Here is a 230,686-nt window from a genome sequence, read left to right on the forward strand (position 1 = left end):
ACGTCCAGGAGTAGTTGGCTTTTCATTGGGAAGCGGCCACTTTGCCAATGGCAGTAAAGACGTGACCATTGACGGGGCCACAATCAAGGGAGATTCGCGGCGTAGTAAGGGTATTCATGCAAATGTAACGATGAGAGTAGACCCCATTCTTAAAAATACAGGTCTTCAAGATCTTGTAGGTGGAAGTATCTGTTTTTATGATACCAAGGTAAAATTGATTAGGGCGTAATAGAAAGTATATCACTTTAACTATCCTGTAAGGGTCTATGTGGATTTCCGTAAACTTTTCACAGGATGGCTTCGATAATCATAGCTTTAGGTGGAAGAACGAAATCGTTAGTCGCGATGGCTATAGTCTCTTTCTAAAAAATACAAAAAAAGTATGTCCTTAAGGACATACTTTTTACTTTTTAAGAGAACCAAATTAAAAGTTATTTTACGATTAATACTGGAATGGTTGCGGTGTGGGAGATTTTATTGCTGACACTGCCAAGTAAAAACTCACTCATAAGGAGAGCAAAGGATTTAATAATGGGGCATTGAACTAACTATTGTTTTTGGTAATTACTGAATGCATGCTATAATGATGAATATAACATCTATGTTTATGCTTGTAAGCTTAGGGGGTGTGGTATGTATAGAGTAGTGCGATATAGTCTTAAACTGATAAAAGATGGCTCATTTAAGAGTGAAATCAAAATAATTACTAAAGCCAGAGATGCTTATGAGCTCGTAAGAGCTATGATGGAAAACTTACCTGTTGAATACTTCCAAATCATAATGTTGGATGTTAAATGTCAAGTAATTGGAACAAGTTTGGTAACTATAGGAACGCTCAATGAAACAGCTATTTCTCCAAGGGAAATATTTCAAAGAGCATTATTTACAAATTCTATGTCTATTATATTGGTTCATAACCATCCGTCGGGGGATCCAACGCCAAGTCATGAAGATATAGAGTTTACGAAACTAATAATGGAAGGCGGAAAAATACTACATATAACGGTTCTTGATCATATCATTGTTGGAGATGATAAATACATTAGCCTTAAAGAGGATGGGTATGTATGATTTAGTATAGAATTTTTGCTGCTCATAGCTTTATAATATTAAAATTTGCTTAAGAAGATGGTTTTTAGGATGTTGTTGATGGTGTTCAACGACTATCTATTATATTTCATTTTATTGGTGATTTGAAAGATGAAAATAAACAGCCATTTCCAAAACTTATCCTAGAGGAGACTGAGTTGAGTGAAACGACCTGCTACGTCCATAAAATAAGGTGGGGTGGCAGGTGCTATAATGTAGTCAAAGTTAGCAGGAAGGATAATATTGACAATATAAGAGGAATAGTATATGATTGAAATTGAATGTAGTAATATTATATTTATTAGTAAGCAAAGTAGCAAAATTTCTTAGTGGGTATATTGCGGTATTGACAGAGACAGAATAAGTAAATATTCCTTAACAGTAAGCCGAGTTAGCCAAACTGAAAATGTGTAGCAATTTATACATGTTTGTATTCACATATAGGTATATACATCATAGTATATAATACAATAAATTAAAGGGGAAATGAAAATGAGTAAAATTGAGATTTTTGATCCAGCTATGTGTTGTTCAACAGGGATTTGTGGACCTGGTATTGATCAAGAACTTTTAAGGGTGGCTACCACTATCAATACCCTTACTAAAAAGGGTATTACAGTCTTTCGATATGGTCTGTCTAGTGAGCCTCAAGCTTTCATCGATAATAAAAAGGTAAATGAGTATTTGATGAAAGACGAAGTAGAAGTTTTGCCCATTACAGTAGTCGATGGAGAAGTGGTTAAGACCAAGGAATATCCTACTGACGATGAATTTGCTAAATGGTCAGGCATACCGAGAGAAGAATTCACTACAGTGGCCTCAGATAAAGATAAAGGTTGCTGCTGTGATAGTGGAGGATGTTGTTAAAAGAAAAAGAGGAGGGCGCTCATGTATAAAATATTTAATCCCGACAATATAAATCTGACCAAGTATTTATTTTTCACAGGCAAAGGTGGAGTTGGGAAAACTTCAACGGCTTGTGCTACAGCTATTACCTTGGCTGATCAAGGGAAGAAAGTTTTATTAGTCAGCACAGATCCAGCTTCTAATTTGCAAGATGTATTCGGTATTGATCTCAATAGTAAAGGTACTCCGATTCAAGAGGTGCCTAATCTTGTAGTAGCTAATCTGAATCCGGAAGAGGCGGCCAAGGAATATAAAGAATCTGTTATTGCACCTTATAAAGGTAAACTTCCCGCAAGTGTTATACAAAACATGGAGGAGCAACTTTCAGGTTCCTGTACAGTGGAAATTGCAGCCTTTAATGAGTTTTCTAACTTTATAACCGATGAAAAAACACAACTGGAATATGATCATATTCTATTTGATACAGCGCCAACAGGTCATACCTTGCGCATGTTACAACTACCATCAGCGTGGAGTAATTTTATTAGTGAAAGTACCCATGGAGCCTCTTGCTTAGGTCAATTGTCAGGCCTGGAAAGCAAGAAGGAAGTATATAAAAATGCTGTTAGCACTCTAGCTGATGGTAAATTGACAACACTGGTCTTAATAACCAGGCCTGAATACTCTCCATTGCAGGAAGCAGCGCGAGCCTCTAAAGAACTAAAGGAATTAGGGGTTAATAATCAACTATTAATTGTAAATGGAATACTGGAATTAGATGTTGAAAATGATGAAATAGCAGACAAGCTATATGCCAAACAACAGGGAGCATTACAGAATATACCTGAATCTTTACGTGATACAGAGATTTATAAAATTCCGTTACGCGCCTATAATGTAACAGGAATTAAAAATATAAGAATGTTGTTAAAAGAAAATTATTTAGAAACCCAAGAATACAAGCTCAATAAAACAGAATTGCCAACAGTGAAAGCATTAATTGAAGATCTTTACGCGTCCAAGAAAAGAGTAATCTTTACTATGGGAAAAGGTGGAGTCGGAAAAACTACCTTAGCAGCAGCGATTGCCATCGGTCTTGCCGCTAGAGGTGTAAAAGTGCATTTGACAACTACTGATCCTGCAGACCACCTGAAATTTGTCGTGGAAGAGGGTCATGGAATTAGGGTAAGTAAAATCGATGAGAAGGAAGAACTTCGTAAATACACAGAAGAAGTATTAGCAAAGGCAAGGGAAACCATGAAAGAAGAAGATATTGCCTATGTAGAAGAAGATCTTCGTTCTCCCTGCACTCAGGAAATAGCTGTATTCCGGGCTTTTGCTGAGATTGTAGACCAAGCTGATGATGAGATTGTGGTGATCGATACCGCACCTACAGGTCATACTTTACTGTTATTAGATGCTACACAGAGTTATCACAAAGAAATACAAAAATCCCAAGGCGATATACCAGAATCAGTAAAGAATTTATTGCCAAGATTACGAGATGAGAAAGAAACAGAAGTTGTCATTGTTACACTTCCAGAAGCCACTCCTGTATATGAAGCCATGAGACTACAAGACGATTTAAAAAGGGCAGGTATCAATAATAAGTGGTGGGTTATTAATTCCAGTCTTTTAATGACTAATACCCAAAGTCCCTTGTTAAAAGCAAAATCCGTAAGCGAAATTCCATGGATCAATAAAGTGGATGAAATTTCTCAAGGTAATTTTGCCATAATTGCATGGAAAGGCGAAGAAATAAAAGGCGAACAATTAGTAGAATTAATTAGGTAAATTTTGTATAGATTTTTAGTTGTACTGTATACTAAGCAGCTAGTAACAGCTGAAGTGTGAATTAAACACAGAGAGGACCTTTTTCCGATAATGAGATTTAAATGGCTGCTGAATTCTCATTACTAAGTATGAACGTAATTGCATATTATTATATATAAGAGAAGGTTTATCCGATGACTAAGCCAATCCCCAACCCCCATCTTTTATAAGGGGAGTTAAGAGCGGCTAAGTCCCTGGATAAGTAAGACTAAGATTCAGGTGGGGTTAAAACCCCATCTGAATCAAGTCTTCTTTATCTTTGCTCAAGGAAGTTGCGCTAAGCGGACAGAAAGATTTCGAAGTAAGAGGTGGGACTCATGGATATTGTAGAAGTGCTTAAAGCCTTGGCGGATGAAACGAGAATTCGGATTTTGAACATATTATACAAAGAAACTTTATGTGTGTGTGATTTGGAAGAGATATTACAAATTAGCCAGTCTAACGCTTCAAGGCATCTAACAAAATTGAAAAACGCCAGGTTGATTATCGGCGAAAAGCAAGCCCAGTGGGTATACTATCAGGTCGATGAAAAAATACTCGAAAAGTATTCTTTTTTAAAAGAGCTGTTGGCAAAGGAACTGGATAAAAGTCCACAATGCCAAAAAGACTTGGCGCGACTGAAAAAGTATAGAGAGTGTGGTGGCAGTTGTGAAAGGACCGTCAAGATTGGTGGTGATTAAAAATAAACAGTACATGCATTAATTAAATTATGATAATATAATAAAGTAAGAATGAAGAGATATGGTTATAGCGTACAGCAGAGAGTAGTTTCCTCTGCTAGATTATAAAGGAATTTTAAAAATAAGAGGAGGTTTATTTCAATGTCTATAGAAAAACGGTTGGACTTTTTTGAAAGGTATTTAAGTTTATGGGTGGCATTATGTATTGTGATTGGTATTGGTTTTGGCAAGTTGTTTCCTGGGGTGGTTGATTCATTGAGTAAAATGGAAATCAGTCACGTGAATTTACCGATTGCTGTTTTAATCTGGCTGATGATATATCCCATGATGTTGAAAATTGATTTTTCGGCTATTCTTAAAGTAGGTAATAGGCCGAAAGGATTATTCATCACCTTGTTTGTCAATTGGCTAGTAAAACCATTCAGCATGGCACTACTCGGCTGGTTCTTTTTTAAATATGTTTTTATTGGTTTGATCGGTGAGCAAATGGCCAATGAATATTTAGCAGGCACCATTATCTTAGCGGCGGCACCTTGCACCGCCATGGTATTTGTATGGAGTTATCTGACAGATGGTGATCCCGCTTACACATTAGTGCAGGTGGCCGTCAATGACCTCTTAATGCTGGTGTTATTTGCACCAATTGTTATGTTCTTATTAGGGGTTTCCGACATTGTTGTACCTAAGGATGTATTGTTTATGTCGGTGCTATTGTATATTGTTATTCCGTTAGTGGCGGGTTATATTACCAGACGTATCTTGATTCCATCCCGTGGCGAGGAATGGTTTAATGAAAAAATATTGACCCCATTAAAACCAGTGACCATTATAGCCTTGCTAGTAACGCTAGTTATTATCTTCGCTTTCCAAGGGGAAGTCATTACAAATAATTGGTTTAGTATTATTCTGATTGCAATCCCGATTATTATTCAGGTTTACTTTAATTCCTCCTTAGCCTATGGTTTAGCCAAGTATTTTAAAGTGCCACATAATATCGCTTCGCCTGCGGCACTCATTGGGGCTAGCAATTTTTTTGAATTGGCGGTTGCGGTTACTATTTCCTTATTCGGTTTGACGTCGGGTGCAACACTGGCCACTGTTGTTGGTGTATTGGTGGAAGTGCCAGTCATGTTGTCGGTATGTAGCTTCTGCAACCGAACCCAGCACTGGTTTGATTTTGGGTCTCAGTTGACCAAAGAAAAAGGCTAGATTGGAAAAAGGATTTGGTGGTTCTACACCCGCACTGATGAGACATAGAGTCGAGAGGGGAAAACGAGATGTTTGATTTAGGTCAACAATTGGGGGCCTTTTTCCTATACTGGGCATTTTGGTTTATTATCTTATATTTATCTGCTTATTTTTTTTCCGGGAAAGTAGGGAAAACGCTGGGTACACGGAAAAGAATATTTTTAATAGGCAAAGTTTCATTGTTATGCACTGCCGCCAACGTCGTTGTCAACGTCGTGTCGAGTCTGTACCGCACGATATAAGAATAGGTGTTATCAAGCTAGCGTTGGAGGTAATATTATTATCTTGGAAGGCTGGAGAAGGCTTATGTTGGCAATACATGAAAAACCTGCGTGAAAATGGAAGCGACGATTTTAAATATAGGGGTGCTTCTAACGCAATTTATTTCGCAACAAGAAAGACAGAAAAAACGGCAGTGCTAAGGATGAATGGGGGAGGAGTAAACTATGTCCGAAACGTGGTATCCAATCGTTGATTGGGAAAAATGTACTGGGTGTCAGATCTGTGTTAATTTTTGCCGAAATGGAGTCTATGCAAAGCAAGAAGGTAAGCCCCTTGTCATCAAACCGGTCGGATGTGTGCACGGTTGCCGAGGTTGTCAGAATAAATGTCCGGCAGGTGCCATTGAATATGCTGGTAGCGGAGAAGATAGTTGCGATGGGTCAGATTGTAACTGTTGCTGACACATCATGTCTTGTTAATTGCATAGTATATAATAAAGAAAGCACGCTGTCGGCGTGCTTTCTTTTATGGTTCGTAAAAATGATTAGTTTTTGATATTGAGAATTTTCTGAGGGAGACGTTTAAGCCACGTCGTTTTTGTTTCCCAGGCATCTACATAGGTATAAGCCACTGGTACGACAACCAAAGTGAGTATGGTAGAGGTCATGAGACCGCCAATCACTGCAATTGCCATGGGTGCATTGGCTTCTGAGCTGGTTCCAATTCCAAGGGCAATAGGTATCATGCCGAGTACAGTGGCAATGGTTGTCATAAGGATAGGGCGTAGCCGCACTGGACCTGCGGTCATCAATGCTTCTTTTCTGTCAAGACCAGAGCTACGCAACGTATTGGTATAGTCCACCAAAAGAATCGCGTTTTTAACGACAATGCCGACCAGCATAATGAGTCCGATAAATGCTGTCAAGCCAAAGGCTTTGCCGGTTATGAGGAGGGCCAAAACCACGCCCACAACGGAGAGTGGTAATGATAACATAATAGCTAGTGGATGAGTCAGAGACTCAAACTGGGATGCCAGTACCATGTAAACTAACAGAATGGCCAGGCCGAGGGATAAAGCAAGACTGGAAAATGAAGACTGCATTTCTTCCTGGTCGCCACCGACTCGGATGCTATATCCAGGTGGCAGAGGTATTTCGGCCATTCGGGTTTGCAAATCCTTGGCAATAGATCCTTTATCACGGTCAAAGGCATTGGCACTTAAGAGAATCATTCGGCTACGGTTTTCTCGGGTCAGGACATTCGGGCCAGTTTGTTTCTCGACTAGTGCAATGTCTTTTAATAATACGGTTTGACCATTCGGCAATGAAATATTGGTATTATAGATATCAGCAGGTGTTTTTCGTTGCTGCTCTAATAGCTGGACGATGATATCAATTTCATTTTTCGCTGTGGCTAAGTTGTAGCGAGTGGCTGTAGTGCCACCGATGGCGGTGCGGATCTGACCGGCAATGCTGGCTGTACTTAAGCCATACTGAGAGGATTTTGTACGGTCAATGGTGATTTGCAGTTCGGGTGAAGCATCGTCTACTTCGATATTGACATCTCGGATGCCACTCACTTGTTTCATAAGTTTCTCCGTTTGTTCAGTCAATAGTGACAGTTGTTTGATATCTGGACCGAAGATTTTGATTTCAATAGGCGATTTGTTGGCTGTAAGGAGCTGGGTAATCAGGTCGGTTACGGCAAAGCGAATGCTAACCCCAGGGATGTTGTTTAATTTACTACGCAGTTCTTTGATTACATCCTGGGTGTTTTTTGTGCGGGTATTTTTGTCGGTTAAGGTTACGGAAATATAACCCACATTAGGAGCTGGACGGCTACCAAATTTTAAAATTTTCCCTACGACAGCATATTCTGTGGCAATTTCTGGAGTTTGCTGTAAAACTTGTTCAACCTGGGCAAAGCTTTGGTTGGTTTTATCAAAAGCCGTACCAATGGGAGTCTTGACGTAAATCGTAAAGTTACCGCTATCGGTGACTGGCATGAGCTCAGTGCCAACAAGAGGCAATAGTGCTAGACTGATGGCTAGGGTGCTTACGGCCATTAGAATGACTTTACGGGGGTGATTGAGAGCAATAGTTAATATAGTACGGTACTTGGCTTCAAGGTAGTTGAAAAGTTGATCCCACAACCCGAGGGCTTTATCTAACATGATGGTTATGGTTCCAGGTGAGGTGGTCGGTGCATTTGTAGCTGCTGGTTCTAATAGTTGTGTAGCCAGGCAGGGTACGACGGTCAATGCCATGACCAGAGAGACACCAATGGAAAAAACAACGGCTAAGGCAAATTCTGCGAAGAGCATTCCGGACATTCCTTCGGCAAAAGAAATGGGCAGGAAGACCACCATGACCGTGATAGTGGTGGAAATAACCGCGCCACCAATTTCTGCAGTGGCATCATCCACCGCCTGCCAAATGAATTTCTGCTGCTGTAAATGACGGTAAATATTCTCGATGACGACAATGGCATCGTCAACAATCATGCCTACGCCCAGAGCCAGCCCGCCGAGGGACATTAAGTTGATGGTCAGGCCCTTAAACTGGAACATCATAAAGGTGGCGATCAGCGATATGGGAATGGATAGGGCAACAATAAAGGTACTACGGGCACTGCGCAAAAATAGGTAAATTACGAGAATGGCTAAAATACCGCCAATAATGGCGTTCTCTTGGACGTTCATGACGGAATTTTTGATATAGTTGCCTTGATCATAGGTAATGGTAACAGTAACATCAGGATACTCCTGCTGTATTTTTTGCAAGGCTTTTTTTGAGTCGTTAATGACATCTAAGGTATTAGCATCAGGCTGTTTGCGCACATTGAGACCGACAGCAACTTGTTTGTCAAGGGACGCTAGGATACGGGCCTCCTTGTGGGAATCCTCAACGGTAGCAATATCTTTCATGCGCACAGGCACACCGTTAGCGGCAATTAGGATGGCATCTTGAATGTCAGTAAGGGAGGCAAACCTTGCCAGGGTGCGCACTAGATATTCAGCCTTGCCTTCGGTGGCAAAACCACCGGAAGAATCCACATTTTCTTGGGCTAGACGGTCGCTGACTTGTTTCAAAGACAGGCCGTAGGCTTGTAGGCGGCCTTGGTCAACTTTGACTGAAATTTCTCGCTGAAAACCACCGTCTAGGTCTACAGAACCGACGCCAGGCACTTGTTCTAAACGATCTTGGACGACTTCTTCGGCGATGCGGCGCAGTTCGCGGAGGTCTTTATTGCCAGTCAAAGCTAAAATAATGATTGGTTTGTTAGACGTATCGATTTTCCAGACAACGGGTGTTTTGGCTTCCGTTGGCAGAGTGTCACGAATACGGTCGATACGAGCCCGTGCATCATTGGCGGCCACATCAATGTTGGTTCTCCAGTTGAATTCAATATCCACCATGGAGATGCTCTGCATGGAGGAAGAGGATATTTTGCTAACATTATTAACGCGGGCGACTGCTTCTTCAATGGGACGGGAAATCAGATTTTCCATTTCTTCGGGGCCCGTGTTTTCCATGGTGGTCTGCACCACAATATGGGGAGCAACGATATTGGGCATTAAGTCAACTTTCAGTTTGGTGTATGACAGTAACCCGAGAATAACGACTGCCAGTACGACCATAGCGACGGTAACCGGATTGCGGGTGGAGAACTTTGCCATCTTCATTATTTATCGCCACCTCGTTTGCCAACCGCGACTTTATCATTGTCATTGATGGTTTCGTGTCCCAAGATGCTAACGATTGTTTCTGGTAGTAATCCTGAGGTAATTTCAATTTCTGTGTCGCTTTCGAGACCAGTAACAATGGGAGTCAGTTTGGCGGTGCCGTCCTCAATGATAAAGACATAGGCTTTTTGGTCACGGATGACCAGGGCGTCCTTCGGGACTTTAACTGCCTGGTCAATTTGTTTATATGGTAAATTGATCCGGGCAAACATTCCAGAACGAAGTTTTTGATCAGGATTATCGCAGAGTATCCAGGCCTTAAAGGTACGGTTTTTAAGGTCGGCTGCAGGACTAATTTCACTGACAGTGCCAGTAAATGTTTGATCAGGGTAGGCGTCTACTTTAAAATTGGCAGTTTGCCCAACGGCTAATTTGGCAATATCGTTTTCACCCACATTGATTTCTACTTTTACTTTGGAAGTATCCACAAGGGTCATAAGAGGCAGATTGGCGGATGCCATGTCACCCAGGACAGCACGCTTATTAAAAATAGTGCCGCTAAAAGGGGCGGTTAAGACGGTGTTGGCTAATTGGGCCTGAACCAAGTTGATGCTAGCAGATGCCTGAGCTACTTGAGCATCATAGACATAGTATTGGGCGTTGGCATTGTCAAGCTGTTGTTTGGCTACCACATCTTCCGTGAACAGGTTATGAAGTCGATCGACATTTAGCTGGGCGTTATCCCGGTTGGCTAGTGCTTGGTCCATTTGGGCGCGAATTTCTGCGGCATCAAGCTCAACCAGGGTTTGACCTGCCGCAACAAAAGTACCATCACTGACTCCGAGGTATTGAATACGACCAGAGGTTTTTGCTGCAATGGTGGCTTCTTGAATGCCTTGAATGGTGCCTGTCGTATTAATGCTGGCTGCAATAGGACCTATAACGGCTTTTTTTACTTCTACGGTGGTAATCGCTTTGCCTGGTTTGACGGTACTGGCGTTCGCTTTGGCATAGCTGCCGTAAATGCGCCAGCCGATAAGGGTAAATAGGAGTACGACAAGCAAGGTCCACAGATATTTTTTATTGTTCATTTCCCTTCATCCTTTCACTGCTATCAAGAGTTCCCGTCGCTTTTAATAATTTGGCATAATTAGTATGATAATCAAATTCTGTCTGAATGAGACTGTTTTTGGCGTTTAGAAAAGCCACATGAGAGTCTAGTATTTCTACGCTAGGGCTAATGCCGGCAGTGTAGCGCCGCTGAGCAATGCGATAATCTTCATCGGCTTTGACAGCTGCTTTTTGTGCGGTCAACAACCGTTTGCTGGCATCCTCGACATTGAAGTATGCTTGGGTGACTTCTAGGACAATATTGTCCATGAGTTGTTGTTGCTGTGATTGGCTAATGGCAAGGTTCTTTTGGGCTTGGTTTATTCGGCTAGTGGTTATCCCGCCATCAAAAACATTCCAACTGGCATTTAGCATGATGGACCAAGAGGCGTCATTAGCTGGGAAAGAATTGCCTTTCAATTCGTAAACGCCGTTTAGGTTAAGGGTGGGCAACTGTCCACTTTGAGCGGCCGTGATTGCCGATTTTCCAACCCTCATTTGGGCGCTCATGGCCTTTAGATCAGGACGTTCTTGTCGAGCCATGCCGAGATAACTGTCTAAATCTTGCACTGGATAGGTAGCAGGCAGGATATCGCTGACGCTAAAATTTGTATGTAAATCAACACCCATCATATTACAGAGGGTGGTTTTGGCTAATTGAACATTGTTTTCGGCTTTGAATTGATTTTGTTCGGCAGCCGCCAATTCCACTTCGGCTCGTAGCACATCGGATTTGGCGACAATACCATTGTTGTAATTGAGGGCTGCATTTTTCAGATGGGTTTGCATTTGCTCATAGGACTGACGGGATAAATCAAGAGTATTATAACTTTGCAGCAGGGCAAAGTAGGCGGTTGTAGTATCTAACACCAAGTTTTGACGAGCTTTAAGCGCGTTGGCTTTGCTTTGCTCAATGGTTTGGGCAGCTTGTTCTCTGTTGGCTTCTAGGCGGTGCCCAGTATACAGTGGCAGTTGTAAGGACAGTTTGGTGTCATAGCTGTTTTGGAGCATCTCGTTGGTATCGACTTTTTTCCACTTATTGGGCGTAAAATCATAGGCTTTTGTCTGATAACTATCGGCTTGCTGGCGACCGGCTGTTTCAGATAGTGTCAAGAGGGGGTTAAATGCACTTTGGGTTTCCTGGTAGCGGGCTGAGGCTAAATCAACTCCCAGATTGGCCTGAATGATGGTTTGGTTATTAGCCACTGCGGTATTGATTACTTCTGTTAATGTCAATATATTAGTTCCTGACGGTGTATCCATCGGTGCGGCTTCTGCGCCAAATGGAATGAAAACGATGAATAGTAGTAGCTCAATGAGTAACTGTATACGCTTGTTTCCCATAGGATCGACCTCCATTTTGCATTAGTTACTAACAAACCCTCGCTGTTTGTGCGAGGGTTTGTTAGCGGAATCAGAAAGTATAACACTTTCCATTCCAAGTAAGGGCAACTAAGGCTTGGCGCAAGCCAAGTTTTTTTTACGGAATCAGAAAGTATAACACTTTCTTGATTCCAAGTAAGAACGACTAAGGCTCTGCCTGCGTCCGAGGACTTGGCACAAGCCAAGTCTTTTCTTATCTACTGATTTACTGGTGGTTGTTGCTGTCCTCTAGGACCGTAGCCAGGACCTCTGCCATGTCCAGAACCCATCATGCCAGGCCCGTGTCCCATACCAGGACCACCAACAATACCATTTTGCATCCGATCATTCATACGCTCTTGCATCCAGGCAGCGCGTTGGTCGGCATCAGCCTGGGTCATGGTACCATCAGCTACGAATTTCTGCAGGATTTGTTTTTTGAGCTCCATCATCTGATTAAAGAGTGGAGTCAATTCTTGTTTTTGCTGGTCAGTTAGAGTGACTTGCTGCCCATAGGGTTGTGGCGCTTGGGGCGGTGTTGCGGCGCTGACCAATGATGCTACAAAGGCTAGAGTCAGTAGACCGACGATTGTGAGAAAAACGATTTTTTTCATGATATCTACCTCCTGAATTTTACGTATTTATTTAAAGTTGGAGTAATTCCAACGACTTCAACCGGATTAATTGTTGCTGTCATTGTACACTGGATCTGTATAATTACATTTAGTATTACTTTCTTTAATTACTGTACCAGTGACCAAGTCGATTAGTTGAGTGTGGGCAATCGTTTCGCTTCCGGTGCCGGTGATCCAGGAATGGGATCTAAATCCCCATTGCGGATATTCTTTGTCAAGAACGACTGGCTTGGCCATTTCGGCGATCATGTCTTGCTCTTCAGCATAGGATTGTGGTCCATCGTTATTTTCGCTAGCGAAGCAAATACCGGAACTTATACTTACCACCATTGCCATAATGAGAAACGCAAATAAAGATTTTTTCATCATACTCAAACTCCTTCAAGTTGTTTTCGTTTTGTTATTTTCATTATTTGGAATAGTCCCTTGCTTTCTTTTATACTGGGGGTAGTCGGACATGACTAAGAGCAAGAAAGAAATTGTTCCATTTTTTTGTCGCCGGGAAACATTGCAGTTTTATTTCTGATAGTCTGGCATTAGATTGGCTGGCTAGGTGGCAATTTTGCGAAAGATCTAGACTTTGTGACACGGATAACACCTCCTTATCAATTTTTAGTATAAATGGCAAATGCGCTAAAAGTGTGGCTGATTTGTAACAAAATTGTAAATTTGTAAGGACTCGTAACTTGATCTCGATTATTCCCCTGCAGAGTTGTCAGCGGATACGCGGTCCCAGTTAGCGTTAATGACGTCCGCCATCCGCCGTTTTGCAAACTATATACACAGAAACAATTCATAGATAAAAAAGAAAAAGAGGACCTGCGCCCTCTTGCATCATAGAAGCTGTTATGCTGTCTTATAAATTTTCTTGTAATGGGAAGCGAATGGTAAATGTGGTACCCTGGCCAATCTGGCTGGATATCTCTGCTTTGGCTTGGTGTCGTTCGATAATTTGTTTGGCGATAGCTAGCCCCAAGCCAGCGCCACTTTCTGACCGGCTATGGGATTTGTCCACTTTATAGAAACGGTCCCAGATATAGGGTAAGTCTTCCAGTGAGATGCCAGTTCCCGAATCGGCTACCGCTAGTATCACACTGTCTTGTTCTTGGGTGATCGATAGGGTGATGTGACCGTTGTTCGGAGTATATTTGAGCGCATTATCCAAGAGGATTAAGAGGAGTTGTGTCAGCCGGTCGCCGTTCCCCAGAATGTTGGATATGATGTCTTCGACTGCTAGGTGCAGGGTAATGTTTTTTTGCGCGGCAGATTGTTGTAATATATGGACAACACTGCCGGCAATGGCCGGCAAAGGGATGGATTCCACATGCCAAGCTACTGTTTCGCTTTGCAGGCGGCTTAGGTCCAAGAGGTCTTTCACCAGCCTTTCCAGTCGGATTGTTTCTTCCCGCATGATACTTAGATATTTTGTTGTTTGCGTTGAGTCGCTGGCTGTGCCGTCCAGCAATGCCTCGGTGTAACCTTGTATAACGGTTAGCGGCGTTCTGAGTTCGTGGGAAACGTTGGCGACAAAATCGCGACGTAGTTTTTCCGCTTTTTCCACCTCCGTCATATAATTGGCCAAATCTTGTGCCAGGGCATTGAGAGCATGACCGAGCCGACCGACTTCATCACTGCTAGTGACAGTCACGCGTGTGGTGTAGTCTCCTTTTGCCAAGGATTCGGCAGTTTTTTCCATGGATTTCAGTGGGCGCACGATAGCACGAGTAAGGCGGTTGGCTACCAGTAAAGCTAGCAGAAGGGCAACGATGCCGCCAACACCGACATAATAATACACGCGCTGCATGAATTCATTAATGCCTGTCACTGGCGCATTAAGTAAAACTGCGCCGATGACGCTGCCATCAGCTTGGTTCTTAATAGGAACAGCCACCACCACCATTTTTTCGCCGTAGTACGGCTGCTCCATCGTTTTTGTCACAACTTGACCAGAATATACCGGGTCCAGTTCGTTAATCAGCGCACGCATACCTCCCATTGGCTGCAGCCCCATGCCTCCCCCCATAGGTCCATGGTTTCCCGGTCCAAAGCCGGATTCGTGTGGTCGGTTTCCGGGCATGTGCCGTCCTGACATGGCGACGATTTGGTGAGATTTGTCGAGTACCCATATTCGGGCATCTAGATATTGGTCGGCATTGGTGAGAAAATCACCAAGCTGTTCAAGACTTCCTGATTCATCCTGAAAATTTTGTACCACATGGGCCAGTTCAGTTCCCTTTCGTAGCAAATCTTGCTGTTTACCTGCTAGTATTTGGTCTTTGATAAACATTGAGATACCACCTAGCACAATCCCCAACGTTGCCGTAATGACTAGCATAAAGCCGGCCAGCAGTTTTAATTGCAGGGAACTGTTCATGATTTGACCTCAAAGCGGTACCCAACGCCCCAGACTGTTTTAATATCCCAAGGCGTGGTGTCGCTGGCTTCCATTTTTTGCCTTAGGCGGCGAATATGGTTATCTATGGTACGGGTTTCACCACAATACGTATAGCCCCAAATTTTTTCCAGCAAGATTTCGCGGGAAAAAGTCTGTCTCGGACGGGATGCTAGGCACCATAAGAGTTCCATTTCTTTGGCCGTCAGCGGAACGGATCGGCCAAAGGCGGTAATGGTGTAATCAGCGATATTGATGTCAAGGTTGGGAAAATGCAGCCGATCGGCGGAGGTAAACTCGGTATCAGGCACCCGCCTCAGTACGGCGTTGACCCGGGCGACCACTTCACGGGGATTGAAGGGCTTAGTGATGTAGTCATCGGCCCCCAGTTCAAGTCCCATAATTCGGTCTTCATCTTCTGCCCGGGCCGATAACATAATGATGGGCACCTGTGAGAATTTGCGTACTTGGCGGCAAACTTCGATGCCGTCGAGTACTGGCATCATGATGTCTAAGAGGATTAAGTTCGGTTTGACTTGTTCTATTTTCCGGATGGCCTCAACGCCATCTGCAGCTTCTTCAACCTGAAAGCCTTCTTTGATAAAATACAGGCCTATGATTTCTCGAATTTTATTGTCGTCATCCACAACGAGTACGGTTGGGTTGCTCATAGAATATCCTCCTTGTCTTGATTGCTTACGGTTCAGTATAGAATAAAAAGGTGCATGTTTTTGTGTCATAATTGTAAAAAATGTGTAACATATATCGTTTATTAGCAGTACATCTTGTTAATTGTTACGGGTAAAGGCGTTTTTTTACGTAATAGATTATGGGTTAGGAAAAAAGCACGATAGGAGGTCTTGAGGCGATATATTATGAATGGGATGTTCGGCTAGCCAAGGTATAATAATCTTGCTGACCCAATCGGGGTTCCAAGTTGTGCCGCAGAGTGCAGTCTCCAGGTCATTCATGTCGCCGGTGGCGAAAAAATCCCCACAGAATTTGCAATGGGCAATGGTTTCGTTTTGTATGTTGAGCAACACCTGTATGGTGCCGCCGGAAAAAGTTTGCTTTGTGGAGTGGTTATAGGGCGGCAGTGTGCCATAGGTCCAGGCTGGGTCACGATAGCGGCAGGCGAGAGTTTCAATGGATTGACGGTCGGTAGCCGAAAGGTTGTACTGTTGGTAGGAGGCTCTAGCATGGTGAAAGATGGATCTAATTAGGACGGATTCAAATTCGGTGAGTGTTACGGTAGTCGGCAGATGCCGGCGGATGGTCGTCACTTTGCTGCGCATCGAAGGGACGGCGCGGGTACTATATTTTGCTTCGGAGCCGGATAAAGCTTGTGCCAAAATCGTCAGGTCGGTATCAAATAATAATGTACCATGATGCAGCAAGCGGTCACGATGGATATACTGGGCGTTACCGGAAAATTTTTGCCCGGCAATGGTCAGGTCATTACGGCCGGTAAATTCGGCTTGCACGCCAAACACTGCCAGCGCGTCAATGACAGGCAGGGTCAAACGGGAAAATTCGTTGTGACCGATGGCCGAAGCGGCGGTAATCAAGGTAAAGTTCAGATTTCCTAAATCATGATATACCGCACCGCCGCCGGAGAGCCGGCGGGCAACCTGTATATGTTTTTCAGTAATAAAGGGGTGATTGATTTCGACAGTCAGGTTCTGGTTTCTGCCAATGACGACGGTTGGGGCGTTGCGCCAGAGAATGACCATATCATCGGCAACTGCCTGTTTAAGAAAATATTCTTCCAAGGCCAGATTAAGGCTGGGGTCGATACAGGAATTGATGATATGCAGCATAGATAGCCTCCTTCCATAATGAAACGTATAAATAAAAATTTTAAAAGGTAATTGACATCCAACAAATTCCATTTTATTATAATATTAAATATATTATAATATTATAAAATGTTTATATAATATTCAAGTAATATTTTTGGGGTGAGAGAATATGAAGCCTATTTATGATGAAGAGCTTGCCATTCTGGGTGGCGGCCCGGCTGGGTATTTGGCAGCTGTGCGGGCTGCGCAACTTGGGTTTCGTGTGGTCATTGTCGAAAAGGATGAGTTTGGCGGCGTCTGCTTGAATCGGGGTTGTATTCCCACCAAGGCGCTGCTAAGGACGGCAGAACTGGCGGTGCTTGGCCGCAAGGGGCAGGAATTTGGTGTAATGGGGCAACTGCAGACAGTGTCATGGTCAGCGGCACACAGCCGCAAAGCCCGGGTGGTAAAAAACCTGAGGCTGGGTGTGGAACATTTGCTGAACAATGATACGATTCGCATTGTCAGAGGGACAGGGAGGATCGTCAACCCGCAGCAAATTACAGTGAAAACAGCGGATGGTCCAATGACCATACACTGTAAAAAAATACTTATCGCTACCGGGTCAACACCGATGCGCCCACCTATTCCCGGCATGGAGTTATCGATGATATTGACCAGTGATGACCTGCTGACGCTGGAAGAGGTACCACAGCGCTTGGCTATCATTGGTGGCGGGGTGATTGGTCTGGAGTTTGCTCAAATGTTTAACGGGTTGGGAACCAAGGTAACCATCATCGAAATGGCTGACCAGCTGTTGCCGCAGGAAGATAGTGAGCTGGCCGGTGAAGTGTTGAAGCTGTTGAAACGGCAGGGCATACAGGTGCATATGTCGGCGGTTGTTACGGAAATTGCGCCCGCATCGGCTGGCGCAGTTGTGAAGTTTCAAGTCAAAGGCAAAGAAGGTTTGGTGGAGGCCGACTTTGTGTTATTGGCAGCCGGCCGCAGACCGGCCGTGCCAATGGAACTGGTCGCACTTGGGGCATCAATCGACGCACAAGGGGCGCTGATTGTGAATGAGCGGCTGGAGACGACCATCCCGGGTATTTATGCGGCAGGCGATGTGACTGGCGGTAAACTGCTGGCGCACAAAGCTTATGCCGAAGGAAGGGTAGCCGTAGAAAATGCCTTGGGTTTTTCCCGGTCACTCAATCAGCAAGCCGTTCCCTCTTGTGTCTATATTCAGCCGGAGCTGGCAAGCGTCGGGCTGAATGAAACCGAAGCCATGGCGCAAGGACGTGAGGTGAAGACCGGACGGTTCTATTTCCGCAACAACGGGCGGGCACTCGCCTTAGGTGAGCGGGAAGGTCTGGTAAAAGTAGTGACTGACAGTCGGACTCAGGTTATTTTGGGAGCACAGATCCTTGGACAGCAAGCAACCGAATTAATATCGGAACTAACCTTGGCGGTGTCGCTTGGTCTTAGTGCCGATGTGTTGGCTGATTTGGTGCACCCGCACCCTACCTTAAGTGAGGCTGTGATGGAGGCTTGTGCCGATGCAATCGGCCGAGCCATCCATAAAGCATAAAAGATTACTAAATTTTTTGAGGAGGGCAACAGCATGGGAGAAGAAGAGAAAAAATTACCAGGTTTTATTATGTGTGTTTGTACTGGCAAGTGTCCCGGTTTTAGCCAAATGGATATCTGGGATTTTATCAACCAGGTACGGGTGGAACTGCCGGTGGAATACGGTTTCATTCACCCGCAGCTCTGTGAGGAAGACGGAGACCGCTTTTTAGCTGACTTGCTAGGTCAGAGACCTATGGTTATCGGAGCCTGCGCTAAAAACATGCAAATCAAGATGTTCCGGGATGCCTTCAAGGCGGCCGGCCTGGATGTCAATAAAGACTTGTTGGCACTTGATATTAGGGATATGAGTACCGAGCAGGCAGTAGAAAAAGTGACCAAAGCACTTGAAGAAATGGAGGGATAACTATGAGTGAAGAGACTTTTATGGGTGTGCCCCGTGATAAAATCGATTGGAAACCGACGATTGACTACGACAAGTGCAACTACTGTATGGAATGTTTCGATTTTTGCCCTCATAATGTCTATGAGAAAAGAGAAGATGAAGAGATCAAACTCGTTATCAAGAATCCTAACAACTGTGTGGTATTTTGCCGCGCCTGCGGCAAAACGTGTGGACCCGACGCGTTGTCTTTTCCCAATAAAGCAGAAGTGACAAAAAAAATTAAAGAGATACGGAGCGGGGGCACTGGTCATGAGTAAAAAATATGCGGTTCTGCCCTGCAATGGACTAGATAAATGCGCAGGACAAATGGCTAAAGAAATTGCCTTGCTTGCCTGTGAGAAAACAGGTAGTGAACTGATTTGCCCAGTGTTCTACCGGGTGGCAGATGCCAGATATGATAAAATCGCTAAAGAAAACCCGCTGCTCGTAGTGGATGGCTGCCAAACCCGCTGTGCCAGCAAGTTGGCCGCTGAAAAGGGGTTGAAAATCTACCGGAAAATGACAGTGACGGAGCAGGCGCAGAAGCATGGCCTGCAGCTTGCCGTCGAGCCATTACGGCTGTGGAAAGAGGAACTGGCTTTATGCGCGGAGTTGGCTGACAAACTGGTAAAAGAAGAGGAGACTCCCCAAGATTCGGCAACAGCAGTTGAATATCCGATGCCGCACGATTACATCATTCATACTAAAGATAAGTTTAGCTTCCGTATTCCGCCCGAAGGTTTTTATTTTACGGAAAACGACTGTTGGGTGCAGTCGTTGGGCAACCGGGCACGCATCGGAGTGACTGACTATGTGCAGCAAAGTCTGTCAGATATCATGTTTTTCACGCCGCCGGTGGTGGGCACTGAAATAGAGCAATTTGGCGAGGCCGGAACCATTGAATCCGGTAAGGCGGTATTTGAACTGGTCTGCCCAGTCAGTGGCAAGGTTACGGCGGTAAATACGGAACTATTGACTGCACCGGAAAGAATTAATGAGAACCCGTATGAAAGAGGCTGGATTGCCGAACTGGAATTGACTCAGTTTGACGAAGAACAGGATTTTTTACTTAATGTGGAGGAATATCTAAACATACTAAAGAAAAAGGTGGCGGAGTTCCATGTCAACAAACGCTAAGGTTAAAGTGGTGCCCTGCAGCGGGGTGGGTAAAGTTTTTGGGCTGATGTCCCGGGAGGCGGTACTTCATACAGTAAAGCATCTTTGCCCGGAACAGGCCGATACCATATGCCTGGCATATATTGTTACCGGCGACGATGAAGTTGAAACCAGTATTGAAAATCAACCTTGTATCACCATAGACGGCTGTCCAAAAATGTGTTCGGCTAAAAGTGTGGCGATGATGGGCGGCGATGTTCGGGGAGAATTTAAGGTTTTGGATATCATGAAAGAACACAAGGGAGCACAGCCAGGTACGGCCACGCTGCTGACAGATCAAGGGTGGTCCATTGTCGAGGAGATTGCCGGCAAATTAAACAGCCGGGTTCAAGAGATTAGCGGTGGGGGGAGAAAAGAATGATGGAGGAAGAAAAATTAAAGATTGGTGTGGTATCCTGCAGCGGCGAGGACTGTGCCGGTGGTACCATTTCGCGTTTGGCTACCCGTAAAATGATGGATGAACTGCGTCCTGACAATACGGTGACCATTTGTCTACCCCTATTTTTGGCCGGTGGCCAAGAAGAAAGAATGTTTGCGAAAGAGTGTCCTACTATTGCTGTAGATGGCTGTGACAAGGCTTGTGCCAAAAGAGCTACGGAAAAATACAGCGGCAAGGTAAGCAGCGGTATTTTGGTATCTGATTTGATTGGTTCTGCTGCCGCCGAGAAGCCTGCGCTGTCTACGCGTGATATAACGACCGAACATCAAGTCATGGTGGATCAAGTGGCGGCAGAAATCACTAGGCAGTTTGACGAGATCATGGCGAAGAATTGTCAAGAGCAAAGTAAATCGTCTTCGACTTGCAGCTGCAGGGGTAACTGCGATTGTTAACGGATAGCATCATAAAAAAATCTAGGACATGGAAGCTGGCTGCTGCAGCTGTCGTCATTTGTTTGGTAATAGGACTCGCATTTTGGGCTTTTGGCAATATAAAAAATTCCCAGGGATTGGAGCGGAACACGCTGGCAGTTGTAAATAATACTAAAATTACCAAACAGGACTTTGATGAGCGGTGGAAGCAAATGCCAGAGGAGATGAAAAGTGCTTTTAAAGAAGACCGGGAAGGTTTTTTAGAAAATCTAATTCTTATCGAGATGCTATATCAAGAGGCAAAGCAGCAAGGTATTGCCGTAGCAGAAAATGGTGGGAAAGAGGCCAAGGAGCAAGCGGTACAGGAGTTAGCTTACAAAGTGGCTTCTACGGCGGCGGTGACTGATACTGAAATCCGCAGCTTCTATGATAAGAACGCAGACAAGGTAAATGGGGTAAAGTTTGAAGATATTCGCGCCGAGATTAAGGAGTATCTGTTGACTCAAAAACAGGATGCGGCAGTCGAAGCATTTATTGCGGAAATTAAGGCTAAGACTACTATTATCAAGAACGAAGACTGGCTAAAAGAGCAGCGGCGAAAAAGTGCCGACAATCCATTTACCAAGGCGGTGAATAATGGTCGGCCAACAGTGCTTGATTTGGGGTCTAATAGTTGTGTTCCTTGTAAGATGATGAAACCTATTCTCGATGAACTAGATCAGGAATATAGAAACAAAGCCAATGTGCTAGTGTTGGAAATCGGCGATTATCGCGATTTGGCTCGTCAATATAAGGTAAGGGTTATGCCTACTCAAATCTTTTTTGATAAAAGCGGGAACGAGTATTGGCGGCACGAAGGATTTTTGGCCAAAGAAGAAATACAGGCAAAGCTTAAGGAATTGGGGGTTGAGTAAATGGAAGTGATGCTGGCGTCTTTATCCAATGCGCTGTATTCGGCATCAGTTGGTGCGATAGCGGCGGCCTTTGTCTGGGGAGTACTAAGCATGGTGTTAAGTCCCTGTCACTTGGCCAGCATTCCCCTGGTTGTCGGTTTTATCAGTAAACAGGGTAATGATTCGCCACGAAAAGCCTTTGGAATAGCACTCCTGTTTGCTGTCGGTATTCTAATCACTATTGCCATAATTGGTGTGATAACTGCAGCCATGGGAAGATTGATAGGTGATATTGGCAATTGGAGTAACTATATAGTGGCAGCGGTTTTCTTCTTTGTTGGTCTGTATTTACTGGGCTTGATTGAATGGCCTTGGACAGGCAGAAACTTGGAAGTAGTAACTGGTCCAGGATATGTAGCTGCACTGGTTATGGGATTGCTCTTCGGTATGAGTTTGGGTCCCTGTACGTTTGCCTATATGGCTCCCATACTGGGCGTTGTTTTTGGTTTGTCAGCGGCGCACCCGCTGTTTACCGTCGGCTTGTTTGCTGCCTTTGCGCTGGGCCATTGTTCAATCATTCTTTTGGCGGGCATGCTAACCCAACGAGTTCAATGGTACCTCAATTGGTCAGAACAAACCAAAGCGGCTGTAGCAATACGAAAATTTTCAGGAGCGCTGGTAATTTTGGGCGGTGTTTACCTTGTGTATCTCGCTTGGTAGATGTTACGGTGATGTTGTCGGTATGTAATTTTTTCAACTACACGCGGCACTAGTTTTCGATGAATGGTAAAGAAATGCGGCAAAAGATTGAGGAATAGGTTAGTGAGGTGTCGTCTTAGGCAGGGGGGCGTTTAAGCAACTCTGTCTTTTAAATTTGCCTGTTAATAAAAGTTTTTTCGTGTACGAAAAAATCACCTTGTATTTTTTAATATAGTATATTTTTTTATGATAAAAAATCTAATATATTATTGAGGAGGAAAAATATATGCACAATCACGATCATGGTCACAGTCATGGCATGCGGCGAGAAGGCAATAAAAAAAGTCTGGCAATTGCACTGGTCATTACCTTTGGCATTATGATTGCCGAGGCGGTAGGTGGGTGGCTGACAAACAGTTTAGCACTTCTCTCTGACTCAGGACATATGCTTAGTGATGTAGGGTCATTGGCATTAAGTCTCATGGCGGTCTGGTTTGCCGCTAAGCCAGCATCGTCTAGTAAAAGCTATGGCTACCATAGGTTTGAAATCTTGACAGCATTGCTGAATGGTCTGGCTCTTTTTGCCATCGCTGGGGTCATTATTTGGGAGGCTTATAGCCGGTTTACCGAGCCACCGGCGGTAGATAGTGGACCAATGATGGCGGTTGCTTTTGTCGGCTTGGTGGCCAATCTTGTCAGTGCTTGGGTACTCCTCCGCCAAGGGGATGTAAAAGGAAATATTAACCTGCGTAGTGCTTATCTCCATATGATTAGCGATGCGCTTGGTGCAGTCGGGGCAATTCTAGCTGGTTTTTTCATGTACCAATTTGGCTGGTATATCGCTGACCCCATTATCAGTGTGGTGATGTCACTGGTGATTTTAAAAGGAGCTTGGTCGGTCGTCCGCCAGTCCGTCCACATTTTGATGGAAGGCACACCAGGCAAGACCGAGGTTGCTGTGCTTACCGCTGCGCTTACTGCGATTGACGGGGTGGTCAATGTCCACGATGTCCATGTATGGACAGTAACTTCTGGTTATGAAGTGTTCAGTTGTCACATGTTGGTGCGTCAAGGGATTCGTTCGTCCCAGGTACTTTCTCAGGCCATGCCACTCTTAGAACAGGAATTTGGTATCCGGCACACGACGATACAAGTGGTGGAAGAAGACACCAATATGAGCTGCTGGGGTTGTCGGGGCGGAAGGTGTACTTTTTCAGCAGCGCAGTAATTCAGTATAGGAATTGAAGGTGTAAACATTGGATATTTTGTTCTTTTATGGGCTGGCTATAACCGGAATACTGTGGTCTTTTCAGAAAGACCGTCAGAAAACCAAGCAGTCGCTAAAAAAAGCGTGGAAGGCTTTTGATAATATATTGCCGGCGTTTGCGCTGATTCTCTTGCTTATTGGCGCTACCATGGCAGTCATATCACCGGCCATGGTCAATGAATTACTAGGAGCGAATTCTGGTGCGACCGGCATGGTTGTCGCGGCCGCCATCGGCTCAATTACGCTCATTCCTGGATTTATTGCCTTTCCCCTCGCCAAAGCTGTCTTGGATATGGGGGCAGGCATTATGCAGGTGGCTGTGTTCATTTCCACGCTGATGATGGTCGGAGTCGTCACGGCTCCCATGGAAACCCAGTTTTTCAGCCGGAAGACGATGCTGCTGCGCAATGGAATGAGTGTATTATTTTCTTTTATTGTGGCCTTTATATTAGGAAAGGTGGTGGGTTAGGGTGGCACAACTTCTACGGTATAAGTGGGTTATCCTGGCATTGCTAGCTGACGGCGTTATTTTTATTTGGCATCCGGTATTAGGCATTCAAATTGCTGGGCGGACAACTGACAGTTTTTTAGAAATGCTTAGTTTTATCCCCCCGATCTTTATTATCTTGGGACTACTAGACACTTGGGTTCCACGTGAGAAAGTAGTCAGCCATCTGGGGTCAGGATCTGGGATAAAAGGAATCACATTGGCGACGACTTTGGGAGCGGCGGCGGCCGGGCCATTGTATGGAGCCTTTCCAGTAGCGGCGGTGATGATGAAAAAAGGGGCTAGTTTTTTTAATGTCATGGTATTTATCGGAGCTTGGGCAACGCTGAAAATCCCTATGTTCCTGTTTGAAACCCAATTTTTAGGGGGAATGTTTTCAGTAACGCGCTGGATTTGCAGTTTGGCAGGGATTGTACTGATTGCTTTTATCCTTGACCGCCTACATTCTGATGTTGAAAAACAGGCAATATATGCGAAACATCAACAATAATAAAACTGATTTCTGCCTCACATAATAATAGAATAAAAAATCAAAAGTTTACTCAGGTCATAGTACCCTAAAATATAAGGAGGCAATGTATCATGATGCAAGCAAAAGATTATTTCGAGGTAGGACTCAAATTTCACGGACACAAATGTCCGGCTATGCCGTTAGGACTTCGGGCTGGGGCGGCGGCCATGAACGCTCTTAGTGTAGAGCGTTCCGAGGACAAAGAACTGGTGATGCTAGTAGAGACAGGTAATGATCACGCCGCCGGCTGTTTTGTCGATGGGTTGATGACGGTTACTGGCTGCACGTATGGTAAAAGCAATATCCAGAAACTGTATTATGGGAAAATGGCGTTTACGCTCATTGATACTAAGAAGGAAAAAGCGGTCCGCGTTCAGCTTAAAACAGAGTTTTTTGGAAAAATGCTGCAATCGCCCTTTGTGCAACAGCGTAAACAAGGTGTACCGCCACAAGATGTACCAGCCAATATTACCGACCCGTTGCTGGAAGGGGTTATGAACCGGGCAGAAGAGGAATTCCTGGTTATTAGCCCAGTATTTGATTACAAGTTTGAAAAGGGTAAGGGAATCTTTGACACTGATCTCTGTGAAGCGTGTGGGGAGCGCGTGTTTGTCCATAAACTGCAAAATGTGAAGGGCAAAAAAGTTTGCATTCCCTGTGCAGAAAAGTTGCAATAAGTAGTTGAACAATGAGGCCGCTGGCAGGGCCGGCGGCCAATACTATAATGGAGGTGAATGATCATGATTGAAGTATGGGCTGGCTTGGTGACATTTACGGCGACTACAGTATTGACGGTCGCTGGGGTAGGAGCCGCATTTATATTGGTTCCAGTTTATCTGGCGTTAGGCATTGAACTTCATACGGCCATGAGCACGGCACTGCTCTTAAATGGTATTTCCATGATTTTTGCTTCGATTACCTTTGCCCGGGAAAAACTGATCTTGTGGCGACTAGCGTTCCCTATTTTGCTTACAGCTACGGTACTGTCGCCAGCAGGGGCTTACGCCAGCCAGTTTGTACCGCGCAACAATCTATTGCTATTATTCATTTTATTCCTCGTTTTTGCGGCATCGATGATGCTGTTTTATAAACCGGGCGACAAGAAAAAAGCCAAACAAAATAATAAAGACAAAAATGCGGCTGTGAATATCAGCAAAAACGATAAAGAAACCGATGAGACAAAAAGTATAAAAGGTCTGTGGAGCATCGGCACACCGGTGGGCGGCGTGGCCGGTTTTCTGGGTGGACTCTTGGGAGTGGGTGGTGGCAATATTATCGTGCCGGCATTGGTGTGGCTGGGAATTCCAGCCAAAAAAGCTTCGGCCACCAGTTCGTTTATCGTTATTTTTTCGTCGCTGGCTGGGTTTGCCGGACGGGCGTCCTTAGGCAATCTGGATGGAGTATTGCTGGCCTATACGGTGGCCGGTTCGGTGGGGGGAGCCTTGTTGGGTTCTTGGTTGATGAGCAAAAAACTGCAGAATAAACAGGTCAAGGTTATCATCGGTGTTTTGCTGTATGCAATTGCCGGCAAAATGTTGTTTGACTTGTGGCGGTGAAGATAGATACCCAGGTACGTAACGAAGGAGAGGAACAACTATTTATGAAACAAATGGATGGCTACCGTAAAATTTTGCTGAGGTGTTTCGCAGTGATGCTAATCACTCTGCTAATGACACCACTGGCAAAAATATCAGCTGCCGAATCATTCAGTCTTGATGATTGCATTCATCTGGCACTATTGGAAAATCATAGCTTGCAAGGCTTTAGACTGGATTTGGCGGCGAAGCAGATGCAGGCTAAAGGAGCGCAGGGGTTGGCCGGACCAAAGATTGATCTTGTAGGCAACTATCAATGGCAGGAAGACCCTACGGCGATTATTCCGGCTCATGGCACTGCGATTCCCCCAGTCTATGACGACCGGCAAAAGCAGTGGGGGGTGAATCTAAAGCAAACTCTCTATGATGCTGGCAAAACAAAATCGCTCATTCAATATAATGAAGAAAGTGCCAATTGGCAGCAGGTGGAACTAAAAAACCAGACAACGGCAGTTGTGAATAATGTGGTGAAAGGATTTTATCGGATTTTGCAGCTAAACAATACCATTACTGCAGAACAGGATAGTGTGAAAGCATTAAGCAGCTTGACGGATGATATCCGGATGAAGTATGCCGTGGGGCGCGTAGCCGGTGTGGATGTCTTGCAGGTGGAGTCTCAGTTGGCGACCGAACAGGAGAAGCTGGCCCGCTATCAGGGCGACTATGAGCGCCAGCTTGCACTATTAAAGTCTTACATAGGTTATGAACAAAGCCAGCCGCTTATTGTGAAGGGAAGCATGAGTGACTATGATGTGGCAGCGTTGGTAACTGGTGATATCAAAGAAAATCTTGAGGTGAAGAAGAATCAGATCCGACAGGAACAAAGCACAGAACTGCTCACTTCGGCCAAGGCGGATCATAACGTGCAAGTTAGTTTGAACGGCACTTACCGGGTGACAGCGGTGGGGCGGTCTGATGCAGCCCAAGATGAAATGTGGACACTTGGCTTGCAATTGAGTCTGCCTGTTTTCGATGGCGGGGTGATTGACGCCAATATCCGTCAGACGAAAATACAACTTGACCGGGCGAAGGAAAGCTATGCCCAGTCGGTAGTAGACGCCCAAGCCAATTTGGCAGCCGCCCAGGCTAACGTCAGTGCTGCCAGAGTTCGTGTTGAGGCAGCTCGCTTAGCTTGGGATCGCGCCCAGGAAACCTATCGCATTATGGAATTGTCCTATAAGACCGGTAAAACGTCATTAACGGATGCACTGGTTGCCCAGTCCGCTGCCACCAATGCTGAGGCTGTGTATGATCAAGCTGTCTTTGATGAAATCAGTGCAGTGGTAGATTTGAAAGCGGTGTATGGGCAGATGGCATATCCGGTGCGGCAATAATAAATGAAGAAGGAAAGAAGGGGAAATAATGGCGAGAGTACCGAAAAAATGGTTGGTTGGCGTTATTGGGCTGATCATTGTTACGTTGGCTGTCGGACTGGTGGTCAAGAAAAAACAGGATTTAGCAGGGCTTGCCAAACCGGATATCCGTCCAACGTCCGTGCAAGTATCAAAAAGTTATAGCGGATCAGTACCAGTAATGGTGCATTATTTGGGAAAGGCGGATTCTATGGTAACGGCAGATATATCTGCCCGGATTACGTCAAACATTTTGGCGATTCACCTGCGGGAAGGCGATATGGTGAAAGCCGGGCAACTGATGGCTGAACTGGATGATGCTACACTGTCGAATAAAGTCCGCGCTGCCGGGGCGGATCAGCGTGCTTCAGCAAGTACTTTGGCAGCGACCGAAAGCGCTTATAATACACAAAAAGCCAGCTTTGACCGTGACGAGTACCTATATCAGAATAAAGCAATATCGCAGGAGACGTATGAACATGCCAAGTCTGCGCTGGACTTGGCAGAAAGTCAGGTCAAGACTGCTCGGGAACGGGTGGCACTGCTGGCGCAGAATAGGGAAGCGGCGGCTACGGAACAAAGTTACACCCGGCTTGTTGCGCCATTTGATGGCATTGTTGTGAAACGCAGCGCCGAGCCGGGCGATTTAGCGGTTCCTGGCAAGCCACTTTTGACCTTGCAGGGGATAAACCAAGGCTATAAAGTCATTGTGCAAATACCCCAGGAACAAACACTGAACATTACCACCGGTACGCAGGCACTCATTTCGGATGGCAAAGAAAAATTGGAGGCCGTTGTGTCTAAAGTTTATCCGGCATTGGCCGCCAACAGTCTTACCAGCGTGGAAATCCGTCTCGATAATATGCCTTTCCAATTGCCGCCTGGTTCCACACTAGGGGTTGATTTTATTCTTAAAAATGTGCAAGGCATCATTGTTCCTATAACAGCAGTCGTGAAAAACGCCAGCGGTGCTTTTGTCATTAGGATAACTGACGGAACTGCCCATCCTGTGGTGGTAACGATACTCGGCGAAAATGATCAACAGGCAGTCGTAAGTGGTATTGACGCCGGAGCAAAGGTAGCTGTTGGACAGGAAAGTCAATTGCTGAAACTGATGGAGGGCGTACCGGTGATGGTTGCCGCGGATAGGAGTGAGCAACAATGAATGGCTGGATTGCTAAATATTTAGCGAAACCACATCTGGTATTATCCTTAATTCTGCTTATGGCAATCATTGGCATTATCGGTTATTTTAAATTGCCGATTAACCTGTATCCTGATTCCGATCATCCGCAAATCACGGTTATTACCGTTGAACCTGGTGCTGCCGCCGCCGATGTGGAAGCAAAAGTCAGCCGGGCGATTGAAAAAGAACTGGCGACACTCGGCAATGTACTGCGGGTTAGCAGCACCAGCAAAGATGAAGTTTCGGTTGTCAATGTGGAATTTGACTATCAAAAGTCCTTGGACTCCGCCGCGACGGATGTTGCCGATTCATTAAATAAAATTACTGGACAGCTGCCGGGGGATATTCGGACTCCGCAGATTAACAAAATCAGTCAGGCGTCCCAGCCGACGGTTGTATTGGCACTTTCTCCTCGCCCTGATTCGTTGCTCAATATGGTTCAAATCAGACAATTGGCGGAAAATGAAATTAAAGAAGAACTGTTGCGGGTTCCGGGGATTGCCCAGACCGAGGTGTTTGGCGGTTATCAGCCGGAACTGAGCATTGCCATCAATCCTGATGCGTTGGCGCGTTATGGTCTTACGATTGGCGATGTGGCCGCTGCGCTCAATGCCAACAATGTCAACGTACCTAACGGACTTATTATCAAGCAGGGCAGTCAATTTTTGCTCAAAACCCAAGGCGAGTTTAAGAAACCGGCGGATGCGACGAATATTATTGTAGCCCACCGGCAGAACGGCGACATCTATCTGCGTGATGTCGCACAGGTAAAATTCGGCATGGCAGAGCCACAATCTGCGTACCGAGGCAATGGGCAGCAGGCAGTGGGTATGAGCATCCTGCGCGCGCCGACTGGCGTAACCATGGACGGGGTCAATGCGATGGAACAGTATTTACCGACACTGCGTAGCCATTACCCGGACATTACCTTTGAAATCAGCGATACCCAGGGGTCATTAATCCGCGGCGGCGTTGACAATATGCGCGATGCCTTGCGGGACGCCATCCTTTTGACGGTGCTGGTGGTGTTCCTGTTTCTCGGCAATCTGCGCATCACCATGCTGGCCGCCATATCCATTCCGTTTACGTATTTGATTACCTTTGCCGTCATGTGGCTGATGGGTTATGAATTTAATATGGTAACCCTCACTGGAATTATTGTGGCGGTGGGTATGCTGCTGGATGATGCCATTGTGGTGCTGGAGAACATCGCCCGGCATTATGAGGAGTATCCGGGTAAACTGCAGGAGGCCGTAGTTGGCGGTACGGAAGAGGTTATGCTGGCGATTTTTTCTGGAACCTATGCGACAGCGATGGTACTTGCACCCATTATATTCATCGGCGGCTATGTCCAAACTGTCATGCGGCCAATGGCTTTATCCCTATCCATTGCCCTGGTTGCTTCGTATATCGTATCGGTGACGGTCATACCCATTGCCGCTCCCTTACTATTAAAAGCAAAATATAAATCCAATGTACTGGAGCGGCTGGCGCTGCGTTTTGATAACACCATTATCGGCTCCATCCGTGATTTTTTTGTAACGGTTGTGGGCATTGCCTTAAAGCATCGACTGGTTTTTCTCTTGATCGGGATCATGGCCTTCGGAGTCAGTATCCGGCAAATGCCGCTCATTGGCCGGGATTTGATGTCGTCCATGGATACGGGCATTATAAAAATCGATTTTGAAACCGATACGGATACTTCGCTGGCCGAGACCAACCGGATTGCCAAACAGATGGAAGCATTTGTTGGTCAAACGCCAGGACTCGAAAGTATTTCGACCGTTATTGGCTCCGAATCGGGCATTGTGAGTTTTGGCAGCGGTAAATTGCCGCAGAGCGGCAACATGACCATCCGGCTGGTCGACCGATTCCACCGGCCGGAGCCCATTTGGCAGATCGAAGAGAATCTGCGGCAAAAGTTTAGTACCATTCCGGGATTAAAATATGTCAATGTATATGACTTTGGCGCTACCCCCATGGCCAGCATTAAAGCGCCGGTGGATGTCATGGTCTCCGGTCCGGACCGGGCAATACTGAATCAAGTAGGTGAAGAAATTTACCAAAAGATGCTGGAGGTTCCTGGGCTCACTACCGTATCGCGCAGTTGGAGCTATGATAAAAAAGAAGTGATTTTTACCGCCAATAAAGAGCGCTGTGCTCTATATGAGATTTCACCGTTGGCTGTGTCCCGGCAAATCGCGGAAGCGGTGCGCGGCACGGCTGCATCGGTTTATCGTATTGACCAGGAAGATGGTATTGGCTTTCGTGTGCAATATCCGGAGGAAAAGCGGGATGATGCAGGAAAATTGAAAGAGATGCTGATTAATACGGCGAAAGGGCCTATTCCGCTGGAGAGCTTAGGTAGCTTGACGTATAAAAGCTCGCCGACGCTCTTTACCCGTCAGGCGCTGCAAAATACGGTTGATATTTACGGTTATCGCGAACAAGCGGCCATCACTCATTTGGATGAGGGCGTACAGAAGGCGCTGAGCGATATTAAGCTCCCAGCCGGTTATTCCCTTAGCCAGGAGGGAGATTTAAAACAGATGACATCCTCCTTTGGTGCACTGGGAGCAGCCATGGGAATTGGGCTTATCCTGCTGTACTTTAGTTTGGTGCCGGCGTTTGATTCGTTTATGCATCCTCTGACCATTATGTCCGCCATACCCCTGGGCGTGATCGGCGCGGCTTGGTCGCTACTGGCTGCTGGCAAACATTCTTCCATGCCTGCTTTTATGGGAATGATTCTTTTGGCCGGCATTGTAGTAAAAAATTCAATTTTGCTGATTGATTTTATCATTGAGGCCCGCGCCAAAGGAAGTGCGGTTGAGCAGGCGATTATTGACAGTGTACGGATGCGGACGAGGCCCATCTTAATGACCGCCTGCGGTACGGCTGTTGGCATGGTGCCGATTGCCTTGGAATGGGCGGTTGGGTTAGAACGCTTATCACCGCTGGCGGTGGTGGCGATTGGCGGTTTAATGGTATCAACCTTTCTGACATTGATCTATGTGCCAATCTTGTTTACACTGTTTGAAGATGCAAAACATATGTTTAAAAACCGTTTCCCAGTGGAGAAAAAAGATTTTTCCGCATAACCTATTTTGAGGGGGAGGAGAGATGGAAGTTCATATCGAGCCAGCGGCTTGGGAATCTATCAAACGTAAATCGCAAGAGATGATGATTAACACTGGATGTGGTGGAACGCCCGGGCGGAGCCTGTAGCTGCAGTAGAGGACAAACGCCCTGCTATCCGTCCGTGCAAGTAGGTAAGCCGAAGGCAATAGAAAACTATGAACAAACCAGTATCGAAGGGATGACCGTATATTATCGGCCAGCTTTGGCTAGGTTATTTTCGAGGATCACAATCAAAATTGAAAAACTGCTATTTATTAAATCCCTGGTAGCAAGCGGGGAAAAATACAGATAGCTTTAACTCATGGAGGTATTACTATGTTACAAGAATTTGCCGATCTTTTGGTATATCAATGGTTGGGTCTAGTGCCCGGGACTATGTTAGGCGAAGCACTCAATTTCTTTGTCTATGACAGTATAAAAATCTTTTTAATGCTGACGATTATCATTTTTGGCGTATCCATACTGCGTTCCTATTTTCCGGCAGAGCGCACGAAAAAAATTCTGAGCCACAAGCGGGAGTTCTACGGGAATATTGTGGCGGCGCTACTCGGGATAGTCACACCCTTTTGTTCCTGTTCCGCCGTGCCGGTATTCATTGGATTTATTGAATCCGGCGTACCGCTGGGCATTACTTTTTCTTTTCTGATTTCTTCGCCAATGGTAAATGAAGTGGCGATTGTCATGCTATGGGGATTATTGGGGTGGAAAATTACTGCTATTTATATTCTCTCTGGTGTTACCATAGCGATTATTGCTGGTTATCTAATCGGTAAATTCAAATTGGAACATTTGGTGGAAGACTATGTGTATCAAATGAAAGTGGGCGATACCGAGATCGTTGAGCAGTCCTTTGCCGATCGATTGCAATATGCCCGTGATTATACGAAAGAAATCTTAAGAAAAGTGTGGCTGTATGTCATTATTGCCATTGGCATTGGCGGTTTTATCCATGGCTATGCGCCGGAGGAATTTTTGACCCAGTATGCGGGTAAGGATAATATCTGGGCGGTACCGATGGCAGTCTTAATTGGTGTTCCGTTATATTCCAATGCCGCCGGAGTGATACCGATTGTTACGGCATTGATTCAGAAAGGCATGAGCCTGGGAACGGCACTGGCCTTTATGATGGCTGTGACCGCCTTGAGCTTTCCGGAAATGATCATTCTGCGCAATGTGCTGAAACCAAAACTGATTGCGATCTTCATTGCCATTTTAACGGTGTCCATTGTCTTTACAGGATATCTTTTTAATATTATAATTTAATCATATTATCAAATTATTTAGAGAGGTTATTATCATGGCAGAGGACATCGTAGTAAAATTGACGGCAGGTTTTTTTAAGACTCTGTCTCACCCGGTGCGAATTAAAATTCTCCATTCGCTGGAAAAGGGAGAGCGCTGCGTGTGTGACATAATTGAGGAACTGGACATTGAGCAGTCCAACTTGTCGCAGCACTTGGGCGTGATGAAAAAGCAGGGAATTATCGACTCTTGTAAGGATGGTCAAAAAGTAATCTACCGTATTGCGTATCCATCGGTGCTGGATGTGGTTGGAGCGGCGGAAAAAACGCTGAGTGAACAGATTGGGCATAGTCAAAGTATTCTTAAATTTTTAAAATAATTTGGAGGTAACAAAAATGAAAATCGAAATTTTAGGTATGGGTTGTCAGAAGTGCGGTGCTTTATATAGTGCGGCCAAACAGGCGGCGGAAGAACTGGGAATTGCCGCAGAATTCGTGAAAGTGGAAGATATTAAAGAAATCATGAAGTACGGTGTCATGAATACCCCGGCGTTAGTGGTGGATGGGGTAGTCAAAGTTGCTGGCAAAGTGCCTGGAAAAGAAGAAATTAAAGCCATGTTAAAGTAAAATAATCTATTATTTACAAGAACGGCCACGATTCATAGTTGTCTCAGGTACAAACATCATGTACCTGAGACAACTGCAGAATCGTGGCCTGTTTGTCGTCCATAACCATTATATCCTTCGCATCCCCAAAACCTATTCTTTTTATTGCGATAAGATCTAGTTTTTCATTTTACTTTTGCTTGCAATCCCTAAAAAATGTAATATAATTAGGAATAGGTGGAAATTAAAAAAGTCGCCGTGTCCTAGAAGTGTTGCAAGCACTCCCAGGCACGAGCAGGTGTTCTGAGCACCTACACGTAACAGTTACCTGCCTACGACGACAATTTATTATACCGTGATTTTCCCTTGAAGACAAGGGAGATGGTATGTTCGGCATAATACAATTGAAGTGTTGGCAGAAGCTTAGCGTCTGCATGCAATCAAAACGAAGCAAAGCGCATGTGTAGGTTGAAAAGACCTCGCATGCTCTTTTTTAGTTTCCCCTGAACAAACTGTATGCTGGTTTCTTCTATATCCGTATCAGTGGATAGAAGAAACCTCCTACAGGGTGAAGATGGGGGGATATAAATTGGTATCAGTACAAGGTAAGAGAAAAGTGAAAAGTCAGGGCTGCCAAAGCAGCGCGTCAGCGTGCATTTTTTGTGAAGGTATAAGCGCACGAAAGGATAATGCACATGTTTAAAACCTATAGAACAATAAACGAAACTATTATGGGTGAGGAAGCTGAGAGCGATGATATTACACTTACATTGATTACGGATGTTGATGGGAATGAATATGTGATGGTCAAGACGCAAGAAGAAAAGGCTATCTATAATCTTTCACTGATCGGCTATGTGACTGAAATAGTTCAGGACGCTTCATTTGAAGAGTTTAGAAAAATTATCTATGCAAGACTAGACAAGCTTAGACATCATTAAATAAAGTCCCAATATTGAATAGGTATGGGCACTTGTCAAAGAATATAAGGCATGGTGACGGTTTCTCTAGGATTCAATCGGAAGCTTTGCGCACAAAAAAGGCTCAACCAGCAGCTAATTGAACTGCCAGTTGAGCTTTAAAACTATCTACGAGTAAACAAATCAATAGCCTAAATATCTATGGGAGTATAACTATTACTTATCAAATAACGAAGGATAACTTGATCGTTATCCTTCGTTATTTGATATAGTCTAAGTTTTGACTAACTTTACTTTAGTATCATAAAAAACAATGCTCCCGCCTACTAGATCTTGCAAGCCTACATTCTTTAACACCGGATCTACACGCATGGCAACGTTGGCATGAATCCCTGTTGCTCTGCGCGGATCACCCTTTAGTGTAGTCCCGTCAATTACTATATCCCTACTGCCGTAAGCAAAATGGCCATAGCCCAGAGGGAAAAAGATTACGCCAGGGCGAATTTCTTCTGTTACTTTAATTTTGCCGATTAAAAGCTTATCGCCTAATGGACCAAGTTTCCATACTCCATCGGGATTGGTCATTGAGGTGATCTTGACCTCATTTCCTTCTCGTAAGCCGCGCTGTGCAGCGTCAATACTATTAATGAGGATACTATTCTCAAGATTTAACGTTAAGAGCCAATAACTGCTGATGGTTCTGGATTTTGTTTGTTCAATAACACGACCCGTAATCATAGTAAGGTCGTATCCGTCCTTTTCATCTTCAATGGGGTTTCCTAATACGTCTCTTGGGCCGGGGACATAAGTGGCGATGCCGGAAAAGTTCAGGCCGGTCATGGAGTTTTTCGTTTGTGCCGTTTTTTCACAGTACATATTTACTTGCGTACCGTATTTATTCTTTACTTTATCACCATCCCAAGCGGCGTTATAATCCTGCCAGCGCCCGCCTCTATTAAGCACATAGACAACTTTTCGCCAGTAGGCGTCACCAGCTGCCGATTTCCAGCGGTCTACGTCAAATACCCCTCGAGGTAAGTGCTTTCGTGCTGCCAAAAAGAGTTGCATTTCATCATCATCTGCATCAGGAACCAGGCTGCCGTCGGTAGCTATGTTTGCTATTTGTTTTAGATAGAGGTGATCAAAGTGAGTCAGTGGAATGTTAGGGCCAAAGCCATTGGGACCAAAACCTGGCAAATTAAGCTTCTCAGCCAAACCCAGAATAAAGGATTCCAGTCCTAGGGGCATTTCTTCGCCGAAAACGGTAACCATTTCCGTTAGGGGCTTGGCAGCTGGCTGCCGAATTGGCATGGTTTTATAGGGAACGCTGGGATGGCCGCCTTGCATTTCCCAACGCTCAAGGTAAGTTAAGTCAGGAATGATGTAGTCAGCATATACGGAAGTTTCGCCGACAGTTATATCAAATGTTACAAATAACGGGATTTTGTTGATATCAAGTAACGTGTCGATCATCGACTGCCCAGCGGGCAGAGAATAAATAGGCGACCCCATGTATAAAAATAGAGTCTTAATTTGATAAGGGTACATGTCCATCGCAGAGGGGAGCATCTCTTGATAAACATCACTGGATAGAGGGAACCAGGGACGTTTCGCTGGATAGCCGCTAAATAGTGTAGTATCTTCGTATTTGGTGCCGCTTCGTATGATGGGAATACCGAAGTTAGGTGCCTTTTGAGGATGTTTAGATATATCAAAAGCCTGTCCAGGTTTATCACCTTTGCTATTGTAATCGGTTTTCGCGATAAAGCCTCCGCGATAATCATAGTTACCAATCAGCAAATTTAATGTATTCCATGCTTGCACATCATAATAGCCACTGGTGTGTTGTGATACGCCGCGATGGATATCGGCAACCGCTTTCTTGCCATGACTTGTAAATTCCCGGGCCAATTCTTCAATATCACTGGATTTTACACCAGCCTCGGTAGCCCATTCCTCAAGGGTGTGAATTGTTGATTCTTCATACAAAATCTGAAAAACAGATTTTACTTTAAACCCTTTGATTTCGGTATTAACAAACAACTCACCAGTGACAGGTTTTCCAGTGGAGTTTGGGTCAACACTCACAGGGGTCCCATTGCTAAGCACCACAAATTGATCATTGGTATAACTTTTACCATCTTTTTCACGAATTTCTTTTTCAAAGCCAATTTCATGAGATTTTAAAAAGTTTGTCGGCCTATTATTTTCGATTTTCACTAACCAGGTTGCGTTCGTCCAAGTGGGTTCGATTGCGGCATTTGCCGATCCTTTATTGGCGTTTACAAGATACTTGTGGTCATACTTATTGTTTTCGATAATCCAGCGAATCATGCCCAGTGCAATAGGGGTGTCTCTGCCGGGGATAACAGGCAGCCATTTCCATGCATGAGCGGCAGCTTTGATGTAATGCGGGTCGATGACTACGTATTTGAGTTGGCCAGATGAAACCCCTTCAGCAATACGCGAACCACGTAGCGGCGGTCCGTAATTGGCTTCAAAAACATTGGCGCCTACGAAGATAACAAACTCGGCACTTTCCAATTCGCCTTGCCAATAGAATTTTTTTCCTCCTGACCATGTCATGGCGTTCTTTTTGGCATCGTAGCCCCATTGTTCGCTCATGGCTTTACCGGCAAAATAGAGGGACCCTTGACAAACAGTGGTATGGCCGTGTGCATTGGTGGACCCCATGGAATCCAGGGTGAATCGTTTGATAAAATCGCCACGGCCATCTTTCAAGCGGCCCCACCAAAACACGAATTGATTATTTTTGGGACCTAAGTCAGGGTGATTGGGATCAATCATCCCGCCTAGATGATCTTTAAATTTGACTTGAAACTCCTGAACAAGTGCCCCTTTCTTAGCTTTATCTTTTTCCCCAAAAATTTTTTCGATGTAGTCCCCCATCTCTTTAGCAACTTTAGGATCGCGCACCGTCCACAAGTCATTCATCCCTTCCACGACTCGGTCTTCTTCACCAGGGACGTTAGCAAACAACTTGCCGCCGCCTGCGATTTCTTCAATGGCTTGGGAAAAAGGAATACTGACCCATTTGTTCTCGCCACGCTTACCAGCCCGTTTGAGCACTTTGCGAATGCGATAGGGATCAGCATAGATCTGGACTCCTGCATGTCCTTTGGGGCAGATTGCCCCATCTATTTGCGCTGCTTCCCGGATTTTTGAAGCAAAGGCAATATGGGGATACATTGTCCACGGTGAATAGGGATTGCCATCGATTTTGACAAGATTGCCATTCAGGAATTTAGTTTTAATGGCGCAACCGGTATTGCAATTTAAACAAGTGGTAAGAATCGTATTTTCCGCATTATTAAGTATATACTCATCTTCAGGTGTTAAGTTGCCCGCTTGCGCTCGTTCAAATAAAGACCAAAATTCCTCGTGGCCTGCTAGTATTGCTGTGCATCCTGCAGCTGCTGCAGAAGCAATGAAGCTGCGACGACTTGTTTTATTGGACCAGAATTCTTCCCAACAATTTTTAAACACGGGAGAATGCCTCCTTTCATATTATGCTTCTTTTTGTTTAAGTAAAAAGTTTGCCGCAAGTTGGATCATTAAAAAGATACCGGCGATAAAACCGATTGCAACAAGCCATTCGATACTGGTTGGGTAATAGGCTTGTGTGAGTCGCGGGTGCTGATGGGCACCTGTAATGCCCGGTAAGGGTTCGATGCTAAAGCCATAACGTATGAAACTGTATTTATAAGCCGCCATGCCTACTAATACAAAACTAGGTGCCCATAGTTGGTTGATTTGATTGTTACATAGAATAATAAAGGGTAATGCTACGCCAAGAAGAAGGAATACCCCCCAGAATGACCAAGAGGCCAGCATAAGCTTCAGCATGACTGCTTTTTCTGCTCCCCCGAATATCCCGAAAGCGAAGTGAACACCTTCCACTAAAACATGGACGATGAGTGTGACTATTAAGATTTTTTTTAGGAGTTGACGCTCAGATGGACTTGTTTGATTATCACGTAAAATCACTAAATCAACCAAGTATACCATGGCGCTGCCGGAGGCAAAGGCTGAAGTAAAGAAAGAAAAGGGTGTTAGCCATGTGTACCACATTTGACGTGCCACCATACTGCCAAAAAATAATCCTTCCGCGAGTAGAAAGGCAATCGCTGTAATACCGGCCAGATACATGAAAAATTTCTTTGCATTGGTAAAAAAATAACCGGCTAAACATATAAAGTAAATGGGGTAAATCCAGGATGCCCATGCCAATCGCGAACTAAATGTGGGATGAAGAAACATGTTAACTCCGCGTAGGGGCTTACCCAGATCAATGCCTATGAAGGCCAGACCAAAGGCTAAACATACACCTCCAGCAATCAGGCTAAGGGAGGTGAGGCGATTAGGTTGGCTTTTATTCAATAAGGCCACGTATATACCTGTCCATGCTGCACCACCAGCTACACCCACTAAGAAAATGTAACTACTTACCCATAAGCCCCAAGGAACCCACGCACCGTAGTTCGTTGCACGCTCACCCCAAATGAATACTTTGCCTAATGCACCAATTGCACCGGAAATGAACAAAATTGCAAGAACGATGATCATCCATCTTTGCATATCGATCTCCTCCTAAATATAATAAACTTGGGGTTCATTGCCCGTTTCTTCCTTTAGTCGATAGGTTTCGTTGACGGCCATTACCTTTCGAATCAGGGATTGATTATCGTTTAGGTCTCCGAAATAACTGACCCTACCGATACAACTGGAAACGCAGATAGGCAGAAGGCCTTTTTCAATGCGATTGGTGCAAAAATGGCATTTGCGCGCGCTACCCACGACAATGGAGTGTTTTTGATCACGCCGCCATATATGCCCATATTCGTAGAAACCCTCTTTTTCATAATCTTGGACAGCGGGTGTTTCCTCTGTGTAATAGGCACCGATATCAAAAGTACGAGCCCCATAGGGGCAATTGGCCACACAAGCCCGACAACCGATACATTTGTGATAATCAATGGAAACAATGCCGTCCGGGTCTTGTTTTGTTGCTCCCACAGGGCAGACGGGAACACAGGATGGTTTGGCGCAATGAAAACAGGGGCGTGGCGTGAATTGACGCTTAAGGTCAGGGTATTTTCCGCTGATTACATCCATAACGGGACGATAGACCACTGCCGGTGGCAGTTTATATTCCGCTACGCAGCCGATATTACAGGCATGGCACCCAATGCATTTTCTGGTGTCTAGCAACATTCCCCAACGCCGAGTTTCTTGAGATCTTAGCAGTGCTCTTTTCAGGTCTTCCTGCATAGTGATCAAAATATCTACTCTTTCCATATATACCTCCAGCGACTGTTATAGCTATAAAATTCCTGTCTTCTTGGGGTAAGGGTCATTTTTCTAACTCCGCATTAGTATTCGCTAATAGTTATTTTCTTATGTATAATTATGGTGGTTATAGGTGCAACTGCAATTCCGCAGACGCTCCAGAAATAATTGAATTGTTAATCTGGTAAAAGAACGTACTAAAGACAGAGCATACCTGCACGGTATGCTCTGTCTTTAGGTGAGGAAAGCATCATTTATAGTAAATAAGCAAGTATTCCTTACTATTAAGAAGTAGCCAAATTGAAAATATTTAGCAGTGGACACATGTTCAAATTCACATATAAGTATATATGTATCATAGTATATAATAAAAATAATTAAAGATAAAAGGAGGATTATTAATATGACCACCAAAAATAATGAGGAAAATAAACCAGATTGCAGTACAGCCGGTAAAGGATTTGCCCGCACAGAAAATTGTCATACAGCTTCAGAGGATTGTTGCTTACCATTTGGAGGATTTGGTAATACCGACTTTGGTAAGCAGGATAAAGTTGAGCAAAAAGATAATAGTAAATTAAATTGCTCGAAAGACCAGTAAATCAGAATATAAAACCCAGTCAGACGGAGTATTTTGCATTAATCACTAAAACAAGCCCTCGCAGTATGTGAAGCGAGGGCTTGTTTTAGTCTACTGATTTACTTGTTGTTCTTAATTCGCACAACAAGCCCTTCTATTTTTGCTTTATTGTATCTCTGGTGTATCGAAATGCATCATCGCTTTTTCCGCTTGGATCTTCCAGTCCCCAGTCTTCGCGGTGGCTACATGGCAAATAGGGACATTCCACATTACACCCCATGGTGACAACTATATCGACATCAGGGATTTGGTTTAGAAGCTTAGGTTTTTGATTAATTTCCATATCAATACCTAGCTCTTTCATGATTCTCACCGCGTCCTGATTGATCATGAAGCGTTCCTCTGTACCAGCGGAAAAGCTTTCAAAAATGCCATGCCCAATAATCCTACCAAAAGCCTCAGCCATTTGAGATCTACACGAATTATGCACACAGACGAAAGCAACTTTCTTCACATATGATCATCCTTTTTTTACGTAGTTATTTTACGATCAACACTGGAATGGTTGCGGCATGGGAGATTTTATTGCTGACACTGCCGAGTAACAATTCACCAAGGCCACTTAATCCTCGTGAACCGACAACAATAAGGTTAAAATGTTCATCCTTTGCTAATGATATGATGGATTTTGCTGGAGAACCGAACTTTAAGAGGGTTTCAAACTTGGCAGAAGGACTCATGTTTTGCTTTGCCAGTTCAAGTACCTTAGGGTCTGACGCTTCAACTTCTTGAATAGCGACTGCTGCCAAAGGGGGTTCGCCAGGAATGTCTCCAGGCAAAAGCGTATAACAGGGTTCATCAATAGAACAAACATTAAGACAGTGATTCATTTTTTTTGTTGCCAGCTCAAGGATTTTATGACCTGCTGCTTCGACTTCTGCGATGTTTACTTGTTGCAAAGGAACGTCTTCACCATAGATAGCTTCATTAGGAAGAGTATAATAAGGCTCAACTACATGAACAATCGTGATTTTGCTACCGAAGGGTTTTCCTAATGCACAGGCGTGTCCTAAGGCATGCCAAGAGGCTTCTGATCCATCAATAGGAACTAAGATTTTTTCGTACATAAATAATACCTCCATTTTTTTAGTAATCCCATTTTTATTCTTGTAGAAAAGCTATAATGTAATTATCTCATTATACTGAAAAATTAGATAGTAGTAAAAGTTCTGACGTTATAGTAGGAAAATCCCCTTTACTTTATGTAGGAAAAAAACTGACAAAAATGCTTCTTGGCCTGGAGTAGGTCGTCCACGCTTTTTTTAGCCATGGATATAATGAATTTTTTGGAAAGGGGAAACTCTTGTGGTGTAGTCAAATAAATGCGCTTACTTTATTAGTGATATGCGGCTGCCAGTAATTCAATAAAAGTTCGTTCAAGATAACTGTCGTTTCGTTGGGCCAATGATACTAAAATAAAATCTCTCGTTATAGTTTCCAATCGGGCTAAAGGTATCTCAACCAGTTGTCCGCGGGACAATTCTCGTTGAACAGCAATGCTGCTAATCAGTGATATACCAATTTTTTCTTGTACAGCCTGTTTGATGGTTTCATGGTTACCCATATCCAAGGTTGTATTTATGATAATATTTTCTTGATGAAGATATTTTTCGACCAACGATCTCATAGCCGAACCTTGGCGTGAATGAATAAAGAGATTTCCTTGGCATAGCTCTTGGGGTTCAACAAGCTGTCTATCGCACCATGGATGACCTGGCCACACAATGAGTGACAGCCTATCCACGGCTATAGGGCGAAAAGATAGGACCGGATCAGTCGTCCAGTTCAGATTTTTTCCGACAATCGCAAAATCAATAGTTTTTGTTCGTACCTGTTCCACCATCTCGTATCCGTGACTGATCTGAACAGATAGGTGAATACGCGGGTAGGTTTCTTGAAAACGCTTGATAACTGATGGAAGAAGATAATTACCCGCCAATGAAGACGCACCAATTTTAATCTGTCCCTCGGTTAGGAGTCGCATGTCCGTAAATTTTTGTGGAATTGCATCCAGTAGACCGAGGGTTTCATGCACCCAGGTATACAGTGCCTGACCTTCCGGGGTAACTGAACAGCGTCGACCTGAACGGTGAAAAAGTAGAACACCATAATATTTTTCCAACGCTGCAATCTGTTGGCTGACCGAAGCCTGAGCCATATACAGCCGTTCCGCCGCACGGCGGAAGGATGTTTCCTCTACGACGGCGCAAAAAGTTCTTAATTGCTGCAATGTCAATGCCATACCTCCGTTGATAATATTTGTCTTATCAGTCTGATTGGATATTCGGTATAGCTAGTTATAAATCCTTCTGATAAGATGAAATTACGATACAAGGAAAAGGAGGCGCTAATGTAACGAAATACATCTCTGTTAATTATTGGCCACTGTATAACATACTATGTATAACTCTACGGAATTCTGTCATCATATGCGTTTCTATAGTATAGATCAAGGAGGGAGAATACATTGATGAATTTTAAAAAAGCAATATCAATAGTTGGCGTTATAGTGCTAGCTGCAGGTCTTTTGGCTGGTTGTGGTGGTGGAAAAGCGGTACCAAAGCCAGGTCAAGACAATATACAAACTTCCAATTTAACGGGGGCAGGATCGACATTTGTTTATCCATTCTTTTCGAAAGCATTCAATACCTACGGTGGACAAAATAGCTTGCAGGTGAATTATCAATCCATTGGCTCAGGCGGCGGCATTCAGCAGTTTACTCAACGAACCGTTGATTTCGGTGCATCGGATGTGCCGATGAATGATAAGGAGTTAGAGGCGGCATCTAAGACCGGTGGAGAGGTTGTACAAATCCCAGTCACGTTAGGTGCTGAGGTTATTGCGTATAATCTTCCGGAAGTACGCGAACAACTAAAATTTACGCCAGAAGTTATTGCAGATATATATCTTGGCAAGATTAAAAATTGGAATGACCCCGCGATTGTGAAAGAGAATCCTAACGTCGCCTTACCAAATCAACCCATTACGGTTGTGCATCGCTCAGACGGTAGCGGCACCACATACATCTTTACCGATTACCTCTCTTCTGTCAGTAAAGAGTGGGAAGGAAAAGTTGGACGAGGAAAAGATGTGAAGTGGCCAGCGGGTGTGGGGGCGAAAGGAAATGAGGGTGTTGCTGGACAAGTTTTGCAGACCCCCTATACCATTGGGTATGTTGAATTGGCATATGCTATGCAGACCAATATGTCCTATGGCCTACTTAAGAACAAGGAAGGTCGGTTCGTGGTCCCATCCCTGGAAGGTGCTACAGCGGCAGCTGCTCAATTACCGGAGGTAACTGCAAAACAGTTCTCCATTGTCAATGCCCCTGGTGCTGACAGTTATCCGATCGCAGGTTATGCATGGGTGCTCCTCTTTAAAGATCAAAAAGATACTACGAAGAGAACTACTTTAGTAAAACTGTTTGAATGGGTAGTGACGCAAGGGCAGAATGATGCAAGATCTCTTTATTATGCGCCTTTGCCAGAAAGTGTTCAAAAGAAGTCAATTGAAGCATTGAAATCAGTTCAATCGAATGGAACGTCCTTGTTAAAATAACCAAGTAAGCAGCACAGAGCGAGTATTTCTTTGTGCTGCTTACTCCAAATTATTATTTGTATTAAGTTATATTCCTTGGGGGAGGCAGTTATATGAGTCATCTAAAAACAAGCCCGATCCGTATGGGAGATTGGATGTTAGAGAGAGGATTGCTAGGGGCAGGACTGATTGTCCTTCTTTTATTCGTTCTTTACTTGATCATGTTGACGACTGCATCTTTTGAGTCGTTTCAAGAATTTGGCTTTGGTTTTTTAATATCGCATGATTGGAATCCAGTCTCACATATATACGGTGCGATCCCTTTTATATATGGCACAACGGTGAGTTCTTTAATTGCCATAGTACTTGCTAGTATTATCGGGGTTTCCGCTGCGGTATTTTTAACGCAGTTTGCTCCTGCATGGCTTGCCGGTCCAGTGCTATTCCTGATTGAATTGTTGGCGGCCATCCCATCTGTAGTTTACGGATTATGGGGGATATTCTTTTTAGCTCCCTTACTTCGCACAAGCGTACAACCTTGGCTGCAGAAATATTTTGGATTCTTACCGCTTTTTCAGGGATCCATGTATGGTATAGGTATGCTTGCTGCAGGAATTATTTTGGCTATTATGATTTTGCCGACGATAACGGCGATTGTGCGTGATGTTATTATGACCGTTCCAAGGGAACACAAGGAGGCGGCACTTGGATTAGGCGCAACAAAATGGGAGATGGTTCGTCTTGCGGTCCTTCCATATTCAATGGCTGGTATTCTAGGTGGAATCATGCTTGCACTTGGGCGTGCTCTTGGCGAGACCATGGCGGTCACGATGGTGATTGGAAATCGGCCAGAGGTGTCGGCCTCGCTTTTTGCACCGTCTTATACGATGGCAAGCGTCATTGCGAATGAATTTACGGAAGCAACTTCCTCAATACACATAGCGGCTTTAACTGAGATCGGTCTTGTCTTATTTATGGTAACAATTGTTTTTTATCTAGGAGCTAGATTTCTAATTAGCAGGGTAAATCGTGTCTAGGAGGAGTACTCGTATGATGAGTCGTATAGTGCGGCGAAAAATTACGGATGGAGTTGCACGTTTTTTGTTGGGAGTCGCTGTTATTGTAGCGATTGTACCCTTATTTAGCATTTTGTTGTATATCGTAAAACAAGGAGCTGCTGGATTGAGTTTTGCTTTCTTCACTCATTTGCCAGCACCAGTCGGTGCTGTTGGTGGAGGAATGGCAAACGCCATTATTGGAACGCTACTACTTATTTTGATCAGCAGCGGAATTAGTATTCCAATCGGTTTGGCGGCGGGAACGTATCTGTCTGAATTTGGACATGGAAAACTCGGGTCTATCATCCGATTTATCACCGATGTATTATCTGGCGTTCCTTCCATTGTAACAGGTCTGTTGGTCTATTCTCTTGTGGTGCTAGCCATGGGGAGGTTTTCCGCAATTGCTGGAGGAATTGCCTTGGCGATAATTATGATTCCTACGTTGACAAGGACGACGGAACAAATGATAAAACTGGTACCTCAGTCGCTTCGGGAGGCTTCCTTAGCATTAGGGGCGACACAAAGTCAGACACTGTTCAGAATTGTACTGCCTACTGCAGCTAGAGGGATTACTACAGGCGTTATGCTGGCGGTTGCAAGAGTTATGGGAGAATCTGCGCCGCTTTTGTTTACGGCATTTGGCAGTAGCTTTTGGAGTTTTCGCCTTGACCAGCCGATTGCTGCTCTACCGTTGCAGATTTATGCTTATGCAATTTCTCCCTATCAGTCTTGGCATGAGCAGGCTTGGGCGGGGGCTTTGACGCTATTGGGTATCATTTTTGTTATTACCATACTAGCTCGATTTCTAACCCGAACGCAGCATTACTCTTAGAAAGGATTACGAGGTGATTTTATGGATAACTATATCCGCGTACAGAACTTAAATGCATATTACGGGGATCAACATACACTGAAAGAGGTATCAATGGACATAGCGCTAAATGCAGTAACGGCGATTATTGGACCCTCCGGATGTGGAAAGTCGACGTTTATTCGTTGCATTAATCGCCTGCATGAAACAATAAAAACTGCTAAGACAACTGGACAAATTTTATTTAAAAATGAAGATATTTATCAAATGGACACGGTTGATCTTCGACAAAAAGTAGGAATGATCTTTCAAAAGCCGAATCCTTTTCCCACATTGTCAATTTTTGATAATGTGGCAGTGGGTCTAAAGCTTAATGGCATTCATAAAAAATTAATTCTAGAGGAACGTGTGGAGAAAAGCTTAAAAATGGCTGCACTGTGGGATGAGGTAAAAGATCGGCTTCACTCGAGCGGAGCTAGTCTTTCGGGAGGGCAACAGCAACGGTTATGTATAGCGCGAACGTTAGCTGTTGAACCCCAAGTCATTTTAATGGATGAGCCTGCCTCAGCCCTTGATCCGATTTCGACGCTTCGTATTGAAGAATTAATCAGTGAATTGAGGCGTAGCTACTGTATTGTTATCGTTACGCATAATATGCAACAGGCAGCCAGAATTGCGGATAAGACGGCATTTTTCCTTAATGGAGAATTGGTTGAACTAAATGATACGAGTGAAATGTTTATGAATCCAAAGGATGAACGTACAGAAGATTATATTACGGGAAGATTCGGTTAAGGAGCGAGAGAAATGGAAATGCGCATGAGTTTTCATAAAACACTTGATGTATTACATCAAGATCTATTAGAAATGGGATCTCTTGTAGAAGATCTACTACTTCAAGCAGTGCAGTCCCTTGCGAGTATGGATAGTAATTTAGCACAACAAGTGATTTTTCAAGATGATCGAGTTGATGAAATGATGCTAAAGCTAGAGGAGCGTTGTCTAAATCTAATTGCCCTACAGCAACCCATGGCAACCGACTTGAGAATGATTGGCACCATATTGAAGATTGTTACTGATTTGGAGCGGATTGCAGATCACGCCGTAGATATTGCGAAAACTACCTTGCGATTGTCAGGTGAAAAACTTGTCAAACCCTTAGTTGATATTCCTCGGATGGCAGCATTAACAAAAGAGATGCTGCGGGAAGCTTTAGTAGCATATGTCGAGCGAAACACTAATCGTGCAGAGGAACTAGCAGATAAGGATAATGAAGTCGATAAATTATATAGTTTGCTTTTCCAGGAAATTATTGCGATGATGGGCAATGACAAAAAAATCAACTATCAATTGACAGAATTTTTAATGGTTGCACGTTGTTTGGAGCGTGTTGCTGACCATGCAACAAACATTGGTGAATGGCTAATTTATATGGTGAGTGGCAAAAGACAGGATTTAAATTTATAAGTACTCTGCACTTTCTTTAGTTAGAATTGCACGTGCCAGCACGATTTTTGCTGTTAGGCATGTATCTGGCTGAAATTAACACAATGTTAATATAGGCGCATTGTCTAGAAAAACAATTTTAAGGTATGATAAAAACATATTCAAGAATTTAAATGTGATATGCTAAGGCTAACAATACGTCAGACGGTTAGATGAGATCAGACCTAATCAACACAGCGAGAGGAGTGGGCATCATGAAGAAAGCGAAATTGGTCATTATATGCACGCAAAACAGCGCACGCAGCCAAATAGCAGAAGCCTTTTTCAAAAAATATGGTGATAATATGTTGGAGGTTCACAGTGCTGGTTTTGAGCCTACAGAAGTAAATCCATATGCGGTAGAGGTTATGAATGAGATTGGCATTGACATTAGCGGCCAGCATTCCAAAAGTGTTCGGGAGTTTTTAGGGAAAATGTCATTTGGCTATGTCATTGCTGTTTGTAAAAAGGCTGAAGGCAAGTGCCCCGTGATATTTCCAGGAGCGCGGCAGTTGTTATCCTGGCCCTTTGATGATCCAGCTGCATTCGAGGGAACAGAAGAAGAAACGCGGCAAAAGTTCCGGCAGGTGCGTGATGAAATTGAAGAGACGGTCAAGGAATGGTTACAGGAATACCGTGGTCAGCAGGATCATCTAAAATAAAATTGCCACTAGTAGGTAAAATCTGGTGGTTTTATGAGGTGGGTTATTATGAAAATTATTATCATTGGTGGGGTAGCTGCTGGCACTTCTGCAGCAGCCAAAGCAAGAAGAAACAATGAAAATGCTCAAATTACATTATTTGATGCAGACCGTGATGTATCCTATTCAGGATGCGGCTTGCCGTACTTTATTGGAACTGAAGTGGAAGGACGGGAACAATTAGTTCCCAGGGATGCCGCATTCTTCAAGCAGAAATATAATGTGGATGTATACACCAGACATCAAGTGTTAGAAATTCAGCCACAAAGTAAAGTACTTACGGTACAGAATTTAGTTACGCAAGAAATCTTTCAGGAAAAGTATGATAAACTGGTTGTTGCTACTGGTGCAAAAACCGTTGTGCCTGCTATAGAGGGGGGCAATAAGCCCAATGTATTTTATTTACGGAATGTAATCAATGCCGACCGTATCCGTGAACAAGTGCTAACAGCCAATCCCAAATCGGCTGTTATTGTCGGGTCTGGATTTATCGGCCTTGAAATGGCGGAAAACTTAACAGCTAGAGGAATCGCTGTTAGTGTTGTGGAAATGGCAGGGCACGTTATGCCTGCGTTAGATCAGGATATGGCGGTATACGTAGCAGATCATCTGGTGGAGAAAGGCGTACAGGTAATCGTCAACGATTCAGTGATTCGCCTGGAAGGAGAACCTTCCGTCAGTAAAGTGATATTGAAAAGCGGCAAAGAAATCGACGCGGATTTTGTGATCATGGCTGCCGGGGTAAGACCCAATGTAGAACTAGCCCAAAAGGCAGGTATTGAACTCGGATCAACAGGAGCCATCAAGGTCAATCGGAAGATGCAGACCAATATAGATGATATCTATGCGTGCGGTGACTGCGCGGAAAGTTACTCTTTAATTACCGGGAAACCTTTGTATCGGCCGTTAGGTTCTACTGCCAATAAAATGGGACGAATCACTGGTGATCAGATAACCGGTGGTGATTTGGAGTTCCGGGGAATTTTGGGGACAGGTATATTTAAAGTGTTTGATATAGCAGTAGGTCAGACTGGTCTTACAGAAAAGGAAGCAAAAAAAGAAGGCTATGAAGTTGTTGTTTGTCATAATATTAAACCAGACAAGCCCGAATATTATCACGGCAGTGAGATGGTCATTAAGGCGGTTGCCGATCAAAGCACTGGCGAGGTTCTGGGGGTGCAGATTGTCGGAAAATCCGGCGTCGATAAACGAATGGATGTCTTTGTGACCGCCATTACTTTCGGTGCGAAAGCAGAAGATTTATTCCATTTGGATTTAGCTTATGCACCGCCCTTTTCGACGACTAAAGACCCGGTGATGTATACCGGCATGATTCTGGATAATGCCATTAGGCGCGGCAGAGGACTGATGACTCCCGCTGCGTTACAAGAAAAAATAAAAAATGGTGAAGAAGTGCAGATTATCGATGCCAGGGTGACCAAGCAATATAAAGATGCCCATGTCGAGGGTGCAGTGAGTATCCCCCAGGAGCAAATCCGCGCAGCGCTTGATTCCCTTGATAAAGAAAGGGTTACAGTTACTTATTGTAATAAAGGGGTTACCGGGAATGCCGCTCAAAATATTCTAATCAATAATGGCTTTAAGAACGTATATAACTTGTCGGGCGGCTATAAAAATTATAGCGAGCAAGGCAAGAAGTAAACGGTGTCTTTTGGCTATCATGCATATGCAGGGAAAAGGAAGACATGTTTAAAAAGGTTGGTTGCAGAAATGTGACCAGCCCTTTTTCTAATATTGACAGTTTTTGGATAGTAACACATAATACATCTAAGGGCTATGCACTTTCTGGTGTTACCATCGTGATTATTGCCAGCTATCTGACCGGTAAACTCAAATTGGGACATTTGGTGGGGATTGAGCGGCCTCAATCCCTGAGGTAGGGGCGAAACAAGTTCCAGATAACTTGAAGCGACTTTTTGGTGCTGGTGTACTTAGCAATAAGCTTTATAGATAAAAGATAAGCAACGAGGAGGAACCAAAATGACTAGTAAAATTGTCAATATAAAAGCGTTAGAGATTTTAGACTCGCGCGGAAACCCGACAGTGCGGGTTAGAGTGGAACTGGATAACGGGATTACAGCTTCGGCATCTGTTCCATCGGGGGCATCTACTGGGGAAAATGAGGCATTGGAACTCAGAGATGGCGACAAGGAGAGATACGGCGGCAAAGGCGTATTAAAAGCGGTAGCCAATGTCAATGAACGCATTGCCCCTAAACTGATTGGCATGAATGCTAGCGAACAAGAAGTGATTGACCGTCGGATGATTGAGTTGGATGGGACACTAACCAAAGCGAATTTAGGAGCCAATGCCATATTGGGTGTTTCTATGGCGGTAGCTAGAGCGGCGGCGATGGCTAAAGGGATGCCACTTTATGCTTATTTAAGCAATTCGGAAGTTATTCGCTTACCAGTACCCATGATGAACATTCTTAATGGTGGCAAGCACGCCGATAACAATGTGGACTTTCAAGAGTTTATGGTAGTGCCGATCGGTGCGCTTACATTTGCCAAAGCGCTTAGGTATGGTGTGGAAACTTTTCATGCTTTAAAGAAAATCCTCGGAGATAGAGGCTATGTTACGAGTGTTGGCGATGAAGGCGGCTTTGCTCCCAACTTAAAGAGCAATGAGGAAGCCTGTGAGGTTATTATTGAGGCTATACGAGCTGCAGGCTATGTGCCGGGCGTGGATATTGCCCTAGCCCTTGATCCGGCGGCCAGCTCTTTTTGTGAAGATGGCATGTATCATTTAGTTAAGTCAGGACAAGGCAAAAAAACCAGCAGTGAAATGACTCAATTATATAAGTCCTGGGCGAAAAAATATTACATCGTTTCCATTGAGGATGGCTTAGCGGAAAACGATTGGGATGGGTTTAAGGAGCAAACTGCTGTATTAGGTCATATACTTCAAATCGTGGGTGATGATAATTATGTGACTAATACCAAACTCATTGCTCGCGGTATTAAGGAAAGAAGCTCGAATGCAGCACTGATTCAACTTAACCAGATTGGCTCGGTAACGGAAGCTATCCAAGCTGTTGATCTTTGCCGTAAGGCCAATTGGGGCTATGTTATTTCCCACCGTTCTGGTGAAACAGAAGACACGTTCCTGGCTGACTTTGCGGTGGCCATGGGTGGCGGTCAGATTAAGACTGGTTCGGCTTGCCGCAGTGAGCGAATTGCTAAATACAACCGATTGCTGGAAATTGAAGCTGAGTTGGTTGCAGCACCCGTCTTTACAAATCCTTGGGTTTAAGATATAACCGCTAATGTTGGATACTATGTCCCGAAGTCAGGAGAAACTAAGATGGTAAGCAATGTTTGAATGTTTTTCGTAATATATTAAAAAATATTATAAATTCAGTATATTGTGGCAGGAGATCTTATTAACAATGTAGAAGTATACCACTATAGACAGAAGGAATCAATAATATAGTTGGTTAGCATGATAATCAAAGATAAATAAAAAATTTAATTTTCAGTATATTTGCAGGATTTTAAAATAAGATGTAGAAGTAATAAATATACAGAGTACTTTTTGTTAGAGAAACCTAAATGAATATCTTTGGGCTAGAGATAAAGAGAAGTCCGTTTATTCCTCTTGATATGTATATATGGGGGCGTGAATGGAGTTCTCTTTTTTGTCTAAATATTTAATGGAAAAGGATGGTGATTGAGGAAAAAAAAGGAATGTAGTCTAGTAGTTAGCGAGGGGAAAGCTCTATACGTATTAAACGATTAAGGAGGACTTATATTATGACAACTCCATTTTTAGGAGAATTTCTCGGGGTAATGACACTTATTATTTTGGGTGACGGTGTTGTAGCTAATTCACTGTTAAAGAATTCAAAAGCAGAGGGTGCTGGCTGGGTAAACATTATCATTGGTTGGGCCGTTGGTGTACTTATGGGAGTCTTTGTTGCTGTTGCATGTGGTGCACCGCAAGCTGATCTTAATCCTGCTGTCACTTTTGCAAAAATGTTAAATGGTGTATATACCACATCAGATTCAATTATAATTATGCTTTCACAAGTCGCTGGAGGCTTTGCTGGTGGTACTATCGTGTGGTTATTCTTCCGTGGTAACTGGGAAATATCGGAAGATAAAGGCGCTAAATTGGCGGTTTTTTGCACTGGCCCAGCCATTCGCAATTATTCGCAGAATCTTTTATGTGAAATTATCGCAACCTTTATGTTAATTTTCGCGATTTTTGCTATGTTCTCCAAAGGTGTTGGCGCATTTTCACCAGGATTTGGTCCACTTATGGTTGGTGTTCTGGTTTTAGGTCTTGGTGCAAGTTTAGGTGGTACCACTGGTTACGCAATGAATCCTGCTCGTGATCTTGGTCCTCGTATTGCTCATGCTATTTGGCCTATTGCAGGCAAAGGTACTTCTGATTGGGCCTACTCTTGGGTTCCAGTAGTTGGCCCGCTAATTGGTGGAGGAATTGCGTTTGCTATATCGAAAGGTCTTGGTCTAATTTAGTAAATATATAATAAAAATTAGAAGGAGTGACTTTTGAAATGACTAAAAAATATGTAATGGCCCTTGATGCAGGTACAACTAGTAACAGAGCGATTATTTTTGACCAAGACTCTAATATTATTGCAGTAGCGCAAAAAGAATTTACTCAAATATTTCCTAAAGCTGGTTGGGTTGAGCATGATGCGGACGAAATTTGGAGCACGCAACATGATGTAATGCAACAAGTTTTACAAAAAGCTGGATTAAGTGCAACTGATATTTCTGCAATTGGTATCACGAACCAAAGAGAAACTGCAGTTGTTTGGGATAAAACTACTGGTAGACCTGTCTATAATGCAATCGTTTGGCAATCTCGTCAAACCATGGATATTTGCAACGACTTAAAAGCAAAAGGCTTAGAAGGCGAATTCCAACAAAAAACTGGTTTAGTCGTTGATGCTTACTTCTCAGGTACTAAAGTGAAATGGATTTTGGACAATGTAGAAGGCGCACGTGCTAAAGCAGAGAATTGCGAGTTATTGTTTGGTACCATTGACACTTGGCTAATTTGGAAGTTGACTGGTGGAAAAGTACATGTTACTGATTACTCCAATGCTTCTCGTACATTAATGTACAACATTCGCGAATTGAAATGGGATGAAAAACTTCTTGAGTATTTAACTGTACCTGCTTGCGTCCTTCCTGAAGTTAAATCTTCAAGCGAAGTATATGGTCAAACAGATGTTGCTATATTTGGTGCAGCTGTGCCTATTTCTGGTGCTGCTGGTGACCAACAAGCTGCTTTATTTGGTCAAACTTGCTTCCAACCTGGTATGGCGAAAAACACTTACGGAACTGGCTGCTTCATGTTAATGAACACTGGCAGTAAAGTGTATGAGTCTAAAAATGGCTTGTTAACTACAATTGCTTGGGGTCTTAATGGCAAAGTGGATTATGCTTTAGAAGGCAGTATCTTCGTTGCAGGTTCAGCTGTTCAATGGTTGCGTGATGGTTTGCGCTTATTAGAAGCTGCTCCTGATTCTGAATATATTGCTAAAAAAGTAAAAGACGCTGATGGCGTATATGTAGTACCTGCTTTTGTTGGTCTTGGTGCTCCATACTGGGATATGAAAGCTCGCGGTGCGATCCTCGGATTGACTCGTGGAACTAGCAAATCTCATGTTGTTCGCGCAACTTTGGATTCCATGGCATACCAAACAAAAGATGTTTTAAGTGCAATGGAAGCGGATTCAAGCATTAAATTACAAGCTTTGAAAGTAGATGGCGGTGCTGTTGCTAACAACTTGTTAATGCAATTCCAAGCAGATATTTTAGGCGTCCCAGTTGATCGTCCTAAGGTTACTGAAACAACTGCGCTTGGTGCAGCTTACCTTGCAGGTTTGGCTGTTGGCGTATGGAAAACAAAAGAAGAGCTTGTTAGCACTTGGCAATTAGATAATCGTTTTGAGCCTTCTATGGATGCTGAAGAAAGTGCAAAATTATACAAAGGTTGGCAAAAAGCGGTTAAACGCGCTATGAACTGGGAAGACTAATTCTAGTATTAATTTCATAATGTAAAGGGCTGAGATATGAGATCCCTTTGTGTTCGTCAAACGGATACAAAGGGATCCCCTTTGCTTGTATCGACTAATAAGGTAACAACTTATGTTACTTATTAGAAATAAAGAAGACTTGGCTCAGATGGAGTTTTAACTCCAGCTGAATCTTAGTCGCACTTATCCAGGGGCTTAGCCGCTCTTAACTCCTACTTACAGAAGATGAGTCTTAGAGCGGTTTAGTCATCGGATAAAATGTTCAATTTGACTATAAATTCGAAAAAAAACGATTATTTATGGCAAGAAGGAATTGGTTTACAAGGCGGAGAAAGCCAAAGATGCAGGGAAACGCCCTGTTTCATTTATTTATTTTACGAAGGGGTATTGAGATGCAAAAGGCGACAGTTGTTGTAATTGGTGGCGGTGCCACAGGAGTTGGAATTCTGCGCGATTTGTGCATGCGGGGAGTCGATGCGATTCTTATTGAGCAGCAAGATCTAGCGTATGGTACTAGCTCTCGTTATCATGGACTCTTGCATAGCGGCGGACGTTATGCAGTAAAGGATGCTGAGGCAGGTAAAGAGTGTATTGAAGAAAATACAATCTTACGTAAAATCGGTAGACATTGTGTAGAGCAAACAGAAGGCTTTTTTGCTCGAACTCACTTGGATGATGAGGATTTCGAAGGGAAATGGGTAGAAGCTTGTGCTAAGGTTGGTATTCCGACGATTCCTATTTCCGTAGAGGAAGCACGTCGTCTAGAACCAAATTTGAGTGCTAAAATAAAATCTGTATATCGCGTACCTGATGCTGCAATTGATGGTTTTCGTATGGTTTGGCAAAACGTGGCATCCGCTCGTAAGTACGGCGGAAGGGTCATGACCTATACTACGGTTGTTGGTATTGAACATAGCAACAATCAAGTAGTAGGTATGAAAGTCAAGAATACGTTAACTGGCGAAGTCAGTAATATTGCTTGCGATTTTATCGTCAGTGCTGCTGGTTCTTGGGCTGGAGAAATTGCTGCTTTGGCAGGGATTACAGTCAATGTACAACCAGATAGAGGTACGTTGATTGCATTTAATCATCGTATTGCAAGTCGTATTATTAATCGTTTGCGTCCCGCATCGGATGGAGATATTTTTGTTCCCCACGGTTCTATTACTATTTTAGGGACTACTTCTGCATCTGTAGATAAACCAGATGATACGATTCCTAATGCAAAAGAAGTAGTAGAATTGTTAAATATCGGGGAAGCTTTATTCGAAGATTTAAGAAGTTATCGTATGCTTAGAGCATTTGCAGGCACGAGACCACTTTATAGCGCGGATCCTAATGCAAAAGGCCGTGGTGCATCCCGTGGTTTTGTCACTCTAGATCATGCTCATGATGGACTTAAAGGTTTTGTCAGCGTAGTTGGTGGTAAGTTTACTACCTATCGTTTAATGGCGGAAAAAGTAACAGATTTAGTATGTAATTACCTGAATGTAAAAACGCCTTGTCGTACGGCGCTGGAGGATCTTGTTGATGACGCATCTCCAGCACTTATGGCGAAAGCACGCTTATATTTCCCTGCTTATGGAGCAGAACTTGCAGCTTCTCGTTTAGGTTCAGAAGGCTTGGAAAAAGTAATTGATCGTATGCAGGCAAAACCTGAAAAACGTCAGTTATTATGTGAATGCGAAAATGTAACTATGGCTGAGGTGGAAGAGGCAGCCGCTGATAGTACTAGCTTTATGATTAGTGACGTTCGCCGTAAGACCCGTATGGGCATGGGAACTTGCCAAGGTGCTTTTTGTACCTTCCGTAGTGTTGGTGCGGTAGATGCCAATGGATTATCATGGGGCAAAGATACAAATGTATTATTTAAAGAATTCCTACAAGGTCGCTGGAAAGGGATTCGTCCTATTTTATGGGGAAATGTTATGCGTGAAATGGAACTGACCCGAGGAATCTATGAAGGAACTTTAAACATAAATGGAGCGATTGATGATGAGGGAAAATGATATCATAGTAATAGGCGGCGGGTTAGCAGGTCTGACAGCGGCAGCTGTAGCGGCGAAACGCGGTAAAAAGGTAATGGTATTGTCCTTAGGGGCCGGTACTTTGACAATTGGCGGCGGTATTGTTGATGTAATTGGATATTTGGATGGTAATAAACCAGTAGCTACGCCAAGTGCAGGCTTACTGCAATTGCCAGCGGAACATCCATACAAAAAAATTGGTCGTCCTGCCATTGAAGACGCAATCAAATTCTTTAAAGAGATCTGCGAAGAAGAGGGATATCCTTATATGGGAAACCTTGATACCATGCAATGGGTACCAACGGCAGCTGGTACAATCAAACCTACCTGTTTAATTCCAAAAACCATGAATACAGAAGAACTTCAAAAAGCAAACAAGGTAATTGTATTGGGATTTGAATCACTTAAAGATTTTTACCCACAATTAATCACTAAAAACTTTAAGAAGATTTCTCGATTTAAAGATAAAGAATATGAAACAGTTATGATTGATCCGAATTTGGCAGAAGGCCGTGATGTCACTGCATTGGATGTAGCTCGTTGGCTTGATACAGAAGAAGGAATTTCCGAATGTATCACTAAAATGCGTAACGTAATTCAGCCAGGCAGCGTAGTTATCATTCCACCAGTACTTGGGACACGTCCTAATTACCGCATCGCTGATCGATTGGAACAAGCTCTGCAATGTCATTTTATTGAAACGGCATCTGTGCCTCCTTCCATTACTGGTTTACGTCTTCGTACAATGATGGTTAGCTACTTGAAAAAAATCGGTGTTCGTATTGTGGAACAAGCGACAGTTGCTAAGTCCATTGTAGAAGCTGATAAATGTGTGGCTGTAATAACAGAAGGCATTGATAGAGAACGTACCTATTATGCAAAATCATTTATTTTAGCAAATGGTGGTTTCTACGGTGGTGGCTTACTTGCAGAACCAGGAAAAGTTATCGAACCTATTTTCAATTTGCCTGTAGAGGCTCCTGAAGACCATGAAATGTGGGCGAATTATTCTTTATTCTCCAATGAAGCACAGCCTTTTGCAAAACTTGGTTTAGAAGTTGACGAAAAAATGCGTCCTCTTGATGCCGATGGCAAAGTCATTTTAAATAACGTCTTTGTTGCTGGGCGGAATCTGCGCGGTTACGATTACTCTTTTGAGAAATCAGGTAATGGTGTAGCAATTGCGTCAGGTTATCAAGCGGCTATGTCAGTGTAAGGGGAGAAAAAATAATGAAGAAACATCATAATAATCCAGATAGTTGTACAGCTTGTACAGTATGTATTGCTAATTGCCCAGTGACAGCTGCGACACGTAAATTTCGTGGCCCTAAAATGGTTGGCCCAACCTTAGAGAGAATGAGATTATCTCACGAGGATGTTGAACCTTCTTTAGAATATTGCTCTAATTGTAAGAATTGTGATATGTCATGTCCTTCTGGCGTTCCTATTTCTACGCTTAATATGTTAGCGAGAGCTAAATACTATAAAACTCGTAAACATAGCTTACGGGATTGGATTTTATCTCATGGCGAAAAAATGGCAAAGTTGAGTGCGGCTACACCTGGTATGGCTAACTTCGGCATGAAAATGAGTCGTGGCATTTTGAAACAGATTGGTATTTCTGATAAAGCTCCATTGCCAGCTTATGCCCCTAAATCCTTTAGTAAGTTGTTTAAGGCGTTAAAACAAAAAAGTTATCCTGATAAAGTTGTTTTTTATCCTGGCTGCTTTATTAATTACAACGACCCTCAAGTAGGGATGGATTTTGTCGCTGTTATGCAAGCCAATAAATTTGAAGTGATTGTAGAAGATGGTCTTGTATGCTGTGGTTCACCTTTAGTCGTAAATGGCTTTTTAGATGAGGCAGAAGAAAATGCGAAAACAAATATCCAAATCCTTAAAAAATGGACGGATAAAGGTTACCCTGTTATTACTTGCTGCACCAGCTGTGGCTTAATGCTTAAGCAGGAGTATCAAGAATTATTCCATATTGAAGGTGTTCAAGAATATGCAAAACATTTGTATGATGCAGGTGAGTTCTTGCTGGATCTTCATGATCAAGGACGTTTAAATACGGATTTTGGTACTCTAAATGAAAAATACATGTATCACTCTCCTTGCCATTTACGGGCGCAAGGTATGGGATTGCCAGGTTTAGATTTATTGGCTTTAATTCCAGGACTTGATGTGCAAGATGTGGATGGTGGTTGCTGTGGTATTTCGGGTAACTATGGCTTTAAAGCTGAGAAATATGATATTGCCATGAGTATTGGTTCGACTTTATTTGATAAGATTAAAGAGAGCCGTCTTGATACGGTTGTTTCTGAATGTGGAACATGCCGGCTGCAAATTGGACACGGCGCTAATGTGAAAACATTGCATCCAATGACGTTAGTACGTAGAGCTTATGAGGCAAAACAAAAGTAGCTTGAAAAATGGGTTCATAGATTCCTCGTTTATGCTACAAAATGGTGCTAATTGCCATGAAATAGCAAATAGCTGTTGGGAAAAATGAAGTTAGGTTCTACGTTAAGATTGTTATGTAATAAAAAATAAAGACAAACTTATAGCATTTTGGAATGGGGGAAATCCTTATGTTGCAAAAAAAAGTGGTTCTATTTCATTTGACAACAGTGTTGCTCATTGGTATATTAACATCATGGTTAGTAGAATATATTGGGAGCCTAGGAACGTTACTATTCGTTATAGCTATGGCAATTATTTCGACAATTGCCTTATTCAGAACTTGGCCTAAGGCTGGAGACATAGAGAAAAGTCAGGCTCAATCTTCTGTAATAAGGGACGATTCCGTAACTAAGGTAGATATGTATGGTATTGCAGAAGACTTATCTTTTATATCCCAACAATTAGCTTGGGTAACAGGACATAGTAACACAGCTCTCAAAAAACTCACGCAACAATCAAATAGTATTGCAGGCGAAAGTGAAACAACTGCTAGCAGTGCTCAAGAGGCTTCTGCTGGTGTAGAAGAAATCGCTTCGAATGCTGCTGTTGTAGCGAATGCCTCGCAGCAAGCTCTAGAACAATGCCAACATTCTTCTCAACTGGTACTGAAAAATCAGCAGCAGATTACCCAGGCTAGCAATACCATGCTAGAAGTAGCTCAGGTAGTGCAAACCTCTGTTAATGATATGGAAGAACTTACTATCGCGTCTAAAAAAATTGGCGCTTTTGTTGGTAAAATTCAAGGAATTGCCAGCCAAACGAACTTACTCGCACTCAATGCAGCGATTGAAGCAGCTCGTGCTGGCGAGCAAGGACGGGGTTTTGCCGTAGTGGCAGAAGAAGTACGTAAATTGGCTAGTGAGAGTGAAGTCATTACCCGTGAAGTAGAAGAAACGGTAAAAGATGTTACAAATCGCACAAATTATGTTACTTCTCATATGCAGGGGAGCAAAGAGCAAATTCATGGGATTGAACAAATAGCAAGACAATCTGCAGACAGTATGCAGGAAGTTGTCGATAACGTTAACCAAATCGAAGATACTGTAGCAAAGTTATGCAATTTGTCAAGAGATCAACAGATGACTACAGAACAAATGGCCGTGGCAGTAGAGAGTATTGGAACAGCTACTGTTGAAATTGCAGCGGGCACACAAGAAGCGTTGCAAAGCATTGGTCAACAGGAAAAAGATATTGAAGAAGTGTATGTTTTAACAAAAAAAATGACAGCCGCTGTCGATAAAATACAAGAAGTTGCTAGCTTATTTAAAACAGGGAAAGAATTAGTATTTGGATTTAATCCTTTTACATCTCCACAAGTGATTAAGGAAAACTATACGCCGATATTAGAGGAGATTGCCAAGAAATTAGGATTTCAGTCAAGAGTTATTATCGTTTCTGATTATGATTCTTTAGGACGGTCCTTACTGAATGGTACTATTGATATAGGGTGGTTTTCGCCTTTTGCTTATGTTTCTGCAAAAGATAAAGGTGACATTAATCCACTGGTAACCACGGTAGTGAATCAAAATCCGTCCTATCATGGTTATATCATTGCTCGTAAAGATAAAGCGTTTCAATCAATAGATAGTTTACAGGGTAAGCGTTTTGCCTTTGTTGATAAACAGTCTGCTTCTGGTTATGTGTATCCTAAGGCTATGTTATTAGAACAAGGGAAAAATCCTGACAAGTTTTTTGCTGAAACAGTCTTCTTAGGCAGTCACAATCGGGTAATTGATGCAGTCTTAGAAGGCAGTGTCGATGCAGGTGCTACTTACTCAGAGGCAATGGAAAGTGCCAAAGTAAGTGGACTTGCAGTTCATAATTTGGTAATATTAAAACAAACGGAACCCATACCAAAAGATGTTATTGCTGGGCGACCTGGGCTTGATCAACAATTGTTGGCAAGTTTAAAACAGGTTTTTATAGAAAACACGGATAAGACATCAAAACACGCTTCATTAATGAAAAATACTGGATTAAATGGTTTTATTGAAGCCCAGGACCAAGTGTATGATGTCATTAGGAAAGCAGCCAAAGTATTAAAATAAGAAAAAAGTAAAGTGAGAGTGAACGTAGTAATATGATCAAAAAGACGAAAATTGTTTGTACAATGGGACCAAGTACTGGTAAACCAGAAATCATGGAAAAATTAATTGAATCAGGTATGAATGTAGCACGTTTTAATTTTTCTCATGGTGATCATGCAGAACACGGTGTTCGTATTAACATGATGCGTACTGCAAGTGCAAAACTAAATAAACCAGTTGCATTGCTTCTAGACACTAAGGGCCCAGAAATGCGTCTTGGTAATTTTGTCGAAGGTAAAGTTACCATTGAACAAGGACAAAAATTCATTTTAACTTCTAGAGACGTGGAAGGAACCAAAGAAATTTGTTCCGTCAACCATAGATTCTTGCCTCAAGAAGTAGCACCAGGCAATCAAATTCTTCTGTCTGATGGCTTAATCTGTCTTGCCGTTGACAAAGTAGAAGGCGATGACATTTATACAACTGTACTTAATACAGGTGTAATTGGTAACAGAAAACGTGTGGCAGCACCTGGCGTGTCTGTAAACTTACCACCTTTGTCTGAACAAGATGTGAAGGATGTATTGTTTGCTGCGAAAGAAGGTATGGATTTTATTGCTGCATCTTTCATCCAAAGAGCTGCGGATGTATTGACAATTAGAAAATTATTGGAAGAAGTAAATTCTGATATCCATATCATTTCTAAAATTGAAAATGCAGAAGGCGTAAAAAACATTGATGAAATCATCAAAGTATCCGACGGAATTATGGTAGCTCGTGGTGACCTTGGCGTAGAAATTCCTACGGAAGAAGTGCCTTTAGTACAAAAAATGATTATCGAGAAGTGTAATAAACTAGGCAAACCTGTTATTACAGCAACACAAATGTTAGAATCTATGATCAACAATCCTCGTCCAACTCGGGCAGAAGCAAGTGATGTGGCTAATGCTATTATGGACGGTACTGATGCGATCATGCTAAGTGGTGAAACGGCTAGCGGAGACTATCCAGTAGAAGCAGTTCAAATGATGGCAAAAATTGCAATTCGTACCGAACAAGCTTTACAATATAGCGAAATGTTACACAATAAAGGTGTTTTAACCCAACGTACTACGACAGAAGCAATCAGTCATGCGACGGTACAAGTAGCTCATGAATTAAGTGCTGCATCAATTATTACTGACACGCAAACTGGATATACTGCTCGTATGGTATCAAAATATCGTCCATTAGCCCATATCGTGGCTGTTACTCCTAATGAAAGAACAGTTCGTAAAATGCAAGTTATGTGGGGCGTACAACCTGTTCTGCGTGCTGCTGCAAAAAATAGTGATGAAATGGTTGAAAATGCTATTAAGAGTGCATTGGCTTCCGGTATTGTAAGTGAAGGCGACTTAGTTGTCATTACAGCTGGCGTTCATGCAACTGGTACAGGAACTACGAATATGATTCGTGTACATGTTGTAGGCAATGTTTTGTTACGTGGCGTAGGGATTGGCCAAACAGCAGTAACTGGTAAAGTTTGTATAGCCCATTCTATGAAGGATGTAGAAAGTAAATTCAAACCAGGCGAAATTTTAGTAGTATCCAATGTAGACGAAGAAACAGCGAGATTTGCTGCTAAGGCATCTGCTATCATTGCGGAAGAAGGCGGATTGACTTCTCACGCTGCTATTGTTGGTATTAGTGCAGGAATTCCTGTTATTGTTGGTGTAGACGGAGCAACGGAACGTTTAACAGATGGCACTGTTATTACTGTGGATGCAGCTCGTGGACTTGTATATAGCGGTGAAATCAACGCAAGATAGTAGTTTGAAAATTATTTACAATTATTTCTCATGAATTTTGGAAATAGAAGCAGGAGTTACCTGTTGTATGGCGAAGAATACTAATAAAATAGTATAGCTTACGCTGTGTTATATTTTTTTAGCAGGATGGGACAAAATTTGCGCCATGGGGACGGAAAATGTCCCAGAGGGAAAGTTAATGTGGAAAAAAACTGTCCAACTTCATCGAAAAATTGCTCCTGAGTTTATTGCGACTATTGAAGAAAGATACGATATCTTGCGATCAATTCAACATGTCGAGCCTGTAGGGCGTAGAGCGTTAGCTGCTATCTTAGATAAAGGCGAACGAGTTGTAAGAGCCCAAGTGGATTTTTTGAAAAATGCTGGTTTAGTAGATGTTTCTTCTATGGGGATGACAATCACCCGTGAAGGACAGCTCATGTTGAAGGATTTGTCGGAATATATAAAAGTTCTTCATGGACTTACCGTATTAGAAGATGAACTTTCGGAGAAATTAGGACTTAAGCAGGTTATTATCATTCCTGGTGATAGTGAGACTGATACAACGGTTCGCAGGGAACTAGGTCGAGCTGCTGCTAATGTTTTGGCCCAGTACTTAATAAAAGATGATATGATTGTTGCCGTCAGTGGTGGAACTATTATGGCCAATGTGGCAGAATCCATTCATTTTACACAACCGACAGTTACTGTTGTTCCAGCCCGGGGCGGACTTGGTGAAAAGGTGGAAAACCAGGCCAATACCATTGCTGCTGCGATGGCGAACAAATTAGGCGGAAAGTATCGTATGATTCACGTTCCAGAAGGTGTCAGTGAAGAAATGGTCGGCGCGATGATGGCAAATAATAGCAATATCCTTACTGTGGCAGATATGATTAAGCGTGCCGATGTTCTGATACATGGTATCGGTCAAGCCAGAGAAATGGCTGTAAGGCGAGGCTTTGATGAGGAATTTGTATCTAAATTAATTAGTAGTGGTGCAGTTGGCGAAGCATTAGGTCATTATTGCACCTTAGAAGGTAAAAATATTTATATTACCAGTAGTGTGGGTTTACATTTGGATGATTTGGCAGATATCGGTGTAGTAGTAGCTGTAGCTGGAGGCCAAAAAAAGGCCGAGGCTATTGTCGCTGTTACTAGCGCAGGTGGAGAGGACGTACTGATTACAGACGAATCGGCTGCCAAAGCCATTCAGAGTATAATATAAGCTTTAATAGCATATCCATGAATGTTATTAGGCAAAAACAAACATATTATAATGGGGAGGTTTTTTTAAATGGCAGTAAAAGTAGCGATCAATGGTTTTGGACGTATTGGACGTCTTGCATTCCGGCAAATGTTTGGGGCAGAAGGATATGAAGTTGTTGCAATCAATGACTTAACAAGCCCTAAAATGCTTGCACATTTATTGAAGTATGATTCAGCTCAAGGTACTTATGCTTTAGCTAGTAAAGTATCTTTTGGTGAAGATTCTATCACTGTTGACGGCAAAGAAATCAAAATCTATAAATCAGCAAAAGCAGAAGAATTACCATGGGGCGAACTTGATGTAGATGTTGTTCTTGAATGTACAGGTTTCTATACTTCCAAAGAAAAAGCTTCTGCACATATCAAAGCGGGCGCTAAAAAAGTTGTTATCTCTGCTCCAGCAGGAACGGATCTTCCTACAGTTGTTTATAATGTAAATCACGATATATTAAAAGCTAGCGATACAGTTATTTCAGCAGCTTCTTGCACGACAAACTGCTTAGCTCCTATGGCGCAAGCGCTTCACAAATTGGCTGCTATTAAAAGCGGTATCATGACAACAATTCACGCTTATACTGGCGATCAAATGACTCTTGACGGCCCTCAAAGAAATGGTGACCTTCGCAGATCCCGTGCTGCTGCAGTTAATATCGTTCCTAACTCTACTGGTGCTGCTAAAGCAATCGGTTTAGTTATCCCTGAATTAAATGGTAAATTGATCGGTTCCGCACAACGCGTTCCTACACCAACTGGTTCTAGCACGATTTTAATCGCAGTTGTTGAAGGTTCTGTTACAAAAGATCAAGTTAATGCAGCTATGAAAGCAGCAGCTGATGAATCTTTTGGCTACACTGAAGAAGAATTGGTATCCAGCGATATCGTTGGTATCAGATATGGTTCCTTATTCGATGCTACACAAACAATGGTAGCTCCTATGGATAACGGAATGACACAAGTCCAAGTTGTTTCTTGGTACGACAATGAAAATAGCTACACAAGCCAAATGGTTCGTACAATTAAGTATTTTTCCGAACTTGCATAGTTTTTAAGGATTTTACGGCCCGGCCTTTTTGGGCCGGGCAATATTTTTAAGGAGAAAGAAAAATGTTGAATAAAAAGTCTATTAGAGACATCGATGTTGCCGGCAAGAAAGTTTTTATTCGCGTTGACTATAATGTTCCTATGGATAAAGCAGGTAATATTACCGAGGATACTCGTATTCGCGCTACATTGCCAACGCTTAACTATTTGCTAGAAAAGAATGCTGCTATCATTATTGCCAGCCATTTAGGACGTCCTAAAGGGGCAGTTGTGCCTGAGTTTTCTTTAAAACCGGTAGCAGAAAGACTTTCTACCTTAATTGGAAAAGAAGTAATCGTTGCTCCTGATTGTGTTGGTTCTGAAGTGGAAGCTCTTGCAAAAGATCTGAAACCAGGACAAATTCTACTATTAGAAAATCTTCGCTATCATAAAGCCGAAGAAAAGAACGATCCAGAATTTTCTCGCCAATTAGCAAGTTTAGCAGATGTAGCAGTAAATGATGCATTTGGTGTATCCCACCGAGCACATGCTTCTGTAGAAGGAATTACTAAGTACTTACCAGCTGTAGCTGGCCTTTTAATGGAAAAAGAAATTCAGTTTGTTGGTCAGACAGTAGCCAATCCAACTCATCCTTTTGTAGCAATCATTGGTGGTGCAAAAGTATCTGATAAAATTGGCGTAATTGAAAATCTACTTAGCAAAGTAGATACTCTCATCATTGGTGGCGGTATGGCAAATACCTTTCTTGCAGCTCAAGGTTATAATATTGGCAAATCTTTACTGGAAGCTGATAAAGTTGAATTGGCAAAAAGTCTAATTGCTACAGCTAAAGAACGTGGTGTAAACTTACTATTACCTACGGATGTTGTGATTGCTGATAAATTTGCTGCTGACGCACAGAAGAAAGCAGTAGCCGTAGATCAAATTGACAGTGAATGGATGGCCCTTGATATTGGACCAAACACTGCTGAAGGTTATGCCAAGGCTTTAGAAACAGCAAAAACGGTAGTTTGGAATGGACCTATGGGTGTATTTGAAATGGACGCTTTCGCAAATGGTACAGAAACTGTAGCTAAGGCCGTAGCTGCATCCAGTGCCATTAGTATTGTTGGTGGCGGGGATTCCATTGCAGCCTTAGAAAAAGTGGGTTTATCGAATAAAATCACTCACATTTCCACTGGTGGCGGTGCATCTTTAGAATTCTTAGAAGGCAAAGTACTGCCAGGAATTGCAGCGTTAGCTGATAAGTAAGCTGTAGCTTAAAAAGTGTTTGAACCACTGAGGACACAGAGAACGCAGAGGGGAGAGTGTGATGAGGTTGGGAGATTTATAAAATCTTCTCAGTGTCCTCTGCGCCTCTGTGGTTCAACGGTTCTATGGTTTGACTCAAAAGTACTATAAATGGAGGAATTTACAATGCGTAAACCAATTATTGCAGGTAACTGGAAATTACATAATACAGGAAGTCAAGGTGTGGCTTTAGTACAAGAATTAGCAAAATTAACTGCTGATGCAAAAAATGTAGACATCGTAGTATGTCCTACTTTTACAGCTTTAACAGCTGTAGCAAATGCATTAGCTGGTACTAACATTCATCTTGGCGCACAAAACTTACATTGGGAAAAGAAAGGTGCTTTCACTGGTGAAGTCACTGCTGAAATGCTTCGCGATGTATGTTGCGAGTATGTATTGGTTGGGCATTCCGAGCGCCGTCAATATTTCGCTGAAACAGATGAAACAGTAAATAAAAAGGTTAAGGCTGCTCTAGAAGCAAACCTTGTTCCTATTATGTGTGTAGGCGAATCTTTAGAAGAAAGAGAAGCGGGTACTACAGAAGTGCTTGTTGGTAAACAAGTACGTGCAGGTCTTGAAGGCTTGACAAAAGACCAAGTTGCTTCTTTAGTAATTGCTTATGAACCAATTTGGGCGATTGGTACAGGCCGTACTGCTACTGCTGATCAAGCCAATGATGTTTGCGCTTTTGTTCGTCGTACTGTGGCTGAAGTTTTTGGTCAAGAAACGGCTGATAAGACTCGTGTACAATACGGCGGTAGTGTAAAAGCAGATAATATTGCTGAATTAATGGGTAAAAGCGACATTGATGGCGCATTAGTTGGTGGCGCAAGTCTTGACGCTGTTGGTTTTAGCAAAATCGTTAAATTTTAGGAGGCGATTTGGTGGGTAAATTAAAGGCACCGATTGCACTTGTAATTCTAGATGGATGGGGCATGGGAGACGAAAAAGATTTGTACAATGCAATTTGTCAATCGGAAACACCTCACATGAAACTGCTGTCTGAATTATATCCGAGTACAACATTAACTTGTTCCGGTGAAGCTGTTGGATTACCAGAAGGTCAAATGGGTAATTCGGAAGTAGGACATTTAAATATTGGTGCTGGGCGTGTTGTATATCAGGAATTAACGCGTATTACCAAAGAAATACGGGAAGGTGATTTTTTCACCAATCCAGTTTTGGTTAATGCCGTTGAACAAGCAAAAACCAAGGATAGTGCTCTTCATTTAATGGGTCTTGTGTCTGATGGAGGCGTACATAGTCATATCAACCACTTATACGCTTTGTTAGAACTTGCAAAACGCCATGATTTGAAAAAGGTATATGTCCATGCCTTCCTGGACGGTCGGGATGTGCCACCGTCTAGCGGTATTGAATATATCAAAGCCTTGGAAGACAAAATCAAAGAAATTGGTATCGGCAGTATTGCGACAGTCGCAGGCCGGTATTATGCCATGGATCGCGATAAACGTTGGGAACGTGTTGAAAAAGCATACAATGCTATGGTTTGCCGTGAGGGAGAAGAAGCAACTTCTGCTAGCGAAGCTGTGGAAGCCTCCTATAAGCTTGGTAAAACCGATGAATTTGTAGCCCCAACGGTGATCGCAGGATGCGGTGATTGTGGTGTTAAGGCCAATGATAGTGTTATTTTCTTTAATTTCCGTCCTGACCGGGCGCGAGAATTGACTCGTGTTTTTGTTGATGAGAAGTTCGATGGTTTTGCTCGTTGCGGAGGATTGTTACCAATACACTTTGCAAGTATGACCCAGTATGATGAAACTGTGGTTGTGCCTGTAGCTTACAAACCGGAAGCCTTAAAGAATACATTGGGTCAAGTATTAGAAAATAATGGACTAACTCAGCTTAGGATTGCAGAAACGGAAAAATATGCTCACGTTACTTTCTTCTTCAATGGAGGAGACGAAAAGCCTTATCAAGGTGAAGAACGTATTTTAGTTGCTTCCCCCAAAGTAGCTACGTATGATTTGCAACCAGAAATGAGCGCTATTGAAGTAACAGATAAACTAGTTGAAGCAATCAAGACTGGTAAGTTTGATGTTATTATCTTGAACTTTGCCAACAGTGATATGGTTGGTCATACTGGTAAACTAGATGCCGCTATGAAGGCTGTAACCACGGTTGACAATTGTGTAGGTCGTGTAGTCGATGCCATGCGTAACCAAGGAGGAATCACTCTTATTACTGCTGATCACGGTAATGCAGAGATGATGCTTGACCATGTTACGGGTGAACCATTTACGGCTCATACGACAAATGATGTTCCTTTGATTCTAGTATCAGAAAAACATCGCGGGTCTACCATGAAAAAAGGAATTTTGGCAGATCTTGCCCCAACAATTTTAGATTTAGCGGGAATTGACATTCCTGCCGAGATGACTGGGAAAAGCTTAATAAAATAAATGGAGGTTTCAATAAATGATTATTACAGACGTTATTGCAAGAGAAATTATGGATTCCCGTGGTAACCCTACAGTAGAGGTAGATGTAGTTTTAGAAGATGGTATCATGGGTCGTGCAGCGGTTCCATCTGGTGCTTCCACTGGCGTTCATGAAGCAGTTGAGCTTCGTGATGGCGACAAAGCACGTTACATGGGTAAAGGTGTATTAAAAGCAGTTGACAATGTAAACAATCGCATTGCAGCTGAAGTAGTAGGCATGAACGTATTTGATCAAGTCGGAATCGATGAAGCGATGATTGAACTTGACGGAACTAAAAACAAATCGGAATTGGGTGCAAACGCTATTCTTGGCGTGTCCATGGCAGTAGCAAAAGCTGCGGCAACTGCATTAGGCTTACCATTGTACCAATATCTTGGTGGCTTTAATTCCAAAGAATTGCCAGTACCAATGATGAACATCTTAAATGGTGGCGCTCATGCTGACAATAACGTAGATATTCAAGAATTTATGATTATGCCTGTTGGTGCCCCTAGCTTTGCAGAAGCACTTCGTATGTGTGCTGAAGTATACCACACTCTAAAAAGTGTATTAAAAGGACTTGGCTTAAACACTGCAATTGGTGATGAAGGCGGTTTTGCTCCTAATCTAAGTTCTAATGAGCAAGCTCTAGAAGTCATCGTAGAAGCTATCAAAAAAGCAGGTTACAAACCAGGAGAAGATTTCTGCTTGGCTCTTGATGTTGCTGCATCTGAAATCTACAAAGATGGCAAATACAATCTTGCTGGTGAAGGCGTTATCAAAACTTCCGAAGAAATGGTTGAGTTCTACAACCAATTAGTAGCTAAATATCCAATCATCTCCATTGAAGATGGTATGTCCGAAGATGACTGGGCTGGTTGGAAACTTATGACTGAAAAACTAGGCAGCAAAATTCAAATCGTTGGTGATGATTTGTTTGTTACGAACACAGAGCGTTTAGCTCGTGGTATTGAAACTGGTACTGCTAACTCCATTTTGATTAAAGTAAATCAAATTGGTTCTTTAACTGAAACTTTTGATACCATTGAAATGGCGAAACGCGCTGGTTATACTTGCGTAATTTCTCATCGTTCTGGTGAAACAGAAGATTCTACAATTGCTGATATCGCAGTAGCTGTAAATGCTGGTCAAATCAAGACTGGTGCACCTACTCGTTCCGACCGTGTAGCAAAATACAACCAATTGCTTCGTATTGAAGAAGAATTGAGTGTAATTTCTCAATACAAAGGTCGCAAAGTATTCTATAACTTAAAATAAGCGATTTAAAAGTAAAACACCGAACTGACAGCAGCCTGCACTGTTGTTAGTTCGGTGTTTTTTATATTTTTCTGGAAGAGAGTGAGGCAAGAACGTTTTTAACCACAGAGGCGCAGAGTGCGCTGAGAGGGATTTTTGGCCCTATCTATCTTTTCTCTGTGTTCTCTGCGTCTCTGCGGTTAAAAAAGATTTCTTATTCTTCGAAGAGTATTTTGCATAACATGGCGTGATTGAAGGCACTGCATGGATCTAGACCTGTCGTTTCTTTGAATTTTTTTAACCGAAATAATAAAGTGTTGCGGTGAATGTAAAGGTTTTTCGCGGTGGTGCTAATATTCATATTATTGTTTAGTAGGCTAACAATGGTATTTTTCATGTCATACCTGCGTACTAGGTTACTTGTTAGCTTTGCTTTAATAACTTGCAGTGATTGGCATGTCTCAGTTGTGTTTATTTTTTTTATCAGATAAGCAGACAGGATGTCAAAATCATGAATGGTAGCAAGAGTATTGTTGTCGTTAAGACTATTAAGGGCAAACAGGGCTTCTTGGTATGATTGTCCTAATGCTGCATAACTCATAACTAGGCTTCCGAGACCTAGGCGTAAAGCTATATTATTCTCCCGCAGCAATTGTAATAAATCAGATCCCCAGCTTTGATAATCCATTTCCCAAGTTTTGTGCTCAAAATGTTTAAGAATTATTAATCGATCCTCGATAAAAACAACTAAATCCTGAGGCGTAACATAGGGAGGAGCTGATATTAAATTTACAATATTTTCTTTTGCTCTAGATGAGACTAGATCATTACAACCATAGTTTTTATGAGCAAGGTCGAGAATTGGCTGAAGATCTATTACAAGTACTAGACGAGGTAAATCTAGCTCATATTTTAACAGTTTAGCCGTTTTCAATAATTTATCGTAATTGGCATTTGCATGGTCTGATAAGAGCAAGGCTGCAAAATTTTCTCGTAACTGGTATTGAGATCGGACCTCTTCTTGCAGTACTTCTTGTTCTATGATTAATTCAGTTACCATTTTTACCATTCTAGCTAGATCTCTAACTTTGTCAGGGTGACCAGATATCCCGACGACTCCGATCACTTGACCATTTAGTGCAATGGGCATATTGAGGCCAGGAAGTGATCCCGTATACTGATCCAGGTTGTCAGGAAATATTTCTACTATTTGCCCATTGTTAATTACCTCTTTTGCACCTTTATGGAAGGTGTTAATTCGGTGTTTTTGTCCGGACGCAATAATCATGCCTTGGCTGTCCATAATATTAATGTTCTGCCTAGCAATGGGCATAATGTTATCAACGATTGGCTGCGCTAGACTACTTGTCAGAAGCAATGTATTCACCTCAATTAGTAAAATTGTACAATGTGTATAATTATTTGAATGAATGATGTAGTACGTAAAGATATAGCATTTTTCGTAAAGCATGATTAATATTAGTATCTTGTATCGATTATATCAAATTATGATTTTTTATTCATTAGATAATTTGTACATTATTTGCCTCAATCAAGGAGTAACTGTTATATATTTTTATAATTGTAATGGTACTGGATTTTACATACAATAATAGTAGTAATCGGATAGAAAAGACTAAGATTTAGGTAATATCCTCGTTGAATCATAGTTCTAATAACTCAGAGACTTGGGATTTAAAAATCTAAGAATAGGAAAGGTTGATGGACATGCGTATTGTAGTTGCTCCCGATTCTTATAAAGGCAGTGTATCAGCAGTGGGGACTGCTAATGCCATGGAGAAAGGAATTAAAGCTGTGTTTCCTGAGGCAGAAGTGGTTAAGGTACCAATTGCAGATGGTGGCGAGGGAACAGTAGAAGCTCTTGTGACGGCTACGAATGGACAGATAATATACCAAGATGTAGTTGATCCACTTGGGTGTACAATATCATCCTATTGGGGTATTTTGGGGGATGGTAAAACGGCGGTGATTGAAATGGCAGCGGCATCCGGCTTACCCCTTGTTCCAAATGAAAAGAGGAACCCACGGGTTACAACCACCTACGGAACAGGTCAATTGATAAAGGCAGCTCTTGACAGAGGACTGAAAAAAATCATAATCGGTATTGGTGGCAGTGCAACGAATGATGGTGGTTGCGGCATGGCACAAGCTTTAGGCGGGAAATTTTTAGATGCTGATGGACAAGAGTTATCTTTTGGAGGAGCCGCGCTAGCGAAATTGAATAAAGTTGATCTCAGTGATATGGATGCACGGCTTGGTAGTACAGTAATTATCGTTGCTTGTGATGTGGATAATCCTTTGTGTGGACCGAAGGGAGCAACAGCTGTATACGGCCCGCAGAAAGGGGCAAGTCCCGAAATGGTGATTGAGCTTGATGCGGCGTTGAAGAATTTCGCCAGTAAAGTGGGAGAAGCAACTGGTAAAAATATAGCAGAGCACCCTGGTGCAGGTGCTGCCGGTGGCCTTGGTGCAGGTCTTTTGTTTTTTACCAATGCAGTTCTTAGGCCCGGTGTAGAAATTGTTTTGGAGACGACTGGATTTGAATCGTTAGTTAAATCTGCTCAGCTGGTTATCACTGGAGAGGGGCGAACGGATTTTCAAACTGCTTTCGGCAAAGCGCCAGTAGGGGTAGCTAAATTGGCTAAGAAATACAATGTTTCTACTATCTGTCTTTCTGGTGGTTTAGGGCAAGGATATGAGGATGTATTAAAGCAGGGGATAGATGGATTGATGAGTACAGTTCCATGTCCGATGACATTAGAAGAATGTATCGAGCATGGAGCCGAATTCATTGAAATGGGAACAAAACGACTTTGTCAGGTCATCAAAGTAGGTATGGAAATATGAGGGGGTAAAACATATAAAAAATACCGAATGACAAGTAGCCTATACTACTGCATAACGGTATTTTTTTTGTTCATAAATCATAAAATAAGATGAAAATAAAATTTTGTATTCAAAATACTGGAAGTTTAAATAAAAAGTGGCTAAAATATTGTCAATTTCATTTTGATTATGATACAATAAAACAACTAAGAGTATAAGGGGGCTTTAATAAAATTGGTTACATTTTTAATGATTGTAGAAGCCATTATCTCTGTTGCCTTGATTGCTGTTGTTGTTTTGCAATCAGGTAAAGGAGGAGGACTAGCTGGATCTATCGGTGGTGGGTCTGATAGTGTATTAGGTGGTCAGAAAAAAGGTCTAGATGCTGCCTTATCCAAAATAACCATGTTTTTAGGAGCTTTATTTGCTATTGTCACTTTGACGTTAGTAAAAATAATGCATTAAAGTAGCTTATACCGGAGCATGCACAAGATTTTGTAGAAAAAACTAAAGCAGTACAATGTAAGTATGTATTAAGCAAACCATGTAGCAGAGGCCTTTATTAAATGACGAACATAAAGTTCAACATAGGAGGAGACGTTATAATGGACTTATTGTATGTTGCACCGATCGCTGGAATAGTAGCACTACTATTCGCAGCATATTTTATGAAAAGTGTGCTTAGTGAAAGTTCTGGTAATGAAAAAATGCAGGAATTGTCCCAAGCTATTTTTGAAGGGGCAATGGCTTATCTAAATCGACAGTATAAGACGCTAATTCCTTTTACTGTCATTATTTTTGCCGTTTTATTTTTTGTTGATGGCTATAAATTAGCGATATCCTTTTTAGTAGGTGCTGTATCTTCAGCAATCGCTGGTTATGTGGGAATGACTTCAACAACCAAGGCCAACGCTCGTACAACAGAAGCTGCTCGTCATAGTCTCAATAAGGCATTAAGTGTCTCTTTTAGAGCTGGAGCAGTTATGGGTATGTCAGTTGTCGGTCTTGGTTTATTAGGCGTTTCCGTACTATACATATTATTTCGTGATCCTGTTGTTATCAATAGTTTCGCTTTTGGTGCTAGCGCTATTGCATTTTTTGCCCGTATTGGCGGTGGTATCTTTACCAAAGCCGCGGATGTGGGAGCCGATTTAGTTGGTAAAATAGAGGCTGGAATTCCCGAAGACGATCCTCGCAATCCAGCTGTTATTGCCGATAATGTTGGGGATAATGTAGGTGATACAGCAGGTATGGGGGCCGACTTGTTTGAATCTTATGGGGCAACTGCCATCGCTGCCATGTTAATCGGTAATACCTTATATGGTGTGAATGGTGTGTTGTTTCCTTTGCTGATCGGTGCTGCTGGAATATTTGCTGCGATTGTCAGTATTTTCTTAGTAAGAACAGGGGAAGATGGAGATCCACAGGCTGCGTTGAATCGAGGCCTATGGGGCACAAATCTTTTGACCGCGATTATGGCTTATGGTTTGTCGACCATGGTTTTTGGCAACAAAGGATTTGGCATTTTTGTCGCCATTGTTGCAGGCTTGGTGGTCAATGTATTGGTTGGTATGATTACGGAATATTATACTTCAAGTGATAAACCGCCGACCCAGCGTATTGCCGAAGCGTGTCAAACTGGTGCAGCAACGAATATTATTGCCGGTGTTGCCACTGGTCTTAAGAGTACAGCGATTCCTATGGTTGTGTTTTCTGTAGCCATTTGGGTAGCTTTTAGTCAGGCGGGCATTTATGGGATTGCTATGGCAGCCATGGGGATGTTATGCACTGCTGGCATGGTAGTAGCAGTAGATTCTTTTGGACCTGTTGCAGATAATGCCGGGGGGATTGCCGAAATGGCAGAACTAGGCCCAGAAGTTCGTAAGACTACAGATAAGTTAGATGCAGTAGGCAATACGACAGCGGCCATTGCCAAAGGGTTTGCCATTGGTTCCGCTGCTTTAACAGCTTTAGCTCTCTTTACTGCCTTTGGCGAAGAAGTTGCTAAAAATCCAAAGTTATCAGAATTATTGGTTAACGGACATTTGGTCATTAATTTGACAGAACCTACCGTTATTATTGGTATATTTCTTGGCGCTACTTTGCCGTTTTTAGTATGTGCTATGACGATGGAAGCAGTAGGAAAAGCTGCTTTTGAAATGATTGCAGAGGTTCGTCGCCAGTTTCGGGAAATTCCTGGCATCATGGAAGGTACTGGTCGGCCTGATTATGCAGCCTGTGTAGATATCAGTACTAAAGCCGCTATTAAAGAAATGTTGATGCCGGGGATCTTTGCAGTAGGCATGCCTCTCTTGGTTGGCTTTACTATGGGGGCAAAGGCTTTGGCTGGTTTTCTTGCTGGCGCAACAGCTACTGGTGTATTGCTAGCCTTATTTATGGCGAATGCAGGTGGTGCTTGGGATAACGCGAAAAAGTATATTGAAACAGGAAGGCATGGAGGCAAAGGAACACCTGCCCATGCTGCAGCTGTTATCGGTGATACGGTCGGCGATCCCTTTAAGGATACCTCTGGTCCAGCGATGAATCCTCTCATCAAAGTTGCTGGTACCATATCTTTAATCATTGCTCCCTTGTTATTTTCATAAGAGAAAAGGTCATTCATCTTAAGGATGAATGACCTTTTTTACGGAATCAGAAAGGTTAACACTTCCTTGATTCCAAGTAAGAACGACTAAGGCTTCTGCCTGCGTCTGAGGACTTGGCCTAAGCCAAGTCTTTTCTTATGGTATCAGAATTTATAAGTTTCTAGTTAAAAAGATTGAACCACAAAGACACAATGCCGCTATCGCGGCACACAAAGATGATGGGAATGAGATGGATAGAACCCCTTTGTGACCTTTACGTCTTTGTGGTTCAAAAAGGACGCGTAGCGTTTTTCTTATAGTAGTATTTTCTTAGTTCAAGAAGTACAGCTAGTCATTTGCAACTGCAGACTTATAACCGTCTACTACCACTTTAAGTTCCCCTGTATGAGGGTTAAACATCAATCCATGTATAGGTACATCCTTAGGAATAAGTGGATTGCTGCGAATTTTGATGACCACCTTTTCCACATTATCTATAGGTTGGTGAAAATCATCTAACCAGTCTTCTAATTCTTTTTCTACCATCTTGATTGCATCTGGCGAAATTCCCCGCTTAAGCATTTTTTCAGTAAGCTTTTTTGATGTCGTATGAGATACACCACAATCTAAGTGACCGATGACAATTACCTCTTTAACACCTAACTCAAAAATACCAACAATTAGACTGCGGATTGTTGCCTCAAAGGGACCTGTTACAGAATTACCTGCATTTTTTATTACTTTTGCTTCGCCATGCTTGATTCCCATTGCCGGTTCCAAGAAATCTACCAATCTAGTGTCCATACAAGTGAAAATGGCCAGTTGACGTTTTGGTAATTTATCAGTTACCGCATAATGATAAATAAATTCATCGGATAAGTTCCCGACAAAGTCCTTGTTGGCCGTTAGTACTTGCTCTAAAATTTGCATCATTCTTCCTCCTCTATTTGAAAAACGTAATATAGTGAGTTGAATTATTATAAAATGTGAAAATTATCGCCAAAAAATTATATAATTATGAAATAAAATTACAATAAATATTTCGACGAAAATATCTTTTTCTCCTGCTTCTATTGCTATTGATAAGGTAGATTAACAGAAATCAAGTTTTATTTGTGGTATATAGAATTTTTATTCTTTAAAATGGTATAATTGTAATAATAGCATTTATTAGGGGGTTTGCTTTTTGGCCATAATGGAAGGAGCAGAACCGTTTTTTTTACCCGGCGGTGAGCAGGGCGTTTTGTTAATACATGGTTTTACTGGTTCACCTGGAGAAGTTCGCCTTCTCGGTGAGTATTTACATCAAAAAGGTTATACTGTCTTAGCTCCACGACTTTGTGGGCATGGGGCAACGGTAGAGGAAATGTCTAAAACAAGGTGGTCCCATTGGTATGCTGGGGTAGAAGATGGTTATCATATACTAAAGTCATTATGTAAATATATAGCTGTGGTAGGATTATCAATGGGAGGGCTACTGGCGTTAAAGTTAGGGTCAGAGTATCCAGTTGATTGCCTCGTGTCGTTAAGCACGCCGATTTATATTGTAGATAAACGTTTGGACATGCTGCCTGTGTATCGTGTATTCCGTGAATTTGTACCAAAAAAACGCAGGGTGTATTCTGGTATTAAACCTAACTATTCGGCGGGTTATAATGCAACTCCTTTGAGTAGTTTAAGCAGTTTACTTGATTTGATTCAGCATGTGGATACACTTTTGCCGAAAATAACAATTCCATTGCTTATTATGCAGGCTCGCTTTGAACATACTGTAGAGCCAAAGAGTGCAAGTCATATCTATGATAAAGTAGGCAGTAAAGATAAAAAGATAATTTGGCTAGAGAAGTCTGGACACATTATAACATTAGATGTTGAACGGGAACAGGTATTTGAAGAAGTTGCAGATTGGATTCTGCCCTCCAGAATAACAGAGTGCTAAAATAAGGATCGGAGTGATTGGAATGGATGAAAGCAATCAGTGGTGCTTTGCATGTGGTAAGGATAATCCTATCGGCTTAAAATTGGAATTTATCGAAGATGAGGATAGCTACAGTACAACCTTTATAGCAGGCCCAGAGCACCAGAGCTATGATGGTATTATGCATGGCGGACTTATTAGCACCATACTGGATGAAGTTATGGTACGTTATCTTTATGCGAAAGGCTTCACCGCTGTGACAGCTCGTTTGGAAGTACGGTTTCGAGAGCCAACACCAATCGGAGAGAAACTTACCATAAGAGCAGCAATCCAATCCCAACGTGGCAAGCTATATGAGGTAAGGGGAAAAATGACACTGCCTGACGGGACTGTTACCGCAGAAGGTAAAGCCACCGTTGCAGTTGTGGAGGATACACATCATGATGATACTGAAAAATAGAATCCTAGAATTTATGAAGACAGAGGCTTACAAACCGTTAACGGCGGAAGAATTAGCAGAGCAAATGGAATTAAAGGGTACGGAGCTGGGGGAACTCTGGAAAGTTATTGAAGAGCTAGAAAACAATGCAGATATTATAAAAACTCGCTATGACAAGTATGGTGTACCTGAACGTATGAATTTGGTAGTGGGTAAATTAAGTGCAAGTAATAAAGGGTATGGCTTTGTCATTCCTGAAAAAGTAAAATCACCCGAAGAAACTGATGTTTTTATTCCCCCAGATGGAATGATGAGTGCGATGCATCATGATCGAGTTGTCGCTCGTGTACATTGCCAAAGTGGGCAGGGCAAGTCTCGGGACGGAGAAATAATTCGTATTGTGCAACGGGCCAACCCTCGTATCGTTGGGACTTATGAGGCTAGTCGTAATTTTGGTTTCGTAACTCCAGATGATCTTCGTTTGGGGCAGGATATTTTTGTTCCGAAAGATGGAAAGACCATCGTAAAAAGTGGCACGAAAGTTGTAGTGGAAATTACCAAATGGCCAGAAAAGAAACGAAGTGCAGAAGGTAAAATAATTGAAGTGCTGGGTAATACCGGGGATACGGGTATTGAGATTTTATCAATTATCAAGAGACATAATCTCCCTATTGATTTTCCGCCTGAAGTAGAACAGGCAGCGGAGACGGCTCCTGACACCATTAGTGAAGATGAAATTGCAGGTCGCAGAGATTTACGCCACTTGCCAATTATGACCATCGACGGAGAAGATGCGAAAGATTTGGATGATGGGGTATATGTTGAACGATTAAAAAATGGAAATTATCTTCTCGGAGTGTATATTGCGGATGTAAGTCACTACGTACGAGAAAATACAGTACTCGATAAAGAAGCCCGTGAGCGAGGAACCAGTGTATATTTAGTAGACCGGGTACTCCCTATGCTGCCACGTCGCCTATCAAATGGCATCTGCAGTCTTAATGCGGGAGAAGATAGACTGGCAATGTCTGCTCACATGGAAGTAAATCATCAAGGACAAGTGGTGAAGTACGAACTCTTCCCTAGTGTCATTCGGGTAAAGAAGCGGTTTTCTTATACGGTAGTGCGAAAGATCTTAGTAGAGCATGATGAAGAGTTAATCAGTGAAAATCAAGAATTGTTAAGCCAATTAGAAAATATGGAACGTTTGTGCCGTATCCTACGAGATCGCCGTATGCGCCGAGGGGCAATTGATTTTGATTTTCCTGAACTAAAAGTAAAACTAGATGAAACGGGTAAACCAATTGAAATTGTCAAACGCGTTCGCAGTTTGGCGGAATCAATCATTGAAGAGTTTATGCTGGTTGCCAATGAAACAGTAGCAGAACATATGCACAAGTTAAAGGTTCCTTTCGTGTTTCGCGTACATGAAGAACCAGACTCGGAAAAAATGGTTAAGTTAAATAACTTATTACATAACTTTGGACAAAGTTTAGCAAAGGTAGATGAAGTACAACCTAGTGCCCTACAGAAAATTTTAAGCCGCATTTCAGGTCGGCCAGAAGAACGCATTATTAGTACCGTTATGTTACGTTCTTTGAAGCAAGCTAGATATGAATCGCAAAATTTAGGCCATTTTGGTTTGGCAGCGACTTATTATACCCATTTTACATCACCGATTCGTCGCTATCCGGACTTAATTGTTCACCGTGTAATTCGCGAAACTTTTAGTACGGGAGATATATCAGCCAAACGGAAAGAAAAACTGACGGCAATGCTGCCACAAATTGCCTTACATTCCTCAGAAAGAGAGAGGGCAGCGGCAGAAGCAGAACGTGAAACAGTGTCTCTCAAGACCGTAGAGTATATGGCTCAGTTTGTGGGAGAACATTTTGATGGTATCATTAATGGTGTTACGGCTTTCGGTATTTTTGTGGAACTCGATAATGGAGTAGAGGGCCTGGTACGAGTATCCAGTATGGAAGACGATTATTATCAATATATTGAAGATCAGTACTCCTTAATTGGCGAACGCAGTCATAAGATATATCGTTTAGGTGATGCTGTTAAAGTGATTCTCGTTAGGGTAAGTCCAGAAGAACGTAATATTGATTTTGTTCTGGAAGCCAATAGTGCTTGGATTGAGCGAGCAGCGAATCGGAGGCCTAGCGGAGCCAGACCGCAAGGTCAAGGTTCACGGGGACCGAAGAAAGATTCTTTTAGTCCTAGCAAAAAAACGGCATCGACAACCAAGAGTAGAGGTAATAAGCCAAAAGGCGGGGTAGCTAGAGCAAAACCGAAACGTAATAAATCAAAGAAAAAATAAAGAGAAACGTAGTATCGAGGTGATTATTTTGAAAGAAGCGACAGCAGGTATTAAAATTGTTGCGGAAAATAGAAAGGCTAGGCATGATTATCATATCCATGAAAGCTATGAAACAGGAATGGTATTAACTGGGACGGAAGTAAAGTCTTTGCGGGCGGGTAAAGCCAATCTTAAAGATGCTTATGCAAGAATTGAAAAAGCAGAGCTTATGCTGCATAATGTGCACATTAGCCCTTATGACCAAGGAAACCGCTTTAATCATGAACCATTGCGCACACGTAAGCTTTTGATGCATCGCAGTGAGATTGACAAATTGATTGGTAAAACCCAAGAGAAGGGCTATACATTAGTGCCCCTAAAAATATACTTTACTCACGGTATGGCAAAACTGCAATTAGGCTTAGCCACGGGTAAAAAGAATTATGATAAACGTCAGGATGCAGCGGAACGGGATGCGAAACGAGAAATTGATCGTGCTTTTCGTGATCGGCAAAGAGAATAAAAGTCAGGCTCCGTTTATGGAGCCTGACTTTTATTTGTAGGTGAAAGGTTTATTGATCGGATGTTTGGCAGGAAGCTACGTCTAGGGTTCTATTATCTACTTTCTGATCTTCTGTACATAGTTGTAAAAGCAAGATGCTAGCAACGACCAATAGTCCGCCAAGGAATTGGAGGAAGGTAAGTTGTTCCCCTAGTACCAAAACTGATAATAAAACAGTAAGAACGGGTTCTGCAGTACTAATGATGGAAGCATTTGCTGCCCCAATTTTATTAAGACCAGCAAAGAATCCTAGAATGCCTACAATCGTGCCAAAAGAAGCTGTGCCAAATAAGGCTAACCAACCCTGAAAGGGAAGGGTAAGAACAAGTTGATTGGTAGTGCTGCTATAGATAGTAAAGGCAAAAGCTGCGGCAGTAGAAACATAGGTGGTAGCTACTAATGGATGTACATTTTGTAATACTCGCTTGCCAATAATAATATAGCAAGAGTAAATAATTGCGCTGCCTAAACCCAGTATAATACCCAAATGACTAATGCCAGCTAGCGAGACGCCTAAAATAAAAAAGAGTCCCAGGAAACAAATGGCCAGGGCAAGACCCTTTTGCCAACTAAATTGTTCATCTCCAATGAGGAAGGATAGGATACTAACTAAGATAGGATAGGTAAAGAGCAGCATCTCTGATAAGGAAGCAGGTAAATATTGTAGAGAGGCGGCAAACAACAAGGACATTGACCCATAGCCAACAGCCCCCATCAAACCTAGCTTGAGTACTGTTTTTATCTTCACTTTTGGAGAAATATGAAATAATTTTAGTAGCATCCACAAACAGAGAGATGCGAGGGCAAAGCGCATTGTAAGTATCGTAAGGGTATTCGCTCCTGCTGCGAAGGCTAGTTTAATAAAAATCGCCAATGTGCTAAACCCAGCAGCTGAAAATAATACTAACAATGCACCGATATTTTGTTGACTCAGTAGAACCATCTCCTTTAAAATAGTATATTCCTGTTCCTAAAAGTAATTTCCTGCGAAAAGAAATAAAATGGAATTAAAAATGGTAATACTTATAGTTGGTGGAATTAGAAGTTATATGATATAATAGATAAACAATGATAAATAGGGAGATTATATACGTTGAAGCGTACGTAGATAATTTCTTGCCTAAGATCATATTGTTGAAATCGGGGGCGTAATGGTTTCGACAGGGGTGGTTGTGGCATAGGTAGCGAGCCGGGATTCCATCAGCCCGTCAATACGGTGGAAAGTTATAAATGCAAACAACGAATACGCTTTAGCAGCTTAATGCTAACGTTCTACCGTCCCTCTTCCTGTGGGGAAGGCTAGGACGTCACAATGCAGGATACCTGAGGTCTAATTCTCCGCGGACCAACTGGGAAACTTTAAAGAGATAGCGCCAGCGAAGCTTGTCTGTAAGCGTCAATGGGGCGAAATCTAAAATACAGAATGCGCTCGGAGAAGCCTATGTAGTGATGCCTTTGGACAGGAGTTCGATTCTCCTCGCCTCCACCAGTCAAACGCAAAACGGAGACTGATGGATATTTCTTCGTTTTTAACTATAATTTTATCAACCCATACTTCACAAAGACTTCTGATATTTTCAGGAGTCTTTTCTAGTTGGGCCTGATTATTTATTGTTTCAGACACTTGTTCTTTTGTTAATAGTGCGGCAGATGCTTGTTCTATTTCTGCAATTTCTTCTTTAGTTCGTTCTAATTGAGTGACACTATTTTTATAGCGTTCTTTTAATAGATCATCAAACAGACCTTGTTCTGCCAAATCTAATAATTTACTAACTTTTGTTTCAAGTTCTTTTTTTACAGATTTTAATTGAGATAATTTTTGAGAGCTTTGTTTCATGAGCAATTCAATTTCTGCATTAATCACCTCGGTTAAACGGGGGATAGCATCTGGGGAAAGTATTTCAGTTTCTATTTTATCTAGTACCATTTTTTCTAGTTCTTCTTTTTTTACTCTACCTGTACCACAGTTATTTAAAGTTCGTTGTTGCTTGTCACATCGGTAATAGGAATAGACATTGCCGCGAGAAGTAACACGACCACCTGCCATTTTAGCACCACATTCACAATATACCAGACCTGATAATGTATATATTTCTTTAGCCTTGCCTGAACCGGGTGAATGCTTGTCTTCTGTCATGCGATTTTGAACTTGCATAAAAAGATCCTCGCTAATAATTGCAGGGATTGCGTTCGGAATTTCAATTTTTGCATCTGACTCTTTATGGCTATTTCGCTTTTCATTATGACCACCAGCAACGCGCCCGAAAATAAAAGTTCCGATATATTTTTTATTTTTAAATAAATCATGTAAACTGTTTTTACCAAAATTGTTACCAAATTTAGTTTTATAGCCTAACAAATTCAGTTCGTCAATTATTTTACCGTAGTGAAATCCCGCAGCTCTGCGGGTAAATATAAGTCGTATAATATTAGCTTCGGCTTCATTTATCACAAGTTTTTTAGTTGTAGGGTCTACATCATACCCAAGAGGTGGTTTGCCGCCAGTATGTATGGCTTGATATGCATTTTCTCTCAATCCCTTCTTAACCTCCACTGATAAATTCCTGCTGTAATATGCTGCCATGCCGACAAGCATAGACTCCATCATATTTCCTTCGGGTGAGTCATCTATGTTTTGCATTACATATTCTAATCTTACATTCAAATCCTGCAATTGTGCCTTATATCTATAATAATCATATTCATTTCGTGCGTTTCGATCTATTTTATGAAATACAATTACATCGAATAAACCTCTTTTAGCATCAGCGATCATTCGCTGAAAGCTAGGGCGGCTATCCGTCCTAGCTGAAAAAGCCTCATCAGTATATTCTTCCACAATTTTATATTTCTTATGTTTGCAATACTCCCTTCCTGCTCTAAGTTGAGCGGTAATAGATTCTTCGCGTTGGTTATCGCTAGAATATCTAGCGTATAATGCTGTTCTCATTTATTTGTCAATCCTTCCATATTGTATATGAAAGGTCAATCCGTTATAATGTAATTATGAATGGTGATTGACCTTTAGGTTAATTGCTTAAACTGCTTGGTGTTAGCGCACTAGGCAGTTTTTATAATTAAGACACAGCCTATTCTTCTAAATGATGGAATAGTGCTGTGTCTTTTATTGTTCATTACGTGTTATACAACCATTTATATTGTTTTGAAAAAATATCAAAAATTTTGTCTGCTGAGATATTACGCTGTTTTGCAAATTTTTCAATAATATCGTTATCATAAATATCTTTATTAACTTTACGCTCATTATCAATAGACGATCTACATTGTTTCCACAACTCAAATTCTTCGGGGGTAAGACGCTTTGACCAGTCTTTTTCTTCTATGGCATAAGAAAAGGAATCATCATTAGTGGAGTACTCTATTTTCCCTAGAGCTGCTACTTGATCGATATATTCAGGAGAATCATTTAGGAAGATAGTAAGTTCGCGGAAGTTATCTTTTTTCTTGGCTTCTTTTACTATTTCTTGTCCAAGTTGCTCAAGTTGTTTACGGTTTGCTTGTTCTTTGACAAGAACTTGATAAACAAAGTAGTCAGTCCTTCGCTTTTCAATTCTAACTACTTCATAAGAGGGTAATACTTGTTGTTCTATTTTCTTTTTATCTTCTTGAACAGGATTTTCCGTTTGTTTAGTCTGTTGTTGCTCGATTGTTTGTCTAGCAGAATCGTCTGTTGTGACTCTGACTAAAATAAAAAAAATTATGAGTATGGGAACCATTATTTTTAAAATCTTTTTACGGGTTGGTGCAACTGCTTCTTTTTTTGCCAAAATACTAGGTTTTATTAACCAGACAATTAGAACTAAAAAACATAATGAATATAAAAATGTAAATAAAGTATTGATATTAATCACCTCATAAGCTTATGTATTTCTTCGGTATGACTTCGATAATTTAAGTACTATCCTAACATCCCTTGGCAAAAGTAGCTGCTTGCTCATCAGCAGGAGCGATAGTATCAGCAACTTTGTGCATAGTATCTTTTTCATGCTCTTTCATACGACGATATTTTTCAATGAGTGCTTGCTCATCAGCTGAATATTGTTGTGGAACTGGTGCGTCTTCAGTCGAGTTTAAATATCCGGCAGCCTTTTGAAATTGTTCAGCAGTTACATCATTATATGCTTTGTTTGCCAGTTTTTTAATTATATCTGCACTTGGAGGACGTTTTGTTTTGCAACGCATGAGACGAGATATATAACCTGGGTCTACGTCGCTATCATTTCCGTATTTATTAATTGATCGATCACCAAGTGCTAGGTGTAATAAATCAGCGAATTGTTGACAGTTAAACGCCACATTCATGCCCTCCTTTATCTATTCTATAATTGTACTTTAATACATTGCCTACAAACAATAGAAGATATAAAAAAAATATTGTTAATAGACAATAAAATGACGTTGACTATTGTCTATAGACATGATAAGATTCTATTGTCAACAGACAATAGATGAAGGGGGAGGTGAGAATAGTGAAAGAATACATAAATATCAAAAAAATACTAGAATTAGCAGATAGTAAAAAATGGAGTATACCTGTTCTTGCAGATGAACTTAATATAGATTATTCCTATCTTTCTCGCGTTATTAACAAAGAAAAGCCTGGAGGAGCAAAATTGATACTAGGAGTACTTAACCTTTGTTTTAAAGAAGGATTAGACCATAAGGAGTATATTTTTTTAAATATACCATTGTCTACTGACAATGGCGATGTTTTACAGAATGAAACCAGCAGTACAGTAAACCCAATAAATCTAAGTGCATAGAGAGGGTCTGAGGGAATTTATTTAGGCAAGGGATGCTAAACAGGGTGAATTACTCATCAAGTTTAATTGTACCGTATTTTTCTTCATAAGCGTCTACATATCTTTTTACAATCAGTCCAACTTCTTTACTTAAAGAGCGGTCATGATTATCAGCAAGATACTGCAACTTAGCTCTAAGTATATCATCTTTAATTCGTACTGTTATGGGTGGCAATTTAGATGACATTTGCAGCTCCTCCTGATAGATATTCACATTCAAGGATAACACAAAAAGAACTGTAATGTTCGAAGTGCATCAGAGTGATGCAAAGTGATGCACTTACAGGAAAGGGGTGTATAAAATAATGGTTACTTTTGTAATAAATCGAAAAACTGGTGAAGAAAAAATAGTAGATGTTTATCATGACCCACGCGATAACCCCTTAGAAGCTACAGGTGCTTTATTTGCTGAAATGATAATTAAGCAAGGATTGCTTGAAAAGCTCAAAAGCCAATCTGCGTAATAAAAAAAGGCCCATCCATAGGACAGGCTAAAAGTGGGGTGAGGTTGTCCTCATAACTATATAGTATCAGATAACCTTGTCAGATAGTTTACCATTAATACGACAAAAAAAGGGGAATAAGTATGGATATTATGACAATAGCATCACCAGATGTGATTCAAAATGTTCAGGATATGCTTGAACTGGCACTTGCTTGCTGTGATCGACCACCTAAACAAATTGCTTATGACGTAGGTTATAGCGCGGACTCAATTCGTGCGGCATTAAGAGGTACAAGAAATATACCACTAAAGGCAAGGCAAAAGTTATCGAGCATTAATTTTATAGCAGCTGCCGCAGTAGCTCTAGAAGCAACGGGATTCAATAAGCTATTTGGTTATCAAAAAGTAGACAGGCATATACAACCAATGATTTTAAGGTTAAGAAAACAGGATAAAGAACTAGTCTATATCCTGGATGATCTACCAGTATTGCTTTTGGATAAAAATATTCGAGAAGATTTATCGGACAGTGAATTTGAAGAGGTTGAAATGGCAACACGAAAGCTTGTGGATCGTGCTAACTCGACTATAAATCTAATCATGGAACTAGAAGTAAGGTACAAGCTTGGACTGAGTAATTACCTACAAGGCAAAGAGAAAACGCCTGCTTTGCAGAGCAGACGTTTAACGAATTAATTAAATTTTCTTAAAGACATTGTATCATACATTACACTGTCATTCAAGGAGTGAAAGAGCATGGATAGATATTTTTACGAGGGATACGAAGACTCGAAAAATACACAGTGCAAGGGCATTAATGAGGGGGCGGGTTAAATGGCATGCAAATCATATCGACCACATAAATGTGGCACATGTCGTTATATTAGCAATTATCCTGGAACGGGTAAGAAAGTATGTTATGAACTGCAACGTGATAGTAATGATAAAAAAGTTGCAGTCCAGGTAACGGAAAACAAGAAAGCTTGTAATCATTTTCGTATTGCAGAAAAAATAGGAAGAGCGGTGTGAACAAACTAAAAACCCTTACAAGCTATTTGCAGTAGCCTGTGAGGGTTTCTAAAAAGATATACCAAATTTAAGGTTGACATAGAGGTTTTTACGTAATTAATTATAGCACATTATGCGTAAAAAGTCAGCCGACAAAGAGCTTAGATACCTTGATAAAAGTATTAATTTATCGACACATATCACTAATAAAGTATAGATAAATCAATACCTAATGGAAAAACAAATCAAGAATAAAAGTAGGTTGACAATATGGGATATTGGGAGAAGGAAGTTAGAGCTGGTAACACAATTGAAAAAACAAAATATAAGTCTGGAAGAAAAAACCTAAAGATTGAAATTGGCCCTAAAGTGAATGAAACATCAGATAAGCAAAAACGTCAGAATGATAAAAATGCTGAAAATAAATGCAGATGGGATATTAATGCAAATTTCAAAGCAGGAGATTGGTGGATTTGCCTTCGTTATCCTCCTAAAACAAAACCATCAAAAGAAAAAGTAAAAGCGGATATAGATAAGTTTTTCCGAGAAACACGAAAAGTATACCGAAAAGCAGGAAAAGAATTGAAATACATCATGAGTGTAGGGTTTGGGGAGCGTGGGGCGGTACATTTCCACCTTATCATGAACTACATTGAAGGTAAAAAAATTGCAGCTGTATGGTATAAAATCGCAGGAACAGAAGAAACACCGTACCCAAGAATAGAATTTACACCGATGGATAGCCGCCAAAATCACGGTAATCTTGCCTCATATATCATAAAAAATACTCTTGAAAGCTTTTATGATGAAAAACGCCGCATTTATGCAAAACGATATTGTAAAAGCAGTAATTTAAAAAAACCGAAAATAAAAGTAAGAAAAGTGAGTGCTAAAAATTGGCGAAAACCTAAGGCACCAAAAGGATATTACATTGATAAACAATATTCGTATGAAGGCTATAGCGATGATGGATACCAATATCAACATTATGTTTTAGTAAAAATACACACAGCGGAAGATGAAGATTAAAAAATACCACGTAAAAGGGGATGTTTATTACTTATATAGTACCAGATATCTTTGTCACATAGTTTATATAAAATACGACAGAAAAAAGAGGTGAAAAATTATGAGTAAGGTTAACCCCAAAAAAGTTTTAAGTGAAGAATTAATAAAGAGTATGCAAGAAACCGCTGCAATGATTGTTACTTATAGGGATGCACTTATTGAAAACGGCATATCAGAACAGGATGCTTTAAAAATGGCGATTGCTTACCAAGGGCAGCAGTTGGAAGTAGCTTTTAAGGCAAATATTGAACAACAAAAAATCATGTTATTAGGTAATGGTGAAAAATTAAATTAACAGAGGGGAAAACGTCATTATGAAAGGGGCGGGTTAAATGTATATCCATATAGGCTGGCTAATTCCGGTAATCATCATAGCCGGGATAATCGGGGTGTTTATTATAGGGCTTTGCGTGGCGGCAAAACGGGGAGATAAACGCCTAGAAAAGGAAAATTTAGTGGTATTGTGTGAAGAATGCCATAAGAAAGCCCATTTACATCATGCCTTGCCTAAAGTATACGGCGGCGGCAGTAGTTATATAGGCATTGATAGGGCTACCGGAGCAGACAGAACCAAATACTACTATATCCTAGCAAGACAAAACGGGAGAGCAATGATACAAGCACAATTACAAAGGTTGTTCGGGCAGATCAAGAAAAAACGCCGTCCTCGATGGCGGCAGATCATAAAGGCTGAAAATATAGCAAGAAAAAGGGGGGCGTAAAAATCATGAATGATTCTTTCTTTGTAGATACAAAAAAAGTAGCAAAGCAGGCAAGCGGCCTAGGGGAATTTATGATGATAGAATGTGATTCGGGGAATTTACTAGTAACTGGACAATTCGTATTAAACATTATGCCGGAACAATTCTTTTCAGTACGCTGTAAATTAGAAATACCGCGCCTTGGAGTTTGGTATTTCCAAACTAAAGATGGCCCAATGAAATCAGAACGCCAGCCGGGACTTAAAGAATGGGAAGATCGGTATAACTTCTGGTTAGATAATGCTGAAAAGAAACGAATTATCAATACACGGATAGAATTAGGCGGCTGTAATTTATATACAGACGGTGTTACATATAAGGCGATCAAACAAGAACGTCTAGGTATGTTACAACAAGCAGATGAACTAGCGTTATCGGGTAGTATGATCGTTATTGATGGTATGCATGTAATTGCACCAGTAACAGACAATGTATGGAAAAACAATAAATGGCTATGTAGATTGTCTGGAATGGATATAGAAGACTAAGAAGGAGGCGGGAAAATGAAAATTATAAGCATAGCAAATTTAAAGGGCGGAGTAGGGAAAACAGAGACAGCTATTAATATGTCTTGTGTCTTAGCGGATATGGGAAAACGGGTTTTAATTGTGGACAATGATATTCAATGCAATACATCAAAATTTTTTGAACTTATAGGAATGAAGCCAAGTATAGTCGAGGTATTTCAATCTAGTGGGGACAAAGAAATTTTACAGGCTGCAATTAAAAATACAAAAAATAAAAATTTGAGTATTTTGCCATCAACAATGGACTTAGCCGCCGTAAATATTGAAATGGCAAAAAATGGAGAGGTTACTATATTGCACGATTGCTTGCGTGAACTGGAAAATGATTTTGATTATATAATCATCGACAATGCGCCCAATATGACACCAAACGTTATTAATGCAATTATCGCGTCAAATGATATTATCGTTCCGACGGATATTGACGAATACGGCCTTGATGGATTAGACAATATCAGGGAGCAGGTGCAAATTGCCAGAGAAAGTGGACTGAATGACAGCATAAAAATAGTCGGTGTACTTATTACGAAATATAACGCCCGGACAAAGGTTGATAGGCAAGGGGCGGAAGAGTTGAGAAAATGCCCTGAAAATAAGCTATTTGACAACATGATTAATTTAACCGTAGAAGTAAAAAAAGCAAAGTTTAATAAAATCCCGTTAGTGAAATATGCAAGGCGGAATCCAGCAGCGCAAGCCTATATTGGCTTTGTAAATGAATATTTAAAGAGAGAGGGAGAATAAGATGGCTTTTGATATGTTAGCAGCAATGGGGAAAAGAACAGCGGCGGCAGCACCGTCTATTGTAATGATTGATATTGATAACCTCATTCCGAATACAAAAAACTTCTATCGCGTCGAAGGCGATTCAGAAATTGAAAAACAGAATGAGCAGTTAAAAGCGACGATTGAAATGTATGGAGTAAAGCAGCCGCTTATTGTAAAAACAGAAGGGAACGGAAAGTTTAGTATCATCGCTGGCGAACGTCGATATTTGGCCTGCCGAAGATTGACTGATGAAGGAAAAGAAAATTTTAAGTTAGCACCATGTATAGTTGAAAAGGCGCAAAGCGTAGAAGACGAACAAATTGAATTGATTATCACGAATCATCATAGGGACAAAGATCTTTCAGAAAAAATAGAAGAAGTTCGCCAGCTGTCAGAATTATTACAGAAAAAGAAAGAGCGTGGCGAAAAAATGCAGGGCAAATTACAAGATATTATTGCTGAAATGCTAAATATGTCAAAATCAGAAGTTGGGCGTTTACAGCAGATTGATAAAAATTTACAGCCAGAATTAAAAGAAGCTATTAAAAATAAGGATTTAGCTATGACATCAGCCGTTGAACTATCAAAGCTATCAGCGGCAGATCAGAAAGCGGTATATGAAAAGACGGGCGGGAAAGTAACTGCAAAAGAGGTAAAACAGTATCAGCAGGGAGAGCCAGAGAAGGCAGTTGTGTTAGAAAATTTAAACCTAGATGGGTTTGAAGAAAAACAGCAGAAAACGCAAGAAGTAAAATTCGAATTTGACGAATTTGGTCGGCGTGACTGGGGCGATATCCAGAGTTATAAAGAGTATGACGAAATTATTGATATCAAGGATGATCGTCTTTTCGAAAAGGGATATAGATTATATATAGTTCAAGATAAAGAAGATCAATTATGGCGTTCAACAGCGGCGCGTGGATTTATTGAAGTAGGGGCGGGACGTTGGCCTCATAGGGATAAAAAGAATCCTAAAGACAGCAAACTGTATCCAGCGTTTAATACACGAGATGAAGCATATATCAACGCTGTAAATAAAATGTTTTATAATGCCGATGATAAAACAGTATCCGTACTGAATGAACTTGGTTATATAAAACAAGAAGAAGAATCAGCTGTAAGTTCAGAAATGATTCAAGCGGCTATGACTATGCAAGCACTGCTGGAAAAAGCAATTGATAAGCGGGTGAATTTGATACAAGAAGCGAGAGCCAATAGGGATTTTAAAAAAGAAAAAGAGTTAGAAGCGGTTATAACATATATCGGTACAAGCCTTTTGCCGAAGGTGCAGGATGATCTATTCAAGATGAAAGGTCAGGATATTTTTTAAAGAATAAAAATTGTACCCAACTTGGGTACAAAATACGAAAGGAAGACTAGACCATATAAGCATGGCGGGAAAGTTATTTAGTGAAAAGGGGCGGGTAAAAACTGCCCGTTAAGGAGGATAGTATTATGAGTGATGTGATTGAACGGATAAAGAAGGGTGAAATAATTATACAAGCATTTGGGAGTGAGGATGGAATAAGCAAACTTTGTGAAGATGAACTTTTACGACTCGCCAAAATAGAAAAAGCGGTAATACAAGGAGTTAAAGAAATAATGCCTAATACAGCTTGCAAAGGTGCTTATCAATCTAGTACCTGTAATGATATAAATCGTGGTAATCATGGTTGCGTGTTGAAATATTATTGCCAGCAGTGCGATGAATGCCAATTTACTGGAGGGGGTGCAATAAAGTGAGAGAATATGAATACATAGCACGCCAACGATACTTAAACGATCCGCAATATCATAACCTTGTAAACCTTCTTGAAAGCCTCATGGATGAAACCGGAATATCACCTAATGAATTTCATGATGCTGTTAATTTAGCAGCGGATAGACATAAAGCAGATTATTATGAGATTAAGAAACTACAACCTAAAATTGAAAATAAGTAATTTATAAAGAGAGGCTAGACCTCTCTATTTCCACGTTAGGTAATAATTGATTTTATGGGGGTATGAGGACATGGCTGTAGCACTTATGGATTTTAAGAGACAAGATAAGATATCAGCAGATTGGTTACTGAATTGCCAAGAATACCGCAATCAATACCTAGTAGAACAAGAAAGTTATAGTGAATTATCTGCTACTACATATAGCGGTATGCCTCATGGTAGTGGTATAGGCAAACCAGCAGAAAATAAAGCCATCACACTTACCGACTTAGAAATAAAGAGACTTTGGATTATAACTATAGAGAATGCAGAATCTACTTTATCAAATAAGAAGAAGGCATTTTTGGAATTCAGGCGTAGAGCTGAGATAATAGAGAATGCAAAAGAAGTAGGGAGACCGGGGTGGGTTGATTATGTACAGGTTAGATATGCAGATTGGCATGAAAAGGAATATGGAAAGACTTGCCTATTAAGTAAAAACACTTTACATAGCTGGTGGAATGATATTGTTGATGTCACCGTAAGGATTGCTATAAAAAAGGGATGTTTTTAAAATAAATAATTTAGTAATGTTCCAAAATACCGTTTTTATAAAATATACTAAGAACATCAACAAAGCGGATAGCACCTTTCGGGGTGCTTTTATTTATGCCCTAATTTAGGAGGGATAACGTGAAAAAGAAACAAGTGAAACAACCTGAAACTTATACCGCTATCATCCATCCACCTGTTAAAAATAGCGGAAAGAAAGGCAGCAGGGTGACAGGGATATTAAAGTAACACAGAAACAGAAGAAAGTAAGGCTAACAGGAAAAGCATTTCGAATCTTTGTTGATGCTGTTAGAAAAAGAGACTCATGCAATTGTGTATTGTGTGGGTCTTATGTTTCTCCCGAGTATCCAATACACCATGAACCGGGTGGATGCAATAAGCAAGATATTATTAGTCAAGCCGTGACAATTTGTCATACTTGCCATATTGCTGTGCATGGGAAAAATGGGCATGAATTGCGGATGCGATTAAGGGAGTATTTAGAGGCGGTGAGTTGTAATGAATGATTGGTTAATTAAACGGTGGTTGCGTGTCAGATAATCAAATTCAATAAATAACAAAAAGACCAGAATTATCACGATAATGCTGGTCTTTAAGTATTTAAGATTCAATTTCCTTCACGCGGTTATACCAAGTACTCTTATTATAACCAGCCATATTCATAGCAGCCACGGCGGTTATTTCTTTAAGTTTCCATTTTTTATATGCTTCCATAAATTTTTCATTAACCTCTAATTTTGGTCTACCGTAGGGACGGCCTTCTGCTAATGCAATATCAATGCCTTCACGCTGGCGTTCCTTACTACATTCACGTTCAAACTGATAGATGGCACCAAAAACATTTAACTGTAAACGACCAGCTGGCGTTGTAGTATCAATGTTTTCTTTAAGGCTTATAAACCCGATTCCTTTATTAGCGAGCTGATCTATAATGGTTAACAAATCAAGCATGTTGCGAGCTAAGCGGCTAAAGCTTTCAACATAAATTGTATCTCCTTCTCTTGCAAAATGTAACATAGCTTGTAACTGTTCTCGATTGGTATCTTTGCCGCTTAGTTTGTCTTCGTAAAACCGATCAATGTTATGATCTTTCATTGCTTCTAATTGCCTAGCAACATTCTGATCTTTAGCTGATACACGGATATAAGCTATACGCATTTTCAAAACTCCTATTCATGAATATCTTACCAATAATATAACATTTCCGTTCTAAAAAGTCAAAGATAATTAATGGACGTTTGAAAAATAAAAAATAACATTTATGGAGTATTTGAGATCAAGAAAACTCTTTTTAAAAAACAGTCTATAAAAGCCTACTTTAATGGACATGAGATTTAAATTAACGGGGGTGATCGTGTGGGAGTAGAAGCAATTGATATAAATACGATGGATGAACGTCTAGCGTATGAATTTTATTTAAAACTTAAAGAAAGATTCGAAGTGAAAGTGGACTGTAACATATTTACAAATTGCAATTATGTTTGTAAATGCAAATGTAAATCCAACAAATTGAAAACATGAGGTATGCCATAGATATCAAATTTCAAATTCGAACTTGATTTTAGTTTTGATTTTGAATTTGGTTTTAGATTTATTTTTGATCTGAAATTCAATTTCAGATTTTAGTTCATTTCCAGTATTAAAAATGAATTTTTAATATGATTTTATATTTTTGTGTGGTGATTATAATGGCAAAAGAATTTGCAAAAGGATTTTACAATTCAGCAGCGTGGGTAAAATGCAGAGCGGCATATATTGCCAGCGTATTTGGCTTATGTGAGCGTTGTAAAAGGGTAGGGAAGATACTACATCATAAGATAGTGTTAACACCTCAGAATATAATAAACCCGTTGGTTACTTTGTCTTGGGATAATCTTATTTTTGTTTGTAAGGATTGTCATGAAGCAGAGCATAGCAATAGTGTTACTCGTAAAGATGTAATGTTTGATACACATGGGAACTTAATACAACGCATAGGCCCCCCTATCAACAATAGATTTTAATTTTCCCCAAGACCGGAGGTTCAGGTTCAAAAAACACACAGGACGCGCACGTGAGGGGGTGTGGTATAAAGTGAGGTGATTTTAGATGAGTTTGGAAAAAAATGAACGGATTGAAAAAGAAAAGCGTAGACTTTCAGGTATTTTTACCAAGATTGATCCTAAGAGTAAAAAGGCAATTCAGTCACTAATTGAGAATGCTGCATTTATGGCTATAACGCTGCAAGATTTACAAGAATCAATGAATAATGATGGCGTTATAAGCAAATATCAAAATGGTGAAAACCAATGGGGTACTAAGAAGTCTCCAGAGGTTGAAATATATAACACGATGGTTAAAAATCACGCGGCTATTATTAAGCAGCTGACAGAATTATTGCCAAAACCAGAACCACAGAAGGTTGACGATGGTTTTGAGAAATTTGTTGATAACAGATGAAAAAGGCAGCTGCTAAATGGATATGTTATCCGCTTGCTTACAATCCGGTAATTGAATATTTTAATTGGATAAATCAAAATAAAAGAAGTGTATCAAGTAAGATTTTTAAGGTTTACAAAGAACTAATCAAGGTAATTTATGATCCTGTTAGCGAGTGGGAATACAACCCTAAAAAAGCAAATCACGCTATAGAGTTTGTGGAAAATTACTGTAAACATTCTAAGGGGAAAATGGGCGGGAAGCCTTTTCTGCTTGAATTATGGCAAAAGGCACTAGTTGCCGCAACCTTTGGATTTGTTCATAAAATTGATGGAACTAGAAAATTTCAAGAAGTAATCTTAATAGTTGCCAGAAAAAACGGAAAATCTACGTTGGCTGCGGCGATTGGCTTATATATGCAAATTGCAGATTCTGAGCCGGGGGCCGAAGTTTACGCCTGTGCAACTAAAAAAGACCAAGCAAAAATTATATGGCTTGAAGCAAAAAGAATGGTCAAAAAATCACCAAGTCTGCTAAAGAGAATTAAGCCTTTGGTAGCAGAAATGGTGTCAGATTTTAACGATTCTTTTTTTAAACCATTAGGAGCAGATAGCGAGACGCTTGACGGCTTAAATGTTCATGCGGCCTTGCTTGATGAAATCCACGCATGGAAAGATAAAAATTTATATGACGTTATAGTAGACGGCGTAACGTCAAGAGAACAGCCTTTAATTTTTATTACAACAACTGCTGGGACAATTCGAGGCTCAGTTTATGACTTGAAATATGATGAAGCTGAACAAACAATAAACGGTTATGATGATCCAAACGGATATAAGAACGAAAGATTACTACCCATAATTTACGAACTAGACAGCCGTAAAGAGTGGACAGATGCTGTTTGTTGGATGAAGGCAAATCCTGGCCTTGGGACAATTAAGCAATTTAACCAGTTGAAAGCAAAAGTAGAAAAGGCACAAAAAAATCCATTACTAGTAAAAAATCTAACCTGTAAAGATTTTAATATTCGTGAAACTGTCAGCGAAGCATGGTTAACTTTTGAACAATTAGACAATCAAGCAACATTTGACGTTAAATCATTAAAGCCTCGCTATGGTATAGGCGGGGCCGATTTGTCCAGTACTACAGACTTAACATGTGCAACCGTTTTATTCATGGTGCCAGGAGATGAACACATTTATGTTTTACAAATGTACTTCCTACCAGAAGAGTTGCTTGAAAGCCGTGAACGTGATGATAAAATTCCTTATTCATTATGGCGGGATATGGGTCTACTTAGAACCACGCCGGGGAACAAATTACATCATAGCTTTGTAACTCAATGGTTTATAGAAGTACAGCAAGAGTATGACATTTACCTTCCGTGGTTCGGTTATGATGCGTGGTCAGCAACGTACTGGGTTGAAGAAATGAAAAATTATTTTGGAGAAGAAGCCGTGAATGATAAAGAAAAAGTACATCAGGGCAAGCAAACTTTATCAGGCCCAATGAAATCATTAGGGGCAGATTTAGAAGCAAAGAAAATTGTTTATAATAACAATCCAATTTTGAAATGGTGTATTTCAAATACGGCTATTGAAGTTGATAAAAACCTTAATATTCAGCCGTGTAAGACCAATAATCAGCGGCGAAGAATTGACGGTTTGGCAAGCTTGCTAGATGCCTATGTAGCACTTGAAAGACATTATGATGAATACTTAAATTTAATATAATTGGGGGTTTTGATGTTGGGCTTTAAAAATACTATAGCAAGATTTTTTAACCGTTCACCGACTGTAGTAAGATATGAACTTGTTACAGATCGTGGAAACGGTTTTTACTCATGGAATGGAAAGCTTTATAGATCAGATATTGTAAGAAGCTGCATAAGGCCCTTTTATAAGTCAGTGGGAAAGTTACTTGCAAAACAAATCAGGCAAAATGGCGCAGATTTAAAAATAAATCCAGATTTTTATATTAAAACCCTTCTTGAAGAACCAAATCCATATATGACAGGGCAAATGCTTCAGGAAAAACTAGCAATTCAGCTAAAACTTAATAACAATGCCTTTGCTTATATAAACCGCGATGATAATGGATTTGCAATGGAAATATATCCGCTTACTGCGGCGATTGCCGTTGAAGCAATCTATGATAATCAATATCAGCTTTATCTTAAATTCACCTTTCAGAATGGGAGAACAGCCACCTTTGCCTATGATGATGTAATTCATCTTCGTCAGGATTATTATAGCAATGACATTTTTGGTGAAGGAAATCAGGAAGTATTAGCTGGTTTAATGGAGATTGTTATCACCATTGACCAAGGAATAATTAAGGCCATAAAAAACGGTGCTGTTATCAAATGGCTCTTGCAATTTAAAGGTGTAATTCGGCCCGAAGATATTCAAGCGCAAACGAAAAAGTTCGTTGATGATTTTTTAAAGATTGATACTGAAAATAATGATTCTATTGCCGGGGCAGCTGGTACAGATTCTAAGGCTGATGTTAAGCAAATACAGCCAACGGATTATGTCCCTAATGCCTCACAATTAGAAAAGACAGTGCAACGGATTCAAAACTATTTCGGCACTAATGATAAAATTATTCAGTCAAAATTTAACGAGGATGATTGGAACGCATATTTTGAGGCCGAGATTGAACCATTTTCAATTCAAGCCTCTAATGAGTTTTCTCGGAAAATTTTTTCAAGGCGTGAGCGTAGCTTTGGAAATCGGATAATCTTTGAAGCTAATAGTCTGCAATATGCCAGCATGAAAACCAAGTTAGATTTGATGCAAATGGTTGATAGAGGCGCACTAACACCTAATGAATGGCGTTTAGTTTTAAACATGGGGCCAATAGAAGGTGGAGAAAAAGCAGTAAGGCGACTAGATACAGCAGTGGTAAATCAACTAATGGAAAGCTTTAACGCCTATAGTAACCAAATGGAAGAAATTAAAGCTCTAGTGGCTGGATTATTAAGTAAAGGAGGTGATTAAAATTCCGAAATTACAGGTCAGAGGCGTAATTGTTCCAAACAATTACCAAGATATTTATGATTATTTTGGCATTGAAGCGACAAGCCCAAAAAGCGTAAGTAATATACTGAAAAATCTTGTAGGTGAAAGCGTGGATGTTGAAATAAATAGTCCAGGTGGCGATGTGCCTTCTGGTTCTGAAATATATACAGCGTTGAAGGCATATCAAGGTAATGTCAATGTGCAAATTGTGGGTATGGCTGCTAGTGCGGCAAGTGTAGTTGCAATGGCTGGCGATAAAGTTTCAATTTCGCCAACAGCGCAGATTATGATCCACAATGTTTCAACCAGTGCAGCTGGTGATTATAGAGACATGCAACATGCAGCTGATGTATTAAAAAATATGAATACATCAATTTGTAACGCTTATACGTTAAAAACAGGCATGGAACAAGAAAGGTTACTGGATTTAATGAACCAAGAAACATATATGAATGCACAGCAGGCTAAAGAGTATGGGTTTGCCGACGAAATCATGTTCGACAATGAAAACAAGCTTGTTGCAAATGCCTGTTCATCTTTTTTATTGCCGCCTGAGGTAATAAATAAAGTTCGCAATCTACTTACTGATAAAAAAAATAAGAATCAAAATAATGCTCTAGCCGAAAGGGAACGGCTGGAGCTTTTAAAATTAAGGGGGAAATTATAATGGATAAAACAAAATATTTAGCAAAACGCAATGAAATGCTTCAACGTGCCGAGAATTTTATTAATGAGGGCAAAATTGAAGAAGCCCAAGCCATCAGAGGTGAAATTGAAAAACTGGATAAAGATTTTGAGGATGCGGCAAAAGAAATGGCAAATTTAAACGCGTTGCATAAGAATGCAGTGGTATTAGATTTTGCGAATAAGTCATTAAACCCGGTAGGCTCTCAGTCCTTAGATCAATTAAATCTTGATGGACAGCAGCAGGCCCCAAGTAAAAGCAAGTTGACCAATGAAGAAACAGAAACCTATAAAAATGCTTTTGCTAAGAATCTAATGGGCCTGCCGCATTCTAACACTGAAAGGGATTTATTTAACCGGATTAACGATGAATATAGTAACGCTTTGCAGACTTCTGCGGAGCATACTGTTCTTGTTCCTGAAACGGTAAAAAATCAAATCTGGCGGGAAATTGGGGAATTGCATCCTATCTTAGATGATTTGGCAATGACTTTTGTTCCTGGTGATTTAATCCTAATTAAAGAAGAAAATCCGCTTAAAAATGCTGATGCAGTCGTGGAAACTGATGAAGTTAATGATGATGATGATCTAGACTTTGGCGAATTGCATTTAACTGGGTGCGAGTTAGCCAAGACAATTACAGTAAGCTGGAAAATGAAAAAAATGTCCATTGATGCTTTTTTGGCTTACATTACCACAAAGTTAGCTGAAAAAATGAGCAATGGCCTTGCAAAATGGGTAGCAGAAGGAAAGGGAAAGCCGGGGGCGGGTGATACATGGAAACCGCAAGCAAGAGGTATTGTTGTTGCCTTGGAAGCCGAAGCAACTACGCCGCAGATTGTCACCTATTCGGATGCTGATCCTGTAACTTACAAAAAAATGACAGCGGCCCTAGCTAAAATTAAATCTGGATATTTAAAAGGGGCAGCTATTTACACCAAAAACGATATAATTTGGAACGTACTAGCCAATATTGTTGATGGCACTGGAAAACCTATTTTTGTTGCAGATTCTACCTCTGGCGGCGTGGGGCGTATTTTTGGCCTTGTTGTAAAAGAAGAAGATGCCGTTTCGGATGGAGAAATATTAATTGGCAACGTGTCCAGAGGATACGCAATGAATGCTAATGAAAACATTACCATGTATCAGCAAGAATTTGTTAAAGCAAGAAAAACCGATTATATGGGCTATGCCATTATTGATGGTGATGTAATGACCACTAAGGCATTTGCCTTAATAAAAAAGTCATAAATACCGTAAGCCCTGAAACAGCTACATTCAAAAAGGCCACTACCGCTGATGTAGTGTTTACGGTAACTAGTAGCGAAGCAGCCGCGACACTAAGCGCGGTTAAAAATGGAAGTGCGGTAGTAAATACTGCTAACTACACATTTAACAGCGGAGTTTTGACAATTAAGAAAGAGTATTTGGCAACACTTGCGAATGGTGATAAGACCTTTACAATTGTTCTGTCAATGGGAAGTAATTTGAGTGTTACTATTACGGTAGCGGATTAAACGGCTTTGGGGTGATGGTATGCTAATTAATGATGTTAAAGATTATTTGCGTGTCGATTCGGATATTGATGATGACACGCAAATCGTCGCCCTTATAACGGCAGCTAAGCAATATATTGTTAATCAAACAGGAAAGCAATATGTTGAAACAGATGAAGTGTGGAACTTGGCAATTAAAATGCTAGTGGCCCATTGGTACGAAAACCGGGAATTACATCCTAGTAAGCCAGGAACACTGGCAACCAATAGCCATACAGCTGATGCATTGATAAGCCATATTTCTTTGTGTTCTGCATATCCAACAGTGGGCGATTCGCAATGAACATAGGCAGCTTAGATAAAAAGATTACTTTTTTATCACAGGAAGAAGTTGAAAACGAATTAAGACTTACTGAATTAAAACCTATTAAAAAACTAACATGTTGGGCGAGAATTGAACCTTTGCGGGGGAAAGAATATTATGAAGCACAAAAAAATAAAACTGAAAACAGTTACAAAATAACTACACGGTATCATAAGAATCTTAGTGATTCGATGCTTATTCGATATCAAAATCAGTTTTTTGAGATTCAAAATATTGTTGATCCATATATGAAGCATATTTCACTTGAAATCTATTGTACTGAAAAGTCTAGGGGCGAAGGTGTTACAACATGAGTGATGATGGATTAAATTTTAATAATCTTAATGAATTTATGTCTGATATAAACCAAGTTGCAAATGAATTTCCCCTAGAGTCTGAAAAACGTCTGCAAAAAATCGGTAATAAATTTAAAAAAATCATCAAAGAAAAGTCGCCGGATAGTGGCAAGGCTACAAAACGAAAATTAAATAAGTCTTGGAAAAGTAAAATTGATGGTTATAAAGGCGAAGATTTAACTTGTGAAATATGGTCAACTAGTCCACATTTCCATTTAGTAGATCGTGGGCATGTGCTAAAGGATAAGAAAGGCAAGGTTAAAGGGTTTGTGCAGGGGAAACATTTTCTTGAAGCTACAGCGCAAGAGGTTGCCGCTAACATTGTACCGGATGAACTTGAAAAGTTTCAAAAGGAAATAGCAAATAAAATTGAAAAGGGGTGATGATATTGGATGATATGTTAAGACGAACTGAAATTATAAAAGCGGTAGCGGATATACTAAAAAATAAGTTTTCATATAGAATTTATTCTGATGAAATTATCGAAGGATTTAAGCAGCCTTGCTTTTTCTTTAAGTTAATTAAACGTACAGATATCCAAACTACCAATTTTAACGATAATCAATTATCTATTATCATCACTTATTTTTCTAGTCCAGAAAAAAATAAAGAAATTGAATACATGAATATGATAGATGATTTAAGCCAGCTTTTTAATATTGGCTTTAGGGCGGGAAAAAGATATCTGCATATTAAATCTTTTAGTGATGATCGAATCGGTGAGAAACAAGACATTTTACAAATAACGATTGCTATTGAATATCTTGATAGCACCGATAAGAAAACCGATGAAGAAATGGGTTATATACCTGCTACTACATTAGAAACAAAAACAAAATTTTGAACTGACTAATTTAGTCGGTTCTTTTTTATTGAAAATAAGAAAGGGATGATGAATAAATGGGGTTACCTAGCATAGCCATTGCATTCAAAGAAAAAGGCATAACAGCAATTAAACGTTCACAGCGTGGTATTGATGTATTAATTTTAAAAGAAGAAGACCCTACAAAGTTTACAAGTCCGTATACAATCTATACGACTACTGACATACCAAGTACTTTAAACGATTTTAACAAGGAACAAATTGAATTAGCTTTAATGGGCTATCAAACGTCACCTAAAAAAGTGCTGGTATATATCGAAAGCAAGACAGCAGAAAATTATAACGATATTTTAGTTACTCTTGAAAATCAACGGTGGGATTATCTTGTTATTCCAGAAATTGCAGATTCTGAAACGCAAACAATTGCGACTTGGATCAAAGGTATGCGAACCACTAAAGATAAAAAAGTAAAAGCGATTTTACCCAACATTAAAGCCGATAATGAAGGTGTAATTAATTTTACAAATTCAATTATTAAAACTAAAGCTAAAACTTTTACTACTGCTGAATACTGTTCACGTATTGCGGGATTGATTGCTGGTACGCCAATGACAATTGCTTGCACGTTTGCTCCGCTTTCAGAAGTGATTGAATGTGATACACATTCAAAAGAACAATATGATTCTAAAGTTGAAGCTGGTGAGTTGTTTTTCTTCAATGATGGCGAAAAAATCAAGATTGCGCGCGGCGTAAATAGCTTTACCACTACTATTCAAGATAAAGGCGACAGCTTTAAAAAGATAAAATTAGTTGATGCAATGGATATGATCCATGACGATATCAAGAAAACAGCAGAAGATAACTATTTAGGTAAATATGCTAACAGTTATGATAATAAATGTTTACTTATTTCAGCTATTCAAGGATATTTTGACCAACTTGAGCTTGACGGAATTCTTGATCCGAAAAAGAATAGCGTTGGAATTAATGTAGAACAACAAAAAGTATATTTGCTATCTATTGGTAGTTATACGGCGGATGAACTTGCCGAAATGACAGACCAAGAAATCAAAGAAGCAAATACAAAAGATAAAGTGTTTTTAAAGGCGAGTATCAAAATATTAGATGCAATTGAAGAAATAGACCTACCAATAATAATCTAAATAAAAGCTGGCATACGCTGGCTTTTATTTTATTTTCAAACAAGAAAGGCAGATGATATATAAATGAAAGGTATGGAAGCAAAACAAGTAATGAACGGTTCACAAGGTGAAATATGGATTGATAGCGATTACATGTCACAAGTGACCGAATTTAAAGCTACAGTAACGATTGATAAGAGCGAAATCAATATGGTTAAAAAACTATCTAAACAGTATAAAGTAACTGGTTTTACTTGTAAGGGTAGTTTAAAAATGAATCATGTATCAAGTTATATGATAAAAAAAATGAATGAGAACATGAAAGCGGGCAAGCAAACAGTTTGTACGATTATTAGTAAGCTAGATGATCCAGATGCGATTGGCTCTGAACGTATCGTAATTAAAGATGCAGTATTTGACGAATTAATTTTAGCGGATTGGTCAGCCAAAAAGATGGGTGAAGAATCCTACAACTTTACTTTTTCTGACTGGGACATCTTAGACACCGCAGACGAAAATTAAATTCTATTTAAATTGAAAAGGAATGATTATATATGAGTTTATTAGATAATTTATTAAAAGCGGATGTAGAAAAATTAACGGAAAAACCACATAAAAAATATGAAATAAAACGGTTATCACAAAAAATGAATATAAAATTTGAATTGGAATTGACTGCTTTAAAACCAGAACGTTATGCAGAAATTCAAAGAATGTCGGTGGAAATTGGTAAAAAAGGCGGCATTAGAGATGTTAATATATTTGAGCCAAAAATACTTACTTTGCTTGACGGCATAAAAGAGCCAAATTTGAAAGATCAGAAATTGTTGAATCATTTCAATGTCCTAACACCGAAAGAATTAATTTTGAAATTATTCTTATCTGGTGAAATTGATGATATTAAAGAAGAAATTAATATTTTATCTGGCTATGAAAAAGATGAAGAAGAAGTTGACGAAGAAATAAAAAACTAATTGAAACCGATCCAGAAGCACAATTATTATTTTATCTTTTTAGGTTTCATCATTATAAACCTAGTGAAATATATTGGCTTCCAATCGGTGAAAAACAAATTTTATATAGCTTCATGCGTTATGAATTAGAACAGAGAAAAAAAGAAGCCCCAAGCGAAGGGGATGATTAAAAAATGGCAAGGGTTATAGATGCAGTATTATCATTAAAAGATAAATTTAGTCCAACATTAAGACAAGTATCTAGAAATCTTGAAGAACAGTCGAAAATACATAAACGACTTGGTAAAGATATCGAAAGTACAGGTAAAAGTATTTCCAGTTTCGGCAAGGCTACAGCTTTTATTAGTGCGCCACTCGTTGCGGCGGCAGGTGCTGGCTTTGCTTTATCTCAAAGTTTAGATAAGTCAGCGGCTAGAGTTGGTATGTTGGGGCAAATGACAAGCGAGCAATCAGCGGTTATAAAAAAAGGTATTGTCGACCTATCCAATGCTACAGGTGTAGCCAGTGAAACGATTGCAGATGCTACGCAAAAGGCAATAACTGGCGGAATAAGTGCTGGCGATAGTATGAAATATATGGCTGAAAATATTAAGTATAGCAAAGTTTCTGGTATGGAACTAAGCCAGACGGTAGAAGTCACAAACGCCTATACTAAAGCCTATAATTTGACTATCGCTGATACTGTAAGATTAAACGATCAGCAAGTAATGACAGCACGTTTGGCAAAAGTTGAAATGTCGGCAATGAGTCCGGCACTTGCTGGCGTTGCTAAATCGGCGGCAGATGCAGGAATTTCTGTTCAACAAATGGACGCGGCGTATGTTATGATGGTACGCCGCGGCACAGATAACGGCAAAGCGGCTAGTTCGTTGGCTGGCTTATTTGATAGCTTTTCAAAAGCAAGTCCTAAAGCTATCAAAGCCGCGCAAGACTTCGGCATTGAATTAAATCAAGCTCACATTAAAGCGGTTGGTTTTCCGGCGTTTTTACAAGAAATACAAACAAAAACTGGCGGGAATCAAGCCGCTATTGGGAAAATAATTAAAGATGTTGAGGCATTTAAATTAGCGTTAAGCATGACAAGCGGTGACGGTGCAAGCGAATATCTTGACGTTTTAGATAAAATTCAAAATTCTGGTGGTGCTACCGCTGAAAGTCTAGCACGATTAAAAACACCAGCCGGAGAAACAGTTAAGGCTATGAATCAGATCAAAAACGCGGGCATTGAGCTAGTAGATGGTTTACAGCCGCTATGGACTAGATCAGCAACAACAATTAAACAAGTCGTTTCAGCTTTCAATTCATTAACTGACGAACAAAAAAACATGATATTTAGTGCTATGAAACTTATTATTGTTACAACTGTTATGTCTGGCATTATCGGTAAAACCGTTGGCATAGTTGGTAAAGGGGTTACTATGTTCGCAGATATCAGCGCAGGCATAACGAAAGCGGGTTCTTTAATTGGTTATTTAGCTACTAAATTTAGTACCTTGACTACAATTTTTAATGCAGTAGGTACAGCCGCAAAATTTTTATTTATGACACCAGTTGGATTGGCAATTACGGCAATAGTGATAGCTGCTTATTTAATTTATGACAATTGGGGAAAAGTAAAAGAGTTTTTTATTAATCTATGGGCGGGTATTGTAAATACCTTTAATTCAGCGGTAACGGCTATAAAAGGCTGGATGGATAAAATGGGTATCACTGAAAAATTACAAATGCTCATACCAAAAATCGCAACATTTATTGCCGCTTGCATTAGCTTGTTTTTGATATTTAAAAACGGTGTTATTGCTGTATTTATGGCGATTGCAAGCCCTGTAATCTCATTATTTAATATGTTGTGGACAGCAATTAACGGTCAAACATTGTCCAGCGGCGGCATGATTACAATAATACTAAAATTAATCAGTGCATCATTTGGTATCATGGTTAATTTAGTAGGTATATACCTAAACGGATTTTTAAATATTGTAGGTATAGTAGTTAGTGGCGTAATTAGCGTGTTTGGCGGGATAATTACGTTTATTACTGGTGTATTTACTGGTAACTGGGCTATGGCATGGCAAGGCGTTGTAGAAATATTTAGCGGTATCTTTAGTACAATAGAAGGTATTTGCAATACTGTTATGAGTACGATTAAAGCCGCTATAAATGCAGTGATTAGCGGTGTGAATTCAGTATCCGTTGATGTTCCAGAATGGGTTCCAGTAGTCGGCGGTAAACATTATCAACCATCTATACCAATGCTGGCAAAAGGTACTGATAACTGGGGCGGCGGTCTTGCAATGGTTCATGACGCGGGACCAGAAATAATTGACTTGCCGAATGGTAGCCGTGTTTATCCTCATGCTAAATCGTTAGATATGGCGCGCCAAGAAGGTCGTAAAGAATCAAGCGGCGGCAACGGTAGAACATTCAATATAGAAAAATTAGCGGATCAGATCATAATACGCGAAGAAGCAGACATTGACAAAATTGTTGAAAGGTTAGCTTTAAAGTTAAAATCTCACGCGATAAACCAGGCGGAAGGTGCTACTTAAGTACCTTCCGCTTATAAAGGAGTTGATATGGTGAGCAATTTCTTTTCTAGTTTAGTTTCTAGCCTTTTAAGCCCTAGTAACAGTAGTAGTACGGCGAATCAACCTCCTAAAATATATTTACAATGTAATAAAGAAAAAATTCAATTTCCTATTCCACCTAGCAGTTTTGAGGTATCAGTAAAACAAAATAATAGTACGGTTAATATAAATAACCTTGGTGAACTTAATATGATAGGTAAAACTGGACTTATTACAATGTCTTTTAGTTCGTTTTTACCTAATCAAAATTATGACTTTTGCCAATGTACAGCAGATAAACCGTATAACTACGTTAAAACAATAGAAAAATGGCGGACTAGTGGGCAACCTTCACGCTTTACGATTACTGAAACACCAGTCAATTATCCTGTAAGCATTGAATCATTTAAATATGGTGAAAAAGATGGTACAGGGGACGTTTATTTCACTATTGATTTTAAAGAATATAAATATACAGGGAATGCAGTTGATAATACCGTTAGTGATGTAACTGGCTTAAGCAATAGATCAGATGCAAGCACAATAGCTGATACCACAAAAAATATAACAGTTTACCCAGGGGATTCCCTTTTGGACGTTGCTAGTCGCGCTATGGGAAGTACTATAAAAAAAGGTAGCAATAGCTATTTAGATTTATATAAAAGTCTTGCCAAGCGCGGCGGCATAAGTACTGGTGATATCATAAGCGTAACGAAAAATAATACTGTAAAAATAGGTGATAGTAATGTTTCTTTGTAAGTGCAATGGCAAAGATATTTCTAGTTTTGTAATTTCTTATAACTGGCAGGGTGATTTAGACCAAGCTGGCAGAAAGTTAGAATTTTCGATTGCCTATAATACGAAAGATAAAATTTTTGATAATCAAAATATTGTCATTGGTAATACAGTCTATTTGTATTATCAAGATGATAATATAGAAAATTCAACGCCTATCGAAATATTTAGGGGCGTTATTTTTATGCGGCAAAGAAATACAGTTAATTTTACTTTTGAATTTACGGCTTATGATCGCCTAATTTATCTTGCTAAATCTAAAACTACTCGTAAATTTTCAAATATAACTGTTGAATCAGTCATAGCGCAAGTATGTAATGAAATGAATGTAGAAATTGGTTCTATTTGCAATATTGGAGTTTATGTCGATTTTATAGCGGACAATATGAGCTATACGGAAATTATAAAAAAAGCCTTTAATATGGCTTACTGGAAAAATCAAAAACTATATCATATGTACATGAATCAAGATAAATTATATGTAGTCGAAAGATCGGAAACGATAGAAAATTATACGGCTAGTGACTTGGTGAATGTAGAAAGTACAAATCATTCTGAATCTATTGAGGATATGATTAATACTATAATGATTGTTGATAATAACGGTGTTGAAATTGGTCGTGTATCAAATGATTCTGATTTATCAGCTTATGGAAAATTGCAGGACGTTTATAAAGTTGACTCTAAGCAAGATACTCAAACAGCCGCCAAAGGAATGCTTAAAACAGTTTCTTTTAAGTCCTCATTAAATGGCATCGGCAATATACAATGCATTACTGGTTATTCAATTACAGTACAAGAGGAACAATTGAAAGGGAAATTTATGATTCGTTCGGATCGACATTCTATATCAAATAATGTTCATAAAATGGAACTTGATTTAGAGTTTTTAGAGGTGGTAAGTAATGCGTGAAAATCCATACAACACAATACTGGGGATTGTGAAAGATACAAGCATTAACCATAACAGCCCTAGTATTAAGATAGGGAAAATCATTACACCACCGCCGGAAATCCAAGTGTCTTATAATGGTATCATTCTTGATAAAAAAGATGTTTGGATCAGCAAATACTTACTAATTGGCTACGAACGAACAGCAAAAGGACATATTGAAAGTGCAACACAAAACAGAGCAGGCGGTGGCGGTGATGCTGAATATGCTAGTCATAATCATGCTATAGATAATGATTATACGGATAACATTATTTATACTGATACTTTAAAGGCTGGTGACTATGTTTCTATTATGCCTATGGTATCCGAGGACAATAGTAGTCAACAATATATAATTTTAGATCAGATAGTCCATTTATAGGGCGGGTGATAATATGGCAAATCCTTTTGTCGGTGGCAATATAACAGGCAGTACGACTGAATCAGATACTCTACCAACTTTTACGGAGTACGCATGGGATTTTGAACACGATTGTTTTATATTTGAAAATGGTAAGCATAAAATAGTTATTGAAAATGAAGCCTTGAAAGTATGGATTTATAAAACTCTTAAAACTGAACGCTGGCGTTATCGTGCTTATGATGGTGCTTATGGTATTGAGTTAGAACAATTCATAGGAAAAAGTACAAATAATGCTGATAGTTCGGTTGAGGTTGAAATGTATGTAAAAGAAGCATTATTAACTAATCCTTATATCAAAAGTATTGATGATGTAACATTTACGAATGAATCAGACGTGCTAGATTTTGAAGTCAGTTTAACAACTGTTTACGGTAACTTAACAGTACAAAGTTAATAAAAATTTTAAAGAGTAGATTAGTTTCTACTCTTTTATTGTGTGGTGAAAAGAATTGAGTTTTGATATGCAATCAAAAGCAGAGATACAAACGCGACTAAAAGCTGATTTAGCAACACAATTAAACGGTCAAAGTTCTGTTGAAGGTACTTTTAATAAAGATATGATCGCGGCTAACAGTATTGAGTTTGAACAGGCGTATGCGGAAATGAACTTAATGGTTGAAGCGGCTTTTGCAAATACTTCTTGGGGAAAATACCTAACAATGCGCGCCGCTGAATTCGGTGTAATCCGCAAAGAAGCCACTAAAGCAATTGGGAAGTTAAAAATTGTAGGTGAAGCTGGGGCAAGTATTATAAAAGGTAGTCTTTTTACAACGGCGCAAGGTATTAAATTTTACAGTACAGCAGATGCAAAAGTTGGCACAGATGGAACGATTACGATTGATATTGAAGCAGGTACAGCCGGAACGGTTGGAATTGTAGAAGCTGGCACAATTATTAATATTCCTATGTCAATACCAAACGTCGTTAGCTGTACGAATGAAGCCGCGACTTATGACGGATTTGAAGAAGAAACTGACGCGGAATTATTAGAAAGATATTTGTTGAAGGTAAGGACACCAGCCACGTCCGGCAACAAATATCATTATCAAAACTGGGCTTTATCAATTGCAGGTGTTGGGCAAGCAAAGCCAATACCTTTATGGGCTGGTGCTGGCACGGTAAAAGTAATTATTATAAATTCTGATGGCAAAACAGCAAGCGCAGAGTTAATTCAGAAAGTTGCTGATTATATTGAAACCGTAAGACCAATCGGCGCAACGGTAACGGTAACAAGTCCAGCACCTACAATGATTAATATTAATGCGGATATGAAAGGTACTTATGATATAGATAAAATAAAAACAAGCATTAACAGTTACTTCAAAAAAAATGTATTCAATATGTCTTATGTCAGTATTGCACAAATTGGTAAAATGATTTTAGAAAGTAATGACGGTACAATCAAGGACTATGATAATTTACTTATTAATAATCAAGATAAAAATATAAGCCTAACTGATGAAGAATTACCAGCAGTGGGGGAGGTTGTTTTAAATGTTCTTTCGTGAAAATGAAGTTAACATTTTAAAATACCTTCCTACTTTTTTGCAATCTGATATAAATTTTAAAAGTGTTGCTGATGTACACAGTGCAGAACATGAAAGAATTAGATTATTAATACAAGATGTTTTTAATCAGTTTTTTATTGAAACCGCTACTTGGGGATTAGAAAGTTATGAAAAAATACTAGATATTACACCAAATAAAAATGGTGATTATGCAGTTAGGCGTAACAGAATTAAATTAAGATATCAAGCGAATCAAACTAGCACAGTAGCGTTTTTAGAATCATTAGTAAAACGCTATGCAACAAGTAATGCAACGATAAAGGTAATTGAAAACAATAGCGAATATGCTTTTTCTATCATTACAGAAGGCGGCAGTATTGTAGATTTAACAGGAATGTTTGAAGCTATTGAAATCTATAAACCTGCACATTTAACTTGTCTATTGCATTACGAAAGACCTGTAAATATGTCGTACAGTATCGGTCAAGTAATGCGAATAGGTAAAAAAACGACCATCAAACCTGTTAGTCAATTCGACTTAAATAAAATTGACGGCACAGCAATTTATGGTTGCTTTATAAAAACAGCAAAATACACAACAATTAAGGCGGTGGTTTAATGTCTGGATATACTGGCATGATTCTTACTACAGCAGGATTAAATCTGCAAGCGCAAGCACAGCTTGGAGGAGAACTGATAATAACAAAAATATGTGTTGGTGATGGATTATTAGCAGATGGCGAAAGTTATGATAGTTTAACAGCATTGAAAAAACAAATAATGTCGTTAGGTATACAAGATATGGCTGTTACTGGTGATGGACAAAGCCGAATTCGTGCATTGATGACCAATGATAGTATAACGACAGGTTTTTTTGTTCGTGAAGTTGGAGTGTTTGCAAAAATCGGAGCAGAAGGGACAGAAACGTTATACAGTTATACTAATGCAGGAGATAAAGCGGATTATTTACCGAGTAAAGGAATCAATGTTGTTGAAGAAGTTTTGGAAGTATACATTATTGTTGGTAACGCCCAAAATGTTACATGCACTATAAATGATCGTGTCACATTAGCGACGAAACAAGACCTTCATGATCATACGGCAAATACTAATAATCCGCATAATGTGATTGCATCTCAAATAGCCAATACTTTAATTAGCGGTTTAGGTACTACTGATATACAAAGCACATTAGCCGCAATTTATTCCGAAGCAACAAAGAAGGATAATTCCTTAAGAAATGTCGTTATTACTGGCCCTATAGATAGCAATGGTAATGCAGCTGCTCTTTCTTCTGATTTAACGGCAAGCCCAATAAAAATTAAGGCTGGTACAGTTATTAATTTTGCGAATGGGTTTAATGGTGTGAATCCTGTTGATATACCTTACAACGTTTTAGCTGATGCATCTCTTACTTTACCTGCTGCAGATGCAAACACGATCCCACTGCAGTATACAGCGGATTTATGTAATGGGGGTACGCCTATAAGCGACAGTGATTATAGTGCAGGTTACGTAAAGGCATATGCGTTTGATAATATCGGCTCTACCTCATGGTCAAGCTTGAAAGCAGCTTCTAACCAATCTGGGCAGTCTTTCATAGGCTATGGTTTTGGTGTCAATAAAGCGATTAGAAAAATTTACTTTGCCCAAAACACGCTGAGTACAAAATGGATGCCGTTAGTAAAAGCGCAGTATTCCGATGATAATGTTACATGGAATGACGCGGTAACTACTAGTGCGTTAAGCATGGCCGCTATAGCCACATTCACAGTCCCATACGTAGGGGCGCATAAATACTGGCGCGTGTTAGCTATGGCGAATTTAGCAAACGGTATTACATGGGAAGCGGCAGAAGTCGAAATGTACGAAGCCCTACAAATACACTATATATACGCTACAAGAGCGACAGATGGGACGGTTACTTACGGAGCTACTAAGCAAAAGCTTAAAACTGGTAAACAGTACGGTAGCCAGATTACGGCGGGGGTATTAGCGGCAGACGACTATGTATATAGCGAAAACAGATGTGTAGGCGGGAGCTTCGGAGTTACCAGCACGTACAGCACTAATTTAGCCCAATACGCATTCGACGGAAACCCTAGTACTTTTTGGGAGAGTAATAACCCTGGCGGAAGTGGTGACGCCCTAGTGTATGACTTTGGGGTAGCAAGGCATATTAGGCGATTAGTACTAGATCACACGATGGGCGACGGACTGCATTTTATGTCTAGTGTAAAAGTGCAACGTTGTACCGATGGTGTTACATGGATTGATGTATACACGGCTACGGGGCTGACAAGTGGATTAAACACTATTATTTTACCAGCTAGTACGCCTAGCAGATATTGGAGAGTGCTGGCAAATGCTCAAACTTCTGGAGGTGCCGCTGCGCTGTGGTGTGTTACTGAATTAACCATGCACGAAATATGCACAGACCTAACAGTGTATGACCCATACCAAGGAATTAGCCGCTATTTCGACGGAACAACCTGGACAAACGTAGTGCGTAACTTCTTAGGCGAGGCGGTAGTAGATAGCTCAGGTAAAATTGTGAGTTATACTACATATGACTACAATAAGGCTAAGTTAAAAGCATTACCCGCAGAGGATAGCGACGATGTTGTTACGCTAGGACAGTTTACACGTATATCTGATAGTAATGGTAATATGTGTATTAAATTTCCAGACGGAACAATGATACAGATGGGGACAGGACCCTATATAGACATTGGAGCCGTTGGGGGAATTGATTATACCTATCAGAATATATCATTCCCTTTCAGCTTTAGCGAGTGCTTTAATGTAATTGTGGGTATGGGTACGAACACAACAACACGCGCATCCGTTGCGATGCAGGGTGTTCCGTGGGCCACTGGTTTCCAAGCACTATGGATGGAATGGAACAACACAACAGCACAAAGTATATGTTGCCGTTATATCGCAATTGGGAGGTGGAAATAATGAAATTCTTTGCTCTTTTTGATGAGGATGGTAAGCGTATAACTACTCATATAGACGATGGTATGCCATACACGGAAGCTGATATTCTTCAACGATTTCCTAATGCGATAGAAATATCCGAAAAAGATCAGAGCCTATACGTAACAGGTAAATATTACAGGGGTGAAGATGGTAAACCCATAGAAATACCTCCATATGTGCCTACTGAAGACGAAATAAAACAACGAGAAATTGATATTTTGGATGCCGAATATCAACAACAATTTGCCGAACTAGCTCAAGCATTAAACATGGCAACGTTGGCAGAGAATACCGATTTGATCACTAGTACAAAAGCTGATTACGCAAAGTTAAAAGCTGAGTATGATGCAAAGCGTGGTGAGATAGATGGCTAAACGGTGTTTTGTGTGTGGAGCAAAGGAAAACGAGGGTAAATGCACCAATCAAGATTGTAGTCGTAGCAAGTAGGAGCCGAATGGCTCTATTTTTTTATATTTAATTGGGGGTGGAGAATTGGAATTAAATTTAAATAATTCTGGTCAGATTATAGCGATTATTACATTTACAGCGTGGTTGGTAAAATATTTAATCGTTAATCCGTTGCAGACGGCTATAACAGCACTAAAAGAAGCAGTTACTGAAATGAAAAATATGGTTTTCCGTATGGATAAAGACCAAAAGAGTATTGATAAAAGACTTGTAAGAGTTGAAGAATCCAATAAGGTAGCCCATCATAGGATTGATGGATTGGAGGCTATAAAAAATTGAAAAATAGAATAGTTGCATTTGCAAACTGGGCGCAAGCTAATTGGCTTGTGCTCATTGTTTTTATGGTAGTAGTTATGCTTTTATTTGTCTGCATGGTAATGTTTTCATGGCTATACGGTTACTGGTCAAATGCACTATGTGGAACGAAGTTTGAACTTAATAGCTGTTGGACTGGTATTGGTGCAGTGATAAGTGGTTTAGGTGGAATTACTGCACTTGCAAAGGCGGCTTGGACAAAATACAACACCGATAGCCAGTTTAATACGAATCAAGGTGAATTGCCCAATATTAATAATTTGAAAAGTGAGGTAATGAGGTAATGCAAGGTATTGACGTAAGCGAAAATAATGGGGAAATAAATTGGCAGGCGGTAGCAGATGCAGGTATTGAATTTGTAATAGTTCGAAGCTCATATGGTCGACATGGGGTAGATGAAAAGTTTTTAGAAAATGTTAATGGCGCGCAGACAGTTGGTTTAAAGGTTGGTGCATATCATTATGGCTATGCACTTACACCAGAAGAAGCAATCGAAGAAGCTCAAAATTGCAAAAATGTTATTAATGAAGCAGGTGTAATGCTTGAATTGCCGATTTTCTATGACATGGAAGATGCAGACGGCTACAAACGAAATCATGACTTTAACGCAAGTCAAGAAAACGTCACTGAAATATGCAAAACATTTATTGACAACTTAGGTCTGAATTGCGGTGTATACGCAAGTTACTCTTGGCTAACTGATTATATTGATTGGCAGTCTTTAAATTGCCCTATATGGAATGCGCAGTGGGGCGGTAATGATGATATTAAAGGTTTTATGTGGCAATATACTGATAGCCTAGAAATAGGCGACAAGCTTTTTGACGGAAATCAATACTATATAAATTAAAATAAGAAGGGGATATGAAAAATGGCAGAAGAAACAGTAAACACAGAGGTAACAACAGTAACAACCGAGGACAAAATCGCAAAATTAAAAACAACTCTTGAAGGGATGGAATTACTAGGGGAAACTATTCCACAAGTGGTCAAAGATGCTGTTAGGCAGGAGCTTGCTACGCTAGAAGCGGAAGCGTTGGCAGAAGTACAAAAGATTGAAGCTGAGACAGTCAGCTTTTACGGCAAGTACCGTACTGAAATAATTATCGTTGCAGCATTAGTGATTTTACACGTTGCTGGATTGTTTGGTGTGTAATGCAATTTGCAAAAAAATATTGGAAATCTATTTTAGGGCTGGCATTGGTGCTAGCCCTTGTATTTTATGCCTATGTCTTAGGTAATAGGGTAAAAGATGCCGAAACAAAACACCAGCAGGCTTTAGTCTTAAATGAGCAACAAGCCCAAGATAAAAATGTCCTGCAAAATCAATTAGACATGAGTAAGCAAAATGCTGAAATGTTGGCAAATTTTATAAAGTCGGCACAAACGGGACAGATTCAGCCAGTAACACATTTTACGATACAAGCACCGACCGTGCAAAAAGCATCGGAACAAGTAGCCGAACGGATCAATGCTAGAGATTCCACGTTACCGCCTGTTGCTCTTGAAAAGACCGATAACACAATTGTAGTGCCAAACACAAATAAAACGCCACAAGCAAATTATGATGTTGCTGTATTTAAAAATAATAATTACCGCAATTGGGAATGGTCTACTGGCTATGGTCAACATGGTAGTGATCGGTATATTCCGATTGAGTTACAACGCAATTTTAGTAAAGATGCCGCAGTGAGTGTTGAGTATCATGTTGGTGGTCGTGAAAAAGGTTATGAAGTGAAATATACTCGTAAGACTGATAAGCTATTTTTGATGTTTTAAAATGAAAATATATAATTAGATCAAAAGGCGGCAACTAGTACAAAAATGTACTTGGTTGCCGCCTTTTTTATTTACCTAAAAGCAGGGGATAGACTAATTTTGGAGAAATAAGTATATTTATAATTAAATAAAGGGGGGGTATTTTGTGGATGTATTTATAAACAGTGCAATGATAACAATGCTTTTTACTGGTGCTTGTTTACGGCATATCTTAGTGAAGTTTAATATTGAAACTCATAAAGGAATAGTCATGAAAAATCGCAAGGATATTGCTAAGATACCGGAGCCGTGGAGATTTATTACATTTTTGTTGTCTGCAATTTTAGTGTTTTCATCATTATATGAAATAAACATACTGTTAAGATCTATATAATTAGATTACTGCTATATTTAGCGTTGCAAGGAATAAGAAAGAAAAATGTTTTGCGTATGGTTCGACTCCCCTCGCCTCCACCAATTAAATCCGGATTACTTATCAAGCCACGAAATTCGTGGCTTTTTTGCTTTATGTGGTTTTAAAAGGTTTTGGGTAGCTCCACCAGCTAAAACCGGAATTAGATTCGAAGGCCAGAGGGACGGCAGACTGTGTGAAAAATATGCAAATGCGATTACATAAATATTTGGAACGATAAAAAGAAGCTGGGGAGAAAGGCTTCAGTCAGTGCTGAAATCTCTTTGTCCTTTTTAGTGTATAACCTAAAACGAGTAATGGATATACTCGGCATCAAGGAGTTAGTAAGACGATTACAGGAAAAACGGCAGTCAGTACTTGCATAAAAGTACCGACTGCCATTTTTTATACATCTTTTAACTCAATTAGAGCCTATTTATTGCCACAGGTTAGAGACAGGAAGACTTATAGTGAAAAAATGAGGTCGCTTTTCACACAGTATGCCGTCCCTTTTGGTATACATTCGCATTGAGAACCTGCCTTGCTGTTTTCTATATTACTTTATTATCATGCGTTTATAGGAAGTGGGAGAACATTTCATATATTTCTTAAATGTCTCAGAATAATAGCTGCTGCTGAAAAATCCAACAGCAAGCGCTACTTCGGTAATGTTCATTTCGTCACTTAATAAATAGGGAATGCTTTTTTGAATTCGATAATTTAAAAGGTAATCAAAGGGTGTCTGATGAACAATTTTTTTAAATAAGCGGCAGCAAGAACTTTTACTGAGATTACAGGAGGAGGAGATGACGTCTAACGTTAGATTCTCCTTGTAATGGGTATGGATATAATCCAAAGCTGACTTAATCTGCACAATGTTCTTGTGCTGTTTATGAGGCCCATTTGGAAGTTTACAATATATATCTTGATATAGATAGAAACAAAGTTCAAATAGTTTACTCATGATTAATAATTCATAGCCAACGCTTTTTTCTTTATGAATCTTTTCTATTTCTATTACTAGAGAAATAATATGTTTATTGTTATTGCCAGCAGCATTAAAGTATGCAAAAGGCAATCGTTCACTGGTAACGAGTTCCGCCAAATATTTATTTTCAAAAACGCTGCCTTTGTGACCTGATAGTAACATGGGATAAAAGATAAGTGCAAAATAGCTGCAGCTAGAATTGGAAATTGCTGCTGCATTATGCAAACAATTTTGATTTACAAATATAGCATCGCCTTCTGTTACAACGTATTGGCTATTGTTTGATTGATAAGTCATTGATCCGCTAACGATATAAGTAAGTTCAAGTTCTGGATGCCAGTGGCAACCAAAAGAAGAGCCTATATAATCAGTGATTTCATCATAGACGATTTGAAAAGGAAAATTATCATCTTTAACTGGATCTCTATTCTCTAACTTATTTTTTCCAATGTTTAATACTTTAAATCCCATAGTTCCTCCGGATGCTATTATTGTTATAATATATGACGATATTCACATAGATTCTTATTATATATAACATTATAATTGCAATTAAAGAAAAAGGAAATCAGCACAAGAAAAGACATAGCTATTACATAGGCTGATAAAAGGCAGGAGATAAAGTGGAAAAAGTAATAGCAAATACCTTTAAATGGGGAAGCAGTAATGATGAACAAACATTAAATGTTATTCGGCGTCAGGGCCCAATCTCTAGGATGGATATTGCTAAAATAACAAACTTGACCCCTGCAACGATTTCCAATATAACAACCAAATTGCTAGAATTAGGTCTGATTGTAGAAGATCATATTGGTGAGTCTAGTGGTGGTCGTCGTCCATTATTGCTGAAAGTCAATCATTCACTTGCTGCAGTTATTATTATTTATATTGCTTTGGAAAAGATAACTGGCTATGTGCTAAATACGCAATATAAAATACTGGGGAAAGATAGTAAAATCATTAAGGACAAGAAAAAAGAAGATATTCTAGAAATAATCCTACATATCATTCATAACTGTCGTAAAATGGTTACTGTTTCTGTGCGTGCAGCGGGGGTTGTACTCTGCGATTCTGTACGAACGAACTCCAAAACTGCATCAGATGTACCTGCTATTAGCTGGGAAAGTAGACTAGTAAAAGAAATGATTGAAGAGAAGGCTGGTTTGCCTGTTATTATCGAAGATGATGTAAAAGCATTAAGTAACGAAGAATATAACCATAGATCAGTAAAAGATACTCGTAATATGATTTTAATAAAAGTAAGTCGCGGGATTAGCAGCAGCATTATATTAAATGGAAGACTTTATCGTGGCGTAACCAATGGCGCTGGTGGAATTGGTCATACCACCATTGATATTGCCGGACCTAGATGTAGTTGTGGTAACTATGGCTGCTTAGAGGCGTTCGCTTCTGAAGCTGCTCTAGTAAATACAGTAGTAAAAGCTATTAAAGAAGGGCAAAATTCTTCTATTTATAATATGACAGATGGAAAGTTAGAGAATGTAACTCCTGAGATGATTTATGAGGCTGCAAATCATAACGATGAAGTGGCAATCCGTACACTAAGACAGGCAGCACGCTATTTAGGGATAGGTATTGCAAATTTTGTTAATCTTTTCAATCCTGAAATCGTAGTTATTGGCGGTGGTATTATCAACGGACGACAATATATTGAAGATATCATCAGACAAACCATCAACGCTAGGTCTTTTGAAAGTTGCAACAGTTTTTTAAAAATCCAATTTTTGGCGACAACGATTGAAAATATAATAAAAGGAGCAGCCGATATTGTTTTTGCCGAATTTACAAGAACAATATGGCTTGATCAAAGAAATTTATAAACTAGCGATAAGTATGGAGGATACTATGCATATAGAGTTAGATGTTCATACACATACTGTAGTAAGTGGGCATGCATATAGCACAATTCGAGAAATGGCAAGAGAGGCTTCAAAAAAGGGATTAAAGCTATTAGGTATTACAGAGCATGCTCCAGGGATTCCCGGAACATGCTCGTGTATTTATTTTGAAAATCTAAGAGTAATTCCCCGAAACATGTATAGAGTGGAATTACTCTTAGGTGCAGAAATTAATATTTTAGATTACGATGGAAAACTCAGCTTAGAGGATAGGTTAATTGATAAATTAGATATTAGAATTGCTGGAATCCATAATCATTGTTACATACCTGGAACTATTGAGCAAAATACGAGTGCAATTATAGGGGCTATCAAAAACCCTAAAATTGATATAATCAGCCATCCCGATGATGGATCATGTCCGCTGGATTATGATGTTATTGTACAAGCTGCCAAAAAGTACAATACCTTGCTTGAAGTAAACAATAATTCTTTGAACCCAATAAATGGTCGAAAAAGTGCACGTGAAAATAATATTCGAATGTTATTTTTATGCAAAAAATATGATGTACCCATTATCTTAGCAAGTGATGCACATGTGGATATAGATATTAGTAGGTTTGATTTTGTTGATGAAATATTACATGACGTCAATTTTCCTGAGGAACTCATTATCAATAAATCCGCAATCGATTTCAAGAATAGACTTCGCTTAAATAGAAGCAATAATTTTATCTAAGGGTGTCAGAGAGAGGGGGTTATCGACATAAAAGGTGGGACCAAGTTTTAAGATGATAGATATATCAACACGTTAATTTATGATTTTAAACAACCACCCTAACGTATTTATTACATGTAAGCGCCAACTGAATAAACAACGTGCATCTCCCTTCGATAAAGGCCGTAGGCGTTGTTTAAATGTGGGAGGTTTAAAATAGCATAAATTTAACTCAATAGAAACTTTATACATTGTGACGACTTTCTGATGAAAGTGAAGATGCAAGGACACGCTCGAAAAGACTAGCGAGGACGGTCTTGATTCTGAGTAAAACAGCAGAAGTCCTCATTGTCGGAATCGTTTCCGTGAGTATTCTAAAACTAGAAAAGTTAGTGTTAGATTTAGGAGATTGAAAAGATGAACAAGGATATTAATTTAGGACAGGTTGATCAAAATGGATTTAAAGAATCTCAGTCTGTTAATTTAGCAAAATTGTTTTTAGAAAAAAATAAAAAAGTTAAAACACATTTTATGGAAATGGATAAAACACCTAATTTTGATGGTAAGCTTATGATAATGGCAGGATTGTATGAAAGAATTACTGTCGAAGTGCAAATAAAAACATTACCAAAGAATACAAGAAAGAAGGAGAACGGGGATTTTTCTTTTACTTGTGATACTAAAGCAATGAATTGCGTAAAAGAAAATGTGACATTTAATCCTGTTGCATTATTAGCTGTAGATATATCGAATATGCAGTTGTATTATAAAATATTGACGAAAGAGTATGTCTCAGATTTAAAAATCGGGAATCAAAAGGCTAAAAATATATGGCTCTCTGAAAAAGATGAATATCAAGAAGACAAATTTATTAAGCAGATATATCACCAGGTGAAAATAACAAATGCAGATGAATCTTGCTTAACAAAGTGTGCAGCGATTCGTGAAAGTTTAAATAATGGTGAAAAGGAAACAAAAGAATATTTTGAATTGGTATATGAACGAGAAGATGTTAAAGGATTTTTTACCACTTTTAAATATTGTTATGGTGAAAATAAAGAAAAATCACTTTTATTGAGCCAAATAAAGATGCAATATAAAGATGAAGGAACTACTATATTTTCAGTATGATAAAGATTATATTAGTATAAATAGAGCTCCTTCTGGTATATATGAGATAGCGGATGCAGATATTGCCAATATTATATTGGAAGTTTCAAAGGAAGTAAAAAAACCTATTCTTTACACTAATGCAGGCAAACCAACATTTTGGTTTGATGACTGGTTTTTATGGCAATTAAGGGCAGAAAAAATAGAGCTTGATTGGTTTATGAGATATTGAATTCAATGAAGGATGTTAAATCTGGAAATAAATTGAACCCGCGAATTTCGCGGGTTTTTTGCTGTATTCTTTTTGGAAGGTTTCGGGTGGCTCCACCAAATAGATTATTTTACTTAATATTGCAAAGTAATGGTTATGTACAAGGTATTTGTCGGATTTAACTAGAATAGTAAATATTGTGCATAAGAATTTTGCGGTTCGTATATAAGGGAAATTCAATAAAAATATAGGAATTTATTATCCTATTTATTCAACAACACAAGAAAAATAAAGAGAATATAGATGGGGTGAAAACTTGAGTAATATAACTGACGGTATAACAAAAATTCGAACACCTATGACTATTTGTGGATTAATAATTGTGGCGCTTTATAGTATTTATAGTGCTGTTTTGAAGTTGGGTATTTTCACTACGCTCGAGGAAGACAAAACATTTTTAATAATTTCAACAATAATTGATAAAATGTTTTATTTGGCGGTTTTATCCTTATGTATTGCAGGTGGAACGTATTTTTACAGTCAATTTTTCAAGGTGAAAGAAAAAGAAGGGCCCAAAATTGTTGCAGTAGATGTTTCTGTAATTGAACAAAAAGGAGTAAAGATAAGGTATGAGGAACCAGAGAGTAAAAATAAATAATGTTCCAGATAAATTCTGGCCAGTTATTGACTATAAATTGAAGAATATTGGTGATCAAATCGGAATTATAACTAAAATGAAAATAAAAGTTAACCAATGTTTATGTGATGCAGATCCAGAGTTATATTTTCAACTGATGCATACATCTGAAAACGATTTGCAAATAAGAGTTGTTAACCTTGGGTGGGGGAAGGCTACTGATGTTGAGATTGTTTTTTTTCCTGAAGGAATAAATCAATATTTGAAATGTCCTTTATCTATTTGGCGGGGAGAAGTAGATGACTTTGAAATTATAAAAATAGATAAATGTAGTATTTCGATTGATAAAAAGGTTGCAATTTTGCCAGGGCATCTATCGGGGCAAGTAAAATATAAAAATATTGATGGAAGATGCTTTAGTGCTAAAGTTAAATACGATATTTTGCCTAGATACCCTAGTTGTAAATGGAATTTAACTATTAGTCCAGAAGGATTTAATGTAATAACATATCCACCAGAAGTAATGTATAGTCTTTTGACTCCAACGGCTACGTATAATGTTTTATTAAGTCCTTCTGAAAAACCGTTTGAAGTCTTAGTTGATGTTTCACAAGCAATTAAGCCCAATGAAGGCGATCGATTTCAGTTAGTTGTTGCATCGACTTGTTCGGCGACATATCATATAGAATCTTGCATTGAAATAGATGGTTCAACGATACTAAATATAGGAGAGGTAATTGTTCCTGTTAAATTTAAACGCTATTTACCTAATTTCGGTTATCGTGCAGGTTTAAATCAAGATTTGGATGATGAAGATGCCGATTTATTAAAAATTGCGTCTAAGCAAAATGATATATTGGAAAAGTATGGGCAGTTGAGTTGGACTGATCGCAATAACCTGGGATAATATTATGGACATTCCTTTTAAAAAGGGTGGATTTACAAGGTCACGGATCGCCTCCACCAATTGGATATCCCCTCCACCTAATATATAATAAATTATATATTAGGTGGAGGTTTTGCTTTATAGAGGTAACTTGTCACCGATATAATAAATCAGGAGACGGTCTTCTCACTCATTAAATGGAGTGAATTTGAAATAGTTCTGCATGGCTTTAGTATCCTAATCTAGAATTTTAAAACATTGCAAAGCCGCTAAATACCAAACGAAGGAGGTAATTGGCGGCTTTTACGATTTTAGGAAGAACTACTGTACCAAAAAGAATATTCATTTGATTTCTAAACAGTTTTGGTTATGCAGAATTTAGAGCATAAACTTTGGGAATTAAAGAATCCCTAAATATGCCACTTCTGCATCATAACGGAAGGCGTTTAGTATTTTAAAGAAATAATACGTATGTTACTATAAGTGCAAGATAGGTAGTAAAAATAGTGATGAGGAGGCAGAAGAAGTGATTACATTAAATTTACGACAAAAAGAATTAATCAGACTACTTATCCTAGAAAATGATTTTAGACCAATTAAATATTATTCAGAAGTTCTTAGAGTATCTGATAAAACACTATCAAAGGATATAAACTTTATCGAAAATTATCTGAAAAATCAAATGATTGTTATTGTGCGAAAACCTGGTATAGGAATACAAATGATAATTACAAATCATCAAAAAATAAATTTATTAAATAAAATCAATACCAATTTAGAGGCCGTTGATCCATTATCAATTAAAAACCGAAGAACCGAAATTCTAAAATTGCTCATTACAAAATCAAATGAAAGTACATCAATTCAGAAGTTAGCAGATATTTATTATGTTAGTAAAGCATCTATTGTAAACGATTTTAAATTTATAGAAGATTGGTTACATAATCATGGCATTACTCTCATTAAAAGTATTGAAGGTACGAAAATTAATGGTTCGGAAGTAAATATTAGAAAAGCAATTGCGTCAATTACTAATGAATTACTCAATGATAATAATGATAGTTTTAATTTAAGTAATCTATCTAGGCTTGATGCACAGACAATTAATGGATTATCTAATATTTTTGCTATTGATTTAATACTATACATTGAAAAAATATTAATTGAATTAGAAAAATCATTAGAATATACGATTGGTGACCCATATTACACTAACTTGTTGACCCATATTCTTATATGTATAAAAAGAGTAAGTGAAGGGAACCAAATTCAAGAACAGAATCGAAACATTGTACCATTCCTATCTACAGATGATGTTATATATGAAAGTGCTACTAAGTTAGCGCTAAAAATTTATGAGAAATGCAACATTAAAATTAACGATTCAGAAATCTACTACATTTACCAATATTTAGTTTCCTGTGGTTTAGGACAAGGATCAGTAGCAAAATCATTACTAATTGAAAAAGATTATGAAGTAAAATATATTGACATAATCAATCTTTTAATAAAAGATGTATCGGATATTTTAAAATTTGATTTAACAAAGGACTCCTTATTACATGAGGGGTTGATGTTACATATTCGTCCTATGTTAAATCGCTTAAAATATAACATTCAAATCAAGAATCCATTATTAAAAGAAATCCAAGAAACATGTACTGAAATTTTAAGTATATGTCAGGTAGTTTTACATTTTATTAGCAGAAAATTCAATCTAAACCAGATTAGTCTGGATGAAATTGGGTACTTAGTTACCTACTTCCAAGCAGCTATTGAGAGAGGGATAAGTTATAAAAAGGTAATTGTCGTTTGTCATAGTGGTTATGGAACTTCCCAATTATTAACAACGAGATTAAGAAGAGCATTCCCTCAATGGCAAGTTGAAGGTGTAGTATCGGACCATAAATTAAAGACGATAAATTTAGAGGATATTGACTTTATTATTTCAACTGTTCATTTAACGATTAAAGAAAAACCATACATGCTTGTTTCAGCCTTATTAAGCGAAAAAGATATTAAAAATATTAAGAGTATGTTGATTGAAGATTCATTTGAAAATACTAAAAGCAATCTTCAATTGGAAAATATTAATAGTTTGAGTTCTGAAACTGAGATATACATCAATATAGAAAGTGAAACAGTTATTAATAAAATAGAAAATAGTAATGGGAAAAAGTTATCCTTTTGCAAAATTGAATTTGGAACGGAAATACAAGTTTTTTTAACCGAAAATGCTGATGTTACAGGTCTTGCAATTCAAATCGTGAACAATCAGAAAGAAAATCGTGGTATGAATTTTTATATTCTTAATAATGATTATGAAATTTTGAAAAATCTAGTGATGGAAATATATCATTTATACAAATCCAAGAATGAAATGAATTATTTATTAGAATGTACTCGTGCTATCGATGTGAGACGTTTCGTAATGGAAAGATGAAAGGAAGGTAATGATATTATGGATTTATCAAAAGTTATAAAAAGTGAAACTATTAAGTTGGACATGGAAGCGACGACGAAAGAGGAGGTCATACAAGAATTAACGGAGTTATTGTTTAGAGCAAATGCGATATCGAATAAAGAAAAATTTTTAACTGATGTATATCATCGGGAATCAATGGGAACAACGGGTATTGGCAATGGCATTTCCATTCCACATGGAAAATCAAAATTTGTTAACAAAACATCAATTGCTATTGGCAGAACGAAAAAAGATATTGAATGGGGAAGTCTAGATGAAAAACCTGTTCGTTTTATTATTCTATTTGCGGTTACAGAAGAAGATAAAAATACTACTCATATTCAGTTGCTAGCAAAAGTAGCTAGCAATTTAGGCGATGATGATGTCTGTGCTAATTTACTAATAGCCAAATCACCTGAAGAAGTTTTAGATATATTTTCGGCAAGGTGATTTAAAAAAGAAAGGAGGGATATTATGAGAATCGTGGGAATTGCAGCTTGTACTTCAGGTATTGCTCATACTTATATTGCAAAAGAAAAATTAATGAAAGCGGCTAAAGAATTAGGACATGAAGTTCACATTGAAACCCAAGGGACAATCGGGATCGAGAATGAATTGACAGATAGTGACATTAAAAATGCTGATGTAGTAATTGTAGCTGCAGATATCAATGTTGGCGGCAAAGAAAGATTTATAGGTAAAAAAATTGTAAATATTCCAACTCATATTGCAATTAAATCACCAAAAGCTCTAATCATAAAAATCCAAGCTGACTTAGGACTATAATTAGAGGAGAGATATTACTATGTTAAAAAAATTACAACTTAAAAAACATGCACTGACTGGTATTTCTTATATGTTGCCACTAGTTGTAACAGCAGGTCTCCTTATTGCTATTGGGAATCTCTCAGGAGGATCCGTAGTAAAAAATTATAAAGAAGCTTATTCAATTGCTGATGCTCTTGTTTCTCTTGGTGTATTTGGAATGGGTTTAATTGTTCCTGTAATAGCAAGTGCGATTGCCTATTCAATTGCTGATCGTCCAGGGATTGCTCCAGGGTTAATGATGGGCATGATTGCAAATGCAATTGGCGCAGGATTCTTAGGTGGTATGCTAGGGGGATATATTGTTGGCTACTTCGTACTATATTTAAAAAACAACTTGAAAGTACCAACATGGGCTCAAGGTTTAATGCCAATGATGATTTTACCGTTAATTTCAACTATGGCTGTAGGTTTACTAATGTTCTATGTAATTGGTACTCCAATCGTCTGGTTGACAGTAACGTTAACAGAAGTGTTAAAAGGATTACAAGGAAGTTCACGATTTATATTCGGTTTAGGCATGGGAGCTATGGCAGCATTTGACTTTGGTGGACCAGTGAACAAAGTTGCTTCGCTATTTGCTGATGGTTTATTAATTGAAGGGATATATGGACCAGAAGCTGTTAAAATTCTTGCATCAATGGTTCCTCCGTTTGGAGTTGCATTATCATGGATCATAGCAAAGAAAAAATATTCAAAAGAAGAGGGAGAGAATATAAAAATTGCATTCCCAATGGGGATTGCGATGATAACAGAAGGAGTTATTCCCATTGCAGCTAGAGATCCAATTCGCGTTATAATGGCTTGCTCAACAGGTGCCGCGATTGGTGGTGGATTTTCCATGCTTTGGAATGTAGGAAGCCCTGTTCCTTCAGGTGGGATGTTTATAGTGCCTGCAATGGAGAATCCAATGGGATTTTTAGCAGCCTTATCGATTGGGACAGTAATAACTGCTGCAATTTTGACTATAAGCAAGAAAACTGCAATAGAAGGTCAATCATTTGATGAAGAAGATGAAAGTTTAGATTTATCAGGAATTACAATCACAGATCAAGTGAGATAAAGGGGGTAAAAAAGTGTATGTTTCAATGAAGGAGATGCTTAAAAAAGCAAATGAAAATAATTATGCAGTGATGGCAATTAATTGTTTTAATCTAGAGACTGTTAGAGCTGTCATTGCTGCTGCAGAATTTGAAAAAGCACCAATCATCGTAAACATAGTGGAAGACCATTTACTAAGACATTGCGATAGTGGACTAATTGCTCCAGTTGTAAAAATGTTAGGGGAAAGAGCGAACATAGAAGTTGCGTTAAATTTTGATCATGGCACAGAGTATGGACATTTGACTGAAGCAATTATAAATGGATTTTCTTCTGTAATGGTAGATGCCTCAAGGTATGATTTAGGCGGGAATATAGCATTAACCAAAAGAGTTGTCACATTTGCCAAACAATATAATGCAAGTGTAGAGGGAGAAATTGGATGCATAGGAGCGAATGCAGATGGTTCTTCTACCCAATATACGATGTATTCAGACCCTAAGGAGGCAAAAATTTTTGCGGATGAAACAGAAGTTGATGCACTGGCAATATCCTTTGGATCATCTCATGGGAACTATCCAGATGGAATTATACCAAAGTTTGATTTTCAGCGATTAAAAGCCATTAAAGATCTTACTAAAATGCCACTTGTTTTACATGGCGGATCAGGATCTGGTGAAGAAAACATTCTAAAGGCAGTAGAGTTTGGAATTAATAAAATAAATGTTGGATGTGATTTTCTAAATGCATGTACAAAAAGCACTAAAGATCAATTGAAAGAAAATCCAGATATAAATTACTTTGAATTAATTCACAAAGTAGAAGAAGATAGTATTGAAAAAGTGAGATATTATATTAGATTATCAGGATCAAAAGATCAATCAATATAAAGTATGAGGAGAGATATACATGCTAATTAATATGAAAGAAATGTTAGAAGTAGCTCAACAAAACCAGTTTGCCGTACCTGCATTCAATATTGGCAGTGGACAAATTTTGAAGGCTGTTGTACAAAGTGCAGAAAAAATGCAGTCACCAGTAATTTTAGCGATTCATCCAGATGAATTATCATTCTTAAGTGATAGCTTCGCTGAATCATGCGTAGCAGAAGCTCATGCTAGTAAAGTACCAATGGTTATTCATTTAGATCATGGCGGGAGTTTCGAGCAAGTTATGCGCGCAATTAAATGTGGTTTTACTTCAGTAATGATTGATGGTTCACATTTATCCTATGAAGATAATATTGAAATAACCAAAAAAATTGTCAATGCGGCACAACCAATAAATGTTTCAGTAGAAGCTGAATTGGGAACAATCGGTACCACTGGAACTTCTAATGAAGTTGGAACAAGTGAGATCATATATACGGATCCCCAATTAGCACAATATTTTGTTGGAAAAACTGGAATTGACACATTAGCAATTGCTATTGGAACGGCTCATGGTATTTATCCAAAGGGAATGAAACCAAAACTTAAATTAGATTTATTAAAAGAGATTAGAGGTATTGTTAGTATTCCATTAGTTTTACATGGCGGTTCGTCAAACTCTGATGAAGAGATTGCAGAATCAGTAAAACTTGGAATTTGCAAAATAAACATTTCTAGCGATGTAAAAGCAGCTTACTATAAAAAAGTACGTGAAGTGTTAAAAGAAAATGAAGGCTGGTATGAGCCAAACTCTATTTATCCACCATGTATCTTGGCAGCACGTGAAGTTATTGAATTCAAGATGAATTTATTTAACTCAGTCGATAAAGTAAAATTATATAAATAAAAAAAGAGTATATAAAAAATTATATACTCAGGTAAGTGTAAAATAGGTAAAAACAATCAGTTAGGTTGGTATAGGCCTGGATATTGTAGGCCACTCATAAAAATCTATGATACATGATAATCTCCTGGCGGGGGATTTCATGATTCATGATCCTCACAAAAAGGTGGTCTGCCTTACTCCGCTGCTTAGTTTTTACTGGCTACTTACAACTCACATTATGAATTTGCTTCTTAGAAAATTATACCGAATTTTAATTAAATAATCAATAAAGGCTGTCTGCGCAGCCTTTATTTCCTTTATAGTCTATTTATTCTTTGATATTGAGGTGATCATTATTTATCCATTCAAACTTATTCCCATATATCAGGATCGTATTTGGGGCGGTGATAATCTAGGGGAAATGTATGATCGAAAAGTACCTATAAGTAAAATTGGCGAGAGTTGGGAGTTGTGCAGCCACAAAAAAGGAATGAGTGTGGTGGCCAATGGCAATTTATCAGGAAAAACTTTACAGGAACTTGTTGAAGAACATAAGATAGCTTTGCTGGGCTCTAAGTATGATGAAAATCGGAATGCGATTTTCCCTTTGATGATTAAAATTATTGATGCTAATGATAACTTATCGATTCAAGTACATCCTGAAGACAAATATGCGTATCGTGTGGAAGGAGAGTCTGGGAAAACCGAAGCATGGTATGTCATCGCAGCTAAAGAGAATGCTCAGATTGTATATGGTCTTAAAGATAGTATTACCAAAGAGGAGTTTAGGCAAGCTATTTTAAATAATTCTATATGTGATACTTTACGTTTTGTACCTGTAACAACTGGTGATATGATTTTTATTCCAGCAGGTACAGTTCATGCTTTGCTAGATGGTATTATGGTGTATGAAGTGCAGCAGAATTCTGATATTACTTACAGGGTATACGATTTTGACAGATTTGACAGTAATGGCAAAGGACGAGAGCTTCATATAGATAAAGCAATGGATGTTATCAAATATGATAAACAGGAAAACATTGATTTTAAACGTACAGTGGTGGAATGTGAATATTTTTCAATGAAAAAAATGAAAATCAACGAGGAAAAGAGGGAAAATAGCGAGGGACAGTTTATTATTTATTGTGTTACCAAGGGAAATGGTCAGATTGTTTATAGTAATGGATTAGAAAGTATTGTCGCAGGTGATACAGTACTTATTCCCGCATGCATAGGAAGTTTTAGTATTAAAGGAAATATGGAATTATTGAAGATAAAATAATCGTACAAGTAATCCATATGTTTGAGCGCACTTGATACCATCATAGAATTCATTTGTCTCAGAGAATGGTCTGATTCAAAATAATTCCTTAATTGATTGCAAAGGAATTCAATTTTTTAAATAAAAAAAGACTAATCTAAGTTGAAGTAAATGTAGTGATTGGCAGGAATTTATTTTTATGCGCCAAGAGAAAGCAGAAGGGAAGTTGCAATTTGGTGCCTTCTCGAGTGAATATACAACGATAATGGAACAAGTCGATAAGCTATTAGAAGGGCAGCCGAGAAAAGTAAGTGAAGCCGTTACTCAATTAGTTGTGACAGCTACTTATATGCACTATAACAAGGGCTTTTTTGATGGTATGAAGATTGGCTTGGTTATGGGGACTTTATAGGTAGATGGCTACAGAAATTCTCAAATTAGCGATGAAGTATTGCAAACAATTGGGCTTAAAAAAGTCATGCTTGTTTGCTATAAAGAGCTTCGAGAAAACTATTATAAATTTGCGGAGGTATATTGCAATCTCCACAAGCATTCGGTAACTGATTGGATACTTTAGAGACTAACGAACGTATAACATTATTATTATTTCGGATTCGAAATGTATCTATTTAAACAAATGCAGTGACATTCTTTATATCTCAATTTTCGAGTTTAGGGAAATGATTATATCATGACTTTATTTTTTGCACCAGGACCGGATTTTCTTGTATTGAGGTCTATTTTTAAATTATTGACGTAGCTTTAGCTTTTCCAGTATAATTTTGGTAACAACTTATAGGCGATGGAGTTCGCCGTTAATCCCGTGAAAGCGATAATGACTCCTACCAGCTATGCTGGTAGGAGTCTGTTTTTTTCTTAGAATAGACGGATTGACGATGAACTTAATCAATGCATAATACAGGGGGAAAAAAATATGAAGATCGTTGGGTTGTGGTGCAACTACTCAACAAAATCACAATAATAGTAAACCTATCACCAGCCTGAAAATTTCTTAAGCAACGATACCCATAACCTTACTTAAGAACTTAACTTCAGAAAAGGCACATTGAATTTCTTCAACCTGCCCCTTTTTAATCATATGCATGGTTTCAATTCCGCAAATTGTTTTTTCGGCAGTTCCAAAACTATCAAACCCTAGCATTGGCTTGATATAAATTCCCAAAAGTGTTTTTTTATGGGTGACATAGGGCGGTTTTTCTTTCTGACGATGGATATTTCACTGTAAATATCCTCAAGTAACGGAATCGCCGTCAGGACATTATTTTCTTGCTGCAACACGCTTTGTGGTAAAAGCGATACGCCAAGCCCTCGGGAGATCATCTCGAGAATAATGCTATGACTGCCAACCGTACAGGAAATGTGGTACATAATCTTCTGTTTGGTCAGCTCGCTCACACCAAGATGATGCAAGCTGGATTTGCGGTCAAGTAAGATGATTTTCTCTTGTGCGAGATCTTTCAGTGCTATAGAGGAGCATTGGGCAAAGGGGTGATTCCGTGGACAAATACAAGCCATGCGCTCTTTGCGATAGGGCAGAATCTCGTATGGCGCAGTGTTTGTGAACAATTCGGTACGGACAAAGGCCAAATCCAGTACATCATTATTCAATAGTTTCAGGATGTCCTGCTGTGATTCTTCGTAGATATCGATGTTGGCCACTTCGCTGATGGCGGCTTGAAATTCAGCAATAAACGAAGAAATGCGATAAGTAGATTCAATGGGAATGAGGCCTAAGGCGATATGGCGGTCGCGGGCGGGATTACAGGCTTGCAGGGCAGTTATCACTTCACGGTGCGCCTGCAAGGTTTGCTGAGCAAAGGGCAATAAAATTTTTCCATGCTTGGTTAGTGTGACGCGCGAATGTTCTCTGGTAAAAAGGAAAATGTCCAATTCATTTTCCAGGGCCTTTATTTGTTTGGAAAGGGAAGATTGCGAAATGTGATTATCGCTGGCGGCCTCGGAAAAGGTGCCTAAACGTACAATATCAACGAAATATGCGAGCTGTGAGAAATTCATAAGCACTCCTTTAGTAAAGAATTTTTATTGCTCACATACATTCTTTGCTGTGAGGCATTCATTTTTGGAAAGACTCAATGCCAATTTTGAATTGCTTTGCTGGGTAATTCTATTTACGATAGTGAATAGACGAAAGTGACACAAGAAGGAGGCAGCATATGACTAAAGTATACAAAGATTTACGAGAATTTTTAGCAACATTAGAAGAGGAAGGGCAATTGGTGCGGATAAAAGAGGAAGTTATGCCTGAACCGGATATTGGCGCTGCCGGTCGCGCCGCAGCCAATATAGAAAATAGTCCGGCTATTTTATTTGAGAAGGTAAATGGCTATAACTATTCCTTGGTAACCAATGTGCATGGCTCTTGGCGCAATCACGCGCTCATGCTGGGTCTGCCCAAGGATACTCCGACAAAGGAACAGTTTTTTGAACTCAATCGCAGGTGGGATAAATTTCCCGTGCCTCCAAAAATTTTAGCGCGGGAAGACGCTTTGTGCAAGGAAAATGTCATAACCGAAAATATTAATTTGTTCGATATTCTGCCCTTGTATCGGATTAATGAGCAAGATGGCGGATTTTTTCTGTCGAAAGCGTCGGTCATTTCCGGTGATCCAGAGTTTCCAGAGGATCTGAATAAACTGAATGTCGGGATATACCGGATACAGGTGAAAGATGTGGACAGATTGGCAATCCAGCCCATGCCTGTGCACGATATTGCTATTCAGTTAGCCAAAGCGGAAGAAAAGGACGAGCCGCTACCGGTAGCCATTGCGTTGGGAGTAAATCCGCTTGTCACGTTTATGGCGTCGACGCCGGTTGCCTATGATCAAAATGAATATGAGTTTGTCGGTGCGCTACAAGATGGCGTGCCTTGCGAAATAGTAAAAGCCGATACTTGTGATCATCTCTATGTGCCGGCGCATGCGGAAGTGATCATCGAAGGGTATATCATTCCTAGAAAGCGTTTTGTGGAAGGACCTTTCGGTGAATTTCCCGGCTCATATTCTGGTTGCCGCAAACAATGTGAAATTCAAATCACTCGAATTACGCACCGGACAAATCCTATTTTTGAAAATCTTTACATAGGAATGCCCTGGACAGAAACTGATTATCTGGTGGGGCTTAATACAAGTATACCCTTATATAAGCAGATTAAGGCGACCATGCCTGAGGTGGTGGCGGTCAATGCCATGTATACGCACGGTATCGGCGTAATTATTTCCACCAAGGTTCGTTATGGCGGGTACGGCAAGGGGGTTGCTTTTCGACTGCTCTCTACGCCGCACGGCATGCCATATTCCAAAATTGTTATCATTGTTGATGAATACGTCGATCCGTTTAATCTTGAGCAGGTGATGTGGGCGCTCACAACAAGGGTTAAACCTAGCAAGGATGTTGTAGTCATACCGAATTGTTCGGGAATGGTGCTTGATCCTTCTTCCAATCCGGCCGGTATGCATGACAAGCTGATTATTGATGCGACAACCCCGGTCGCACCCGAGCCCAATCCGCGATCTTGTGAGATGCTTGTACCGTCGCCGGCCACGCCCAAATGGGAAGAAATTCTTCGCCAACTGCAGCATGCAGCACAAAAGAAATAGGAGGGAAAAGTTTATGAAATGTCCTCGTTGCGATAGTGAAAAAGTGCGTATTATGACAAAATCGCCAGTCGGTGATGCTTGGGAAGTTTACGTCTGCGACCATTGCTGTTATTCATGGCGCTCAACGGAAAATATCCAGATTAGTGAAATATTTAAGCTGAATGATGAGAAAATTGCTAACATGGGCATAATTCCCCCCATACCGCCATTAAAAAAATAGCAGACTGATAGCGGGGCAGCATTCTCGCTGAGTAAATAGTGAGGCCTTTTCTATTTAGCTGAAAGGTTACTAATATTTTTGAGACCCGAAGGGTCGATTTAGGGGGGGGACCGTTGTCAGTCAGCAAAAAAAGATTGGTTGTTGGAATAAGCGGCGCCAGTGGGGTAATATTAGGGATCGAATTATTGAAAATGTTGCAGGTGTTGTCGGACTATGAGACCCATCTTGTTGTTTCACGGGGCGCTGAATTAACCATTGCCGCAGAAACCGAGTATTCAGTAGGGGAAGTATTAAGGCTGGCGGATTACACCTATGATATAAAAAATATTGGAGCCAGTATTGCCAGCGGCACCTTTAAAACGGCGGGCATGATTATTGTGCCCTGCAGCATGAAGACAGCCGCTGGCGTCGCTTGTGGATATTCGGATAATTTGTTGCTTAGAGCCGCCGATGTTACAATAAAGGAAAAAAGAAATTTAGTGGTCGTGCCACGGGAGAGCCCGCTTAGTACGATTCATTTAAAAAATATGCTCGTTTTGGCTGAGGCGGGAGCTATAATTATTCCACCCATGGTTACCTATTATAATAAACCGCTTGGCTTTGAGGATATGAATCGTCATATTATTGGAAAGATACTTGATAAATTCGGGATTGAAGCCCGGGGGTTTACTCGCTGGGGCGAAAATTTTTAATAGGATAGGAAGGTGGGGGCTATCATGCAGCAGGTAACGGCGGAACGCGGTAGGTTGAAAATAGATATGAAGGCGTTTGCAATAGGTGAAGATGTATGTGTGATTTTATCAGGCGGTGACAGGCCGCATATTGGCTGTGTAACGCTCAGCATTCCCAGAGCAAGTTTAGCTCAGCCTGATGCTGGCAGCGCTACCACCTCAGTATTGAATCTGACGGGGCATAAAGACGAGGAAGCGGCACGATTTGTGTCGCATATGTTATCAGCAAAACTACAGAAAAACGTAGTTGTAACAGGCGGTATACATGTTGAGAACATAACAAAAGAGGAAATTAACATTGTAATGGAGCTCTTGGCACAGTTAACTAACCAATTACTATGAAAACAGGGGACAGAGGGGTGTCGACAATACAAACGATTGAAGGTTAGTGTCAATAACCCCGTCCCCATGACACGATAAGTTGATCACAGGATTATATTAGAGCGAATTGAAGATAATTCTTAGTGATTCTTTTTATAATGTTAGTATTTATGATTAATATTCTTGACACGGTAATTAGCTTCCGATAAAATTAATGGATAAAGGTGGCATGAAGCTATCGTTTGCGTTGAAGCGAAAATTGTTAACAATTGCTAGTGAAGTAGTATGAAGAGCAGAGCATGAGGTGTACACAGAATACAAGATAACCATGAAGGTTTATTAACTCTTGAAAGAGTGATAGGCCTCATGGTTTTTTTATTTGCAGTACAGGATTTATTGTAGAAGATTATTTTAGGGGGAATATTAATGGCGACAAGGACAAAGTCCTTTACTTGGTTTCTTATGGCATTGTTTGTACTTTCAGCCTTTATCTTAGGTGGCTGTGCCAATAGTCAAAATAGTACGAAATCGAAAACCGATCCTAAGACGATTGTATTGGGTATTGAAAATGAATCAGATAAAATCAATCCAATTTTTGCAGATGAGCATGATGATGCAGTTTCTCTGATTTTTAGTGGCCTTACTCGGTATAATGAAAAAAATGAGGTGATTCCTGATTTGGCTACAGGTTGGGATGTTTCGCCTGACCAATTAACCTATACTTTTAAACTGCGCAATGATGTAAAATGGCATGACGGCAAACCTTTTACAGCCGAAGATGTAAAGTTCACCATTGAACAGGGGCTGAATCCTAAAAACAATTCTCCAATTAAAGAACGATTTGAAGAGATTAAAGAAGTTCAAGTAGTTGATCCATATACGGTAAAAATTATTTTAAAAACACCATTTCCTCTATTGGTAAATGTCATGGCGACTGGAATGATACCGAAACATATTTTAGAAGGGAAAGACATCAATACTGATGGATTTAATATGGCACCGATTGGTACAGGTCCATTTACATATTCGGAGTGGAAAAAAGGACAGTATCTAATGCTGAGTGGGAATAAAGATTTTTATCGTGGCACTCCAAAATCGGAGAAAGTTATATTAAAATTTATTCCAGATCAAAATGTGCGGGCAGTACAACTAGAAACTGGCGAAATTGACATTGCATTGATTGACCCTATGCAAATTGAACGAATCAGCAAAAATCAAAAATTACAAGTTACCCGCATAGATACTGCGGACTACCGAGTTATGATGTACAATCGAATCAATCCTCTCTGGGATGATGTAAAAGTTAGACAAGCAATGAATTATGCAGTTGATCGTGATGCGTTGGTTAAGGGAGTGTTGCTTGGTTGGGGTAAGGTTGCCTACGGTCCCCTGCAAATGAATTGGGCAAACAATGCGAATGTAAATCAATATGGATATAATCCGGAGAAAGCAAAACAGCTTCTGTCTGAAGCTGGATGGACACCGGGAGCAGATGGAATCTTACAAAAAGATGGGAAAAAGCTTTCCTTTAAGTTAACTACGTTTGTTCATGATCCAGTAAGGGTAGCGTTGGTCAATGCACTTAGTACGCAATTTAAGAAAATTGGTGTTGACGCTATTCCAGATCCTCGGGAAAAAGGTTCCTTTAAAATTGGTCAAATGGATACATTCCTCTTAGGTTGGGGTAGTCCTTTCGATCCTGATGAAGATACTTATCGCTTGTTCCACAGTTCGCAAATCGGAAAAGCCAATTATCAGAACTATAAGAATGATAAAGTGGATAGCTTGCTCTTAAAAGCACGGGAAACCGGTGATAAAAATGAGAGGCTAAAACTGTACGGCGATTTTCAAACCGAGCTAAGTAATGATCCAGCTTTCAACTTCCTAGTTTATCTAGATGTGGCTATTGTTACGAATAAAAACTTGAGCGGTATTAAAGCTCGTACTTTGGGGCACCATGGCGCAGGATACACTTGGAATCTTGAAGAGTGGAGCAAACAATAATGCTTGGCTTTTTCCTACGGCGACTTTTGGCTAGTATCCCTGTATTGTTTGTCGTGAGCCTTTGTGCTTTTTTCTTAATTCATCTAGCTCATGGCGATCCGGCAGTGGCGATGTATGGTAGTCATTTAGAGAAGATGCGCCCTGAAGATCAAATTCGTATTCGTACTAATTTAGGACTTGATGAGCCTTTACCATTGCAGTATGGGAAGTGGGTGTCTGGTGTTCTAAGAGGGGAATTAGGGCGATCCTATATGGATGGGCGGGATGTGAGTGATATACTCCTATCCCGTCTTCCTAATACGATTATTTTGAATTTGGCGGCTATGTCATTGATGCTTGTATTAGCAGTTGTGATCGGCATGATCGCTGCAATAAAGCAATATTCTTGGTTTGATTATTTCAGTACCTGTTTTGCTTTTTTGTTTTACTCCATTCCTAGCTTTTGGTTGGCACTATTAGCTATTTTGTTTTTTTCTGTTTATCTAGGATGGTTACCATCCTCTGGACTTAGTACGATTGGACAGGAATTCAATGTAGGCGATCGTTTGCTGCATTTAATTTTACCGACCATCGTCTTGGCGGTGAGCCATATCGGTGCGTATATCCGTTTTGTTCGCTCCAGTTTACTAGAAGTATTGAGTCAGGATTATATTTTAACAGCTCATGCCAAAGGCTTATGGCCACGGTATATTTATTATATTCATGCCTTTCGTAATGCATTAATTCCGTTGATTACCTATGTTGGTATGTCCTTTTCTTCATTGATTGGCGGTGGGTATTTAGTAGAAACGGTTTTTGCCTATCCTGGGATTGGACAATTGACAATTTACTCGGCAGCTACCAGAGATTATCCACTTCTTATGGGAACTGTTCTGTTAACAGGGGTATTTGTCGTTATGGGAAATTTGTTAGCAGATGTTTGTTGTGCTTGGGCTGATCCTCGTCTCCAATTAGAGGGAAGTGAACGGAGGATTGGTACACATGGATAAAGAAGTAGGGCAGTATACTTTTTGGCAACGCTTTTTTTTGCACAAAATCGGCAATTTTGGTTTAGGGATTCTTGTACTTTTTACATTACTGGCGATCTTTGCACCAATCATTGCGCCTCATAGTCCGGTGGATACCAATCTGGAAGTAGTGCGTCAAGCCCCACAAGCCGGCTATTGGTTTGGTACGGATGAGCTGGGGAGAGATGTTTTTAGTCGGTTGCTATATGGTGCCCGAGTATCTCTGTTAGTGGGGATTAGTTCTGTTCTGCTATCAACTACTATCGGATTGGGTTTTGGTCTGATAAGTGGTTATGCGGGAGGAATTCTAGATAATATTATGATGCGTTTGGTTGATGGATTGCTTTCCTTGCCTTCCTTGATATTGGTTATTGCACTACAATCCTTTGGGAAGCAGGGGTTATGGAGTGTCGTATTGGTGATTGCTGCGACCAATTGGATGCAGACCGCTCGTTTAGTCCGGACGGAATTTTTGAGTATGAAACAGCGCCCTTTTGTAAAAGCGGCAGTGACCACAGGAACGTCAGATTGGAATTTGATATTTCGGCATATCTTGCCTAATTGTTTGGCTTCAGTGGTGGTTCTTGCTACGATTAATGTAGGGCATGCCATTGTTACGGAAGCAGCTCTCAGTTTTTTGGGATTAGGTATCCCACCTCATCAGCCTTCTTGGGGTAATATGCTCATGGGAGGTCAGCGGAGTATTTTAGCAGGATGCTGGTGGATTACCTTCTTTCCAGGGGTGATGATTGTAGCTACGGTATTGGCTGTTAACTTTGTAGGGGATGCCATCCGAGATGCTTTAGATCCACTCTCATTGCGAAATACCAAACAGACCAGTAAAGTGAGTTGAGAAATGTGAAACAAAGTTGCTGTCTAGAGATTAAAAATTTATCAGTGCAGATTACGAATGGTCAAGAAATGCTGCACCCATTGAAAAAAGTATTCTTAAAAGTTCCTACTGGTAAAATCATTGGAATCGTTGGCGAGAGCGGATCAGGAAAATCAATGCTTGCTCGTTCTATCTTAGGATTGGCAGATATTCAGAATAAAAATATTCGGTGTAGTGGGGAAATATGGTTTGAGGGTATGGACTTGATGACCTTGAGTGTAAGCCAGATGCGACCTTTGCGGGGAGCAAAGATCAGTCTGGTATTGCAAGATCCGATGACAGCGTTGAACCCCGTTTTGCCAATCCTTTGGCAGTTACAGGAATTGTTCACAACCCACCGGGGATATTCGAAGAGAGAGGCTAAGAAGGAAAGTATTGCGATATTACATAAAGTAGGGTTGCCTAAACCAGAAACATTATCTTATCGATTTCCTCATCAATTAAGTGGTGGGATGCGGCAACGTGTGATGATTGCCATGGCATTGGCATTAAAGCCGGCATTAATTATTGCCGATGAACCAACTACTGCATTGGATGTAACTTTGCAGGCGCAAATTTTGACAGAGTTAAAAAAGCTACAAGAAGAGTATGGCGTCACTATTTTGCTCATATCTCATGATATGAGCGTGATTGCCGAGATGGCTGATGAGGTGGCTGTAATGCGGCAGGGGGAAATTATTGAATACAATGATTGCTGTACTTTATTTGATCAACCTGAGCACGAATATACCAAGAGGTTAATTTTGGCAAGCCGATTAGAAGAAAATGATGATAAGAAATGGAGTTCCAATCGATATGTTGAAGATTGAAGGCGTTATCAAACATTATCGTCTGCATCGCAGTTGGTTAGCTGGTCATGAAATTGTCAAAGCGGTGGATGATGTCAGTTTGACCGTGAAACCTGGCGAGAGTTTGGGCATTGTGGGGGAAAGCGGTTGTGGGAAAAGTACTCTAGCCAAACTGATCATGATGCTAGAAACTCCAACGAATGGTTCTATTTATTTTGATGGACAAAATATTGCTCAATTGTCAAACCAATGCCGCCGTGAATTGCGTCGGGATGTTCAGATTGTGTTTCAAGACACGTATGCATCCCTCAATCCTCGCTTTAGTATAGAGGAATCTCTTGAAGAACCTATTTTAAATTTTTCATTGGAACGCAAGTTTCCTCTTGCAAAACGCTTACAGGAAATGTTAGATATTGTGGAATTGCCTAAAAGTATGTTACTGCGCTATCCCTCTGAGCTAAGTGGCGGTGAAAGGCAGCGGGTTTGTATTGCTAGAGCTTTGATACTGCAGCCACGGTTTATCATTTTTGATGAAGCGACTTCGGGACTTGATGTAACGTTGCAGAGTCAGATCCTCGCAATGTTAAAAGAGCTCCGTAGGGAAATGGGTTTAACTTATTTGTTTATTACCCATAATTTAAAACTGATTCCCTATATCACGGAAAGAGTAGCCGTCATGTATAAGGGGAAAGTAGTGGAAATGATGGATAGTAGTAAGCTAAATCAAGCGGTACATCCTTATACACAGATGTTGTTGGCAGCTATTCCTGTAACTCATCCTCAAGAAAGACGGATTCGTGATGCTATTGTTTTTGACGATAAACAATGGGATGAATTGAAAAAAAATAATGGGTGTAAATTTTATCCTCGATGTTCAAATTCTGATCCTGTTTGTGGTGAAATAGAACCAAAGATGACCAGGTGTGATCATGGGGGTATGATATCCTGTCGCCGTTATAAAAAAGAATAGTTTGGGATTCAATAGTTTCTATAGAAATTTATTATTACAGTCCTTGTTTGATACAATGATATGCTGGTAATACTATCCATCAAATTAAAAAATGGAGGGATTTGTTATGTGTAAAGATTGTCATTGTGGTTCAAGTGTAATGAATAAACAGATAACAGTGCATGTAGAAGGTATTAAAGCATCGAGTGACGCGAAGATAATTGAAAAAGCCTTGTTAGAATTACCTGGTATCTTTCGTGTTCATATTCACACTCATGATGGTCAAACTAAAATTGACTACCATCCTACTCTTGTGTCTAACGATGAAATAACAAAAAAAATAGAAGTAATAGGATATAAACTCAAGGCAGTATAATAATAATTTGAACCAAATGAAATTTAGCCGATTTTAGATGAGCTTTAGATATTGCGTCATCTGAAATATATATTATAAAGACGGTTTGGGGCGCACTCCATAACGAGACGGTCATTTTAGAAATTCGGCAATATCAGCAGCGATGTGGGTAGTGTCTAATATTGGGTAGAGAAAGACTTGTAAATTTTCACAATGCTTTCGTTGATGGAAAATGCAATTATTTCTTACTCGAATTGGATCATATTAGAAAATATTTAAAAAATAAACTGCCCATTACAACGGGCAGCTTAGTATCTTCATTTTTTGAAATAAGAACTAATTTTTCGTTTTACTTTTTCTTGCAATTCAAACGAAAAGTAATATAATTAGGAATAGATGGAAATTATAAAGTCGCCGTGTCCTAAGAGTGGTGAGACACTCTCAGGCACGAGCAGGTGAACCAGCACCTACACGTAACAGTTACCTGTCTACGACGACAATTCTTATTATACCGTGAACCTTCCCCAAAAACAAGGGATGGTATGTTCGGGATACTAGGAATTACGTGCCTTGACAGGGGCTGAGCGTCTGCATGCAATCAAGAAGAAACAAAGCGCATGTGTAGGTTGATAAGACCTCGCATGCGCTTCATAATTTCCCTCTTAAACAGGCTGTGTGCTGGTTTCTTCTATCCGCAAATACGGATAGAAGAAACCTCATGCAGTATGAAGATGGAGGGATATACATTGGCATCAGTAGAAGGTAAGAGAAAAAGTCCAGGTTATCTAAATAGTACGCCCAGTATGTGGCGGGGGTTGCGAATATGAGTGTTTTTGAAACGGCGACCCAAGAAGTACGGAACATGCATAATGAGAATACGTTAAGAAGGCTAGAGCATGTATCAGCTGATTATTATTGGGCACAAGAAGAAATTAAGCAGCTAAAAGAATTGTTAGCAAAGACTTTGCCAGTAGAAGAGATGAAAAAAATAGAGCAATTACATGATAAATTTAAGATGCAAGAAGGGATTGCAGGAGAGATTTATTATAACCAAGCATTTTCCGATGCGATACGGTTTATCATGCAGTCTTTGACATGGGGACCTGTTAGAAGGTAATCGATATCCTTGTCTTTGCAACGTTTAGTAGGGATAGTTGCGGTGAACGGTAATGAATCCACATCCAAAAGATAGAGCCATAATTCACGTATAAGGTGAATTATGGCTCTATCTTTAATGGTCTTTTAGGGTTTACCTACTTTTTTGGAAATAGGTTCTATAAAGAAAAAGATAATAAAAATTATGTATGGTAATATTAGGAAAAAAGATATAATAGAAGATGTAAGACTATTTAAATATGCTACTTAGTAGGAGGGACAAGAATGAAAGACGAAAATTTTAAATTATCAGAGCTTCCTTATGAAAGAATAACAATTGAATCTTTTGAAAAAGAAACTTCGAAAATAATAAAAGACTTTAATGCTGCAAAAAATGGAAAAGAACAATTTTTAGTTCATAAAGAATATTACACTGTAATGGGAAAAGTCAGTACTGCAATGACTTTAGCGGGAATGAGACATGATGGTAATGTGTCAGATAAATTTTATGAAGGGGAACAGGACTATTATGATGAAGTATCTCCTAAAATTGACAGTTTCAAAGTGAAATATCAGAAACTACTTTTTAATTCTAACTATAGAACTTACTTTGAAAATAAGATAGGACAAGTTCCCTTTAAAGATATTGAAATTCAGTTAAAAGCTTTTGATGATGTACTTATTCCACTTAAACAGGAAGAAAATATTCTTACATCAAGATATAATAAATTAATCGCACAAACTAAGGTTAAATTTAGAGGAGAAACACTTAATCTTTCTTTATTAGGAAAATATTTAAAGTCAAAAGACAGGGCAACAAGAATGGAAGCATCAAAAGTGAGAAGTGAAAAGCTACTTACTATTGCAGATGAATTAGATGAGATTTTTGATAAGCTTGTAGCTAATCGTAATAAACAGGCAAAGGCAATGAAATATGGTAATTATGTTGAACTTGGTTATTACAATATGAAACGTAATTCATATGATAAAAATGATGTGGCTAAATTTAGAAATCAAGTTAAGAAATTTCTTGTTCCAGTTGCATCTAAGATTCATGAAGAGAGAAGAAAACGCCTTGGTTTAGAAAAACTTGACTTTGTTGATGAAGGAGTTTATTTCCTTGAAGGAAATCCTATTCCTCTTGGAACTGCTGATGATATTTTTGCAGCAGGCAAAAATATGTATAGCGAATTATCTTCTGAGACAAAGGAATTTTTTAACTTTATGTTAAAGCATGAATTATTTGATGTATTAGGAAGACCTAATAAAGCTACAGGTGGCTATATGGAGATGCTTATGCTTTATAAGGCACCAATTATTTTTGCTAATTTTAATGGTACAAGTGGTGATGTGGATGTGATGACACATGAATGTGGTCATGCCTTTCAAGGATACCTGACAAGAAATGATGAAATAGTAGAGCATAACAACATAACGAATGAAACCGCTGAAGTCCACTCAATGTCAATGGAATTTTTTACAGGCAAATGGATGGATTTATTCTTTGGTAACAGAGGCGATGATTATAGAAGAATGCACCTTGAAGATGCCATTGCATTTATACCATATGGATGTATGATAGATGAATTTCAGGAAAAAATTTATACAAAACCAGAACTTACTCCTAGCGCACGAAGAGAAGTTTGGAAACAGTTAGAAAAAGAATATAAGCCACATCTTGCTTTTGAAGATGATGAATTCTATAGTGATGGACGTACTTGGCAGTTACAGAAGCATGTGTATAATTGGCCATTCTATTATATTGATTATTGTCTTGCACAAACATGTGCACTTCAATTTAAAATAAGAATGGATGAGGATTACAAGGATGCTTGGCAAAGATATATTGCATTCTGTTTGGAATCAGCAAAAGATTATTTCCCTAATATGCTCCATAATGTTGGGCTCAAAAGTCCGTTTGAAGATGGATTTATGAAAGAGCTTGTTGAGAAGATTAAATTATAGTGATTACGTAGAAGGGATTAGCTATAAATGTACATTTTACGGGAGTGTAATTAATTTTGTGTAATTAGAAATCCTTCATAACAAGAAATAGGTAGCTTTACTGGGAAAGCAAACTTATTTATTACCCTTAGAAATTCTTTTTCCTGGATATGATGACAGTATGCATGCGTAACGTGAATGGTACCGTCATGTCCAGGGAATTCTATTTTTAGGGGCTATTAGACGGAGTAATTATATTAGGCTTACTATCTCGAGAACTTTTTACTTGGTTGCCTAAATGGATAGGAAGTATTTTGTGGGGAACTATGGTGTTTTTCATTTTTGGATTTATCTTTAGGGATAGAACTACGCGGCATATTGGAATGATAGCAAGCGTTTTTTCGCTAGGGGTTGAAGCAGCTAAGTTATATCATACTCCATGAATTGATGCGTTTCGTTATACAAAGATAGGAGGGCTACTTTTAGGGCATGTTTTTTCGTGGAATAATATTTTGTTATACATCACCGGGATTACCTTGGGGGCTATATGTGAAAACTTGTAGTCAAGAATTCTGATATCGAAATGAGATTAGTTCGTGGTTATAATCATTGCTGTTAAGTTGAAGTGTATTAAATATGAGGACTCTAATAATGGGTTCAATAGCTTTGCCAATGCAGTTAAAGCAACTTATGAAGTCACGAAATTCGTGGCTTTTTGTGGTTTTAAGAGGTCTCGGGTAGTCCACCAGTTAAAACCGGAATTATCTATTTTACTTAACACAATCCATGCCTTATTATTTACTTCCTTGCTCATTTGGCAGTATCTGTTTACAATTTATACCTTTGGGTAGATTGATTAATTCCCCAAATACTGTATTATATAAGGGCTAATCATTTTATGTAATATTTAAGGAGGCTTATCTTGTTAAAAAAATTAATACATTTCTTATTTATTTTTTTTGTGATTTATTCCCTTACTATACCAGGTTTTGCCGCATCATTGCCTGAGGAAGATTTAAACAGACAGCAAGCGATTGATACTTATTTTAAAGATAAACCTGAAAATCCAATTGAAGGTATTTGGATAACAGATGATAATAAATATGAAATTGCTATTGTTAAAAATGATTTCTCTCTATGTCAGGGATATGATTATATAGGACTTACAGTTCAAACTACCGATCATGCATGGGCTACAGGAAAAATCAAACTACAACTAAAGGCTACTGCAATTCCTAAGTTGTTTACCGGGCTAATTAATAAAAACCCTAACAGTTACCTCACTTTAACAGATGAACAATCTTTTGGAACTACCTTTGGGATGGCAAGTAATAATATGATTGAATACACCAATGAAAAAAAAGAAAGAAAGTTTCTCATTAGAATATATCCTGTGGATGAGGATGCTGCCAAGGCTAATCGCTCCGGCACTGGTTTTTTTATAACGAATGATTTAATTGTAACCAACTATCATGTGGTAGATAAAGCCAAAACTATTGAAATTAAACATAACAACGGTCAGAAGTCATCCGCGACTGTTATTACAAAAGATCCTATTAATGACTTGGCTCTCTTAAAAGTAAGTAAATCGGATTTCTCCGTAAACCCATTACCAATAGCTAATATCCAAAATACTAAAGATGGCGATACCGTATATACTGTTGGCTTCCCGTTACCCGGTCTGCTAGGTACCAAAGCCAAACTAAGTGAAGGAATCATTAATAGCATAACAGGCATTCAGGATGATGTACGAATGTTTCAAATTAGTATTCCCATACAACCTGGGAATAGCGGCGGTCCATTACTAAACGCTAAGGGGCAAGTGGTAGGTGTTGTCACTGCTTCGGTAAATCCATATAAGACTCTTTTATTTGCAGGAACATTCCCACAGAATGTTAACTTTGCAATGAAAATTAACTATGCCGCTAATCTCCTAAACACGCTTACTGAAGCAGTACACCTCCCTAGTAAAAAAGCCTCTAGTGAACTTACTCCTGCCCAAATCATGGTCTTGGCTAAAGAGGCCGTTGTGCAGGTTGAGGTAAAATAGGGTTGCCTTTCATTAACTGAGTTTTTTGGTAGCTGTTGTATTGTTTGGATTACCCACTGATTAATGAATATATATCTGTAGAAAATCCACAGAGAAATATTGGGTATATGTTTTCATGATAATACCTGATAAAATATATTTATAATAAATAAGGGGGGACAAATGTGCAACACCAATATAGACAAGAGAGACAAATGCAAATCAACAACAAGCCATTAATAAAAGGTGACCATAAAATATATCGTACCCAGAACCCTGTTCGTAGCGAACTATCATTATCCATATTTTTCCTGCTTAAATCCCATATTTCTCGTAGCGTTAAAAAGACAGTAGAGGCGCACCCCCAGACTAACATTATTTTTGATAAGATCGGCGGATCTTGGTGGAAACCCGAATACCATATTATAGTTGGCGGAAAGACGAAAAAGGTTGTGCAGTCTGCCGCTGAAATGCTACAAAAAAATTTAAATGGCGGAAAAGAAAAAAAGCTTGAAAAATAAAAAACACTTTTATATGTTTTTCATAAACATATTTTTTCACTTAAGTCCGGATGATCTTTTAAGGTCATCCGGATTTCTGTTTTCGAGTAACTTGCTTTGCGAAGTAAAGGCATAAAATTCATGCTTTGAGATATTTTAATTAAACTTTCTTCCTTTTTTTACGGAATCAGAAAGTATAACACTTCCTTGATTCCAAGTAAGAAAGACTAAGGCTTCTGCCTGCGTCTGAGGACTTGGCCTAAGCCAAGTCTTTTCTTATCTCTTTAATTCATTAATTTGTTTTTGCATGTTTTCAATATAGTCTTGTAGTTTTTTTATCTCTGACTCCAACTTTTCAACGGATTTTTTTTCATCCTTCTCTTTTGCAGCATCTTCCTTTTTTTGTTGTGCTTCTATCGCGTCATTAATTAACGTTCGACTTGCGGCAATGACAAACATTACTTGTGCTGTTTCAAAGAGCCCATTTGCCACAAGATTAAGCTCATCAATCGTTAATGATTGTGAGAAAGTGATACCTAATAAATAGAAAACCAAAGTGACTTCTTCTGGAGTTAAGTCAAAAAATATGGATTGGTCCGGGACTGATTTAAATTCTTCCAAGGTTTTTCACCTCATCAAATAGAACTCCGCGTCTCTACAACATATGTGTTATTAGTTGTGCCGATGTATTATTACAAGAATCTTTTCTCAGAGGAGTTTGTCGTAAAGGACAGCCGCTATTTTTTATCCAGATCTTGCTCATTTTTAGAGATCTGAAGAGCTGAGGAGCGAAAACATCGCTTGCTGTGGCAGCTAGGAGTACTTATGGCCAGTTTGAAAGACAGGGACACAGAAATAAGATATTACATACAATAAGTAGGAATCTTTAGTGGGAAGAATAATTGGTTGTAACTTACTTATGGAGTTGATAATATGAGCCATGACAGTTTAAGAGCATTAATTAGATTGGCATTGATATTATCCTTTGCTTCAAGTCTTATTGGACTGATTGCTGGGTTGGTAGGTGAAGACGAAGATAGAAAGGATGACAAAAATCATTTGGAAGAGGAGATAAAACTTAGAAATGAATTAAACGAACTTCATAAGGAGATTGATCAATTAAAAGCCAAAATCTCCAATGGTTAATAGGTCAAGGGGAGTGGAGGTAGTAATAATAGTTGAGTAGTCATTCTTGTTTATAAAAAGCACCCTGCGGGGTGCTTTTATTATGGCTATGTATAACAATTCGCCTTGGCTAAATGCGTTGTAGACTGCACTTGAAAGAAGGGACATCGATTATGGGCAACCAATTGGATAATTTCAGATGAACTTAATAGATTGCCTATATATGCTGAAAGCTTTTGCGCTATGGCGGCTTGACATTCCCTGATTTAGGATATGTCGAGAACTTCACGACTTATGTTGGCACTTTCTGTTTTAGCCTCCAGGTGTAACATACCGTTGCCATACCGGTGAGCGTTGTTCCTATTAGAAGCAAAATCAAGCTATTACGGTAGAGAAAAGGTGAATAACCGGCAATCATCAGTTCGCGGACGGTATTAGAAAAGTAAGATAAGGGGAAGGTGTAAGATATGGTTTTCCCCACTGTATCCATGGCTTCTTGCGGCCAGGTGTAGCCGGAAAGTACGAAGGCCGGAACGGTATAGGCTATCGATATTCGAGTAAAGGTCAGTTCGTTGTTGCAAATAGAAGCAATGAAGGCGCTAAAACCGACGGCAGCAAAGAGAAAGGCTGCAGACAGGAAGAGTAAGCTTGTCAACGATGCTTTGCCGGGAATTTCAAAGAGATGGACGGCGGCGATTACTGTAATGAAAAAGGCTACTGTGCCTGAAATCCAATACGGAAATAACTTGCCAGCCATAATGCTCAAAGGGTGGGCGTTTTTTAGTTCGCCCGGATTTTGATATTCGTTCATGATGCTCGCGCCGACTGCCAGGAAAACTCCCTGTTGAAAAGCAGCCATGCACAATCCTATGACAAAGAAGGAAAGATAGCTTTGGGTCGGATTGTTGAGTACCCGTAAGCGAAAATCAATAGGGGCTGTTCTGTGTAGTGCCATGGAAGGCAGTTGTCCATTGTTTGTTTCGGTCAGCTTGGCTCCTGCTTCTTTGGCAAAGGCGGTAATGATTTCCTGGGCTGCAGTGGTTACCGTATTGGTAATGAGAATATTTTTGCCGTCAGCCATTAAAAGCACGGTGGAAGAGTGCCCGGATTTGGTGTCCTTTGCAAACTTTATGGGAATGTGCACGGCAGCATAGACCTCTTTTTCACGCAGCATATTTTCCATATCATTTTGTGTTGTGACATAGCCAACAATTTGAAACCGTTCGGAGTCGTCGAATGCCTGAATAAGGGAACGGCTGAATTGCGTTTGGTCTTCGTCGTAGATAACCAAAGGTACCGCTTTTATCGTATGAGTGCCATACAGCAGACTGAATAAAATCAGATAAGCCAAGGAGGCTCCAAAAATAAAGATGGCCCGGCGCCGATCAGTGATGAACATTTGACGGATTTCCCGCTTGAGTATATGCCACCAATTCATAGTAGAGCCTCCTTAGCTATTTGGTTTTCTAATCTCTTCCGATGCTTAGAGAAAATAAAAACAGTTACTAAGCACAGTACGCTGCCACTAGTAAACATGATAAAAATATTTTTCAGCAAGGTTGATGAGTAGCCGGCCAGCAGCAGATCTCGCAGCGTATCGGCCATGTAAGTGAGTGGCATAAGGGAAGAAAAGACTTGGGCGAAATCATTCATGGAAAAATGGGGCCAACTGAGTCCGCTATATAAAAGTCCAGGCATGATATAGAGCAGCGGTACTTGCAGGGCATTTACTTCATTGCTGGTAATGGCAGAAAAGAAAAAGCTAAGATTTATGACGAGAAAGGTGAAGGCACTGCCCAATAGTAAAATGCTGGCGGGATTACCTCGAAAAGGTACGCCAAAGAATACCGTGATGACGCCTAAGCATGTAATAAAGACACCTATAGCGCATAGCCAGCAGGACAGCAGCTTGCCGATTACGATAGATGCCGACGACGTACCTTGCCAGCGAGAAAGTTGGCTGTATTCTTTGACTATGAGGGTACCTGCCACTAATAGAATAGCAATTTGTAAACCGTTCGCTACTAACCCGGCCAGCATAAAATTGGTATAGGAGGTGGTAGGATTATTGATAATCCTAACTCCTAGTTTAACGGAGGCAGCTGACCGTAGGGCAGGAGCAGGCAGTTGATTGATCGCTTCCAATAGTTTTTGACCGGTTGCTGCCGAAAACGTCTGGATGATCTCTTGACTAGAAGAAATAACGGCATTGGCAAACATATTGTTGGTAGAGTTCGCCTCGATCAGAATTTCTGAAGCTATACCTAGTTTGATATTCTGTGCAAACTTGGGTGGAATGGAGATGGCTACTAGAGCTTCGTTCTCACGCAGAGATTGTTCCATAGCTTCCTGACTTGTCACTTGGGCGACCACTTGATAACGTTCCGAGTCGATATAAGCCTGGGATAATGCCCGGCTTGTTGCTGTTTGGTCCTGATCATAGATTACGGTGGGTACATATTTGATGACATTATTGCTATAGGCACAGCCAAAAAGAAGGCTATAAAGTATTGGAACGCCAAAGAGCAGCAAAACTACAGGTGATTTGCGCCGAAATAGGGCCTGTAGTTCTAAAAGCACAATTTCCTTCAGTGTCATTTCATTTACCACCGTTCATCAGTCTGAACCGCATGCCAGGACGAATTTTATCGGAGTTGACTTGAATTTTGACATTAAAGGTAATAATGTCATTATCGCCGCGCTCGTTAGTAGCCCGGTAGGTGGCAAACTCCGCCTTTTTACTGATATCAATAATGGTTCCAGACAAGATGAGGTTGCTGTCTCGGCCTTGCATTTGAACAGGCTGTTGAATGGAATAGTGAGAGAGTTCGGTTTCCTTCACTTTCAAATTGACCCAATTATCCAAAGGGTCTTGAATGGCTACCAACGGCATACCTTGGGATACCATAGCGCCTTCCTCCACATACTTGGCGGTGATAATGCCATCAAAGGGAGCGCGTATCTCTGTTTCATCCAGGGAAACATCCACTTGTTGCAAGGCAGCTTGCCCTTGAGCTACTTTGCTGCGCATGGCTTCTTCATTGGCAGTATTCACATTTGTTTGCAAAAGTCCGGCTTCTGCTGATGCTACACTGGCTTGCGTTTGGGTATAAGCAGCTTGAGCCACTTGGTACTTTGTGCGGTAGGTATCAAATAATTGTGCGGAGATGGCACCTGATGCCACCAGTTCTCTAAAACGTTTATAATCACTTTCGGCTAAGGCTAAATCCGATTTTGCTTTTTCTAATTGCGCTTGAGCGGTATTTAAAGCAGCCTTTGCAGTTTGGTCCTGCAGAATGGTAACGGTAGCAGCTTGGGCCGTTTGCGCATCCAAGGCTTTAATATTGGCCCGTGCCTGATTGGCTTGGGCGACAATATCCCGGTTATCAATGTGTGCTAATACTTGTCCTTTGGTTACCCGGTCCCCTTCTTTGACGAGCAGGCTCACGACCCGGCCTGGTACTTTGGAATTAATATCTACCTCTTTAGCTTCCGCGCGGCCCCATACTTCAGGGGAGGTCTCATTGGCGCCGCAGCCAGCAAGCAGTGTGGCAGATAAAATTAGCAGCAGGGTGTAGGTCGACCAGCGCATTAGGTTGGTATTTGGTTTTGTCATAAACATTAATATCTCTCCTTTAAAACTGAATCATTAATAGTTCAGCTAATATTTATTTAACTGAACTTCACTTCCAATAGATAATTCGTAGCAAACTGTAAATTGATAGGTGATTTAACGGTGCTACCCAAAAAGGATAGGAAGCAAGGGAATAGGTTTATTTGTACTTTAGAGTACTAAATATGTATCTTCGGTACTGAGAGCTATAAGTAAAGCGCGCATGTAGCGCGTTTTACTTATAGGATTTAGCGGATGCAATGGATCTGTTCCGTTTATTCTTTGGCCATCAATCCATGGATGATTACATCCAGCATAGCAACCACGGCATCTGGATAGGTCATATTATTCTCGGCGAGAAAGCGGTAGCTGATAAAGTCATTCATGGTGCTAATAATCATTTGCCGAACGACACCCATGTTAACATGCCGGATGGTGCCAGCCTCCATTCCCTGATTGAGTAGGGAAGAAAGGCGGTCCATTCGCTCTTTCCGAAAATTGGCCACCTTCTGCCATTCTTCCGGATAAGACGAGACAAGGTCATCATACACCCGATTATGAAATGGTTCGAAAGTTTGCGATGTGATAGTCAATGAGGCTTGCAGTTTCTCTATGATGGGTAAATCAGAATTATAGACTTTTTCCTCTTGTGCCCGGAAATCATTCAAAATGATATCTAGGATAGTGCTAATAAGTTCGTCTTTTGAAGAAAAGCAATCATATAGCGATGATTTGCTGATGCTGAGCCGTTTAGTGAGGTCACTCATGGTAAATTTAAAACCCCGTAAATTGATTTCTTCTACGGCGGCTGTAATAATTCGATTTCGCAAAGATAATCACCTCATAAAAAATGTACTGAATAGAACTAGTTCGGTACTGTAGTTACAGTGTTATGATATGCCATTTATTTGCATGTGTCAATGATAAATAATAATAGATCATTCAATCATAATGAACGATATGCTCACTGAAAAGATATTAAAGTGTCAGTAAGTTTTTATAGAGGGGAGGATTTATAGGACGTGCATTAGTTAGATAAATATTTAACTAAGTTAGTTTAATTATTTATTGTTTATTAAATATTTGTAATATACATTTATTTCTGAAAATGCATTACAATACGGTTATCACTTTGCAAAGTTCTACAAAAAATGCAAAAATTATGGGAGGTTATGGTAGCGTGTGCAACCATTAGAACAGATGTTGTCAGAGTTAACATGGATTCTAAACTTGCAGACCAAGAGTGACCGCTAGAATTTCACATTGTAAAATTATTAATTTGAAAAGAGGGATAGTATGAAAACGGAAGAAACGTTGGTTATGGATCAAATTGGATCTAGTCCGTGGGACAAAGTACGCACGTTCAAAATAGGTGTGATTCCTCTGCCCTTATATTTGATTATTGCAGCTGTTATTTACGCCGCTTCTGTTTACGGAAAATTACCCGCTGATATGATTGGTGGATTTGCTATTATGATGATTATGGGGATTTTTCTAGGAGATGTAGGAATTAAGTTGCCTATTCTTAAAGACATTGGCGGTCCAGCTATTTTGTGTATGTTTGTTCCATCTATCATGGTATTCTATAATTTATTGAATCCAGCGTCGATGAAAGCGATTACTGCTATAATGAAAACTTCTAATTTTTTGTACTTCTATATTGCTTGCTTAGTTACAGGAAGTATCCTTGGTATGCAACGTCAAGTATTGATTCAAGGCTTTTTACGCTTGTTTGTACCATTAGTAGTGGGAACTCTAGGGAGCGTCATTGTTGGTGTATCTGTAGGAGTGCTTGCAGGACTTGGAGCCCATCACACTTTCTTTTATATTGTAATTCCAATTATTTCTGGCGGTATCGGTGAAGGGATTCTACCTCTTTCCATGGCTTATTCTGAGATTTTGAATCAACCCTATGAAAAGTTTATCCCACAGTTAGTTCCAGCAGCCATGCTCGGAAATGTGGTAGCCATCATGTTGGCTGGTTATTTGAAAAAATTAGGTGAACGTAAACCTCATCTAACGGGAAATGGTATGTTAGTTAAAACAGGCGATGATGCATTATTAAAGGCTGCTCAAGAAGGTAATAATAAACCAGTGGAGTTTCCTCTTATGGGGGCTGGTCTCCTTTTGGCATGTTCATTCTTTATATTTGGGCAAATTGCTAATGTGTTTATTAGTATCCCTGCAGCTATTATCATGATCTTTTCAGCAGCGATTGTCAAAGCGTTAAATATTATGCCAGCGAAAATGGAACAAGGTGCGTATCATATGTACAAGTTTGTCGCTGCTAGCTTGACTTGGGCTTTGATGGTAGGACTTGGTGTGTTATACACACCTTGGGGGGATGTTGTTGCAGCGTTAACTCCTGCTTATGTGTTAACGGTAGCGGCAACAGTTATCGCCATGATTGCTTCCGGGTTTTATATTGGTAAAGTAATGAACATGTATCCAGTAGAATCAGCGATTGTAACTGCCTGTCACAGTGGATTAGGTGGTACTGGTGATGTTGCGATCCTTTCAGCATCGAATCGAATGGAAATGATGCCTTTTGCTCAGGTGGCAACCCGCCTTGGCGGAGCGAGTATGGTAGTTATTGCCGCCATATTATTAAGGATGTGGCAATAGTAAATTTATTCACTTGGAATTTCCAGACCTACACATAGAATCGTGTAGTATAATGATTGCATGATAAAGTAAGAAGACTTGACCTTTGCCGACTATTGATGTCTGGCATGGGACAAGTCTTTCTTTTGCAATTAATGAATTTTTAGGTGGGTCTATTTAAACGCAGAATCTTAAGTGAGTTTTTATTATTCATGTAAATTACACTATCTTATGATTAAAAATAATACTAAAATGGTGTATAGATGGGAGAAAGGAAGGTAAATACATGGACGAGTTAAAAGAAGCTAAAATTAAAAGTATTCTAGCAGCAAAGGGAATAAATTCTAATAAGCTCTCTAATCAGAACACACAAGCACTAAAAGAACCAACACCTAGGGCGAATGCTTTAAGGGATATTTTTTATAATACTTTGGGGACAGCAGATATGGAGTTTCCATATTGGTATAATCGAAAATGGAAGGAGTTAGATGGTGAGGTTACAGTAGTGAGAAGAGCGAAAGCATTAAAAGAAGCATTTTCTCGCGCCACACCTAATATTGTGCCAGGTGAAAAACTGGTCATGCAAAAGACCCGCCATTATAGAGGATCATTCCCGATGCCTTGGCTAAGCGAAAGCTTTTTCATCGCTCAAGGAGATGAGATTGAAAAAGAAGCTGCCAGGTCCATCGGAAGTGCTGCAGATGAACTTAGCCATATAGGGCAAGGCGGTGGAAATGTAACGAAAAGTTTTGGGGAAGTAGTTTCCATCGCTGGCAAGTTTGGAATGAGAAAAGAAGAGATCCCCGTATTGTTAAAAGTTGCGAAGGAATGGGTTGGAAAATCTGTTGAGGATGTAAGTCTTAGATACGAAAAAATGGTACCAGAATATGATACCAAAGAAAAGATAATGAGAAGTTTAATCTGTATGTTTGACTCTGGTTATACAATACCACAGGGGCGCGAGGTCATAAATTATTATTATCCTCTACAATATGGGTTTGATAAGCTTAAGGAAATGGCAGAGGAATGTAAAAAGCAAGTTGCTGGTAATGCAGATGGTGATGGTTTAATCGGTATGGATCGCCTTTATTTTTATGAAGCTGTTATCCATGGAATCGAAGGATTGCAACAGTGGATTATTAATTATGCCAAACATGCAAGATTTCTAGAAACAACAGCAGTAGATAATCAAGAGAAAGAAGATTATAGAGAGATAGCTGAGTGCCTAGAGTCCATTGCCCATAATCAACCTCGTAATTTCAGAGAAGCATTACAGCTGTCCTATACCCTGCATATTGCAGTATTAAATGAAGATGTGATATCAGGTCTATCCATCGGAAAGCTTGGACAAATATTATATCCATGGTATGAGCAGGATATCAATGGTGGTAAGTTAACTAAAGAGGAAGCACTTGAGTTAATGGAGCTATATAGAATTAAAATAACTTGTATTGATGTTTTTGCTTCTGCAGGGGTTAATGGTGGGGTATTATCAGGTAATACATTTAATAATTTATCTCTGGGCGGGTTAACAAGACAAAATCAATCGGCAGCGAATGAACTAGAGGAAATCATATTGGACGCAGGGATCAGTTGTAGGACTCCCCAGCCAACATTGACAATTATGTATGATGAAAAACTTTCAGAAACATTTTTAATTAAAGGTACTGAGTGTTGTAAAACTGGAACGGGATATCCTGCTTGGATTAATAATAGAAATGCTATGGATTTCTTGATAAATCAATATGGATCTGAAGGAATGACAATTGAAGAGGCTCGATCCGTCGCAATCGGAGGATGTTTAGAAATATCTCCTTGCTGCTGGAAGACACTAACACTCAATGGCAAGGAATATGAAATTCCAGGTGGTGCTGGCCAACCTACTAGTGTTGGTGTTCACTTTATTGCAAATCCGAAAATTTTGGAGCTTGTTTTGACTAACGGTAAAGATCATCGTACTGGAATGCAGGTTTATCCACCCCATAATAAAAAGCTTGCAAGCTTTGAAGAATTACTTGCAACATTTAAACAATATTATGAAGAAACGATAGGGATTCTTGCTAAAACGAATAATATCGAACATGATATTTGGCGGAAACAAAATATGTCGGTTATCAACTCTTTTCTTAAACCAGACTCTTTAGATAAAGGGCAGCATATAGGGAATATGGGTTACCGATACAATGGAACATTTAATGTGGAAACTTGTGGAACCATCACAATGGTCAACTCTCTAGCATCCTTAAAAAGTTTAGTATATGACAGCAAGAAATATACTATTGAAGAGATGACAGATGGTATTTTAAACAACTTTGGCTATAAACAAGCTTCAGAGATTAATAATTATTCCTTAGCAGAGCAGGTAAAGATTACCGGAAGTAATCAGTATGATAGAATATATGCCGATTGCTTAACAACTCCTAAATTTGGAAACAACGATGCTTATGTTGATACTATTTTAAAAGAGTATGAGGAATGGCTAGTTTTTGCTTGTTCTCGTGCTGAATCTTTATATGGAAAGAAAATGTATCCTTGTCAAATATCAGTATCAACTCATGGTCCACAAGGTGCGGCTACCTTGGCGACTCCAGACGGACGATTAGGTGGAACTACTTACTCTGATGGTTCCGTATCTGCATATCCAGGAACAGATACAAGCGGTTTATATGCATTATTTGAATCAGCTAACATCTGGGATCATACTACATCACAAAATTCTCAGATGAATCTTAAAATTCATCCAGGTGCATTACAAGGTATTCAAGGGACAAGAAAATTACTGGATTTGACGAAAGCCTATATGCGCAGAGGCGGCACCCATGTGCAATATAATATAATAGATTCTACTGTCTTAAAACAAGCACAAAAAGCCCCAGAGGAGCATCGTGATTTACTGGTTCGTGTAGCTGGATTTACACAATATTGGTGTGAATTAGGCAAACCAATACAGGATGAAGTAATATCTAGAACTGAACATGAAGGAGTATAGGAAGATGGCATTAAAACATATTGATTGTTTACATTTTTGCAGTATTGATGCAAGTAAAGGAATATGCAGAGTAACAAAACAGTTCATCAATATAGATACTGACGTATGCGACAGACTAGTAGTAGCACCAAAATGTAACAATTGTAAGCAATTTCATGATGAGGATGAACAAGGTATCGGAATATGCAAAGGGTTATCTAAGGAAGATTGGGTATATGGCAGCCTCAATGCAGGAACTTGTGCTGCCCATGAATTTAAAGATAAGAGGTAAAGAGTGGATACAACAGGAGTAATATTTGATATACAGAGTTTCTCAGTTCATGATGGACCAGGTTGTAGAACGACTGTATTTATGAGTGGATGTCCTCTAAGTTGTCGATGGTGTGCAAACCCTGAAAGTTGGAGCAGAACACCTCATATCATGTTTAGCGAAAGAAGTTGCCGATATAATAAAGGCTGTTCATTGTGTAAGGATATTTGTAATAGAGGCGGGCTAAGCTTTGTTGATGAAAAACCAGTATTGAATTGGGAGACCTGTGATGCTTGTACAACCTTTGAATGTGCTGAAACTTGTTGTTATAATGGCTTAAAGCAATGTGCAAAAGAGGTTACTGTTGATCAGCTAATGAAAATATTAAAAAGGGATTCTAATAATTGGGGCGGAAAAGGTGGTGTAACTTTTAGTGGTGGCGAACCTTTGATGCAGAATCAATTTTTATTGGAATCCCTAAAACAGTGTGTAAGAAATGGTTTTCATACAGCAATCGAAACCACGGCATATACTGATGAGGAAGTATATTTGAATGTAATGAAATATGTAGATTTTGTATTCGCTGACATAAAACACATGGACAGACAAAAGCATAAAGAAAAAACTGGGGTATATAATGATATTATTCTTTCCAATATATCTTCCCTTGCTAATTCACAGTGGCAGGGAAGGATTATCATCAGAGTGCCAGTTATCGGTGGTTTTAATGACGATTTTGAGAATATGTCAAAGTTGATACACTTTATGCAGGTAAATAATCTATTTGAAATTAACATTCTACCTTTTCATGCACTAGGCGAATCGAAATGGCGCCAACTAGGGAAAATTTATGAGTATGCAAATAGTGGTAGTGTAAGCGATGCCAAGATGGAAGAAATACAGGACCTATTTCTGCGGAATGATATAGCCTGCTATATTGGTCATGATACAGCGTTTTAATCTATTAAGTTTTCTGATTCTAAAAAAGCATAAAAGCTAGCAATTTCCAGTGAGAAAATTGCTAGCTTTTTATGTAAGTATATTTAATGCGGCAAAATGAGTTGATAGCAGCTTTTATTATGTCACAGATAAAATTTGTTTATATCAAGAATAGTAAACTAGAACTTTTAGAGATATGAAGAAAATGACATATTTTAGAGGAGTTTATATTTTTGTGTCGAAAATGACAATTTATAACTATATAGGCAAACCTATCGAAAGGTAGGGACGCAAAGCCATGGGTCTAACAATATTAATTCATGACTGCCAGGTTGCATTTTGTAAATTTACATAATGATACCTAGCAGTTTTTGTTATTAAAAGGAGGTAAACACTTTCCCAAAAGGTTAACAAAAGAGTAATGGAATTGTTGATATAATGGATATGTACGAAATTTTAAAATGCTAAGCACTAGCTGAATGAGCAACGAAGCTATGAAGTGGTTCAAGATGAAGATGAAATTTTGAAGTTGGAAATTAAATTGGAAAGTGGTGTACATATGAAATTAAAAATGAAGTTTTTAGCGTTGGTGCTTATTACGAGTTCTGCTTTATTGGCAGTTGCAATCATGGGATATCTTGATGCTAAAAAACAAGTAACGGAAAATATCAAAAATGAAATGTTTTCTATTGTTAACAGCCACTCAAAACAGTTAGATGGTTGGTTATTAACAAAGGCGCAAACGGCAGCAGTGACTACTCAAAACATTCAAGTAGTATTAGGTGATAATGATATACCAGCCTCATTTGTACAAAATTATAAGTCAGATCCTGGCGTACTTGATTTGTACGTAGGATTAGAAGATGGCAGGATGATTGATGGCTCAGGATCAGCCCTTCCAGAGGGGTATGACCCTCGTAAACGTGGGTGGTACAAGCAAGGAAAAGAAACAAATAAATTAACCTTTACTGATGCCTATGTTGATGCATTAACTAAAAAGTATATTGTATCAGCAGTTGTGCCGTTGAAAAATACGGCTGGAAATACGAGAGGTATTGTTGGAATTGATATTACACTAGATATTTTAAGTGAGAGAATTAAAGAGATTAATTTACATGGGAAAGGAAACGGTTTTATTGTAGATCAAAAAGGGATTATGTTAGCACACCCAGATTCGAGCAAAGTTTCGACTAATATTAATGAGAATCCACAATTGAAACAGATGGCAAAAGAAATGTTATCTCAAGATAGTGGTGTTCAAAGTTATGAAGAGAATAACGTAACAAAATTAATGATTTATACCAAGGTACCATCTACTGGATGGGTGCTAGGTATTACCGTTGATAAAGAAGATGTTTATAGCCAAGTTAAACAGTTAGGTTATGAGTTTGGATTGATTGCTTTAATCGGCATTATAATTTCAATTGCTGCAAGCTGGGTATTGGCTAATAAAATAACAGGAAACGTTACAAAACTAACGGAGCAGGCTGAGAGACTAGCTAGCGGCGATCTAACAGAGCAGAATCTGATAATTAAGTCTAATGATGAAATAGGTCAGTTAGCATTAGCCTTTGCAAAAATGGCAGAAAACTTGCGAAATCTAATGAAAGATGTGGCGCAAACAGCAGAACAATTGGCGGCTTCTTCAGAAGAATTGACCGCTAGTGCTGAGCAGTCAGCTCATGCATCAGTCCAAGTAGCTACATCGATAACTGAGGTAGCGCAAGGAACAGAAAAACAATCGAATGCAGTGGAAGATGCTTCTCTTGTAGTTGAGGAAATGTCAGCAAGCATTCAGCATGTTGTAGAGAATGCTACGACAGTAGCGGCAACATCGGAACAGGCGGCTAGTGCAGCGAGTGGTGGCAAGGTAGCAATTGGTAGTGCTGTGAGCCAAATGAACATCATCGAAAGCACAGTTTCAGGATCAGCAGAAGTAGTAGTTAAGTTAGGCAATCGATCGAAAGAAATTGGACAAATTGTAGATACTATTTCTGGAATTGCTGGACAAACAAACTTATTGGCATTAAATGCAGCGATTGAAGCAGCTCGTGCTGGTGAGCAGGGGCGTGGATTTGCCGTTGTAGCAGAAGAAGTACGCAAATTAGCGGAACAATCTCAGCATGCAGCGAAGCAAATTGCCGAAATGATTAACGAAATTCAAGTAGATACAGATACGGCTGTAGTAGCTATGAATAATGGTACAAGGGAAGTGCACATTGGAAGCCAAGTGGTTAATAAGGCTGGAGAATCCTTTAAGCAGATAGAAATATTAGTTGAGACAGTCCTAAGCCAAGTTCGTGAGATTGCTAGTTCTATTCAAAAAGTAGACGTTGGTAGTAATAAAATTGTTACCGCGATACAGGATATTAATGCAATAACAAAAAGCAATTCTGGAGAAACCCAAAGTATCTCTGCAGCCACAGAGGAGCAATCAGCTTCGATGCAAGAAATCGCTTCTTCAAGCCATGCATTGGCGAATTTGGCGGAGGAAATGCAAAAAGCCGTTAGAAAGTTTACAATTTAATGTAATTTTAGCTGATCAATGCATACAGAGAAAAAAATCCAAGCATTACTATAGGAGTGTTTTTAATGAAGGAAGAATTAGTAGGATTGGAGATGGGAAAAGAAGAGTTAGAGGAGCTAATCAATCATCTTCCCCAAATTTTGCAAGAACTTGAACAATATATAACTGAAAATAGTAGTTATAGTTTATAAAGAATCCCGATGAAGGCTTCGTTTGCGGAGTGCTCATCGGGATTTTTTTATTCAATTGGTATCGCCTTAGGTGAAAGTAAGCAACTAGCTAGACCTTTTTTTCTGAAAGATCATATTTTCGCATTCGATTTAATACACCTGTATGGGATAAACCAAGGACATTACCAACCTGACGTGATGTTCCGTGAGTTTTAATCGCTTCGCGCAGAATATGGCACTCCATCTCTGCTAGAACTTCCTTCAATTTTCGATTTGTAATAGGTAAAACACTAGAAGCTGTTTGTAAATTCATTTGATCCAACATAATATGTTCTGGGGTAATTTCCCCTTGGGAAACCAGACTAACCGCTCGTTCAATTACATTTCTTAATTCTCGAACATTTCCTAGCCAATCGTGTTGCATCAGTTTACTCATTGCAGGTTGTGAGAGATGGGTTACTTGTTTTTTAAAACGATGATTTATTTTTAATAATAAACTTTCAATTAATAGAGGCAAATCTTCTTTGCGATCACGCAGTGGGGGGATGTAGATAGGAATAACATTAAGGCGATAATATAAGTCATCGCGAAACTCTTTTTTTCGAATCATTTCTTCTAGATTACGGTGAGTGGCGGCAATAATTCGAACATCTACAGAAATTTCTTGATTGCTGCCAATGCGCCGGATTTTGCCGTCTTGCAGTACCCTTAATAGTTTAGCCTGAAGACTAGCAGAGAGTTCACCAATCTCATCGAGAAAGATAGTTCCAGCGTTAGCATATTCAAAAAGGCCGCTTTTACCACCTTTTTTTGCCCCTGAAAAAGATCCGTCTTCATAACCAAATAATTCACTTTCAAGCAAAGCATCTGGCAGGGCTGCACAATTAATGGGAGCAAATATTTTTTCTCTACGAAGGCTCTCCATATGGATAGAACGGGCAAAAAGCTCCTTACCAGTACCGCTTTCCCCCCGAATCAGTACTGTAGAGTCATTTTTTGCAACAAGCTTCGCCAGATTAATGACATGTTTCATCTTTTCGCTCACATGCAGGATATCGGCAAATCGATTAATGTGAGGTTTTGTTACGGAATATACCAGCTCTTTCACATCATGCATAGCTTTTAATACTGCTACTGCTCCAATAGTAATGCCATTGGCGTCCCTTATTGGACACCCACTAGTGATATAATGACTCTTACCTCTCGTCGTTGAGACCACGAATTCGCAATTGCTATAAGGCGTCCCCTCATGTAGTGCTTCCAATAAAGGTATCTCAGAGACGAAGATATCTTTAATTTTTTTACCTAATACCTCATTACTTTGGTAACCTAGTATTTTTTCAGCAGCGGGATTGAAATGGGTTATAACTTCTTCTTTGTCAATTGCTAAGATGCCATCACCAATGGTATCCATCACCGCTTTGAGCTGTTGCTCTCTCTCTTGATGAGGCATATTAGAGATTAGGTCGACAGTATTAATTTGTGGAATTAAAGACAATTGTTTATGGATAAAAGCATATTTATTAGGTGATAGTGATTCTATCTCTAGATACATAATATTTGGTGAGACTTCCATTGATAAGATATTAATATTATCCCTTGCCAGGACTTGCGAGATATCAAGAACAAGCCCCACCCGATCCTGATTGGTAATTCTCAGACAAATAGTAGCCATGGTGATTCACTCTCCATCCAAATAGCAAATTGGTCACATGGTTATATGAAGATTTATCTGAAACTGTTACTGCATATTGGCAAAATATAATATGACAAATATATTATACCATTGTAAATATCTACAATGGTATAAAAATTAATCACGTATGTAAGTAATGTCCGTACACAAAAGTCTTTGCAAGGAACTATTGGAACGATTTTAATCCAATTGGAACAAAATTGTTCCGGTTGTTGGAGCGATTTTGTTCCAAATTGATTTGTGGACGTTGCAATACTATTTGTTATAAAAATTAACCGTATAAAGAGAAGCGAATAGATGCTGAATTTAGAGCCTATGTTTTTGTACTACCAGTATTTGGCACAACAATTGCAATAATAGTGATAATAAAAGGAGGTCATTTTCATGATTGTTGGAGTGCCAAGGGAAATTAAAAACAACGAGAACCGCGTCGCCATTACACCTGCTGGTGTAGAGGCAATGAACAAAGCTGGTCATACTGTTGTCATTGAGCATAATGCTGGATTAGGCAGTGGTATTAGCAATGAAGCTTACCAATCGGCTGGGGCCAGAATTCTACCCACTGCAAAAGAGGTTTTTTCTAAAGCGGACATGATTATGAAAGTTAAAGAACCACTGCCTTCTGAGTATGATTTGTTCAAACCTGGTCAAATCTTATTTACCTATTTGCATCTTGCTCCTGAACCTGAGTTAACCAAAGCCCTTTTGACTAAGAAAGTTACAGGTATAGCCTACGAAACAATTGAAGTAGGTCGTACGCTGCCTCTATTATTGCCAATGAGCGAAGTAGCGGGGCGTATGTCAGTGCAAATTGGTGCACAATTTTTAGAAAAACCATGTGGAGGAAAGGGGATTCTTCTCGGAGGAGTACCTGGAGTGGAATCAGCACAAGTCGTTATCGTTGGCGGCGGCATAGTGGGAACCAACGCTGCAAAAATGGCACTAGGCCTGGGGGCTCGAGTGACAATTTTGGATAAGTCAACGGAAAGATTACAGTATCTTGATGATATCTTCCAAGGGAGAGTTACCACTGTTATGTCCAATAGTTATAATATCGGCTCCTGGGTGAAGAGGGCTGACCTCCTTGTAGGAGCAGTGTTAGTTCCAGGAGCGAAAGCGCCTAAACTTGTTAGCGAAGAGATGGTTAAATCTATGAGTGATGGATCTGTAATTGTAGACGTTGCCATTGATCAAGGTGGTTCCGTAGAAACTATTGATCGAATTACTACCCATAGCGAACCAACCTACGTAAAACATGGCGTGGTCCATTATGCTGTTGCAAATATGCCTGGCGCTGTAGCTCGCACATCCACTTTTGCTCTAACCAATGCAACCTTAGATTATGCTCTGCAGATTGCGGATAAGGGTTGGAAAAAAGCCGTGCAGGAAAATGAAGCCCTCGCTAAAGGACTTAATGTGGTAGGTGGCATGGTGACTTATAAAGCAGTCGCTGATTCTCTTGGCATGAAATATATTCCTTGGGCAGAGGCAATTGTAACTGCCTCCGAATTGCCTAGCGAGCTAGTAGGCTAATAAACCCTAAGAGAACCGATTGATTGCTATTACTAAAGGTGGGAATGCTGTATCCTGGCATCGGTATTCGTCACTTTACGCCTAAGTTTTTTATTTGAATTAAAAAAAATTAACCCAATTAAAGAGAGGGAGGAAACCAAATGAATCTGTTTCGTACAAAGAGCATAGCAGATATGGTAAAAGGCACAGAACAACATGCCTTGAAAAAGTCTCTTGGTTCAGTGGATTTGGTGTTACTAGGAATTGGCTGTATTATCGGTACCGGTATTTTTGTACTTACGGGAGTTGCAGCAGCGAAATATGCCGGACCGGGGATTATGCTCTCCTTCGTTTTATCAGGTCTGGCCTGCGGGTTCGCAGCACTAGCCTATGCAGAATTGGCCGCTATGATACCAGTGGCTGGTAGTGCCTATACTTTTGCCTATGCGTCATTAGGGGAAATTATTGCTTTCATTGTGGGGTGGGCACTTATATGTGAATACACTGTAGGAGCGGCAGCGGTTGCCGCTGGTTGGTCTGGTTATGCAGTTGGCTTATTGAAGACCGCAGGAATTATCCTCCCTAAGGCTTGGACTGCTGTTCCCGCAGATGGTGGTATCCTTAACGTTCCCGCTGTATTAATTGTCTCATTTTTGACCTACTTACTCGTTTTAGGTACAAAAGAAAGTGCAAAATTAAATAAAGTATTGGTCTTTATCAAATTGGGATGTGTTGCCCTCTTTTTGCTCTTAGCAACGCCTCATGTAAACCCTATGAACTGGGAGCCTTTCCTTCCCTTCGGATTAGGTGGTGTTGCCAGTGGTGCGGCAATTGTATTCTTTGCCTACATCGGTTTTGATGCAGTATCTACCGCTGCAGAAGAATGTAAAAATCCTAATCGAGACATTCCTATCGGAATTGTTGGTTCGTTGCTGGTCTGTACTGTATTATATATCGCGGTCGCAGCCGTTCTTACAGGCGTTGTCCCTTATGCCTCATTAAACAATAGCGAACCAGTAGCTTTCGCTCTTCGCGCAATCGGCATGAATTTTGGTAGCGCAGTAGTGGCTCTTGGCGCAATCTGTGGTATCACCACGGTATTACTAGTTATGATATTTGGGCAAACACGTGTATTCTTAGCCATGAGCCGTGATGGGATGATTCCGCAAAGTTTGGTAAAAATCCATCCCATTCATGGTACACCTCATGTAATTACAATAATTACTGGTGTAGTGGTATGTATATTAAGCGGTTTATTGCCTATCAACATTATCGCTGAATTATGCAATCTGGGAACTTTATTTGCATTTTGTATTGTTTCCGCGGGTGTTTGGGTACTTCGAAGAACGCAACCAGATGCCCTCAGACCTTTCCGTTGCCCTGCCGTTGCTTTGACAGTACCTCTGGCTATATTATTCTGTGGTTATTTGATTAGTAATTTGCCATCGAATACCTTCATTTTCTTCGGTATATGGTATGTAATTGGTATGGTGGTATATTTCTCCTATAGCCGTCATAATAGCACTCTTGCAGAGCAGCAACAATCAGTAAATCTTCCACTTGATAAATGAAGTAATGACAACAAAGGCCTACAAAGTATATGACTTTGTAGGCCTTTTTCGTTATTTCTATACAGAATAAGTGATTATAACTTTTAACAGGGTCTTTAGTTTCATTGCTGTCTAAGAAGCAATTGAATAAATTCTTCAGCGGGGAGTGGTTTGCTATATAAATAACCTTGATATTGATCGCAGCCTTGTTTCTGTAATAAAGCTAGTTGTTCTTCTGTTTCGACTCCTTCGGCGATTACGCTGAGCCCTAGATTTTGTGCCATGGTGATAATCGTGCTTACTAATAATATTGTCTTACTATTTTCTTTAGTGGCTTTTTGGATAAAACTTCTATCAATTTTCAAAGTATCTACTGCATATTGAACAATATTATGGAGAGAAGAGTAACCTGTACCAAAATCATCAATAGCAATTTTGATGCCCATATTACGCAGCTCTTGGAGCAAAGATTGGAGGAATAATTCATTTTCGAGGGCAGCACTTTCAGTAATTTCAACTTCTAGGTAATGAGCGGCAACACCCGTTGCATTAAGGGTAGATTTAATCATTGATAGGACTTGTTGATGGAATAATTGTTTCGGAGAAAAATTTACAGCAATTGGAACAATGGGGAGTTCTCTTTTTTGCCATTTGCGAAGTTGGCAACAAGCAGTATGGAAAACCCATTCCCCTAATGTGATAATAAAGCCTGTTTCCTCGGCGAGTTTAATAAATTTATCAGGCCCAACCATCCCATATTTGGGGCTGATCCAACGTACCAAAGCCTCAGCACCGATAATCCGACCAGTTTTTATACTTACTTTTGGTTGGTAATACAGCAGAAATTCATCATTAGCCAGGGCTGGTCGTAATTCATTGGTTAAAGACATCGATTCAGCGAGTGCAACTCCGATATCAGCAGTATAAAATTGATAGTTATTTCTCCCTGAATTTTTTGCAGTATACATGGCAGTATCAGCATTACGTAGTAGAAAATCCATCTGATTACCATGGTCAGGATAAAGAGCAATACCAATGCTGCTAGTAATATAAAAATGGTAGTCGTTATAAATGAAAACAGGCTCTAATATAGTTTGGATTGTTTTTACTACTTCTTCAGTCTTTTGGATGGACGCATTCGTTAACAATACCATAAATTCATCGCCACCCATGCGGGCAATAAACTGCTCTGGGAGGGCTTTTTGGAGACGGGCACTAATGCCTTGTAGTAAACTGTCTCCCACTGAGTGACCCCAAGTATTATTAATAAATTTGAAATTATCAATGTCAAGAAAGATGAGGGCCAAACTTTCTTGATTGATCAAGGCGATATTTAGTTGTTGGGCAACATGCTCATGAAAAAGGGTGCGGTTGGGTAGTGTTGTCAAGCTATCGTAGTAAGCTAGTTTATGAATTCGCTCCTTAGCTTGCAGAATTTTTTGACGAGAGGCATAGGATTCAAGACTGTAGTGGATTAACTTTTGTAGAAAATCTGGGGTAATTTTGCTTTTAGAACAATAGTCATAGGCCCCAGCCTTCATTACTTCGACGGCGATGGTTTCGTCACCATGCCCCGTTAGCATGATAATGGGAATAGCGATTCCTTCCCTGTTCATTCGGCGCAATACTGTCAATCCGTCATTGCCTGGCAATTGATAATCAATAAAGATCAGATCAACAATATGTTCTTTTAACAGGATTAAGCCACTTTCTTCATTAGCTGCCTCTAAAATAGTGCATATAATTTGACTAGATCGTAAGGCGCGAATAATAATTTGGCGGTCAATGCTATCATCATCAATAATTAAAATGCAGAGTGTATCTTTAATCATTTTTCTCACCTCAGGAGGTTACATTTTCACATAAACTCCAATATTTTTCGATAGCAATCATAACTTCAAAGAATTTTTCGGGAACAACAGGTTTTAAAATATAGCCTGCCACATGGAAATTATAAGCTTCTATGATATCCTTTTCTTCATCAGAAGTCGTAAAGACAACAACACTTAAATGCTGTAGCTGTTGATCAGAACGAAGCTCACGCAAAAATTCAAGACCATTCATACGAGGCATATTGATGTCAAGGAGAATGAGTGTTGGGAAGGGAATCGAAGGGGCGGTTTCCGTACCGCGGAGTAAGGCTAGTGCTTCTAAACCATCGTAGGCTATATGCATTGGGTTTAATAGATTCATTTTTCGGAAAGATCGCTGTACATTAAGGATGTCTACAGCATCATCTTCTACAAGTAAAAGATGTAGTTCTTTGCTGGTCATTCTCTTTACGCTCCTTTCATAACAGGTTAACTTATGGTAATGCGAATTACGATAAAATGGTTAACAACAGCACTATTAACGTGTATGATAGCAGTAGAAGAAAAATCTAGACTAGAAACCTTTATTGTTATGTAAAAAATGTAATATTTTGACGAATTGAGTCAATAATTAGTAATTCTCGACTTACAATGAGAATCCTGCACGCATTTATTATTTCAATAAAATTTGGAATATTCTTTTTAAACTATAGAAGAGGGTAAGAATTTATTCGATAAGAGAGTCGGTGAGGAAGGTGTGGCATGGTAAAAAACAATACGCAAATTTTATGGCGCAAGCGACAGATTACGATTGTTTTTGCTTTGGCAATTAGCCTAGGAATGATACTAGAGCTAGTCTTCTTGAAACATTATGAGGAGAGTTTAATTAGGGATGTTCAAGTAACAGTTGCAGCTGAACTGGCTGCGAAGACATCTGCTTTAAGTGCTGCTGTTAATCGACGTTTCGCAATTTTACAAGGGTTAATAGCATTTACCGATGCTGTTAGGAATCATGGTGATATCACTATGCATTTTGATGAATTTGCGGAAGGTTTGATAAAGACCACAAGTGGAATTCGGACGTTGATTATTGCACCGAATGGAACTGCAAGTCTTGTTTATCCACAAGAAGGTAACGAAAAAATAGTTGGTACAAATATTTTCTCGACGGCTCGCCCTGAGCAAAGGGAAGCCTTACAGCGGACCCTTACATCACAACAGATGGTGCTTAATGGACCTTATCAACTCTTACAAGGTGGCTTTGGCTTGGTAGCGCGGCAGTCCATATATATAGAAGATCAATTTTGGGGTCTTGCAACAATGATTATCGATATGAATGCAGTTTTTGCAGAAGCTGGTCTTGATCAGCAAGGCGAACATACTCGATTTTCTCTCCGTCAGTTCGATGGGAAGGTATTTTATGGAGATGAGCAGCTTTTTCAAGAGGAGCCTCTGATTTTACCCGTATTATTGCCTGATGGTCAATGGGAATTTGCTGCAGGACCACGGATTTCATGGACTGAGTCCGTAAAACATCAAATGACAGTCGTAAGGGTACTGGGGTATTCTATTTTAGTGTTATTACTAGGTTTACTGTATACTGCCCTGATTTGGCAGGAACAATTAAAGCATAAGGTGATGATACGTACAGGAGAATTAAAAGAAAAAAGTGATGAGCTGAATCACGTCGTTGCTTGCCTTCAAGCGAGTAATTTAGAATTGGAGCAGTTTGCCTATGTAACATCTCATGATTTAAAAGCACCATTGCGGGCCATTACTCACCTATCCCAATGGGTTGAAGAAGATTTAAGTGATAAAGAACTTAGCAAAGCAACCAAAGAATATTTAGGCTTAATACGGAGTAGAACAGAACGGATGGAACAATTAATTAATGGTATTTTACAATATTCACGGATTGGACGGGTTAATCTAGAGATTGCTGATGTTGATGTTGGTTATCTCATTAAGCAGGTTGTTGAAGAATTGATGCCTCCTGATGATATGATTATTACAATAGGGGAAGGTATGCCCAGATTGCAAACTAATCCAACGATGATGCGGCAGGTTTTCGCTAATTTAATTGGCAATGGAATAAGGTATAGGGATATTGAAAAAGAAGGCCATATTTCCATCACAGTAAAGGATCTTGACCAATATTACCAGTTTAAGGTCAAAGATAACGGTGTAGGAATTGATCCCCAATTCCATGAGAAGGTATTTGGGATGTTTCAGACATTAGCTCCTAGAGATAAAAGTGAAAGTACAGGGGTGGGGTTGACGATTGTAAAGAAAATTATTCAGTATCATGGCGGTACAATTGCTTTGGATTCTCAGGTAGGGCAGGGAGTTAGTGTTACCTTTACTTGGCCGAAAAATTTTAACAAATAATAAAAACAAGCCCGCTATTCTCTTAGGTAAAAACTTGCATAGAGGTATATGGATAAACATCAGGAGGAATTTTCATGCAAAGACTTTATGAGTCAAAAAGGCTTGTTTTGAAAGTATTGGACAAAACTGATGGAGAATTAGTTTTAGACTATTACTCAAGGAATAGAGGCTTTTTAGCAGAGTGGGAGCCAATAAGAAGTGAAGAATTTTATACAAGAGAATATCAAGTAGAACAATTAGCTAAAGATCTAGTTAATATTGAAAATAATAACCTAATTAGATTATGGATTTTTAAAAAGGATGATAATAGCAAAGTAATAGGCACTGTTGCCTTTAACAACATTGTAAGAGGTGCGTTTCTATCTTGCCATCTTGGCTATAAATCGGATAAAGATGAAATTAATAAAGGCTATATGACGGAAGCGATTCAAAAAGGCATTGAGATTATGTTCGACGAATTTGGGTTACATCGAATTGAAGCCAATATTATGCCTAAAAATAAGCACTCTTTAAGAGTGGTAGAAAAGTTAGGATTTTATAACGAGGGGTTGGCATATAAATATTTAAAAATAAATGGCAAATGGGAAGACCATATACATATGGTCTTATTAAATGATAAGGTATAATGAAAATAAGGAACACTTCAATAGGTCCCTCATAAACAATTTTTTAAAATATAAGTTTGGATGATCTTTTTAAGGTCATCCAGACTTATACTTTTATCTCAATTTTCTTTTCCAGATAAGCGATCATCAGATACCTTTAAGCATCACAAATTTTGAAGGGGTGCAACCCTTGATTTGCTTAAAGATTTTAATAAAGTAACTGAAGTTAGTAAAGCCTACATCAAAGGCAATATCCATGACTTTACGATCGGAATTGCATAGCAGCAACACCGCTTGATTGATACGGCAATCATTTAGATAGGCAAAGGGTGTTTGACCTGACATGGATTTGAAAAAACGGCAAAAATGATATTGACTCATATTTATTTCATTGGCCATATCCACAAGACCAATTTTGTTTGGATAATTTGTGTGAATATAATTTAAAACCTTTTTGAAATTTTCTCTTTTATAATTATGTAAGCCTTCGTCTCTCGCGTGATTACTGATGATAAGCTTATTATGGATGATTAGCTGGGAGATAATTGTATAGAGAGAACCTGTTATTGCCATTTCGTAGCCGGGCACCTTATTGAGGTAATTATGAATGATCTGTTTAAGCTGTTTGAGAATGTCAATTTCCCAATCGCTGGTTTTACTATATTTTTGCGGTAAGCCATACTTTTTATTCATTAGTGTATTTATGTAGCGGTTTTGGCAGTCACCGATGGTATTACTGCTTAGCATGTTTAAATTAAACACGATAGCGTAAAATTCGCAATCGGTCGAATAATGCAAATGCCCTGAATGAATTTGGCCGCTATTTACAAAAACAGCTTCTCCGGCATGAACTTCAATAGGTGCCGAATCAACAGAAACGATTACGTTTCCTTTATTTAAATAGAAAAATTCGACTTCATTATGCCAGTGGTATCCGATAAAATGATTGGTATCGCTTTTACTGTGGTATACACAGAGTGGAAATGATTTTTCGCCATGAGTAACCTTTTCTTTTAAATCTATTTTCTCTAGCATGCTCCACCCCATCCATTTGGTGTATCCTATTATTACCAGTATATATATAATTTGTAATAAGAGCAATATGCTGTTATTGGAAAGCAAAGTAATGCAAGAAAGAACAGGATGACAACATTATAATAGGATTAGAAAATCTAAAAGGCATTCGTTTTATTTGGGAGGGATGTACAATGGATCACCTATTTAGAATTACGGGGAATCGGCTGATACGTCAATACGACAGTGAAATTTTGTGGGTGGAACCGTGGGGGGACAATAGCCTACGTGTACGGGCTACACACATGGCCTGCATGCAGTCCGAGGATTGGGCCTTACTGCCGCAAGAAGCAGGGAACGCCAAGATTGTTATAGAGGAGCAAAAAGCATCCATTGAAAATGGAAAAATTCGTGCTGAAATCACAACCGCAGGGAAAATCACGTTCTACAATCAAAAAGGCGAAGTGCTTTTGCAGGAATATGTCCGCAACCGTAACGACATTCGGGGATTCTGCAGTGCATTACATATTGATGCAAGGGAATTCAAGCCTATTCTTGGCGGCGATTACCAGCTAACCATGCGCTTTGAATCAGACCCCAATGAGAAAATCTTTGGAATGGGGCAATATCAGCAGCCGCATCTGGATGTGAAGAATTGTACACTGGAACTTGCCCACCGAAACTCACAAGCCAGTGTTCCCTTTGCTTTGTCCAGCTTAGGGTACGGTTTTCTGTGGAACAACCCGGCTATTGGACAAGTCACCTTCAGTAAAAACATCACTGAATGGGTAGTAAAGTCCACCAAGCAGATGGATTTTTGGATCACTGCCGGAGATATGCCGTCGGAAATTGAAGAAGCATATGCTAAGGTAACCGGTACTGTACCGATGATGCCTGATTATGCGATGGGCTTTTGGCAGTGTAAACTGCGCTATCAAACTCAGGAGGAACTACTAGAGATAGCTCGTGAATACAAGCGTAGGGAGTTACCCATCTCCGTTATCGTAGCCGACTTTTTTCACTGGCCGAAACAGGGGGAGTGGAAATTTGATCTGGACTACTGGCCTGACCCGGATGCCATGATTCGTGAGCTGAAGGAAATGGGCATTGAACTGATGGTTTCGATCTGGCCAACAGTGGATAAAACCAGCGAAAATTATCAGGAAATGCTGCAAAAAGGATATCTTGTTAGAGTGGATCGAGGTATTCGGACAACTATGGACTTTTTAGGAAATACCGTGTTCTACGACGCAACAAATCCAGGCTCCCGGGATTATGTGTGGCAGACTGCCAAAAAGAATTATTATGACAAAGGGGTCCGTATCTTTTGGTTAGATGAAGCGGAACCAGAATATTCTATTTATGACTTTGACCTTTATCGTTATCACACGGGTCCTAATCTTCAGGTTGGCAATAGTTATCCAGTGATGTATGCCAAAACCTTTTTTGATGGTATGGAGGCAAGTGGTCAAAAAAATATCATCAATTTATTGCGTTGTGCCTGGGCAGGCAGTCAACGTTATGGCGCATTGGTTTGGTCAGGTGATATAGACTCTAGCTTCGCATCGTTGCGTAACCAGTTCATAGCTGGTTTGAATATGGGATTGGCAGGTATTCCTTGGTGGACAACGGATATCGGCGGTTTCCATGGAGGAAATCCAGATGATCCAAGTTTTAGGGAATGTATTATTCGCTGGTTTCAGTATGGTACATTTTGTCCTGTTTTACGCTTACATGGTGACCGTGAGCCCCATTCTGAACCGCTGGGTACAAGTGGGGGTGGCATGTGTTTTAGTGGCGCAGCGAATGAGGTTTGGAGTTATGGCGAAGAGGCCTACGAAATATTTAAAAAGTATCTGTTCATGCGGGAACGCATGCGTCCATATATTAGGGCATTGATGAAAGCTGCTCATGAGAAGGGGACTCCTGTCATGCGGCCAATATTTTATGATTTCCCTGGGGATAAGATTTCTTGGGAGATTAATGATCAGTACATGTTTGGTCCGGATGTACTAGTTGCTCCCATATTGTATGCAGGAGAACGCAAGAGGAAGGTATATCTGCCTGATGGTGCGGCATGGAAAGATTTTCATAACGATGCTGTTTATGATGGTGGGCAATGGATAGATTGTGATGCTCCTTTGGAGGTTATTCCGCTATTCCTTAAAAATGAAACTGAAATATACTAAAAAAAGGAAAAACGAGTAATTTATGGAACTCCTCTTATTTGTAATCTTATTTTTGGATTACAAATAAGAGGAGTTTTCAATGCTTACTGATTTAAATGATAAAAATGCCGTTAGGGGAAGTATGTATGCCAATATTGCACTATTTGAGAAGTAAGTTTAATAATAGTAAGCAGGCTAGTCTGCGGACAAAACTGCTACTAATGTTTGTGGTTATTTCTATTTTGCCGATTGTTATCATCCAAACTATTTCTTATCATCTTGCCAATTTTTATATTGAAGAAAAAGTAAATATGCTTACAGGCATTAACCTATTTCATATCAAAACCAATATTGAATCAGATTTAGACTATTATAAGGAGACGGCATATCGAATTGCCGTTGATGACAATATTGTTCATTTAGAAGAGAGCTTCAATCAGGGGACGGATGTGGAAAGGGCCCTGTCCAGAGGGAGGATATGGAAGGGCTATGCTTCTTATTGTTACACGAAGGAGGAAATCAGAGGGATAACATTTGTTAACAAAGATTTGCAGAGTGTATATTATGACAAAAAGAACTTTAGTACTTATAACCCATTTTGGGACAACCACGATGATGCTACAAAAGCTGGTATTTATTCAAAGATTATTAATAGTAATGGGATAGTACTATTGCCTACAATGATGAATGTAGATAGTGCGGAGCGATCAGACGAACGATTTTATATGGGGCTGCGAGTTAGGAATATTAGGACCAAGGAAGATATAGGAATTATTATTATGAGTATTACAGAAAAGCGGCTGGATACTATCTGTAATATTGAACAGACCGAGAATCTCACAAAGAACCATGTCAATGTGTATTCTTTTATTATCGATGATAACGGGAGAATCATATCTTTTCGCGATAATAAGTATATTGGTGCTCATATTAAAGAATACGCAAATAATGGTGACACTAGCGAACTTTATTCTCTAAATGATATTATCAATCAAATTCCTGAATTCTTTCAAAAGCGCATAATTATTAATGATACTTTTATTACAGGTACAAACTGGCGAGTTATTAGTGTCGTTGATAAAGACAGTATGTTTTACGAGGTTGATATACTCAAAAATTTGACCTTGGGAATATCCCTTCTCATTATTCTGATTTCAATCGTTCTTATTCTGATTTTCACCAATCGATTCTATGACTCGGTAAACCGTATCGTCACCGGAATAAAGAAGGCGAAAAAAGGAGATCTGCAGGCTCGCGTTGTATTAAACACGGATGATGAATTGTCATTTATTGGTAATGAGTTTAATGAAATGGTAGTCAAAATCAATGCTTTAGTAGAAGATATCAGACGACAGGGGGAGCATATCTATGAGATCTCTGACCAGTGTAGGAAGGCGGAGATAGAGGCGCTAGTATCCCAGGTCAATCCGCATTTCCTCTATAATACGCTGGATTGCATCAATTGGATGGCTCTTCGCAAAGATGAATACGGTATTAGCACTATGATCAGCAATTTGGCGCAAATACTGCGTTATAGTATTGGCAAAGTAAATGAACAGGTTCCACTTTATTATGAAATCGAATGGTTAAAGAAATATACGTATTTGCAGCAAGTTAGGTTCAACCATAGTTTTGTGTTGAAATTGGACATTGATGAAATGCTATTGGATTGTAAAATTTATAAACTTTTATTACAGCCGTTGGTGGAAAATGCTATAATTCACGGGTTTAAAGACTATGACAGTGGGCGGGAGTTGGTGATTCGTATTCATAGGTATCAGGATCATCATTTGAAAATCGCGGTTGCAGATAACGGTTGTGGTATACCCCAGGAGCAGGTAAGTCGACTTCTCGGACAAGATAAGCCAGACAAGATCGGTATCAATAATGTGTGGCAAAGGATCCAGATTTATTACGGCAAATCCGCCACGATGAATATAACTAGTAATGAAGGAGAAGGTACAACCATAAGTTTAATAATACCGTTATTACGCTGGGAGAATAAACAATGAAGATATTGATTGTTGAAGATGAGATCAATGCTCGAGAAGGGCTGGTCGAGTTGATAACCAAGATAAACCATGAGTATCAGGTTTGTGGAAAAGCCGCTGATGGGGAAGAAGGAGCCAGGTTGGCAAAAGCGTTACAACCTGACCTCATATTTGTCGATATTGAGATGCCCAAATTAAGCGGATTAGATATGATTGAAAATGTTATGCAGAGTGGAGTCAACCCGTGTTTTGTTATTTTGAGTGGTTACGCTGATTTCAAATTTGCCCAGCGCAGTATAAAGCTGGGAGTAACCGAATACTTGTTAAAACCTATTACCTATGACGATTTAACCTCTGTACTGAGGGAAATGGAGAAGAAGATCAGGGTCAAGAAGCAAAGGGACAGTAATGCGGGGAAGTCTTTAGCGCAGGATGAAATACTAAAAACCATTCTGTTGCAGACCAAAAGCGAAGCAGAAACTGCGTTTAGCATTCTAACCAACAACATTTCAGAGCAAGAGAATATATTTTTGATTAATTTGTATTTGGGACAAAAAGGTTTAGAAGATCTAGACCAGATTATTGAGGTGGTAACTCAATTTAAAAACCAGTATAGCTTTACTGCCTGCTGTTATTCCTTATTGGAACAATACCGATTTTTTACTGTTTTCGTTAATACTAGCAGTTTTCTTGCAGAAATACTGAAACGCACTAAGTACAGCTTATTATTTTCTCTGAGGCAGAAGGGGTTTAACGATGTAGTAGCCAGTTTGTTGTACATGAATGACTCACTGGAACTGGATGGCGCATTAGCTAAGTTACAACGGTTATCTCGTTGGTCGATTGCGCTGGGGAATCACGAAGTGATTCATGAAGGGATAATAGAAAAAGTCAAAAGCAATCATTGCAGCTATCCCCAGTTAATTGAAAATGAAGCGTTGGTAGCTGTGAAAAACAATAATTTTATCCGCTTATTTCAAGTTAATGCAGATTTCATCGCTTATCTTAGCGTGCAGGCTCACGATCCGGACCAAGTAATCGAGATGTGCAGCAGTTATGTATTTTCAATCCTGTTCTTTTTGCGGGGCTGTAACATTGATTTATATTACAGAATTAAAAATAATGGTATCTTGGATGTGATACAAAATAGCTATACCATGGCTGAACTTAAAAATTGCCTAGACAACCTAGCCAAGCAAATTCAGGAGCACAGTATGAATGATACTGCTGCTTATTCCCTATTGGTCAGGAAGACCATTAATTATATTAAGGAACACTACTCTGGCAGAATTTCTCTGGAAGAGATTGCACAAGGGATGAGTGTTACGCCAGAATATGTCAGTCATTTATTTACGAAAGAAATGGGAAAAAACTTTTCCCATTATGTGAAAGAATTTAGAATTAACATTGCCAAGAAATTAATTATGGACAGTGGGCTAAAATTGTACGAGGTGAGCGAAATGGTAGGCTATAAAGATCCCAAATATTTTTATAAGATGTTTAGAGATGTTACCGGCTTATCACCAAAAGACTTTTTTATGATGCATAAAAAATAATTTTATAGCAGCATTATCTACTTTTCTTAAGATTGTGGACTTTAAGTCAGTATTTTCAGAATATATAATTAAATCATGAAATACTGGTAAATCGGACAGTAAGAGGAGTGAAGGGAATGGGTAAATATTGGAAAGTAATAACTTGCATAGCTTTAGTAGTGTTTACAACGATGCTGGTTATCGGTTGTGGCAGTAATACCGCTAAAAATGCATCCACGGAAGGTAAAAAATCAGAGAAAGTAAACCTTACCTTATGGCACTATTATGACGGGGCGCTGCAACAGAAGACAATGGAAGAGTTGGCGCAAAAATTTAATGCTTCTCAGGATAAAATTACAGTTAAAATGGAATACGCTCCAAGAGCTGAACTCTTAAAGCAGCTTACCATTGGTTTGGTTGCTGACAAACTACCTGATATTGTTATACTGGATAATCCTGATACACCTTCCTTCGCTGCTATGGGGATATTGGCAGATGTGACAGATAAGGTAAATGCTCCCGAGATAAAAAAGGATGCTTATTACCCAGGACCTTTGAAATCCAATCTCTATAATAATAAGTACTATGGAGTCCCTTTGGGAAGCAATGACATAGCACTGTATTATAATGAAGACATGTTTAAGGCTGCAGGGATTACTGCTCCGCCGCAAACTTGGGATGAACTGCAGGTAGCAGCTAAAAAGTTAAGCAAGGACGGCGTTTATGGCTTTGCCATGTGTGATCTGAAGAACGAAGAAGGTACATTTCAATTCTTACCATGGCTGATATCTTCGGGGGGGAATTATGACAAACTGGATAGTGCAGAGAGTATAAAGGCATTTCAATTTCTTACGACATTAGTCAATGATGGTTCATTGAGTAAAGAATCAATAAACTGGACGCAGGCTGATGTAGAAAAACAATTTGCAACTGGAAAAGCTGCCATGATGATTAATGGACCGTGGAATGTTGCGCCAGTAAAAGCCGATGCACCAAATCTGAAATTTTCTGTTGTAAAAATACCTAAAGATAAAGTATGGGCATCGTGTTTAGGTGGTGAGAACTTTAGTATTATTAAAGGGCATCATGAGGCTGAAGCTTGGGAATTTGTGAAATTTGCCCTGAGTGAAGGTAATTTGAGTGCTATGTTGGATCTTATGGGTTATATACCATCCAGAAAAGATTTGGCTGAAAGTAATCAGAAACTTAAAAATGATCCTATTATGAGTGTGTTTGTCGATGAAATGCAGTACGCTATGCCGCGCGGTCCACATGCTAAATGGCCTGAATATTCAGAGGCAATTTATACCGCGCTGCAAGAGAGTCTTACAAGTCAAAAAACACCTGAACAAGCAGCCCGTGATGCGCAAGTTAAGGCTGAGAAGATCTTAAAGGGCAATTAAATTGATGAGTAACAAAGCGCCGATATGGGCGCTTTGTTACTAAAAACCGAAAGGCGGTGAGCATGAATTGTGAAAATAAAATATAGCAGTGAATACTTTCGATCAGAAAGAAAAGGTTTTGCATTTGTCCTGCCAGCACTCCTATTTATGCTGGCGTTTGTAGGCTACCCCATTATTTATAATTTCATTTTGAGTGTATATCATGTTGATATCATGACATTGGGACAGCAGAACAAGGAGTTTGTCGGTTTGCAAAATTATATTGATGTTTTTAATAATCCTACTATGATGACTAGCATCTGGAATACCCTGCTGTTTACCATAGGAAGTATTTCTATTCAGTTTGTTATCGGCTTTGCGTTGGCGCTGTTTTTCAATTTAGATTTCACGCTAGCCAAACCTATGCGCGGCTTGCTAGTGGTCGCATGGATGATCCCTATGACGGTGATTGCCTTGCTTTCCAAATTCATGTTAAGCCCAAGTGGGGGTATCATCAATGAATTGCTTCTCAATCTTCATCTGATTGACCAACCGATCGGCTGGCTAATTAATAACTCTACAGCTCTTTGGGGTGTGATATTAGCTAACTCTTGGGTAGGAATACCCTTCAACATGATTCTTTTAACTACAGGATTAAGTAATATTTCCAAAAGCTTGTACGAAGCCGCTGAGGTAGATGGTGCTAGTTCGTTGCAAAAATTTGTTTACATTACTCTGCCCCAATTGCGACCAGCTATATTATCAGTAGTAATCCTTGGTTTCATTTATACATTTAAAGTATTTGACTTGGTTTTTGTTGCTACAGGTGGCGGGCCGGTCAATGCCACAGAACTTATGTCGACATTTGCTTATAAGCTGTCCTTTGCCCAATTCTTATTTAGTAAGGGCGCGACAGTAGCCAATGTTTTATTTATCATTTTGTTTATTGTAAGTCTTGGTTACCTCAAATTGATTCGCAAGGATGAGGTGATACATTGAAAAAAATTGTCTTGAAAGAAAAAGAGAAGAATCACATTTTATGTCTTATCGCTATTGTTGTTGGTGTTATATTTCTTTTCCCTTTGTATTGGATTGTAATTAGTTCACTGAAAACAGATGTAGAAATTTTCGCATTGACTCCGACCTTTATTCCTCACAATATTACTTTTAGTGCCTATACGGAACAACTTATCGGACCGAACAATATCCTAAACTCATTTAGCAATAGTTTATTGATCGCGACCATTTCCATGGTGCTGTCCATCCTGTTGGCTGTACCTGCCGCTTACGGTTTGGCGCGGTTTCCTATGAGAACGACGAAAATATTCATCATGTTGTTCTTAGTTACTCAGATGTTACCAGTAACTTTAATCCTGACGCCAATGTTTTTGATTTATAAAAACTTGGGGATTCTCGATACCTATTTGGCTCCGGCGTTATCAGACGCTACCATATCCATACCTTTTGTGATACTCATCTTACGTACTTATTTTCTCAGTTTGCCTAAGGAACTAGAGGATTCAGCCAAGATTGACGGATGCAATACATTTATGGCTTTTATAAAAATCATGTTACCCATATCCTATCCGGGATTAATCATGGCAGCAGCGTTTTCTTTCTTGTTTGCCTGGGGCGATTTAGCTTATGCTCTTACTTTTATCAGTACGCCAGAAGCAAGACCCATGACAGCAGGGATATACAACTTTATGGGCAAGTATGGTACCCAATGGAACAAAATCATGGCATATGGCACTTTGTTGGCCTTACCTGTTGTAGCAATCTTTGTTGTATTGCAAAAGTATATCGTGGCAGGTCTAACTAACGGTGCAGTTAAAGAATAGATACAACGCAATATAAAGGAGGTAAAGACGAAAATGGCAAGTGTAGTGCTAAAGAATATTAATAAAGTATATTCTGGCGGGAATGCAGTGGTAAAAGATTGTAGTATAGAGATTCCTGATCAAGAATTTCTTGTTTTGGTTGGTCCTTCCGGCTGCGGAAAATCGACAACACTTAGGATGATAGCTGGCTTAGAAGAAATTTCCTCAGGCGAAATATATATCGATGATCGGCTTGTAAATGACGTGCAACCTAAAGATCGTGATATTGCCATGGTGTTTCAGAACTATGCTTTGTATCCTCACATGACGGTATATGAAAATTTGGCTTTTGCTTTAAAAATAAGGAAGATGCCAAAAGATGAAATTGACGGTCGGGTACGGGAGGCTGCCGCTATTTTAGGTATTGAAAGTATGCTAGACCGTAAACCTAAGGCTTTATCAGGTGGTCAACGCCAGCGCGTGGCACTAGGAAGAGCGATTGTTCGCCAACCCAAAGTCTTTCTTATGGATGAACCCCTTTCCAATTTGGATGCAAAACTAAGGGTGCATATGCGGACAGAATTAATTAAACTGCATAAAAAAATGCAGACAACGTTTATTTATGTCACTCATGACCAAACCGAAGCCTTGACAATGGGGAGCCGGATTGTTGTGATGAAAGACGGTGTTGTACTTCAAGTTGGATCGCCGCAGAGTATTTATGATCAGCCGGTCAATATGTTTGTTGCCAGCTTTATTGGCAGTCCGCAAATGAATTTTATCAATGGACGGTTTGTACTGGAAAATGATCAATTGTATGTTTATATTGGCAGTTACAAATTATCGATTCCTCACGGTATGAAAAAGAAAATCGACCCAGCTTATTTCAATAAAGAAGTGGTTATGGGCATACGTCCTGAGAATATCTATGATGAACTTGTTTTTTTGGAAAACTTTCCGGAGCATTGCGTAGAAACTAAAATTGATGTTGTAGAGCGAATGGGCTCGGAGTGCTATTGCTATATGCTGTTTAATGATCAACCAATTATCGGAAAATTCAATACCCAGATGACTGGCAATATCGGAGATAGTATGAAGATAGGGTTTAATATGAATAAGGTACACTTTTTTGACCAAGAGACACAAAAAAGGATTATTGTGGAGTAGGGTCTTGTTACCCAGTTAGGAGTGAGTATTATGACTGAAGAAAGACATAATCCAATTTCTTTGCAAAATATTAGATTAAATGATCGATTTTGGAGCAGAAGGGCTGAACGTATTGCCAAAGAAGTCATTCCGTATCAGTGGGATGCTTTAAATGACAACGTTCCAGGCGCTGAACCCAGTCATGCAATTGAGAATTTCCGAATTGCAGCAGGAGAAGTAACTGGTGAATTTCATGGCATGGTTTTTCAGGATAGCGATGTTGCAAAATGGATTGAAGCTGCCAGCTACAGCTTGCATACACATCCAAATCCCAAGTTGGAAGCGAAAATCGATTCAGTAATTGAACTAATGGAAAGGGCGCAGCGTCAAGATGGGTATCTTAATACTTATTTTACGGTAGCGAAACCGGAAAAACGGTGGACCGATTTTTCTTTTGGTCATGAACTTTATTGTGCAGGTCATTTAATGGAAGCAGCTGTTGCGTACTATAACAGCACAGGGAAAAAGAAGTTTCTAACTATCATGTCCCGTTATGCGGATTATATCGATTCGGTGATAGGGGCACACGATGAGAAAATGAAGGTATATTGCGGGCATGAAGAGATTGAGCTGGCGTTGATGAGGTTGTTTCAGGCAACGGGAGAGGAACGTTATCTGCGGCTTAGTCAATATTTTATCGATGAGCGCGGTAAGCAGCCATGTTTTTTGAAAGATGAGCCAACTTTTGGTCATCTATCTAAGACAAAATGGTTCGATCTAGACTATCATCAGGTCCATGCACCGGTACGCGCTCAAACAACCGCGGAAGGACACTCCGTTAGGGCAATGTATCTGTATTCCGCTATGGCAGATCTGGCTAAAGAAACAAAAGATGAGTCGTTGTCAGCTGCTTTAGAAAAGCTCTGGGATAACACTACTAAGCGCCGAATGTATATAACGGGCGGCTTGGGTTCCCAGGGGCATGGGGAACGATTTACCATTGATTTCGATTTGCCGAATGACAGGGTATATGCAGAGACCTGTGCTGCAATAGGCTTGATATTTTGGGCACAGCGGATGTTGTTACTGAGTCCTGATCATCGTTATGCCGATGTGATGGAACGGGCACTTTACAACGGAGCATTGAGTGGTATATCGATGGATGGGAAAAAATATTTTTATGTTAATCCTCTTGAAGTGATCCCGGAAGTAGCAGAAAATCGCCATGACCATGAGCACATTCAGGTCCAAAGGCAAGAATGGTTTGGCTGTGCTTGTTGTCCACCTAATATTGCTCGGTTAATTGCCTCCTTGGGGCAATATGTATATTCGCAAAGATCTTCAACTATTTATACTCATTTATATATCGGCAGTGAAGGGGCATTCGAGATTAATGGGCAACCTGTTGTACTACAGCAGCAGACCAATTATCCATGGAGTGGTGAAGTTACTATTTCATTAAAGATAGAAGAAAGCCAGAACATTACGATTGCTTTGCGGATTCCAGGATGGTGCAAAAAGCAGCGGATTATTGTTAATGGTCAAATAGTTGATAATGTAGTGATTGATAAAGGATATGCTATGATTACTAGGAAGTGGATGAATGGTGACCAAATTAATTTGAATTTTGATATGCCCATCGAATTGACATATGCTCATCCAAAAGTTAGAGAAATCGCTGGTAAAGTGGCAATAGAGCGCGGTCCACTTGTTTATTGCCTAGAAGAGACTGATAATGGCAGCGATTTGTGGAGTATTATGCTACCGTCTGAGTCTAAGCTAGAGTCAGAATTTCAGGAAGGTTTATTTGGAGGAGTAGTTATAATTAAAGGGGATGCTAGACGGTCTGACAATGAAGGATGGGGAGATAAACTGTATAGTTCAGAAAAATGCCAAACCAGGACAGTAAATATTCAGGCGGTTCCTTACTATTTATGGGGAAATCGGCAACCGAGCGGCGAGATGACGGTTTGGATTAGAAATATATAGTATTAGATAGAACGACAAGTATTCTGGCAGTAATATCCAAAAATGCCTCCTCCAACTGCCTCCTGTATAGAGAGTATGCTATATGGGAGGCGGTATTTAATTAAAAAATATGATATATCGTAGCACGGCGAAGTAGATCTGCGGCTGTAGTAAGATTGGGATTTCTGAGGCGAGAATACTACTCCTTACGGTTTGATCACCAAATTATTAAGTATATTAGACAAGCAGGGAGAGTGCGGGTTATAGTATTATGTAAATTTGTTATGACAATATGATTGTAAAATGATATAATAGAATCATATTCCTATGTTGATTGCAACTTTTCTATGAGTAATTCGTTTCGACAAGGAGGTACATACTATGAATATATCTTGGGGGATTTACGTTCGTTTCGGTAGAACTTGTTTAACAAAAACTTGTGGAAGTCTCCGTCAAGCTAGGCAAAGATATGACCGCCTAACTATGCGCAGAAAGCGGCCCAATACCTGGTTTGCCCTAGTACCAATTCACGGTGAATATGTAAGGGAGAGCTAAGGTGAATTAGTTTAAGTTATTCTTGATAAATAAAAGGAAAAGAAAGTATTGAATTACCAGTACTTTCTTTTCCTTTTTTCTATACGTAATTGAATGGTAAATAGATAATAAGATTTTTGCGCATAATAAAAAGATCAAATTTTTAGAAAGAGGTCTTATTATGATAAAAAAAATTCGGCGAATGCTTTTTGGGCGGCCTTTACATAACAAAGAGTTAACTCACCAAAAACTGCCAAGATGGAAAGCACTTTCTATATTCTCCTCAGATGCGTTGTCTTCTGTAGGGTATGGGCCTGAACAGATTGCGTTAACCTTCGCACTTTCTGGTTTGCTAGTTTATGGCTATTTTTCTTATGTTCTAATTGCAGTACTAATACTCCTTACGGTGGTCACCATTTCATACGCTCAGGTTGCAAGAGCAAATCCGGGAGGTGGAGGGTCTTATTCCGTTGCACTTCACAATTTGGGCGAATACCCGGCTTTGATTGCAGCGGCGTCTTTATTTGCAGATTATGTTCTGACAGTAGCTGTAAGTGTCTCTTCTGGAACTGCAGCCTTAATCTCCGCTTTTCCAAGTCTTATTGAATACGAGATATTGATAAATCTTCTAGTACTATTTGGCATATTGATGCTTATCAATCTGCGAGGTGTCCAGGAGTCAGCTAATGTATTTGTTATTCCTACCTATCTATTTATTGTTGGAATTTTGGCGTTAATTATTTTCGGGCTATATCAAGCATTTACTAGTTCAGCGACCTTATTACCTGCGGCGTCAGCGGTGCGGGCACCACTGGATTGGACTGTTTTGTTCCTGGTTTTACGTGCCTTTGCTAATGGTTGCAGTTCTATGACCGGGATTGAAGCGATATCGAATGGAGTACCGACATTTAGAGAACCGGAGGTACACAACGCCATAACTACTACGTACTGGATGTCAGGTATTCTCGGGGTGATGACTGCTGGTATATCTTTTTTAATTTTGCATCAGCACCTACTACCTATAGAAAATGTAACTATGCTATCTCAGTTAACGGAAAATATTTTTGCTCGGAATTGGTTTTATTACTATATACAAATAAGTACAATGCTTATACTCTATCTTGCGGCTAATACATCGTATAATGGATTGCCCCCTCTTCTTTCTTTGATGGCAGGGGATGGGTACATGCCACGATATCTTGGTAATCGGGGAGAACGTCTTAGTTTTTCCAATGGTATCATCCTACTAAGTGGGATGGCTGGAGTACTAATATACGTTTTTCGTGGAAATGTGGAGCATCTTATCTCCCTATATGCCGTAGGCGTGTTTCTTTCTTTTACCATTGCGCAAATGGGGTTAGTCGTTCATTGGTACCGAAAAAGAGGTCATCAATGGGCAACGCGCGTAGCGATTAATGCTTTCGGGGCAAGTATAACGGGACTGGTTGTTCTTATTATTGCTATTAGTAAATTTTCTGATGGGGCGTGGATTGTATTAATTTTTATACCGACTATGATTTATATTTTTAAACTTATACGCATTCATTATAATGACGTAAGTGAACAACTTCGCCTTCCCAAGGAAGAGCTTACCGCGAATTTTGGTGAGCCTAGACTTGGAAAAAATATTGTAGTCATTCCTGTCGCCACCCCTACGCGTATTGTTGTGGAAACCTTGCATTATGCGCAGATGATTAGTAAAGACGTTATTGCAGTACATGTAGCACTTAATGAGGAGTCTGGACAAAAGGTGGAGGAGCAGTGGAAGCAATGGCAGCCCGATATCCCTTTAACAATGATCTATTCCCCCTATAGGCTGACGACTACTCCGCTGATTCGCTTTATTGAAAGCCTACGTAAAGAGACCAATAGGGAAGACATTATCTCAGTGCTCATTTCTGAATTTCAAACCAAAAAGTGGTGGCATCGCATTCTCCATAATCAGACGGGATTCATCCTACGAACGCGTTTGATTCTACAAGAAAAGGTTGTAGTATCGACGATACCATATCATTTAACCAAATAGCTAGTAAAGGTCTATAAACTTAAAATTAAAAAAATCTGTGTGATTTAATTTTGTGAGAAGAAGAGTTAGTCAGAAAGTCTGAACCATTTAAGGGGTTCAGACTTTTTTTTGAATGGAGAGGTTGCCACATTAATGTGGTAACAAAAATGGCGCACGGTAATTCGAGACTATGGTACTATTTAGTCAGAAAAGAGCTAACTATGTAAATTGGAAATTAGGAGGTGAAAGCATGGATAACATCATAAATGTGAATGTTATTGATCTACATTTGAAACGTTCTAACAAAGATGCAGTAATGGAGTACATGGCGGATTTAATAAACCAGGATGGGCGTTTGACTGATAAAGAGGAATATATTAAATCTGTTAAAGAGAGAGAGGCGACTTTTACCACAGGAATAGGATTTGGTGTAGCTATTCCTCATGGTAAGAGTGATGCTGTAAAAGTCCCTACTGTGGCATTCGGGAAATGTAGAGGAGGGATGGACTGGCAGGCGGTAGATGATAAGCCAGTGTATATGGTATTTTTAATTGCTGTTCCTAAACAGGCAGACTCTAATCAGCATTTGAAAATATTAGCAGCCTTGTCTAGAAAATTGATGCATGATGAATTTAGAAAAGAAATATTGGAGACGGAAGATAAGGGAAAAGTATGCAGTATATTAGAAACTATCCTATCTTAGGCCAGTGGCTTACACTGTAAATAGTAATTCACTTATTTACCAATCAATAGAAAAGCAAAACAGGATCTACAAAAATTAAGGAGGCGGCAAATAATGACACAAGCATTGCTTCGTGCAAAACAACATCTTTTAACGGGCACCAGTCATATGATCCCTTTCATCGTTGCGGGTGGTGTTCTTCTCTCTTTGGCTGTTATGCTATCTGGTAAGGGTGCGGTGCCGGATTCTGGTATACTAAAAGACATATCAAATATGGGGATTGCTGGACTTACTTTATTTATTCCTGTCTTAGGCGGATATATTGCCTATTCCATTGCAGATCGCCCAGGATTAGCTCCAGGTATGATTGGTGCTTTTATCGCCAATCAATATAAAGCAGGTTTCTTAGGGGCAATTATTGTAGGATTTATAGCAGGTTATACTGTAAAAGCATTAAAACAAATAAAATTACCTAAAAATTTAAGCTCCGTATCTACTATCTTTATTTTTCCAATCGTTGGTACCTTTGTTACTGGCGGTCTTGTAATGTGGGTAATTGGACAACCAATTGCTAACGCAATGGCAGGTTTAAATAGTTGGCTGACTTCCATGCAAGGTGCCTCGCAGATGACTCTCGGTGCGATTTTAGGCGGTATGACAGCCTTCGATATGGGAGGTCCTATCAATAAGGTAGCTACTCTTTTCGCGCAAACTCTTGTTTTCGATCACCCTTACTTAATGGGGGGAGTTGGCGTTGCAATTTGTACTCCTCCTTTAGGAATGGCGTTAGCCACTTTAATATCTCGCAAATTATATACGCCAGAAGAAAGAGAATCAGGAAAAGCTGCCTTAATAATGGGACTTATCGGCATTTCTGAAGGGGCAATCCCTTTTGCTGCAGCTGATCCAATCCGAGTCATTCCAGCTATTGTTGCAGGAGGGATTGTCGGAAATGTTGTTGCTTTCTCCATGGGTGTTTTAAATCATGCTCCATGGGGTGGATGGATTGTTCTTCCTGTTGTAGAAGGGAAAATGGGATATATGCTTGCGACTGTATTGGGAGCATTAACAACTGCATTAACTGTTAATTTTTTAAAAAGTAGAAATAAAGATGAGGTTTCTGAAAAGGAACAAGCAGTAAAAGAAAACGAGGATATAAATGTAGATATTGAATTCTAATAGGCTATGATGCAAAAAATATTAGGAGAGAAAAAGATTATGAAATTTGTAGCAGTTACATCTTGCCCTTCAGGAGTAGCTCATACTTATATGGCGGCAGAAGCTTTTGAAAAGGAAGCTGAAGCAAGAGGTATTAAAATTAAAGTAGAAACGCAAGGTTCGATCGGTGTGGAAAACCAGATCCAAGCGGAAGATTTAGTTGGTGTGGACTTTGTTATATTAACGAAGGACGTAGCAATTAAAGGGCGTGAAAGATTTAGTGGAATCCCAACTGCGAATGTTAATATTGGGGATGCCATTAGAAATACAAGCACATTATTTGATAAGATTACGGAAGCGTTAGCCAAAAAGAAACAATAACTTGCTTCTACTACGTAAGTGTAATAAACTTTCATAGTAGAAGGTAAAAAGCCAGAGAATAGACTTGTATATAAAGTAAAGAGACGGAACATACCGGCTCTTTTCTCTATATAAGGAGGAAAGGTATGGAACGTGTAATACAAATTGCCATGCTTTTATTAGAAAGTGAAAAACCTATTGTTGTTGACGAAATAGCTTCCAAACTTAAAGTATCCAATAAAACAATTCGTAATGATTTTATAAAGTTACAAGAAATTGTAGAACGAGAAGGCTTAAAGTTAGTAAAAAAAACAGGGGTAGGGACAAGCATAGACGGTGCCGAAAAAAGCAAGGTAAATTTACTGCAAACCATTAAAAGAGATATGAGTTATATAGAACCATATTCTCCTGAAGGAAGACAAATCTACATATTAGAAAAGCTTTTTATGGAAGGGGCAGAAGTCACTTCTTATGGTCTCGCCGAAGAATTATTTGTTTCCATCACAACCCTTCATAATGACTTAAAGCATGTTGAAGAATGGATTAAGGCTTATAATTTAAAAATCGTTAAGAAAAAAAATGCCCAAATAGAAATTTCGGGAAAAGAAGCAGACTATCGAAAAGCAATTTCTAGTATCATTTTACTTGGTAAGGAAACAGATAAGGCAAAAGCAACCTTAGGTCAGGAATGGCATGGTAGAATCGACTTTTTTTCTATGAGGCAATTAAAAGCACTAATTAATATTGACTATGCAAAAATAGAGAAAATTGTAAATGAATTGGAAATGCAATTGCAATTTCGCTTTTCTCAAGAGGCATATATTAGTTTAATCAGCCATATTGCAATTGCGATAAAAAGGATAAATAGCGAAAGAAAGATCCTTTTATCTGATGAAATCGCCAACAGTATAAAAGACACCAAAGAATTTTTATATGCGAAAAAGATGGGTTTACAAATAGAGGAAGCATTTAAGGTAGTGCTTCCTGAAACAGAGATAGGTTACCTCACTTTGCACATTTTAGGTAGTAAAATGCATGAAAAAGATTTAGTTGATTTGAATGTTCCTTTCGAAAATGCAGAAGAGTTGGAAATTGTCGTAGAAATAGCTAAAAACATTATCGCTATTGCTAGTGAAACATTGCATATTAATCTGAACGATGACAATGCATTAATGAATGGGCTTATTTTGCATTTACGCCCTACCGTCAATCGATTAAAATATGGTTTGAGTTTACGAAACCCTATATTAGAAGATATAAAAACAAATTGTTCGGATATATTTGGAGTTGCCTGGTTGAGTAGCGGAATTTTTGAAAAATACTTAAATGTGAAAATTCCAGAGTCGGAAATAGGCTATATTACATTACATCTTGCAGCTGCAGTGGAGAGGAATATAAAAAAAATTAAGACCTTAGTAGTTTGTCATAGTGGAATTGGTACTTCTCAATTCCTATCAGAACGGCTCCGACGGTCTTTTAAAGAAATTGAAATTATAGGAATCATATCCTCTACAGAGCTTAAAGACGAAATACTCAAAAATACCCAGATTATCATATCTACAGTACCGCTAACAATTAATCATCCCATACTGGTTATCAGTCCATTGTTTACGAGAAACGATATTAGGAAAGTGGAGCAATTTATAGATTCCTTAGAAAATAAATCCAAGAAAAATATCATGAAAAAAGAATATTTCTTTAAAAGTAAAAAAAATCAAAGCCGAGAAGAACTTATTTTCGAAATATGTGATAGCCTGGAAGATAAGCAATATGTAACAAGTGAATTTAAAGAGAGTGTTTTATTGCGTGAAAATATGATGTCTACAGAAGTAGGGAGGGGAATTGTAATTCCCCATGGAGACGCCAACAAAGTAAAACAATCTTGTATTTCCCTTACTGTACTTCAACACCCGATGAGGTGGAAAAAAGAAAAGGTAGAATTTATTTTTATGTTATGTATTACTGAGCAGGATATGGAAAACAGTAAATATATTTTTAGAAATTTATGCAGGCAAATGGATAAGCCAGAATTCCTAGAAGGATTGCGTGGCGAAGTGAAAGAAGTAGAAGTTCTATTGGAAAAATTAATGGTTCATTCATAATCTAATGGGGAGGGATAATTTATGTATCCATTAAAGTTTACACCAATTTATAAAGAGCGAATCTGGGGCGGGAATAACTTAGGGAAAGTTTTTGGCAGGCAGTTGCCTGGCGATTGTATAGGAGAAAGCTGGGAAATATCGGATCATGATAGTGACACTAGCATTGTAATAAATGGGAATTTGGCGGGTAAAAAATTAAATGAACTTATGGTAGACTTCAAAGAAAGATTAATGGGAAAAAAGTTTAAAAATCAAAATTACTTTCCATTATTGATTAAGATTATTGATGCAAATGACAAATTATCCATTCAAGTACACCCTGAGGATAAATATGCCTATCAAGTTGAAGGAGAAGACGGCAAAACAGAGGCATGGTATGTGATCAATGCCAAAGAAGATGCAAGAATTGTTTATGGTCTTAGAAAAAATATTACTAAAGCAGATTTTATTAAAGCGGTAGAATCGAATCATATTGATGAAACACTGAAAGTAGAGCCAGTAGTACCTGGCGATATGATTTTTGTGCCTGCAGGCACGGTTCATGCTTTGCTTGAAGGAGTTATGGTCTATGAAGTACAACAGAATTCGGATACCACCTATCGTGTATATGATTATGATCGAGTTGGTGATGATGGAAAAAAACGCGAGCTGCATATAAAAAAAGCCATTGAAGTCATTAACTTTAAAGAACAGCCTGGTTGTAGTTTTAAGAGTAATAGTATTCATTGTCAGTATTTTAACATGGAAAAAATGATGATTCAGGGTGAAAAAATCGAAAAGACAAATAATCAGTTTATCATATACTGTGTAACAGCAGGTACGGGCGAGATTATATATAAGGACACTATCGAATTCTTACATGCTGGAGAAACTGTATTGATTCCAGCATGTCTAGATAATTTTAAGATCAAAGGAAATATTGAATTGTTAAAGATAACATGAAATAAATCACAACTCTGGCAAACAAAGGACTTAGAAGCACTCGGTTAATGCTTCTAAGTCCTTTGTTTGCCATAATATAAAACTGGAATTTAGTAAACCAAGATGGATTTCAGAAATTAAGCCATCCAGGTAAAAGATGAAAAAAATAGTATAATTTGTCGAAAAACGAATACTTTTAAGAGGAATCTGAGTATTGGTGTAGAATATTCTGAATATTGAATACTTTATCCCAATAAAATATATGGGGGAATTTGAAATGAATCAAAAAAATGCTAATGAATTAGATTTAAGTGAAGTGAAATTGGCGGATGTTATCGATCTAGAATTCTTACAACGGTTCCAAGATGATTTTGCTAAAGGGGTTGGTTTAGCGAGTGTAACAGTTGATCCTGACGGTACTCCGGTTACAAAGCCTAGCAGTTATACTCGATTTTGTATGGATTATACACATTCTACAGAGTGTGGCGACAAGCGTTGTGCGGAGTCACATCGTAAAGGTGGCGAAGAAGCGGCTCGGACTGGCAAGCCAGTAATTTATGAGTGCCATGCTGGTTTAATTGATTTTGCAGCACCGATCATGTTAGAAGGTCGACAGATTGGGACTATTTTAGGCGGACAAGTATTAACAGATGTCCCTAATGATAGCAAGTATCGCAAAATTGCCCAAGAAATTGGCGTAGATGAAGACGGTTACGTGGAAGCGGTACAGGAAATTAGGAAATTATCGAGAGAAAGCATCGAATCAGCCGCAAATGTATTATTTATTGTGGCTAATAATATGTCGAAGACAGCGTATCAACAACGAAAATTAAAAGCTACTGTTGAAACGCTTAATGATGGTTTGCATCAGGTATCTGCAACTATGGAACAATTGGCAGCTTCCGCCACAGACATTAATTCTAATCAGGTCACTTTAAATAGTGAAATTAAAAATGTAAATACAGTCACCGGAAAAATTGATGAGGTAATGGATTTTATTAAGGATATTGCTGATGAAACTCGGCTGTTAGGCTTAAATGCGGCTATTGAGGCGGCAAGGGCTGGTGAGGCTGGGTTAGGATTTGGTGTCGTTGCGCAGGAGATAAGAAAGCTTTCAGCTGATTCGAAAGAGACAGTAGGTAAAATAAGAGATTTAACCACAATTATAAAAGCTTCTGTAGATAAAACGGTTCGTATGGGAAATGAAACGACTTCGACAATTGAGCAACAAGCTGCAGCTATCGAAGAAGTAACAGCAAGTGTGGAAGAAATTACCAGTCTTACTGAGCAATTAAACAATCTTGCCAACGAAATGTAATAGGGATACATAGAAGGGAGACGCAATTTATGAGCATACAATTAGTTGTGTTTGCACTAGACAATGAAGAATATGGTATTAATATTTCTTCTATTAATGGTATTCTACGAGCAAAAAAGTTTAAAATAAGATCACTCCCGGGGACTGGTAGTGGGATCGAGGGTATGATAAACTTACGTGGCAGCGTGAATTATATATTTAATCTTAGAGCAAAATTTAATTTGCCAGAAAAAGAAATAATGGAAGAAAGTAAGTTTATTATGCTGAATGTGAATGGATCAACCACCGGTTGCATTGTAGACGAGGTAACGGACATTGTCAAATTGGATGACACCGAAATTCAATTAACACCTGATTTTATCAATAGCCATAATGCTAACTATATTTTAGGAATTGGTCAAATTGAAGATCGAATGATAATTATATTAGATCCAGAAAAAATTTTTTCTGAGGAGTATGATACGATTCAAGGTGCAATAGAGTAGCGAAACCCTTAATACCAACATTTCCTATGTTGATAACGATATAAACCCAACAATTAATATCCTTTTAAGGAATAATTGTTGGGCTTTTTTATTAAATACAACAAAAATGAATGGTAGCTTATTAGTGGATTCCTTGCCGCAGAGGCACTATAAACCATATTGGGAGATGCAGGGATTTAATTCGAATTGGAGTATATTGTAATAATACGCAACGTCTTTATATAGGGAGCAAAAAAACAAGATCGGAGGTGATTCTACATGACAAATAAAGAAAAGGTTTTTATAGCATTAAGAGAGCATTCTCTTGCAATGGATGGTGCAAAGGAATATGGGATAACGGCAACAGACATTGCCGATAGCCTTAGAATCCAGAGGAACATAGTCAGTCATCTGTTAAATCAATTAAACAAAGAAGGCTTGGCTACAAAGATTAATACGAGACCCGTATATTTTATCAATAAAGAAATATACGAGAAAAGAAAGAAAGAATTAAAATTAGTAGCGAAATATTTTTCGGAAAATTTAGACATTATAAAAGCTCCAGAAGATAGAGAAGTATTTAAAGTATTAATTGGCTTCGATGGTAGCCTTAGGTATGTGATAGAACAGTGTAAATCTGCCGTGTCTTATCCGCCGAATGGACTTCCTTTGTTACTTGTTGGAAGCTCAGGTGTAGGCAAAAGCTTTTTAGCTCAATTAGTATTTCAGTATGCGAAAGCCATGATGGTCATAAAAGAAACCGCACCCTTTATCTTATTTAACTGTGCTGAATATGCGAATAATCCAGAACTACTTTCAGCTACTTTATTTGGACATTGTAAGGGAGCTTATACAGGGGCCGATAATGATAGAATGGGGCTAATCGAAGAAGCTGACGGTGGATTTTTGTTTCTAGATGAGATACATAGATTACCTCCCGCAGGGCAAGAAAAATTATTCTTATTTTTAGATCAAGGTATTTTTCGCAGAGTAGGGGAATCCGGTAAGGGAAGAAATGCAAAAGTGAGAATGATGTTTGCAACTACAGAAGATCCCGAAAATAATTTTCTCCAAACTTTTTTACGGCGAATCCCCCTAGTAGTGAGAATCCCAACATTCCAAGAGCGTCCGATGAAAGAAAAATTAGAGCTAATCTATAATTTTTATAAGAAAGAATCGGTAGCGATAAAAAAAGATATATCAGTAAGCAATCAAGCCATTGATATCCTGCTAAAGAGCAAAGTCAATGGCAACATCGGTAAGTTAAGTAATGCGATAAAACTTAGTTGTGCCAATGCATTCAATCTTTACAACGAGAAACGTTACAATTCCATTCGGATAAACATCAATAACTTACCAAAAGAACTTATCAATAATTATGAGGGCATCATTTTAAATCAAATGAATCTTAATGACATGTTATTATCCTGCTCTGATAAAAATGAGTTTAGTTATGTGACGAAAGATGTAAAAAAAGCAGCAACTTTAACAATGAATATGATAAATCTCATAAATTCTTATCAAAGCTGTGAAATGAATTATGATCAGTTTTTTAATAAAAGCTTAGTACTATTTAATGAATTAATTGACGATATCATTTTTAATGAGATAGATAGAAATACAAATACCGTTATTTTCAATTCTATAGAGAAAATCGTGGAAAATACTTTGATGTATATACAATCCAATTATGGAATAAAACATTATGGCAATAGTGTTCAGATCCTAACCTATTTGCTGACCTATTTTATAGAATACAACTATGAGGAAGATGAGGACAACACTGATAAGTGTATCGATTATCTAAGTAAATTGTACTCCAAGGAATATAAGATTGCTTATCATCTAATAGAAGCAATCGAACATAATTTAAACCTAATATTAAGTAAGACCGTAACTCTATACATAGTGTTATATGTAAGGTCTATAAATAGAGATCTAAGCCTTGATCACATTTATGCCGTAATTATTGCTCACGGATACAGTACTGCAAGCAGCATCGCTAGCTTGGCAAATAGGATGCTGGGAAAATATATCTTTGAAGCCTTTGACATGCCTTTTGAACTATCCGCTGCTGAAATCGGTAAGAAACTAAATTCTTATATTAAAACAATTGATACCTCAAAAGGGTTAGTCATTTTAGTAGATATGGGTTCACTAGAGAATGTCTATAAAGAAATAGATGAAGAATTTTATGGTGATATTGTTATCATTAATAATATTTCTACCCAATTAGCCCTGGACGTTGGCAATAGAATAATCAATTCTCAGCCAGTAGAGCAAGTCGCTAAGGAAGTGGTTGATAAAAATGTATGCAGATATAGTTATATCCCCTCAAAAAAGAAAAAGAAAGATGCTATCATAACTACTTGTTTTACAGGTATCGGAACTGCAATGAAAATAAAGGATTTGTTGAATCGATGTTTTGTAAATGAGGAAGTTGTGGTGATTGCTTATGACTATGATAAATTAAAAGAGAGCGGAAAAGAGAACTACATATTTAGGCAATATAATATAAAGCTAATTATTGGAACAGATGATCCGCGAATTGAAGAAATTCCGTATATATCTTTAGAAGATCTAATTATGAAAAGGGGAGATGTTGTCTTAGCGAATGCATTAAGTGAACTAGTAGATAAGGAAATAATAGAACACATTAATCGGGAAGTTGTTAAATCCTTTACTTTATATAACGTAGTAAATTATTTGACAATCTTGAACCCTGATAAAGTTTTAGATCAAGTGGAGCAGGCACTATATACTTTAGAGATAGGGTTAGGGTTTAAACTCCAAAATAACTTAAAAATAAGTTTATATATACATATCTGTTGTATGATAGAAAGATTAGTAATCAAAGAACCAATTGTGAAATACAAGGACGCACAAGATCCTGAGCAGTGTAATGCACAATTTCAAAAACTAATACGAAAAGCATTTAGTACGATAGAGCAATTTTACAAAATTGAGATACCAAATTCTGAGATAAAGGTTATTTATGATAGTATAAAGGCAAGAGTAAAAGAGTTTTGTATGTGAAACATGGCAAACAGCACGTTTGTCATGTTTTTTGCATGAGATAATATCGCTAGCTTACGAGAGAGCTATTAAAATGAAGAGAGAAACTAGTGGCATATACACTGGGAAAAAGTAGTGAAAGAGCTAATAGTGTAATAGAACAGAAACCAATTTGAGTTTAAATTAATAGCCCAGTGAAATGAAATTTTGATGATAACAGGCGTTAGCAGAGAGGTACACTAAATGGCATGCTTCTTGCTATTGTATATGGTGGGATTTAATAAAGGAGGCAAACGATGTGGGACCCAATATTTTATTAACTCGGATTGACAATAGGCTAGTTCATGGACAGGTGGGAAGTATCTGGACACCGTCTTTAGGGGCAAATTTACTAGTCGTCGTTGATGATGCAGCCGCTGGCGATCCATTGCAGCAACAATTAATGGCTATGACGGCTGAGGCTTCTAGTGTAGGAATTCGCTTTTTTACAGTAGAGCACACAATCAAAGTTATTAGCAAAGCAGCACCATCACAAAAAATATTTATCGTATGTAAAAATCCCAATGTAGTCAAACAACTTGTGGATGGAGGTGTGCCGATTAAGGATGTAAATGTTGGAAATATGCACTTTTTACCAGGCAAAAGGGCAATCTCCAAAAAGGTTTATGTGGATGATAAGGACTTAGCAGAGTTAAAGTATGTGCAAGCAAAAGGTGTTAATGTGTTTATTCAAGATACTCCGGGCGATATTAAATATAATATAGAGTAAGGAGGAAATGTTGTGCACAGTATTACTTTTGACCAAGGAATTTGGTTAGCAGTCATGTCGATTATTATAGGTATTGACTTCTGGCTTGAGAGTTTATATATTTTTAGACCGATCATTGTTTGCAGCATAACAGGATGGATCATTGGAGATTTACAAACAGGCTTGATTGCGGGTAGCTTAACAGAGTTGGCTTTTGCAGGCTTAACGCCAGCTGGTGGGACACAACCACCAAACCCAGTTCTTGCAGGTGTGATGACAACGGTAATTGCATATACAACAGGAGTGGATCCAAAGACTGCAATTGGCCTTGCGCTGCCATTTAGTTTCTTAATGCAGTATATAATTTTATTTTATTATTCTTGTTTTTCATTTTTCATGGTTAAAGCAGATCAGTATGCAGAGGAAGCAAATGTGAAAGCTTTCTGGAGATTGAATATCTTAACGACTGCTATTGTGGCAGCAACTTATGGAATTGTAGTGTTTTTAAGCACTTATGTTGCTCAAGATTCTATGCAAGCTTTGGTAGGAGCGATGCCTGAATGGCTCACTCATGGGTTTGAAATTGCCGGGGGTATATTGCCAGCTGTGGGATTCGGCATGTTACTAAAGGTTATGCTTAAAGGTCAATACGTTCCCTATTTAATCATCGGATTTGTAATTGCGTCCTTTGTAAAATTCGCTAATTTATTACCTGTAGCGCTGCTCGGTACTGCTTTAGCAATGTATGAATACTATAATTCAAAAGATAAGGCTTCTATAGTACACAATAATTCTAGGAAAGGAGAGGATTATAGTGAAGGAATCTAGAAAGGTTTTATCTAAAAGCGATATTACAAAATTAGGGTTAACATCATCCTTCCTTCAGGCTAGTTTTAATTATGAAAGAATGCAGGCTGGGGGATTTACATTAGCCATGTTACCCTTTTTAAGTAAGATATATAAAGGTGATAAACAAGGCCTATCAGAGGCGATGAAGAATAACCTGGATTTTATTAATACAAATACTAACTTTGCTGGATTATTAATGGGATTATTACTGTCACTGGAAGAAAATAATGAAGATCGAAGTTTAATAAAGGGATTAAAAATAGCGTTGTTTGGGCCCTTGGCAGGTATTGGTGATGCCATATTCTGGTTTACTGTATTACCAATTGTGGCGGGTGTATGTGCATCCTTCGCGGCACAGGGAAGTGTGTTAGGACCCATTATATTTTTCCTTGTGTATTTAGGAATATTTGCATTGCGTATTGTATGGACACATTTAGGTTACAACCTTGGGATAAAGGCAATTGAAAAGATAAAAACAAGCTCGCAAATGATAACAAAAGCTGCTACCATACTGGGTGTTACAGTTATAGGCGGATTGATAGCTTCCTATGTACATATTGATATTGCAACTCAAGTTTCCATAAGTGATGGTCACATATTATCCATACAAAAAGATTTTATCGATCGAATTTTCCCCAATATTTTACCTATGGGATATACGTTATTTATGTTGTTTTTATTAAGGAAAAAGCTGAGCCCTCCACTATTAATATTCGGAACATTTGCGATAGCAATATTACTTTCAGGGGTAGGGATATTATAGGATGAAAACAGTTATAGTAATAACAGGCCATGGGAGTTATGCGACAGGGCTAAAAAGCTCAATAGAACTCCTCGCTGGGCAAAATAGAGATTTATATTATCTCGATTTGATGGTTGACGACACAGACCAAATATTAAAAGAACACATGGCAAATGTGGTGAAAGAAAATGAAGGTTCCAGCGTATTATTTATTTGCGATATCCTAGGTGGAACTCCCTTTAAAGTTTCAGTAGAAATTGCTAACAATAATGATGATATGGAAGTTGTTGCAGGATGTAATATAGGTTCTATATTAGAAGGAGTATTCCAAAAAGACAAGATTTCAGTTAGAGAACTGGCCGATTCTATGGTTCTTTCAAGTAAAAGGACAACTGTAAGATTTGAAAAAAATACTGTCAATCAAAATACTGTTATCGATCCCGAGGAAGGTATTTGAAGAATCAGGAGAGATATTTTATTCGAATTCTAGATGAACTACAACGAAAAAAGCGGGTTAAAATGGAATGAGTCAGGGATGGTTCCCTGACTCATTTAAATCGTTATGTTGATTTATTCGATAAGATAAGTGTAGCAAAATCTATTGAATGGATTATCATAAATCAAGTTTGGGAAAAGTAACAAGATCTTGCTTTCGTACAGATTGAATTTGAGGTGGAAATTTATGAAAATCCCCGACAGGAATACGGCTAAACAGTTCTTACTAGAAGCAGAAAAAATCAATCCAGGGAACTGGGTCCCACACTCTTTATTTACTGCCCAGGCTGCTGAGGCAATTGCTAAAGTGCATCCTGAGCTTGATAGTGAAGTGGCCTATGTGATGGGATATTTGCATGATATCGGCAGACGGGCAGGGGTAACATATCTGCGTCATTCTTTTGATGGATATCATTTTTTACAACAGCAAGGATATGAGGATGCTGCGAGGATTTGTATTACCCATACATTTTGGTTCAATGGATTAGAGGATTATCCTGGGAAGTGGGATTGCTCAGTAGAGGAAATACATTTTTTAAAATCCTACATAACATCGATTGATTATAATGAATATGATCGGCTTATTCAGTTATGTGATTGCCTAGCACTTCCTACCGGATTTTGCCTACTGGAAAAAAGATTGGTGGATGTTGCCCTGCGATATGGCACGACTAAGTATACTACGGCCAAGTGGAGGCGACTATTTGAAAATAAGGCAGGATTTGAACAAAAGATTGGCAGGTCGATTTATGATTTGTTGCCAGGTGTGAAGGAGAATACCTTTAGGTAACCTAGTATATTTTCGGAAAGTGGACATGTTTTTAGTCATATTACAAAGGCTTATCGCAAAGGTATGGTAGCCAAGCATTATATAAAGCTTGTACTGCCTTTGGAATGAGCTCTGGAGAGAGCGCGCTAAAACCAAGCAAAACATTTACTTTTCCTTCTTTTGATTGGCTCATCCAAAGATTGCCGCTGGAACGTATCTGCACTCCTTTACGCCCAGCTGCTGCAATTAGTTCCTGTTCCGAAGCAAGGCAATCTACCTCTACAAGAAGATGAACTCCGGCATTCATTCCGGAAATGGAAATATGATCTTTAAATTTGGTTCTAAGAAATCCAATTAGTATATCATGTCTCTTCCTCAACTGTCGTGTCATCTTTCGTAGGTGACGTTCCCAATGACCTTCTTGCATAAAATATTCCAGTGATCTTTGTATTATATGGGGAACAGATGAGGGGATACCAGATTGCAGAGTGCGAGATGATTCAATAAGCTGCTCAGGCAGAACTACGTAAGCAGTTCGCAGAGAAGGTAACAAAGATTTCGAAAAACTACCCATATAAATGACTTTGTCTGATGCTAGACTTTGCAGGGATTGTATCGGTTTAACGTTATAACGAAGATGAGAACTGTAATCGTCTTCTATAATGAAGGTATTGTTGGTACGTGCCCAAGCAACGAGACGCAGTCGTCGAGTAATTGGCATGATGCGGCCAGTCGGGAATTGATGGGAAGGGGTAACGTAGACTGCTCCAGCTTTTGTTGCAGCAAGCACTTTGACAGCTAAACCATGATGATTTAATGGAATAGGTAGAATCGTAAATCCGGCATTAGCAAAGACGGAATGGGCACCGAAAAAACCAGGATCTTCTACTGCGATACTATCAGTTTTTTCTTTTAGCAGCTGACAAGCTAAGGTAAGACTATGTTGTGTTCCGGAAGTAAGAATGATCTGCTCAACGCTACATTTCACACCTCGATAGTCATGCAAATATCTTGCTATTTCTTTGCGGAGGCCAATATTACCATTGGGCGCCCCGTAATCGGTGAGATTATCTTTTTCTTCCCGAATACATTTATTGATAAGTCGTTGCCAATGTGAGAAGGGAATAAGTTTTGGATCAAGTTTGCCATACCGAAGGTCATATTTCCCTTGTATATTTGTTGGCTGTATAACTTCCGTTGGAATAACTGCTGATTCTAGAGGAGTAGAGGCACTGTCTAAGTCCAGTGCTTCAATATAATACCCAACCCGCGATTTGGAGTAAATGTATCCTTCAGAATAGAGTTGTTGATAAGCCATTTCAACAGTAGTACGACTAATTTGTAAGTCATTTGAAAGTTTACGGCTGGACGGAATCTTTGTATCATGAGAAAGATGACCACTTAAAATTTGAACCCTAATTTGCTCGTAGAGCTGGGTGTATAAAGGAGTTTTTAATTTTTCATTTAATACGAACATAGTGCCTCACCGATAAGAATTCAAATTTTTTCTTTTGTATATGTTTAGATTGATACTTCACTAGAGAATTCCTCCTTGTATGCAAAAACTATGTTTTTATTAGACAATGCAGATCACAATTTTGAAAGGGCCAGTTTTGGAGAAGTTTTATAGGTCCAGACTTTAGTGTTTATGATTTTTAAATCATCACGAATAGAACGTGTAAGGCTCAACGTGCAGTATAATTCTGCACGTTGAGCCGATTGATTTTATCCATAGTGAATTGTCAACAATAAGGGGATGAGAAATGGTACTAAGGTTGTTAATATAAGGCCGCTTACAAAAGCAATCATAGCCGTGGATGTATCCGTCATTTTAGCGATAATCGGCAAAGTGGAATCCATTGTCGTCGCGCCTCCAGGAGCAATCGCTACAACTTTCCCAACATGAATGGCTAAAAACGGAATTAACACAAAAGCCATTAATTCACGAAAAACGTTTGCCAAAAATGCGATAGCTCCTAATTCCGCGTTATAAAGCTGAGTAATTAACACACTAGATAAACTGTACCAGCCAAATCCCGCTCCAACAACTAACACTTCTTTCAAAGACATGTTGAAAAATAAGCTAGCTATGGAAGCCCCTAAAAGACTGCCAGCAGCAATGGCTAAGGGAACTAGTAGAATGCGCCAGCCGACTGCTTTTATTTTTACTAATTCTCGGCGGTTATGTCCAATACTAATCCCTACGCCAAATAACATGGCCGCCAATACGTAGGTGATTACATTATCTAATACTTGGGAATTGATAACAGAAGGCAGCAGCCATCCAAGAGAAATACCCGCTAAAACTGCTGCTACAATACAGCCAATCATTTTCATAATTGTTTTTCCTTTGTGACGTGATTTTGTAGAAAATTTGCTTTGGAGACTAGAAACCATAATGCGAATATACTTCCGACAGTACTTAATGCTGCAATCACCAGTGCTTTCCAGCCTAATATGGTCAAATTGGTGATGAGTTCTTGATTACTGCCAATCCCAATACCAACCGCGATTAACAAAATAAAGACAATTATCATTACAATCTTATCTAAATGTCCAATCCATCTTTCAGTAATCATATTACTGGCCCCCAGTAAACAACCAGCCAATAGGCTTATTATAACAATCTCCATGATATTCTCCCCCGTATGGTCTTTTAATCTGACTGATAAATACATGTATTATAAATACCAAATTTAATAATTATTAATGTAGTTAACCCATATAATAATACAATAAATAATAACGATTCGCAAAATTCTAGTACAATACTAAGTTTATCCGATGACTAAACCGCTCTAAGACTCCCATCTTCTATAAGTGGGAGTTAAGAGCGGCTAAGTCCCTGGATAAGTGCGACTAAGATTCAGATGGAGTTAAAACTCCATCTGAATCAAGTCTTCTTTATGCGACAAATAGGCTCAATAGGCAGTATTCTACTGCATATTGAGCCTTAATCTATATTTAAAAATATACTTGGGTATAAACAAAGCTACCCTTCATTACATTGCTACTACCTAACAATGTAATGAATACAAAGATCATTTATCTCTGATAAATCGATGACTTTACCATTATGTTGCTGCACAATGGAGTTAGATGGTTTATCTTTATTTACAAAAACGACTCGTCCCTGTTGGCCATTTGTGAGAGAGACTAGGTTGCCAGAGAGAAAGTTCATCATATTTTCAGTAAAAGTAAGACACGTTTTAGCATCAATAGAGTAAATGTCTTGGCGTAATTTATCTAAACTTAAATAAGGGCTTAATGCACCAGGAGTATCGCAGTTTATAGTTAAAGATTCATCAAATAAATCCGCAACCGCTATAATCTTGGCATAAGGATGAATATCTTCTGAGGTCAAATTATTAGGATAACCATTTCCATCTTCTCTTTCATGATGGTCTAATATTCCCGCAAGTACACTTTGGGCTATATTGGGTATTTTGCTGACTAAATTATAACCAAGAGTAGTATGCGTTTTGTATAATTCATAGTCCTTAGGAGCAAGAAGATGGGATTTATTTAATATTTCCTGTGGCAGTTGAGATTTACCTACATCATGTAGTAACCCAGCTAAAGCAATGGCGCTAACACTTTCGGGGGGGAATTTTAGCCACGTAGCTATGAGAGCTGCTATGGCACTTACATTAACGCTATGACGAAATGTATAGTCATCACATTGGGGTAAATTATATAATTGGTCGATAACATTGCCAGTGGCAGATATATTATCAACGATATCATCGGCAGTTTGGGTAAAGGTTTCAATGGGGACTTCTTGTGTTTGACGAATATTTTCAAAGGTTTTTTGAACAGTGGTTACAGATTGATTATAGCTGTTGATAAATTGTTGGATTTTGGGATCTGTTATAGGATTAACTGTTATTTCAGCAAGTATAGAAACTTTGTCAATATCCCAATTTTGTAGATTCTTTACAATTGATTTGTTGATGATCGTATTTTCATTTGCCAAAATTTTTCCATCGCTTGTATAGACATCACGAGCTAATTCCATACCTGGTACTAAAAATTCAATTTTTTGTTCGACTATTTTTTGCACTTTAGGAGATTCTGTATTACTCATCTGCACACACCCCATTTATGTTTTGTCGGTTCTTATCTTCAATAGAAAATACTTAAATTCCTTTATTATTTTACAAAAATCAACATAAAATATGGTTAGGATGCTAGTAAATGGAAAATATATAAAGTGTGTATGAAATACTTGTTAGGTTATCCAACCTTTTTAATGACACGGATCATTATGTTATAAGCCGCTAATTATTACCATTTAAGGTGTAATTAGCGGCGTTTACGATTTTAGGTTTATTTAGGTAAATAAAATAAATTTAATAAAAATCTTTCGTTATTAATAAATCAAGATAATGATCTAGGATGGTTAAACTTTGCAGGGTACTTGGTTTTGGGTACTTATGGGTAAGTTTGTAACAAACAATGTCTGGTGGGGGATCAGATAATTTGTAATAAGAAAATTTCTCTTCTTTTAAAGCTGACTTTGCGATCCACATGGGTACTATAGCCCACTGGAGGGGATGTTGCAACAAGGTAAATAATAGTTGAGCACTTTCTAGTTTGATTCTTGACATACAGAGCGGATTCCACCAGCGATCATGCCAAATTTGGAAGAGTGGTCCCCAGGGTATATAGAGTTCATAGTTTGGATCTAGTTCATTAGGATTTATTAACTTTGAGTTAGAATCAGAAGGTTCTCCCAGGCGAAGGACTACCATTGGTACTGTCAAGAAACGTTCAACATTTACTCCCGGAAGGGTTTGTTCCCTAAGGGCAAATCCAACGTGTATTTGTCCTTTTTCTAGTTCTTCGTATAGGGGGATAGAATGTAATGTATGAATATCCAATATAACTGGTGGCTGGTGCTGGGTCATTGCACTAAATAGTGGTGGGAAAACAAAGGTATTAAGACTGTTTACGGCACCAAAGGATAAGGAAAGTTTAGGGCCTTGTGACTTTAAAATCTGAGTTTCTAACCAAAGGGAATTCCATCTTTCTGCCAACTGCAAAAATTCTGCCCCCATAGGAGTTAAGCTAATTTCCTTAATTCCTTTACCACGATCTATCAGGGTCGCTCCCATCATTTCTTCTAATATTTTGAGCCTGTGACTAACGCTAGACTGCGCAAGATGCAATTTTTCTGCTGCTCGACTCAAACTTTGGGTACGCACTATGGCTAAAAATGCTTCAATTCCAAGAGTATACACTACTCCACCTCTTAATTAATATCGATTATATAGATATTTAATAGAAAATTAATTCGTTTTACTATTATTCGTCTATAAATTAAAATTATAATAGTTAAAAGATTTTGTCAATAGATAAAAAGTGAGCACTAGTAGTAATGCAGTAAATTAGATTATAGTGCTGTTTTGGCTTAGTTATGGCATAAAATCAATCGCTTTTGATTTTAGGTGAGAGGAAGTAAGATGCATGAAAAATGTAGGATTTCGAATTTACAGCAAAGTAGTTAGACCACCAAGAGAGCTGGTAGAAGGATTTAGTGGAATACCAGTCGCAAATATCGCAGATAACATGAATCGGACATCATGCATGGACGCGAGAATTAGAAATATGAACGGAACGCCACTTTTGGGAACTGCATTCACAGTAAAATCCAGACCCGGAGATAACCTGATGTTAAATAAAGCAATTGATATGGCTGCTCCCGGTGATGTGATAATCGTAGACACTGCTGGTGAAACAGGAAATGCAATTACTGGTGAGATGATGATTACCTGGGGACAACAAAGGGGAATCGCTGGTTTCATTATTGATGGAGCGGTTCGTGATGCTGGAGTCATAAGAAAAATGACTTTTCCCGTTTACGCAGCGGGAGTAACCCCGAAAGGACCATATAAGGATGGACCTGGCGAAATTAATGTTTCAATATCATGCGGTGGTGTTGTGATAAATCCGGGGGATATAATTGTCGGTGATGAAGATGGTGTAGTCGTTATTGATCCTAAAGATGCACCGGAAATTCTGGAAAGGTCCAAAGCAACGGTACTGAAAGAAATGGGGATGATGGAATCCATTAAAAGCAAAACATGGGATAGGACATGGGTAGATAAAATACTACACGATAAGGGATGCGAGTATATTGACTGAGCAAAAATGTAGCCCAATAGCTCACATATGCATGAAGACTTTGTAATTTTGACTAGTAAGAATAAGGCGATTTAATAGTAAGGAGGAGAAAAAATGTCTCAAAACATAGCAGATATAGAAACAAAAGCCATAGCAGGAAAACCTACTAAGTTTCGATGGGTTGTTGCAGGACTTATTTTTTTGGTATATACAGTGGCTGCCGCTGATCGTGCGAATATGGGAATGGCCTTGCCGTTTATCAGGAGTGAATTCCAGATGAGCAACACAGAGGCAGGAGCTCTTGTCAGTCTGTTTTTGTTAGCGTATGCGATTGCCCAGATACCTTCTGGGTTTGCATTTAGTAAGTTTGGGGTACAAAAAATATTTTCATTAGCAATGATTATGACGTCTATTTTCACAGGGCTCATAGGAACTTCGAGTTCACCTCTCATGATGAAAATATATCGCTTCGGACTGGGATTAGCAGAAGGACCGCTACCGATTGGGATTACATCTACGATCAATAATTGGTTTCCGCCAAGAGAAAAAGGATTTACAACAGGTCTTTTCCTTTCCGCAGCTAAGTTTGGCCCAGTATTGGTTCCACCGCTATGTGCTCTAATCATCCAAATGTCCAGTTGGCATTATATTTTTTACTTATTTGCTTTGCCAGGTATATTCCTCTCTATCATTTGGTACATTTTAGTGAAGAATCATCCGTCGGAAAGTCCATACTGTTCTCCTGCCGAATTGAAGTATATTGAGTCTGAACAGAGTGATCGAAAAACTGTGGTACAAAAGAGACCATACACGCTTAAATGGTTAGATCAATTGATTCGGGCAAGAAAAGCGGATCCTTTAGACACCAACTCCGGGATATTCCGCTCTTGGGATATATGGGGAAGTACCCTTGGTTACTTCTTTATGATGGGTATTACTAATGTGTTATTGGCCTGGATTCCCACTTATTTAGTAACTGTTAAACACTTCACGATTATGAAAATGGGTTTTGTTGCCTCGGCTCCCTGGGTAGGAGCGGTAGTGGGGAATATGCTGGGTGGGTGGTTTTCAGACAAGGTGATAAATAAACGTCGCAAACCCCTCATGATGATGAGCTCATTGTCCACAGCTTTTATGATGTATGCATTAATAAGTGCGCCTAACGATCCAGTTTTTCTTGGCACGCTTTTGTTCATGACGGGTATCCTAATGAATTTCGGCTTTTCAGCCTATATGGTATATCCTATGGGTCTGACGACTAAAAAAACATTTCCGATTGCTGGTTCTGTAATTAATACTGGCGGGCAACTTGGCGGCGCCTGTGCTCCGCTAATTACAGGGATGATTCTCGATGCATACAGTTGGGATGCGGTATTCATGTTTTTAGCCGCTAGTTCTTTTATGAGCCTATTGATTATTTCGACAATAACTGAACCCGTCGAAGATCCTTTAAACACGTAACCTGTAGATACTTATAAAACAACCCAAGAGTCACATAAAAAAGGACTCTTGGGTTATTTTTACGGAATCAGAAAGTATAACACTTTCTTGATTCCAAGTAAGAACGACCAAGGCTTCTGCCTGCGTCTGAGGACTTGGCCTAAGCCAAGTCTTTTCTTATATTGCAATATCCGTGGGTATTAAGAACTTATTTTTTTCGCATTTCTATTAGTGAGCCGATATATAATAGCCACTTTTTTTCAATATAGGTATGATGCGAACAGCGGTAAGGGATATTATCACACTTAAAATTAAATCAGAAGTTATGTAGGGGAGGAAGCCAGCGCCGATGGCTGCCTGTAGTGTCATCTGTTTATGTAAGTAGAAATTTACGATGAGATATAAATAACCTACACCACATAAATAAACAAGAAGTAATCCGAGGAGTACTGAGCTAAATATTTTCATGAAACTTATTGTAGTAAAATTTTGAACCAATCGGCCTACTGTATAGGAGCAGGTCATGAAACCTAAAAGATAACCAAAGGTTGGTTGTAATATATAGGTTGGACCACCACCACTAGCAAAGATCGGAATGCCCATTAACCCGATACTTACATATAGTAATTGTGAATAAAGACCCTTGCTTCCACCTAAAAAAATCCCTGAATAGGCACAAAATAAGAATTGCAGTGTAAAAGGTACAAGGGGCGTAGGAATTTTTATAAATGCTCCTACTGCAGTTAATGCGGCAAAAATTGAAATTAAGATCATTTCCCTAAGTGTCAGTTTCATAAAAATTTCCTCCTATCCATTTGAATCTTTATATATAGTTTATAATATCTTGGACTAAAATGTAAACCTAATTATTGAAAATGGTTTACAATGGTCATAAGCAAAAATAATAAATATAGGTGGAAGTTCTATGGTACTCCCTGGCGTAGTCAAAAGTAGTATTACATTTTAAGGTTCAACTTGCAATTATTTATTGCAGTTGAACCTTTTCGCGCGTAAGAGTTCGGTGAGGGCGGAAATTAACCCTAGTATGTTTACATTTTTGTTTACCTGACGTGGACTGGTAATGTACTATTAACTGGCAAGTGAATCTTCTCTGAGAGAAAGACTATCATGGTAAAAAAAGGTGCGTAAAAAAGGTAAGTGGGTGAGTAAAAGTGTAAATAGAATCAAAAATAGTAACAAAATTCTGAAAAAATCAATAAATTCAATCTAGGAATTATGTGGTCCAACAGGTGCTAGTACCCAAATTAACCACCATATGGCATGGATATTGCAATAATAATAGACAGGAGGGTTAGATGGTGAAGAGAAAGCTTCGAAGTATTATTTTAAAAGAAGATAAAAAAGAACCACTTACGGATATGCAGTTAGGCGAAAAATTATTGGTAAGTAGAGAATATATAACTTCATTACGTAAAGAATTAGATATTTTAGATTCTCGAGATCGTAAAAAAAGATACATATGTGAAGAGATTGTCCAACTTCTCCAAGCGAATAAAACCTTATCTTATCGTGAAATCACAAGCACAATAAAGGCTAGAGGATATAAATTATCCCGTTATCTTGTGGTCAAATATTTAGAAGAAATCAAAGAAGCGAACAACAATCTTTGTGAAATCAAGCGAGATGTAATTCCAAAGGAGATGAAAGATAGCCGTCCTGAAAATCTAAAATATACATCCTTCGAAAATCTAGTTGGCGAAGGTGGAAGTTTAGAAATTCAAATACAACAAGCGAAAGCAGCAGTGCTATATCCGCCCAATGGTCTTCATTGCTTAATTTTAGGAGAAACAGGTGTCGGAAAAAGTGAACTTGCTGAAGCCATGTATAAATTTTCGGTTGAAAGTGGCAGATTGACAAAGGATTCACCTTTTATTGTATTTAACTGCGCAGACTACGCAGAGAATCCACAACTCCTTATCTCTCACTTATTTGGGAGTCTAAAAGGAGCTTATACAGGCGCATTGAGTGATCGAAAAGGCCTAATTGAACAAGCAGACGGAGGAATATTATTTTTAGATGAAGTACACCGTCTCACATCTGAGGGGCAGGAAATGCTATTCCAGCTGATAGACAAAGGATGTTTTCGAAGACTCGGAGAGTCTGATTGTACTAGGCAGGCGCAAGTTCAATTAATCGCCGCCACAACTGAAAATATTGAAACATCCCTGCTAGCCACATTTAAAAGAAGAATTCCTATGATTATTGAAGTGCCTTCTTTAAATACAAGACCCTTAAATGAAAGGTTAAAATTAATTAAAAACTTCTTTGGCTATGAATCAACAAGAATGAATGCGCCAATCCACGTCTCCTTAGATGTCATGAAATCCTATTTATTATATGAATGCTTTGGTAATATAGGACAGTTGAAAAGTGACATACAGGTTGCTTGTGCAAAAAGCTTTTTGACTTACGTAATGGAAAAAGAAGAATGCGTAAAAATCGATGTACGAGATTTGAATCTGCATGTTAAAAAAGGTCTAATGAAAATAAATAGCATGAGGACTGATATCGAAAGTCTCGTGTGGCGGGATTTTAAGTTTAGTCCAAAACAATACAATAAAATGGTTGAAATTGAAAATGATCTCTATAGTTTTCCAAAAGAATTTTATAGTGACATCGAAAAAAACTATACAGAATATGCCAAGCAAGGTTTAAATACAGAGGAAATTAACCAAATTATTGGGATTGAAATAGAAAGAAGATTACAGAATGTCATCAAACATGTAAAGGACAACTTACATCCATTATCTACGGATGAGATTGCGAAAGTGGTAGGCGTTGAGATTATTTCCTTAGTAGAAGAGCTTTTGAAACTTGCAGAAAATACGTTAGGGGAAATGGACCCTTCCATATTTTATTGTTTAGCAATTCATCTGAATGCCACTTTTAATCGCGTTAAGCAAGGTCGAGAAATTATTAACCCTAATCTAGATGAAATAAAAAGAAAGTATGGCATTGAATATGCAGTTGCTTTGGAAATGGTACAGCATATAAAAAAATACTATGGAACAAATCTACCAGAAGATGAGGTTGGATTTATTGCTTTATATCTAAGAGGTAATAAACAGGAAGAGGAAGCTAAAGTTGGTATTGTTATTGTTACCCATGGAACTGTGAGCATCGGTATGTTGGAAATTGCCAACAAGCTGCTGAATATGAACCATGGAAAAGCAGTTGTGATGACATTAGAAGAAAATCCTAGTGACGTATTAGAACGGCTTACGACGGTTGTAGAAGAGGCAGATGAAGGAAAAGGCATTGTAATGCTAGTAGATATGGGTTCTTTATTAACATTAGGAGAAATGATTTCGGAGAAAACAGGCATCTATATAGAGACAATTGATCGCGTAGATACAGTGATGGTCATTGAAGCGATTCGGCGGAGCATTTTACCTGGTGCCACTAGCAAAGATGTCGTCTATGCAGTAGAAAATTTGAATTATACCTTTAAGAAGGCCAGAGTTGATAGCAAAGTCTTAAAACGGAAAAAAGCGATTATCACCGTTTGTTTAACCGGCGAAGGAGTTGCACTGCAATGCGGCAGTCATTTGAAAAAAATATTTGGCGAAAAATTAAATAATATCGAATTGATTCACATGGGGGTTATTGGGAAAAGAGACCTACATAAACAAATACAAGAAACGATAAGTACCTATGAAATTATTGCGATAATTGGAAGTATAGATCCAAAATATCATGGAATTCCCTTTATATCATTAGAAGCGTTATTTAACCAAAGTGGTAAAAATCAAATGTTTAGCCTAATCGAACATCACAATAAACAAGGCGGAATGATAACACATAGCGGCCTGATTCCCAAAGTAGTAAAGGATGCTAAGTGTATCATGTTGACGGAAGAGCATGATAAAAAACAAGTACTTAAAAACATTTGCAATACGTTACTACAAGAAGGGTACGTAAGAGCTGGCTATTACGAAGCAGTTATGGAGCGAGAGAATATGGGCAGTTATATCATAAACCAAAAGGTTGCATTGCCCCATGCCGATAGCAGCTACGTAAATCATCCTGTAATTGTTGTTGCAAAAACAGCGAAACCAATTTTCTGGGATGATGAAAACAAAGTATCATTGATTTGTTTATTAGCGTTAGATATAGATGGTAAAGATGGTGTAAGATTTTTATTCAATAAGTTTAACAATGAAAAATTTACAACTAAAATTGGGCAAGCACAAACAGAAGAAGATATTAGGGAGGCACTACTAAATGAGTCATATTAATTTTGATGAAACACTCGTTTTAAAAAATATAGAAGGCGAAAATAGTTCAGATATTTTGAAATATATGGCAGCAAATTTATATAACCAAGGTTTTGTGAAAGCAAGTTATGCGGAAGCCGTTGTCGCAAGAGAAAAGAAGTTTGCTACGGGGTTACCTACTGGCGGATATGGAGTTGCCATTCCTCACACAGACATTGAACATGTAAATCAATCGGCTATAAGTGTTGGAATTTTAAAAAAACCAGTGGATTTTGGGATTATGGGGGAAGAAACTGAAAAAACTCCCGTAAAATTGGTGTTTATGTTAGCTATGCATGATAGCCATTCCCAACTAAGTATGCTACAAAGTCTAATGGGTATTTTTCAGGATGAGGAAGTTTTGACTTATTTAGCAACGGAAGAAAGTGAAGCTAAAATTAAAGATGAAGTTGTTAGTAAGTTAAATTTATCTATTGTGAAAGGGGGTGAACAAAAATGAGTACGAAAAAAGTAGTTTTAGTTGCTTGTGGGACTGGTATCGCAACATCTACAGTTGTTTCAGATGCAATAGAAAAAATGGCAAAAGAAAACAAGATTCAGGTTGAAATTATTCAATGTAAGGTGACCGAAGTTCCTGCATACGAATTAAGGGCAAATTTGCTTGTAACGACTACCATTGTTTCCAAGCAGTATCCTTTCCCAATCATTAATGCGAGAGCTTTCTTGACAGGTATTGGCTTAGATAAATTAAAAGAGCAAATTTTAGAAGAGCTTAAAAAATAAAAAAAGAGGAGGTATTATTGTGGATATCGTTCAGATATTTCAAGCATTCTTAGGGCTGGGACCAACGGTTATTTTGCCAGTTGCAGTTTTTTTACTAGGAATGGCATTTGGGCAACCAGCAAGTAAGGCCTTTCGGTCAGGTTTAATTATCGGCGTAGGTTTTACGGGTATCTTTTTAGTTGTTGATTTACTGGTTTCCAATCTTGCACCTGCAGCCCACGGTATGGTATCACGGTTTGGTGTACAGTTAAATATTATTGATATTGGCTGGCCAGGGGCTGCAAGTATAGCATGGGCCTCTCCTATCGCGGCATTTATTCTTCCCTTAGGTTTATTAGTTAATGTGATTATGCTGGTTACAAAAACAACAAAAACAATGGATATCGATCTTTGGAATTATTGGCACTTCACTTTCATGGGAGCATTTGTATATTCTGCAACTGGAAGCTTAGTACAAGGCTTAGTAGCAGCGGTTATTTTTGAAATTGTCGTTTTAAAAATCGCAGATTGGACAGCACCGATGCTAGCAAATTACTTTGAATTACCTGGGATATCTGTACCAACAGGTAGTACTGTATCCTATGCAATTGGGATCCCATTAGTAAGGCTAGTTCAAAGAATTCCAGTAATCAAAGATTTGCATGCAGATCCGGAAACAATTCAAAAAAGATTTGGTGTATTTGGTGAACCACTATTTATGGGTGTATTCTTAGGAGTTGTGCTGGGTGCATTAGCAGGATACCCTGCAGGGCAAATCATAAAAGTTGGTATGGCAATGGGTGGCGTTATGGTACTAATGCCTAGAATGGTAAAAATTTTGATGGAAGGTCTTATCCCGCTTGCTGAGTCTGCGCGTACTTTCCTGAGCAAACGATTTGGCGATAGAGATATTTATATTGGTTTAGATGCTGCCGTTGCTATTGGGCATCCTTCCGTAATCGCAACTGCTTTGATCTTAGTGCCAATAACCATTGCTTTAGCTGTAGTGTTACCTGGAAATAATGTATTACCTTTTGGTGACTTAGCAACCATTCCATTTATCGTTTGTTTTATCGTCGGAGCAGCAAGAGGGAATATTGTTCATTCCGTACTTGTTGGTGCTGTTGTCATAGCAATGAGCTTATATATGGCAACAGATGTGGCAGCCTTCCATACTCAAATGGCAGTAGATGCACATTTTAAAATGCCAGCAGGGGCAACGACTATATCCAGTATCGACCAAGGTGGTAATGTCATTCACTATGTAATTTATAAAGTGTTTACACTATTTCATTAAGACGATTGTTTGATATGGAAATCACCATCTTGGGCTAGCATGAAAATGTAGCCGAAAAATGCTAGCTCAAGATACTGATTATGAAATTAAAGGTGGGGGGCAGATATAATGTTAGCATTAGTAAAAACAGAACTAGGTTATGGTAACTTACATGTTATTGAAAGAGAAGAACCGAAAATGGGAAAAGACGAAGTTAAAATTTTAGTAAAGTACGCGGGTATCTGCGGCTCTGATGTGCATATGTATGAAGGGAGATATAAGGTAAGCGCTCCTGTTACATTAGGTCATGAGTTCGCTGGTGAAGTTGTAGAAGTTGGTGAGAATGTAACGGAAGTGAAAGTCGGTGAGCGGGTTACCTCTGAAACTACCTTTTATATCTGTGGACAGTGCAAATACTGCAAATCAAAGGATTATAACTTATGCAAAGACCGTAAGGGTTTAGGAAACCAACAAGATGGGGCCTTTACCAAATACGTAGTAGCCCGTAAAGAAAGTATACACAAACTACCTGAAAATGTAGATTATCAATCAGGTGCTCTTACCGAGGCATTGGCTTGCGCGCACCATGCAGTGACTAAAAGTACAATAAGAAAAGGTGATGTTGTAGTTGTCCTGGGGCCTGGTCCCATTGGACTGTTTGTAGCACAGATTGCAAAAACCTACGAGGCGAAAGTAATTATTACTGGACTAGAGAAGGATAAAAGTCGATTAGAAAAAGGAAAAGAGCTAGGGATTGATGTTACCGTTGATATTCAAAACCAAGATATAAAAGAGACTGTAAATGAATTAACGCAAGGATATGGTGCGGACGTTGTTTTTGAATGTACAGGTGCCCCTCCTTCTGTAAACTTTGGCTTAGATCTTTTGACTAAAAAAGGACAATATGTTCAGGTTGGGATTTTTCCAACAGCAGAAATTCTTACAGATTTTGAAAAAATCATCCAAAAAGAACTTTCAATAACTGGATGCAGGAGTCAAAGGCCGAGTGATTGGGAGCCATCCTTACAGTTTATGAATGATAATAGTGTAAATGCAAAGGCGTTGATATCTCATCAATTTAATATTACGGAATGGGATAAAGCATATAGAGCGATAAAAAGCGGGGAAGCCATTAAGGTAGTTTTAAAAGTAGAATAATCCCTGAAAAGAGTTTGATGATACAAAAGTATAAGTAGGATTTAATGCAAGTTAGCTGTTACTAAAGTAAACTGATACAGTTAGGCCTAGCTGTTAGATTATTAGGAAGTCTGTTCTGAGCTCAGTATCTATTCTTCTAAAGTGATAAAAGTACATTTAATTTAGAAAAAAATGAGCCAACTAAATGTATAAAATAACAGAATATTGTGAATTGTTGCTTTGGTATTTTATATATTGTGATGGTTCTTTTATAAAAAAATTCAGGTGTAGATTAGCCAAATGGTAAGGACTAGAGAAATAAGCATACGAGGTGAATAAAAAATGAATGAATTATTAATGAAAAACCCAGAAGAGATGGCAGGCTTAACCTTTCCTTGTTCCTGTGGCAGAACTCATAGCATTGATATCAATGGTGTCCGCATTGGTAGCGGTATCCTTTCTGATATTGTGAAATCTATACAATCCTTGCCAAGTGGTACAGTGTTATTTATTGCAGATAGTAAGACCTATGAGGTGGGGGGGCGGAAAGTTGAATTCATACTTTCTAAAGACTTTGCTTTAGAAAAGGTGATTTTTTCTAACAATCATCTTCACCCTGATGAAGCTGCAATGGAACAATTAAGAGCTGCTATTAATCCGAACATGACAGCGATTGTAGTTGTTGGTTCTGGTACATTAAACGATCTTGCTCGTTATCTAAGCTATGAAACAAAGATTCCCTATATCGTGGTATGTACTGCGCCTTCTATGGATGGATACGCTTCGATGGTTTCACCACTGATTACTAAGGGCGTTAAAGTTACCTATTCTGCCGTTTATCCATACTGCATAATTGCGGATATTGCTATCATGAAAGAGGCTCCCTTTCATATGCTTCATGCTGGATTTGGTGATATTGTGGGAAAATATAGTGCGCTAGCCGAGTGGAAATTAGCCAATATTATCAATGATGAATATTATTGTGAAATTACAGCGGCGTTAGTGGAAAAAGCTATTGGGCAATGTGTTTCTAGTGCTGCTGGGATTATGGTAAGGACGCCAGAAGCCATCCGTAGTATCATCGAAGGTCTAATTTTATCTGGCATGTGTATTGGAATGATAGGAAATTCCCGGCCAGCTTCTGGAGAAGAGCATCGATTGTCTCACACGTGGGAGATGCTAGCCCTCATGCGTGGGCAAGAAACATTTTTACATGGCAACCAAGTAGGGATAGCCACTGAAATTATCATTCATGTGTACGAATATTTAGCTACAGTGGATATTAATAAAGTATATGCAGCTGGGAAGTTTCGGTCTCTTACTCGGGAAAAATGGGAGAATAATATAAAACAATTATTTGGTGATATTGCCCCTCAGATTATTCAACTAAAGGCAGCAGATATGAATTTTGACGAAACTGCTAGGGAGAAGGCAGCACAAAATATTGTACAAAAATGGGGTACGATCAAAGAAAGTGTACTCCAAATGTTGCCTTCAACGGATTCCTATCACGAAATGATGGAAACTGCAGGCTGCCATCTTACTCCTCGGGATCTTAAATTAGATAGAGAGTCATTTCGTTTAAGTTTACTTACATCAAAAGACATTCGCCAAAGATTTGGGTTATTTCAAGTTCTCGAAGACATTGGAATCTTGGATGAAGTAGCTGAAATGATTACTTCTATCTACTACTCATAATTGCTGGCGACAACATTTTATAGAGGATGCAAGACGGATGGGTTCGTGATTTCAGAGTAGAAGAATCGAAAGTGAGGCTTTTTATGAAAACGGATGGTCTTGTTGATTTGATCGACTATACATTACTAAGTCCTACTGCAACTAGAGAAAACATTGCGGATTTTTGTAAAGAAACTATAAAATACGGATTTAAAACTGTATTTGTAAATCCATACTATGTTTCCTATGCAAATGAGTTTTTAAAAGATAATGATGTTAAGGTTGGTGTGCCTATTGGTTTTTCCCTGGGCGGCGCTACGACAAAAACAAAAGTAGCAGAAACCGTAGATGCAATAAAAAATGGTGCTAGAGAAATCGATATGCTGATCAATTTAGGAGCTTTAAAGTCGCAGGAATATAGTATTGTCAAATATGATATACAAGAAGTTGTAAAAGCTTCTCAAGGGTTAATAACTAAAGTCATTATAGAAACAGCGTTACTAACAAGAGAAGAAAAGATGATTGCTTGTAATCTAATTATGGAAGCAGAAGCTGATTTTGTTAAAACAGCTACAGGATTTAATGGTGGTGGTGCCACAGTGGACGATGTTGCTTTGCTAAGAGCAACTGTTGGCAAAAATTTTGGTGTAAAGGCTGCTGGTGGCATTAAAACCTATGAAGACGCTGTTAATATCGTAAAAGCAGGAGCAAATCGAATAGGAACGAGTAATGGAATTAAAATCATTACAGGCAATAACAGTCAAGGCTCTTTCGAGCAATCGTATTGAAAGGGAAAATAACCATTCAAGAAAGGAGACAATTTAATGGACGAAAAGAAAAAACTGAAGATGATTATAGGCAGTGATCATGCAGGTTTTACGTTGAAAGAGAAAATTGTTTCCCTATTAAAAGACTTAGAAATAGAAGTAGAAGATGTAGGAACATTTTCTACAGAACGTACAAATTATGGACCTATTGCCCAATTGGTAGCCGAAAGGGTAGTTAATGAAAATATAAAAGGTATTTTAATTTGTGGCACGGGAATAGGAATGTCCATTATGGCGAATAAAGTAACAGGGATCCGAGCAGCGGTAGTGCACGATATTTTTTCGGCAGAAGCTACAAGGGCACATAATGACTCTAATATTTTATGTATGGGGGAAAGAGTCATTGGCAGTGGCTTGGCTATAGAAATTACAAAGAAATGGATTACCACCCAGTTTGATGCAGGTAAGCATGCGGAACGAATACAGTTCATTAAGGATTATGAATCAGAATAAGATAATCATCTTTTAGTTAAAAGAAAATATAGGGGGCATTTTTTTATGGAATCAATGAAAATATATGCGAATCAACTACGAATACACATTATAAATATGTTAACAGAATCAGGTTCAGGTCATCCAGGTGGTTCACTATCAGCAGCAGATCTTTTGATCTATTTGTATTTTAAAGAAATGAATATTGATAGTGAAGACAAAGATAATCCGAATCGTGATCGGTTTATTTTAAGTAAAGGACATGCAGCTCCCGTATTGTATGGCACCCTTGCGATGAAGGGATTTTTTAGTCTTAATGAATTGAAAAACTTACGGAAAATGGGAAGTTTTCTCCAAGGGCATCCTGATATGAAAAAAGTACCAGGCGTTGAAATGTCAACAGGATCTCTCGGACAAGGTTTTTCTGCAGCAGTTGGTGTCGGACTAGGCTTTAAAATAGATAAAACAACAAATAGAGTATATACATTACTAGGAGATGGGGAGCTACAAGAGGGCATTGTGTGGGAAGCTGCCATGGCTGCCAGCCACTATAAACTAGATAATCTAGTAGCTATTGTTGACAATAATGGTTTACAAATTGATGGTACTAATGACGAAGTTATGAAAGTAAATCCTTTAAAAGAAAAGTGGGAAAGCTTTGGCTGGAATGCAATTGAAATTAATGGTCATTGTTTTAGTGATATGGAAAAAGCATTTGCTGCAGCAAAACAGAGTAAGGGCCAGCCAACAGTAATTATTGCAAAAACAAGTAAGGGAAAAGGCATTTCCTTTATGGAAAACCAAGTAGGCTGGCATGGGGTAACACCATCACAAGCGGAAAGAATTAAGGCTATCGAGGAATTGGAAAAGAACAACAGATAATGTAAAACTGCTTTTATCAGAGCTTATATAGATTGCTATAGAATGGGATTATGAGGAGGAAAAATAATGAGTATTGCCACAAGAGAATCTTATGGAAATATATTAATAGAATTAGGGGAAGAAAATAAAAATATTGTTGTTTTGGATGCAGATTTATCAAAATCAACAAAAACAGCGGGATTTGCTAAAAAGTTCCCAAAACGATTTATTAATGCGGGGATTGCTGAACAAAACCTAATGGGAATGGCAGCTGGGCTGGCTACAACTGGGAAAATCGCTTTTGCAAGTACATTTGCCGTTTTCGCTACCGGTAGAGCTTTTGAAGTCATTCGTAATTCCATCTGCTATCCCAATTTAAATGTTAAGGTTGCAGCAACTCATGCGGGAATTACTGTGGGAGAGGATGGTGGATCTCATCAATCGATTGAAGATATAGCCATTATGAGATCATTACCGAATATGAGAATTATAGTACCAGCTGATGACATTGAAACGAAACAGGCTGTTAGAGCCGCAGCAAATATGAAGGGACCTATATATATAAGATTAGGGCGGCTTGGAGTTCCTGCTATTTTTGATGAGAATCATACTTTTACTTTTGGCAAAGGAAATTTGCTTAAGGAAGGGCAGGATATCACAATTATCGGTACTGGTTTAATGACGAGCAAATGTCTAGAGGCTGCAGAGTTGTTAGAAAAAGAGGGAATCCATGCTAGAGTTATCAATATTTCCACCATTAAGCCAATTGATGAGGAAATTATTATTCAAGCAGCAAAGGAAACAAAGCGGATTATAACAGTGGAAGAACATTCGATTATTGGTGGCTTGGGTAGTGCCGTTTGTGATGTAGTGTCGGCTTATTGCCCTGTACAGGTAGTGAAGATTGGTATTAATGATACCTTTGGTGAGTCAGGAAAACCTGAAGAATTATTAATAAGGTATGGATTAACTGTTGATAACATTTATCATACAGCGCAAAAAGTGATAGGTAATAAAAATAAATAGTACCTGTTATGGTTAGGAAGGGAGGCCTGAAATGTGAAGAAGATAGGAGTGTTAACCAGTGGAGGAGATGCTCCAGGTATGAATGCAGCCATTCGGGCCATCGTTAGAACAGCCATATCTCATAACCTAAATGTCGTAGGAATTGAAAGGGGCTATACTGGTCTTCTCAATGGTGAGATAAAAGAACTGCAAATAGCATCGGTTGGGGATATTATTCATCGAGGTGGAACCATCCTTAAAACCTCACGATGTGAAAGAATGAAAACGGATGCTGGTATTGATGAGGCAATTTGTATATTAGAAAAGAATGAAATCGATGGACTCATTGTAATCGGCGGAGATGGTTCTTTTCAGGGGGCAAATAAACTGGGGCGTAGCAATATAAAAGTTATGGGAATTCCAGGTACGATTGATAATGATTTAGCATACACCGACTACACAATTGGTTTTGATACGGCAGTTAATACCGTGTTAGATGCCATCAGTAAAATAAGAGATACTTCTATGTCACATGAGAAGGTAACTATTATCGAAGTGATGGGCAGACACTGTGGAGATATAGCCCTCTATGCAGGTCTTGCTGGAGGAGCGGAAAGTATCTTAGTTCCAGAAGAAAAGTATGAAGTGCATAAAGTTTGTGAGAAAATGCTGCAAGGCAAGAAGCGTGGAAAAGCTCACAATATTATTATGTTGGCAGAAGGTCGAGAATCTGCTGCAGAGTTACAGAAAGAAATACTTAACCATACAGGTATCGAATCAAGAGTTACGGTTTTAGGATATCTTCAAAGAGGTGGGATTCCAACGGCTGTTGACCGAATTTTGGCAAGTAAGATGGGGGCGAAGGCAGTTAGCTTGCTAATGGATGGAAAGTCCAATCGTGCAATCGGCATAAAGGATAATCATTTGATTGACATAGATATTATGGAAGCACTTACTAAAAGGAAAGTATTCGATCAAGAAATGTACAGTTTATCTCAAACATTGTCAATATAAATAATGCCCTATCCGATAACAAGAGAAAATTAGAAGAGATTGCATTGCAGAGAGGCATGAGAATTAAAGATTTTAGATCATGGTAATACAAAAGGCGAAGAGAGCAATCTTCGTCTTTTGTAGTTAGTAAGTATACGTCTAAAACTATTTCAAATCGAGTAAATTTAAATAATAATGGGAAACAGAGGTGCATAGTATTGGAAAATAAAACAGCGGTAAAACCACACGTTATAATTATTGGTGCTGGTTTTGGTGGAATACGTACGGCACGGGCATTAGCAAAGAGCGGCGTCAAGATTACGCTTATCGATAAGTATAACTATCACCTATTTCAGCCGTTACTTTATCAAGTTGCCACTGCTGGGTTATCAATTGATGATATTGCATACCCAGTGAGAGCTATTTTTAGAGAACAAAAGAATGTAGATTTTCGTTTGGCTGAAGTGATAGCTGTGGATTTTGAGAATAAAGCTGTTACTATGAATACAGGTACTCTTTGTTATGATTATTTGGTCGTGGCAGCAGGCGGAATGACTAATTATTCTGGTATGGTATCCTTGAAAGAGCATTGTTTTGGTATGAAAACCATTGATGAAGCTGTTGCTATTCGTAATCATGTCTTACGTATGTTTGAATTGGCTGCTCATGAAAAAGACGGTGACAAACGCCGGGCGTTGTTAACCTTTGTTATTGTCGGTGGCGGTCCTACAGGCGTAGAGTCAGCAGGTGCTTTATCTGAACTTATTTATCATGTAATGATTAAAGAGTATCATACCCTTAATTTCAAAGAAGTGCGTATTATGCTGGTTGAAGCTTCCGATAGACTATTAGCAGCTATGCCAGAAGAACTGGGTGATATTACAGTGGAGACTTTAATTGGTAAGCATGTAGAGGTACGAATGTGTGTGCAGGTTACTGGGTATGATGGTGAACGTATGACTCTAAAAGGCGGAGAAATTATTCCTACATACACCTTAATTTGGGCAGCAGGGGTAAAAGCGAATGAACTGGTGGGAAAATTAAATGTGGAGCAGGCTAGTATGGGGCGGGCTATTGTAAATGACTATTTGCAAATACCTAACCGTCCTGATGTGTTTATTATAGGTGATTCGGCACAATGCATGCAGGATCAAAGACCCTTGCCAATGGTTGCACCTGTTGCAATGCAGCAGGCTGAAATTGCTGCTAAAAATATTTGTGGTTTGATTCGTGGTAAGAAACTTAAAAAATTTGTTTATAACGATGTAGGAAATATGGCCACAATTGGGCGTAATGCTGCAGTTGTTCATATGGGAAAATTTAAAATACATGGTTTCCTAGCTTGGGCTATATGGTCATTTGTGCATATTTTACGTTTAATTGACTTCCGCAATCGCGCTGTGGTTTTTGTAAAATGGATTTGGGATTACCTAGTATACGAGCGAATTGTGCGTATTATCACCCGTCAGTAAATCTTGACAAAATCAAAACATATTGTTATTATAAAAAAAAGTGTATATGCACCTATGTTATTCTATCTTTATAAAGGTTGTGGATTACTATGAAACCTATTACAGAACAAGTTCCCAAACCTTCTAGCCTGTGTAACTGCCTAAATATTCGGCGAGGATCTCGGGCAGTAACCCAATTTTATGATAAAATTTTAGAACCAAGTGGTCTTAAAATTACCCAATTATCCTTATTACGACATGTGGAGCAGCTTGAACCAATTGCAATTAGCGAGCTAGCTAAGGCGATGCGGATTGACCGTACTACATTGAACCGCAATTTGAAACCATTAGTGGATGCTGGGCTACTGGTCATTCGTCCTGGAAAAGACCCCCGCGTAAAAGAAGTAATATTATCTGAAACAGGAAAAGAGATTACAATAAAAGCTTGGCGACTGTGGGAAGAGGCACAATCTGCATTGAAGGAATATCTCGGTGAAGAAGATCTAACTACCTTGGTTAAGCTAATGGCTAGATTAGAAGCGTTGGGACAATGAAATTTTGCATAGTATTAAAATTCTTTCGGCAAGGCTGGAGATAAAAAAAGGTCTACCAGCATTTTTCTTATCGACTTGGGTGTATATACACGTAAATGTTCATTTTAAGATTATTTGTGATTTTGCCCTTTTTTAAGATAAGAGTCGATTTTTCGAGGTACAGGTATTTAAAAATAATATAGGAGTGATATTTGATGAAGGAAAAAATTCAAGAGTTTATTCTAAATTTGGGTGTTGATGATGTTGGGTTTGCAAGTGTAGATGATTATAAAAGCCCCAAATCCTATGAAATTACCAAATTTCGTCCTGATGCAAAATCAATTATTGTGTTAGCCTTTCAAGTGTTATCAAACTGTGAGAGTCCAAGTCTGAGTGCTGCTTTAAATGGCTATTTGGACTTAGGAGCCTTTGCCAGGACAGCCAGCTATCGCGTTGCGCGATTTTTAGAGAGCCGCATGGGAGCAAAGGTGGCGACTATACCCTTATCATCCCCTTATGAAATTCATCAAGATAGAAAGGCAATTGCTGATTTTTCGCACCGGCATGCCGCTGTTGCCGCGGGGCTGGGATCTTTTGGACGCCACAATCTAGTCATTCACCCTCAGTTCGGTACCAGGGTTAATTTTGTCAGTATCGTTACGAACCTTGCAATCGAGCCGTCAATAAAGAGTAATAAGGATTTCTGTATCCATTGCAATCTTTGTGTAAAGAATTGTCCCGGCAATGCTCTAGAGGAAGCAGGGAGAACAAACGTGATGAGATGCGTTAAGCATTCGCTGCCTTACGGCATTGGAACAGATATAACTTTTTGGGCTCAGCTTGTTGCTGCTTCACCAGAAAAGCAGAAGGAAATGCTCATGAGTGAGGAATATGGCAGGTTACGCCAGGCTGCGCATCTAGGAAATCAGTATATGTGCTTCAACTGTATGAAATCATGTCCTGTAGGTCTATCTAATAATAATTAGGAGGAATATAATATGTCACTTACATCGCAAATTAAAGAATTTGCTTTAGACCTTGGGTATAGTAAGGTGGGAATTATTCCTGCTGACGATTTTCAGGAGTACATCGATGAATTAACGAATCGAAGCGAAATGTATGCATTTTATATCCAATCACCTTACCGCCCATTGAATTCTGCTAAACCCCGTTCTGTCATGCCAACGGCAAAATCAATCATTACAACAGTCTATGACTACTCACAAAAGGAATTCCCAAAGAAATTGACAGATATAATGGGACGGGTTTATCAAGCTAGATCTTATAATGCGCCCCCTGAGCATGTTAATGGTGCTCGGACCCAATTAATGCGAGAGTTTTTGCGCAAACTTGGCTGTGAGGTAGGCGAGAATATTATTTTGCCAGAAAGATTGGTTGCGGCAAAGGCCGGTATAGTGAATTTTGGTAGAAATAATTTTGCTTACGCCGAAGGGATTGGTTCTTTCATCTATTTAACATCCTTCCTGGTAGATCAAGAACTTGAATATGATAGTCCTACGGTTGAAATAGGGTGCCCCAAAGGATGTTCGGCTTGCATGAAAGCTTGTCCTACGCAAGCTATATATGAGCCAAATAAATTGAATCCGAGCCGCTGCATCCCATTCAATACATTTTTCACACAAGATGGTATGGCTGGTAGTTATATTCAGCCTGAAATACGGGGAAAAATGGGAACAAAGGTATATGGTTGCGATATTTGCCAAGAGGTGTGCCCTCGCAATCAAACAAAGATAAAAGCCAAATTACCAGAGGATGCCTTTCTGTCAAAAGTAGCGAAAGATTTTAGTCTTGCTAACATGCTCAATATGACAGATGAGTTTCATGCCACAAGAATTCAGCCCTTAATGTTCAACTATGTAAAAGAGAGAAAATATTTACAGCGTAATGCAGCGATTGCACTTGGCAACTTAGGCGACCCATCATTTGTCCCAGATCTTGCAGTTGCTATGGAAAATAAAGAAGAGTTAGTACGAAGTTATGCTGCATGGGCTTTAGGTAAAATAGGTGGTAAACAGGCTCGCCAAACCTTGAAGGAAAGTCTTAATCGGGAAACGTCAACTGCTGTAAAAAAAGAGATTGAAGCAGCATTGTCTATTTTATAGTAAAAAGAGCACCTACTTATATAAGAAGTAGGTGCTCTTTTTACTTGATGTTTAAAGACTGAGTGATAATTTTGTTGTCTTTCTTCTACATGAAAAGGTGAAAGGAGAGCTGTCAAAGTAAAGTGTAGTAAGATTAGACAGTACGTTGAAAATCGATATCTTTTAGGAAGTTAACAAATGCTTTGCCTACCCTTGTGTCTAGTGAATTCTGCTGATAAATCATTAATGATTTTCGTAATAGTGGATTTCCTATAGTATCAGTCATAGTGATTTTTTGTACATTATCTGCTTTATGGACGATTGTACTTGGTATAAATGCATCCTAAGCCATTTAAAACCATATATTGTGAGAAAAATGGTAAAATTAAACTAATATTTGACAATAATGATTATCCGTAGTATGATGTTTTTAAATTTATTGTCATTAACTAAATTTAATAAAGAAGCAAGATATTTGACCGCCACGAAATTGATACAGTAGATCTGCTAGATGACAGACACGAATCGTACACGTAGGGGTTTTTATTATTCTTAAGCAGCATGTGTTGATTAGTTGCTTGGTGAACCTCATACAAAAATTTAGGTAGAGGTACAGGGAAAAATAAAATGGGGGGATAAAAAATGAAACATTTTGGCTTACGTATTTTGTTGGTATTGAGTTTACTAATAGGATTTGGGACGACTGGTTCCGTTTGGGCTGCGACATCTAATGAAGCACCTTCAGCTAATATAAAGGTTGATCAATGGGTAGGGAACAGTTTCACATTTCTAACTTTACCTGCTGAGAAGCAAGCTGCTGGGTACGAAATTTTTAAAGTAGATCAAGCTACTCAGGGATTGAAGGGAGATAACTCTGTTCGTATTCCTTATGCGCAGCATGTAGGAAAACAAGTTAAAGTAACTGAAGTAGTACCTTTTGCAGCTGGCTATCATCAGCAAGAGTATATGGTTTATATGACGGTAAAAGATACGGGAGAGAAGTTGGTTGGGCGAACTATGCGTGGGCAATTAGAAGGACTGGTGTTAACTTCCGATCTAGATAATGCACGTCAGCAATTTTTAGGAAAGACTATTTATCCAAAGTTCAGAGAGTTATCTGGGCTATATGACCCATATGAAACGCCGGTGACTGTAGCTACTATCATTGGTGCTCCTGTGACTGTGGTTGATGTGTATGCAGGTAATCAGTCGCAAGAACCTATTTGGTTGATTGTTTCAGTGAATGGTGAAAAGGCGATATTACCGATTGCATATAGTTGGACTAATATCCCAGTTCAATCTTGGACCCAGACTCCTCCTTGGCAGGATGCATTATTTACCGAAGATCCAAGGATTAGCCTCGGCTGGTCTGGTGATTTGTGGAGTAAAATTGAAAAGGGAATTGTAGAAGAAGGCATGACCAAAGGGGAAATTCTTCTGAGTTGGGGCAAACCAGTTCGCATAGAAGAAGATGATTCAGTTTGGATTTACGGTACTAAAAAACTTAGTTTCGATGGTGATGTACTAAATTCCATTGAAACTTTCTCGGAAAGTAAATAATAAAAAAGCAGGCTATCTTCCTATTGGAAGAGTAGCCTGCTTTTGTGCGAATCAGAAAGTAGAACATTTTCTTGATTCCAAGTAAGAACGTCTAAGGCTTCTGCCTGCGTCCGAGGAATTGGCACAAGCCAAGTCTTTTCTTATGTAAATAGCGGCCCTGCTTGAGAGAAGGGCTGCTATTTATATACCGAAACTTAGTAGTCCTTCTCTATCTATAAAAGAAAAGGAAGTTTGCGGCAACAAGGGTGATTAAGGCCCCAGCCATAGGAATGGCGGTCCGTTTGACTACATCAAAGGGTGATACGTTACCCATACTGGAAGCAACTACGATAACCGCAGTAATTGGTGACATTGTGCGGGCAGCACTTGCTGCAAAGTGCATGGGTAGTAGCATAACCACTGGTGCAATTGACATTTTGGCGGCAACAGTGGGAGTTAATGCTGCAAAGGCAAAGAATGGTGCATTGCCCGAGCCCATAACTACTGATGAAATGGCGATGATGCTGATCATAACGAGAATCATGCCGATAGCTCCAAAGCCTGAGCTTTGAGCGGAAGCGATGATGGCGTCGATGGTGCCGATGGTAGTAAGACCTTTCGCGAAGGTTTCACCAGCTACAATTAGCGTGATAACATTGGCCATCTGCATACCTAGGCCATCGAAAAAAGATTGAATATCTGCAAGGACTTTTTTCCCGTCCCGGTAACGGAAATATTCAAAAATCATACCGATAGCCACACCAATAAACATGGCTTTAATGATATCCATTTTAATCCAACTAATCCAAAGGCTACTGAAGATCAAGATTAAAGCCAAAGGCAGGGCTGGCAGTATTGCGTAAATCATCGGCGGCAATTTTTCATCCGTTTCAGCTTCGGTAAAGGTAGTCGCTTGGACGACATGGCCTTCACGCTTGTCAAACCATTTTTGTACAAAGAAATGGAGTACTGCAACCACTGGTATTACTACGGCTGCTATGGGAATTTGGTAATTGGTCCAATAGATTACTGGATCAATACCGGCAGTGACAGCAGATAGAATCGTGCCTGTATCACTGGGGCTCCAGTCCAAGCAAAGGGTAGTAGCAATAACCGCAGTAGCAGATAAGCGACTAACGCCAAGGCTGATGAGGACGGGGAACATAGTAACCATGAGTAGCATTGCTAGGCCAGAGGCACTGTTGATGCATAAGCCTAAAAGCATTCCTACTACCCACGCGGCGGACATAACAATATATGGGGAGCGAAGGGCCAATAATGGTTTGATTGTCAGTTTAACTAAAGCCTTACTGGCACCGATATGATCCATGTAGCGGGCAAAGCCACCCACTGCCATGATATTAAGACCTAGACCAGCTGCACGAGAACTAAAAGTTTGCTTGATAAATTCAAATGCATCAAACAGAACTAATCCCGTACTCTCTTTAACTGGTAGGATTCGCCCGAGACCAAGGGCTACTGCTGCAAACATAAGAATTAATCCGGCGATAAACAGAACAGGTTGTGGTTTATACTTTTTAACAATAAGGAAACCTACCCAGAAAGTGACGATTAACGAAAGAACAATATTCAAATATGTACCTCCTTTATTGATGAAGAATAAGGTCTGACTGCTCCATGCCTCCTCTTTGCTTGACTTTTCTGCTGTTTTTCTATTACCCCAAAAAAAATAATATAATTTCTTGTAGCAAGATAAGCAAAATAGTGATAGCGGGATGCAAGCTTGCAGGACTGTTCTCCTACAAGAGACACTTACACAATATTATATTAGACATATTCTGAAAAATCCCTCTTTTTAAAATATTGCAAATTCAACATTTATAGTATATAGTTTTCAGAGGAGATTGCCTAGTTACTGATTAGTAGATAATCATTCATCCAGAATATTACTTAAATATTACTACGAATCATGATAGAATAATAAGGTAACTATAGAGCAGTGATTTGACAAAATACATAGTAACTATAGGGGGATTGATGATGATAGATAGTAAAAAAGTAAAAGAAATTGTTGCTAATTATTTACCTGATTTTATTAACGAGTTAGAAAAATTGACTAATATTGATTCTGGTAATGGTGATGCAGAGGGTACTGATGCTGTTGCAAAAATTGTAGGAGCAAGATTGGAAGCGCTTGGAGCAAGCGTAGAGTATCGAAACAATCCAAGAGCTACTCACACAATTGTACGCTTTACAGGCAAGGGCTCGTTACGACTATTATTAATTGCTCATGTAGATACTGTATTTGAAAAGGGAGAAGCCCAGAAACGTCCATTCAGAGTGGACGAGAATCTGTTTGCTTACGGACCTGGCGTAGGGGATGATAAAGCAACTGTTGTCCAAACGATTTATTCAATGCAAACTCTTAAGGATTTAAATTATGATAATTTTAAAGAAATAATCCTCTATTATAATGGTGAGGAAGAAGGTGGGTCATCGACTGCTGAAGAGATTGTTGCAGAACTTGCTCAACAAGTTGATATGTGTATTATAATGGACACTGCTCGCCCTAATTGGGGGATTGTGACGCAACGCAAGGGTAGTGCTAATTATGAAATTCAAGTTGAGGGCATTGCAGGACACCATGGAAACGCTTCTCAGATTTCAGCAAATGCTATTATGGAGCTTGGGAATCAAATTAGTTTGTTATATAAGATGGCTAGTCCCTTATCGGATGATCCTGGCAGCCTTACAATGGAGAAACTAAAAGAAAAAGGTATTCAAGACCATGGCCAATTTATCCCAGAGAACACGATCAATGTAGGTGTAATTGGCTCAAGTAATCAAAAAATTAACTCGATTCCTAAAGATGCCTTCGCTAAAATTAATGTTCGCTGTTTCAGTGTTGCAGAACAGCAACGTCTAGATCAGGAAATAAAGGATCTTCCCAATAAAACCGTTGTTCCTGGAACTAGAGTTACTGTGACTGGCGGTATCAAGACAGGTCCAATGGAAAAAACACCACAGGCACAAATACTAGTTGATATGTTCAAAAAGATAGTAAAACGTGAGTATAATGCTGATGTTGTTGAATGGATAGCTGGTGGATTAACCGATGGAAATCGAGCTGCCAAATATGTTCCTACAATTGATGCCTTAGGTGTAGAAAACTATGATGAACATACGGATCATGAGTCTGTTGATCTAAAAACTGCAGTTCCTCGCACTGTGGCATTGGTTTGTTTTATTCTTGAATTAACTGGGAAGTGGCCTGAGATTAAGTAAGTATCTGAAGTATAATAAAAGTTCCATTTGCATAATGATTGTAAATGGAACTTTTTTCCGTGTAATTTAGCGGAGCAAACTCCCAGTCAAACTTGCCAAAACTTCGCCATGCATGGTAATATTATTAGTTATAGTCATCTAATTTAAGATGATCTGAAGTTAGGTAATATTCTGTGGGCTACCTAATATAAGTAGATTAGTAAAGTTGGAGGATTATTTTCTATGAATATAGCATTTTTTTTGATTCCAAAAAGCGAAGTAGTTTATTTGCCGGATAATAGTACTATGCGGCAAACCCTTGAAAAAATGGAATATCACCGTTATACAGCTGTTCCTCTCATTGATGAGCATGGTAAATATGCTGGGACAATTACCGAAGGTGATTTATTATGGAAAATGAAAAATACACCAGGATTAACCTTTGCTGATACTGAGCGGGTTATGATAAAAGAAATTCCCTTACGGATGATAAACACTCCAGTGCGAGTAAATGCAGAGATGGAAGGATTACTTTGTTTGGCTATCGCTCAGAACTTTGTTCCGGTGGTGGATGATAGTGGGATCTTTATCGGAATCATTCGTCGTAGTGAGATTATTGAGTATTTTGCTAAAAAATCCTGTGATGTAAATTATTAGAGAAGAGTTGTAGAATAGCAAGTAAGATATAAAGTAAAGAAAGCGGATGCCTTTTTGAAGTGCACCCCCAAAGTTAATTCAGTATATCATACTGTCTAACTTTGGGGGTGCACTTTATTTTTGGCATTCACATTCTTTATTTAGGTAGGTATACATTTTTCTATAAGCTTCTCGGTAAATCCCTATCGTCAGCCAAACGGCACTATGCAGCATTTTCTAAAGTTTGAGTTTAAGTTGATATGAGACTTCCTGCCAAGAGGATAGAGATGAATGATATGTTCTCTCAACAAATTTAACCGATCCATCATGTCCTACTAGTAATATGGTAGAAGAGCGTGTCCCATATTCCGGACCTTCAATAAATATTGAAGATAAGGTACGCTCCCATTCTAAGCTAACACCTGTATTGGGTAAAGTATCATCCGGTGTTTTTTCACGATTGGTCAAAATATCCCATAAATCAGTTTCAGAAACAGTGTCTTCAGTAAGGCATTGTGCCAACTGCTGGCGACCTTTTGAAAGTTTGGGCCAAGGCGTGTTCAGAAGATGATTGCAAAGACCGTGAACTCCAGGCGTAACCCGTTGTATTTGTCCTTGTTGGTTGCTGTAATACCATAAAGATTGTAGATCACCAACAAGTAAATTAAAGCCGTTATATTGCTTAGCTTGTTTTTCGATCTTTTTTAGGTATTCATGTGGTGGTTGTTGACTGTGAAGAAAGTCGGCAACTAAATGGCCTCGTGACAAAGCCTCGTCAGAATGACGTTGAGGGTCGCGATAATTAGTTAAGGCAGCAAAATGTCCATGAACAGTTATACCCATCCAAGTTCCCAGTTCCTTTAGATCCCTGCCAGCTAGAATATGAGGATGATCAGACCAATATTGGGCTGGTGCACTGGGACGAGCATAATATTCATCACGGTTGGCAGCCACAATTAAAGGATAGTTAGGATGATGCTGGTAAGCGAATAAAATTAAACACATAACACGTTATCACCTCTCTTAGCCTGATGGTTTCTATAGGAGATCTGCTATTACCTGCTAAATACTCTAAATAGGATAATTTTAGACAAAAATTTAAGAAAGCGTAATTGATTATGAAAGAATGATCTCCAAAAACTTTCTATGAGATATATGTTTTATGAGTAAAAATGTTTTTTAAACTATATGGGGAATACTGATGTTACAAGGAGGTATGATGATGAAAAAACAAACGGTAATATTTGA

At 39.3% G+C, this 230,686-nt stretch carries 222 protein-coding genes, 1 other RNA gene, 3 pseudogenes and 2 riboswitches (1 of these 228 cut by a window edge); of the genes and pseudogenes, 183 read left to right on the top strand and 43 right to left on the bottom strand.

Annotated elements, in window-relative coordinates:
* The coding region (locus QSJ81_RS18850) for a hypothetical protein (protein ID WP_285718888.1) at nucleotides 1-229 on the top strand (229 nt) is incomplete at its 5' end.
* Between the two features lie 202 nt (nucleotides 230-431).
* Here QSJ81_RS18850 and QSJ81_RS25755 read toward each other — a convergent pair.
* The gene (locus tag QSJ81_RS25755; RefSeq protein WP_352230919.1) at nucleotides 432-509 is read right to left on the bottom strand and encodes a universal stress protein; all 78 of its coding nucleotides are present in this window, start codon (nucleotides 507-509) and stop codon (nucleotides 432-434) included.
* 124 nt (nucleotides 510-633) lie between these two features.
* Here QSJ81_RS25755 and QSJ81_RS18855 point away from each other — a divergent pair, with 124 nt between their 5' ends.
* From QSJ81_RS18855 to QSJ81_RS18880, 6 genes are all read left to right on the top strand, one after another.
* A complete protein-coding gene (locus QSJ81_RS18855) occupies nucleotides 634-1,071 on the top strand; it encodes a JAB domain-containing protein (RefSeq protein ID WP_285718889.1) in 438 nt (145 codons plus the stop codon).
* A 510-nt stretch (nucleotides 1,072-1,581) separates the two neighbouring features.
* A complete protein-coding gene (gene arsD / locus QSJ81_RS18860; RefSeq protein WP_285718890.1) occupies nucleotides 1,582-1,956 on the top strand; it encodes an arsenite efflux transporter metallochaperone ArsD in 375 nt (124 codons plus the stop codon).
* A 21-nt stretch (nucleotides 1,957-1,977) separates the two neighbouring features.
* Entirely contained in the window at nucleotides 1,978-3,729 is a 1,752-nt protein-coding gene (gene arsA / locus QSJ81_RS18865) for an arsenical pump-driving ATPase (RefSeq protein WP_285718891.1), read from the top strand.
* 356 nt (nucleotides 3,730-4,085) lie between these two features.
* Complete coding sequence (locus QSJ81_RS18870) at nucleotides 4,086-4,448, top strand: ArsR/SmtB family transcription factor (protein ID WP_285718892.1); 363 nt, start codon at nucleotides 4,086-4,088, stop codon at nucleotides 4,446-4,448.
* Nucleotides 4,449-4,589: 141 nt separating this feature from the next.
* A complete protein-coding gene (gene arsB, locus QSJ81_RS18875; protein WP_285718893.1) occupies nucleotides 4,590-5,657 on the top strand; it encodes an ACR3 family arsenite efflux transporter in 1,068 nt (355 codons plus the stop codon).
* A 485-nt stretch (nucleotides 5,658-6,142) separates the two neighbouring features.
* Complete coding sequence (locus QSJ81_RS18880) at nucleotides 6,143-6,379, top strand: 4Fe-4S binding protein (protein ID WP_285718894.1); 237 nt, start codon at nucleotides 6,143-6,145, stop codon at nucleotides 6,377-6,379.
* A gap of 83 nt (nucleotides 6,380-6,462) precedes the next feature.
* On the opposite strand, the gene QSJ81_RS18885 is transcribed toward QSJ81_RS18880, so the two are convergent.
* The 8 genes from QSJ81_RS18885 to lplA all read right to left on the bottom strand — a co-directional run bounded on the left by QSJ81_RS18885 (nucleotide 6,463) and on the right by lplA (nucleotide 16,922).
* Complete coding sequence (locus tag QSJ81_RS18885) at nucleotides 6,463-9,603, bottom strand: efflux RND transporter permease subunit (protein ID WP_285718895.1); 3,141 nt, start codon at nucleotides 9,601-9,603, stop codon at nucleotides 6,463-6,465.
* Nucleotides 9,603-10,694 carry an efflux RND transporter periplasmic adaptor subunit gene (locus QSJ81_RS18890; RefSeq protein WP_285718896.1) on the bottom strand — a complete coding sequence of 364 codons (1,092 nt, stop codon included), beginning with the start codon at nucleotides 10,692-10,694 and terminating at the stop codon, nucleotides 9,603-9,605. The genes QSJ81_RS18885 and QSJ81_RS18890 overlap by 1 nt, the downstream gene beginning before the upstream one ends.
* On the bottom strand, nucleotides 10,684-12,057 hold the full coding sequence (locus tag QSJ81_RS18895) for a TolC family protein (RefSeq protein WP_285718897.1): 1,374 nt from the start codon (nucleotides 12,055-12,057) through the stop codon (nucleotides 10,684-10,686). Before QSJ81_RS18895 ends, QSJ81_RS18890 begins: the two co-directional genes overlap by 11 nt.
* Before the next feature lie 236 nt (nucleotides 12,058-12,293).
* The gene (locus QSJ81_RS18900; protein ID WP_285718898.1) at nucleotides 12,294-12,689 is read right to left on the bottom strand and encodes a DUF2680 domain-containing protein; all 396 of its coding nucleotides are present in this window, start codon (nucleotides 12,687-12,689) and stop codon (nucleotides 12,294-12,296) included.
* A 66-nt stretch (nucleotides 12,690-12,755) separates the two neighbouring features.
* Nucleotides 12,756-13,079 (bottom strand): hypothetical protein, encoded by a 324-nt coding sequence (locus QSJ81_RS18905; RefSeq protein ID WP_285718899.1) that lies wholly within the window; start codon nucleotides 13,077-13,079, stop codon nucleotides 12,756-12,758.
* A 487-nt stretch (nucleotides 13,080-13,566) separates the two neighbouring features.
* Nucleotides 13,567-15,084, bottom strand: coding sequence for an ATP-binding protein (locus tag QSJ81_RS18910; protein ID WP_285718900.1), 1,518 nt, complete (start codon nucleotides 15,082-15,084; stop codon nucleotides 13,567-13,569).
* Nucleotides 15,081-15,773 (bottom strand): response regulator, encoded by a 693-nt coding sequence (locus QSJ81_RS18915; protein WP_285718901.1) that lies wholly within the window; start codon nucleotides 15,771-15,773, stop codon nucleotides 15,081-15,083. The genes QSJ81_RS18910 and QSJ81_RS18915 overlap by 4 nt, the downstream gene beginning before the upstream one ends.
* A gap of 156 nt (nucleotides 15,774-15,929) precedes the next feature.
* Nucleotides 15,930-16,922 (bottom strand): lipoate--protein ligase, encoded by a 993-nt coding sequence (lplA, locus tag QSJ81_RS18920; RefSeq protein ID WP_285718902.1) that lies wholly within the window; start codon nucleotides 16,920-16,922, stop codon nucleotides 15,930-15,932.
* 151 nt (nucleotides 16,923-17,073) lie between these two features.
* Here lplA and lpdA point away from each other — a divergent pair, with 151 nt between their 5' ends.
* The 21 genes from lpdA to QSJ81_RS19020 all read left to right on the top strand — a co-directional run bounded on the left by lpdA (nucleotide 17,074) and on the right by QSJ81_RS19020 (nucleotide 34,820).
* Entirely contained in the window at nucleotides 17,074-18,471 is a 1,398-nt protein-coding gene (gene lpdA / locus QSJ81_RS18925; protein ID WP_285718903.1) for a dihydrolipoyl dehydrogenase, read from the top strand.
* 33 nt (nucleotides 18,472-18,504) lie between these two features.
* Nucleotides 18,505-18,876: a hypothetical protein gene (locus QSJ81_RS18930; protein WP_285718904.1), complete on the top strand. Its 372-nt coding sequence runs from the start codon at nucleotides 18,505-18,507 to the stop codon at nucleotides 18,874-18,876.
* 2 nt (nucleotides 18,877-18,878) lie between these two features.
* The gene (locus QSJ81_RS18935) at nucleotides 18,879-19,172 is read left to right on the top strand and encodes a 4Fe-4S dicluster domain-containing protein (RefSeq protein ID WP_285718905.1); all 294 of its coding nucleotides are present in this window, start codon (nucleotides 18,879-18,881) and stop codon (nucleotides 19,170-19,172) included.
* Entirely contained in the window at nucleotides 19,165-20,031 is an 867-nt protein-coding gene (locus tag QSJ81_RS18940) for a putative zinc-binding protein (protein ID WP_285718906.1), read from the top strand. The genes QSJ81_RS18935 and QSJ81_RS18940 overlap by 8 nt, the downstream gene beginning before the upstream one ends.
* Complete coding sequence (locus tag QSJ81_RS18945) at nucleotides 20,015-20,431, top strand: putative zinc-binding protein (protein ID WP_285718907.1); 417 nt, start codon at nucleotides 20,015-20,017, stop codon at nucleotides 20,429-20,431. The genes QSJ81_RS18940 and QSJ81_RS18945 overlap by 17 nt, the downstream gene beginning before the upstream one ends.
* A complete protein-coding gene (locus QSJ81_RS18950; protein ID WP_285718908.1) occupies nucleotides 20,428-20,901 on the top strand; it encodes a putative zinc-binding protein in 474 nt (157 codons plus the stop codon). Before QSJ81_RS18945 ends, QSJ81_RS18950 begins: the two co-directional genes overlap by 4 nt.
* Complete coding sequence (locus tag QSJ81_RS18955) at nucleotides 20,895-21,794, top strand: thioredoxin domain-containing protein (protein ID WP_285718909.1); 900 nt, start codon at nucleotides 20,895-20,897, stop codon at nucleotides 21,792-21,794. Before QSJ81_RS18950 ends, QSJ81_RS18955 begins: the two co-directional genes overlap by 7 nt.
* 9 nt (nucleotides 21,795-21,803) lie before the next feature.
* The gene (locus QSJ81_RS18960; protein ID WP_285719151.1) at nucleotides 21,804-22,493 is read left to right on the top strand and encodes a cytochrome c biogenesis CcdA family protein; all 690 of its coding nucleotides are present in this window, start codon (nucleotides 21,804-21,806) and stop codon (nucleotides 22,491-22,493) included.
* Between the two features lie 265 nt (nucleotides 22,494-22,758).
* Entirely contained in the window at nucleotides 22,759-23,700 is a 942-nt protein-coding gene (locus QSJ81_RS18965) for a cation diffusion facilitator family transporter (protein ID WP_285718910.1), read from the top strand.
* Between the two features lie 28 nt (nucleotides 23,701-23,728).
* Nucleotides 23,729-24,208: a permease gene (locus QSJ81_RS18970; protein WP_285718911.1), complete on the top strand. Its 480-nt coding sequence runs from the start codon at nucleotides 23,729-23,731 to the stop codon at nucleotides 24,206-24,208.
* A 1-nt stretch (nucleotide 24,209) separates the two neighbouring features.
* Nucleotides 24,210-24,737: a permease gene (locus tag QSJ81_RS18975; RefSeq protein ID WP_285718912.1), complete on the top strand. Its 528-nt coding sequence runs from the start codon at nucleotides 24,210-24,212 to the stop codon at nucleotides 24,735-24,737.
* A 92-nt stretch (nucleotides 24,738-24,829) separates the two neighbouring features.
* Entirely contained in the window at nucleotides 24,830-25,435 is a 606-nt protein-coding gene (locus QSJ81_RS18980; RefSeq protein ID WP_285718913.1) for an FmdE family protein, read from the top strand.
* 63 nt (nucleotides 25,436-25,498) lie between these two features.
* Nucleotides 25,499-26,314: a sulfite exporter TauE/SafE family protein gene (locus tag QSJ81_RS18985; protein WP_285718914.1), complete on the top strand. Its 816-nt coding sequence runs from the start codon at nucleotides 25,499-25,501 to the stop codon at nucleotides 26,312-26,314.
* 44 nt (nucleotides 26,315-26,358) lie between these two features.
* Nucleotides 26,359-27,687 carry a TolC family protein gene (locus QSJ81_RS18990; RefSeq protein WP_285718915.1) on the top strand — a complete coding sequence of 443 codons (1,329 nt, stop codon included), beginning with the start codon at nucleotides 26,359-26,361 and terminating at the stop codon, nucleotides 27,685-27,687.
* A gap of 28 nt (nucleotides 27,688-27,715) precedes the next feature.
* Entirely contained in the window at nucleotides 27,716-28,870 is a 1,155-nt protein-coding gene (locus QSJ81_RS18995) for an efflux RND transporter periplasmic adaptor subunit (protein WP_285718916.1), read from the top strand.
* Entirely contained in the window at nucleotides 28,867-31,992 is a 3,126-nt protein-coding gene (locus QSJ81_RS19000) for an efflux RND transporter permease subunit (protein WP_285718917.1), read from the top strand. Before QSJ81_RS18995 ends, QSJ81_RS19000 begins: the two co-directional genes overlap by 4 nt.
* Before the next feature lie 101 nt (nucleotides 31,993-32,093).
* Complete coding sequence (locus QSJ81_RS25810) at nucleotides 32,094-32,324, top strand: CC/Se motif containing family (protein WP_502929670.1); 231 nt, start codon at nucleotides 32,094-32,096, stop codon at nucleotides 32,322-32,324.
* 23 nt (nucleotides 32,325-32,347) lie between these two features.
* Nucleotides 32,348-33,295, top strand: coding sequence for a permease (locus tag QSJ81_RS19005; protein ID WP_285718918.1), 948 nt, complete (start codon nucleotides 32,348-32,350; stop codon nucleotides 33,293-33,295).
* 34 nt (nucleotides 33,296-33,329) lie between these two features.
* Nucleotides 33,330-33,653 (top strand): ArsR/SmtB family transcription factor, encoded by a 324-nt coding sequence (locus QSJ81_RS19010; RefSeq protein ID WP_285718919.1) that lies wholly within the window; start codon nucleotides 33,330-33,332, stop codon nucleotides 33,651-33,653.
* Between the two features lie 16 nt (nucleotides 33,654-33,669).
* Nucleotides 33,670-33,900 (top strand): thioredoxin family protein, encoded by a 231-nt coding sequence (locus QSJ81_RS19015; protein ID WP_285718920.1) that lies wholly within the window; start codon nucleotides 33,670-33,672, stop codon nucleotides 33,898-33,900.
* Between the two features lie 674 nt (nucleotides 33,901-34,574).
* The gene (locus tag QSJ81_RS19020; protein WP_285718921.1) at nucleotides 34,575-34,820 is read left to right on the top strand and encodes a hypothetical protein; all 246 of its coding nucleotides are present in this window, start codon (nucleotides 34,575-34,577) and stop codon (nucleotides 34,818-34,820) included.
* A 252-nt stretch (nucleotides 34,821-35,072) separates the two neighbouring features.
* Here QSJ81_RS19020 and QSJ81_RS19025 read toward each other — a convergent pair whose 3' ends face one another.
* From QSJ81_RS19025 to QSJ81_RS19035, 3 genes are read right to left on the bottom strand one after another with little or no spacing between them, the layout of a single operon-like run.
* A complete protein-coding gene (locus QSJ81_RS19025; protein WP_285718922.1) occupies nucleotides 35,073-38,306 on the bottom strand; it encodes a molybdopterin-dependent oxidoreductase in 3,234 nt (1,077 codons plus the stop codon).
* A gap of 21 nt (nucleotides 38,307-38,327) precedes the next feature.
* On the bottom strand, nucleotides 38,328-39,398 hold the full coding sequence (gene nrfD, locus QSJ81_RS19030; RefSeq protein ID WP_285718923.1) for an NrfD/PsrC family molybdoenzyme membrane anchor subunit: 1,071 nt from the start codon (nucleotides 39,396-39,398) through the stop codon (nucleotides 38,328-38,330).
* A 12-nt stretch (nucleotides 39,399-39,410) separates the two neighbouring features.
* Nucleotides 39,411-40,034, bottom strand: coding sequence for a 4Fe-4S dicluster domain-containing protein (locus QSJ81_RS19035; protein ID WP_285719152.1), 624 nt, complete (start codon nucleotides 40,032-40,034; stop codon nucleotides 39,411-39,413).
* Nucleotides 40,035-40,512: 478 nt separating this feature from the next.
* On the opposite strand from QSJ81_RS19035, the gene QSJ81_RS19040 reads away from it, so the two are divergent.
* Complete coding sequence (locus QSJ81_RS19040; RefSeq protein WP_285718924.1) at nucleotides 40,513-40,710, top strand: hypothetical protein; 198 nt, start codon at nucleotides 40,513-40,515, stop codon at nucleotides 40,708-40,710.
* 133 nt (nucleotides 40,711-40,843) lie between these two features.
* On the opposite strand, the gene QSJ81_RS19045 is transcribed toward QSJ81_RS19040, so the two are convergent.
* From QSJ81_RS19045 to QSJ81_RS19055, 3 genes are all read right to left on the bottom strand, one after another.
* Entirely contained in the window at nucleotides 40,844-41,203 is a 360-nt protein-coding gene (locus QSJ81_RS19045) for an arsenate reductase ArsC (RefSeq protein WP_285718925.1), read from the bottom strand.
* Nucleotides 41,204-41,228: 25 nt separating this feature from the next.
* Complete coding sequence (locus tag QSJ81_RS19050; RefSeq protein WP_285718926.1) at nucleotides 41,229-41,816, bottom strand: universal stress protein; 588 nt, start codon at nucleotides 41,814-41,816, stop codon at nucleotides 41,229-41,231.
* Between the two features lie 269 nt (nucleotides 41,817-42,085).
* Complete coding sequence (locus tag QSJ81_RS19055) at nucleotides 42,086-42,985, bottom strand: LysR family transcriptional regulator (protein WP_285718927.1); 900 nt, start codon at nucleotides 42,983-42,985, stop codon at nucleotides 42,086-42,088.
* A 234-nt stretch (nucleotides 42,986-43,219) separates the two neighbouring features.
* On the opposite strand from QSJ81_RS19055, the gene pstS reads away from it, so the two are divergent.
* The 21 genes from pstS (at nucleotide 43,220) to eno (QSJ81_RS19160) (ending at nucleotide 70,009) form a co-directional block, all read left to right on the top strand.
* Nucleotides 43,220-44,308: a phosphate ABC transporter substrate-binding protein PstS gene (pstS, locus tag QSJ81_RS19060; RefSeq protein ID WP_285719153.1), complete on the top strand. Its 1,089-nt coding sequence runs from the start codon at nucleotides 43,220-43,222 to the stop codon at nucleotides 44,306-44,308.
* A 92-nt stretch (nucleotides 44,309-44,400) separates the two neighbouring features.
* Nucleotides 44,401-45,324, top strand: a complete 924-nt coding sequence (gene pstC, locus QSJ81_RS19065; RefSeq protein ID WP_285718928.1) for a phosphate ABC transporter permease subunit PstC — start codon at nucleotides 44,401-44,403, stop codon at nucleotides 45,322-45,324.
* 13 nt (nucleotides 45,325-45,337) lie between these two features.
* Nucleotides 45,338-46,180, top strand: coding sequence for a phosphate ABC transporter permease PstA (gene pstA / locus QSJ81_RS19070; RefSeq protein ID WP_285718929.1), 843 nt, complete (start codon nucleotides 45,338-45,340; stop codon nucleotides 46,178-46,180).
* Between the two features lie 21 nt (nucleotides 46,181-46,201).
* On the top strand, nucleotides 46,202-46,954 hold the full coding sequence (gene pstB / locus QSJ81_RS19075) for a phosphate ABC transporter ATP-binding protein PstB (protein ID WP_285718930.1): 753 nt from the start codon (nucleotides 46,202-46,204) through the stop codon (nucleotides 46,952-46,954).
* Between the two features lie 12 nt (nucleotides 46,955-46,966).
* Nucleotides 46,967-47,626: a phosphate signaling complex protein PhoU gene (gene phoU / locus QSJ81_RS19080; protein ID WP_285718931.1), complete on the top strand. Its 660-nt coding sequence runs from the start codon at nucleotides 46,967-46,969 to the stop codon at nucleotides 47,624-47,626.
* Between the two features lie 233 nt (nucleotides 47,627-47,859).
* Nucleotides 47,860-48,306, top strand: a complete 447-nt coding sequence (locus QSJ81_RS19085) for an arsenate reductase ArsC (protein WP_285718932.1) — start codon at nucleotides 47,860-47,862, stop codon at nucleotides 48,304-48,306.
* Between the two features lie 48 nt (nucleotides 48,307-48,354).
* The gene (locus tag QSJ81_RS19090; protein ID WP_285718933.1) at nucleotides 48,355-50,007 is read left to right on the top strand and encodes an FAD-dependent oxidoreductase; all 1,653 of its coding nucleotides are present in this window, start codon (nucleotides 48,355-48,357) and stop codon (nucleotides 50,005-50,007) included.
* A 339-nt stretch (nucleotides 50,008-50,346) separates the two neighbouring features.
* Nucleotides 50,347-51,621: a phosphopyruvate hydratase gene (gene eno / locus QSJ81_RS19095; protein ID WP_285718934.1), complete on the top strand. Its 1,275-nt coding sequence runs from the start codon at nucleotides 50,347-50,349 to the stop codon at nucleotides 51,619-51,621.
* A gap of 500 nt (nucleotides 51,622-52,121) precedes the next feature.
* A complete protein-coding gene (locus QSJ81_RS19100) occupies nucleotides 52,122-52,850 on the top strand; it encodes an MIP/aquaporin family protein (RefSeq protein ID WP_285718935.1) in 729 nt (242 codons plus the stop codon).
* A gap of 38 nt (nucleotides 52,851-52,888) precedes the next feature.
* Nucleotides 52,889-54,382 (top strand): glycerol kinase GlpK, encoded by a 1,494-nt coding sequence (glpK, locus tag QSJ81_RS19105; RefSeq protein ID WP_285718936.1) that lies wholly within the window; start codon nucleotides 52,889-52,891, stop codon nucleotides 54,380-54,382.
* A 392-nt stretch (nucleotides 54,383-54,774) separates the two neighbouring features.
* A complete protein-coding gene (glpA, locus tag QSJ81_RS19110; RefSeq protein ID WP_285718937.1) occupies nucleotides 54,775-56,391 on the top strand; it encodes an anaerobic glycerol-3-phosphate dehydrogenase subunit GlpA in 1,617 nt (538 codons plus the stop codon).
* Nucleotides 56,375-57,625, top strand: coding sequence for an anaerobic glycerol-3-phosphate dehydrogenase subunit GlpB (glpB, locus tag QSJ81_RS19115; RefSeq protein WP_285718938.1), 1,251 nt, complete (start codon nucleotides 56,375-56,377; stop codon nucleotides 57,623-57,625). The genes glpA and glpB overlap by 17 nt, the downstream gene beginning before the upstream one ends.
* Nucleotides 57,626-57,639: 14 nt before the next feature.
* A complete protein-coding gene (locus QSJ81_RS19120) occupies nucleotides 57,640-58,836 on the top strand; it encodes an anaerobic glycerol-3-phosphate dehydrogenase subunit C (protein WP_285718939.1) in 1,197 nt (398 codons plus the stop codon).
* Nucleotides 58,837-59,003: 167 nt separating this feature from the next.
* Complete coding sequence (gene phnD / locus QSJ81_RS19125) at nucleotides 59,004-60,923, top strand: phosphate/phosphite/phosphonate ABC transporter substrate-binding protein (protein ID WP_285718940.1); 1,920 nt, start codon at nucleotides 59,004-59,006, stop codon at nucleotides 60,921-60,923.
* 32 nt (nucleotides 60,924-60,955) lie between these two features.
* Nucleotides 60,956-62,710, top strand: coding sequence for a pyruvate kinase (gene pyk / locus QSJ81_RS19130; protein ID WP_285718941.1), 1,755 nt, complete (start codon nucleotides 60,956-60,958; stop codon nucleotides 62,708-62,710).
* A 178-nt stretch (nucleotides 62,711-62,888) separates the two neighbouring features.
* Nucleotides 62,889-63,914 (top strand): sugar-binding transcriptional regulator, encoded by a 1,026-nt coding sequence (locus QSJ81_RS19135; RefSeq protein ID WP_285718942.1) that lies wholly within the window; start codon nucleotides 62,889-62,891, stop codon nucleotides 63,912-63,914.
* A gap of 69 nt (nucleotides 63,915-63,983) precedes the next feature.
* Nucleotides 63,984-64,997, top strand: coding sequence for a type I glyceraldehyde-3-phosphate dehydrogenase (gap, locus tag QSJ81_RS19140; protein ID WP_285718943.1), 1,014 nt, complete (start codon nucleotides 63,984-63,986; stop codon nucleotides 64,995-64,997).
* Nucleotides 64,998-65,059: 62 nt separating this feature from the next.
* Nucleotides 65,060-66,247 (top strand): phosphoglycerate kinase, encoded by a 1,188-nt coding sequence (locus QSJ81_RS19145; protein ID WP_285718944.1) that lies wholly within the window; start codon nucleotides 65,060-65,062, stop codon nucleotides 66,245-66,247.
* Nucleotides 66,248-66,412: 165 nt separating this feature from the next.
* Nucleotides 66,413-67,162, top strand: coding sequence for a triose-phosphate isomerase (tpiA, locus tag QSJ81_RS19150; RefSeq protein ID WP_038673679.1), 750 nt, complete (start codon nucleotides 66,413-66,415; stop codon nucleotides 67,160-67,162).
* Between the two features lie 11 nt (nucleotides 67,163-67,173).
* Complete coding sequence (gene gpmI, locus QSJ81_RS19155) at nucleotides 67,174-68,712, top strand: 2,3-bisphosphoglycerate-independent phosphoglycerate mutase (RefSeq protein ID WP_285718945.1); 1,539 nt, start codon at nucleotides 67,174-67,176, stop codon at nucleotides 68,710-68,712.
* Between the two features lie 16 nt (nucleotides 68,713-68,728).
* Complete coding sequence (eno, locus tag QSJ81_RS19160) at nucleotides 68,729-70,009, top strand: phosphopyruvate hydratase (protein ID WP_285718946.1); 1,281 nt, start codon at nucleotides 68,729-68,731, stop codon at nucleotides 70,007-70,009.
* A 193-nt stretch (nucleotides 70,010-70,202) separates the two neighbouring features.
* Here eno (QSJ81_RS19160) and QSJ81_RS19165 read toward each other — a convergent pair whose 3' ends face one another.
* Nucleotides 70,203-71,366, bottom strand: a complete 1,164-nt coding sequence (locus tag QSJ81_RS19165) for a CdaR family transcriptional regulator (protein ID WP_285718947.1) — start codon at nucleotides 71,364-71,366, stop codon at nucleotides 70,203-70,205.
* Between the two features lie 350 nt (nucleotides 71,367-71,716).
* On the opposite strand from QSJ81_RS19165, the gene QSJ81_RS19170 reads away from it, so the two are divergent.
* The 3 genes from QSJ81_RS19170 to QSJ81_RS19180 all read left to right on the top strand — a co-directional run bounded on the left by QSJ81_RS19170 (nucleotide 71,717) and on the right by QSJ81_RS19180 (nucleotide 75,441).
* Nucleotides 71,717-72,856: a glycerate kinase gene (locus QSJ81_RS19170; RefSeq protein WP_285718948.1), complete on the top strand. Its 1,140-nt coding sequence runs from the start codon at nucleotides 71,717-71,719 to the stop codon at nucleotides 72,854-72,856.
* A 213-nt stretch (nucleotides 72,857-73,069) separates the two neighbouring features.
* On the top strand, nucleotides 73,070-73,300 hold the full coding sequence (gene secG, locus QSJ81_RS19175; protein WP_038673671.1) for a preprotein translocase subunit SecG: 231 nt from the start codon (nucleotides 73,070-73,072) through the stop codon (nucleotides 73,298-73,300).
* A gap of 140 nt (nucleotides 73,301-73,440) precedes the next feature.
* Nucleotides 73,441-75,441, top strand: coding sequence for a sodium-translocating pyrophosphatase (locus tag QSJ81_RS19180; RefSeq protein WP_285718949.1), 2,001 nt, complete (start codon nucleotides 73,441-73,443; stop codon nucleotides 75,439-75,441).
* A 327-nt stretch (nucleotides 75,442-75,768) separates the two neighbouring features.
* Here QSJ81_RS19180 and QSJ81_RS19185 read toward each other — a convergent pair whose 3' ends face one another.
* Entirely contained in the window at nucleotides 75,769-76,350 is a 582-nt protein-coding gene (locus QSJ81_RS19185; RefSeq protein WP_285719154.1) for a beta-class carbonic anhydrase, read from the bottom strand.
* 265 nt (nucleotides 76,351-76,615) lie between these two features.
* On the opposite strand from QSJ81_RS19185, the gene QSJ81_RS19190 reads away from it, so the two are divergent.
* Genes QSJ81_RS19190 through smpB form a run of 4 tightly spaced genes read left to right on the top strand, consistent with a single transcriptional unit; the run spans nucleotide 76,616 to nucleotide 80,605 of the window.
* Entirely contained in the window at nucleotides 76,616-77,359 is a 744-nt protein-coding gene (locus QSJ81_RS19190; RefSeq protein WP_502929671.1) for an alpha/beta hydrolase, read from the top strand.
* A 22-nt stretch (nucleotides 77,360-77,381) separates the two neighbouring features.
* Nucleotides 77,382-77,798 carry a PaaI family thioesterase gene (locus QSJ81_RS19195; protein WP_285718951.1) on the top strand — a complete coding sequence of 139 codons (417 nt, stop codon included), beginning with the start codon at nucleotides 77,382-77,384 and terminating at the stop codon, nucleotides 77,796-77,798.
* On the top strand, nucleotides 77,779-80,103 hold the full coding sequence (gene rnr / locus QSJ81_RS19200) for a ribonuclease R (RefSeq protein WP_285718952.1): 2,325 nt from the start codon (nucleotides 77,779-77,781) through the stop codon (nucleotides 80,101-80,103). The genes QSJ81_RS19195 and rnr overlap by 20 nt, the downstream gene beginning before the upstream one ends.
* A 28-nt stretch (nucleotides 80,104-80,131) precedes the next feature.
* Complete coding sequence (gene smpB / locus QSJ81_RS19205; protein ID WP_285718953.1) at nucleotides 80,132-80,605, top strand: SsrA-binding protein SmpB; 474 nt, start codon at nucleotides 80,132-80,134, stop codon at nucleotides 80,603-80,605.
* A gap of 49 nt (nucleotides 80,606-80,654) precedes the next feature.
* Here smpB and QSJ81_RS19210 read toward each other — a convergent pair whose 3' ends face one another.
* Entirely contained in the window at nucleotides 80,655-81,587 is a 933-nt protein-coding gene (locus QSJ81_RS19210) for a DMT family transporter (RefSeq protein WP_285718954.1), read from the bottom strand.
* A gap of 199 nt (nucleotides 81,588-81,786) precedes the next feature.
* Here QSJ81_RS19210 and ssrA point away from each other — a divergent pair.
* Nucleotides 81,787-82,133, top strand: a transfer-messenger RNA (tmRNA) gene (gene ssrA / locus QSJ81_RS19215).
* Nucleotides 82,134-82,565: 432 nt separating this feature from the next.
* On the opposite strand, the pseudogene QSJ81_RS25760 reads toward ssrA, so the two are convergent.
* From QSJ81_RS25760 to QSJ81_RS19225, 3 genes and pseudogenes are all read right to left on the bottom strand, one after another.
* Nucleotides 82,566-83,594, bottom strand: a pseudogene (locus QSJ81_RS25760) (recombinase family protein); the annotation flags it as partial.
* 184 nt (nucleotides 83,595-83,778) lie between these two features.
* Nucleotides 83,779-84,516: a hypothetical protein gene (locus tag QSJ81_RS19220; protein ID WP_285718955.1), complete on the bottom strand. Its 738-nt coding sequence runs from the start codon at nucleotides 84,514-84,516 to the stop codon at nucleotides 83,779-83,781.
* Between the two features lie 52 nt (nucleotides 84,517-84,568).
* The gene (locus tag QSJ81_RS19225; RefSeq protein ID WP_285718956.1) at nucleotides 84,569-84,961 is read right to left on the bottom strand and encodes a hypothetical protein; all 393 of its coding nucleotides are present in this window, start codon (nucleotides 84,959-84,961) and stop codon (nucleotides 84,569-84,571) included.
* Between the two features lie 173 nt (nucleotides 84,962-85,134).
* Here QSJ81_RS19225 and QSJ81_RS19230 point away from each other — a divergent pair, with 173 nt between their 5' ends.
* A complete protein-coding gene (locus QSJ81_RS19230) occupies nucleotides 85,135-85,428 on the top strand; it encodes a hypothetical protein (protein WP_285718957.1) in 294 nt (97 codons plus the stop codon).
* A 49-nt stretch (nucleotides 85,429-85,477) separates the two neighbouring features.
* Here QSJ81_RS19230 and QSJ81_RS19235 read toward each other — a convergent pair whose 3' ends face one another.
* On the bottom strand, nucleotides 85,478-85,654 hold the full coding sequence (locus tag QSJ81_RS19235; protein ID WP_285718958.1) for a TraY domain-containing protein: 177 nt from the start codon (nucleotides 85,652-85,654) through the stop codon (nucleotides 85,478-85,480).
* Between the two features lie 118 nt (nucleotides 85,655-85,772).
* Here QSJ81_RS19235 and QSJ81_RS19240 point away from each other — a divergent pair, with 118 nt between their 5' ends.
* The 12 genes from QSJ81_RS19240 (at nucleotide 85,773) to QSJ81_RS19295 (ending at nucleotide 92,540) form a co-directional block, all read left to right on the top strand.
* Nucleotides 85,773-85,931 (top strand): hypothetical protein, encoded by a 159-nt coding sequence (locus QSJ81_RS19240; protein WP_285718959.1) that lies wholly within the window; start codon nucleotides 85,773-85,775, stop codon nucleotides 85,929-85,931.
* A 122-nt stretch (nucleotides 85,932-86,053) separates the two neighbouring features.
* Nucleotides 86,054-86,608: a hypothetical protein gene (locus tag QSJ81_RS19245; RefSeq protein ID WP_285718960.1), complete on the top strand. Its 555-nt coding sequence runs from the start codon at nucleotides 86,054-86,056 to the stop codon at nucleotides 86,606-86,608.
* 138 nt (nucleotides 86,609-86,746) lie between these two features.
* Nucleotides 86,747-86,941: a hypothetical protein gene (locus QSJ81_RS19250; protein WP_285718961.1), complete on the top strand. Its 195-nt coding sequence runs from the start codon at nucleotides 86,747-86,749 to the stop codon at nucleotides 86,939-86,941.
* A 249-nt stretch (nucleotides 86,942-87,190) separates the two neighbouring features.
* Nucleotides 87,191-87,949 (top strand): rolling circle replication-associated protein, encoded by a 759-nt coding sequence (locus QSJ81_RS19255; protein ID WP_285718962.1) that lies wholly within the window; start codon nucleotides 87,191-87,193, stop codon nucleotides 87,947-87,949.
* Between the two features lie 100 nt (nucleotides 87,950-88,049).
* Nucleotides 88,050-88,283, top strand: coding sequence for a hypothetical protein (locus QSJ81_RS19260; RefSeq protein WP_285718963.1), 234 nt, complete (start codon nucleotides 88,050-88,052; stop codon nucleotides 88,281-88,283).
* Between the two features lie 37 nt (nucleotides 88,284-88,320).
* Nucleotides 88,321-88,710, top strand: coding sequence for a hypothetical protein (locus QSJ81_RS19265; protein WP_285718964.1), 390 nt, complete (start codon nucleotides 88,321-88,323; stop codon nucleotides 88,708-88,710).
* A gap of 5 nt (nucleotides 88,711-88,715) precedes the next feature.
* On the top strand, nucleotides 88,716-89,237 hold the full coding sequence (locus QSJ81_RS19270; protein ID WP_285718965.1) for a hypothetical protein: 522 nt from the start codon (nucleotides 88,716-88,718) through the stop codon (nucleotides 89,235-89,237).
* A 15-nt stretch (nucleotides 89,238-89,252) separates the two neighbouring features.
* The gene (locus QSJ81_RS19275) at nucleotides 89,253-90,020 is read left to right on the top strand and encodes a ParA family protein (RefSeq protein ID WP_285718966.1); all 768 of its coding nucleotides are present in this window, start codon (nucleotides 89,253-89,255) and stop codon (nucleotides 90,018-90,020) included.
* Between the two features lies 1 nt (nucleotide 90,021).
* Nucleotides 90,022-91,374 (top strand): ParB/RepB/Spo0J family partition protein, encoded by a 1,353-nt coding sequence (locus QSJ81_RS19280; RefSeq protein ID WP_285718967.1) that lies wholly within the window; start codon nucleotides 90,022-90,024, stop codon nucleotides 91,372-91,374.
* 125 nt (nucleotides 91,375-91,499) lie between these two features.
* Nucleotides 91,500-91,787, top strand: a complete 288-nt coding sequence (locus QSJ81_RS19285) for a hypothetical protein (protein WP_285718968.1) — start codon at nucleotides 91,500-91,502, stop codon at nucleotides 91,785-91,787.
* Nucleotides 91,784-91,987 carry a hypothetical protein gene (locus QSJ81_RS19290; protein WP_285718969.1) on the top strand — a complete coding sequence of 68 codons (204 nt, stop codon included), beginning with the start codon at nucleotides 91,784-91,786 and terminating at the stop codon, nucleotides 91,985-91,987. Before QSJ81_RS19285 ends, QSJ81_RS19290 begins: the two co-directional genes overlap by 4 nt.
* Before the next feature lie 70 nt (nucleotides 91,988-92,057).
* Entirely contained in the window at nucleotides 92,058-92,540 is a 483-nt protein-coding gene (locus tag QSJ81_RS19295; RefSeq protein ID WP_285718970.1) for a hypothetical protein, read from the top strand.
* Between the two features lie 599 nt (nucleotides 92,541-93,139).
* On the opposite strand, the gene QSJ81_RS19300 is transcribed toward QSJ81_RS19295, so the two are convergent.
* Entirely contained in the window at nucleotides 93,140-93,697 is a 558-nt protein-coding gene (locus QSJ81_RS19300) for a recombinase family protein (protein ID WP_285718971.1), read from the bottom strand.
* A gap of 530 nt (nucleotides 93,698-94,227) precedes the next feature.
* Here QSJ81_RS19300 and QSJ81_RS19305 point away from each other — a divergent pair.
* From QSJ81_RS19305 to QSJ81_RS19440, 28 genes are all read left to right on the top strand, one after another.
* Nucleotides 94,228-94,542 (top strand): HNH endonuclease, encoded by a 315-nt coding sequence (locus tag QSJ81_RS19305; RefSeq protein WP_285718972.1) that lies wholly within the window; start codon nucleotides 94,228-94,230, stop codon nucleotides 94,540-94,542.
* Between the two features lie 85 nt (nucleotides 94,543-94,627).
* On the top strand, nucleotides 94,628-94,978 hold the full coding sequence (locus QSJ81_RS19310; RefSeq protein WP_285718973.1) for a hypothetical protein: 351 nt from the start codon (nucleotides 94,628-94,630) through the stop codon (nucleotides 94,976-94,978).
* Nucleotides 94,975-96,690: a terminase large subunit gene (locus QSJ81_RS19315; protein WP_285718974.1), complete on the top strand. Its 1,716-nt coding sequence runs from the start codon at nucleotides 94,975-94,977 to the stop codon at nucleotides 96,688-96,690. Before QSJ81_RS19310 ends, QSJ81_RS19315 begins: the two co-directional genes overlap by 4 nt.
* Before the next feature lie 12 nt (nucleotides 96,691-96,702).
* On the top strand, nucleotides 96,703-97,959 hold the full coding sequence (locus QSJ81_RS19320) for a phage portal protein (protein ID WP_285718975.1): 1,257 nt from the start codon (nucleotides 96,703-96,705) through the stop codon (nucleotides 97,957-97,959).
* Nucleotides 97,952-98,647, top strand: coding sequence for a head maturation protease, ClpP-related (locus QSJ81_RS19325; RefSeq protein ID WP_285718976.1), 696 nt, complete (start codon nucleotides 97,952-97,954; stop codon nucleotides 98,645-98,647). The genes QSJ81_RS19320 and QSJ81_RS19325 overlap by 8 nt, the downstream gene beginning before the upstream one ends.
* Complete coding sequence (locus tag QSJ81_RS19330; protein ID WP_285718977.1) at nucleotides 98,647-99,915, top strand: phage major capsid protein; 1,269 nt, start codon at nucleotides 98,647-98,649, stop codon at nucleotides 99,913-99,915. Before QSJ81_RS19325 ends, QSJ81_RS19330 begins: the two co-directional genes overlap by 1 nt.
* Nucleotides 99,912-100,181, top strand: coding sequence for a X2-like carbohydrate binding domain-containing protein (locus QSJ81_RS19335; protein WP_285719155.1), 270 nt, complete (start codon nucleotides 99,912-99,914; stop codon nucleotides 100,179-100,181). Before QSJ81_RS19330 ends, QSJ81_RS19335 begins: the two co-directional genes overlap by 4 nt.
* Before the next feature lie 19 nt (nucleotides 100,182-100,200).
* Entirely contained in the window at nucleotides 100,201-100,503 is a 303-nt protein-coding gene (locus tag QSJ81_RS19340; protein WP_285718978.1) for a head-tail connector protein, read from the top strand.
* Nucleotides 100,500-100,838 (top strand): phage head closure protein, encoded by a 339-nt coding sequence (locus tag QSJ81_RS19345; protein ID WP_285718979.1) that lies wholly within the window; start codon nucleotides 100,500-100,502, stop codon nucleotides 100,836-100,838. Before QSJ81_RS19340 ends, QSJ81_RS19345 begins: the two co-directional genes overlap by 4 nt.
* Complete coding sequence (locus QSJ81_RS19350) at nucleotides 100,835-101,263, top strand: HK97 gp10 family phage protein (RefSeq protein ID WP_285718980.1); 429 nt, start codon at nucleotides 100,835-100,837, stop codon at nucleotides 101,261-101,263. The genes QSJ81_RS19345 and QSJ81_RS19350 overlap by 4 nt, the downstream gene beginning before the upstream one ends.
* A gap of 14 nt (nucleotides 101,264-101,277) precedes the next feature.
* Nucleotides 101,278-101,724, top strand: a complete 447-nt coding sequence (locus QSJ81_RS19355; protein WP_352230920.1) for a phage tail terminator family protein — start codon at nucleotides 101,278-101,280, stop codon at nucleotides 101,722-101,724.
* Nucleotides 101,725-101,780: 56 nt separating this feature from the next.
* Nucleotides 101,781-102,866 (top strand): phage tail sheath subtilisin-like domain-containing protein, encoded by a 1,086-nt coding sequence (locus QSJ81_RS19360; RefSeq protein WP_285718982.1) that lies wholly within the window; start codon nucleotides 101,781-101,783, stop codon nucleotides 102,864-102,866.
* A gap of 72 nt (nucleotides 102,867-102,938) precedes the next feature.
* Complete coding sequence (locus tag QSJ81_RS19365) at nucleotides 102,939-103,367, top strand: phage tail tube protein (protein WP_285719156.1); 429 nt, start codon at nucleotides 102,939-102,941, stop codon at nucleotides 103,365-103,367.
* A 32-nt stretch (nucleotides 103,368-103,399) separates the two neighbouring features.
* Complete coding sequence (locus QSJ81_RS19370; RefSeq protein WP_285718983.1) at nucleotides 103,400-103,819, top strand: phage tail assembly chaperone; 420 nt, start codon at nucleotides 103,400-103,402, stop codon at nucleotides 103,817-103,819.
* 173 nt (nucleotides 103,820-103,992) lie between these two features.
* Nucleotides 103,993-106,368 (top strand): phage tail tape measure protein, encoded by a 2,376-nt coding sequence (locus tag QSJ81_RS19375; protein WP_285718984.1) that lies wholly within the window; start codon nucleotides 103,993-103,995, stop codon nucleotides 106,366-106,368.
* Nucleotides 106,369-106,395: 27 nt separating this feature from the next.
* Nucleotides 106,396-107,145, top strand: a complete 750-nt coding sequence (locus tag QSJ81_RS19380) for a hypothetical protein (RefSeq protein ID WP_285718985.1) — start codon at nucleotides 106,396-106,398, stop codon at nucleotides 107,143-107,145.
* On the top strand, nucleotides 107,132-108,094 hold the full coding sequence (locus QSJ81_RS19385) for an XkdQ/YqbQ family protein (RefSeq protein ID WP_285718986.1): 963 nt from the start codon (nucleotides 107,132-107,134) through the stop codon (nucleotides 108,092-108,094). The genes QSJ81_RS19380 and QSJ81_RS19385 overlap by 14 nt, the downstream gene beginning before the upstream one ends.
* On the top strand, nucleotides 108,087-108,497 hold the full coding sequence (locus tag QSJ81_RS19390; protein ID WP_285718987.1) for a DUF2577 domain-containing protein: 411 nt from the start codon (nucleotides 108,087-108,089) through the stop codon (nucleotides 108,495-108,497). The genes QSJ81_RS19385 and QSJ81_RS19390 overlap by 8 nt, the downstream gene beginning before the upstream one ends.
* Before the next feature lie 13 nt (nucleotides 108,498-108,510).
* Nucleotides 108,511-108,933: a DUF2634 domain-containing protein gene (locus tag QSJ81_RS19395; RefSeq protein WP_285718988.1), complete on the top strand. Its 423-nt coding sequence runs from the start codon at nucleotides 108,511-108,513 to the stop codon at nucleotides 108,931-108,933.
* Between the two features lie 55 nt (nucleotides 108,934-108,988).
* A complete protein-coding gene (locus QSJ81_RS19400; protein ID WP_285718989.1) occupies nucleotides 108,989-110,047 on the top strand; it encodes a baseplate J/gp47 family protein in 1,059 nt (352 codons plus the stop codon).
* Nucleotides 110,034-110,666: a putative phage tail protein gene (locus tag QSJ81_RS19405; RefSeq protein ID WP_285718990.1), complete on the top strand. Its 633-nt coding sequence runs from the start codon at nucleotides 110,034-110,036 to the stop codon at nucleotides 110,664-110,666. Before QSJ81_RS19400 ends, QSJ81_RS19405 begins: the two co-directional genes overlap by 14 nt.
* On the top strand, nucleotides 110,666-113,011 hold the full coding sequence (locus QSJ81_RS19410) for a discoidin domain-containing protein (protein WP_285718991.1): 2,346 nt from the start codon (nucleotides 110,666-110,668) through the stop codon (nucleotides 113,009-113,011). The genes QSJ81_RS19405 and QSJ81_RS19410 overlap by 1 nt, the downstream gene beginning before the upstream one ends.
* Complete coding sequence (locus tag QSJ81_RS19415; RefSeq protein WP_285718992.1) at nucleotides 113,011-113,406, top strand: hypothetical protein; 396 nt, start codon at nucleotides 113,011-113,013, stop codon at nucleotides 113,404-113,406. The genes QSJ81_RS19410 and QSJ81_RS19415 overlap by 1 nt, the downstream gene beginning before the upstream one ends.
* Before the next feature lie 118 nt (nucleotides 113,407-113,524).
* Nucleotides 113,525-113,779 (top strand): hypothetical protein, encoded by a 255-nt coding sequence (locus QSJ81_RS19420; RefSeq protein ID WP_285718993.1) that lies wholly within the window; start codon nucleotides 113,525-113,527, stop codon nucleotides 113,777-113,779.
* On the top strand, nucleotides 113,776-114,099 hold the full coding sequence (locus QSJ81_RS19425; protein WP_285718994.1) for a hypothetical protein: 324 nt from the start codon (nucleotides 113,776-113,778) through the stop codon (nucleotides 114,097-114,099). Before QSJ81_RS19420 ends, QSJ81_RS19425 begins: the two co-directional genes overlap by 4 nt.
* Nucleotides 114,099-114,665 (top strand): GH25 family lysozyme, encoded by a 567-nt coding sequence (locus QSJ81_RS19430; protein ID WP_285718995.1) that lies wholly within the window; start codon nucleotides 114,099-114,101, stop codon nucleotides 114,663-114,665. The genes QSJ81_RS19425 and QSJ81_RS19430 overlap by 1 nt, the downstream gene beginning before the upstream one ends.
* Nucleotides 114,666-114,686: 21 nt before the next feature.
* The gene (locus tag QSJ81_RS19435) at nucleotides 114,687-114,971 is read left to right on the top strand and encodes a hypothetical protein (RefSeq protein WP_285718996.1); all 285 of its coding nucleotides are present in this window, start codon (nucleotides 114,687-114,689) and stop codon (nucleotides 114,969-114,971) included.
* Nucleotides 114,971-115,594 carry a hypothetical protein gene (locus QSJ81_RS19440; RefSeq protein WP_285718997.1) on the top strand — a complete coding sequence of 208 codons (624 nt, stop codon included), beginning with the start codon at nucleotides 114,971-114,973 and terminating at the stop codon, nucleotides 115,592-115,594. The genes QSJ81_RS19435 and QSJ81_RS19440 overlap by 1 nt, the downstream gene beginning before the upstream one ends.
* A gap of 947 nt (nucleotides 115,595-116,541) precedes the next feature.
* Here the strand turns inward: QSJ81_RS19440 and QSJ81_RS19445 are convergent.
* Nucleotides 116,542-117,444: a helix-turn-helix domain-containing protein gene (locus QSJ81_RS19445; RefSeq protein ID WP_285718998.1), complete on the bottom strand. Its 903-nt coding sequence runs from the start codon at nucleotides 117,442-117,444 to the stop codon at nucleotides 116,542-116,544.
* A 152-nt stretch (nucleotides 117,445-117,596) separates the two neighbouring features.
* On the opposite strand from QSJ81_RS19445, the gene QSJ81_RS19450 reads away from it, so the two are divergent.
* The 14 genes and pseudogenes from QSJ81_RS19450 to QSJ81_RS19515 all read left to right on the top strand — a co-directional run.
* Complete coding sequence (locus tag QSJ81_RS19450; RefSeq protein WP_285718999.1) at nucleotides 117,597-118,814, top strand: ROK family transcriptional regulator; 1,218 nt, start codon at nucleotides 117,597-117,599, stop codon at nucleotides 118,812-118,814.
* 25 nt (nucleotides 118,815-118,839) lie between these two features.
* Complete coding sequence (locus QSJ81_RS19455) at nucleotides 118,840-119,571, top strand: phosphatase (RefSeq protein WP_285719000.1); 732 nt, start codon at nucleotides 118,840-118,842, stop codon at nucleotides 119,569-119,571.
* A gap of 396 nt (nucleotides 119,572-119,967) precedes the next feature.
* Nucleotides 119,968-120,681, top strand: coding sequence for a hypothetical protein (locus QSJ81_RS19460; protein WP_285719001.1), 714 nt, complete (start codon nucleotides 119,968-119,970; stop codon nucleotides 120,679-120,681).
* A complete protein-coding gene (locus QSJ81_RS19465) occupies nucleotides 120,653-120,892 on the top strand; it encodes a hypothetical protein (protein ID WP_285719002.1) in 240 nt (79 codons plus the stop codon). The genes QSJ81_RS19460 and QSJ81_RS19465 overlap by 29 nt, the downstream gene beginning before the upstream one ends.
* Before the next feature lie 295 nt (nucleotides 120,893-121,187).
* Nucleotides 121,188-121,529, top strand: a complete 342-nt coding sequence (locus QSJ81_RS19470; RefSeq protein WP_285719003.1) for a hypothetical protein — start codon at nucleotides 121,188-121,190, stop codon at nucleotides 121,527-121,529.
* Complete coding sequence (locus QSJ81_RS19475; RefSeq protein WP_285719004.1) at nucleotides 121,501-122,415, top strand: hypothetical protein; 915 nt, start codon at nucleotides 121,501-121,503, stop codon at nucleotides 122,413-122,415. The genes QSJ81_RS19470 and QSJ81_RS19475 overlap by 29 nt, the downstream gene beginning before the upstream one ends.
* Nucleotides 122,416-122,920: 505 nt before the next feature.
* Nucleotides 122,921-124,837, top strand: coding sequence for a BglG family transcription antiterminator (locus QSJ81_RS19480; RefSeq protein WP_285719005.1), 1,917 nt, complete (start codon nucleotides 122,921-122,923; stop codon nucleotides 124,835-124,837).
* An 18-nt stretch (nucleotides 124,838-124,855) separates the two neighbouring features.
* Complete coding sequence (locus QSJ81_RS19485) at nucleotides 124,856-125,308, top strand: PTS sugar transporter subunit IIA (protein WP_285719006.1); 453 nt, start codon at nucleotides 124,856-124,858, stop codon at nucleotides 125,306-125,308.
* Nucleotides 125,309-125,332: 24 nt separating this feature from the next.
* Nucleotides 125,333-125,644, top strand: a complete 312-nt coding sequence (locus QSJ81_RS19490; RefSeq protein WP_285719007.1) for a PTS fructose transporter subunit IIB — start codon at nucleotides 125,333-125,335, stop codon at nucleotides 125,642-125,644.
* 19 nt (nucleotides 125,645-125,663) lie between these two features.
* A complete protein-coding gene (locus QSJ81_RS19495; protein WP_285719008.1) occupies nucleotides 125,664-126,746 on the top strand; it encodes a PTS fructose transporter subunit IIC in 1,083 nt (360 codons plus the stop codon).
* Nucleotides 126,747-126,759: 13 nt separating this feature from the next.
* A complete protein-coding gene (locus QSJ81_RS19500) occupies nucleotides 126,760-127,614 on the top strand; it encodes a class II fructose-bisphosphate aldolase (RefSeq protein ID WP_285719009.1) in 855 nt (284 codons plus the stop codon).
* Between the two features lie 19 nt (nucleotides 127,615-127,633).
* The gene (locus QSJ81_RS19505; RefSeq protein ID WP_285719010.1) at nucleotides 127,634-128,500 is read left to right on the top strand and encodes a ketose-bisphosphate aldolase; all 867 of its coding nucleotides are present in this window, start codon (nucleotides 127,634-127,636) and stop codon (nucleotides 128,498-128,500) included.
* Between the two features lie 325 nt (nucleotides 128,501-128,825).
* Nucleotides 128,826-129,761 (top strand): type I phosphomannose isomerase catalytic subunit, encoded by a 936-nt coding sequence (locus QSJ81_RS19510; protein ID WP_285719011.1) that lies wholly within the window; start codon nucleotides 128,826-128,828, stop codon nucleotides 129,759-129,761.
* Nucleotides 129,762-129,918: 157 nt separating this feature from the next.
* Nucleotides 129,919-130,152, top strand: a pseudogene (locus tag QSJ81_RS19515) (hypothetical protein); the annotation flags it as partial.
* A 377-nt stretch (nucleotides 130,153-130,529) separates the two neighbouring features.
* Nucleotides 130,530-130,592, top strand: a riboswitch (Fluoride riboswitch).
* A 160-nt stretch (nucleotides 130,593-130,752) separates the two neighbouring features.
* Here the strand turns inward: QSJ81_RS19515 and QSJ81_RS19520 are convergent.
* Entirely contained in the window at nucleotides 130,753-130,902 is a 150-nt protein-coding gene (locus QSJ81_RS19520) for a hypothetical protein (RefSeq protein ID WP_285719013.1), read from the bottom strand.
* Complete coding sequence (locus QSJ81_RS19525; RefSeq protein ID WP_285719014.1) at nucleotides 130,896-131,777, bottom strand: LysR family transcriptional regulator; 882 nt, start codon at nucleotides 131,775-131,777, stop codon at nucleotides 130,896-130,898. The genes QSJ81_RS19520 and QSJ81_RS19525 overlap by 7 nt, the downstream gene beginning before the upstream one ends.
* Before the next feature lie 158 nt (nucleotides 131,778-131,935).
* Here QSJ81_RS19525 and QSJ81_RS19530 point away from each other — a divergent pair, with 158 nt between their 5' ends.
* The 15 genes and pseudogenes from QSJ81_RS19530 to QSJ81_RS19595 all read left to right on the top strand — a co-directional run bounded on the left by QSJ81_RS19530 (nucleotide 131,936) and on the right by QSJ81_RS19595 (nucleotide 146,234).
* Nucleotides 131,936-133,378, top strand: a complete 1,443-nt coding sequence (locus QSJ81_RS19530) for a non-oxidative hydroxyarylic acid decarboxylases subunit C (protein WP_285719015.1) — start codon at nucleotides 131,936-131,938, stop codon at nucleotides 133,376-133,378.
* 13 nt (nucleotides 133,379-133,391) lie between these two features.
* Entirely contained in the window at nucleotides 133,392-133,598 is a 207-nt protein-coding gene (locus tag QSJ81_RS19535; protein ID WP_285719016.1) for a non-oxidative hydroxyarylic acid decarboxylases subunit D, read from the top strand.
* A gap of 113 nt (nucleotides 133,599-133,711) precedes the next feature.
* Complete coding sequence (locus tag QSJ81_RS19540; RefSeq protein WP_285719017.1) at nucleotides 133,712-134,290, top strand: UbiX family flavin prenyltransferase; 579 nt, start codon at nucleotides 133,712-133,714, stop codon at nucleotides 134,288-134,290.
* Between the two features lie 24 nt (nucleotides 134,291-134,314).
* Nucleotides 134,315-134,671 carry a prenylated flavin chaperone LpdD gene (gene lpdD / locus QSJ81_RS19545; protein WP_285719018.1) on the top strand — a complete coding sequence of 119 codons (357 nt, stop codon included), beginning with the start codon at nucleotides 134,315-134,317 and terminating at the stop codon, nucleotides 134,669-134,671.
* Between the two features lie 405 nt (nucleotides 134,672-135,076).
* A complete protein-coding gene (locus QSJ81_RS19550) occupies nucleotides 135,077-136,654 on the top strand; it encodes an ABC transporter substrate-binding protein (RefSeq protein WP_285719019.1) in 1,578 nt (525 codons plus the stop codon).
* On the top strand, nucleotides 136,654-137,643 hold the full coding sequence (locus QSJ81_RS19555) for an ABC transporter permease (RefSeq protein WP_285719020.1): 990 nt from the start codon (nucleotides 136,654-136,656) through the stop codon (nucleotides 137,641-137,643). Before QSJ81_RS19550 ends, QSJ81_RS19555 begins: the two co-directional genes overlap by 1 nt.
* Entirely contained in the window at nucleotides 137,636-138,514 is an 879-nt protein-coding gene (locus QSJ81_RS19560; protein ID WP_285719021.1) for an ABC transporter permease, read from the top strand. Before QSJ81_RS19555 ends, QSJ81_RS19560 begins: the two co-directional genes overlap by 8 nt.
* Before the next feature lie 5 nt (nucleotides 138,515-138,519).
* Nucleotides 138,520-139,362, top strand: a complete 843-nt coding sequence (locus QSJ81_RS19565) for an ABC transporter ATP-binding protein (protein WP_285719022.1) — start codon at nucleotides 138,520-138,522, stop codon at nucleotides 139,360-139,362.
* On the top strand, nucleotides 139,349-140,311 hold the full coding sequence (locus tag QSJ81_RS19570; protein WP_285719023.1) for an oligopeptide/dipeptide ABC transporter ATP-binding protein: 963 nt from the start codon (nucleotides 139,349-139,351) through the stop codon (nucleotides 140,309-140,311). The genes QSJ81_RS19565 and QSJ81_RS19570 overlap by 14 nt, the downstream gene beginning before the upstream one ends.
* A 106-nt stretch (nucleotides 140,312-140,417) precedes the next feature.
* On the top strand, nucleotides 140,418-140,666 hold the full coding sequence (locus QSJ81_RS19575) for a heavy-metal-associated domain-containing protein (protein ID WP_285719024.1): 249 nt from the start codon (nucleotides 140,418-140,420) through the stop codon (nucleotides 140,664-140,666).
* Nucleotides 140,667-141,468: 802 nt separating this feature from the next.
* Complete coding sequence (locus tag QSJ81_RS19580; RefSeq protein WP_285719025.1) at nucleotides 141,469-141,762, top strand: hypothetical protein; 294 nt, start codon at nucleotides 141,469-141,471, stop codon at nucleotides 141,760-141,762.
* Between the two features lie 263 nt (nucleotides 141,763-142,025).
* On the top strand, nucleotides 142,026-143,705 hold the full coding sequence (locus QSJ81_RS19585; protein ID WP_285719026.1) for a M3 family oligoendopeptidase: 1,680 nt from the start codon (nucleotides 142,026-142,028) through the stop codon (nucleotides 143,703-143,705).
* Between the two features lie 269 nt (nucleotides 143,706-143,974).
* A pseudogene (locus tag QSJ81_RS25765) lies at nucleotides 143,975-144,247 on the top strand (ribosomal maturation YjgA family protein).
* A 359-nt stretch (nucleotides 144,248-144,606) separates the two neighbouring features.
* Nucleotides 144,607-145,734, top strand: coding sequence for a S1C family serine protease (locus tag QSJ81_RS19590; protein WP_285719027.1), 1,128 nt, complete (start codon nucleotides 144,607-144,609; stop codon nucleotides 145,732-145,734).
* Between the two features lie 164 nt (nucleotides 145,735-145,898).
* Entirely contained in the window at nucleotides 145,899-146,234 is a 336-nt protein-coding gene (locus tag QSJ81_RS19595) for a hypothetical protein (RefSeq protein ID WP_285719028.1), read from the top strand.
* A gap of 255 nt (nucleotides 146,235-146,489) precedes the next feature.
* Here the strand turns inward: QSJ81_RS19595 and QSJ81_RS19600 are convergent, their stop codons facing one another.
* A complete protein-coding gene (locus tag QSJ81_RS19600; RefSeq protein ID WP_285719029.1) occupies nucleotides 146,490-146,834 on the bottom strand; it encodes a hypothetical protein in 345 nt (114 codons plus the stop codon).
* Nucleotides 146,835-147,146: 312 nt separating this feature from the next.
* On the opposite strand from QSJ81_RS19600, the gene QSJ81_RS19605 reads away from it, so the two are divergent.
* Nucleotides 147,147-147,359, top strand: a complete 213-nt coding sequence (locus QSJ81_RS19605; RefSeq protein ID WP_285719030.1) for a hypothetical protein — start codon at nucleotides 147,147-147,149, stop codon at nucleotides 147,357-147,359.
* 271 nt (nucleotides 147,360-147,630) lie between these two features.
* Here QSJ81_RS19605 and QSJ81_RS19610 read toward each other — a convergent pair whose 3' ends face one another.
* From QSJ81_RS19610 to QSJ81_RS19625, 4 genes are all read right to left on the bottom strand, one after another.
* On the bottom strand, nucleotides 147,631-148,776 hold the full coding sequence (locus QSJ81_RS19610) for an ABC transporter permease (protein ID WP_285719031.1): 1,146 nt from the start codon (nucleotides 148,774-148,776) through the stop codon (nucleotides 147,631-147,633).
* A complete protein-coding gene (locus QSJ81_RS19615; protein ID WP_285719032.1) occupies nucleotides 148,773-149,936 on the bottom strand; it encodes an ABC transporter permease in 1,164 nt (387 codons plus the stop codon). Before QSJ81_RS19615 ends, QSJ81_RS19610 begins: the two co-directional genes overlap by 4 nt.
* 1 nt (nucleotide 149,937) lies before the next feature.
* The gene (locus tag QSJ81_RS19620) at nucleotides 149,938-150,960 is read right to left on the bottom strand and encodes an HlyD family secretion protein (protein WP_352230918.1); all 1,023 of its coding nucleotides are present in this window, start codon (nucleotides 150,958-150,960) and stop codon (nucleotides 149,938-149,940) included.
* Nucleotides 150,961-151,226: 266 nt separating this feature from the next.
* Complete coding sequence (locus tag QSJ81_RS19625; protein ID WP_285719033.1) at nucleotides 151,227-151,781, bottom strand: TetR/AcrR family transcriptional regulator; 555 nt, start codon at nucleotides 151,779-151,781, stop codon at nucleotides 151,227-151,229.
* A gap of 466 nt (nucleotides 151,782-152,247) precedes the next feature.
* Here QSJ81_RS19625 and QSJ81_RS19630 point away from each other — a divergent pair, with 466 nt between their 5' ends.
* The 6 genes from QSJ81_RS19630 to QSJ81_RS19655 all read left to right on the top strand — a co-directional run bounded on the left by QSJ81_RS19630 (nucleotide 152,248) and on the right by QSJ81_RS19655 (nucleotide 160,451).
* A complete protein-coding gene (locus QSJ81_RS19630) occupies nucleotides 152,248-153,576 on the top strand; it encodes a 2-hydroxycarboxylate transporter family protein (protein WP_285719034.1) in 1,329 nt (442 codons plus the stop codon).
* A gap of 265 nt (nucleotides 153,577-153,841) precedes the next feature.
* Entirely contained in the window at nucleotides 153,842-156,544 is a 2,703-nt protein-coding gene (gene hpdB / locus QSJ81_RS19635) for a 4-hydroxyphenylacetate decarboxylase large subunit (protein ID WP_285719035.1), read from the top strand.
* A gap of 4 nt (nucleotides 156,545-156,548) precedes the next feature.
* Nucleotides 156,549-156,815, top strand: coding sequence for a 4-hydroxyphenylacetate decarboxylase small subunit (gene hpdC / locus QSJ81_RS19640; protein ID WP_285719036.1), 267 nt, complete (start codon nucleotides 156,549-156,551; stop codon nucleotides 156,813-156,815).
* Between the two features lie 3 nt (nucleotides 156,816-156,818).
* Nucleotides 156,819-157,754 carry a 4-hydroxyphenylacetate decarboxylase activase gene (gene hpdA / locus QSJ81_RS19645; RefSeq protein WP_285719037.1) on the top strand — a complete coding sequence of 312 codons (936 nt, stop codon included), beginning with the start codon at nucleotides 156,819-156,821 and terminating at the stop codon, nucleotides 157,752-157,754.
* A 234-nt stretch (nucleotides 157,755-157,988) separates the two neighbouring features.
* Nucleotides 157,989-158,073: riboswitch (cyclic di-GMP riboswitch) on the top strand.
* A 159-nt stretch (nucleotides 158,074-158,232) separates the two neighbouring features.
* Entirely contained in the window at nucleotides 158,233-160,260 is a 2,028-nt protein-coding gene (locus QSJ81_RS19650; protein ID WP_285719038.1) for a methyl-accepting chemotaxis protein, read from the top strand.
* A gap of 65 nt (nucleotides 160,261-160,325) precedes the next feature.
* Complete coding sequence (locus QSJ81_RS19655; RefSeq protein ID WP_285719039.1) at nucleotides 160,326-160,451, top strand: hypothetical protein; 126 nt, start codon at nucleotides 160,326-160,328, stop codon at nucleotides 160,449-160,451.
* Between the two features lie 88 nt (nucleotides 160,452-160,539).
* Here the strand turns inward: QSJ81_RS19655 and QSJ81_RS19660 are convergent, their stop codons facing one another.
* Nucleotides 160,540-162,105 (bottom strand): sigma 54-interacting transcriptional regulator, encoded by a 1,566-nt coding sequence (locus QSJ81_RS19660; protein ID WP_285719040.1) that lies wholly within the window; start codon nucleotides 162,103-162,105, stop codon nucleotides 160,540-160,542.
* 405 nt (nucleotides 162,106-162,510) lie between these two features.
* Between QSJ81_RS19660 and ald the strand changes: the two genes are divergently transcribed.
* Both ald and QSJ81_RS19670 read left to right on the top strand, forming a co-directional pair.
* Nucleotides 162,511-163,659 (top strand): alanine dehydrogenase, encoded by a 1,149-nt coding sequence (gene ald / locus QSJ81_RS19665; protein ID WP_285719041.1) that lies wholly within the window; start codon nucleotides 162,511-162,513, stop codon nucleotides 163,657-163,659.
* 140 nt (nucleotides 163,660-163,799) lie between these two features.
* A complete protein-coding gene (locus tag QSJ81_RS19670; RefSeq protein ID WP_285719042.1) occupies nucleotides 163,800-165,209 on the top strand; it encodes an amino acid permease in 1,410 nt (469 codons plus the stop codon).
* 101 nt (nucleotides 165,210-165,310) lie between these two features.
* Here QSJ81_RS19670 and QSJ81_RS19675 read toward each other — a convergent pair whose 3' ends face one another.
* Both QSJ81_RS19675 and QSJ81_RS19680 read right to left on the bottom strand, forming a co-directional pair.
* The gene (locus tag QSJ81_RS19675) at nucleotides 165,311-167,020 is read right to left on the bottom strand and encodes an EAL domain-containing protein (RefSeq protein WP_285719043.1); all 1,710 of its coding nucleotides are present in this window, start codon (nucleotides 167,018-167,020) and stop codon (nucleotides 165,311-165,313) included.
* Nucleotides 167,021-167,030: 10 nt separating this feature from the next.
* Entirely contained in the window at nucleotides 167,031-167,462 is a 432-nt protein-coding gene (locus QSJ81_RS19680; protein WP_285719044.1) for a response regulator, read from the bottom strand.
* A gap of 299 nt (nucleotides 167,463-167,761) precedes the next feature.
* Here QSJ81_RS19680 and QSJ81_RS19685 point away from each other — a divergent pair, with 299 nt between their 5' ends.
* Nucleotides 167,762-169,387 carry a sensor histidine kinase gene (locus tag QSJ81_RS19685; RefSeq protein WP_285719045.1) on the top strand — a complete coding sequence of 542 codons (1,626 nt, stop codon included), beginning with the start codon at nucleotides 167,762-167,764 and terminating at the stop codon, nucleotides 169,385-169,387.
* A 74-nt stretch (nucleotides 169,388-169,461) separates the two neighbouring features.
* On the top strand, nucleotides 169,462-170,013 hold the full coding sequence (locus QSJ81_RS19690; protein WP_285719046.1) for a GNAT family N-acetyltransferase: 552 nt from the start codon (nucleotides 169,462-169,464) through the stop codon (nucleotides 170,011-170,013).
* A 126-nt stretch (nucleotides 170,014-170,139) separates the two neighbouring features.
* On the opposite strand, the gene QSJ81_RS19695 is transcribed toward QSJ81_RS19690, so the two are convergent.
* Nucleotides 170,140-171,027, bottom strand: coding sequence for a helix-turn-helix domain-containing protein (locus tag QSJ81_RS19695; protein ID WP_285719047.1), 888 nt, complete (start codon nucleotides 171,025-171,027; stop codon nucleotides 170,140-170,142).
* A gap of 173 nt (nucleotides 171,028-171,200) precedes the next feature.
* Between QSJ81_RS19695 and QSJ81_RS19700 the strand changes: the two genes are divergently transcribed.
* The 23 genes from QSJ81_RS19700 (at nucleotide 171,201) to QSJ81_RS19810 (ending at nucleotide 199,199) form a co-directional block, all read left to right on the top strand.
* A complete protein-coding gene (locus tag QSJ81_RS19700; protein WP_285719048.1) occupies nucleotides 171,201-173,195 on the top strand; it encodes a glycoside hydrolase family 31 protein in 1,995 nt (664 codons plus the stop codon).
* Nucleotides 173,196-173,320: 125 nt separating this feature from the next.
* Nucleotides 173,321-175,186: a sensor histidine kinase gene (locus QSJ81_RS19705; RefSeq protein WP_285719049.1), complete on the top strand. Its 1,866-nt coding sequence runs from the start codon at nucleotides 173,321-173,323 to the stop codon at nucleotides 175,184-175,186.
* Entirely contained in the window at nucleotides 175,183-176,721 is a 1,539-nt protein-coding gene (locus QSJ81_RS19710; protein ID WP_285719050.1) for a response regulator transcription factor, read from the top strand. The genes QSJ81_RS19705 and QSJ81_RS19710 overlap by 4 nt, the downstream gene beginning before the upstream one ends.
* A 116-nt stretch (nucleotides 176,722-176,837) precedes the next feature.
* Complete coding sequence (locus QSJ81_RS19715; protein ID WP_285719051.1) at nucleotides 176,838-178,103, top strand: ABC transporter substrate-binding protein; 1,266 nt, start codon at nucleotides 176,838-176,840, stop codon at nucleotides 178,101-178,103.
* 249 nt (nucleotides 178,104-178,352) lie between these two features.
* Nucleotides 178,353-179,081 (top strand): carbohydrate ABC transporter permease, encoded by a 729-nt coding sequence (locus QSJ81_RS19720; protein WP_285719052.1) that lies wholly within the window; start codon nucleotides 178,353-178,355, stop codon nucleotides 179,079-179,081.
* Nucleotides 179,078-179,923: a carbohydrate ABC transporter permease gene (locus QSJ81_RS19725; RefSeq protein ID WP_285719053.1), complete on the top strand. Its 846-nt coding sequence runs from the start codon at nucleotides 179,078-179,080 to the stop codon at nucleotides 179,921-179,923. Before QSJ81_RS19720 ends, QSJ81_RS19725 begins: the two co-directional genes overlap by 4 nt.
* 33 nt (nucleotides 179,924-179,956) lie before the next feature.
* The gene (locus QSJ81_RS19730) at nucleotides 179,957-181,069 is read left to right on the top strand and encodes an ABC transporter ATP-binding protein (RefSeq protein WP_285719054.1); all 1,113 of its coding nucleotides are present in this window, start codon (nucleotides 179,957-179,959) and stop codon (nucleotides 181,067-181,069) included.
* Nucleotides 181,070-181,099: 30 nt separating this feature from the next.
* Nucleotides 181,100-183,037, top strand: a complete 1,938-nt coding sequence (locus QSJ81_RS19735) for a glycoside hydrolase family 127 protein (RefSeq protein ID WP_285719055.1) — start codon at nucleotides 181,100-181,102, stop codon at nucleotides 183,035-183,037.
* 360 nt (nucleotides 183,038-183,397) lie between these two features.
* A complete protein-coding gene (locus tag QSJ81_RS19740) occupies nucleotides 183,398-183,571 on the top strand; it encodes a hypothetical protein (protein ID WP_285719056.1) in 174 nt (57 codons plus the stop codon).
* 160 nt (nucleotides 183,572-183,731) lie between these two features.
* Nucleotides 183,732-185,576 (top strand): APC family permease, encoded by a 1,845-nt coding sequence (locus QSJ81_RS19745; RefSeq protein WP_285719057.1) that lies wholly within the window; start codon nucleotides 183,732-183,734, stop codon nucleotides 185,574-185,576.
* A 229-nt stretch (nucleotides 185,577-185,805) separates the two neighbouring features.
* Nucleotides 185,806-186,258: a PTS sugar transporter subunit IIA gene (locus tag QSJ81_RS19750; RefSeq protein WP_285719058.1), complete on the top strand. Its 453-nt coding sequence runs from the start codon at nucleotides 185,806-185,808 to the stop codon at nucleotides 186,256-186,258.
* A gap of 93 nt (nucleotides 186,259-186,351) precedes the next feature.
* Complete coding sequence (locus QSJ81_RS19755; protein ID WP_285719059.1) at nucleotides 186,352-187,416, top strand: PTS fructose transporter subunit EIIC; 1,065 nt, start codon at nucleotides 186,352-186,354, stop codon at nucleotides 187,414-187,416.
* Between the two features lie 39 nt (nucleotides 187,417-187,455).
* Entirely contained in the window at nucleotides 187,456-187,776 is a 321-nt protein-coding gene (locus QSJ81_RS19760) for a PTS fructose transporter subunit IIB (RefSeq protein WP_285719060.1), read from the top strand.
* Nucleotides 187,777-187,901: 125 nt separating this feature from the next.
* Nucleotides 187,902-189,857: a BglG family transcription antiterminator gene (locus QSJ81_RS19765; protein ID WP_285719061.1), complete on the top strand. Its 1,956-nt coding sequence runs from the start codon at nucleotides 187,902-187,904 to the stop codon at nucleotides 189,855-189,857.
* Nucleotides 189,858-189,878: 21 nt separating this feature from the next.
* Nucleotides 189,879-190,799, top strand: coding sequence for a type I phosphomannose isomerase catalytic subunit (locus tag QSJ81_RS19770; protein WP_285719062.1), 921 nt, complete (start codon nucleotides 189,879-189,881; stop codon nucleotides 190,797-190,799).
* 256 nt (nucleotides 190,800-191,055) lie between these two features.
* Complete coding sequence (locus QSJ81_RS19775) at nucleotides 191,056-192,096, top strand: PocR ligand-binding domain-containing protein (RefSeq protein ID WP_285719063.1); 1,041 nt, start codon at nucleotides 191,056-191,058, stop codon at nucleotides 192,094-192,096.
* A gap of 29 nt (nucleotides 192,097-192,125) precedes the next feature.
* Nucleotides 192,126-192,581 (top strand): chemotaxis protein CheW, encoded by a 456-nt coding sequence (locus QSJ81_RS19780; protein ID WP_285719064.1) that lies wholly within the window; start codon nucleotides 192,126-192,128, stop codon nucleotides 192,579-192,581.
* A gap of 258 nt (nucleotides 192,582-192,839) precedes the next feature.
* Complete coding sequence (locus QSJ81_RS19785; protein WP_285719065.1) at nucleotides 192,840-195,596, top strand: sigma-54-dependent transcriptional regulator; 2,757 nt, start codon at nucleotides 192,840-192,842, stop codon at nucleotides 195,594-195,596.
* A 277-nt stretch (nucleotides 195,597-195,873) separates the two neighbouring features.
* Complete coding sequence (gene agaB, locus QSJ81_RS19790) at nucleotides 195,874-196,344, top strand: PTS galactosamine transporter subunit IIB (RefSeq protein ID WP_285719066.1); 471 nt, start codon at nucleotides 195,874-195,876, stop codon at nucleotides 196,342-196,344.
* A 12-nt stretch (nucleotides 196,345-196,356) separates the two neighbouring features.
* Complete coding sequence (agaC, locus tag QSJ81_RS19795) at nucleotides 196,357-197,151, top strand: PTS galactosamine transporter subunit IIC (RefSeq protein ID WP_285719067.1); 795 nt, start codon at nucleotides 196,357-196,359, stop codon at nucleotides 197,149-197,151.
* Nucleotides 197,138-197,935, top strand: a complete 798-nt coding sequence (gene agaD, locus QSJ81_RS19800) for a PTS galactosamine transporter subunit IID (RefSeq protein WP_285719068.1) — start codon at nucleotides 197,138-197,140, stop codon at nucleotides 197,933-197,935. Before agaC ends, agaD begins: the two co-directional genes overlap by 14 nt.
* A gap of 1 nt (nucleotide 197,936) precedes the next feature.
* The gene (locus QSJ81_RS19805; protein WP_285719069.1) at nucleotides 197,937-198,371 is read left to right on the top strand and encodes a PTS sugar transporter subunit IIA domain-containing protein; all 435 of its coding nucleotides are present in this window, start codon (nucleotides 197,937-197,939) and stop codon (nucleotides 198,369-198,371) included.
* A gap of 225 nt (nucleotides 198,372-198,596) precedes the next feature.
* Complete coding sequence (locus tag QSJ81_RS19810) at nucleotides 198,597-199,199, top strand: HD domain-containing protein (protein ID WP_285719070.1); 603 nt, start codon at nucleotides 198,597-198,599, stop codon at nucleotides 199,197-199,199.
* 40 nt (nucleotides 199,200-199,239) lie between these two features.
* On the opposite strand, the gene pdxR is transcribed toward QSJ81_RS19810, so the two are convergent.
* From pdxR to QSJ81_RS19835, 5 genes are all read right to left on the bottom strand, one after another.
* A complete protein-coding gene (gene pdxR / locus QSJ81_RS19815) occupies nucleotides 199,240-200,655 on the bottom strand; it encodes a MocR-like pyridoxine biosynthesis transcription factor PdxR (RefSeq protein WP_285719071.1) in 1,416 nt (471 codons plus the stop codon).
* A gap of 248 nt (nucleotides 200,656-200,903) precedes the next feature.
* Nucleotides 200,904-201,515, bottom strand: a complete 612-nt coding sequence (locus QSJ81_RS19820) for a LysO family transporter (protein WP_285719072.1) — start codon at nucleotides 201,513-201,515, stop codon at nucleotides 200,904-200,906.
* Nucleotides 201,512-201,811 carry a LysO family transporter gene (locus QSJ81_RS19825; protein WP_285719073.1) on the bottom strand — a complete coding sequence of 100 codons (300 nt, stop codon included), beginning with the start codon at nucleotides 201,809-201,811 and terminating at the stop codon, nucleotides 201,512-201,514. Before QSJ81_RS19825 ends, QSJ81_RS19820 begins: the two co-directional genes overlap by 4 nt.
* 380 nt (nucleotides 201,812-202,191) lie before the next feature.
* On the bottom strand, nucleotides 202,192-203,265 hold the full coding sequence (locus tag QSJ81_RS19830; protein ID WP_285719074.1) for an HD-GYP domain-containing protein: 1,074 nt from the start codon (nucleotides 203,263-203,265) through the stop codon (nucleotides 202,192-202,194).
* 265 nt (nucleotides 203,266-203,530) lie between these two features.
* A complete protein-coding gene (locus QSJ81_RS19835) occupies nucleotides 203,531-204,421 on the bottom strand; it encodes a LysR family transcriptional regulator (protein WP_285719075.1) in 891 nt (296 codons plus the stop codon).
* Nucleotides 204,422-204,647: 226 nt separating this feature from the next.
* On the opposite strand from QSJ81_RS19835, the gene QSJ81_RS19840 reads away from it, so the two are divergent.
* Together QSJ81_RS19840 and QSJ81_RS19845 are read left to right on the top strand one after the other, a co-directional pair.
* Nucleotides 204,648-205,325: an RraA family protein gene (locus QSJ81_RS19840; protein WP_285719076.1), complete on the top strand. Its 678-nt coding sequence runs from the start codon at nucleotides 204,648-204,650 to the stop codon at nucleotides 205,323-205,325.
* A gap of 93 nt (nucleotides 205,326-205,418) precedes the next feature.
* A complete protein-coding gene (locus QSJ81_RS19845; protein WP_285719077.1) occupies nucleotides 205,419-206,765 on the top strand; it encodes an MFS transporter in 1,347 nt (448 codons plus the stop codon).
* A 207-nt stretch (nucleotides 206,766-206,972) separates the two neighbouring features.
* On the opposite strand, the gene QSJ81_RS19850 is transcribed toward QSJ81_RS19845, so the two are convergent.
* Nucleotides 206,973-207,539 (bottom strand): biotin transporter BioY, encoded by a 567-nt coding sequence (locus QSJ81_RS19850; RefSeq protein WP_285719078.1) that lies wholly within the window; start codon nucleotides 207,537-207,539, stop codon nucleotides 206,973-206,975.
* 524 nt (nucleotides 207,540-208,063) lie between these two features.
* On the opposite strand from QSJ81_RS19850, the gene QSJ81_RS19855 reads away from it, so the two are divergent.
* The 16 genes from QSJ81_RS19855 to QSJ81_RS19930 all read left to right on the top strand — a co-directional run bounded on the left by QSJ81_RS19855 (nucleotide 208,064) and on the right by QSJ81_RS19930 (nucleotide 225,598).
* Entirely contained in the window at nucleotides 208,064-211,003 is a 2,940-nt protein-coding gene (locus QSJ81_RS19855; RefSeq protein ID WP_502929672.1) for a sigma 54-interacting transcriptional regulator, read from the top strand.
* Nucleotides 210,990-211,481, top strand: coding sequence for a PTS sugar transporter subunit IIA (locus QSJ81_RS19860; protein WP_285719080.1), 492 nt, complete (start codon nucleotides 210,990-210,992; stop codon nucleotides 211,479-211,481). The genes QSJ81_RS19855 and QSJ81_RS19860 overlap by 14 nt, the downstream gene beginning before the upstream one ends.
* Nucleotides 211,478-211,765 carry a PTS sugar transporter subunit IIB gene (locus QSJ81_RS19865; RefSeq protein WP_038673585.1) on the top strand — a complete coding sequence of 96 codons (288 nt, stop codon included), beginning with the start codon at nucleotides 211,478-211,480 and terminating at the stop codon, nucleotides 211,763-211,765. Before QSJ81_RS19860 ends, QSJ81_RS19865 begins: the two co-directional genes overlap by 4 nt.
* A gap of 19 nt (nucleotides 211,766-211,784) precedes the next feature.
* A complete protein-coding gene (locus tag QSJ81_RS19870) occupies nucleotides 211,785-213,041 on the top strand; it encodes a PTS galactitol transporter subunit IIC (protein WP_285719081.1) in 1,257 nt (418 codons plus the stop codon).
* Between the two features lie 108 nt (nucleotides 213,042-213,149).
* Nucleotides 213,150-214,178, top strand: coding sequence for a zinc-binding dehydrogenase (locus QSJ81_RS19875; protein WP_285719082.1), 1,029 nt, complete (start codon nucleotides 213,150-213,152; stop codon nucleotides 214,176-214,178).
* A gap of 321 nt (nucleotides 214,179-214,499) precedes the next feature.
* Nucleotides 214,500-215,855: a sn-glycerol-1-phosphate dehydrogenase gene (locus QSJ81_RS19880; RefSeq protein WP_285719083.1), complete on the top strand. Its 1,356-nt coding sequence runs from the start codon at nucleotides 214,500-214,502 to the stop codon at nucleotides 215,853-215,855.
* Between the two features lie 83 nt (nucleotides 215,856-215,938).
* Nucleotides 215,939-216,622 carry a deoxyribose-phosphate aldolase gene (deoC, locus tag QSJ81_RS19885; RefSeq protein ID WP_285719084.1) on the top strand — a complete coding sequence of 228 codons (684 nt, stop codon included), beginning with the start codon at nucleotides 215,939-215,941 and terminating at the stop codon, nucleotides 216,620-216,622.
* 36 nt (nucleotides 216,623-216,658) lie between these two features.
* On the top strand, nucleotides 216,659-217,114 hold the full coding sequence (rpiB, locus tag QSJ81_RS19890) for a ribose 5-phosphate isomerase B (protein ID WP_285719085.1): 456 nt from the start codon (nucleotides 216,659-216,661) through the stop codon (nucleotides 217,112-217,114).
* Nucleotides 217,115-217,159: 45 nt separating this feature from the next.
* Nucleotides 217,160-217,975: a transketolase gene (locus QSJ81_RS19895; RefSeq protein ID WP_285719086.1), complete on the top strand. Its 816-nt coding sequence runs from the start codon at nucleotides 217,160-217,162 to the stop codon at nucleotides 217,973-217,975.
* Between the two features lie 66 nt (nucleotides 217,976-218,041).
* Nucleotides 218,042-218,980: a transketolase family protein gene (locus QSJ81_RS19900; RefSeq protein WP_285719087.1), complete on the top strand. Its 939-nt coding sequence runs from the start codon at nucleotides 218,042-218,044 to the stop codon at nucleotides 218,978-218,980.
* A gap of 33 nt (nucleotides 218,981-219,013) precedes the next feature.
* Nucleotides 219,014-219,973 carry a 6-phosphofructokinase gene (gene pfkA, locus QSJ81_RS19905; RefSeq protein WP_285719088.1) on the top strand — a complete coding sequence of 320 codons (960 nt, stop codon included), beginning with the start codon at nucleotides 219,014-219,016 and terminating at the stop codon, nucleotides 219,971-219,973.
* Between the two features lie 197 nt (nucleotides 219,974-220,170).
* The gene (locus QSJ81_RS19910) at nucleotides 220,171-221,424 is read left to right on the top strand and encodes an NAD(P)/FAD-dependent oxidoreductase (protein WP_285719089.1); all 1,254 of its coding nucleotides are present in this window, start codon (nucleotides 220,171-220,173) and stop codon (nucleotides 221,422-221,424) included.
* An 89-nt stretch (nucleotides 221,425-221,513) separates the two neighbouring features.
* Nucleotides 221,514-221,957: a MarR family winged helix-turn-helix transcriptional regulator gene (locus QSJ81_RS19915; RefSeq protein ID WP_285719090.1), complete on the top strand. Its 444-nt coding sequence runs from the start codon at nucleotides 221,514-221,516 to the stop codon at nucleotides 221,955-221,957.
* A 194-nt stretch (nucleotides 221,958-222,151) separates the two neighbouring features.
* Nucleotides 222,152-222,922 (top strand): 4Fe-4S binding protein, encoded by a 771-nt coding sequence (locus QSJ81_RS19920; RefSeq protein WP_285719091.1) that lies wholly within the window; start codon nucleotides 222,152-222,154, stop codon nucleotides 222,920-222,922.
* A 12-nt stretch (nucleotides 222,923-222,934) separates the two neighbouring features.
* On the top strand, nucleotides 222,935-224,059 hold the full coding sequence (locus tag QSJ81_RS19925) for an epoxyqueuosine reductase (RefSeq protein WP_285719092.1): 1,125 nt from the start codon (nucleotides 222,935-222,937) through the stop codon (nucleotides 224,057-224,059).
* A 621-nt stretch (nucleotides 224,060-224,680) separates the two neighbouring features.
* Nucleotides 224,681-225,598, top strand: coding sequence for a hypothetical protein (locus QSJ81_RS19930; protein WP_285719093.1), 918 nt, complete (start codon nucleotides 224,681-224,683; stop codon nucleotides 225,596-225,598).
* 208 nt (nucleotides 225,599-225,806) lie between these two features.
* On the opposite strand, the gene dcuC is transcribed toward QSJ81_RS19930, so the two are convergent.
* Entirely contained in the window at nucleotides 225,807-227,171 is a 1,365-nt protein-coding gene (gene dcuC, locus QSJ81_RS19935; protein ID WP_285719094.1) for a C4-dicarboxylate transporter DcuC, read from the bottom strand.
* A 404-nt stretch (nucleotides 227,172-227,575) separates the two neighbouring features.
* Here dcuC and QSJ81_RS19940 point away from each other — a divergent pair, with 404 nt between their 5' ends.
* Together QSJ81_RS19940 and QSJ81_RS19945 are read left to right on the top strand one after the other, a co-directional pair.
* Nucleotides 227,576-228,823: a M20/M25/M40 family metallo-hydrolase gene (locus QSJ81_RS19940; RefSeq protein WP_285719095.1), complete on the top strand. Its 1,248-nt coding sequence runs from the start codon at nucleotides 227,576-227,578 to the stop codon at nucleotides 228,821-228,823.
* Nucleotides 228,824-229,045: 222 nt separating this feature from the next.
* Complete coding sequence (locus QSJ81_RS19945) at nucleotides 229,046-229,459, top strand: CBS domain-containing protein (protein ID WP_285719096.1); 414 nt, start codon at nucleotides 229,046-229,048, stop codon at nucleotides 229,457-229,459.
* A gap of 216 nt (nucleotides 229,460-229,675) precedes the next feature.
* On the opposite strand, the gene QSJ81_RS19950 is transcribed toward QSJ81_RS19945, so the two are convergent.
* Entirely contained in the window at nucleotides 229,676-230,443 is a 768-nt protein-coding gene (locus QSJ81_RS19950; RefSeq protein WP_285719097.1) for an NRDE family protein, read from the bottom strand.
* 217 nt (nucleotides 230,444-230,660) lie between these two features.
* On the opposite strand from QSJ81_RS19950, the gene QSJ81_RS19955 reads away from it, so the two are divergent.
* Nucleotides 230,661-230,686, top strand: partial view of a hypothetical protein gene (locus QSJ81_RS19955; RefSeq protein WP_285719098.1) — the start only. 328 nt of this gene lie beyond the right edge of the window; the window shows 26 of its 354 coding nt (coding positions 1-26); its start codon is at nucleotides 230,661-230,663; its stop codon lies off the right edge, out of view.

Source organism: Pelosinus sp. IPA-1, from assembly GCF_030269905.1.
Lineage (GTDB): Bacteria > Bacillota > Negativicutes > DSM-13327 > DSM-13327 > Pelosinus.

Bases quoted from the DNA above. Each gene is read 5' to 3' on its own strand.
- QSJ81_RS25755 (WP_352230919.1), bottom strand. From the start codon at position 509: ATGAGTGAGTTTTTACTTGGCAGTGTCAGCAATAAAATCTCCCACACC.
- QSJ81_RS18855 (WP_285718889.1), top strand. From the start codon at position 634: ATGTATAGAGTAGTGCGATATAGTCTTAAACTGATAAAAGATGGCTCA.
- arsD (WP_285718890.1), top strand. From the start codon at position 1,582: ATGAGTAAAATTGAGATTTTTGATCCAGCTATGTGTTGTTCAACAGGG.
- arsA (WP_285718891.1), top strand. From the start codon at position 1,978: ATGTATAAAATATTTAATCCCGACAATATAAATCTGACCAAGTATTTA.
- QSJ81_RS18870 (WP_285718892.1), top strand. From the start codon at position 4,086: ATGGATATTGTAGAAGTGCTTAAAGCCTTGGCGGATGAAACGAGAATT.
- arsB (WP_285718893.1), top strand. From the start codon at position 4,590: ATGTCTATAGAAAAACGGTTGGACTTTTTTGAAAGGTATTTAAGTTTA.
- QSJ81_RS18880 (WP_285718894.1), top strand. From the start codon at position 6,143: ATGTCCGAAACGTGGTATCCAATCGTTGATTGGGAAAAATGTACTGGG.
- QSJ81_RS18885 (WP_285718895.1), bottom strand. From the start codon at position 9,603: ATGAAGATGGCAAAGTTCTCCACCCGCAATCCGGTTACCGTCGCTATG.
- QSJ81_RS18890 (WP_285718896.1), bottom strand. From the start codon at position 10,694: ATGAACAATAAAAAATATCTGTGGACCTTGCTTGTCGTACTCCTATTT.
- QSJ81_RS18895 (WP_285718897.1), bottom strand. From the start codon at position 12,057: ATGGGAAACAAGCGTATACAGTTACTCATTGAGCTACTACTATTCATC.
- QSJ81_RS18900 (WP_285718898.1), bottom strand. From the start codon at position 12,689: ATGAAAAAAATCGTTTTTCTCACAATCGTCGGTCTACTGACTCTAGCC.
- QSJ81_RS18905 (WP_285718899.1), bottom strand. From the start codon at position 13,079: ATGATGAAAAAATCTTTATTTGCGTTTCTCATTATGGCAATGGTGGTA.
- QSJ81_RS18910 (WP_285718900.1), bottom strand. From the start codon at position 15,084: ATGAACAGTTCCCTGCAATTAAAACTGCTGGCCGGCTTTATGCTAGTC.
- QSJ81_RS18915 (WP_285718901.1), bottom strand. From the start codon at position 15,773: ATGAGCAACCCAACCGTACTCGTTGTGGATGACGACAATAAAATTCGA.
- lplA (WP_285718902.1), bottom strand. From the start codon at position 16,922: ATGCTGCATATCATCAATTCCTGTATCGACCCCAGCCTTAATCTGGCC.
- lpdA (WP_285718903.1), top strand. From the start codon at position 17,074: ATGAAGCCTATTTATGATGAAGAGCTTGCCATTCTGGGTGGCGGCCCG.
- QSJ81_RS18930 (WP_285718904.1), top strand. From the start codon at position 18,505: ATGGGAGAAGAAGAGAAAAAATTACCAGGTTTTATTATGTGTGTTTGT.
- QSJ81_RS18935 (WP_285718905.1), top strand. From the start codon at position 18,879: ATGAGTGAAGAGACTTTTATGGGTGTGCCCCGTGATAAAATCGATTGG.
- QSJ81_RS18940 (WP_285718906.1), top strand. From the start codon at position 19,165: ATGAGTAAAAAATATGCGGTTCTGCCCTGCAATGGACTAGATAAATGC.
- QSJ81_RS18945 (WP_285718907.1), top strand. From the start codon at position 20,015: ATGTCAACAAACGCTAAGGTTAAAGTGGTGCCCTGCAGCGGGGTGGGT.
- QSJ81_RS18950 (WP_285718908.1), top strand. From the start codon at position 20,428: ATGATGGAGGAAGAAAAATTAAAGATTGGTGTGGTATCCTGCAGCGGC.
- QSJ81_RS18960 (WP_285719151.1), top strand. From the start codon at position 21,804: ATGCTGGCGTCTTTATCCAATGCGCTGTATTCGGCATCAGTTGGTGCG.
- QSJ81_RS18965 (WP_285718910.1), top strand. From the start codon at position 22,759: ATGCACAATCACGATCATGGTCACAGTCATGGCATGCGGCGAGAAGGC.
- QSJ81_RS18980 (WP_285718913.1), top strand. From the start codon at position 24,830: ATGATGCAAGCAAAAGATTATTTCGAGGTAGGACTCAAATTTCACGGA.
- QSJ81_RS18985 (WP_285718914.1), top strand. From the start codon at position 25,499: ATGATTGAAGTATGGGCTGGCTTGGTGACATTTACGGCGACTACAGTA.
- QSJ81_RS18990 (WP_285718915.1), top strand. From the start codon at position 26,359: ATGAAACAAATGGATGGCTACCGTAAAATTTTGCTGAGGTGTTTCGCA.
- QSJ81_RS18995 (WP_285718916.1), top strand. From the start codon at position 27,716: ATGGCGAGAGTACCGAAAAAATGGTTGGTTGGCGTTATTGGGCTGATC.
- QSJ81_RS19000 (WP_285718917.1), top strand. From the start codon at position 28,867: ATGAATGGCTGGATTGCTAAATATTTAGCGAAACCACATCTGGTATTA.
- QSJ81_RS19005 (WP_285718918.1), top strand. From the start codon at position 32,348: ATGTTACAAGAATTTGCCGATCTTTTGGTATATCAATGGTTGGGTCTA.
- QSJ81_RS19010 (WP_285718919.1), top strand. From the start codon at position 33,330: ATGGCAGAGGACATCGTAGTAAAATTGACGGCAGGTTTTTTTAAGACT.
- QSJ81_RS19015 (WP_285718920.1), top strand. From the start codon at position 33,670: ATGAAAATCGAAATTTTAGGTATGGGTTGTCAGAAGTGCGGTGCTTTA.
- QSJ81_RS19020 (WP_285718921.1), top strand. From the start codon at position 34,575: ATGTTTAAAACCTATAGAACAATAAACGAAACTATTATGGGTGAGGAA.
- nrfD (WP_285718923.1), bottom strand. From the start codon at position 39,398: ATGCAAAGATGGATGATCATCGTTCTTGCAATTTTGTTCATTTCCGGT.
- QSJ81_RS19035 (WP_285719152.1), bottom strand. From the start codon at position 40,034: ATGTTGCTAGACACCAGAAAATGCATTGGGTGCCATGCCTGTAATATC.
- QSJ81_RS19040 (WP_285718924.1), top strand. From the start codon at position 40,513: ATGACCACCAAAAATAATGAGGAAAATAAACCAGATTGCAGTACAGCC.
- QSJ81_RS19050 (WP_285718926.1), bottom strand. From the start codon at position 41,816: ATGTACGAAAAAATCTTAGTTCCTATTGATGGATCAGAAGCCTCTTGG.
- pstS (WP_285719153.1), top strand. From the start codon at position 43,220: ATGAATTTTAAAAAAGCAATATCAATAGTTGGCGTTATAGTGCTAGCT.
- pstC (WP_285718928.1), top strand. From the start codon at position 44,401: ATGAGTCATCTAAAAACAAGCCCGATCCGTATGGGAGATTGGATGTTA.
- pstA (WP_285718929.1), top strand. From the start codon at position 45,338: ATGATGAGTCGTATAGTGCGGCGAAAAATTACGGATGGAGTTGCACGT.
- pstB (WP_285718930.1), top strand. From the start codon at position 46,202: ATGGATAACTATATCCGCGTACAGAACTTAAATGCATATTACGGGGAT.
- phoU (WP_285718931.1), top strand. From the start codon at position 46,967: ATGGAAATGCGCATGAGTTTTCATAAAACACTTGATGTATTACATCAA.
- QSJ81_RS19085 (WP_285718932.1), top strand. From the start codon at position 47,860: ATGAAGAAAGCGAAATTGGTCATTATATGCACGCAAAACAGCGCACGC.
- QSJ81_RS19090 (WP_285718933.1), top strand. From the start codon at position 48,355: ATGAAAATTATTATCATTGGTGGGGTAGCTGCTGGCACTTCTGCAGCA.
- eno (WP_285718934.1), top strand. From the start codon at position 50,347: ATGACTAGTAAAATTGTCAATATAAAAGCGTTAGAGATTTTAGACTCG.
- QSJ81_RS19100 (WP_285718935.1), top strand. From the start codon at position 52,122: ATGACAACTCCATTTTTAGGAGAATTTCTCGGGGTAATGACACTTATT.
- glpK (WP_285718936.1), top strand. From the start codon at position 52,889: ATGACTAAAAAATATGTAATGGCCCTTGATGCAGGTACAACTAGTAAC.
- glpA (WP_285718937.1), top strand. From the start codon at position 54,775: ATGCAAAAGGCGACAGTTGTTGTAATTGGTGGCGGTGCCACAGGAGTT.
- glpB (WP_285718938.1), top strand. From the start codon at position 56,375: ATGATGAGGGAAAATGATATCATAGTAATAGGCGGCGGGTTAGCAGGT.
- QSJ81_RS19120 (WP_285718939.1), top strand. From the start codon at position 57,640: ATGAAGAAACATCATAATAATCCAGATAGTTGTACAGCTTGTACAGTA.
- phnD (WP_285718940.1), top strand. From the start codon at position 59,004: ATGTTGCAAAAAAAAGTGGTTCTATTTCATTTGACAACAGTGTTGCTC.
- pyk (WP_285718941.1), top strand. From the start codon at position 60,956: ATGATCAAAAAGACGAAAATTGTTTGTACAATGGGACCAAGTACTGGT.
- QSJ81_RS19135 (WP_285718942.1), top strand. From the start codon at position 62,889: ATGTGGAAAAAAACTGTCCAACTTCATCGAAAAATTGCTCCTGAGTTT.
- gap (WP_285718943.1), top strand. From the start codon at position 63,984: ATGGCAGTAAAAGTAGCGATCAATGGTTTTGGACGTATTGGACGTCTT.
- QSJ81_RS19145 (WP_285718944.1), top strand. From the start codon at position 65,060: ATGTTGAATAAAAAGTCTATTAGAGACATCGATGTTGCCGGCAAGAAA.
- tpiA (WP_038673679.1), top strand. From the start codon at position 66,413: ATGCGTAAACCAATTATTGCAGGTAACTGGAAATTACATAATACAGGA.
- eno (WP_285718946.1), top strand. From the start codon at position 68,729: ATGATTATTACAGACGTTATTGCAAGAGAAATTATGGATTCCCGTGGT.
- QSJ81_RS19170 (WP_285718948.1), top strand. From the start codon at position 71,717: ATGCGTATTGTAGTTGCTCCCGATTCTTATAAAGGCAGTGTATCAGCA.
- QSJ81_RS19180 (WP_285718949.1), top strand. From the start codon at position 73,441: ATGGACTTATTGTATGTTGCACCGATCGCTGGAATAGTAGCACTACTA.
- QSJ81_RS19185 (WP_285719154.1), bottom strand. From the start codon at position 76,350: ATGCAAATTTTAGAGCAAGTACTAACGGCCAACAAGGACTTTGTCGGG.
- QSJ81_RS19190 (WP_502929671.1), top strand. From the start codon at position 76,616: ATGGAAGGAGCAGAACCGTTTTTTTTACCCGGCGGTGAGCAGGGCGTT.
- QSJ81_RS19195 (WP_285718951.1), top strand. From the start codon at position 77,382: ATGGATGAAAGCAATCAGTGGTGCTTTGCATGTGGTAAGGATAATCCT.
- rnr (WP_285718952.1), top strand. From the start codon at position 77,779: ATGATGATACTGAAAAATAGAATCCTAGAATTTATGAAGACAGAGGCT.
- QSJ81_RS19210 (WP_285718954.1), bottom strand. From the start codon at position 81,587: ATGGTTCTACTGAGTCAACAAAATATCGGTGCATTGTTAGTATTATTT.
- QSJ81_RS19235 (WP_285718958.1), bottom strand. From the start codon at position 85,654: ATGTCATCTAAATTGCCACCCATAACAGTACGAATTAAAGATGATATA.
- QSJ81_RS19240 (WP_285718959.1), top strand. From the start codon at position 85,773: ATGGTTACTTTTGTAATAAATCGAAAAACTGGTGAAGAAAAAATAGTA.
- QSJ81_RS19245 (WP_285718960.1), top strand. From the start codon at position 86,054: ATGGATATTATGACAATAGCATCACCAGATGTGATTCAAAATGTTCAG.
- QSJ81_RS19250 (WP_285718961.1), top strand. From the start codon at position 86,747: ATGGCATGCAAATCATATCGACCACATAAATGTGGCACATGTCGTTAT.
- QSJ81_RS19255 (WP_285718962.1), top strand. From the start codon at position 87,191: ATGGGATATTGGGAGAAGGAAGTTAGAGCTGGTAACACAATTGAAAAA.
- QSJ81_RS19260 (WP_285718963.1), top strand. From the start codon at position 88,050: ATGAGTAAGGTTAACCCCAAAAAAGTTTTAAGTGAAGAATTAATAAAG.
- QSJ81_RS19265 (WP_285718964.1), top strand. From the start codon at position 88,321: ATGTATATCCATATAGGCTGGCTAATTCCGGTAATCATCATAGCCGGG.
- QSJ81_RS19270 (WP_285718965.1), top strand. From the start codon at position 88,716: ATGAATGATTCTTTCTTTGTAGATACAAAAAAAGTAGCAAAGCAGGCA.
- QSJ81_RS19275 (WP_285718966.1), top strand. From the start codon at position 89,253: ATGAAAATTATAAGCATAGCAAATTTAAAGGGCGGAGTAGGGAAAACA.
- QSJ81_RS19280 (WP_285718967.1), top strand. From the start codon at position 90,022: ATGGCTTTTGATATGTTAGCAGCAATGGGGAAAAGAACAGCGGCGGCA.
- QSJ81_RS19285 (WP_285718968.1), top strand. From the start codon at position 91,500: ATGAGTGATGTGATTGAACGGATAAAGAAGGGTGAAATAATTATACAA.
- QSJ81_RS19295 (WP_285718970.1), top strand. From the start codon at position 92,058: ATGGCTGTAGCACTTATGGATTTTAAGAGACAAGATAAGATATCAGCA.
- QSJ81_RS19300 (WP_285718971.1), bottom strand. From the start codon at position 93,697: ATGCGTATAGCTTATATCCGTGTATCAGCTAAAGATCAGAATGTTGCT.
- QSJ81_RS19305 (WP_285718972.1), top strand. From the start codon at position 94,228: ATGGCAAAAGAATTTGCAAAAGGATTTTACAATTCAGCAGCGTGGGTA.
- QSJ81_RS19310 (WP_285718973.1), top strand. From the start codon at position 94,628: ATGAGTTTGGAAAAAAATGAACGGATTGAAAAAGAAAAGCGTAGACTT.
- QSJ81_RS19315 (WP_285718974.1), top strand. From the start codon at position 94,975: ATGAAAAAGGCAGCTGCTAAATGGATATGTTATCCGCTTGCTTACAAT.
- QSJ81_RS19320 (WP_285718975.1), top strand. From the start codon at position 96,703: ATGTTGGGCTTTAAAAATACTATAGCAAGATTTTTTAACCGTTCACCG.
- QSJ81_RS19330 (WP_285718977.1), top strand. From the start codon at position 98,647: ATGGATAAAACAAAATATTTAGCAAAACGCAATGAAATGCTTCAACGT.
- QSJ81_RS19340 (WP_285718978.1), top strand. From the start codon at position 100,201: ATGCTAATTAATGATGTTAAAGATTATTTGCGTGTCGATTCGGATATT.
- QSJ81_RS19345 (WP_285718979.1), top strand. From the start codon at position 100,500: ATGAACATAGGCAGCTTAGATAAAAAGATTACTTTTTTATCACAGGAA.
- QSJ81_RS19350 (WP_285718980.1), top strand. From the start codon at position 100,835: ATGAGTGATGATGGATTAAATTTTAATAATCTTAATGAATTTATGTCT.
- QSJ81_RS19355 (WP_352230920.1), top strand. From the start codon at position 101,278: ATGTTAAGACGAACTGAAATTATAAAAGCGGTAGCGGATATACTAAAA.
- QSJ81_RS19360 (WP_285718982.1), top strand. From the start codon at position 101,781: ATGGGGTTACCTAGCATAGCCATTGCATTCAAAGAAAAAGGCATAACA.
- QSJ81_RS19365 (WP_285719156.1), top strand. From the start codon at position 102,939: ATGGAAGCAAAACAAGTAATGAACGGTTCACAAGGTGAAATATGGATT.
- QSJ81_RS19370 (WP_285718983.1), top strand. From the start codon at position 103,400: ATGAGTTTATTAGATAATTTATTAAAAGCGGATGTAGAAAAATTAACG.
- QSJ81_RS19375 (WP_285718984.1), top strand. From the start codon at position 103,993: ATGGCAAGGGTTATAGATGCAGTATTATCATTAAAAGATAAATTTAGT.
- QSJ81_RS19380 (WP_285718985.1), top strand. From the start codon at position 106,396: ATGGTGAGCAATTTCTTTTCTAGTTTAGTTTCTAGCCTTTTAAGCCCT.
- QSJ81_RS19385 (WP_285718986.1), top strand. From the start codon at position 107,132: ATGTTTCTTTGTAAGTGCAATGGCAAAGATATTTCTAGTTTTGTAATT.
- QSJ81_RS19390 (WP_285718987.1), top strand. From the start codon at position 108,087: ATGCGTGAAAATCCATACAACACAATACTGGGGATTGTGAAAGATACA.
- QSJ81_RS19395 (WP_285718988.1), top strand. From the start codon at position 108,511: ATGGCAAATCCTTTTGTCGGTGGCAATATAACAGGCAGTACGACTGAA.
- QSJ81_RS19405 (WP_285718990.1), top strand. From the start codon at position 110,034: ATGTTCTTTCGTGAAAATGAAGTTAACATTTTAAAATACCTTCCTACT.
- QSJ81_RS19410 (WP_285718991.1), top strand. From the start codon at position 110,666: ATGTCTGGATATACTGGCATGATTCTTACTACAGCAGGATTAAATCTG.
- QSJ81_RS19415 (WP_285718992.1), top strand. From the start codon at position 113,011: ATGAAATTCTTTGCTCTTTTTGATGAGGATGGTAAGCGTATAACTACT.
- QSJ81_RS19430 (WP_285718995.1), top strand. From the start codon at position 114,099: ATGCAAGGTATTGACGTAAGCGAAAATAATGGGGAAATAAATTGGCAG.
- QSJ81_RS19435 (WP_285718996.1), top strand. From the start codon at position 114,687: ATGGCAGAAGAAACAGTAAACACAGAGGTAACAACAGTAACAACCGAG.
- QSJ81_RS19440 (WP_285718997.1), top strand. From the start codon at position 114,971: ATGCAATTTGCAAAAAAATATTGGAAATCTATTTTAGGGCTGGCATTG.
- QSJ81_RS19445 (WP_285718998.1), bottom strand. From the start codon at position 117,444: ATGGGATTTAAAGTATTAAACATTGGAAAAAATAAGTTAGAGAATAGA.
- QSJ81_RS19455 (WP_285719000.1), top strand. From the start codon at position 118,840: ATGCATATAGAGTTAGATGTTCATACACATACTGTAGTAAGTGGGCAT.
- QSJ81_RS19460 (WP_285719001.1), top strand. From the start codon at position 119,968: ATGAACAAGGATATTAATTTAGGACAGGTTGATCAAAATGGATTTAAA.
- QSJ81_RS19465 (WP_285719002.1), top strand. From the start codon at position 120,653: ATGAAGGAACTACTATATTTTCAGTATGATAAAGATTATATTAGTATA.
- QSJ81_RS19475 (WP_285719004.1), top strand. From the start codon at position 121,501: ATGAGGAACCAGAGAGTAAAAATAAATAATGTTCCAGATAAATTCTGG.
- QSJ81_RS19485 (WP_285719006.1), top strand. From the start codon at position 124,856: ATGGATTTATCAAAAGTTATAAAAAGTGAAACTATTAAGTTGGACATG.
- QSJ81_RS19490 (WP_285719007.1), top strand. From the start codon at position 125,333: ATGAGAATCGTGGGAATTGCAGCTTGTACTTCAGGTATTGCTCATACT.
- QSJ81_RS19495 (WP_285719008.1), top strand. From the start codon at position 125,664: ATGTTAAAAAAATTACAACTTAAAAAACATGCACTGACTGGTATTTCT.
- QSJ81_RS19505 (WP_285719010.1), top strand. From the start codon at position 127,634: ATGCTAATTAATATGAAAGAAATGTTAGAAGTAGCTCAACAAAACCAG.
- QSJ81_RS19520 (WP_285719013.1), bottom strand. From the start codon at position 130,902: ATGCTAGGGTTTGATAGTTTTGGAACTGCCGAAAAAACAATTTGCGGA.
- QSJ81_RS19525 (WP_285719014.1), bottom strand. From the start codon at position 131,777: ATGAATTTCTCACAGCTCGCATATTTCGTTGATATTGTACGTTTAGGC.
- QSJ81_RS19530 (WP_285719015.1), top strand. From the start codon at position 131,936: ATGACTAAAGTATACAAAGATTTACGAGAATTTTTAGCAACATTAGAA.
- QSJ81_RS19535 (WP_285719016.1), top strand. From the start codon at position 133,392: ATGAAATGTCCTCGTTGCGATAGTGAAAAAGTGCGTATTATGACAAAA.
- lpdD (WP_285719018.1), top strand. From the start codon at position 134,315: ATGCAGCAGGTAACGGCGGAACGCGGTAGGTTGAAAATAGATATGAAG.
- QSJ81_RS19550 (WP_285719019.1), top strand. From the start codon at position 135,077: ATGGCGACAAGGACAAAGTCCTTTACTTGGTTTCTTATGGCATTGTTT.
- QSJ81_RS19555 (WP_285719020.1), top strand. From the start codon at position 136,654: ATGCTTGGCTTTTTCCTACGGCGACTTTTGGCTAGTATCCCTGTATTG.
- QSJ81_RS19560 (WP_285719021.1), top strand. From the start codon at position 137,636: ATGGATAAAGAAGTAGGGCAGTATACTTTTTGGCAACGCTTTTTTTTG.
- QSJ81_RS19570 (WP_285719023.1), top strand. From the start codon at position 139,349: ATGTTGAAGATTGAAGGCGTTATCAAACATTATCGTCTGCATCGCAGT.
- QSJ81_RS19575 (WP_285719024.1), top strand. From the start codon at position 140,418: ATGTGTAAAGATTGTCATTGTGGTTCAAGTGTAATGAATAAACAGATA.
- QSJ81_RS19580 (WP_285719025.1), top strand. From the start codon at position 141,469: ATGAGTGTTTTTGAAACGGCGACCCAAGAAGTACGGAACATGCATAAT.
- QSJ81_RS19585 (WP_285719026.1), top strand. From the start codon at position 142,026: ATGAAAGACGAAAATTTTAAATTATCAGAGCTTCCTTATGAAAGAATA.
- QSJ81_RS19605 (WP_285719030.1), top strand. From the start codon at position 147,147: ATGAGCCATGACAGTTTAAGAGCATTAATTAGATTGGCATTGATATTA.
- QSJ81_RS19610 (WP_285719031.1), bottom strand. From the start codon at position 148,776: ATGAATTGGTGGCATATACTCAAGCGGGAAATCCGTCAAATGTTCATC.
- QSJ81_RS19615 (WP_285719032.1), bottom strand. From the start codon at position 149,936: ATGACACTGAAGGAAATTGTGCTTTTAGAACTACAGGCCCTATTTCGG.
- QSJ81_RS19620 (WP_352230918.1), bottom strand. From the start codon at position 150,960: ATGTTTATGACAAAACCAAATACCAACCTAATGCGCTGGTCGACCTAC.
- QSJ81_RS19630 (WP_285719034.1), top strand. From the start codon at position 152,248: ATGAAAACGGAAGAAACGTTGGTTATGGATCAAATTGGATCTAGTCCG.
- hpdB (WP_285719035.1), top strand. From the start codon at position 153,842: ATGGACGAGTTAAAAGAAGCTAAAATTAAAAGTATTCTAGCAGCAAAG.
- hpdC (WP_285719036.1), top strand. From the start codon at position 156,549: ATGGCATTAAAACATATTGATTGTTTACATTTTTGCAGTATTGATGCA.
- QSJ81_RS19655 (WP_285719039.1), top strand. From the start codon at position 160,326: ATGAAGGAAGAATTAGTAGGATTGGAGATGGGAAAAGAAGAGTTAGAG.
- QSJ81_RS19660 (WP_285719040.1), bottom strand. From the start codon at position 162,105: ATGGCTACTATTTGTCTGAGAATTACCAATCAGGATCGGGTGGGGCTT.
- ald (WP_285719041.1), top strand. From the start codon at position 162,511: ATGATTGTTGGAGTGCCAAGGGAAATTAAAAACAACGAGAACCGCGTC.
- QSJ81_RS19670 (WP_285719042.1), top strand. From the start codon at position 163,800: ATGAATCTGTTTCGTACAAAGAGCATAGCAGATATGGTAAAAGGCACA.
- QSJ81_RS19675 (WP_285719043.1), bottom strand. From the start codon at position 167,020: ATGATTAAAGATACACTCTGCATTTTAATTATTGATGATGATAGCATT.
- QSJ81_RS19680 (WP_285719044.1), bottom strand. From the start codon at position 167,462: ATGACCAGCAAAGAACTACATCTTTTACTTGTAGAAGATGATGCTGTA.
- QSJ81_RS19685 (WP_285719045.1), top strand. From the start codon at position 167,762: ATGGTAAAAAACAATACGCAAATTTTATGGCGCAAGCGACAGATTACG.
- QSJ81_RS19690 (WP_285719046.1), top strand. From the start codon at position 169,462: ATGCAAAGACTTTATGAGTCAAAAAGGCTTGTTTTGAAAGTATTGGAC.
- QSJ81_RS19695 (WP_285719047.1), bottom strand. From the start codon at position 171,027: ATGCTAGAGAAAATAGATTTAAAAGAAAAGGTTACTCATGGCGAAAAA.
- QSJ81_RS19700 (WP_285719048.1), top strand. From the start codon at position 171,201: ATGGATCACCTATTTAGAATTACGGGGAATCGGCTGATACGTCAATAC.
- QSJ81_RS19705 (WP_285719049.1), top strand. From the start codon at position 173,321: ATGCCAATATTGCACTATTTGAGAAGTAAGTTTAATAATAGTAAGCAG.
- QSJ81_RS19710 (WP_285719050.1), top strand. From the start codon at position 175,183: ATGAAGATATTGATTGTTGAAGATGAGATCAATGCTCGAGAAGGGCTG.
- QSJ81_RS19715 (WP_285719051.1), top strand. From the start codon at position 176,838: ATGGGTAAATATTGGAAAGTAATAACTTGCATAGCTTTAGTAGTGTTT.
- QSJ81_RS19730 (WP_285719054.1), top strand. From the start codon at position 179,957: ATGGCAAGTGTAGTGCTAAAGAATATTAATAAAGTATATTCTGGCGGG.
- QSJ81_RS19735 (WP_285719055.1), top strand. From the start codon at position 181,100: ATGACTGAAGAAAGACATAATCCAATTTCTTTGCAAAATATTAGATTA.
- QSJ81_RS19740 (WP_285719056.1), top strand. From the start codon at position 183,398: ATGAATATATCTTGGGGGATTTACGTTCGTTTCGGTAGAACTTGTTTA.
- QSJ81_RS19745 (WP_285719057.1), top strand. From the start codon at position 183,732: ATGATAAAAAAAATTCGGCGAATGCTTTTTGGGCGGCCTTTACATAAC.
- QSJ81_RS19750 (WP_285719058.1), top strand. From the start codon at position 185,806: ATGGATAACATCATAAATGTGAATGTTATTGATCTACATTTGAAACGT.
- QSJ81_RS19755 (WP_285719059.1), top strand. From the start codon at position 186,352: ATGACACAAGCATTGCTTCGTGCAAAACAACATCTTTTAACGGGCACC.
- QSJ81_RS19760 (WP_285719060.1), top strand. From the start codon at position 187,456: ATGAAATTTGTAGCAGTTACATCTTGCCCTTCAGGAGTAGCTCATACT.
- QSJ81_RS19765 (WP_285719061.1), top strand. From the start codon at position 187,902: ATGGAACGTGTAATACAAATTGCCATGCTTTTATTAGAAAGTGAAAAA.
- QSJ81_RS19770 (WP_285719062.1), top strand. From the start codon at position 189,879: ATGTATCCATTAAAGTTTACACCAATTTATAAAGAGCGAATCTGGGGC.
- QSJ81_RS19775 (WP_285719063.1), top strand. From the start codon at position 191,056: ATGAATCAAAAAAATGCTAATGAATTAGATTTAAGTGAAGTGAAATTG.
- QSJ81_RS19780 (WP_285719064.1), top strand. From the start codon at position 192,126: ATGAGCATACAATTAGTTGTGTTTGCACTAGACAATGAAGAATATGGT.
- QSJ81_RS19785 (WP_285719065.1), top strand. From the start codon at position 192,840: ATGACAAATAAAGAAAAGGTTTTTATAGCATTAAGAGAGCATTCTCTT.
- QSJ81_RS19805 (WP_285719069.1), top strand. From the start codon at position 197,937: ATGAAAACAGTTATAGTAATAACAGGCCATGGGAGTTATGCGACAGGG.
- QSJ81_RS19810 (WP_285719070.1), top strand. From the start codon at position 198,597: ATGAAAATCCCCGACAGGAATACGGCTAAACAGTTCTTACTAGAAGCA.
- pdxR (WP_285719071.1), bottom strand. From the start codon at position 200,655: ATGTTCGTATTAAATGAAAAATTAAAAACTCCTTTATACACCCAGCTC.
- QSJ81_RS19820 (WP_285719072.1), bottom strand. From the start codon at position 201,515: ATGAAAATGATTGGCTGTATTGTAGCAGCAGTTTTAGCGGGTATTTCT.
- QSJ81_RS19825 (WP_285719073.1), bottom strand. From the start codon at position 201,811: ATGGAGATTGTTATAATAAGCCTATTGGCTGGTTGTTTACTGGGGGCC.
- QSJ81_RS19830 (WP_285719074.1), bottom strand. From the start codon at position 203,265: ATGAGTAATACAGAATCTCCTAAAGTGCAAAAAATAGTCGAACAAAAA.
- QSJ81_RS19840 (WP_285719076.1), top strand. From the start codon at position 204,648: ATGAAAAATGTAGGATTTCGAATTTACAGCAAAGTAGTTAGACCACCA.
- QSJ81_RS19845 (WP_285719077.1), top strand. From the start codon at position 205,419: ATGTCTCAAAACATAGCAGATATAGAAACAAAAGCCATAGCAGGAAAA.
- QSJ81_RS19850 (WP_285719078.1), bottom strand. From the start codon at position 207,539: ATGAAACTGACACTTAGGGAAATGATCTTAATTTCAATTTTTGCCGCA.
- QSJ81_RS19860 (WP_285719080.1), top strand. From the start codon at position 210,990: ATGAGTCATATTAATTTTGATGAAACACTCGTTTTAAAAAATATAGAA.
- QSJ81_RS19865 (WP_038673585.1), top strand. From the start codon at position 211,478: ATGAGTACGAAAAAAGTAGTTTTAGTTGCTTGTGGGACTGGTATCGCA.
- QSJ81_RS19875 (WP_285719082.1), top strand. From the start codon at position 213,150: ATGTTAGCATTAGTAAAAACAGAACTAGGTTATGGTAACTTACATGTT.
- QSJ81_RS19880 (WP_285719083.1), top strand. From the start codon at position 214,500: ATGAATGAATTATTAATGAAAAACCCAGAAGAGATGGCAGGCTTAACC.
- deoC (WP_285719084.1), top strand. From the start codon at position 215,939: ATGAAAACGGATGGTCTTGTTGATTTGATCGACTATACATTACTAAGT.
- rpiB (WP_285719085.1), top strand. From the start codon at position 216,659: ATGGACGAAAAGAAAAAACTGAAGATGATTATAGGCAGTGATCATGCA.
- QSJ81_RS19895 (WP_285719086.1), top strand. From the start codon at position 217,160: ATGGAATCAATGAAAATATATGCGAATCAACTACGAATACACATTATA.
- QSJ81_RS19900 (WP_285719087.1), top strand. From the start codon at position 218,042: ATGAGTATTGCCACAAGAGAATCTTATGGAAATATATTAATAGAATTA.
- QSJ81_RS19915 (WP_285719090.1), top strand. From the start codon at position 221,514: ATGAAACCTATTACAGAACAAGTTCCCAAACCTTCTAGCCTGTGTAAC.
- QSJ81_RS19920 (WP_285719091.1), top strand. From the start codon at position 222,152: ATGAAGGAAAAAATTCAAGAGTTTATTCTAAATTTGGGTGTTGATGAT.
- QSJ81_RS19925 (WP_285719092.1), top strand. From the start codon at position 222,935: ATGTCACTTACATCGCAAATTAAAGAATTTGCTTTAGACCTTGGGTAT.
- QSJ81_RS19930 (WP_285719093.1), top strand. From the start codon at position 224,681: ATGAAACATTTTGGCTTACGTATTTTGTTGGTATTGAGTTTACTAATA.
- QSJ81_RS19940 (WP_285719095.1), top strand. From the start codon at position 227,576: ATGATGATAGATAGTAAAAAAGTAAAAGAAATTGTTGCTAATTATTTA.
- QSJ81_RS19945 (WP_285719096.1), top strand. From the start codon at position 229,046: ATGAATATAGCATTTTTTTTGATTCCAAAAAGCGAAGTAGTTTATTTG.
- QSJ81_RS19950 (WP_285719097.1), bottom strand. From the start codon at position 230,443: ATGTGTTTAATTTTATTCGCTTACCAGCATCATCCTAACTATCCTTTA.